Annotated in this window: 216 protein-coding genes, 2 tRNA genes and 1 pseudogene (1 of these 219 cut by a window edge); 115 read left to right on the plus strand and 104 right to left on the minus strand. The window is 65.9% G+C overall.

Annotated features, from left to right (window positions below; genetic code table 11):
- From ACTIF6_RS11080 to ACTIF6_RS11090, 3 genes and pseudogenes are all read left to right on the plus strand, one after another.
- Positions 1–158 (plus strand): annotated as a pseudogene (locus ACTIF6_RS11080) (electron transfer flavoprotein subunit alpha/FixB family protein); the annotation flags it as partial.
- Positions 159–236: 78 nt separating this feature from the next.
- Positions 237–2,024: an acyl-CoA dehydrogenase gene (locus ACTIF6_RS11085; protein ID WP_439588036.1), complete on the plus strand. Its 1,788-nt coding sequence runs from the start codon at positions 237–239 to the stop codon at positions 2,022–2,024.
- Positions 2,025–2,050: 26 nt separating this feature from the next.
- Positions 2,051–3,034: an NAD(P)H-dependent flavin oxidoreductase gene (locus tag ACTIF6_RS11090; protein ID WP_439588037.1), complete on the plus strand. Its 984-nt coding sequence runs from the start codon at positions 2,051–2,053 to the stop codon at positions 3,032–3,034.
- 6 nt (positions 3,035–3,040) lie between these two features.
- On the opposite strand, the gene ACTIF6_RS11095 is transcribed toward ACTIF6_RS11090, so the two are convergent.
- The 3 genes from ACTIF6_RS11095 to ACTIF6_RS11105 form a co-directional block, all read right to left on the minus strand.
- Positions 3,041–4,705, minus strand: coding sequence for an AMP-binding protein (locus ACTIF6_RS11095; protein WP_439588038.1), 1,665 nt, complete (start codon positions 4,703–4,705; stop codon positions 3,041–3,043).
- Positions 4,706–4,749: 44 nt separating this feature from the next.
- Positions 4,750–5,589, minus strand: coding sequence for an alpha/beta fold hydrolase (locus ACTIF6_RS11100; protein WP_439588039.1), 840 nt, complete (start codon positions 5,587–5,589; stop codon positions 4,750–4,752).
- Between the two features lie 70 nt (positions 5,590–5,659).
- A complete protein-coding gene (locus tag ACTIF6_RS11105; protein WP_439588040.1) occupies positions 5,660–6,142 on the minus strand; it encodes an ester cyclase in 483 nt (160 codons plus the stop codon).
- Between the two features lie 179 nt (positions 6,143–6,321).
- Between ACTIF6_RS11105 and ACTIF6_RS11110 the strand changes: the two genes are divergently transcribed.
- Positions 6,322–6,801 (plus strand): MarR family winged helix-turn-helix transcriptional regulator, encoded by a 480-nt coding sequence (locus ACTIF6_RS11110; RefSeq protein ID WP_439588041.1) that lies wholly within the window; start codon positions 6,322–6,324, stop codon positions 6,799–6,801.
- 14 nt (positions 6,802–6,815) lie between these two features.
- Here the strand turns inward: ACTIF6_RS11110 and ACTIF6_RS11115 are convergent, their stop codons facing one another.
- Positions 6,816–9,131, minus strand: coding sequence for a penicillin-binding protein 1A (locus ACTIF6_RS11115; protein WP_439588042.1), 2,316 nt, complete (start codon positions 9,129–9,131; stop codon positions 6,816–6,818).
- 111 nt (positions 9,132–9,242) lie between these two features.
- Here ACTIF6_RS11115 and creB point away from each other — a divergent pair, with 111 nt between their 5' ends.
- From creB to creD, 3 genes are all read left to right on the plus strand, one after another.
- A complete protein-coding gene (gene creB / locus ACTIF6_RS11120; protein WP_439588043.1) occupies positions 9,243–9,947 on the plus strand; it encodes a two-component system response regulator CreB in 705 nt (234 codons plus the stop codon).
- Positions 9,948–9,951: 4 nt separating this feature from the next.
- A complete protein-coding gene (creC, locus tag ACTIF6_RS11125) occupies positions 9,952–11,394 on the plus strand; it encodes a two-component system sensor histidine kinase CreC (RefSeq protein WP_439588044.1) in 1,443 nt (480 codons plus the stop codon).
- 95 nt (positions 11,395–11,489) lie between these two features.
- The gene (creD, locus tag ACTIF6_RS11130) at positions 11,490–12,836 is read left to right on the plus strand and encodes a cell envelope integrity protein CreD (protein WP_439588045.1); all 1,347 of its coding nucleotides are present in this window, start codon (positions 11,490–11,492) and stop codon (positions 12,834–12,836) included.
- A gap of 8 nt (positions 12,837–12,844) precedes the next feature.
- Here the strand turns inward: creD and ACTIF6_RS11135 are convergent, their stop codons facing one another.
- Genes ACTIF6_RS11135 through ACTIF6_RS11165 form a run of 7 tightly spaced genes read right to left on the minus strand, consistent with a single transcriptional unit; the run spans position 12,845 to position 19,979 of the window.
- Positions 12,845–13,780, minus strand: a complete 936-nt coding sequence (locus ACTIF6_RS11135; protein WP_439588046.1) for a helix-turn-helix domain-containing protein — start codon at positions 13,778–13,780, stop codon at positions 12,845–12,847.
- 2 nt (positions 13,781–13,782) lie between these two features.
- Positions 13,783–14,577, minus strand: a complete 795-nt coding sequence (locus ACTIF6_RS11140; RefSeq protein ID WP_439588047.1) for an L-iditol 2-dehydrogenase — start codon at positions 14,575–14,577, stop codon at positions 13,783–13,785.
- Complete coding sequence (dalD, locus tag ACTIF6_RS11145; RefSeq protein ID WP_439588243.1) at positions 14,574–15,962, minus strand: D-arabinitol 4-dehydrogenase; 1,389 nt, start codon at positions 15,960–15,962, stop codon at positions 14,574–14,576. Before dalD ends, ACTIF6_RS11140 begins: the two co-directional genes overlap by 4 nt.
- A 42-nt stretch (positions 15,963–16,004) precedes the next feature.
- The gene (locus ACTIF6_RS11150; RefSeq protein WP_439588048.1) at positions 16,005–17,051 is read right to left on the minus strand and encodes an ABC transporter ATP-binding protein; all 1,047 of its coding nucleotides are present in this window, start codon (positions 17,049–17,051) and stop codon (positions 16,005–16,007) included.
- 17 nt (positions 17,052–17,068) lie between these two features.
- Entirely contained in the window at positions 17,069–17,890 is an 822-nt protein-coding gene (locus tag ACTIF6_RS11155) for a carbohydrate ABC transporter permease (RefSeq protein WP_439588049.1), read from the minus strand.
- A 10-nt stretch (positions 17,891–17,900) separates the two neighbouring features.
- A complete protein-coding gene (locus ACTIF6_RS11160; protein ID WP_439588050.1) occupies positions 17,901–18,758 on the minus strand; it encodes a carbohydrate ABC transporter permease in 858 nt (285 codons plus the stop codon).
- Between the two features lie 15 nt (positions 18,759–18,773).
- On the minus strand, positions 18,774–19,979 hold the full coding sequence (locus tag ACTIF6_RS11165) for an ABC transporter substrate-binding protein (protein ID WP_439588244.1): 1,206 nt from the start codon (positions 19,977–19,979) through the stop codon (positions 18,774–18,776).
- Between the two features lie 396 nt (positions 19,980–20,375).
- Between ACTIF6_RS11165 and ACTIF6_RS11170 the strand changes: the two genes are divergently transcribed.
- Entirely contained in the window at positions 20,376–21,011 is a 636-nt protein-coding gene (locus ACTIF6_RS11170) for a hypothetical protein (RefSeq protein WP_439588051.1), read from the plus strand.
- 97 nt (positions 21,012–21,108) lie between these two features.
- On the opposite strand, the gene ACTIF6_RS11175 is transcribed toward ACTIF6_RS11170, so the two are convergent.
- The gene (locus tag ACTIF6_RS11175; RefSeq protein WP_439588052.1) at positions 21,109–22,134 is read right to left on the minus strand and encodes a LacI family DNA-binding transcriptional regulator; all 1,026 of its coding nucleotides are present in this window, start codon (positions 22,132–22,134) and stop codon (positions 21,109–21,111) included.
- A gap of 179 nt (positions 22,135–22,313) precedes the next feature.
- Here ACTIF6_RS11175 and ACTIF6_RS11180 point away from each other — a divergent pair, with 179 nt between their 5' ends.
- From ACTIF6_RS11180 to ACTIF6_RS11195, 4 genes are read left to right on the plus strand one after another with little or no spacing between them, the layout of a single operon-like run.
- Positions 22,314–22,835, plus strand: coding sequence for a gluconokinase (locus tag ACTIF6_RS11180; protein ID WP_439588053.1), 522 nt, complete (start codon positions 22,314–22,316; stop codon positions 22,833–22,835).
- Entirely contained in the window at positions 22,832–23,323 is a 492-nt protein-coding gene (locus ACTIF6_RS11185; RefSeq protein WP_439588054.1) for a TRAP transporter small permease subunit, read from the plus strand. The genes ACTIF6_RS11180 and ACTIF6_RS11185 overlap by 4 nt, the downstream gene beginning before the upstream one ends.
- A gap of 4 nt (positions 23,324–23,327) precedes the next feature.
- A complete protein-coding gene (locus tag ACTIF6_RS11190) occupies positions 23,328–24,620 on the plus strand; it encodes a TRAP transporter large permease (RefSeq protein WP_439588055.1) in 1,293 nt (430 codons plus the stop codon).
- Positions 24,621–24,653: 33 nt separating this feature from the next.
- Positions 24,654–25,673: a TRAP transporter substrate-binding protein gene (locus ACTIF6_RS11195; protein ID WP_439588056.1), complete on the plus strand. Its 1,020-nt coding sequence runs from the start codon at positions 24,654–24,656 to the stop codon at positions 25,671–25,673.
- A gap of 27 nt (positions 25,674–25,700) precedes the next feature.
- On the opposite strand, the gene glxR is transcribed toward ACTIF6_RS11195, so the two are convergent.
- The 5 genes from glxR to ACTIF6_RS11220 all read right to left on the minus strand — a co-directional run bounded on the left by glxR (position 25,701) and on the right by ACTIF6_RS11220 (position 31,165).
- On the minus strand, positions 25,701–26,585 hold the full coding sequence (gene glxR / locus ACTIF6_RS11200; protein WP_439588057.1) for a 2-hydroxy-3-oxopropionate reductase: 885 nt from the start codon (positions 26,583–26,585) through the stop codon (positions 25,701–25,703).
- A 36-nt stretch (positions 26,586–26,621) separates the two neighbouring features.
- Positions 26,622–27,410, minus strand: coding sequence for an HpcH/HpaI aldolase family protein (locus tag ACTIF6_RS11205; protein WP_439588058.1), 789 nt, complete (start codon positions 27,408–27,410; stop codon positions 26,622–26,624).
- Positions 27,411–27,432: 22 nt separating this feature from the next.
- A complete protein-coding gene (gene gudD, locus ACTIF6_RS11210; RefSeq protein ID WP_439588059.1) occupies positions 27,433–28,782 on the minus strand; it encodes a glucarate dehydratase in 1,350 nt (449 codons plus the stop codon).
- Positions 28,783–28,784: 2 nt separating this feature from the next.
- Complete coding sequence (locus tag ACTIF6_RS11215; RefSeq protein ID WP_439588060.1) at positions 28,785–29,738, minus strand: Bug family tripartite tricarboxylate transporter substrate binding protein; 954 nt, start codon at positions 29,736–29,738, stop codon at positions 28,785–28,787.
- A 392-nt stretch (positions 29,739–30,130) separates the two neighbouring features.
- Positions 30,131–31,165 (minus strand): LacI family DNA-binding transcriptional regulator, encoded by a 1,035-nt coding sequence (locus ACTIF6_RS11220; protein ID WP_439588061.1) that lies wholly within the window; start codon positions 31,163–31,165, stop codon positions 30,131–30,133.
- Positions 31,166–31,261: 96 nt separating this feature from the next.
- Here ACTIF6_RS11220 and garD point away from each other — a divergent pair, with 96 nt between their 5' ends.
- On the plus strand, positions 31,262–32,845 hold the full coding sequence (gene garD / locus ACTIF6_RS11225) for a galactarate dehydratase (protein ID WP_439588062.1): 1,584 nt from the start codon (positions 31,262–31,264) through the stop codon (positions 32,843–32,845).
- 11 nt (positions 32,846–32,856) lie between these two features.
- Here garD and ACTIF6_RS11230 read toward each other — a convergent pair whose 3' ends face one another.
- The 8 genes from ACTIF6_RS11230 to ACTIF6_RS11265 all read right to left on the minus strand — a co-directional run bounded on the left by ACTIF6_RS11230 (position 32,857) and on the right by ACTIF6_RS11265 (position 41,375).
- Positions 32,857–33,273: a hypothetical protein gene (locus ACTIF6_RS11230; RefSeq protein ID WP_439588063.1), complete on the minus strand. Its 417-nt coding sequence runs from the start codon at positions 33,271–33,273 to the stop codon at positions 32,857–32,859.
- Between the two features lie 136 nt (positions 33,274–33,409).
- The gene (locus tag ACTIF6_RS11235; protein ID WP_439588064.1) at positions 33,410–33,757 is read right to left on the minus strand and encodes a hypothetical protein; all 348 of its coding nucleotides are present in this window, start codon (positions 33,755–33,757) and stop codon (positions 33,410–33,412) included.
- A gap of 82 nt (positions 33,758–33,839) precedes the next feature.
- Positions 33,840–35,429 carry a glucose-6-phosphate isomerase gene (gene pgi, locus ACTIF6_RS11240; RefSeq protein WP_439588065.1) on the minus strand — a complete coding sequence of 530 codons (1,590 nt, stop codon included), beginning with the start codon at positions 35,427–35,429 and terminating at the stop codon, positions 33,840–33,842.
- Complete coding sequence (gene eda, locus ACTIF6_RS11245; RefSeq protein WP_439588066.1) at positions 35,426–36,061, minus strand: bifunctional 4-hydroxy-2-oxoglutarate aldolase/2-dehydro-3-deoxy-phosphogluconate aldolase; 636 nt, start codon at positions 36,059–36,061, stop codon at positions 35,426–35,428. Before eda ends, pgi begins: the two co-directional genes overlap by 4 nt.
- Positions 36,062–36,080: 19 nt before the next feature.
- Positions 36,081–37,913, minus strand: coding sequence for a phosphogluconate dehydratase (gene edd / locus ACTIF6_RS11250; protein WP_439588067.1), 1,833 nt, complete (start codon positions 37,911–37,913; stop codon positions 36,081–36,083).
- A 120-nt stretch (positions 37,914–38,033) separates the two neighbouring features.
- Positions 38,034–38,765, minus strand: a complete 732-nt coding sequence (pgl, locus tag ACTIF6_RS11255; RefSeq protein WP_439588068.1) for a 6-phosphogluconolactonase — start codon at positions 38,763–38,765, stop codon at positions 38,034–38,036.
- Between the two features lie 4 nt (positions 38,766–38,769).
- A complete protein-coding gene (gene zwf, locus ACTIF6_RS11260) occupies positions 38,770–40,245 on the minus strand; it encodes a glucose-6-phosphate dehydrogenase (RefSeq protein ID WP_439588069.1) in 1,476 nt (491 codons plus the stop codon).
- A gap of 122 nt (positions 40,246–40,367) precedes the next feature.
- On the minus strand, positions 40,368–41,375 hold the full coding sequence (locus ACTIF6_RS11265) for a PfkB family carbohydrate kinase (RefSeq protein WP_439588070.1): 1,008 nt from the start codon (positions 41,373–41,375) through the stop codon (positions 40,368–40,370).
- Positions 41,376–41,452: 77 nt separating this feature from the next.
- Here ACTIF6_RS11265 and ACTIF6_RS11270 point away from each other — a divergent pair, with 77 nt between their 5' ends.
- Complete coding sequence (locus ACTIF6_RS11270) at positions 41,453–42,616, plus strand: ROK family protein (protein ID WP_439588071.1); 1,164 nt, start codon at positions 41,453–41,455, stop codon at positions 42,614–42,616.
- On the opposite strand, the gene ACTIF6_RS11275 is transcribed toward ACTIF6_RS11270, so the two are convergent.
- The 6 genes from ACTIF6_RS11275 to mutL form a co-directional block, all read right to left on the minus strand.
- Complete coding sequence (locus tag ACTIF6_RS11275) at positions 42,606–43,253, minus strand: ABC transporter ATP-binding protein (RefSeq protein WP_439588072.1); 648 nt, start codon at positions 43,251–43,253, stop codon at positions 42,606–42,608. The genes ACTIF6_RS11270 and ACTIF6_RS11275 overlap by 11 nt on opposite strands.
- Positions 43,250–44,221, minus strand: a complete 972-nt coding sequence (gene miaA / locus ACTIF6_RS11280; protein ID WP_439588073.1) for a tRNA (adenosine(37)-N6)-dimethylallyltransferase MiaA — start codon at positions 44,219–44,221, stop codon at positions 43,250–43,252. Before miaA ends, ACTIF6_RS11275 begins: the two co-directional genes overlap by 4 nt.
- A complete protein-coding gene (locus ACTIF6_RS11285; RefSeq protein WP_439588074.1) occupies positions 44,218–45,441 on the minus strand; it encodes a multidrug effflux MFS transporter in 1,224 nt (407 codons plus the stop codon). The genes miaA and ACTIF6_RS11285 overlap by 4 nt, the downstream gene beginning before the upstream one ends.
- Positions 45,442–45,515: 74 nt before the next feature.
- Entirely contained in the window at positions 45,516–46,397 is an 882-nt protein-coding gene (locus tag ACTIF6_RS11290; RefSeq protein WP_439588075.1) for an alpha/beta hydrolase, read from the minus strand.
- A 125-nt stretch (positions 46,398–46,522) separates the two neighbouring features.
- Entirely contained in the window at positions 46,523–47,866 is a 1,344-nt protein-coding gene (gene gdhA / locus ACTIF6_RS11295; protein ID WP_439588076.1) for an NADP-specific glutamate dehydrogenase, read from the minus strand.
- A gap of 79 nt (positions 47,867–47,945) precedes the next feature.
- Positions 47,946–49,805, minus strand: coding sequence for a DNA mismatch repair endonuclease MutL (gene mutL, locus ACTIF6_RS11300; protein ID WP_439588077.1), 1,860 nt, complete (start codon positions 49,803–49,805; stop codon positions 47,946–47,948).
- A 36-nt stretch (positions 49,806–49,841) separates the two neighbouring features.
- Here mutL and ACTIF6_RS11305 point away from each other — a divergent pair, with 36 nt between their 5' ends.
- Positions 49,842–50,495: a DedA family protein gene (locus ACTIF6_RS11305; RefSeq protein ID WP_439588078.1), complete on the plus strand. Its 654-nt coding sequence runs from the start codon at positions 49,842–49,844 to the stop codon at positions 50,493–50,495.
- Positions 50,496–50,497: 2 nt separating this feature from the next.
- On the opposite strand, the gene ACTIF6_RS11310 is transcribed toward ACTIF6_RS11305, so the two are convergent.
- Entirely contained in the window at positions 50,498–51,412 is a 915-nt protein-coding gene (locus tag ACTIF6_RS11310; protein ID WP_439588245.1) for a LysR family transcriptional regulator, read from the minus strand.
- A gap of 72 nt (positions 51,413–51,484) precedes the next feature.
- Here ACTIF6_RS11310 and ACTIF6_RS11315 point away from each other — a divergent pair, with 72 nt between their 5' ends.
- The 6 genes from ACTIF6_RS11315 to ACTIF6_RS11340 all read left to right on the plus strand — a co-directional run bounded on the left by ACTIF6_RS11315 (position 51,485) and on the right by ACTIF6_RS11340 (position 56,027).
- The gene (locus ACTIF6_RS11315; RefSeq protein WP_439588079.1) at positions 51,485–52,471 is read left to right on the plus strand and encodes a 2Fe-2S iron-sulfur cluster-binding protein; all 987 of its coding nucleotides are present in this window, start codon (positions 51,485–51,487) and stop codon (positions 52,469–52,471) included.
- 21 nt (positions 52,472–52,492) lie between these two features.
- Positions 52,493–53,761 carry an aromatic ring-hydroxylating dioxygenase subunit alpha gene (locus ACTIF6_RS11320; RefSeq protein ID WP_439588080.1) on the plus strand — a complete coding sequence of 423 codons (1,269 nt, stop codon included), beginning with the start codon at positions 52,493–52,495 and terminating at the stop codon, positions 53,759–53,761.
- Between the two features lie 61 nt (positions 53,762–53,822).
- Positions 53,823–54,311, plus strand: coding sequence for an aromatic-ring-hydroxylating dioxygenase subunit beta (locus ACTIF6_RS11325; RefSeq protein WP_439588081.1), 489 nt, complete (start codon positions 53,823–53,825; stop codon positions 54,309–54,311).
- 33 nt (positions 54,312–54,344) lie between these two features.
- The gene (locus ACTIF6_RS11330; RefSeq protein WP_439588082.1) at positions 54,345–54,722 is read left to right on the plus strand and encodes a chorismate mutase; all 378 of its coding nucleotides are present in this window, start codon (positions 54,345–54,347) and stop codon (positions 54,720–54,722) included.
- Positions 54,719–55,687 carry a Bug family tripartite tricarboxylate transporter substrate binding protein gene (locus tag ACTIF6_RS11335; RefSeq protein WP_439588083.1) on the plus strand — a complete coding sequence of 323 codons (969 nt, stop codon included), beginning with the start codon at positions 54,719–54,721 and terminating at the stop codon, positions 55,685–55,687. The genes ACTIF6_RS11330 and ACTIF6_RS11335 overlap by 4 nt, the downstream gene beginning before the upstream one ends.
- Positions 55,688–55,700: 13 nt before the next feature.
- Positions 55,701–56,027, plus strand: a complete 327-nt coding sequence (locus ACTIF6_RS11340) for a non-heme iron oxygenase ferredoxin subunit (protein ID WP_439588084.1) — start codon at positions 55,701–55,703, stop codon at positions 56,025–56,027.
- A gap of 10 nt (positions 56,028–56,037) precedes the next feature.
- Here the strand turns inward: ACTIF6_RS11340 and ACTIF6_RS11345 are convergent, their stop codons facing one another.
- On the minus strand, positions 56,038–57,483 hold the full coding sequence (locus ACTIF6_RS11345) for an N-acetylmuramoyl-L-alanine amidase (RefSeq protein WP_439588085.1): 1,446 nt from the start codon (positions 57,481–57,483) through the stop codon (positions 56,038–56,040).
- On the minus strand, positions 57,480–58,046 hold the full coding sequence (tsaE, locus tag ACTIF6_RS11350) for a tRNA (adenosine(37)-N6)-threonylcarbamoyltransferase complex ATPase subunit type 1 TsaE (protein WP_439588246.1): 567 nt from the start codon (positions 58,044–58,046) through the stop codon (positions 57,480–57,482). Before tsaE ends, ACTIF6_RS11345 begins: the two co-directional genes overlap by 4 nt.
- Positions 58,047–58,055: 9 nt before the next feature.
- On the opposite strand from tsaE, the gene queG reads away from it, so the two are divergent.
- Positions 58,056–59,144, plus strand: coding sequence for a tRNA epoxyqueuosine(34) reductase QueG (gene queG, locus ACTIF6_RS11355; protein WP_439588086.1), 1,089 nt, complete (start codon positions 58,056–58,058; stop codon positions 59,142–59,144).
- Between the two features lie 4 nt (positions 59,145–59,148).
- Here queG and ACTIF6_RS11360 read toward each other — a convergent pair whose 3' ends face one another.
- A complete protein-coding gene (locus ACTIF6_RS11360) occupies positions 59,149–59,586 on the minus strand; it encodes a MarR family winged helix-turn-helix transcriptional regulator (RefSeq protein WP_439588087.1) in 438 nt (145 codons plus the stop codon).
- A 75-nt stretch (positions 59,587–59,661) separates the two neighbouring features.
- Here ACTIF6_RS11360 and ACTIF6_RS11365 point away from each other — a divergent pair, with 75 nt between their 5' ends.
- Entirely contained in the window at positions 59,662–60,471 is an 810-nt protein-coding gene (locus tag ACTIF6_RS11365; protein ID WP_439588088.1) for a siderophore-interacting protein, read from the plus strand.
- A gap of 3 nt (positions 60,472–60,474) precedes the next feature.
- Here ACTIF6_RS11365 and ACTIF6_RS11370 read toward each other — a convergent pair whose 3' ends face one another.
- The gene (locus ACTIF6_RS11370; RefSeq protein WP_439588089.1) at positions 60,475–62,037 is read right to left on the minus strand and encodes an acyl-CoA synthetase; all 1,563 of its coding nucleotides are present in this window, start codon (positions 62,035–62,037) and stop codon (positions 60,475–60,477) included.
- 143 nt (positions 62,038–62,180) lie between these two features.
- Between ACTIF6_RS11370 and ACTIF6_RS11375 the strand changes: the two genes are divergently transcribed.
- The 3 genes from ACTIF6_RS11375 to ACTIF6_RS11385 are packed head-to-tail and all read left to right on the plus strand — an operon-like array spanning position 62,181 to position 64,664.
- Positions 62,181–62,987 carry an MlaE family ABC transporter permease gene (locus ACTIF6_RS11375; RefSeq protein ID WP_439588090.1) on the plus strand — a complete coding sequence of 269 codons (807 nt, stop codon included), beginning with the start codon at positions 62,181–62,183 and terminating at the stop codon, positions 62,985–62,987.
- Positions 62,988–62,991: 4 nt separating this feature from the next.
- Positions 62,992–64,005, plus strand: a complete 1,014-nt coding sequence (locus tag ACTIF6_RS11380) for an MlaD family protein (protein WP_439588091.1) — start codon at positions 62,992–62,994, stop codon at positions 64,003–64,005.
- Positions 64,002–64,664 carry a hypothetical protein gene (locus ACTIF6_RS11385; protein ID WP_439588092.1) on the plus strand — a complete coding sequence of 221 codons (663 nt, stop codon included), beginning with the start codon at positions 64,002–64,004 and terminating at the stop codon, positions 64,662–64,664. The genes ACTIF6_RS11380 and ACTIF6_RS11385 overlap by 4 nt, the downstream gene beginning before the upstream one ends.
- Here ACTIF6_RS11385 and ACTIF6_RS11390 read toward each other — a convergent pair.
- Both ACTIF6_RS11390 and ACTIF6_RS11395 read right to left on the minus strand, forming a co-directional pair.
- Positions 64,661–65,638: a tripartite tricarboxylate transporter substrate binding protein gene (locus ACTIF6_RS11390; RefSeq protein WP_439588093.1), complete on the minus strand. Its 978-nt coding sequence runs from the start codon at positions 65,636–65,638 to the stop codon at positions 64,661–64,663. The two genes, ACTIF6_RS11385 and ACTIF6_RS11390, sit on opposite strands and share 4 nt — an antisense overlap.
- A 38-nt stretch (positions 65,639–65,676) precedes the next feature.
- Positions 65,677–66,549, minus strand: coding sequence for a fumarylacetoacetate hydrolase family protein (locus tag ACTIF6_RS11395; protein WP_439588094.1), 873 nt, complete (start codon positions 66,547–66,549; stop codon positions 65,677–65,679).
- 149 nt (positions 66,550–66,698) lie between these two features.
- Here ACTIF6_RS11395 and ACTIF6_RS11400 point away from each other — a divergent pair, with 149 nt between their 5' ends.
- Positions 66,699–67,370 (plus strand): FadR/GntR family transcriptional regulator, encoded by a 672-nt coding sequence (locus ACTIF6_RS11400; protein WP_439588095.1) that lies wholly within the window; start codon positions 66,699–66,701, stop codon positions 67,368–67,370.
- A 1-nt stretch (position 67,371) separates the two neighbouring features.
- Here ACTIF6_RS11400 and ACTIF6_RS11405 read toward each other — a convergent pair whose 3' ends face one another.
- Together ACTIF6_RS11405 and ACTIF6_RS11410 are read right to left on the minus strand one after the other, a co-directional pair.
- On the minus strand, positions 67,372–68,496 hold the full coding sequence (locus tag ACTIF6_RS11405; protein ID WP_439588096.1) for a lipocalin-like domain-containing protein: 1,125 nt from the start codon (positions 68,494–68,496) through the stop codon (positions 67,372–67,374).
- On the minus strand, positions 68,493–71,042 hold the full coding sequence (locus ACTIF6_RS11410) for an FtsX-like permease family protein (protein WP_439588097.1): 2,550 nt from the start codon (positions 71,040–71,042) through the stop codon (positions 68,493–68,495). Before ACTIF6_RS11410 ends, ACTIF6_RS11405 begins: the two co-directional genes overlap by 4 nt.
- 83 nt (positions 71,043–71,125) lie before the next feature.
- On the opposite strand from ACTIF6_RS11410, the gene ACTIF6_RS11415 reads away from it, so the two are divergent.
- The 6 genes from ACTIF6_RS11415 to ACTIF6_RS11440 all read left to right on the plus strand — a co-directional run bounded on the left by ACTIF6_RS11415 (position 71,126) and on the right by ACTIF6_RS11440 (position 77,299).
- Positions 71,126–72,019: a transglutaminase-like domain-containing protein gene (locus ACTIF6_RS11415; RefSeq protein ID WP_439588098.1), complete on the plus strand. Its 894-nt coding sequence runs from the start codon at positions 71,126–71,128 to the stop codon at positions 72,017–72,019.
- A 62-nt stretch (positions 72,020–72,081) separates the two neighbouring features.
- On the plus strand, positions 72,082–72,252 hold the full coding sequence (locus ACTIF6_RS11420) for a hypothetical protein (protein ID WP_439588099.1): 171 nt from the start codon (positions 72,082–72,084) through the stop codon (positions 72,250–72,252).
- A gap of 175 nt (positions 72,253–72,427) precedes the next feature.
- Positions 72,428–72,910 (plus strand): MarR family winged helix-turn-helix transcriptional regulator, encoded by a 483-nt coding sequence (locus ACTIF6_RS11425; RefSeq protein ID WP_439588100.1) that lies wholly within the window; start codon positions 72,428–72,430, stop codon positions 72,908–72,910.
- A 4-nt stretch (positions 72,911–72,914) separates the two neighbouring features.
- Positions 72,915–74,363 (plus strand): efflux transporter outer membrane subunit, encoded by a 1,449-nt coding sequence (locus ACTIF6_RS11430; protein ID WP_439588101.1) that lies wholly within the window; start codon positions 72,915–72,917, stop codon positions 74,361–74,363.
- Between the two features lie 55 nt (positions 74,364–74,418).
- Positions 74,419–75,687: an efflux RND transporter periplasmic adaptor subunit gene (locus tag ACTIF6_RS11435; protein WP_439588102.1), complete on the plus strand. Its 1,269-nt coding sequence runs from the start codon at positions 74,419–74,421 to the stop codon at positions 75,685–75,687.
- A 19-nt stretch (positions 75,688–75,706) separates the two neighbouring features.
- The gene (locus tag ACTIF6_RS11440) at positions 75,707–77,299 is read left to right on the plus strand and encodes a DHA2 family efflux MFS transporter permease subunit (protein ID WP_439588103.1); all 1,593 of its coding nucleotides are present in this window, start codon (positions 75,707–75,709) and stop codon (positions 77,297–77,299) included.
- Positions 77,300–77,312: 13 nt separating this feature from the next.
- On the opposite strand, the gene ACTIF6_RS11445 is transcribed toward ACTIF6_RS11440, so the two are convergent.
- Positions 77,313–77,975: a class I SAM-dependent methyltransferase gene (locus ACTIF6_RS11445; RefSeq protein ID WP_439588104.1), complete on the minus strand. Its 663-nt coding sequence runs from the start codon at positions 77,973–77,975 to the stop codon at positions 77,313–77,315.
- A 79-nt stretch (positions 77,976–78,054) separates the two neighbouring features.
- Between ACTIF6_RS11445 and ACTIF6_RS11450 the strand changes: the two genes are divergently transcribed.
- Positions 78,055–78,402 carry a heavy metal-binding domain-containing protein gene (locus ACTIF6_RS11450; protein WP_439588105.1) on the plus strand — a complete coding sequence of 116 codons (348 nt, stop codon included), beginning with the start codon at positions 78,055–78,057 and terminating at the stop codon, positions 78,400–78,402.
- 4 nt (positions 78,403–78,406) lie between these two features.
- On the opposite strand, the gene ACTIF6_RS11455 is transcribed toward ACTIF6_RS11450, so the two are convergent.
- On the minus strand, positions 78,407–79,009 hold the full coding sequence (locus tag ACTIF6_RS11455; protein ID WP_439588106.1) for a glutathione S-transferase family protein: 603 nt from the start codon (positions 79,007–79,009) through the stop codon (positions 78,407–78,409).
- 113 nt (positions 79,010–79,122) lie between these two features.
- On the opposite strand from ACTIF6_RS11455, the gene ACTIF6_RS11460 reads away from it, so the two are divergent.
- Entirely contained in the window at positions 79,123–80,070 is a 948-nt protein-coding gene (locus ACTIF6_RS11460) for a helix-turn-helix transcriptional regulator (RefSeq protein ID WP_439588107.1), read from the plus strand.
- Here ACTIF6_RS11460 and ACTIF6_RS11465 read toward each other — a convergent pair.
- Positions 80,048–81,238 carry a lytic murein transglycosylase gene (locus ACTIF6_RS11465; RefSeq protein WP_439588108.1) on the minus strand — a complete coding sequence of 397 codons (1,191 nt, stop codon included), beginning with the start codon at positions 81,236–81,238 and terminating at the stop codon, positions 80,048–80,050. The genes ACTIF6_RS11460 and ACTIF6_RS11465 overlap by 23 nt on opposite strands.
- Positions 81,239–81,366: 128 nt before the next feature.
- Between ACTIF6_RS11465 and ACTIF6_RS11470 the strand changes: the two genes are divergently transcribed.
- From ACTIF6_RS11470 to ACTIF6_RS11485, 4 genes are all read left to right on the plus strand, one after another.
- Entirely contained in the window at positions 81,367–82,377 is a 1,011-nt protein-coding gene (locus ACTIF6_RS11470; RefSeq protein WP_439588109.1) for a LacI family DNA-binding transcriptional regulator, read from the plus strand.
- A gap of 115 nt (positions 82,378–82,492) precedes the next feature.
- Positions 82,493–83,821 carry an FAD-dependent oxidoreductase gene (locus tag ACTIF6_RS11475; RefSeq protein WP_439588110.1) on the plus strand — a complete coding sequence of 443 codons (1,329 nt, stop codon included), beginning with the start codon at positions 82,493–82,495 and terminating at the stop codon, positions 83,819–83,821.
- A complete protein-coding gene (locus ACTIF6_RS11480) occupies positions 83,818–85,509 on the plus strand; it encodes a dihydroxy-acid dehydratase (RefSeq protein WP_439588111.1) in 1,692 nt (563 codons plus the stop codon). Before ACTIF6_RS11475 ends, ACTIF6_RS11480 begins: the two co-directional genes overlap by 4 nt.
- 45 nt (positions 85,510–85,554) lie before the next feature.
- Complete coding sequence (locus tag ACTIF6_RS11485) at positions 85,555–86,538, plus strand: Bug family tripartite tricarboxylate transporter substrate binding protein (protein ID WP_439588112.1); 984 nt, start codon at positions 85,555–85,557, stop codon at positions 86,536–86,538.
- 16 nt (positions 86,539–86,554) lie between these two features.
- Here ACTIF6_RS11485 and ACTIF6_RS11490 read toward each other — a convergent pair whose 3' ends face one another.
- The gene (locus tag ACTIF6_RS11490; protein WP_439588113.1) at positions 86,555–87,547 is read right to left on the minus strand and encodes a ZIP family metal transporter; all 993 of its coding nucleotides are present in this window, start codon (positions 87,545–87,547) and stop codon (positions 86,555–86,557) included.
- 164 nt (positions 87,548–87,711) lie between these two features.
- Here ACTIF6_RS11490 and ACTIF6_RS11495 point away from each other — a divergent pair, with 164 nt between their 5' ends.
- Complete coding sequence (locus ACTIF6_RS11495; protein ID WP_439588114.1) at positions 87,712–88,119, plus strand: hypothetical protein; 408 nt, start codon at positions 87,712–87,714, stop codon at positions 88,117–88,119.
- Between the two features lie 54 nt (positions 88,120–88,173).
- On the opposite strand, the gene dnaJ is transcribed toward ACTIF6_RS11495, so the two are convergent.
- From dnaJ to ACTIF6_RS11575, 16 genes are all read right to left on the minus strand, one after another.
- Positions 88,174–89,304: a molecular chaperone DnaJ gene (gene dnaJ / locus ACTIF6_RS11500; RefSeq protein WP_439588115.1), complete on the minus strand. Its 1,131-nt coding sequence runs from the start codon at positions 89,302–89,304 to the stop codon at positions 88,174–88,176.
- A gap of 80 nt (positions 89,305–89,384) precedes the next feature.
- Positions 89,385–91,319, minus strand: coding sequence for a molecular chaperone DnaK (gene dnaK, locus ACTIF6_RS11505; RefSeq protein WP_439588116.1), 1,935 nt, complete (start codon positions 91,317–91,319; stop codon positions 89,385–89,387).
- A gap of 92 nt (positions 91,320–91,411) precedes the next feature.
- A complete protein-coding gene (grpE, locus tag ACTIF6_RS11510) occupies positions 91,412–91,972 on the minus strand; it encodes a nucleotide exchange factor GrpE (protein WP_439588117.1) in 561 nt (186 codons plus the stop codon).
- 175 nt (positions 91,973–92,147) lie between these two features.
- Entirely contained in the window at positions 92,148–92,489 is a 342-nt protein-coding gene (locus tag ACTIF6_RS11515; RefSeq protein ID WP_439588118.1) for a winged helix-turn-helix transcriptional regulator, read from the minus strand.
- Positions 92,490–92,625: 136 nt separating this feature from the next.
- Positions 92,626–93,168, minus strand: coding sequence for a MarR family winged helix-turn-helix transcriptional regulator (locus tag ACTIF6_RS11520; RefSeq protein WP_439588119.1), 543 nt, complete (start codon positions 93,166–93,168; stop codon positions 92,626–92,628).
- 23 nt (positions 93,169–93,191) lie between these two features.
- On the minus strand, positions 93,192–94,892 hold the full coding sequence (locus tag ACTIF6_RS11525) for an acyl-CoA dehydrogenase family protein (RefSeq protein ID WP_439588120.1): 1,701 nt from the start codon (positions 94,890–94,892) through the stop codon (positions 93,192–93,194).
- 4 nt (positions 94,893–94,896) lie between these two features.
- Positions 94,897–96,624 carry a tannase/feruloyl esterase family alpha/beta hydrolase gene (locus tag ACTIF6_RS11530; protein ID WP_439588121.1) on the minus strand — a complete coding sequence of 576 codons (1,728 nt, stop codon included), beginning with the start codon at positions 96,622–96,624 and terminating at the stop codon, positions 94,897–94,899.
- Positions 96,625–96,654: 30 nt separating this feature from the next.
- Positions 96,655–97,389 carry an ABC transporter ATP-binding protein gene (locus ACTIF6_RS11535; protein ID WP_439588122.1) on the minus strand — a complete coding sequence of 245 codons (735 nt, stop codon included), beginning with the start codon at positions 97,387–97,389 and terminating at the stop codon, positions 96,655–96,657.
- A gap of 10 nt (positions 97,390–97,399) precedes the next feature.
- Positions 97,400–99,169 (minus strand): branched-chain amino acid ABC transporter ATP-binding protein/permease, encoded by a 1,770-nt coding sequence (locus tag ACTIF6_RS11540; RefSeq protein ID WP_439588123.1) that lies wholly within the window; start codon positions 99,167–99,169, stop codon positions 97,400–97,402.
- 1 nt (position 99,170) lies between these two features.
- Positions 99,171–100,211, minus strand: a complete 1,041-nt coding sequence (locus tag ACTIF6_RS11545; RefSeq protein ID WP_439588124.1) for a branched-chain amino acid ABC transporter permease — start codon at positions 100,209–100,211, stop codon at positions 99,171–99,173.
- A gap of 142 nt (positions 100,212–100,353) precedes the next feature.
- A complete protein-coding gene (locus ACTIF6_RS11550) occupies positions 100,354–101,487 on the minus strand; it encodes an ABC transporter substrate-binding protein (RefSeq protein ID WP_439588125.1) in 1,134 nt (377 codons plus the stop codon).
- Positions 101,488–101,542: 55 nt separating this feature from the next.
- A complete protein-coding gene (locus ACTIF6_RS11555) occupies positions 101,543–101,962 on the minus strand; it encodes an acyl-CoA thioesterase (protein ID WP_439588126.1) in 420 nt (139 codons plus the stop codon).
- Positions 101,959–102,723: an SDR family NAD(P)-dependent oxidoreductase gene (locus tag ACTIF6_RS11560; RefSeq protein WP_439588127.1), complete on the minus strand. Its 765-nt coding sequence runs from the start codon at positions 102,721–102,723 to the stop codon at positions 101,959–101,961. Before ACTIF6_RS11560 ends, ACTIF6_RS11555 begins: the two co-directional genes overlap by 4 nt.
- A 17-nt stretch (positions 102,724–102,740) precedes the next feature.
- Positions 102,741–103,988: a thiolase family protein gene (locus ACTIF6_RS11565; RefSeq protein ID WP_439588128.1), complete on the minus strand. Its 1,248-nt coding sequence runs from the start codon at positions 103,986–103,988 to the stop codon at positions 102,741–102,743.
- 9 nt (positions 103,989–103,997) lie between these two features.
- Positions 103,998–105,851, minus strand: coding sequence for a feruloyl-CoA synthase (locus ACTIF6_RS11570; protein ID WP_439588129.1), 1,854 nt, complete (start codon positions 105,849–105,851; stop codon positions 103,998–104,000).
- 4 nt (positions 105,852–105,855) lie between these two features.
- Positions 105,856–106,644, minus strand: a complete 789-nt coding sequence (locus ACTIF6_RS11575; protein WP_439588130.1) for a crotonase/enoyl-CoA hydratase family protein — start codon at positions 106,642–106,644, stop codon at positions 105,856–105,858.
- Positions 106,645–106,758: 114 nt separating this feature from the next.
- Here ACTIF6_RS11575 and ACTIF6_RS11580 point away from each other — a divergent pair, with 114 nt between their 5' ends.
- Together ACTIF6_RS11580 and ACTIF6_RS11585 are read left to right on the plus strand one after the other, a co-directional pair.
- Positions 106,759–107,625, plus strand: coding sequence for an amidohydrolase family protein (locus ACTIF6_RS11580; RefSeq protein WP_439588131.1), 867 nt, complete (start codon positions 106,759–106,761; stop codon positions 107,623–107,625).
- Positions 107,626–107,632: 7 nt separating this feature from the next.
- Positions 107,633–109,471 (plus strand): AMP-binding protein, encoded by a 1,839-nt coding sequence (locus tag ACTIF6_RS11585; RefSeq protein WP_439588132.1) that lies wholly within the window; start codon positions 107,633–107,635, stop codon positions 109,469–109,471.
- A 6-nt stretch (positions 109,472–109,477) separates the two neighbouring features.
- Here ACTIF6_RS11585 and ACTIF6_RS11590 read toward each other — a convergent pair whose 3' ends face one another.
- Complete coding sequence (locus tag ACTIF6_RS11590; protein ID WP_439588133.1) at positions 109,478–110,095, minus strand: 2-hydroxychromene-2-carboxylate isomerase; 618 nt, start codon at positions 110,093–110,095, stop codon at positions 109,478–109,480.
- 158 nt (positions 110,096–110,253) lie between these two features.
- Here ACTIF6_RS11590 and ACTIF6_RS11595 point away from each other — a divergent pair, with 158 nt between their 5' ends.
- Entirely contained in the window at positions 110,254–111,294 is a 1,041-nt protein-coding gene (locus ACTIF6_RS11595; RefSeq protein WP_439588134.1) for a TRAP transporter substrate-binding protein, read from the plus strand.
- Between the two features lie 27 nt (positions 111,295–111,321).
- On the opposite strand, the gene ACTIF6_RS11600 is transcribed toward ACTIF6_RS11595, so the two are convergent.
- On the minus strand, positions 111,322–112,449 hold the full coding sequence (locus tag ACTIF6_RS11600; protein ID WP_439588135.1) for a 5-methyltetrahydropteroyltriglutamate--homocysteine S-methyltransferase: 1,128 nt from the start codon (positions 112,447–112,449) through the stop codon (positions 111,322–111,324).
- 140 nt (positions 112,450–112,589) lie between these two features.
- Here ACTIF6_RS11600 and ACTIF6_RS11605 point away from each other — a divergent pair, with 140 nt between their 5' ends.
- From ACTIF6_RS11605 to ACTIF6_RS11635, 7 genes are all read left to right on the plus strand, one after another.
- Complete coding sequence (locus tag ACTIF6_RS11605) at positions 112,590–113,675, plus strand: aromatic ring-hydroxylating dioxygenase subunit alpha (protein WP_439588136.1); 1,086 nt, start codon at positions 112,590–112,592, stop codon at positions 113,673–113,675.
- 2 nt (positions 113,676–113,677) lie between these two features.
- Positions 113,678–114,454, plus strand: a complete 777-nt coding sequence (locus ACTIF6_RS11610; protein ID WP_439588137.1) for a GntR family transcriptional regulator — start codon at positions 113,678–113,680, stop codon at positions 114,452–114,454.
- Positions 114,451–115,434: a PDR/VanB family oxidoreductase gene (locus tag ACTIF6_RS11615; RefSeq protein ID WP_439588138.1), complete on the plus strand. Its 984-nt coding sequence runs from the start codon at positions 114,451–114,453 to the stop codon at positions 115,432–115,434. The genes ACTIF6_RS11610 and ACTIF6_RS11615 overlap by 4 nt, the downstream gene beginning before the upstream one ends.
- A gap of 95 nt (positions 115,435–115,529) precedes the next feature.
- Positions 115,530–116,570: a TRAP transporter substrate-binding protein gene (locus tag ACTIF6_RS11620; RefSeq protein ID WP_439588139.1), complete on the plus strand. Its 1,041-nt coding sequence runs from the start codon at positions 115,530–115,532 to the stop codon at positions 116,568–116,570.
- Positions 116,571–116,694: 124 nt separating this feature from the next.
- Positions 116,695–117,153 carry a TRAP transporter small permease gene (locus ACTIF6_RS11625; protein ID WP_439588140.1) on the plus strand — a complete coding sequence of 153 codons (459 nt, stop codon included), beginning with the start codon at positions 116,695–116,697 and terminating at the stop codon, positions 117,151–117,153.
- Positions 117,150–118,469, plus strand: a complete 1,320-nt coding sequence (locus ACTIF6_RS11630; RefSeq protein ID WP_439588141.1) for a TRAP transporter large permease — start codon at positions 117,150–117,152, stop codon at positions 118,467–118,469. Before ACTIF6_RS11625 ends, ACTIF6_RS11630 begins: the two co-directional genes overlap by 4 nt.
- Position 118,470: 1 nt before the next feature.
- A complete protein-coding gene (locus ACTIF6_RS11635; RefSeq protein WP_439588142.1) occupies positions 118,471–119,442 on the plus strand; it encodes a Bug family tripartite tricarboxylate transporter substrate binding protein in 972 nt (323 codons plus the stop codon).
- 104 nt (positions 119,443–119,546) lie between these two features.
- On the opposite strand, the gene ACTIF6_RS11640 is transcribed toward ACTIF6_RS11635, so the two are convergent.
- On the minus strand, positions 119,547–120,455 hold the full coding sequence (locus ACTIF6_RS11640; protein WP_439588143.1) for a LysR substrate-binding domain-containing protein: 909 nt from the start codon (positions 120,453–120,455) through the stop codon (positions 119,547–119,549).
- Between the two features lie 130 nt (positions 120,456–120,585).
- Here ACTIF6_RS11640 and ACTIF6_RS11645 point away from each other — a divergent pair, with 130 nt between their 5' ends.
- From ACTIF6_RS11645 to ACTIF6_RS11680, 8 genes are read left to right on the plus strand one after another with little or no spacing between them, the layout of a single operon-like run.
- Positions 120,586–121,278: a substrate-binding domain-containing protein gene (locus tag ACTIF6_RS11645; RefSeq protein WP_439588144.1), complete on the plus strand. Its 693-nt coding sequence runs from the start codon at positions 120,586–120,588 to the stop codon at positions 121,276–121,278.
- A gap of 32 nt (positions 121,279–121,310) precedes the next feature.
- On the plus strand, positions 121,311–122,345 hold the full coding sequence (locus tag ACTIF6_RS11650; protein WP_439588145.1) for an amidohydrolase family protein: 1,035 nt from the start codon (positions 121,311–121,313) through the stop codon (positions 122,343–122,345).
- A 1-nt stretch (position 122,346) separates the two neighbouring features.
- Entirely contained in the window at positions 122,347–123,030 is a 684-nt protein-coding gene (ligK, locus tag ACTIF6_RS11655; protein WP_439588146.1) for a 4-carboxy-4-hydroxy-2-oxoadipate aldolase/oxaloacetate decarboxylase, read from the plus strand.
- Between the two features lie 9 nt (positions 123,031–123,039).
- Positions 123,040–123,972 carry an amidohydrolase family protein gene (locus tag ACTIF6_RS11660; RefSeq protein ID WP_439588147.1) on the plus strand — a complete coding sequence of 311 codons (933 nt, stop codon included), beginning with the start codon at positions 123,040–123,042 and terminating at the stop codon, positions 123,970–123,972.
- A 1-nt stretch (position 123,973) separates the two neighbouring features.
- Entirely contained in the window at positions 123,974–124,414 is a 441-nt protein-coding gene (gene ligA / locus ACTIF6_RS11665) for a protocatechuate 4,5-dioxygenase subunit alpha (RefSeq protein WP_439588148.1), read from the plus strand.
- 2 nt (positions 124,415–124,416) lie between these two features.
- The gene (locus tag ACTIF6_RS11670; RefSeq protein WP_439588149.1) at positions 124,417–125,283 is read left to right on the plus strand and encodes a class III extradiol dioxygenase subunit beta; all 867 of its coding nucleotides are present in this window, start codon (positions 124,417–124,419) and stop codon (positions 125,281–125,283) included.
- Position 125,284: 1 nt separating this feature from the next.
- Positions 125,285–126,250 (plus strand): Gfo/Idh/MocA family oxidoreductase, encoded by a 966-nt coding sequence (locus tag ACTIF6_RS11675; RefSeq protein WP_439588150.1) that lies wholly within the window; start codon positions 125,285–125,287, stop codon positions 126,248–126,250.
- 4 nt (positions 126,251–126,254) lie between these two features.
- Positions 126,255–127,256: an aldo/keto reductase gene (locus ACTIF6_RS11680; protein ID WP_439588151.1), complete on the plus strand. Its 1,002-nt coding sequence runs from the start codon at positions 126,255–126,257 to the stop codon at positions 127,254–127,256.
- Between the two features lie 3 nt (positions 127,257–127,259).
- Here ACTIF6_RS11680 and ACTIF6_RS11685 read toward each other — a convergent pair whose 3' ends face one another.
- Genes ACTIF6_RS11685 through uraD form a run of 3 tightly spaced genes read right to left on the minus strand, consistent with a single transcriptional unit; the run spans position 127,260 to position 129,252 of the window.
- Positions 127,260–127,628 (minus strand): hydroxyisourate hydrolase, encoded by a 369-nt coding sequence (locus ACTIF6_RS11685; protein ID WP_439588152.1) that lies wholly within the window; start codon positions 127,626–127,628, stop codon positions 127,260–127,262.
- Between the two features lie 8 nt (positions 127,629–127,636).
- Positions 127,637–128,611, minus strand: coding sequence for a Bug family tripartite tricarboxylate transporter substrate binding protein (locus tag ACTIF6_RS11690; protein ID WP_439588153.1), 975 nt, complete (start codon positions 128,609–128,611; stop codon positions 127,637–127,639).
- Positions 128,608–129,252 carry a 2-oxo-4-hydroxy-4-carboxy-5-ureidoimidazoline decarboxylase gene (gene uraD, locus ACTIF6_RS11695; RefSeq protein ID WP_439588154.1) on the minus strand — a complete coding sequence of 215 codons (645 nt, stop codon included), beginning with the start codon at positions 129,250–129,252 and terminating at the stop codon, positions 128,608–128,610. Before uraD ends, ACTIF6_RS11690 begins: the two co-directional genes overlap by 4 nt.
- A 24-nt stretch (positions 129,253–129,276) precedes the next feature.
- Between uraD and ACTIF6_RS11700 the strand changes: the two genes are divergently transcribed.
- The 7 genes from ACTIF6_RS11700 to ACTIF6_RS11730 all read left to right on the plus strand — a co-directional run bounded on the left by ACTIF6_RS11700 (position 129,277) and on the right by ACTIF6_RS11730 (position 134,766).
- Entirely contained in the window at positions 129,277–130,260 is a 984-nt protein-coding gene (locus ACTIF6_RS11700) for a LysR family transcriptional regulator (RefSeq protein ID WP_439588155.1), read from the plus strand.
- A gap of 58 nt (positions 130,261–130,318) precedes the next feature.
- Complete coding sequence (locus tag ACTIF6_RS11705; protein ID WP_439588156.1) at positions 130,319–130,789, plus strand: Spy/CpxP family protein refolding chaperone; 471 nt, start codon at positions 130,319–130,321, stop codon at positions 130,787–130,789.
- A 15-nt stretch (positions 130,790–130,804) separates the two neighbouring features.
- Positions 130,805–131,116: a hypothetical protein gene (locus ACTIF6_RS11710; RefSeq protein WP_439588157.1), complete on the plus strand. Its 312-nt coding sequence runs from the start codon at positions 130,805–130,807 to the stop codon at positions 131,114–131,116.
- A 13-nt stretch (positions 131,117–131,129) separates the two neighbouring features.
- Entirely contained in the window at positions 131,130–131,828 is a 699-nt protein-coding gene (locus ACTIF6_RS11715) for a response regulator transcription factor (RefSeq protein ID WP_439588158.1), read from the plus strand.
- Positions 131,825–133,204, plus strand: coding sequence for a HAMP domain-containing sensor histidine kinase (locus tag ACTIF6_RS11720; RefSeq protein WP_439588159.1), 1,380 nt, complete (start codon positions 131,825–131,827; stop codon positions 133,202–133,204). The genes ACTIF6_RS11715 and ACTIF6_RS11720 overlap by 4 nt, the downstream gene beginning before the upstream one ends.
- A 76-nt stretch (positions 133,205–133,280) precedes the next feature.
- On the plus strand, positions 133,281–133,946 hold the full coding sequence (locus ACTIF6_RS11725) for a hypothetical protein (RefSeq protein WP_439588160.1): 666 nt from the start codon (positions 133,281–133,283) through the stop codon (positions 133,944–133,946).
- A 10-nt stretch (positions 133,947–133,956) separates the two neighbouring features.
- Positions 133,957–134,766 carry a hypothetical protein gene (locus ACTIF6_RS11730; protein ID WP_439588161.1) on the plus strand — a complete coding sequence of 270 codons (810 nt, stop codon included), beginning with the start codon at positions 133,957–133,959 and terminating at the stop codon, positions 134,764–134,766.
- Between the two features lie 141 nt (positions 134,767–134,907).
- On the opposite strand, the gene rpoD is transcribed toward ACTIF6_RS11730, so the two are convergent.
- Positions 134,908–137,235, minus strand: a complete 2,328-nt coding sequence (gene rpoD, locus ACTIF6_RS11735) for an RNA polymerase sigma factor RpoD (protein WP_439588162.1) — start codon at positions 137,233–137,235, stop codon at positions 134,908–134,910.
- A gap of 15 nt (positions 137,236–137,250) precedes the next feature.
- Between rpoD and ACTIF6_RS11740 the strand changes: the two genes are divergently transcribed.
- Positions 137,251–137,433: a hypothetical protein gene (locus ACTIF6_RS11740; RefSeq protein WP_439588163.1), complete on the plus strand. Its 183-nt coding sequence runs from the start codon at positions 137,251–137,253 to the stop codon at positions 137,431–137,433.
- A gap of 92 nt (positions 137,434–137,525) precedes the next feature.
- Here the strand turns inward: ACTIF6_RS11740 and dnaG are convergent, their stop codons facing one another.
- The 3 genes from dnaG to ACTIF6_RS11755 form a co-directional block, all read right to left on the minus strand.
- Entirely contained in the window at positions 137,526–139,421 is a 1,896-nt protein-coding gene (dnaG, locus tag ACTIF6_RS11745) for a DNA primase (RefSeq protein ID WP_439588164.1), read from the minus strand.
- Between the two features lie 31 nt (positions 139,422–139,452).
- On the minus strand, positions 139,453–141,261 hold the full coding sequence (locus ACTIF6_RS11750) for a gamma-glutamyltransferase family protein (protein ID WP_439588165.1): 1,809 nt from the start codon (positions 141,259–141,261) through the stop codon (positions 139,453–139,455).
- Between the two features lie 125 nt (positions 141,262–141,386).
- Positions 141,387–142,145, minus strand: a complete 759-nt coding sequence (locus tag ACTIF6_RS11755) for a 3-hydroxyacyl-CoA dehydrogenase (protein ID WP_439588166.1) — start codon at positions 142,143–142,145, stop codon at positions 141,387–141,389.
- A gap of 138 nt (positions 142,146–142,283) precedes the next feature.
- Here ACTIF6_RS11755 and ppk2 point away from each other — a divergent pair, with 138 nt between their 5' ends.
- Positions 142,284–143,180 (plus strand): polyphosphate kinase 2, encoded by an 897-nt coding sequence (gene ppk2, locus ACTIF6_RS11760; protein ID WP_439588167.1) that lies wholly within the window; start codon positions 142,284–142,286, stop codon positions 143,178–143,180.
- Between the two features lie 129 nt (positions 143,181–143,309).
- On the opposite strand, the gene ACTIF6_RS11765 is transcribed toward ppk2, so the two are convergent.
- The gene (locus ACTIF6_RS11765) at positions 143,310–144,362 is read right to left on the minus strand and encodes an extracellular solute-binding protein (protein WP_439588168.1); all 1,053 of its coding nucleotides are present in this window, start codon (positions 144,360–144,362) and stop codon (positions 143,310–143,312) included.
- Positions 144,363–144,470: 108 nt separating this feature from the next.
- On the opposite strand from ACTIF6_RS11765, the gene ACTIF6_RS11770 reads away from it, so the two are divergent.
- Complete coding sequence (locus tag ACTIF6_RS11770) at positions 144,471–145,403, plus strand: patatin-like phospholipase family protein (protein WP_439588169.1); 933 nt, start codon at positions 144,471–144,473, stop codon at positions 145,401–145,403.
- Positions 145,404–145,536: 133 nt separating this feature from the next.
- On the opposite strand, the gene phaP is transcribed toward ACTIF6_RS11770, so the two are convergent.
- The gene (gene phaP, locus ACTIF6_RS11775; protein WP_439588170.1) at positions 145,537–146,079 is read right to left on the minus strand and encodes a TIGR01841 family phasin; all 543 of its coding nucleotides are present in this window, start codon (positions 146,077–146,079) and stop codon (positions 145,537–145,539) included.
- 265 nt (positions 146,080–146,344) lie between these two features.
- Between phaP and ACTIF6_RS11780 the strand changes: the two genes are divergently transcribed.
- Genes ACTIF6_RS11780 through ACTIF6_RS11815 form a run of 8 tightly spaced genes read left to right on the plus strand, consistent with a single transcriptional unit; the run spans position 146,345 to position 153,815 of the window.
- Positions 146,345–147,283 (plus strand): histone deacetylase family protein, encoded by a 939-nt coding sequence (locus ACTIF6_RS11780; RefSeq protein ID WP_439588171.1) that lies wholly within the window; start codon positions 146,345–146,347, stop codon positions 147,281–147,283.
- Positions 147,280–147,735, plus strand: coding sequence for an acyl-CoA thioesterase (locus ACTIF6_RS11785; protein ID WP_439588172.1), 456 nt, complete (start codon positions 147,280–147,282; stop codon positions 147,733–147,735). Before ACTIF6_RS11780 ends, ACTIF6_RS11785 begins: the two co-directional genes overlap by 4 nt.
- Positions 147,732–148,460 (plus strand): nitroreductase, encoded by a 729-nt coding sequence (locus ACTIF6_RS11790; protein ID WP_439588173.1) that lies wholly within the window; start codon positions 147,732–147,734, stop codon positions 148,458–148,460. Before ACTIF6_RS11785 ends, ACTIF6_RS11790 begins: the two co-directional genes overlap by 4 nt.
- A gap of 38 nt (positions 148,461–148,498) precedes the next feature.
- Entirely contained in the window at positions 148,499–148,846 is a 348-nt protein-coding gene (locus ACTIF6_RS11795) for an FKBP-type peptidyl-prolyl cis-trans isomerase (RefSeq protein WP_439588174.1), read from the plus strand.
- Positions 148,847–148,848: 2 nt separating this feature from the next.
- Positions 148,849–150,246, plus strand: a complete 1,398-nt coding sequence (locus ACTIF6_RS11800) for a sodium:proton antiporter (protein WP_439588175.1) — start codon at positions 148,849–148,851, stop codon at positions 150,244–150,246.
- 23 nt (positions 150,247–150,269) lie between these two features.
- The gene (locus ACTIF6_RS11805) at positions 150,270–151,247 is read left to right on the plus strand and encodes a 2-hydroxyacid dehydrogenase (RefSeq protein WP_439588176.1); all 978 of its coding nucleotides are present in this window, start codon (positions 150,270–150,272) and stop codon (positions 151,245–151,247) included.
- Positions 151,248–151,260: 13 nt separating this feature from the next.
- Positions 151,261–152,634: a DNA recombination protein RmuC gene (locus ACTIF6_RS11810; protein WP_439588247.1), complete on the plus strand. Its 1,374-nt coding sequence runs from the start codon at positions 151,261–151,263 to the stop codon at positions 152,632–152,634.
- Positions 152,631–153,815: an MFS transporter gene (locus tag ACTIF6_RS11815; protein ID WP_439588177.1), complete on the plus strand. Its 1,185-nt coding sequence runs from the start codon at positions 152,631–152,633 to the stop codon at positions 153,813–153,815. Before ACTIF6_RS11810 ends, ACTIF6_RS11815 begins: the two co-directional genes overlap by 4 nt.
- Before the next feature lie 14 nt (positions 153,816–153,829).
- Here the strand turns inward: ACTIF6_RS11815 and ACTIF6_RS11820 are convergent, their stop codons facing one another.
- The gene (locus ACTIF6_RS11820; protein ID WP_439588178.1) at positions 153,830–154,516 is read right to left on the minus strand and encodes a TetR family transcriptional regulator; all 687 of its coding nucleotides are present in this window, start codon (positions 154,514–154,516) and stop codon (positions 153,830–153,832) included.
- Positions 154,517–154,665: 149 nt separating this feature from the next.
- On the opposite strand from ACTIF6_RS11820, the gene ACTIF6_RS11825 reads away from it, so the two are divergent.
- From ACTIF6_RS11825 to ACTIF6_RS11835, 3 genes are read left to right on the plus strand one after another with little or no spacing between them, the layout of a single operon-like run.
- Positions 154,666–155,919 carry an efflux RND transporter periplasmic adaptor subunit gene (locus tag ACTIF6_RS11825; RefSeq protein WP_439588179.1) on the plus strand — a complete coding sequence of 418 codons (1,254 nt, stop codon included), beginning with the start codon at positions 154,666–154,668 and terminating at the stop codon, positions 155,917–155,919.
- Positions 155,920–155,931: 12 nt separating this feature from the next.
- Positions 155,932–159,081: an efflux RND transporter permease subunit gene (locus ACTIF6_RS11830; RefSeq protein WP_439588180.1), complete on the plus strand. Its 3,150-nt coding sequence runs from the start codon at positions 155,932–155,934 to the stop codon at positions 159,079–159,081.
- A 2-nt stretch (positions 159,082–159,083) separates the two neighbouring features.
- Positions 159,084–160,550: an efflux transporter outer membrane subunit gene (locus ACTIF6_RS11835; protein ID WP_439588181.1), complete on the plus strand. Its 1,467-nt coding sequence runs from the start codon at positions 159,084–159,086 to the stop codon at positions 160,548–160,550.
- 148 nt (positions 160,551–160,698) lie between these two features.
- Here ACTIF6_RS11835 and ACTIF6_RS11840 read toward each other — a convergent pair whose 3' ends face one another.
- The 4 genes from ACTIF6_RS11840 to earP all read right to left on the minus strand — a co-directional run bounded on the left by ACTIF6_RS11840 (position 160,699) and on the right by earP (position 164,287).
- Positions 160,699–161,568 (minus strand): TIGR00730 family Rossman fold protein, encoded by an 870-nt coding sequence (locus ACTIF6_RS11840; protein ID WP_439588182.1) that lies wholly within the window; start codon positions 161,566–161,568, stop codon positions 160,699–160,701.
- Between the two features lie 25 nt (positions 161,569–161,593).
- Positions 161,594–162,472, minus strand: a complete 879-nt coding sequence (locus ACTIF6_RS11845; protein WP_439588183.1) for an AEC family transporter — start codon at positions 162,470–162,472, stop codon at positions 161,594–161,596.
- An 89-nt stretch (positions 162,473–162,561) separates the two neighbouring features.
- Positions 162,562–163,116 carry an elongation factor P gene (efp, locus tag ACTIF6_RS11850; protein WP_428289644.1) on the minus strand — a complete coding sequence of 185 codons (555 nt, stop codon included), beginning with the start codon at positions 163,114–163,116 and terminating at the stop codon, positions 162,562–162,564.
- A gap of 76 nt (positions 163,117–163,192) precedes the next feature.
- Positions 163,193–164,287 carry an elongation factor P maturation arginine rhamnosyltransferase EarP gene (gene earP / locus ACTIF6_RS11855; protein ID WP_439588184.1) on the minus strand — a complete coding sequence of 365 codons (1,095 nt, stop codon included), beginning with the start codon at positions 164,285–164,287 and terminating at the stop codon, positions 163,193–163,195.
- A gap of 50 nt (positions 164,288–164,337) precedes the next feature.
- On the opposite strand from earP, the gene uvrC reads away from it, so the two are divergent.
- The 3 genes from uvrC (at position 164,338) to ACTIF6_RS11870 (ending at position 167,955) form a co-directional block, all read left to right on the plus strand.
- Positions 164,338–166,377, plus strand: a complete 2,040-nt coding sequence (gene uvrC / locus ACTIF6_RS11860; protein WP_439588185.1) for an excinuclease ABC subunit UvrC — start codon at positions 164,338–164,340, stop codon at positions 166,375–166,377.
- 107 nt (positions 166,378–166,484) lie between these two features.
- A complete protein-coding gene (pgsA, locus tag ACTIF6_RS11865) occupies positions 166,485–167,054 on the plus strand; it encodes a CDP-diacylglycerol--glycerol-3-phosphate 3-phosphatidyltransferase (RefSeq protein ID WP_439588186.1) in 570 nt (189 codons plus the stop codon).
- Between the two features lie 10 nt (positions 167,055–167,064).
- Positions 167,065–167,955 carry a DMT family transporter gene (locus ACTIF6_RS11870; protein WP_439588187.1) on the plus strand — a complete coding sequence of 297 codons (891 nt, stop codon included), beginning with the start codon at positions 167,065–167,067 and terminating at the stop codon, positions 167,953–167,955.
- Here the strand turns inward: ACTIF6_RS11870 and ACTIF6_RS11875 are convergent.
- Entirely contained in the window at positions 167,912–168,880 is a 969-nt protein-coding gene (locus tag ACTIF6_RS11875) for a LysR family transcriptional regulator (RefSeq protein ID WP_439588188.1), read from the minus strand. The genes ACTIF6_RS11870 and ACTIF6_RS11875 overlap by 44 nt on opposite strands.
- A gap of 65 nt (positions 168,881–168,945) precedes the next feature.
- Between ACTIF6_RS11875 and ACTIF6_RS11880 the strand changes: the two genes are divergently transcribed.
- The 7 genes from ACTIF6_RS11880 to ACTIF6_RS11910 all read left to right on the plus strand — a co-directional run bounded on the left by ACTIF6_RS11880 (position 168,946) and on the right by ACTIF6_RS11910 (position 174,531).
- Positions 168,946–169,842: an alpha/beta fold hydrolase gene (locus ACTIF6_RS11880; protein WP_439588189.1), complete on the plus strand. Its 897-nt coding sequence runs from the start codon at positions 168,946–168,948 to the stop codon at positions 169,840–169,842.
- Positions 169,839–170,930 carry a tartrate dehydrogenase gene (locus ACTIF6_RS11885; RefSeq protein WP_439588190.1) on the plus strand — a complete coding sequence of 364 codons (1,092 nt, stop codon included), beginning with the start codon at positions 169,839–169,841 and terminating at the stop codon, positions 170,928–170,930. The genes ACTIF6_RS11880 and ACTIF6_RS11885 overlap by 4 nt, the downstream gene beginning before the upstream one ends.
- A 286-nt stretch (positions 170,931–171,216) precedes the next feature.
- Positions 171,217–171,489: an HU family DNA-binding protein gene (locus ACTIF6_RS11890; RefSeq protein WP_066158910.1), complete on the plus strand. Its 273-nt coding sequence runs from the start codon at positions 171,217–171,219 to the stop codon at positions 171,487–171,489.
- A 23-nt stretch (positions 171,490–171,512) separates the two neighbouring features.
- Positions 171,513–171,588, plus strand: a tRNA-Val gene (locus ACTIF6_RS11895).
- 92 nt (positions 171,589–171,680) lie between these two features.
- Positions 171,681–173,603 carry a SurA N-terminal domain-containing protein gene (locus ACTIF6_RS11900; RefSeq protein WP_439588191.1) on the plus strand — a complete coding sequence of 641 codons (1,923 nt, stop codon included), beginning with the start codon at positions 171,681–171,683 and terminating at the stop codon, positions 173,601–173,603.
- Positions 173,604–173,646: 43 nt separating this feature from the next.
- Positions 173,647–173,722 (plus strand) — tRNA-His (locus ACTIF6_RS11905).
- Between the two features lie 77 nt (positions 173,723–173,799).
- Positions 173,800–174,531, plus strand: a complete 732-nt coding sequence (locus ACTIF6_RS11910) for an aldolase (RefSeq protein WP_439588192.1) — start codon at positions 173,800–173,802, stop codon at positions 174,529–174,531.
- Between the two features lie 27 nt (positions 174,532–174,558).
- Here ACTIF6_RS11910 and ACTIF6_RS11915 read toward each other — a convergent pair whose 3' ends face one another.
- Complete coding sequence (locus ACTIF6_RS11915; protein WP_439588193.1) at positions 174,559–175,461, minus strand: LysR family transcriptional regulator; 903 nt, start codon at positions 175,459–175,461, stop codon at positions 174,559–174,561.
- Between the two features lie 119 nt (positions 175,462–175,580).
- On the opposite strand from ACTIF6_RS11915, the gene ACTIF6_RS11920 reads away from it, so the two are divergent.
- Entirely contained in the window at positions 175,581–176,573 is a 993-nt protein-coding gene (locus ACTIF6_RS11920) for an ABC transporter substrate-binding protein (RefSeq protein WP_439588194.1), read from the plus strand.
- Here the strand turns inward: ACTIF6_RS11920 and ACTIF6_RS11925 are convergent.
- Positions 176,548–176,931 (minus strand): TIGR02444 family protein, encoded by a 384-nt coding sequence (locus tag ACTIF6_RS11925; RefSeq protein ID WP_439588195.1) that lies wholly within the window; start codon positions 176,929–176,931, stop codon positions 176,548–176,550. The two genes, ACTIF6_RS11920 and ACTIF6_RS11925, sit on opposite strands and share 26 nt — an antisense overlap.
- A gap of 80 nt (positions 176,932–177,011) precedes the next feature.
- On the opposite strand from ACTIF6_RS11925, the gene ACTIF6_RS11930 reads away from it, so the two are divergent.
- From ACTIF6_RS11930 to ACTIF6_RS11990, 13 genes are all read left to right on the plus strand, one after another.
- The gene (locus ACTIF6_RS11930; RefSeq protein ID WP_439588196.1) at positions 177,012–177,794 is read left to right on the plus strand and encodes an ABC transporter ATP-binding protein; all 783 of its coding nucleotides are present in this window, start codon (positions 177,012–177,014) and stop codon (positions 177,792–177,794) included.
- 30 nt (positions 177,795–177,824) lie between these two features.
- Entirely contained in the window at positions 177,825–178,616 is a 792-nt protein-coding gene (locus ACTIF6_RS11935; RefSeq protein WP_439588197.1) for an ABC transporter permease, read from the plus strand.
- On the plus strand, positions 178,616–180,034 hold the full coding sequence (locus ACTIF6_RS11940; RefSeq protein ID WP_439588198.1) for an amidohydrolase family protein: 1,419 nt from the start codon (positions 178,616–178,618) through the stop codon (positions 180,032–180,034). Before ACTIF6_RS11935 ends, ACTIF6_RS11940 begins: the two co-directional genes overlap by 1 nt.
- Complete coding sequence (locus tag ACTIF6_RS11945; RefSeq protein WP_439588199.1) at positions 180,034–180,669, plus strand: UbiX family flavin prenyltransferase; 636 nt, start codon at positions 180,034–180,036, stop codon at positions 180,667–180,669. Before ACTIF6_RS11940 ends, ACTIF6_RS11945 begins: the two co-directional genes overlap by 1 nt.
- Positions 180,666–181,529, plus strand: a complete 864-nt coding sequence (locus ACTIF6_RS11950; protein ID WP_439588200.1) for an FAD binding domain-containing protein — start codon at positions 180,666–180,668, stop codon at positions 181,527–181,529. Before ACTIF6_RS11945 ends, ACTIF6_RS11950 begins: the two co-directional genes overlap by 4 nt.
- Entirely contained in the window at positions 181,526–182,035 is a 510-nt protein-coding gene (locus tag ACTIF6_RS11955) for a (2Fe-2S)-binding protein (RefSeq protein WP_439588201.1), read from the plus strand. The genes ACTIF6_RS11950 and ACTIF6_RS11955 overlap by 4 nt, the downstream gene beginning before the upstream one ends.
- Positions 182,032–184,347, plus strand: coding sequence for a xanthine dehydrogenase family protein molybdopterin-binding subunit (locus tag ACTIF6_RS11960; RefSeq protein ID WP_439588202.1), 2,316 nt, complete (start codon positions 182,032–182,034; stop codon positions 184,345–184,347). Before ACTIF6_RS11955 ends, ACTIF6_RS11960 begins: the two co-directional genes overlap by 4 nt.
- 2 nt (positions 184,348–184,349) lie before the next feature.
- On the plus strand, positions 184,350–185,474 hold the full coding sequence (locus tag ACTIF6_RS11965; protein WP_439588248.1) for a CobW family GTP-binding protein: 1,125 nt from the start codon (positions 184,350–184,352) through the stop codon (positions 185,472–185,474).
- 35 nt (positions 185,475–185,509) lie between these two features.
- On the plus strand, positions 185,510–186,445 hold the full coding sequence (locus tag ACTIF6_RS11970) for an amidohydrolase family protein (protein WP_439588203.1): 936 nt from the start codon (positions 185,510–185,512) through the stop codon (positions 186,443–186,445).
- 21 nt (positions 186,446–186,466) lie between these two features.
- A complete protein-coding gene (locus tag ACTIF6_RS11975; RefSeq protein WP_439588204.1) occupies positions 186,467–187,396 on the plus strand; it encodes an amidohydrolase family protein in 930 nt (309 codons plus the stop codon).
- A 13-nt stretch (positions 187,397–187,409) separates the two neighbouring features.
- A complete protein-coding gene (locus ACTIF6_RS11980; RefSeq protein WP_439588205.1) occupies positions 187,410–188,798 on the plus strand; it encodes a UbiD family decarboxylase in 1,389 nt (462 codons plus the stop codon).
- A gap of 184 nt (positions 188,799–188,982) precedes the next feature.
- Positions 188,983–189,453: an NYN domain-containing protein gene (locus ACTIF6_RS11985; RefSeq protein WP_439588206.1), complete on the plus strand. Its 471-nt coding sequence runs from the start codon at positions 188,983–188,985 to the stop codon at positions 189,451–189,453.
- 320 nt (positions 189,454–189,773) lie between these two features.
- Entirely contained in the window at positions 189,774–190,454 is a 681-nt protein-coding gene (locus tag ACTIF6_RS11990) for a DUF2971 domain-containing protein (RefSeq protein WP_439588207.1), read from the plus strand.
- Between the two features lie 139 nt (positions 190,455–190,593).
- Here ACTIF6_RS11990 and ACTIF6_RS11995 read toward each other — a convergent pair whose 3' ends face one another.
- The 3 genes from ACTIF6_RS11995 to ACTIF6_RS12005 form a co-directional block, all read right to left on the minus strand.
- Complete coding sequence (locus ACTIF6_RS11995; RefSeq protein WP_439588208.1) at positions 190,594–191,412, minus strand: DUF5677 domain-containing protein; 819 nt, start codon at positions 191,410–191,412, stop codon at positions 190,594–190,596.
- 977 nt (positions 191,413–192,389) lie between these two features.
- The gene (locus ACTIF6_RS12000; RefSeq protein WP_439588209.1) at positions 192,390–193,103 is read right to left on the minus strand and encodes a hypothetical protein; all 714 of its coding nucleotides are present in this window, start codon (positions 193,101–193,103) and stop codon (positions 192,390–192,392) included.
- A 103-nt stretch (positions 193,104–193,206) separates the two neighbouring features.
- Positions 193,207–194,127 carry a LysR family transcriptional regulator gene (locus ACTIF6_RS12005; RefSeq protein WP_439588210.1) on the minus strand — a complete coding sequence of 307 codons (921 nt, stop codon included), beginning with the start codon at positions 194,125–194,127 and terminating at the stop codon, positions 193,207–193,209.
- Between the two features lie 103 nt (positions 194,128–194,230).
- Here ACTIF6_RS12005 and ACTIF6_RS12010 point away from each other — a divergent pair, with 103 nt between their 5' ends.
- Positions 194,231–194,557, plus strand: coding sequence for a nuclear transport factor 2 family protein (locus tag ACTIF6_RS12010; protein ID WP_439588211.1), 327 nt, complete (start codon positions 194,231–194,233; stop codon positions 194,555–194,557).
- Positions 194,554–195,336 carry an SDR family oxidoreductase gene (locus ACTIF6_RS12015; RefSeq protein ID WP_439588212.1) on the plus strand — a complete coding sequence of 261 codons (783 nt, stop codon included), beginning with the start codon at positions 194,554–194,556 and terminating at the stop codon, positions 195,334–195,336. Before ACTIF6_RS12010 ends, ACTIF6_RS12015 begins: the two co-directional genes overlap by 4 nt.
- 22 nt (positions 195,337–195,358) lie before the next feature.
- Here the strand turns inward: ACTIF6_RS12015 and ACTIF6_RS12020 are convergent, their stop codons facing one another.
- Both ACTIF6_RS12020 and ACTIF6_RS12025 read right to left on the minus strand, forming a co-directional pair.
- Positions 195,359–195,577 (minus strand): hypothetical protein, encoded by a 219-nt coding sequence (locus ACTIF6_RS12020; protein ID WP_439588213.1) that lies wholly within the window; start codon positions 195,575–195,577, stop codon positions 195,359–195,361.
- Positions 195,574–196,047: a hypothetical protein gene (locus ACTIF6_RS12025; protein WP_439588214.1), complete on the minus strand. Its 474-nt coding sequence runs from the start codon at positions 196,045–196,047 to the stop codon at positions 195,574–195,576. The genes ACTIF6_RS12020 and ACTIF6_RS12025 overlap by 4 nt, the downstream gene beginning before the upstream one ends.
- Before the next feature lie 12 nt (positions 196,048–196,059).
- Between ACTIF6_RS12025 and ACTIF6_RS12030 the strand changes: the two genes are divergently transcribed.
- On the plus strand, positions 196,060–197,169 hold the full coding sequence (locus ACTIF6_RS12030) for a PQQ-dependent sugar dehydrogenase (protein ID WP_439588215.1): 1,110 nt from the start codon (positions 196,060–196,062) through the stop codon (positions 197,167–197,169).
- A gap of 87 nt (positions 197,170–197,256) precedes the next feature.
- On the opposite strand, the gene sugE is transcribed toward ACTIF6_RS12030, so the two are convergent.
- The 6 genes from sugE to ACTIF6_RS12060 form a co-directional block, all read right to left on the minus strand.
- On the minus strand, positions 197,257–197,577 hold the full coding sequence (gene sugE / locus ACTIF6_RS12035; protein WP_439588216.1) for a quaternary ammonium compound efflux SMR transporter SugE: 321 nt from the start codon (positions 197,575–197,577) through the stop codon (positions 197,257–197,259).
- A gap of 311 nt (positions 197,578–197,888) precedes the next feature.
- Positions 197,889–199,391 (minus strand): FAD/NAD(P)-binding protein, encoded by a 1,503-nt coding sequence (locus ACTIF6_RS12040; protein ID WP_439588217.1) that lies wholly within the window; start codon positions 199,389–199,391, stop codon positions 197,889–197,891.
- On the minus strand, positions 199,388–200,263 hold the full coding sequence (locus ACTIF6_RS12045) for an ABC transporter permease (RefSeq protein ID WP_439588218.1): 876 nt from the start codon (positions 200,261–200,263) through the stop codon (positions 199,388–199,390). Before ACTIF6_RS12045 ends, ACTIF6_RS12040 begins: the two co-directional genes overlap by 4 nt.
- Positions 200,260–201,075 (minus strand): ABC transporter ATP-binding protein, encoded by an 816-nt coding sequence (locus ACTIF6_RS12050; RefSeq protein WP_439588249.1) that lies wholly within the window; start codon positions 201,073–201,075, stop codon positions 200,260–200,262. The genes ACTIF6_RS12045 and ACTIF6_RS12050 overlap by 4 nt, the downstream gene beginning before the upstream one ends.
- Positions 201,076–201,140: 65 nt before the next feature.
- Complete coding sequence (locus ACTIF6_RS12055; RefSeq protein WP_439588219.1) at positions 201,141–202,148, minus strand: ABC transporter substrate-binding protein; 1,008 nt, start codon at positions 202,146–202,148, stop codon at positions 201,141–201,143.
- A 31-nt stretch (positions 202,149–202,179) separates the two neighbouring features.
- On the minus strand, positions 202,180–203,061 hold the full coding sequence (locus ACTIF6_RS12060; protein ID WP_439588220.1) for a TauD/TfdA dioxygenase family protein: 882 nt from the start codon (positions 203,059–203,061) through the stop codon (positions 202,180–202,182).
- A gap of 351 nt (positions 203,062–203,412) precedes the next feature.
- Between ACTIF6_RS12060 and ACTIF6_RS12065 the strand changes: the two genes are divergently transcribed.
- The gene (locus ACTIF6_RS12065; RefSeq protein WP_439588250.1) at positions 203,413–203,985 is read left to right on the plus strand and encodes an alpha/beta hydrolase-fold protein; all 573 of its coding nucleotides are present in this window, start codon (positions 203,413–203,415) and stop codon (positions 203,983–203,985) included.
- Positions 203,986–204,003: 18 nt separating this feature from the next.
- On the opposite strand, the gene ACTIF6_RS12070 is transcribed toward ACTIF6_RS12065, so the two are convergent.
- The 6 genes from ACTIF6_RS12070 to ACTIF6_RS12095 form a co-directional block, all read right to left on the minus strand.
- Positions 204,004–204,201 carry a YeeE/YedE family protein gene (locus ACTIF6_RS12070; protein ID WP_439588221.1) on the minus strand — a complete coding sequence of 66 codons (198 nt, stop codon included), beginning with the start codon at positions 204,199–204,201 and terminating at the stop codon, positions 204,004–204,006.
- A 151-nt stretch (positions 204,202–204,352) separates the two neighbouring features.
- Positions 204,353–205,138 carry an ABC transporter permease gene (locus ACTIF6_RS12075; protein ID WP_439588222.1) on the minus strand — a complete coding sequence of 262 codons (786 nt, stop codon included), beginning with the start codon at positions 205,136–205,138 and terminating at the stop codon, positions 204,353–204,355.
- Positions 205,135–206,373, minus strand: coding sequence for an ABC transporter substrate-binding protein (locus ACTIF6_RS12080; RefSeq protein WP_439588223.1), 1,239 nt, complete (start codon positions 206,371–206,373; stop codon positions 205,135–205,137). Before ACTIF6_RS12080 ends, ACTIF6_RS12075 begins: the two co-directional genes overlap by 4 nt.
- 23 nt (positions 206,374–206,396) lie before the next feature.
- Positions 206,397–207,176, minus strand: a complete 780-nt coding sequence (locus tag ACTIF6_RS12085) for an ABC transporter ATP-binding protein (RefSeq protein ID WP_439588224.1) — start codon at positions 207,174–207,176, stop codon at positions 206,397–206,399.
- The gene (locus ACTIF6_RS12090; RefSeq protein WP_439588225.1) at positions 207,173–208,273 is read right to left on the minus strand and encodes an acyl-CoA dehydrogenase family protein; all 1,101 of its coding nucleotides are present in this window, start codon (positions 208,271–208,273) and stop codon (positions 207,173–207,175) included. Before ACTIF6_RS12090 ends, ACTIF6_RS12085 begins: the two co-directional genes overlap by 4 nt.
- Positions 208,270–208,833 carry a carboxymuconolactone decarboxylase family protein gene (locus tag ACTIF6_RS12095; protein WP_439588226.1) on the minus strand — a complete coding sequence of 188 codons (564 nt, stop codon included), beginning with the start codon at positions 208,831–208,833 and terminating at the stop codon, positions 208,270–208,272. The genes ACTIF6_RS12090 and ACTIF6_RS12095 overlap by 4 nt, the downstream gene beginning before the upstream one ends.
- Positions 208,834–209,018: 185 nt before the next feature.
- Here ACTIF6_RS12095 and ACTIF6_RS12100 point away from each other — a divergent pair, with 185 nt between their 5' ends.
- Positions 209,019–209,450: a VOC family protein gene (locus tag ACTIF6_RS12100; protein WP_439588227.1), complete on the plus strand. Its 432-nt coding sequence runs from the start codon at positions 209,019–209,021 to the stop codon at positions 209,448–209,450.
- Here ACTIF6_RS12100 and ACTIF6_RS12105 read toward each other — a convergent pair.
- Genes ACTIF6_RS12105 through ACTIF6_RS12130 form a run of 6 tightly spaced genes read right to left on the minus strand, consistent with a single transcriptional unit; the run spans position 209,447 to position 214,396 of the window.
- Positions 209,447–209,740, minus strand: coding sequence for a DUF1330 domain-containing protein (locus tag ACTIF6_RS12105; RefSeq protein ID WP_439588228.1), 294 nt, complete (start codon positions 209,738–209,740; stop codon positions 209,447–209,449). The two genes, ACTIF6_RS12100 and ACTIF6_RS12105, sit on opposite strands and share 4 nt — an antisense overlap.
- Before the next feature lie 56 nt (positions 209,741–209,796).
- A complete protein-coding gene (locus tag ACTIF6_RS12110; RefSeq protein ID WP_439588229.1) occupies positions 209,797–210,720 on the minus strand; it encodes an SMP-30/gluconolactonase/LRE family protein in 924 nt (307 codons plus the stop codon).
- Positions 210,721–210,755: 35 nt separating this feature from the next.
- Entirely contained in the window at positions 210,756–211,751 is a 996-nt protein-coding gene (locus ACTIF6_RS12115; protein ID WP_439588230.1) for a Bug family tripartite tricarboxylate transporter substrate binding protein, read from the minus strand.
- Positions 211,752–211,776: 25 nt separating this feature from the next.
- Positions 211,777–212,715: a hydroxyacid dehydrogenase gene (locus ACTIF6_RS12120; protein WP_439588231.1), complete on the minus strand. Its 939-nt coding sequence runs from the start codon at positions 212,713–212,715 to the stop codon at positions 211,777–211,779.
- A complete protein-coding gene (locus ACTIF6_RS12125; protein WP_439588232.1) occupies positions 212,712–213,395 on the minus strand; it encodes an RraA family protein in 684 nt (227 codons plus the stop codon). Before ACTIF6_RS12125 ends, ACTIF6_RS12120 begins: the two co-directional genes overlap by 4 nt.
- Positions 213,396–213,424: 29 nt before the next feature.
- Positions 213,425–214,396, minus strand: a complete 972-nt coding sequence (locus ACTIF6_RS12130; protein WP_439588233.1) for a Bug family tripartite tricarboxylate transporter substrate binding protein — start codon at positions 214,394–214,396, stop codon at positions 213,425–213,427.
- 134 nt (positions 214,397–214,530) lie between these two features.
- Between ACTIF6_RS12130 and ACTIF6_RS12135 the strand changes: the two genes are divergently transcribed.
- The 3 genes from ACTIF6_RS12135 (at position 214,531) to ACTIF6_RS12145 (ending at position 216,282) form a co-directional block, all read left to right on the plus strand.
- On the plus strand, positions 214,531–215,307 hold the full coding sequence (locus ACTIF6_RS12135) for an IclR family transcriptional regulator (protein ID WP_439588234.1): 777 nt from the start codon (positions 214,531–214,533) through the stop codon (positions 215,305–215,307).
- 74 nt (positions 215,308–215,381) lie between these two features.
- Positions 215,382–215,651: a DUF2164 domain-containing protein gene (locus tag ACTIF6_RS12140; protein ID WP_439588235.1), complete on the plus strand. Its 270-nt coding sequence runs from the start codon at positions 215,382–215,384 to the stop codon at positions 215,649–215,651.
- 31 nt (positions 215,652–215,682) lie between these two features.
- Positions 215,683–216,282: a hypothetical protein gene (locus ACTIF6_RS12145; RefSeq protein ID WP_439588236.1), complete on the plus strand. Its 600-nt coding sequence runs from the start codon at positions 215,683–215,685 to the stop codon at positions 216,280–216,282.
- Between the two features lie 59 nt (positions 216,283–216,341).
- Here the strand turns inward: ACTIF6_RS12145 and ACTIF6_RS12150 are convergent, their stop codons facing one another.
- Positions 216,342–216,725 carry a hypothetical protein gene (locus ACTIF6_RS12150; protein WP_439588237.1) on the minus strand — a complete coding sequence of 128 codons (384 nt, stop codon included), beginning with the start codon at positions 216,723–216,725 and terminating at the stop codon, positions 216,342–216,344.
- 751 nt (positions 216,726–217,476) lie between these two features.
- On the opposite strand from ACTIF6_RS12150, the gene ACTIF6_RS12155 reads away from it, so the two are divergent.
- The 4 genes from ACTIF6_RS12155 to ACTIF6_RS12170 all read left to right on the plus strand — a co-directional run.
- Positions 217,477–218,796, plus strand: coding sequence for a hypothetical protein (locus ACTIF6_RS12155; RefSeq protein ID WP_439588238.1), 1,320 nt, complete (start codon positions 217,477–217,479; stop codon positions 218,794–218,796).
- On the plus strand, positions 218,796–219,326 hold the full coding sequence (locus ACTIF6_RS12160; protein ID WP_439588239.1) for a hypothetical protein: 531 nt from the start codon (positions 218,796–218,798) through the stop codon (positions 219,324–219,326). Before ACTIF6_RS12155 ends, ACTIF6_RS12160 begins: the two co-directional genes overlap by 1 nt.
- Positions 219,323–221,371, plus strand: coding sequence for an AAA family ATPase (locus ACTIF6_RS12165; RefSeq protein ID WP_439588240.1), 2,049 nt, complete (start codon positions 219,323–219,325; stop codon positions 221,369–221,371). Before ACTIF6_RS12160 ends, ACTIF6_RS12165 begins: the two co-directional genes overlap by 4 nt.
- Before the next feature lie 146 nt (positions 221,372–221,517).
- A protein-coding gene (locus ACTIF6_RS12170; protein WP_439588241.1) for a hypothetical protein crosses the window boundary here: on the plus strand, positions 221,518–222,628 show its 5' portion. The gene runs 1,058 nt beyond the window's last position; the window shows 1,111 of its 2,169 coding nt (coding positions 1–1,111); it begins with the start codon at positions 221,518–221,520; its stop codon lies off the right edge, out of view.

Below are 222,628 nucleotides of genomic sequence, written 5' to 3' on the forward strand. Positions count from 1 at the left end.
GCATCTCGGGCGCCATCCAGCACCTGGCCGGCATGAAGGACTCCAAGGTGATCGTGGCGATCAACAAGGATCCCGAAGCGCCGATCTTCTCGGTGGCCGACTACGGCCTGGAGGCCGATCTCTTCCAGGCCGTGCCTGAATTGATCAAGGCGCTCTGAGCCCTCTGAAACACACAAGGGCATCGTTCGCGATGCCCTTGTTGCATCTGCATCCTTGAATTCCGTGGAGACAACCGAATGAGCTACATCGCACCCTTGAAGGACATGCTGTTCGACATCGAGCATCTGGCGCGCGTCGACCAGGTGGCGCAGATGCCGGGCTTTGAAGACGCCAGCCTGGAGACGGCGCAAGCCGTGCTGGAGGAGTGCGCCAGGCTCAACCAGGATGTGATTGCGCCGCTGAACTTTGAAGGCGACAAGAATCCGTCGTCGTTCAAGGACGGCAAGGTCACCACCACGCCAGGCTTCAAGGATGCTTTCAAACAGTACGCCGAAGGCGGCTGGCAAGGCCTGCAGCATCCCACCGACTTCGGCGGCCAGGGCCTGCCCAAGACCATTGGTGCGGCGTGCGGCGAAATCCTCAACAGCGCCAACTTGAGCTTTGCGCTGTGCCCGTTGTTGACCGACGGTGCGATTGAAGCTTTGATCACCGCCGGCAGCGATGAGCTCAAGGCGATCTATCTGGAAAAGCTCGTGAGCGGGCAATGGACCGGCACCATGAATCTCACGGAGCCGCAGGCGGGCTCCGATCTGGCGGCGGTGCGCAGCCGCGCCGAACCGCAGCCCGATGGCACCTACAAGGTGTTCGGCACCAAGATCTTCATCACCTATGGTGAGCACGACATGGCCGAGAACATCGTGCACCTCGTGCTCGCGCGCGTGACCGGCGCGCCCGAAGGCGTGAAAGGCATCAGCCTGTTCGTGGTGCCGAAGTTCATGGTGAACAAGGACGGCTCCCTGGGCGAGCGCAATGACGTGCACTGCGTGAGCATCGAGCACAAGATGGGCATCAAGGCCAGCCCCACCGCCGTGCTGCAGTACGGCGACCACGGTGGTGCCGTGGGCTACATCGTGGGCCAGGAGAATCGCGGCCTCGAGTACATGTTCATCATGATGAACGCCGCGCGTTACGCCGTCGGCGTGCAGGGCATCGCCATTGCCGAGCGGGCCTACCAGAAGGCCGTGGCTTACGCCAAAGACCGCGTGCAGAGCCGCCCGGTCGATGGCTCGATGAGCGCGGCCGCACCCATCATCCATCACCCCGATGTGAAGCGCATGCTCATGACCATGCGCGCATCCACCGAAGGCTGCCGCGCCATGGCCAGCGTGGCCGCCGCTGCCTACGATGCGTCGCACCACCACCCCGACGCCGAGGTGCGCAAGCAGAACGCGACCTTCTACGAATTCCTCGTGCCACTGGTCAAGGGCTACAGCACCGAGATGAGCCTGGAGGTCACCAGCCTGGGCGTGCAGGTGCACGGCGGCATGGGCTTCATCGAGGAAACCGGCGCAGCGCAGTACTACCGCGACGCCAAGATCCTCACCATCTACGAAGGCACCACGGCGATCCAGGCCAACGACCTCGTGGGCCGCAAGACCTCACGCGATGGCGGCACGGCGGCCAAGGCGATTGCCGCGCAGATCGAACAGACCGAAAAACAACTCGCGGCCGGCAGCACGCAGGCCCAGGCCGTGGGCAAGCGCCTCACGGCCGCACGCCAGGCTTTTGTGGACGTGGTGGAGTTCATCGCCGCGAACACGCGCAGCAACCCCAACGCCGCTTTCGCAGGCAGCGTGCCCTACCTCATGCTGGCCGGCAACCTCATGGCAGGCTGGCAGATGGCGCGTTCGTTGCTGGTGGCCGAGGAACTGTCCGCCAAGGGACAGGACGTGGCATTCATGCAGGCCAAGATCACCACCGCGCGTTTCTACGCCGACCACATCCTCAGTCGCGCACCCGGCGTGCGCGATGCGATCGTGGATGGTGCCGAAGCCGTGACCGCGCTGAGCGCCGACGCTTTCTGAACGTTTTCCGTCCAACTGGAGACCCCATGACCGCACCCGCTCGCAGCCTGCCGCCCGTCCTGAAGAACCTGAAGTTCCCGGTGATCGGCTCGCCGCTTTTCATCATCAGCAACCCCAAGCTCGTCATCGCGCAGTGCAAGGCCGGCGTGGTGGGTGCCATGCCCGCGCTCAACGCGCGCCCGGCCTCGCAGCTCGACGAATGGCTGGCGGAAATCACCGAGGCGCTGGCCGCGCACGACAAGGCGAATCCGGACAACAAGGCCGCGCCCTTTGCCATCAACCAGATCGTGCACAAGAGCAACGACCGGCTGGAGCAGGACATGGCGCTGTGTGCCAAGTACAAGGTGCCGATCATCATCACCAGCCTGGGTGCGCGTGAAGACGTGAACCAGGGCGTGCACAGCTGGGGCGGCATCGTGCTGCACGACGTGATCAACAACGTGTTCGCGCACAAGGCGATCGAGAAGGGCGCCGATGGCCTGATTCCCGTGGCGGCCGGTGCTGGTGGCCACGCCAGCGTGAAGAGCCCGTTTGCCATGGTGCAGGAGATCCGCGAGTGGTTCGGCGGCCCGATCGCGCTCTCGGGTGCCATTGCCTCTGGCGGCGCCATCCTCGCGGCGCAGGCCATGGGCGCCGACCTCGCCTACATCGGCTCGGCTTTCATTGCCACGCACGAAGCGCGCGCGGTGGACGGCTACAAGGAAATGATCACCTCCTCGGACTCCGACGACATCGTCTACAGCAACTTCTACACCGGCATCCACGGCAACTACCTCAAGGGCAGCATCCGGAACGCCGGCATGGACCCGGACAACCTGCCCGTGAGCGACCCAAGCAAGATGAACTTCTCCACCGGAGACGGCGCCAACGCCGCCAAGGCCTGGCGCGACATCTGGGGTTGTGGGCAAGGCATCGGCGCCATTCATGAGGTGATGTCGGCCGCCGACATGGTGGCTCGCTTCAAACGTGAATATGCCGAAGCCAAGGCCCGCCTCTGCGCAGGAGGGTGATTCCCCTCAAGCGGTTTGCTGTTCCTGCAGACCCAGCTCGCTCTTCATGGCGTCCCGGATCTTGAACTTCTGGATCTTGCCGGTCACCGTCATGGGGAACTCGGTGACGAAGCGGATGTATTTCGGCACCTTGTAGTGCGCGATCTGGCCCTGGCAGAACGCACGCAGTTCTTCCTCGGTGGCGCTTAGTCCAGGCTTCACCACCACCCAGGCGCACAGTTCCTCGCCATAGCGCGCGTCCGGCACGCCCACCACCTGCACGTCCTGCACTTTGGGGTGGCGGTAGAGGAACTCCTCGATCTCGCGCGGGTAGATGTTCTCGCCGCCGCGGATCACCAGATCCTTGATGCGTCCGACGATGTTCACGTAGCCTTCGTCGTCCATGGTGGCCAGGTCGCTGGTGTGCATCCAGCCCTCGGTGTCGATGGCTTCGCGGGTCTTCTCTTCGTCGCCCCAGTAGCCGTGCATGACCGAATAGCCCCTCGTGCAGAGCTCGCCCGAGCGGCTGCGTGGCACCGTGGCGCCGGTCTCGGGATCGATGATCTTCACCTCCAGGTGCGGTTGCACCGTGCCCACCGTGGACACGCGCTTGTGCAGCGGCGTGTCGGTGCTGCTCTGGCAGCTCACCGGGCTGGTTTCCGTCATGCCATAGGCGATGGTGATCTCGCTCAGGTGCATCTGCTCCACCACGCGCTTCATCACTTCGGTGGGGCAGGGTGAGCCGGCCATGATGCCGGTGCGCAGCGTGGACAGGTCGAACTCGTTGAAGCGGGGATGGTCCAGCTCGGCGATGAACATGGTGGGCACGCCATGCAGCCCGGTGCATTTCTCGGCCTGCACGGTTTCGAGCACCGTGAGCGGGTCGAAGCCATCGTTGGGGTACACGATGGTGGAGCCGTGCGTAAGACAGGCCAGATTGCCCAGCACCATGCCGAAGCAGTGGTACAGCGGCACGGGAATGCACAGGCGGTCCTGCGGCGTGAGCTTCATGCATTCGCCGATGAAGAAGCCGTTGTTGAGAATGTTCCGGTGCGTGAGCGTGGCGCCCTTGGGGAAACCCGTGGTGCCGCTGGTGAACTGGATGTTGATGGGGTCGGTGGCGCGCAGCGTGGCGCTGATCTTTCCGATGCGCGGATCGGCCGCATTGCCGCTCGCGAGCAGGGCGGAAAAACGCTGCATGCCCTGCTGATCGGCCTCAGTGGCCTGGTCGATCCAGAAGATCTGCTGCAACTTTGGCAGGCGTGCGGTGCCCAGCTCGCGCAACATGCCCAGGTAGTCGCTGGTCTTGAAACGCGCCATCGTCACGAGCACCTTGCAATCCACCTTGTTGAGGGCGTATTCGAGCTCCGAGGTGCGGTAGGCAGGGTTGATGTTGACGAGGATGAGGCCGATCTTTGCGGTCGCCAGCTGCATCAGCACCCAGGCCACGTTGTTGTGCGACCAGATGCCCACTCGATCGCCGGGCGCGAGACCCAGATCCAGCAGGCCGCTGGCAAGGCGGTTCGATTCCGTCTGCAGCGCCTGGTAGGTCAAGGTCAGGCCCTCATGACGGCTCACCAAGGCCTGCCGGTCCGGCTGCTTCGCCACCACGCCATCGAAGAAGTTGCCGATCGTCTGCTCGATCAGGGGGACATCCGTCGCGCCTTGGGCGCTGCTGACTGCTTCGGTCATGGTGATTTCCTCGGGGCAAGAATGGGTGCCGTCGGCCGCACTGCTCAGGCAGCGCCGCCCCGCACTTGCGTGGCGAAGTCGGCCAGACGGCGGTTGAAGCGCTCGGGCGCCTCCCTGAAGACCGCGTGCGCGACATCGGGTTCAACGTGCAGTTGCGATCCCTTGACCAGGCGCTGAATGTGGCGGCTGGACTCGGGCAAGAGAATTTTGTCTTCTTCGCCGTGCACGATCAAGGTAGGGACATCGATCATTGCCAACACGTCGTCGTTGTCGAGTTCGCGGCTGAAAAGGCCCACACGAACGGCAGATGGGGTGGCGCAGTTGTAGCCCAACGCTTCGTAGAAGTCGCCGTCGGAAAGTGGCGCTTCTTCACAGTCGCGGATGAACTGTCCCAGCGTCGGCACCAAAGCCGATGCTTCATCCGAGAAGACGGCGGGAATGTGTTGCAGCAGCTTGGGACCGAGCAAGGCCATGGCATCGGGTTTGCCCACCTTCGTGACCGCGCTGGCGAAGACGACGCCGGCCACGCGGTCCTGGCCATGTCGGCGCAGGTAGTCGCAGACCACCAGGCCACCGTAGGACCACCCGACGAGGATCACCTTCTTGCTGCCTGTCGATTCGATGACCGCGGCGATGTCGTCGGCCCAGAGGTCGCTGTCGGTGTAGTGCGCCGCGTCGAGCGGCTTTTCAGACTGCCCGTGACCGCGCAGATCGATGGCGACCAGGCGCTGGTTTTTTGTCAGCTCACTGTCCAGCTGGTGCTTCCAGCTCAGGGCGGCCTGCGAGAAGCCGTGTACAAAGAGAAGCGTGGGGCCGGCGCTGCGGCCTGAGTCGATCACGCTGATGGAGAGTTTGCCGCCACCGGCGATGGTGTTGCGTTGCATGGGAGTTTTCCAGTCGAAGGAAGGCTGTGGAAAGGCCTTCGGCCACCCATGTGGCCGAAGCAGGGTGGTTTCAGGCAGAGCGTTCGGCCAGGCCGACGCCGGTCGGTGCATTGGCTTCGCCACGCATCTGCCGCAAGACGGTCTCGAGGTCGAAGTAGACGCGCTCGGTCTTGAGCTTGCCGGCCTCTTCGCCCTCGCCGAACAGGTAGAACGCAGCGAGCTCGAAGCGGACTTTCTGACCGGTGGGCGCGACGCCGCAGAACTCGGCCTGGTGCGTGCCCGTCACCGTGACCTCGCGGATGGAGCAGCCTGGCACGTCGTACTCGGCCGTGTTGGTGAGGACAAAGTCCGGCACGGCCGCGTCGAAGGCTTTGTAGAAATCGACCACACCCGCGAAACCCGGGAAGTGCGTCGACAGCGGGACCACGTCGTAGGAGGCCCGTTCATCCTGAATAAAGGTCTCATACACGGCGGGCCAGTCGTGCGCGTTTTCTCCGCGCATGTGCTCATCGATGCATGCGCGTTGCAGGGCGATGCTTTCTTCTTGGCTCATTCTTTTCATGGTTGTGTCTCCGATAGGGTGGATGAGGGGCGCTGCGGGGTTGCAATTCATCATGCAGCGGAGTGGATCATATCAACAATGTTGTCATATTCAATATGAGTTATCTTTGAAACACTAGGTACAATCCCGAGCACTGCTCTGCCGCCCGCACGGCTTCTCCGGAAACACACATGGTCACCAGCAAACGCAAGGCTTCAGCGCCTCCCGCCCTCCCGCAGGCCTCAGGCGTGGTGGTGCCCGATGCGATCGACGGCGCGATCGTGGCGTTTCATCTGGCGTTTCGAAACGTCGTCAGTGGTGCCGACCAGCGCCTGGCGGAAATGGGACTGGGTCGGAGCCACCACAAGATTCTTTTTCACGCGGCGCGGCACGACCGCTGCCCGATATCCGACATTCGGGACTTCATCGGTGTCTCGCGCCAGGCGCTGCAGCGGCCACTGGCCGATCTGTACCGGCTCGGCATGATCGAAACGGTCGTTGCGCCCGAGAACCGGCGGATTCACCAACTGGTGTTGACGGCAGAGGGAGCGGTGCTTGAGCGAGAGGTCACCGCGTTGGTCCGAGCGCATTTCGAGGCCGTGTTCGGCCGGCTCGGCAATGCACACCGGTTGCACTGGATGGCCACCATGGAGGCCTTGGGAAGCTCCTGAAAGGAGCCGGATCCTCAAGGCCGGGATTCGCCGCGCAGCCAGGCGCCGAATGCGCCAAAGGCTTTGCCGAGATCGCCGGCGATGGTGCGGGCGTACTCTACACCACCCTGGTCGGAAATGGCCGATACCCAGCCACCATCGACCCATTCGGCATAGAGCCAGTCGTCGCCCTCGCGCACCAGCCCCGGTGGCGGTGAGGGGGCTGGCGCCACCGGCACGCCCTTGAGCGCCGTCCCCATGAAGTCGATCCAGATCGGTAGCGCCAGACGTCCACCCGATTCGGCACCGCCCAGGCCGCGCGGCTGGTCGTAGCCCATCCACACGGCGGTGGCGAGTGTGGGCTGGTAGCCGGCGAACCACGCGTCCACCGCGTCGTTCGTGGTGCCGGTCTTGCCAAAGAGGTCGCTGCGTTGGAGCGTGGCCTGCGCGCGCGCGGCGGTGCCGGTGCGTGTCACGTCGTTGAGCAGGCTGGACACCACGAAGGCGTTGCGCGCGGGAATGACCCGGTTCTCTTCCGTCAGCGCCACGGCCGGAGGCTCCTCGAACAGCACCTTGCCTTGCGCATCGGTGATCTTCTCGATCACCACCGGCGCCACGCGCCAGCCGCCATTGGCCAGCGTGGCATAGGCCTGCGCCATCTGCAGCGGCGTGGCGCTGCCGGTGCCCAGCGCGAGGGTGAGGTTGTCGGGCTGGCGCGCCGGGTCCAGGCCGAAGCGGCCGGTCCAGTCGCGCGCTGCCGGTGTGCCGGTGTGCTGAAGCACGCGAACGCTGGCCAGGTTGCTCGAACGCGCGACGGCCTCGCGCACCGAGATCGGCCCGGAGAACTGGCCATTGCTGTTTTTCGGGCTCCAGCCGTTGGCGGCGGTGAAGGGCAGGTCGTCCACCAGGGTGGCGGGCATCACCCGCGCTTCCAGCGCGGCCGAATACAGCAGCGGTTTGAGCGCCGAGCCGGGCTGGCGCCAGCCCTGGGTGACGTGGTTGAACGGCTGGCGCGTGAAATCGAAGCCGCCCACCAGTGCGCGCACGCGGCCGGTCTGCGGGTCCATGGCCACCAGCGCGGCTTCGGCCTCGGGCCACTGCGAAATGGCCCACACCGGACCGGCCTTGTTCTTGCCAGTGGTGACCACGCGCACGATGGAGCCGCGCTCGATCTTCAGCGGGGCCTTGGCCTTGGCGTCCAGCCCGCGCTGGGCCCAGCGCAGGCCCTCGCCCTGCACTGTCACGCGCTCGCCGCTGGTCAGTTGCACCTGCAGCGCCTTGGGGCTGGCCGCCAGCACGATGCCCACGCGCAGCGTTTCGTCGTCGCGGTGATCTTTCAAGGCCTCGGCGGCAGCGCGTTCCAGTTCGACGCCATCCTTGTCGGGCAGGGATTCCAGGTCTTCCGGGCCGCGCCAGGCGCCGCGCCGGTCGAACGCCAACACACCGCGCTGCACCGCTGCGTGTGCTGCACGCTGATCGGTCGCGCGCAGCGAAGTGATCACCTTGATCCCGCTGGAATAGGCCTCGGTACCGAAGCGGTCCACCACGGCGCGGCGCGCCATCTCGGCCACGTGCGCGGCATGCACGCTGCGCAGGCCGGGCTGGCGGATCACGAGCTTTTCGGCCTTGGCCGCTGCGAGCTGCTGATCGGTGATGGCGTCCACCGCGCGCATGCGGGCGAGCACCACACGCTGGCGCTGGGTCGCACGACCGAGGTTGGCCACCGGGTTGGCGTAGTAGGGGTTCTGCGGCAGGCCGGCGAGCATCGCCGTCTCCGCCAGCGAGAGCTTGTCCAGCGGCTTGCCGAAGTAGATCTGCGCGGCCGCCGCGAAGCCGTAGGCGCGCTGGCCCAGGAAAATCTCGTTGAGGTAGATCTCCAGGATGCGGTCCTTGGAGATTTCCTGTTCCAGCTTGAGCGCCAGCCAGATCTCCTTGGCCTTGCGTTCGGCGGAGAACTCGCGCGTGAGCAGCATGGTGCGCACCAGTTGCTGCGTGATGGTGGAAGCGCCCTGGCGCTGCCCGCCGGTGATGGCCGCCACCAGGGCGCGCGCCATGCCTTTGGGGTCCACGCCAGAGTGCTCGCGAAAGCGCGCGTCTTCCACCGCCAGCACCGCCTGCTGCAATTGCCGGGGCATGCGAGAAAGCGGCACGTATTCACGCCGCTCGGTGCCGAACTGCGCGATCTCCACGCCGTCGGCGGTAAAGACCTGCAGCGGCAGCTTGGGTTGGTAGCGGACGATGCGGTCCAGCGGCGGCAGGTCGAAGGTCGACGCGCGCGAAGGCAGCACGGAGAGGGTGGCGGCGACGAGGGTCAGGCCCAGGAGTGCACGCCGCAGGGTAAGCGCAAACATGGAGACGGATTGTCCGGGATTGGTGTGAAGCGGATGTGCGCTGCGCAGGGCGGCAAGGTAACCAGCTGTGTCCGCTTAAGATGGCGCCCTCCCTTCGACGCGACACCACCCATGCGCAAGCGCATCCTGCTGCTGGAAGACGAACAGGCCATCGCCGACACGCTGATCTACGCGCTGCAAAGCGAGGGTTTCGAGGTGCGGCATGTTCGCCTGGCCGGTGAGGCGCTGCAAGCCTTCGAAGCCGGGCCACCCGATCTCGCCGTGCTCGACGTGGGGGTGCCCGATGGCAGCGGTTTCGACGTGTGCCGCGCCATCCGCAAGACCAGCGAAGTGCCGATCGTGTTCCTCAGCGCGCGCCACGAAGAGATCGACCGCGTGCTGGGCCTCGAACTGGGGGCAGACGACTACGTGGTAAAGCCCTTCTCTCCGCGCGAGGTGGTGGCCCGGGTGCGTGCCATCCTGCGCCGCAGTGCCGGATCGGGCGGTCCGGCAGCGGCTGTCCCGAATGCGCCCGTTGCCCAGGCCGGTGCCCTGGTGCTGGACGAGGCGGCGCAGCGCATCGCCTGCCTGGGCAGCTACCTCCCGCTCACGCGCTACGAGTTCCAGTTGCTCGCCACCTTGCTGCGGCGGCCCGAGCGCATCTTCTCGCGCTCCGAACTGATGGATCTGGTGTGGGGCGGTGCCGCCGACACGTCCGACCGCACGGTGGATGCACACGTGAAGCTGCTGCGCGCCAAGCTGCGAGAGCGCGGCCTGATGGCCGAGGTGATCCAGACCCATCGCAACATGGGTTATTCCATTCGTTTGCCGGACTGAGCCCATGCGCATCGGCCTGCGGCTGCTGCTCGGTTTCTTCCTGATCCTGGGCCTCGCACTTTTCGTGGTGTTGCGTGTGTTCGTGGAAGAGGTCAAGCCCGGCACGCGCCAGGCCATGGAAGACAGCCTGGTGGACGCGGCCTACACACTCGCACGCCTGGCCGCGCCCGACATGAAGGCCGGCACCATCGCCAGCGGCGACTTCGCACAGGCGCTCACGGGTTTGCCCGGCGTGAACCCCCAGGCAAGCATCTGGGGTTTTCGCAAGGAGCGCATCGACTACCGCATCACCGTCACCGACGCCCAGGGCATCGTGCGTTTCGACACGCAGCCGGAGGCGATTGGCCAGGACTTCTCGCGCTGGAACGACGTGGCTCGGACCCTGCGTGGCGAATACGGTGCGCGCTCGAGCCCGGCCAATCCCTATGCGCCCGACGCCAGCACGGTCATGCACGTGGCCGCGCCCATCCGCGATGGCGAGCGCATCATCGGCGCGTTGTCCGTTTCGCGTCCCAACGAACGCCTTGAGCCCTACATCGAGCGCAGCCAGCAGCGCATCCTGCGCTGGTCGTGGGCCTTGCTGGGCCTGTCCCTGGCCATCGGGTTGTTGTTCAGCTGGTGGATCGCAAGTTCGCTCTCGCGCCTTCGTGGTTACGCGAACGCGGTGGCGCGCGGAGACCGCGTGGCCATGCCGGTGCTGGGGCGGCTTTCTGGCAGCACCGAATTCAGCGAACTGGCGCAGGCGCTGGAACGCATGCGGCTGAAGCTCGAAGACAAGGCCTATGTGGAGAGCTACGTGCACACGCTCACGCACGAACTCAAGAGCCCGCTGGCGGCAATACGCGGCGCGGCCGAGTTGCTGCAGGAGGAACTGCCCCCGAACGACCGGCACCGCTTTGCCGACAACATCCAGCGTCAGGCCGAGCGCCTGCGCCAACTGGTGGACAAGCTGCTCGAACTCGCCCACGTGGAGCAGATGCGAGGCCTGGCCTCGCGCGAACCGGTGGACCTGAGTGCGCTCACGCGCGAGCTGCTGCAGCGCATGGAGCCACGCACCCGGTTGAAAGCCCTGCGCGTGCACGACGATCTGGGGCCGGGCATGACGGTACCGGGTGATCCATTCCTGATCGGGCAGGCGCTGCAAAACCTGCTGGACAACGCGATCGACTTCTCGCCGCACCAGGGTGAACTCTGGCTGCGGTTGCGCCGGGACGGCGATCAGGTGGAATGGTCGGTGCGGGACCAGGGCCCAGGCATTCCCGGCTACGCGCAGGACCGCATCTTCGAGCGTTTCTACTCCCTGCCGCGCGGCGAGGGGCAAGACAAGGGATCCGGCCTGGGCCTTTGCCTGGTGCAGGAAGTGAGCGAGTTGCACGGAGGGCAACTGGTCATTGGCAACAACGAGCCTCCGCCTGGTTGCGAGGCTCGCTGGCGCCTGCCTTCCTGATCGTTTTCACGCCGGCTTCACAAAAATCCGCCGCACTGCACACGCGCTGCACGCAGCCTCATCAGACTGGCCGGGTTCTCAACACGGAGCCCGAATTGAACAAATACCCCTTGCTGAGCAAAGTGCTGATCATCGGCTTGCTGATGTTGCTGCTCTCGATTCCCCTGATGATGGTGCGCGACGTGATCCACGAGCGCAGCCAGAACCGTGAGATCGCCGCCACCGAGGTGGCGCGCGCCCATGCGGGTGCCCAGGTGCTCACCGGTCCGGTGCTGTACGTGCCCTACACAGAGACCTTCACGCGCACCGTGCCGGTGGGCGACACCGGTCTCACGCGCGAGGAGCGCGTGACGCAGGCACACGTGGCGATCCGTTTCCCGACCCGTCTGGACACACGCGCACGCCTGAACACCGAGACACGCTGGCGTGGCATCTTTCCCATCACGGTCTACACCAGCACGCACGAGAGCACGGGCCGCTTCGTCTGGAGCGATGTTCAACCAAAGGAGAAGGGTGGCCAGATCGCACTCGGCCAGCCCCGCCTGCTGATGGGCGTAGGCGATTTGCGCGGCCTGCTGAGCGCACCGCAGTTGAAGGTGGGAGGTCGTGCGCTGGCGGTGGGGCCAACCCTCTCGGCCCAGCGCATGCCTCTGCCGCTGGGAGCTGCTGTCGACGCAGCCTGGCTCAAGCCCGGCGAGGCCTTGCCCTTCGAGCTCCAACTGGAACTGGCCGGCACCGGCCGCATCGGCTGGGTGCCGCTGGCCGACGAGAACAGCGTGAACCTGCAATCGGCCTGGCCGCACCCCAGCTTCGTGGGCGACTTCCTGCCGCGTTCGCGCACCGTGAGCGCGCAGGGCTTCGAGGCGCAATGGAACGTGACCTCGCTGTCCGCGCAGGCCCAGCAGCAGTTTCTGCATCAGGGGGACAAGCCGCAGGCGCTGGAAGGTTTCGCCGTGTCGCTCGACAACCCGGTGGACGTCTACCGCATGACCGAGCGCGCCACCAAGTACGCCATGATGTTCATCGTGCTCACCTTCGCGGCCTTCTTTGTGCTGGAGATGGTTCGGCAGTGGCGCATCCATCCCATGCAGTACCTCATGATCGGTGCCGCGCTCGTGCTGTTCTTCCTGCTGCTGCTCTCGCTTTCCGAGCACCTGGACTTCGTCTGGGCCTACCTGGCGGCCAGCCTGGCCTGCATCGGCCTGCTGGCGCACTACCTGCGCCACGTGCTCGGTGGCTGGCGCCCCGGCCTGCTCATGAGCGGCCTGCTCGTTGCACTCTACGGTGTGCTCTACGGCATCCTGGTCTCGGAAGACAACGCGCTGATGATGGGCTCGCTGCTGCTGTTCGGCGTGCTCGCGGCCATCATGGTCGCCACACGCAAGGTGGACTGGTACAGCGTGATGGGATCGTCTGCCGCCGAGCCGCCACCGCGTGCCTGACCGCTGGCTCAGTTGGCGCCACGAAAGCGCGTCAGGGACTGGCGGCGGAACTCCGAGGGCGTCATGCCTTTGATCTCGAGGAAGCGGCGGTTGAAGTTGGCCACGTTGTTGAAGCCCACCTCGTAGCAGATGTGCGTGATCTGCTGGTCGGTGTCCATCAGCAACTGGCAGGCACGGCTGATGCGCACGCGGTTGACGAAGTCGGTGAAGGTGTTGCCGGTGGCACGGCGGAAGAAACGGCTGAACCGGCTCTCGCTCATGCCCAGCTCAGCGGCCAGCGAAGCGGCCGAATGGGGTTCGGCCAGGTGGTCGGTGATGCGGCTGACCACCGCGTCGATCTGGTCGAGCGAGGTGGCGTCGTCGTCGCTCTGCAACTGCACGCTGGAGAGCAGCCGGTATTCGGTGCAGGCGGCCAAGTCGGCGATGAAGTCGCAGAAGGCGGTGAAGCGGCGCAGGCCGCGCGCGCCCTTCACCTTGTGCCAGTGCGCCTCGGCCGCTTCCGACAGGCCGAAGAACTCGATGCCGTGCTTGGCGCGCTCCAGCAGCGGCAGCACCTCGCTGAGTTCGGGAATGGTCTCGCTCGCGCGCACCAGCGGCTCGTGCGAAAACTGGATGACGAGGTCGCGCAGCGCCACGCCGCCATCGGGCAGGTCCATGCTGACCCAGTTGTGAGGCAGGCGCGGACCCGTCAGCACGAGCTGGCCGGGCTGGAACGGGCCGATCCAGTCGCCCACGAAGACCTTGCCCGACGTGGCGGTGATGAGGTGCAGTTCGTATTCGTCGTGGTAGTGCCAGCGCGCCAGCGGCGTGGGGAAGCCGTGCGAGAGGCAGCGAACAAAGCCGACCTCGCCTGGCGGCTCGTAGCCCAGGTCGGGCGAGCGCGCGTACTCGTGCTCCAGCTCGGGACGAAGCTGGCGGGGAGCGGCGTGCGTCTTGACGGTCATGATCAGCTCATGACGTTACCACCGTCCACGTTGATCGTCTGCGCCGTGATGTAGCGCGCGTCCTCGCTGGCGAGAAAGACCGCGGTGCGTGCAATGTCTTCGGGCAGGCCCATGCGACCCAGCGGCACCTCGATGCCGACACGGCGCTTCTTCTCGCCCAGGGGTAGGTGCTCGTGGCGGGCGAAGAGGGCGTCGACGTGGTCCCACATGGGCGTGTCCACCACCCCTGGCGAGATGCCGTTGACGCGGATGCCGTGCGGCGCCATGGCCAGCGCCGCGCTCTGGGTGTAGCTGATCACGGCCGCCTTGGTGGCGCAGTAGTGCGAGACCAGCGCCTCGCCACGCCGTCCAGCCTGCGAGGCCATGTTGATGACCGAGGTGCCCGGCGTGCCGGCCTCCACCATGTGGCGCAGCACCGCCTGCATGACGAAGAACATGCCCTTCACGTTGACCGCGAACAGTCGGTCGAACGAGGATTCGTCGCTCTCCAGGAGAGGCGCCATGTCGAACACCGCTGCGTTGTTGACCAGGGTGTGGACAGGGCCGAAGCGCTCGCGGGCGGCGTCCACGAGGCGATCGATGCCGGCGCGCTCGGTCACGTCGGCGGCGATGTAATGCAGTGCATGGGGGTGGCGCGATTGCAGGAGGCGCACAGGCTCGGGTGTGTCCGGCGCACGATCGACCACGCTGCAGCGCGCGCCCTCGGCCAGGCAGGCCTCGGCGATCGCCAGCCCGATGCCGCCACCTGCGCCGGTGATGAGCACATGCCGCTCCGTCAGCCGAGGCGCGGCGTTCATGCTGGCACCGCCTTCATGAAACCGGCCACGCGTTCGCTCGCACGATGCACCGCGTCGACGAGGCGCATGTCGCCGGCGGAGGATCCCCACAGCGTGGCGTCGGTGCACAGCGCGACCACCGGGTCGGCCGCGTCGCAGATCGCGTGTGCCACCGCCGGGTCCATGCCCTGGTCCTGGTAGGTGTAGGGCAGTCGGCCGATGTGCCAGCGTTGCAGGAAGGCCAGGAACAGCGCGGGCAACAGGGCCACGCTGTCGATGGGGGCGCCTTGCGCGAGCCGCTCGCGCACCGTGGGTGCGATGAAGCCCGGGATCTTGGAGAAGCCGTCCATGGCCACGCGCTGGTTGGTATCCCGGATTGCTGGATTCGCGAAGCGATCGAGCACGGTGTCGCGGTACGCTGGCAGGTCCACCGGGCTGGGCGAGCCCGGGCGGCTCAGGCAGGGGATCACGTCGTTGGTCACGTAGTCGTGGGCCATCTGCCGGATCGCCGGGGTGAGCGTGCCTTCGTGGATGAACTGCAGGCCCGCGAGCGTGCCGGCCCAGGCGATGCAGCTGTGGCTGGCATTGAGGATGCGGATCTTGGCTTCCTCGAATGGTTGCACCGACCTCACCATCTGCACGCCCACGCCTTCCCAGGCGGGACGCCCGGCCGCGAAGTCGTCTTCGATCACCCACTGGATGAAGCTCTCGCCGGTGACGGGTGCGGCGTCGTCCTGTCCGGTGGCTGCGCGCACGCGCTCGCGCAGCTCGGGTGGCGGGCGTGGCGTGATGCGGTCCACCATCGCGTTGGGGCAGGTGGTGTGGGCGCGCATCCAGGAGAGCAGGGGCATGTCGCCCACGAGGTCGATGAACTCGAAGAGGCCGGCGCGCACGCGTTCGCCGTTGTGCCGCAGGTTGTCGCAGTTGAGCAGCGTCACCGCGCCCGCGCCGGTGGCGCGGCGTGCCCGCAGCACCGCGCACAGTGCGCCGTAGATGGTTTCACCCGCCAGGCCCTGGCGGGCGCGTTCGATATCGGCGGCGAGTTCCGCAAAGCCCAGGTCCAGCCGGCCCCGATCGTCGAGGTAGTAGCCTGCCTCGGTGACCGTGAAGGAAATGATGCGCGTGGCCGGATGCGCGCCGCGCTCGATCACCGGCGAGAGGTTCGCGGCATACGGCAGCACCTCGCGGATGGAGGTGATGCGCTCGTAGCGGTATTCACCGGCGGTCGACACCGTCTCCAGCGTGTAGGCCCCGCCTTGCGCGCGCAAGGCGGCCAGTACGTCGGGCATGTCGTCGCGCAGGTTGGCGCTGCAAATGGACCAGCGCGTGTCGCCGCTCTGGATGAGGCGGTACAGGTAGACCGCCTGGTGTGCCCGGTGGAACGAGCCCAGGCCCAGGTGCAGGATGACGCATTCGGAAGCGGGCGGCGGAAGGCTCACGGGATCGGCTCAGGCGTGGGTGCGGGCGCCAATGGCGCGTCCGTCGTGGTTGAAGAGATGCAGCACCGAGGGATCGAGCTCGACCGCCACGGCATCGCCCACGCGCAGGGGAGTGCGTTCGTTCTGGCGCGCGATCAACTGCACGCCGCCCACGTCCACGTGGATCAGGGTGTCGGCGCCCAGGGCCTCGACCAGATCGACCCGGCCCGGCACGCCCGCAGTGCCCTGGCCCGGGTGCACGCGCAGGCCCTCGGGGCGCACGCCCAGAAAGCCGTCGTCTGGCAATCGGCCGCCGGTCTGCGCCGAAAAACTGGGGATGGCGTTGGCGGCGACCATGTTCATCGACGGCATGCCGATGAACTGCGCGACGAACTGGTTGGCCGGGTGGTCGTACAGCTCCAGGGGCGAGCCGACCTGCTCGATCAGCCCGTCCTTGAGCACCACCACGCGGTCGGCCAGCGTCATGGCCTCCACCTGATCGTGCGTCACGTAGATGGTGGTGGCACCCAGGGCCACATGCAGCTTGTGGATTTCCACCCGCGTGTTGCCACGGAGCGCGGCGTCGAGGTTGGACAGCGGCTCGTCGAACAGGAACACCTTGGGCGCGCGCACGATGGCGCGGCCGATCGCCACGCGCTGGCGCTGCCCGCCCGAGAGTTCCTTGGGCGTGCGGTCCAGGTACTGCGTGAGGTTGAGCTGCTTCGCGGCGTGGTCCACCTTCTTGCGGATCTCGTCCTTGGGCACGTTGGCCAGCTTGAGCGCGAAGGACATGTTGTCGTACACGCTCATGTGCGGATAGAGCGCGTAGCTCTGGAACACCATCGCCAGGTCGCGCTTGCCCGAGGGCGCGTGCGTGATGTCCTTGCCGTCGAGCAGCAGGTTGCCGCTGGTGGTGGGCTCCAGCCCGGCAATCAGCCGCAGCAGCGTGGACTTGCCGCAGCCCGACGGACCCACGAAGACGATGAACTCGCCCTTCTTGATCTCGAGGTCCACGCCCTTGATGATGTGCGCGTCGCCAAAGCTCTTCTTGATGCTCTTGAGCTGCAGGTAGGCCATGTTGCTTGTCTCCGGGATTACTTGACGGCGCCGAAGGTCAGGCCTTGCACCAATTGCTTTTGTGAGAACCAGCCGAACACCACGATGGGCGCAATCGCCATCAGCGAGGCGGCCGAGAGCTTGGCCCAGAACAGGCCTTCGGGGCTGGAGTAGGAAGCGATCAGCGTGGCCAGCGTGCCGGCCTTGGCGGAGGTGAGGTTGAGCGCCCAGAAGGCTTCGTTCCAGTTCAGCACCAGGCACAGCAGGCCGGTGGAAGCCAGGCCGCCGATGGAGAGTGGCAGCACCACATGGCGGAACTCCGTCCAGAGGTTCGCGCCGTCCATGCGCGCCGCTTCCAGGATCTCGTTGGGAATGTCCTTGTAGCTCGTGTAGAGCATCCACACCATGATGGGCAGGTTGGACAGCGTGAACACGATGGTGAGCGCGCTCAAAGAGTCCAGCATGCCCGCGGTCTGCGCGAGCACGTAGATCGGCACCAGCGCACCCACCGCCGGCATCATCTTGGTGGAGAGCATCCACATGAGGATGTCGCGCGTGCGCTTCGTGCGGAAGAACGCCATGGAGTACGCGGCGGGTGCGGCGATCAGCAGGCCGATGATGGTCGAGCCCAGGCTGGTGATGAGCGAGTTGCGCGCGTAGAGCAGGTAGTCGCTGCGGCGTTGCACCTCGCCGAAGTTGTCCATCGTCGGCTCGAACACGAACAGTGGTGGCACGGCAATGGCCTGCAGCTCGGTCTTGAAGGCCGTGAGGAACAGCCAGCCCAGCGGGAAGAACAGCAGCAGGGCCACGGCCCAGGCGCCAACGGCGCGCAGGACGATGAGCAGGGGATGGGTGGGCATGGTCGTCGCCTCAGTCCAGGTTCTTGCCGATGATGCGGATCAGGAAGACCGCGACGATGTTGGCCAGCACCACCGCCAGCAGCGCGCCGGCCGAAGCCACGCCGACGTCGAAATTCATCAGCGACTGCTTGAAGATCAGGTAGGTGAGGTTGGTGCTCTCGTTGCCCGGGCCACCATTGGTGGTGATGGCGATCTCCGCGAACACGCTGAGCAGGAAGATCATCTCGATCATGATCACCACCGCCATCGGGCGCGCCAGGTGCGGCAGCGTGAGGTAGAAGAAGCGCTGCGGCGCGCTGGCGCCGTCCATTCGAGCGGCCTCCATCTGCTCGCGGTCCAGCGACTGCAGCGAGGTGATGAAGATCAGGCAGGCGAACGGCAGCCACTGCCAGGCCACCATGATGATCACCGAGAGCAGCGGCACGTTGGTGAGCCAGTCCACCGGTGTGAGGCCGAAGAACTTCCACACACTGGCCAGCACGCCGTAGATCGGGTTCATCATCATGTGCTTCCACAACAGCGCATTCACCGCCGGCATGACGAAGAACGGCGAGATCAGCAGCACGCGCACGATGCCCCGGCCCGGGAAAGGTTCGTTCACCAGCAGTGCCAGCAGCACACCGAACACCACCGTGATCACGATGACGCTGCCGATGAGCAGCAGCGTGTTCCACACCGCAGGCCAGAAGTCCGGGTCGGTGATGAAGTACTCGAAGTTGTGCAGGCCGGCGAACGTGCGCTCGCCGGGTTGCATCAGGTTGTAGTTCACCAGCGAGAAGTACACCGTCATCAGCAGTGGCACGATCATCCAGAGGACGAGCGCGATCACTGCCGGCGCCATCAGCGCCCGGGGCAGCAGTCGGTTCATGCGAGCGGTCCCCGCTTACTTGGTGTAGCCGGCCTTCTTCATCTCGCGCTCGGCCATGGTCTGCGCGGTCTTCAGCGCCTGGTCCACCGTGACCTTGCCCGCGAGCGCTGCGCTCATCTGCTGGCCCACCGCCACGCCGATCGCCTGGAACTCGGGGATGGCCGCGTACTGCACACCCACGTAGGGCGACTTCGGCAAGGTGCTGTCGTTCGGGTTGGCCGAATCGATCGCCTTCTTTTCAGCGGCAGCGAACTTGGCCACCTTCTGGAATTCGGCATTCGCGTAGGTGGACTTGCGCGTGCCTGTGGGCACCGCGCCCCAGCCCTGTTCCTTGGCCACCAGGTTGATGTAGTCCTTCGAGGTTGCCCACTTGATGAAGGTCTGCGCGGCGGCGTCCTTCGTGGAACTGGCGGGAATCGCCAGGTTCCACGACCACAGCCAGTTCGCGCCCTTGGGCGTGACAGCCACCGGCGCCTGCGCGAAGGCCACCTTGTCGGCCACCTTCGATTGTTTCGGGTCGCTGATGAAGGAAGCGGCAATGGTGGCATCCACCCACATGGCGCACTTGCCTTCGTTGAAGAGCGCGAGGTTCTCGTTGAAGCTGTTGGCCGAGGCGCCGGGCGGGCCGTACTTCTTCATCAGGTCGACGTAGAAATTGATCGCGTCCTTCCAGGGCTTGGTGTCGATCTGCGGCTTCCACTGCATGTCGAACCACTGGCCGCCGTTGGTGTTCACCAGCGTGGTGAGGAAGGCCATGTTGTCCCCCCAGCCCGGCTTGCCGCGCAGGCACATGCCATACACGCCGGCCTTGGGGTCGTGCGCCTTGGCGGCGAAGGCCTTCACCTGCTCCCAGGTGGGTTGCTCCGAGATGGTGATGCCGGCCTTGTCGGCCAGGTCCTTGCGGTACATCAGCATCGAGCTCTCGCCATAGAACGGCGCGGCGTACAGCTTGCCCTCGTGCGAAAGACCGCTGCGGATCGCAGGCAGCAGGTCTTCCACGTCGTAGGCCGCGTCGGTGGCGATGGGCTTGAGCCAGCCCTTCTTCGACCAGATCGGCGCTTCGTACAGGCCGATGGTCATGATGTCGAACTGGCCGCCCTTGGTGGCAATGTCGGTCGTTACGCGCTGGCGCAGCGTGCCTTCCTCCAGCGTGACCCACTTGAGCTTGATGTTCGGGTTGGCCTGCTCGAAATGCTTGCCGAGTTTCTGCATCTCGATCATGTGGCCGTTGTTCACTGTGGCGATCACGAGCTCGGTGTTGGCCTGGGCATGGGCGGCGCCGGCGCCCAGCAGGGCGGCAGCGAAAACGGTGGCGAGGCGGAAGTTCACGTGTTGTCTCCTGATGTTCTGTGGCGGAATCGGGGCGCGGCCGTTCATGATCGACCGTGGGCAGATTCTGGCCACGAAGTCAGGCGAGATTTGTACGGAAACCGGTCGATTCCGTACTCTCTTGCATCTGCGGGCTGGGATTTACCCTAGGAAATGGGGGAGAGTTTGCGTCTTTGATCTGTGCAGTGCGTTTTGGGTCATGATGCGATTCGCGATCTGAGCGTTTAGGAGCTACTCAGATCAAGCGTTGGGCTGCAAAGCGGCAGTGTCAGATGCTCGGGAGCGAACATGAATTGGGATGCGCTTGCGAAACCTCTTGAAGTTCTGAACAAGCTCGTTGTCACTCTTGCCGTAGGCGTGGGCGGAGGATGGGCCTGGTACACATTTAACGGGGAACTGAAACGGGAGAATGCGCTAGCCCAACTCCAAAAACTTCAGCGCGAGATTGCCGATCACAAGCGATACGCGGTCGAATCAGAAGTGACTGCTGAAGCGCTTCCTCGTCTTGGCAGTGAGTACCACGTTAAGGTAACGGTCGTTGTGGTCAACCGCGGTGCGGTGGACACTGAAGTTCCCATTGCAGCGAAGTCACTTCGGATCACACCGCTGGTGACGCCGGACCTTCCTGAGCAGCCTCGTCTAGCCCGCACCACAGTCTTCGCGCCGCAGCCGCTGATGACCAACGTAGAGGGTCACCTTGTGGAGGTGAAGTCATTGACCCTGCCTGTGGGCTCTCAGAATTCGCTTCACTACGTTGCTCAAGTAGACGCACCAGGCCGGTATATGGTGGAGTTCAGTGCTCGGAGACCGGTCAGTTCGCCGCCCACGAGCGAAGTCTTTGAGCTCAATGCCAGTCAACTGGTAGATGTTCCTGAAATCGCTACCACTACAGGTTACAAGGAAGAGCGGAAGGCTTTGCGGTGATGCACATTGCTTCGCTCGCATCGTGAATATTGGCCTCGCCGCGATCCCCCTTCACCAGTTCAACCGCCAGGTTTTGTAAGGCCAACTCCGGCCGAGACTAGCTACTCCCGCGCACCAGCAGCTCGAAGTCCAGGTCCACCGAGTTCACGGCGGGCGCTTCGCCGCGCATCAGGCCCAGCAGCATCTGTGCGCTGGACTCGCCGATGGCGCGCCGCGGGGTGCGCACGGTGGTCAGCGGCGGCACCATCTGGTCGCTGCCGGAGAGGTCGTTGAAGCCGGCCACCGCGATGCGCCCCGGCACGTCGATCTTCAGGCGAAGCGCCGTCAGCAGGCCACCTTGCGCGAGGTCGTCGTTGCAGAAGAACACCGCGTCCACGTCGGGCCGCGTGCGCAGCAAATCTTCGAGCAACTCGCCACCGAGGCGCATGGACGAGGGCTGCGGGCTCAGCAGTTCCAGGCGTGCGTCGTACAGGCCGTGCTCGCGCAGGCAGCGGCGGTAGCCTTCGGCGCGTTGCATGGTTCGCGGATCGAGCTGGGCGGCGACGAAGGCGATGCGCTTGCGTCCGCGCTGCACCAGGTGTTCGGTGATGGCGTGACCGGCTTCGATCTGCGAGAAACCGACGCAGTAAACACCGGGCGCTTGCGTGAGTTCCATCAGGTACACGCAGGGCACGCCGCTGCCGGCAATCAGCTGGCGCGCGGCCTCGGTGCGGTCGAAGCCGGTGAGCAGCAGGCCGGCCGGGCGGTGCGCGAGGTAGCTGCGCAGCAGCTGTTCTTCTTCCAGCGGTTCGTAGTGCGTCACGCCGATGAGCGTCTGGTAGCCGTGGGGCCAGAGGGTGCGTTGCACCGACTCGAGCACGTCGACGAACAGGGCGTTGGACAGCAGCGGCACCAGCACCGGCACCTGCGCGCTGCGCTGCGAGGCCAGGGCGCGCGCGGCCGGGTCGGGCACGTAGCCCAGCTGGGTGGCCGCCGCCTTGACGCGCTCCACGAGTTCGGCGGCCACGCCGCGTTCGCCGCGCAACGCGCGGGAGGCGGTGATGGGGCTCACCTCGGCCGCCTGGGCCACGTCGCTGAGGGTGATGCGGCCGCTGTGGCGGCGCTTGCGTTCGGAGGGTTCCAAGGGTTTTCCCGGTATTTGAAGCACGGCACTGGCGATTAGGATAGCGCTGTCCAGCGCATTGGACACCCGAATTTACCCTGAACCTGCGCCTGCATGTTGCCATGAAGCCTCTGGACATCCGAGGCAGAGACCGCAACGCCGCCGCAGCTCTTTTTTTCTCACTTGGGACAGCGCTACCAATGAACCATCGGCCCGAAAACACCTTGCTCGTCGTCATGGGCGTGGCGGGTTGCGGCAAGTCCAGCCTGGGGCAGTTGTGCGCCCGTGCGCTGGGTGTGCTGCTGCTCGAAGGCGACGATTTCCATTCCGCCAGCAACATCCAGAAGATGCGCCAGGGCACGCCGTTGAGCGATGAGGACCGGGCCGCCTGGCTCGACACCCTGGCCGCGCAACTGCAGGCGCACCGCGATGGCGTGGTGCTCACCTGTTCCGCGCTGCGCCGCCGCTACCGCGACCGCCTGCGCGCTGCGGCACCCGGCTTGCGCTTCGTGTTCCTCGATCTCACGCTGGAGCAGGCGCGCGAGCGCGTGGCGGCGCGACCCGAGCACGTGTTCCCGGTGAGCCTGGTGGCCAGCCAGTTCGAGACGCTGGAAGACCCGCGCCAGGAGCCCGGCGTGCTGCGCCTGGACGCCACGCGCGAGCTGGCGGCACTGGGGGCCGAGGTCACCCGCTGGGTGCGTGGTTCGGAGGTGGTGCAATGAGCGCCGCCCGCTTTCTCCAGCGCGGCGCCGAAGCCTTGCTGGCGCTGTGTCTGGCCGCCATGGTGCTGTGCGTGTTCGGCAATGTGGTGCTGCGTTATGGCTTCAACAGCGGCCTGAACGCCACCGAAGAACTCTCGCGCCTGTTGTTCGTCTGGATGGTGTTCCTGGGTGCCACCGCCGCCTACCCGGCGGGCCAGCACATGGCGTTCACCAGCCTGGTGGGCACGCTGCGCCACCGCCCGAAGGCTTTTGCTTTCGCCACCCTGGTCATCCGGCTGCTGGTGCTGCTGGCCTGTGTGCTGCTGGGCCGCGGCGCGTGGCAGCAGGTGGTGGTGGGCATGAACAGCAATTCCGTGGTGCTGGGCTATCCGGTGGCGCTGCTGCCGCTGCCCGCGCTGCTGTGTGCGCTGGCCATCGGGTTCATGGTGCTGGTCGAGATCGTGCGGCGGACACCGCTCGACCTGGGCCACGCGGTGGACATGGAGTGAAGCCATGAACGTCGAAGCACTCGCTTTCATCGTCTTCATGGCCGGCATGGTCCTGCTCATGGGCGTGGGCATGAACATGGCGTTCGCGCTGCTGCTCACCGGGGCCGCCATGGCCTGGGTGATGGACTTCTGGGACACGCAGCTGCTCGCCCAGAACATGGTGGCCGGTGTCGACAGCTTCCCGCTGCTGGCCGTGCCCTTCTTCATCCTTGCCGGTGAGCTCATGAACTCGGGCGGCATCAGCCGCCGCATCATCGACATGGCGCAGGCCTGGGTGGGTCACGTGCATGGCGGACTGGGTTATGTGGCCATCGGCGCGGCGGTGCTGCTCTCGGCCATGTCGGGTTCGGCGCTGGCCGACGCGGCGGCCATGTCCGCCATCCTGCTGCCGATGATGCGCAAGCACGGCTACCCGGTGGCCTCGTCGGCCGGCCTGATCGCCGCCGGCAGCGTCATCGGGCCGATCATCCCGCCGTCGATGGCGTTCGTGATCTACGGCGTGACCACCAACACCTCGATCTCGGCGCTGTTCATCTCGGGCATCGTGCCGGGGCTGATCATGGGCGTGGCGTTGATCGTGGCCTGGCGCATCGTGCTGCGCAAGATGACGCTGCAGAGCAGCCCGGCGGTGCCGCTGGCTGAGCGGCTGCGCCTCACCGGTCGCGCCGTCTGGGCGCTGTTCATGCCGGTCATCATCATCGGCGGCATGAAGAGCGGCGTGTTCACGCCGACCGAGGCCGCCGTGGTGGCCGCCTTCTACGCGCTGGTGATCGCGCTCTTCGTGCACCGCGAGATGCGCCTGCCCGAGCTCTACCACGCGCTCGTGCGCGCGGCGAGCACCACCGCGGTGGTGATGTTCCTGTGCGCCGGTGCTGCCGTGGCCAGCTACATGATCACGCTGGCCGACCTGCCGTCCACGCTCTCGGGCTGGCTCGGTCCGCTCATCGAACATCCGCGTCTGCTGATGGTGGCCATGATGGTCGCACTGGTGCTGATCGGCACTGCACTCGACCTCACGCCCACGATTCTCATCATCGCGCCGGTGATGCTGCCCATCGCCGTCAAGGCCGGCATCGACCCGGTGTACTTTGGCCTCATGTTCGTGCTCAACGGCGCCATCGGCCTGATCACGCCGCCGGTGGGCACCGTGCTCAACGTGGTGGCCGGCGTCGGGCGGCTGCCCATGCACCAGGTGATCAAGGGCGTGAACCCCTTCCTGATTGCCTACCTCTTCGTTCTCGGCCTGTTCATCGTGTTCCCGCAGATCGTCACCGCGCCCGTGGCCTGGATGCGCTGACCTTTCAATTTCACCCACTCCAAGGAGACTGTCATGACCCTGTTCCGCCGCACCCTCATCGCCGCCACCGCGGCGGCCGCCTTCGCCGCCCCCTTCGCCGCCCTGGCGCAGGACATCAAGCCGCGCATCATCCGCTTCGGCTACGGCCTCAACGAAGTCTCCAACCAGGGGCGCGCCACCAAGCTCTTCGCCGACGAGGTGGAGAAGGCCTCGGGCGGCAAAATGAAGATCCGCGCCATCGGCGCCGCCGCGCTCGGTTCGGACGTGCAGATGCAGCAGGCGCTGATCGGCGGTGCGCAGGAAATGATGGTGGGCTCCACCGCCACGCTGGTGGGCATCACCAAGGAGATGGCGATCTGGGACACGCCCTTCCTGTTCGACAACGCCAAGGAAGCCGACGTGGTGCTCGACGGCCCGGTGGGCCAGAAGGTGATGGACAAGCTGCAGGAAAAAGGCCTGGTGGGCCTGGTGTACTGGGAGAACGGCTTTCGCAACCTCACCAACAACAAGCGCGCGGTCACCAAGCTCGAAGACATGGACGGCATCAAGCTGCGCGTGATGCAGAACAACGTGTTCATCGACAGCTTCAAGACCCTGGGCGCCAACGCCGTGCCGCTGCCGTTCTCCGAACTCTTCACCGCGCTGGAAACCAAGACCGTGGACGGCCAGGAGAACCCGTACAACACCATCCTCTCGAGCAAGTTCTATGAGGTGCAGAAGTACCTGACGGTGACCAACCACGTCTACAGCCCGTGGATCGTGACCGTGAGCAAGAAGTACTGGGACCAGCTCAGCAAGGACGAGCAGAAGGTGCTGATGGACGCCGCGAAGAAGAGCCGCGACTTCGAGCGCCAGGACACCCGCGCCGAGGCCGACAAGGCCCTGGCCGACCTCAAGGGCAAGGGCATGCAGATCAACCAGCTCAGCCCGGCCGAAGCCAACCGCATGCGCGAAAAGCTGGCGGCGGTGAACACCGGCATCGCCGCCAACGTGGGCGAAGACCTGTGGAAGGAAACGCAGGCGGCGGTGGCCAAGGCGCGCGCGGCCAAGTAAGCGCGCGGCGGCCGGACGGGACCCGTCTCAGTCCGGCGCCACCGGATGGCTGGCCATCAGCTCCAGCGCCTTCACCAGCGCGGAGTGGTCCAGATCGCCCATGCCGTGCGCGGCGCAGGCCTGCATCAGCTGCGAGGCATTGGCGGTCTGTGGCAGGCTCACGCCGATCTCGCGCGCGCCCTGCAAGGCCAGGTTCAAGTCCTTCTGGTGCAGCTTGATGCGAAAGCCGGGGTTGAAGGTGCGCTTGATCATGCGCTCGCCGTGCACTTCCAGGATGCGGCTCGATGCGAAGCCGCCCATGAGCGCCTGGCGCACCTTGGCCGGGTCGGCGCCGGCCTTGCTGGCGAACACCAGGGCTTCGCTCACGGCGGCGATGTTCAGCGCCACGATGATCTGGTTGGCGACCTTGGTGGTCTGGCCGTCGCCGTTGCCGCCGACCAGCGTGATGTTCTTGCCCATCAGTTCCAGCAGCGGGCGCACGCGTTCGAACACGGCTTCATCGCCACCGCACATGATGGTGAGCGAGCCGGCCTTGGCGCCCACTTCGCCACCGCTGACCGGGGCGTCGACGTATTGGCATCCAAGCTCGTTAATTCGAAGCGCAAAACCTTTGGTGGCCATGGGCGAGATCGAGCTCATGTCGACCACCACCTTGCCTTTGCTCAGGCCCGAGGCCACGCCGTTCTCACCGAACAGCACCGCTTCCACGTCGGGCGTGTCGGGCACCATGGTGAAGATGACCTCGGCTTCGCGCGCCACGGCGGCGGCGTTCTCGCAGCGCACGCCACCAGCGGCCTGTATGGCTTCAGGCACTTGGCTGCGCGTGTGCACGAACAGCTTGTGGCCGGCGTTGACGAGGTGCAGGGCCATGGGCGTGCCCATGATGCCCAGGCCGATGAATCCGATGTTCATATGTCTTCCTGGCAAGGGTGAAGGATTGAGAGACGTTCAGTAGCCGTCAGGCGTGGCCTTGGGCGCCGAGGCGCGCAGCGTGGACAGCACCTGCTGCGAGCCGGCGGCCATCAGGCGAGCGTCCGAACTGATGGTGACGAACTGGAAGCCCATAGCGATGCGGCGCGCGGCCGCTTCCGGCGAGCCGTTGTGAATGCCGGCCACCAAGCCGTGTGCCTTGGCGCGCGCCAGGATGTGCTCCACCGCGGCGGCGGCCTTGGGGTCGAGGTCGTCGAAGGTGGGGTTGCAACCAAGCGCGAGCGACAGGTCGGACGGTCCGATGTAGATGGCGTCCAGGCCGGGCACGGACAGGATGTCTTCCAGGTTGTCGAGCGCCTGCGCGGTTTCGATCATCGCGAAAGTGACGATGGTGTCGTTGGCGTGCTTGGGGTAATCGGCACCGCCGTAGAGGAGGGCGCGCACGGGGCCGAAGCTGCGCGTGCCCATCGGTGCGTAGTGCGTGTACGCCACCAGCTTCTGCGCATCTTCGCGCGTGTTCACCATGGGGCAGATCACGCCGTAGGCGCCGGCATCCAGCGTTTTCATCAGAATGCCGGGCTCCAGCCAGGGCACGCGCACCACGGGCACGGTGTCGGTGGTGGAGATGGCTTGCAGCATGGTGACCATGGCCTGGTAGTCGACCACGCCGTGCTGCAGGTCGACGGTGAGCGAGTCCCAGCCCTGGTGGGCCATGGTCTCGGCCGAGAAGCTGCTGGGGATGGCGAGCCAGCCATTGGCCACCGCGCCGCCAGCGGCCCAGATCTGTCGCAGTCGATTCGGTCTCATGGGTAGAAATGGTTGTGGTGATTCATCGGTCCAGCGCGGGGCGCTTGGGGTTGAAGGTCCAGTTCGGAATGAGGTACTGCATGGCGGTGGCGTCGTCGCGCGCGCCAAGGCCGTGCTGCTGGTACAGCTGGTGGGCTTTCTCCACCTCGGCCATGTCGAGTTCCACACCCAGGCCCGGCTTTTTCGGCACGTGCACATGGCCACCCACGATTTTCAGCGGTTCTTTCGTGAGGCGCTGGCCATCCTGCCAGATCCAGTGCGTGTCGATGGCGGTCACCTTGCCCGGCGCGGCGGCGCCCACGTGGGTGAACATGGCCAGCGACACATCGAAATGGTTGTTGGAGTGCGAGCCCCAGGTGAGGCCCCAGTCGCGGCAGGTCTGCGCCACGCGCACGCTGCCGGCCATGGTCCAGAAGTGCGGGTCGGCGAGCGGGATGTCGACCGACTGCAGCGAGAGCGCGTGGGTGAGCTGGCGCCAGTCGGTGGCGATCATGTTGGTCGCCGTCGGCAGGCCGGTGGCGCGGCGGAACTCGGCCATCACCTCGCGGCCGGAGAAACCATCCTCGGCGCCACACGGGTCTTCGGCGTAGGCCACCACGCCGCGCATGCGCTGGCCCAGTCGGATCGCGTCCTTCAGCAGCCAGCCGCCGTTCGGGTCCAGCGTCACGCGGGCGTCGGGAAACCGTTCGCGCAGCGCGGTCACCGCGTCCACTTCCTCGTCGCCGCGCAGCACGCCGCCCTTGAGCTTGAAGTCGTTGAAGCCGTAGCGCTCGCGCGCTGCTTCGGCCAGGCGCACCACCGCTTCGGGTGTCATGGCCTCTTCGTGGCGCAGGCGGCTCCAGGCGTCGGGCGCATCAGGCTCGCTGGCGTAGGGGAGGTTCGTCTTCCTCCGGTTGCCGATGTAGAACAGGTAGCCCAGCATTTCCACCGCGTCGCGCTGCTGGCCTTCACCGAGCAGTGCCGCCACGGGGACCTCGAGGTGCTGGCCCAGCAGGTCGAGCAGGGCCGACTCCACCGCAGTCACGGCGTGGATGGTGGTGCGCAGGTCGAAGGTCTGCAGCCCGCGACCGCCCGCGTCCCGGTCCTTGAACCTGCTGTGCAGTTCGCGCAGCAGGCGCTGGTGGTCGCCGATGGGCTGGCCCACCACCAGCTCGCGCGCTTCCTCCAGCGTCTGCCGGATTTTCTCGCCACCGGGCACCTCACCCACTCCGGTGCGCCCTGCGCTGTCGGTGAGGATGAGCAAATTGCGCGTGAAGAACGGCGCGTGCGCGCCACTCAGGTTGAGCAACATGCTGTCGCGCCCCGCCACGGGGATGGCGCGCAGGTCGGTGATGCGGGGTGTGGCGGCGGACACGGTGACGGGACTGAGCATGTTCAATCGGCTTTGATGTTGCGCGACTGGATCAGCTTCTGCCAGCGAGCGAATTCCGCCGCCTGGAAAGCGGTGAACTGCTCGGGCGTGCTGGCCACGACTTCGAAGCCCAGTTCCAGCAGCTTCGGCTTGACGGCCGGGTCGTTCAGCGCGTCGCGGATGGCGGCGTGCAGCTTGGTCTTGATGTCGGCGGGCATGCCCTTGGGGCCGGCCACGGCCTGCCAGGAATAGACGTTGGCGTCCTTGATGCCGAGCTCATCGAGCGTGGGCACGTTGGGCAGCAGTGGCGAGCGCTGGGCGCTGGTGATGGAGAGCGCGCGCAGCTTGCCAGCCACGATCTGCGGCATGGCGGTGTTGATGTTCATGAACGACGAATCCACCTGGTTGCCCAGCAGGTCGGTCATCACCGGGCCACCGCCTTTGTAGGGCACGTGCACGCCGGTGGTGCCGGTCTGCTGCCAGTAGAGCTCGGCCGTCAGGTGGTCGCTGCTGCCGTTGCCGGAGGACGCAAAGGTCATCTTGCCGGGGTTGGCTTTCTGGAACGCCATCACGTCGGCCATGCTTTTGTGGGCCGACGCGGCGGGCACCACCAGCACGTTGGGTGCCTGCACGGCGACCGAGATGAAGTCGAAATCCTTGGGGGCGTCGTAGGTCACCTTGAAGAGGTGGGGTGCGATCACGAACGGGCCAAGGGATGAGACGAAGAGGGTGTGGCCGTCGGGCGCAGAGCGCACCACCTGGGTGGCGCCGATGGTGCCGGTGGCACCAGGCTTGTTGTCGACCACGAAGTTGCCGCCGAGCTTCTCTTGCAGCTTGGGCTGCAGGGTGCGGGCGATGAGGTCGGTGGAACCGCCGGGCGGGAAGGGCACCACGATGGTGACGGGTTTGTTGTCGGGCCAGGCCATGGCCGTGGAGAGGGTCATGGCAGCGCCGAGCGCGCACAGCAGTTGTTTCATGTGGTCTGTCTCCTGTCGTTGGGAATGTGTGGCGGCGTGGCTTCAATTGGTACCGGTACCAGTTGAAGTTGGAGCAAATGGTACCGGTACCAAATGGGTCCGTCAATCGGTTTTTCTGGCGCGGCTGCTTCGGGCTCGTGAGCGCATGGCGCTCTGTTCCGCGAATGTCCTCCGGCGGCGGGAGGCCGCCTCCCCCTTTATTTCGCTCCACAGAGCGCCATGCGCTCACGAGCTGCGAACGTAGGTGCGCGCCACCATGGGCATGCCAAAAGGTTGTTGTTGCGTGGGTGGGCAGCGCAGCGAAATAAAGGAGGAGGGCGGCGCAGCCGACCGGGGGACATTCGCGGAGCTGCCCGCCCACGCGGCAACAACCGGTCCAGGCCGGAGAACGCTCAAGTCGTATCCCGCTCGACGATGGAAAACCCCACGTCCACGACCCGGTGTGCTACCTCCCGCCCTTCGGCCCGATCGATCAGGCAGCGCCCCGCCATGCGGCCGATGTCTGCGCCGTTGATGTGCACGGTGCTCAGCGACGGCACCATGTCGGCCACGAAAGGCACGTCGCCGAAGCCCACGATGGCCAGTTGCCCGGGAATGTCGATGCCGCGCACGCGCGCCTCCGTCACCACGCCGGAGGCCAGCAGGTCGGAACTGCAGAACACCGCGTCCACGTCGGGGTGCAGCGCCAGCAGCCGGCCCAGCGCCTCGCGCCCGCTCTTGATGGTTCGCGACGAGCCCACGTCCACCACCTCCACGTGCGTATCCGCCAGCCCGCTGCGTGCCACTTCTGCGGCGTAGGCCTGCGCCCGGCGGTCGGCGCGCTCGTCGTTGGCTCGGATCATGGCCAGGCGCCGGCGTCCCTTGCCGATCAGGAACTTGGCCACTTCACGGCCAATGTCGGCGTGCGAAAAACCCACCAGCATGTCGATGGGCGCGGGTGTGAGATCCCAGGTTTCCACCACGGGAATGCCCGAGGCCAGCAAGCGCGTGCGGCCCTTGCCCGATTGAAGAATGCCCGTGAGGAAGATGCCGTCCGGCCGGCGGCCGATGATGGCTTCGAGCAGGGATTCTTCGCGGCTGGCCGAGTAGCTCGACTGGCCCAGCATCAACTGGTAACCCGCATCGAACAGGGTGCCGTTGAGCGATTCGATGGTTTCCATGAACACCGACATCACCGTGCTCGGCACCACCGCCGCAATCAGGCGGCTGCGCGACGACGCCAGCCCACCGGCCATGCGGTTGGGCACGTAGCCTGTTTTCTGCACCGCCTCCAGCACCTTCTGCCGCACGTCGACCGACACCTGCTCGGGCGTGTTGAGCACGCGCGACGCGGTGATGGGCGCCACGCCGGCCAGCCGGGCCACGTCGCGCAGGGTGATGGCCCCGCTGCCACGGCGCGCGCGCCGGATGTTGTCGGAATCTTTCATTTGCGGCTTAAAATGGTACCGGTACCAAATGTGTGACGATCGTAGCCGGAAACGGCCCATGCGTGCGGGTTGCGCGTTGAATGATAGGAGATGCGGATGTCGGAAACCCTTGCCAGAGTCACGGTGGTGCGCCCCCTGACCATCCGCATGCACGAGCGTGACAACGTCGCCATTGTTGCCAACGATGGTGGCCTGCCACCCGGCGCCACCTTGCCCGACGGGCTGGTGCTGCGCGAGAAGGTGCCGCAGGGGCACAAGGTGGCACTGGTGGACCTGCCGCGTGGCGGCTCGGTGCTGCGTTACGGCGTGCCGATCGGATTTGCGCTCGACGACATTCCCGCCGGCAGCTGGGTGCACGAACGCCTGCTGAAGATGCCCGACGCACGTGGCCTGGAGGACCTCCCCATGGCCACCGTGAAGCCCGATCCCTTGCCGCCGCTCGAGGGCTATACCTTCGAGGGTTACCGCAACCCGGACGGCTCGGTCGGCACGCGCAACATCCTGGCGATCACGCAGACGGTGCAGTGCGTGGCCGGCGTGACCGACTTCGCCGTGCAGCGCATCAAGAGCGAGCTGCTGCCGAAATACCCGAACGTGGACGATGTGGTGGCGCTGGAGCACGGCTACGGATGTGGTGTGGCCATCGATGCACCCGACGCCATCATTCCCATCCGCACACTGCGCCACATCAGCCTGAACCCCAACTTCGGCGGCGAGATGATGGTGGTCAGCCTGGGTTGCGAGAAGCTGCAACCCGAACGCCTGCTGCCGCCCGGCTCGATCCCCATTGCCGACCAGCGCACGGCCGATGATTCTTCGCTCGACGTGGTCTGCCTGCAGGACGACGCGCACGTGGGCTTCATGTCCATGGTCGACTCGATCCTGCGCCAGGCCGAAGTGCACCTGAAGCGACTGGACGCGCGCCGGCGCGAGACCGTGCCGGCCAGCGAACTGGTGGTGGGCGTGCAGTGCGGTGGCAGCGACGCGTTTTCCGGCGTTACCGCCAACCCGGCCGTGGGCTTCTGCACCGACCTGCTGGTGCGCGCCGGCGCCAGCGTGATGTTCTCCGAGACCACCGAGGTGCGCGACGGGATTGCGCAACTCACCGCGCGCGCCACCACGCCCGAGGTGGCGCAGGCCATGGTGCGCGAGATGGCCTGGTACGACGATTACCTGAAGCGCGGTAGCGTGGACCGCAGTGCCAACACCACGCCGGGCAACAAGAAAGGCGGCCTGTCCAACATCGTGGAAAAGGCGATGGGCTCAATCGTGAAGTCGGGCAGCGCGCCGATCGGCAACGTGCTCTCACCGGGCGAGAAGCTGCAAGCCAAGGGTCTGACCTACGCCGCCACGCCCGCGAGCGATTTCATCTGCGGCACCTTGCAGGTGGCCGCTGGCATGAATCTGCACGTGTTCACCACCGGGCGCGGTACGCCGTATGGCCTGGCACCGGTGCCCGTCATCAAGGTGGCCACGCGCAGCGACCTGGCCCGTCGCTGGCACGACCTGATGGACCTCAATGCCGGCACCATTGCCGATGGCACGGCCAGCATCGAGGACGTGGGGTGGGAGCTGTTCCGCCTCATGCTCGAAGTGGCCAGCGGCCGCCAGCAGACCTGGGCCGAGCGCTGGAAACTGCACAACGCGCTGGTGCTGTTCAATCCAGCGCCGGTGACCTGAAGCCGCCAGTCTTACTGGCGCGGCGGCATCGGCGGTGCCGGAATCTGCGTGGTGAGTTCGCGGATCACACCGCCGCTCTCGACAGAGCCCGATGTGTTGCCGTCGCCACGCGCCATGCGCTCGCAGATGGCCTGATCCTCGGCTGTCTTGTGAACCTGACAGCGCTGGATTGCGTTGCGTTGCAGTTGCTCAGACGAGGTGGTGGATGGCCCCGTGCGCAAGGCCTGGGCACGCGCTGCGCCCGCATCGCGCAGGCAGTTGGTGCGGTCCCCAGGCACGGCAATGCTCTGGCAGGCGGTGCGTGCAGCCTGGTAGTTGGCTTCGATGGATGCTTTGTCCGTGCCACCGGCTGCCCAGGCGGGCAGTGCGATGGCGAGCGCAGCGGTGGCCAGGCAGGTGCGCAAATGCAGGTGTTTGAAGGTTTGCATGGTGTTTCCTTTCCGAATGGCGGGACGACGAGATGTCATCGCCCGGGAACACCATGCTCAGACCATGCCGCGGCAGGGTCTGTAGTCCTTGTCTGATGAAAGGGTCGGGCAAACGCCCCGCTCTGGTCGCGGCCTGTCAGCGGCGCTGACCGCGCTGGTAGGCCTGCAGTTGCGTCTTGGCGATATTGCCTTCGAACAGCGGCGTAAGGTCTGAAACCGCTTGCAACGCACTGGTTTCATCGCGCTGCAGGCAAAGCGCCTGGGCCAGGTCGGCGCGCAGGAACCACAGCGCCTCGATGCTGGGCGCGTAGCGAATGCGGTGTTCCAGATCGGGGTTCAGCTCGGCTCCGCGAAGACCCAGCAGTCGCAGCATGGACTTCTGGATCAGCAACATCGCATGCGGGTCGGCCTTGGGCGTCGAGTCCCCGTTGCTTGACGTCAGGATCGACGTCAGGCTGCTGAGAAAGGTCTTGACGCTATGCATGCGAGGGTTCCTATAGCGGACAAGCCAGAGGGCTGGGAAATTCAACCCACTTCGGGCACCGCATTTTATACCCCAACAGGCATCAGTGTTTTTGGGCTTCTTGTGCTTCCATCGCCTTGGCCATCGTCTTGCCCAGCTCCACGCCCCACTGGTCGTAGGCGTTGATGCGCCAGATGGCGGCCTGGGTGAAGACCTTGTGCTCGTACAGCGCGATGAGCGCACCCAGGCGCTGGGGATCCAGCCGGTCGAGCCACAGCACGTGGCTGGGGATGTTGCCCTCGAAACTGCGGTGCGGCGCCATGGCAGCGGCCTGCGCAGCGTTCATGCCTTCCTTTTCCAGCAGGGCCTGCGTGTCCTGCAGGCTGCGCCCGCGCGCCATGGCCTCGGCCTGGCCGCGCAGGTTGAGGTTCACCACCGCATGGTGGGTGGCCGCCAGGGGCAGGGGCGTGTCTTCGTTGTGCACGCCGACGAAGTCCACCGGCACGGTGTGCCGCCCCTGGTGGATGAGCTGGAAATAGGCGTGCTGCCCGTCGATGCCCAGGCCGCCCCAGACGATGGGGCCGGTGTCCACCGTGGCCGGTGTGCCATCGGTGTGGGTGCGCTTGCCGTTGGACTCCATGTCCATCTGTTGCACGAAGGGCGTGAAGCGGGCCAGCCGCGAGGCATAGGGCACGATGAGGTGGGTGGGCAGGCGCAGGAAGTTGCGGTTCCACACCCCGTTCAAGGCCATCAGGACGGGGATGTTCTGCGCCAGCGGGGCCTCGGTGAAGTGCCGGTCCATCTCGCGCGCACCAGCCAGGAAGTCGCGGAAGTTCGCGGCGCCGATGGCCAGCGCCAGGGGCAGGCCCAGGGCCGACCAGACGGAATATCGCCCACCCACCCAGTCCCAGAACAGGAAGGTGCGTTCGGCCGGGTAACCCAGTTTCGCGGACTGTTGCGGGCTGGCGGTGATGGCCACCAGGTGCTTCGGCAGGTCGGCCTCGGGGCAACCGTGGTCGGTCAGCCAGCGCTGCGCGCTCGCGGCGTTGGTCAGCGTTTCCTGCGTGGTGAAGGTCTTGCTGGAGACCACGAGCAGCGTGCGCGCCGCATCGAGGCCGCGCAGCACGCTGTGCAGCGCCCAGGCGTCGGGGTTGGAGACGAAGTGCACGCGTGGGCCGGGCACGGCCGGGTGGGTCAGATGCGCCAGCGCCTCCACCGCCATGCGCGGACCCAGGTCCGAGCCCCCGATGCCGATGTTGACCACGTCGGTGATGGCTTCGCCGGTGTAGCCGCGCACCGCGCCGGCGCCCAGCGCCTCGGCGAAGTCGCAAACCCGGTTGATTTCGTGCTGCACATCGGTCTGCACCTTCTTGCCCCAGGGGCCGGTGTGCAGCGGGTCGCCTCGCAGGGCCACATGCAGCACGGGACGGCCTTCGGTGGCGTTGATTGCATCGCCCCGGAACATCGCCTCGCGCTGCTCGGCGAGATTCGATTGCTGCGCCAGTTCGAGCAGTGCGCGCTCGATCTCGGGCGTGAGGCGCTGGCGGCTGGCGTCGAGCGTGATGCCGGCGGCGCTGTGGGTCAGGCGGGTGGCCCGCCCCGGTTCGGCGAGCAGTTCGCGCAGGTGTGGGGTGGGCGCACTGGCCAGGGTCTGCAGGCGGGTCCAGGCGGGCAGGGTGTCGGGCAGGTTCATGCAGGTTGTGACAGTTGGGTTGCTTCGCGTGCGAGTTGGGTGATGCGGGTCCAGTCGCCTTGCCGCAGCGCATCGGCCGGCGTAAGCCAGGAGCCGCCGACCATGGCCACGTTGGGCAGGGCCAGCAGCTCGCGCAGATTGTCGGTGCTCACGCCCCCCGTGGGGCAGAAGCGCACGTCGGACAAGGGCGAACCGAGTGCCTTGAGCATGCCGATGCCGCCGGCCTGTGCGGCGGGAAAGAGCTTCATGAGGTGGAAGCCGTGGTCGCGCGCGCGCATCACCTCGCCGGGCGTCATCACGCCGGGAATGAAGGGCAGGTTGGCCGTTTTCACCGCTTCGACCAGCGCGTCGGTGCAGCCGGGTGAAAGCGCGAATGTGGCACCGGCGTTGATGATCTGCTGCACCTCGGCCACACGTGTCACGGTGCCGGCGCCCAGGTGCATCTGCGGCACGGCGCGCGCCACCGCCTCGATGGCCATGAGCGCCACGTCCGAACGCAGGGTGATCTCCATCACGTCGATGCCGCCTTCGAGCAGGGCGTGCGCCAGTGGCACGGCTTGCGCCGCGTCGGTGAGCACGATCACGGGCACCACGCGGGACTGGAAAGTGGGTGGGGTGAAACAGGTTGTCATGTCGGGGTCGTTCAGGGTCTTATGAAAAGAGCGGCGAGGCCCCGAGTTCGGCGGCGCTGGCCTGCTGGCGGAACAGGCCGAAGAGTTCACGCCCGCTGCCGTGCTGGTTGCCGCGCAGGTCCGGGTGCTTTACACGGCGCTTGCCGAGCGTGGCGGCGTCCACTTCCAGTTCGAGCACGCCACGCTCGCAGTCCAGCGTGATCCAGTCGCCATCGCGCACGCGAGCGATCGGCCCGCCCGCGAGGGCCTCCGGGGTGAGGTGGATGGCCGCAGGCACCTTGCCCGATGCGCCGGACATGCGGCCGTCCGTGACCAGCGCCACCTTGAAGCCCTTGTCCTGCAGCACCGCCAGCGGCGGCGTGAGTTTGTGCAGCTCGGGCATGCCGTTGGCGCGCGGTCCCTGGTAGCGCACCACGGCCACCAGATCGCGTTCGAGCTTGCCGGCGTTGAAGAGGTCCAGCAGATCGTGCTGGTCGTTCACCACCACGGCTTGGGCGCGCACCACGCGGTGTTCGGGCTTGACGGCGGAGACCTTCACCACGCTGCGGCCCAGATTGCCCTGCAGCAGGCGCAGGCCACCATCGGCGCTGAAAGGCTCGGCCACCGGGCGCAGCACGGCCGTGTCGCCACTGCGCTCGGGCACGGGTCGCCAGGCCAACTGGCCGTTGTCCAGCCAGGGCTCGCGGGTGTAGGCATCGAGGCCGGCGCCCATCACGGTGTTCACATCGGCGTGCAGCAGACCGGCAGACAGCAATTCCTGCATGAGGAAGCCCATGCCGCCAGCGGCGTGGAAGTGGTTCACGTCGGCGCTGCCGTTGGGGTACACACGCGCCAGCAGCGGAATCACGTGCGAGAGCTCCGCGAAGTCGTCCCAGTCCACCAGCACGCCGGCTGCGCGCGCCATGGCCACCAGGTGCAAGGTGTGGTTGGTCGAACCGCCGGTGGCCAGCAGGCCCACGATGCCGTTGACCAGGGTCTTCTCGCTGACGATGTCGGCCATGCAGATGGCCGGCTCGCCGGTGCGGCCGGTGTTGGCGACCGCCCGCTTGACGGCGCCACGCGTGAGCGCCTCGCGCAGGGGCGTGCCGGGGTTGACGAAAGAGGCCCCCGGCAAGTGCAGGCCCATGATCTCCATGAGCATCTGGTTGCTGTTGGCGGTGCCATAGAAGGTGCAGGTGCCGGGGCTGTGGTAAGCCTGCGCTTCCGATTCGAGCAGCGCATCGCGGCCCACCAGGCCCTGCGCGTACTGCTGGCGCACCTTGGCCTTGGCGTCGTTCGAGAGGCCCGAGGTCATGGGGCCGGCCGGCACGAAGACCGTGCTCAGGTGGCCGAACTGCAAGGAGCCCATGAACAGGCCTGGCACGATCTTGTCGCAGATGCCGAGCATGAGCGCGGCATCGAACACGTTGTGCGAGAGCGCCACGGCTGTGCCGAGCGCGATCACGTCGCGCGAGAACAGCGAGAGCTCCATGCCGGCCGCGCCCTGCGTGACGCCGTCGCACATGGCGGGCACGCCACCGGCCACCTGGGCGGTCGCGCCCAGCGCGTGCGCGTGGTCGCGGATCTTCTGCGGGTAGGTTTCGTAGGGCTGGTGCGCGGAGAGCATGTCGTTGTACGCGGTGACGATGCCCACATGCGGCGCGCGCTCGGCGTGGATCTTGAGCTTGTCGGCTGCGGGCAGTGCGGCCGTGGTGTGAGCCATGTTGGCGCAGCCCATGCCGGTGCGCTGCGTACCGCTCTTGCGCTGCGCGGCCATGGCCGCCAGGTACTCGGCACGGCTTTCGGCGCTGCGTTCGACGATGCGTCGGGTGACGCGGTCCAGGGTCGGGTGAAGTGGGGCGGTGGTGGTCATGAAGGGAGTCCAATTCTTTCAAGAAACACCACGGAACCGGCTTTGCCGGGCCGCAGGTGTTGCCCCCTTGAGGGGGGATGCGGCTACACGCAGTGAGCAAGCGACGGGGGTGTTCATGGTTTATGCCAGCCACACGCTCACGGGCGTCTGGTACTGGTTCAGCACCAGTGAGACCGGCAGCGACTCGTCCGCAGCCAGGCGCGCCTGCTGGTAGGTGGCAAGCTTTCCCGCACCGGTGATGGACAGGGCCAGCTCGCGCGTGGCCAGCAGGGCGGGCAGGGTGAGGGTCAGGCGTGCGTGGGGCGCGGCGATGGGGCGCAACCAGGTCAGCGGACCGCTGCCGCGCAGCGCCTGAGCCAGCCGAGGGGCACCCGGAAACAGCGAGGCGGTGTGGCCGTCTTCGCCCATGCCCAGCACCACCAGATCCATGGGCCAGGGGTGGGCAGCGAGTCGTTGGTTGGCGGCATCGACCAGAGCGTTGAGCGCGGTGTCGCTCAGGGTGGCAGGCAGGGTGTCGAAGAAGGGCACGAAGGTGGCCGCCGCTGCCGGGCCCTGCAGCAGGTGGGTGCGCACCAGGGCGGTGTTGCTCTCCGGGTGGTCGTGCGCCACGCAGCGTTCGTCGACCAGCACCACGGTCACGCGGGGCCAGTCCAGCGTCTGTTCGCGCAGTTGTTCGAACATGGCCACGGGCGACCTGCCACCCGAGACCGCGAGCACCGCATGGCCACGCAAGGTGATGGCCTCGCGCAGGCGCCGTGCGATGTGGCGCGCGAGCTGCTGCGCCTGCTCGGCCGCGCTGCCGGCGGGGTGCACCTGCAAGGTGGTCGGCGGTATCGGGTCGTCTTCCTTCATGGCCTCATGCCTCCTCGGCCCAGGCCGATCCCTCGCGCGCCATCAGTGCCGATGAGGCAGCAGGGCCCCAACTGCCGGCGGCGTAGGGCCGGGGTTTTTCGTTCAGGTTCTTCCAGCCGTCCAGGATGGGTTCGACCCAGCTCCACGCGGCTTCGAGTTCGTCGCGCCGCATGAAGTGCGTCAGGCGTCCCTTGGTCACGTCCATGAGCAGGCGCTCGTAGGCCTCGGCACGGCGTGCGCTGAAGGCCGACTCCAGGTCCAGATTCAGGCTGACGGGACGCAGGCGCATGCCGCTGCCGGGTTCCTTGGCCATCATCTGCAGTTGCACGTGCTCTTCCGGCTGCAGGCGGATCATCAGGCGGTTGACCGGCTGGCGCGGTGCATCGGGAAAGATGGTGTAGGGCAGGTCGGCGAACTCGATCACGATCTCTGAACGGCGTTCGGCCATGCGCTTGCCGGTGCGCAGGAAGATCGGCACGTTGGCCCAGCGCCAGTTGTTGATGTGCGCGCGCAGGGCCACGAAGGTTTCGGTGTTGCTCTCGGGCGGCACGTTGGCTTCCTGGTGGTAGCCCACGGCCTTGTCGCCATTGGACGCACCCGCGGTGTACTGGCCGCGCACGGTGTCGCGCGCCACGTCGGCAACGGTCATGGGGCGCAGCGAGCGCAGCACCTTGAGTTTTTCATCGCGCACGGCATCGGGGTCGAGCGAGACAGGAGGTTCCATGGCCACGATGCACAGCAGTTGCAGCAGGTGGTTCTGCAGCATGTCGCGCAGCGCGCCGGTGCCGTCGTAGAAGCCCGCGCGACTGCCCACACCGACCGATTCGGCCACCGTGATCTGCACGCTCTTGATGAAAGGGCTGCGCCACAGTGGCTCGAAGATGGTGTTGCCGAAGCGCAGCACCATGAGGTTCTGCACCGTCTCCTTGCCCAGGTAGTGGTCGATGCGGAAGGTCTGCGATTCGCTGAAATGCCGCCCCACCTCGTCGTTGATGGCGCGTGCCGAGGCCAGGTCGTGGCCGAGCGGCTTTTCCAGCACCACGCGCGAATGCGCATCGATCAGCCCGGCGCCGGCCAGGTTCGCGCAGATGCCGGTGAACAGCGTGGGCGCGGTGGCCAGGTAGTACACCCGGTCCGAGCCGTTCTCCAGGGCCGCGCCCAGCCGGGCGAAGTCGGTGGGCTCGGTGGCGTCGAGACAGACATAGATCAGCCTTTCGACAAAGGCGGTCCAGGCCTGGGCGTCCAGCGCCTCGGGGTCGATGAAGCCGCGCACCTTCTCGTCCACGAAGGCGGTGAAGGCCGCGCGATCCCAGGGCTGCCGGCCCAGCGCGAGGATGCGCGTGGACGGCGGCAGGTTGTGGTGCAGGTGCGCCATGTACAGCGCGGGCAGCAGCTTGCGCACGGAGAGGTCACCGGCGCCACCGAAGATGACGAGGTCCAGGGGCGCTGCGGGGGTGACGGGAGCGGCAGAGGTGACCATGTTTCTAATTTGGTTACGAGACTTTTTTAATTTTAATGTAATAAAGTTACAAGCCGGGTTCTTCTTGCGCGGCAAGCCCTGACCTTAACGCGATGCACCGCGTCGTGCACGCGGAAAAAGTGTCAGAGCGTGAGCACGTGGGGCGGCGCGAGCCGCAGCCGTTCGGCCACCTGGGTCGAGCTGGGCGGGGTGCAGCCGGTTTCCATCACGCACAGGCTGGCGCTGGCGACGGCGTGGGACAGGATGTAGCGCATATCCTCGTCAAGACTCGGGTTCTGCAGGCGGAGCGTTTCCTGTCGGGCGGGGCGCGACAGCAGGCCGGCCAGCAACCCGGCGAGAAAACAGTCGCCCGCGCCCACCGTGTCCACCACGGCCACCGGTGTGGTCTCGCAGGCCTGCCAGGCGCGGCCATCGCGGTGGAGCAGCACGGCGCCGCGTGCGCCCAGCGTCAGGGCCAGCCACGGCGCTGGCGTGTCCGCCAGCAGGGCGCGAGCGTCCGCCACGGGATCTGCGCCCACGTGGCCCAGGGTTACCAGGTCGTCGTCGCTCACCTTGATCAGGTGGGCCTGCTGCAGCGCGGCCATCACGCTCGCCCGGTATGCCGTCATGTCGGGCACGAGCGCCGGGCGCAGGTTGGCATCCACCACCACCAGGTGGCCTGCCGCGCGCTGCGCCTGCAACCAGGGCAGCACCTTGTTGCGGTCTTCGGCCACCAGCGCGAGACAACCGGTGGCCACGACCCGCAGTGTGGGCGCGGCGTTGCAGGCCGCGTTCAAGGTGGCTGCATCCACCTCCCGGTCGGCGACGCCATCGCGGTAGAAGCTGTAGCTGGCCTTGCCCTCTGCATCGAGCCCGACCACCGCGAGCGAGGTCGGCTGGTGCACCGGATCGGGTCGCGCCAGCGCCACCCCCGCCTGGGCCAGCCCTTGTGCAAGCTGGCGACCGAAACGGTCGCGCGACAGTGGGTTCAGGTACAGCGTGCCCACGCCTTGCAGGCCGAGCGCGCGGCTGAGGTTGTAGACCGCGCCACCGGCGCAGGGCTGCAGACGACCCTCGGCGTCCTCGAGGAGGTCGATGAGCGCTTCGCCTGCGGTGGCGACCTGGATCGGCAAGGACTCAGGGAAAGTCATAACTAAACGCAGTTGATTTATTGTCCTGAGGCGAAGTATCGTTCAGCCCCCGAACCGACCGACATCGTGAAAACCCCATGAACCAGCTTGGCATGCGCCAGATCAACGACCGCGTGGTGCTGCAGGCATTGCGCGTGCACGGCAGCCTGGCCAAGGCGGATCTCGCGCGCCTCACCGGCTTCACGGCGCAGACCATCGGCCAGATCACGGCGCGGCTCGACGCCGACGGCCTGTTGAGCCACGCGGAGCCGGTGCGGGGTCGCGTGGGCCAGCCTTCGGTGCCGCTCGGCCTGGCGCCCGACGGCGCGTTCGCACTCGGTGTGCACATCGGCCGCCGCAGCGCCGACTGGCTGCTGGTGGACTTCACTGGCCAGGTGCGCGAGCACCTGTCGATGGACTACGACTTTCCAGACGTACCGGTGCTTCTGCCAGCGATCCGGCGAAACCTCCACCAGCTGCTGCGGGGTCTCGGGGCCCGGCGCGAACGCGTGGTGGGTGTGGGCGTGGCTGCACCCTTCCAGCTCGGGGGCTGGCACCGCCTGCTCGGCTTGAGCGCCGCGCGCTCGCGAGCCTGGAACCAGATCGACCTGGCGGCGGAGGTACAGGGATTCACCGAGTTGCCGGTGAGCTTTGCCAGGGACAGCTCGGCCGCCTGCGTGGCCGAGCTGTTGCAGGGCCGTGGGCGCGAGCTGCGCAGTTTTCTCTACCTGTTCATGGACACCTTTGTCGGCGGTGCGCTGGCGCTGGATTCCCGGTTGCACCGGGGTTTGCACGGCAATGCAGGCGCGGTGGCATCGATGCCCCTGCGCACCGCGCGCGGCAAGGACCTGCCACCGCAGTTGGTGAGCCAGGCCTCGGTGTGGGGCTTGGAGCAGCGCCTGCGCGACCACGGACTCGATCCCCTGGCCGCTTACGACACGCGAGCGCTGCAGCCGCCCTGGCTGCCGCACAGCCGGGCCTGGCTGGTGCAATCGGCCCAGGCACTGGCGCAATGCATCACCTCGGGGATCGCGTTCCTGGATGTCGAGGCGGTGGTGCTGGACGGCGCGGTGGCGCCCGAGCTGCTCGGCGCGCTGTGCGATCGGACGCGCGACGCGCTGGATGCCTACGATTGGGAAGGCCTGCAACGGCCCCGGCTGGAGCTGGGCGGCATGGGTTCGGATGCGCGTGCGCTCGGCGGCGCCTTGCTGCCGCTGCACGAATGCTTCGCGCCGGAACACGGCGCTTTCTTCAAGGCTTGAGCCCGAGTGCCGTGAGGTGCAGCACGCGCCGGGCGCGCGAGGCGGCTGTGGTCGAGTGCGTGACGAGCACCAGCGCGGCCCCACTGTCTTCGGCCTGTCGCTGCAGCACGTCCATCACCTGCGCGGCGGTGGTCGGATCGAGGTTGCCGGTGGGTTCGTCGGCGAGCAGCAGGCCGGGGCGGTGCACGAGGGCGCGCGCAATCGCCACGCGCTGCAACTGGCCGCCCGAGAGCTCGGCGGGCAGCCGTGCGCCGAGTTCGCCCAGGCCCACGGCGTCGAGCATCTCGCGCACGCGGGCCGGATCGGGGCGGCCCAGCAGCAACAGCGGCAGGCCCACGTTCTGCGCCACGTCCAGGTGCGGCAGCACGTGGAACGCCTGGAACACGAAGCCCAGGTGTTCGCGCCGCCAGTGCGCGCGCTGCGTTTCGCCGAGCGTGCCCAGGTCCACGCCGTCGTGGTGGATGGTGCCTTCGCTCCAGTCGTCCAGCGCGGCCAGGCAGTTGAGCAGGCTGGATTTGCCTACGCCCGACTCACCCACGATGGCCACGAACTCGCCCGGCTCCACGCGCAGGCTCACGCCGCTGAAGACGGCCGTATCGCCGTAGCGCTTGCCCAACTGGTCGACGATGAGCGTCATGCGGTTGCTCCCAGGCGTTGCGCGACCGCCGCAAGCACCTGCGGCAAAGCATCCGGTGCATCGCACGCGATCACCTGGCGCTGCGGCATCGAACGCAGCCAGGTGAGCTGACGCTTGGCCAGCTGGCGCGTGGCGAAGATGCCCAGTTCGCGAAGCTCGGCCTGTTGTGCGGCTGAAAGCGCTTCCCCGTGCAGATCCATGAGTTCCCAGGCCTGGCGGTAACCCACGCAGCGCATGGAGGGCAGGTCGGTGGAGAGGTCGCCGCGCGCGCGCAGGCGACGAACCTCGTCGAGGAAGCCGTCGGCAAGCATGTGATCGAAGCGCTGTGCAATGCGCCCGTGCAGCCAGGTGCGCTCGGCGGGCTCCAGCGAGATCAGGTGTTCCGGTGCGAGCGGGCTCTGCGGGTTGTGCTGGCGCCCGCTCTGGAAACTGGAAATGGGTCGACCCGACACCTCGAACACTTCCAGGGCCCGCTGAACCCGCTGTGCATCGTTGGGAGGCAGGCGCGCGGCGGTAGCGGGGTCCACGCGCGCGAGCTCGGCGTGCAGCGCCGGCCAGCCGAGTTCGCGCGCGCGCGCATCGATGGCATCCCTCACGCCGGCATCGGCTGGCGGCATCTCGTCCAGCCCGGCCAGCAAGGCCTTGAAGTAGAGCATCGTGCCGCCCACCAGCAGCGCGGTGCACCCGCGTGCAGTGATCTGATTCACCAGCGCCGTGGCGTCGCGCACGAACCCGGCCGCGCTGTAGCTCTCCAGCGGGTCCAGGATGTCGATGAGATGGTGCGGCACCTGCGCGAGCTCGGCGGCGCTGGGTTTGGCGGTGCCGATGTCCATGCCGCGGAAGACCAGCGCCGAATCCACGCTCACGATCTCCACCGGCCACCGCTCTGCGATGGCCAGCGAGGCCGCGCTCTTTCCGCTGGCCGTGGGGCCGGCGATTGCAATGCAGCGTGGTGCGGCCGGCTTCATGCCATGCGCACAGGCGCGGGCTTGGGATCGCCATGCCGCTGAACCAGCGTCCATGAGGTGGCGGCGATGAGCACGCTCCAGAACCAGATGCCGTTGGTGAGGGGCAGCACGGAGCCGTTGCCTTCGGCAATGCCGGCAAGGCTGCGGCCCAGCCAGCCGCCCATGAAGAAGGCCGCCACCATCATGAGGAAGCCGCTGAGCGCTGAAGCCGCACCGGCGGCCTGGGGAAACGGTCCCACCGCACCGGTCTGGCTCACGGGCTGGTGCACGCCATGGGCCAGCATGAAGAGGTAGAACGGCACCATGATGGCCCAGGGGCTCTGCACGCCGGCCCACGCCATCAATCCCATGCTGGTGCCCGCGACCAGCGTCAGGCCGCCGGCAATCGCCTCGCTGCGACGGATGCCGAAGTGCGGGAGCAGGCGCCGGCACAGGAAGGTGCCGAGGATGTAGCTCAGCGACACGCTGAGCATCACCAGGCCATATTGCGTCTTGCTCAGGCCCAGCACCTGGATGAACACGAAGGACGAACCGGCCAGGAAGGTGAAGAGACCACCATAGGACGCGGTGGCGAGCAGCGCAAACGCCCAGAAGGTGGGATGGCGCGCGATCTGTGTCCATGTGGCCAGCAGCTTGCCGGGATGAAGGGCCTCCGGGTTTTTTCGAGGAAGCGTTTCCTCGAAGCGCCACACCAGCAACGCCAGCGTGCCTGCACCGAACACGGCCAGGGCCAGCAGGGACAGGCGCCATCCGAAGAAGTCGGAGAGCAGACCCCCAACGGGTGCGCTGGCGCAGGCGATCACACCCAGGCCGGTGAGACCCTTGGACATCACGCGTGCGCCATCGGCCGGCGCGTACAGGTCGCGCACCAGGGCGCGAGCGCACATCACGGCCGCGCCCATGGCCACGCCCTGCACGATGCGCCAGGCGATGAGCTGTTCCATCGATGGAGAGAACACGCTGCCCACCGAGGCGGCCACGTAGGCCGCCATGCCCACCAGCAGGATCGGGCGGCGTCCGAACCGGTCCGACAACGGCCCCCAGACCAGCTGCGACAGGCCGAAAGCCAGCAACAAGGCGGTGAGGGTGAGCTGGGCTTGCGACATCGGTGCGCCGAAACCCTGCGTGATCGAGGGCAGGGCAGGCAGATAGAGGTCGGTGGTGATGGGCTGAATGCCCAGCAGCAGGGCGAGCACCAGCACGATGAGGCCGGGCGACATGCGGGAAGAAACAGGCGTGGAGGGCATCCGGTCGAGGGTAGCAGAAGCCACCCTGCGAGCTTGCCCCGCAGGGCTTAGTTGCGGACCACGTTCACGCCTGACGCAGGGGTCGTGTCGACCAGGCCGAACAGGTCGGCCAGGGCCGCACGGTACTGCGCCTGTCCGACCGAGTTGGTGTTGTGGTGCGAACCACCTTCCACCAGCACGAACGATTTGCGACCCGTGGCAGCTTCGTAGAGCCGGCGTCCCAGCTCGGGCTGGATCAGGCGGTCTCCACCACCATGCACCACCAGCAGCGGCGAGCCGATGTCGGGCACGCGTTTGACGGCTTCGAAGCGCTGGGTGATGAGCAGGGACACCGGCAACCAGCCCCACTTGAAGGTGCTTACCACGTCGGGGATGGAGGTGAAGGTGCCCTCGACCACGGTGCCGGCTTCGTCGTCGACCTGGGCCGCGAGCTCGATGGCGATGGCACCACCCAGCGAGTGACCAAAGATGTAGCGTGGCCGCCCGGGGTACTTCTGGCCCAGCCAGTCCCAGGCCGCGCGGGCGTCTTCATAGGCCGTGGCTTCGGACGGCAACTCGTTCGTGCTCTTGCCGAAGCCTCGGTAGTCGATGGCGAGCACCGAGAAGCCCAGGTCTTCCATGCGCCGCGCGCGAAAGGCCGAGCCGATCACGTTGAAACGCGCGCCGTGCAGGTACAGCAGGATGGGCGCATCCTCGCGCCGCGAGAAATCGTCGTGCGCCGCCCACAGACCGTGCAGCTTCACCGGTTTCCCGGTTTTCGGCGACTGGAAGTCGATCCACACGTCTTCCATGTCCTGGGCGGCCGCCTCGCCGCCAGCCCAACTGCGGTCGGACGGCTGGAAGATCCAGACGCGCTGCTTCTCGTCCAGCGTCGCGCACCCGGCCAGCAGGGCGAAGGCAGCAAGCAGGGTGACGATGAGACGCTTCATGGCGGTAATGGATGCACCGGATGGGGGAAAAGTTCAGGCCTGTTACCGTACAGGCTTCCCATGGTGCAGGTTCCATGCCACCGTTTGCGTCGGGGCAAACCCTCGCGCGCGTGCGTCAGATCACGTCAGATGACGCCCTGTGCCAGCATCGCGTCCGCGACCTTCACGAAGCCGGCGATGTTGGCGCCGTCCACATAGCTCACGGTGCCATCCGCGCGCTTGCCATGCTGCAGGCAGGCCTGGTGGATGCCGACCATGATGGTGTGCAGCCGCGCGTCAACCTCTTCGCGCGGCCAGGAAAGGCGCATGGCGTTCTGGCTCATCTCCAGGCCCGAAGTGGCCACGCCACCGGCGTTGCTGGCCTTGCCGGGCGCGTACAGCACGCCAGCCTCTTCGAACAAGGTCACCGCTTCCATGGTGGTGGGCATGTTGGCGCCCTCGGCCACGCAGCACACGCCGTTCTTCACCAGCAGGGCGGCGTCGCTGGCATCCAGCTCGTTCTGCGTGGCGCAGGGCAGGGCCACGTCCACCGGCACCGCCCAGGGCTTGACGCCGGCCTCGAACCGCGTACCGGTGCGCTTGGCGTAGTCGCTCACGCGGCCATACAGGTGGTTCTTCACCTCCATCAGCTCGGCAAGCTTCTGCGGCGAGAAACCGTCGTCGTCGATCACGGTGCCGCTGGAGTCGGACACGGTGATTACTTTCGCGCCCAGCGCCATGGCCTTTTCCACCGCGAACTGGGCCACATTGCCCGAGCCCGAAACGCTCACGCGCATGCCCTGGAAACTCTTGCCCTGCTGCTTGAGCATTTCCTCGGCGAAGTACACCGTGCCATAGCCCGTGGCTTCGGGGCGGATCAGCGAACCGCCGAAGCTCAGGCCCTTGCCGGTGAAGACGCAATCCGCGCGATTGCTCAGCTTTTTCATCATGCCGGCCATGAAGCCGACCTCGCGCCCGCCCACGCCGATGTCGCCGGCTGGCACGTCGGTGTCGCTGCCGACGTGGCGGAACAGCTCGCTCATCAGCGCCTGGCAGAAGCGCATCACCTCACCCGAACTCTTGCCCTTCGGGTCGAAGTCCGAGCCGCCCTTGCCACCACCCATGGGCAAGGTGGTCAAGGCGTTCTTGAAGGTCTGCTCGAAGGCCAGGAACTTCAGGATCGACAGGTTCACCGAGGGATGAAAGCGCATGCCGCCCTTGTAGGGGCCGATGGCCGAGCTGTGCTGGATGCGGTAACCGCGATTCACCTGCACGTCGCCATGGTCGTTGACCCAGGAGATCCGGAACATCACCACGCGCTCGGGTTCGACCAGGCGATCCAGCAAGCCTTGCTCGGCGTAGCGGGGGTGGGCGCTGATGAAAGGCCACAGGCTGTCGATCACCTCGGTGACGGCCTGCAGGAATTCGGACTGGTGGGGATTGCGTTGGGCGACTTGTTCGAGGAAATGGAGGGCCGAGGTGTATTTCATGGATCTCATGCTTCAGATTGGTGCATGAGATTATGCGGAATCCGCATTCCGCTACCCAAAATGCCCTGAGTTGGTGCTTTCAGCGCCCACGCAGGAAGAGCGCGTCGAGCTCCTTCATGCCCATCTGGCGCCAGGTGGGGCGGCCGTGGTTGCACTGGTCGGAGCGCTCGGTCACTTCCATCTGGCGGAGCAGCGCATTCATCTCGTCGAGTGTGAGGCGGCGGTTGGCGCGCACCGCGCCATGGCAGGCCATGGTGGCCAGCAACTCGTTGCGGGCGCGCTGCACCACGGTGCTGGCGTCGTGCTGGCCGAGCTCGGCCAGCACGCTGCGCGCCAGTTCCACCGGGTCGCCCTGTGCCAGGGTGGTGGGCACGGCGCGAACCGCGAGCGTTTTGGGTGAGAGCGGGTTCACCTCCAAGCCGAGCGTGGCCAGCACCTCGGCGCAGGACTCGGCGGTGGCGACCTCTTCGGGCGTGGCGGCGAAGGTGGCCGGGATCAGCAGGGGCTGGCTGGCCACCTGCTGGTCGTCGAGCTGCTGCTTCAGGCGTTCGTAAACGATGCGCTCGTGCGCAGCGTGCATGTCCACCACCACGAGGCCGTGGCTGTTCTCGGCCAGGATGTAGACGCCCTGCAGTTGCGCGATCGCGCGGCCCAGGGGCCAGTCGCCCGAGGGCAGGGGCTGCGATGGCGCTGGCGCTTCGACCGGCTCCGTCCGGACCGGGGCCGGCGCGGGGGCATTGGCCCACAAGGTGCCTACATCGCTCACCCGGTAACCCACCTCCGGCTCGCGCGGCGCAAACGCCAGCCCGGTCTGCTGCGCGGGGGGCGTCCACACCGGTGCCGGTGCGGGTTCGGCGCTCACGGTTTCTGCGGTGGCAGCGGATCGTGGCACCGCCAGTGCACTTTCCACCGCCTGCCGCACCGCGTGGTGCACCTCGCGGCTGTCGCGAAAGCGCACTTCGATCTTGGTGGGGTGCACGTTCACGTCCACGCGCGCCGGGTCCAGCGAGGCAAAGAGCGCGTACACCGGCTGGCGGTTGCCGTGCAGCACGTCTTCGTAGGCGCTGCGTGCGGCGTGCATGATGACCTTGTCGCGCACGTAGCGGCCGTTCACGTAGGCGAACTGCCAGTCGGCGCGAGAGCGCGCAGCATCGGGCACACCGGCGAAGCCCCACACGCGCAAGCGCTGCACGCCGTCGTCGGGCGGGTCCACCGGCCAGTCCACGGCCACCGCCTGCTGCACGAATTCCTCACCCAGCACATCGGCCAGGCGCTGGCGCAGGGCATCGATGCCGCCGCCGGCCACAGCGCGCCATTGCGCCACCAGTTTGCCGTCGTGCCAGATGGCAAAACCCACGTCGGGCCGTGCCAGCGCGTGGCGGCGCACGGCTTCGATGCAGTGGGCCAGTTCGGTGGCGTCGGTCTTGAGGAACTTGCGCCGCGCCGGTGTGGCGAAGAACAGCTCTCGCACTTCCACCGTGGTGCCCGGTGCGCGGGCGGTGGGGCGCAGCTCGCCACTGCGGCCATCGAGCAGCCAGCCGTGCGGTTCCTCGTCGGTGTCCACATGGGTGAGCAGCGATACCTCGGCAATCGAGCAGATGGCCGCGAGCGCCTCGCCGCGAAAACCCATGGTGCCCACCGATTCCAGGTCGGCCAGGCTGGCGATCTTGCTGGTGGCGTGGCGCTTGAGGGCGTTGGGCAGTTCGCTGCGCAGGATGCCGCTGCCGTTGTCTTCCACGCCGATGAGTCGCACGCCACCAGCCTGCAGGCGCACCGTGATCTGCGTGGCGCCCGCGTCCAGCGCGTTGTCCACCAATTCGCGCACCACCGAGGCGGGTCGCTCGACCACCTCGCCCGCCGCGATCTGGCTCACCAGTTCATCGGGGAGTTCGCGAATAGGGCGACGGGGGGCGATGGGGAGGGGGGGAAGGCTTGTCACCGGCAAATTGTAGGTGGCAGGGATAATGCCCCTCTTATGGAAATCGTTACCTTTCTCATCGACTTCATCCTCAACGTCGACCAGCACCTGCAGACCTTCGTGCAGAACTACGGCGCCTGGGTGTACGCCTTGCTCTTCCTCATCATCTTCACCGAGACCGGCGTGGTGGTGATGCCATTCCTGCCGGGCGACTCGCTGCTGTTCGTGGTGGGTGCGCTGTGCGGCGCCGGGCTCATGAACCTTCCCCTGGTGATGGTGCTGCTGGTGATCGCCGCGATCCTGGGCGACCAGACGAACTACTCCATTGGCCGCTACTTCGGCCCCAAGGTGTTCCAGTGGGAGAACTCGCGCCTGTTCAACCGCAACGCATTCAACCAGGCCCATGCCTTCTACGAAAAGTACGGCGGCATCACCATCATCCTCGCGCGCTTCATGCCCTTCATCCGCACCTTCGCGCCCTTCGTGGCCGGCGTGGCCGAGATGACGCGCTCCAGGTTCACCGCCTACAACGTGATCGGCGCGCTGATCTGGGTGCTGGGCCTGACCACCGCGGGCTACCTGTTCGGCAACCTGCCCTGGGTGCAGGAAAACCTGAGCATCATCATCTGGGCGCTGATCATCATTCCCGGCCTCATCGCCATCTATGGCGGCTGGAAAGCCAGCCGGGACGCCAAGCGCAACCCGGTCTGAACTCAGGTCGCCGAACCATCGGCGTGCAGATCGAAGACCAGGTTGCGCAGCCACTGGTTGGCCGGATCCTTGTGGTACTTCGCGTGCCAGAACTGGTTGATGGCAATGCGGGGCAGGTCCACCGGGTGCGGCAGGTGGCGCAATGCAAACGGCTCGACCATGCGTTCGGCGAGGCGCTCGGGCACGGTGGCAATGAGGTCGGTGGTCTGCAGGATGTGGCCGATGGCCACGAAGTGCGGCACCTTGAGCTTCACACGCCGCTGCGGCGTGTGGCTGTCCAGGATCTCGTCGACCTGACCGTGGCCGGTACCGGCTGAGACGACGGCCACGTGGTCGGCGGCGAAGAAGTCGGCCAAACGCAGGCGCTTCTGGTCCAGCTTGTGCCCCCGCCGGAACAGACAGACGTATTTCTGTTCGAACATGCGCCGCTGGAAAAACCCGGCCTTGAGCTGCGGCAGCAAGCCGATGGCCAGGTCGATCTGGCCGGCCTCCATCGCGTCCTTGAGATTCAGGCTGGTGTGGCGCGCCGTGCTGATGGTGACGGTGGGCGCCAGTTCCTGCACGCGCTGCATGAGGCGCGGCAGGAAGTAGATCTCGCCGATGTCGGTCATGCCGATGGTGAAGCCGCGCTGGCTGGTGGCCGGGTCGAATGAGGTGCGGGCGTTCACCGCGCCATGGATCATGCCCAGCGCATAGCCGATGGATTCGGCCAGATGTTCCGCGAACGGCGTGGGTTGCATGCCGTGGGCCGTGCGCAGGAAAAGCTCGTCGTCGAACAGCTTGCGCAGGCGAGCCAGCGCATTGCTTACCGCCGGCTGGCCAAGCCCGAGGTTCTCTGCCACCCGGGAAACGCTGCGCTCGGTGAGCAACTGGTTGAACACCACCAGCAGGTTGAGGTCGATGTCTTCAAGTTCCATATTGATCTGAATGATATCGATCATTGATTTCATTGCGTTGACTGATTTTCAGGTGACCATGATCATCGGCCGATGGACATCCACATCCGGCCGCTCGACCGAACGCTCAGCGTCACCGCAGGCACGAACCTGCTGGAGGCCCTGCGCGCGAACGGCGTTCCGGTGTCGTACAGCTGCATGGCCGGCCGCTGCGGCACCTGCCGGTGCAAGGTGGTGTCGGGCCATGTGCTGGAGTCGGGTCGCGAGGTACGGCACCCGCAGGCCGGGGATGACCCGAGTTCCGTGCTGGCGTGCCAGACCTTCCTCACCGAGCCCTGCACTGTCGAGATTCCCGAGCCAGACGAAGTGGTGGTGCACACCGCGCGCATCGTCAAGGCCACCGTGGTGGCCATCGAAGACGCCACGCACGACATCAAGCGCCTGCGCCTGAAGCCGGCCAAGCCGATCGAGTTCTCGCCCGGGCAGTACGCGCAGCTGCAGTTCACGCCGGAACACATCCGGCCTTACTCGATGGCGGGCCTGTGCGCCGATGGCGAGCTGGAGTTCCACGTGCGCCTGGTGCCCGAGGGCCGCGTCACCGGCTACATCGCGCAGACGCTGAAGGTGGGCGATGCCGTGCGCGTGAGCGGCCCGCTGGGCTCGGCCTACCTGCGCCGCCAACACGCCGGACCCATGCTGTGCGTGGCCGGTGGCACCGGGCTCGCCCCCATTCTTTCCGTGCTGCGCGGGGCAATGGCAGCCGACATGCGAAACCCGGTGCATCTGTATTTCGGCGTGCGTTCCGAGCGCGACATCTACGGACTTGAATGGCTTGCCGATCTGCAGAAGCGCCACCCCGGTCTGCACGTGCATACCGTGGTGGCCTCTGGCCGCGCCCCGGGCTGTCGCACGGGCCTGGTGACCGACGCCATCCGGCACGACTGGCCCAAGCTCGACGGCTTTCGCGCTTACCTCTGTGGTGCGCCGCCGATGGTGGAGGCCACCTCGCTCCTGATCCGGCAGATGGGCGTGTTGCCCGAGCACATCCACGCCGACGCCTTCTACGCCAGCAGCACCTGATCACCACAACAAGGAGACCCCATGAACACCACCACCGAAGGGACCTTTCCCGATCGCATCCGCTGGGAGTCCGACGGCACGAGCCGCATTCCCTTCATGGCCTACACCGACCCGGCACAGCACAGGAAAGAGCTCGAACGCTTCTTCTACACCCGGCACTGGAACTACGTGGGCCTGGAGGCGGAGGTGCCGAACAACGGCGATTTCAAGCGCACGGTGATCGGTGAACGCTCGGTGATCCTGGTGCGCGATGCCGAGGGCGAGATCCGCGTGGTGGAAAACGTATGTGCGCACCGGGGCATGCAGTTCTGCCGCGAGCGCCACGGCAACAAGAAGGAGTTTGTCTGCCCCTACCACCAGTGGAGCTACACCTTGAAGGGCGATCTGCAGGGTGTGCCCTTTCGCCGCGGCGTGAAGCAGGACGGCAAGGTCAACGGCGGCATGCCGGCCGATTTCAAGACCACCGACCACGGCCTCAACCAGCTCAAGGTGGCCACGCGCGGTGGCGTGGTGTTTGCCAGTTTCGACCATGAGGTCGAGTCGCTCGAGGATTTCCTCGGCCCTGTCATCCTCGGCTACTTCGACCGGCTCTTCAACGGCCGCAAGCTCACCATCCTGGGCTACAACCGCCAGCGCATTCCGGGCAACTGGAAGCTGATGCAGGAGAACATCAAGGACCCCTACCACCCGGGCCTGCTGCACACCTGGTTCGTCACTTTCGGTCTCTGGCGCGCCGACAACAAGAGCGAGCTGAAGATGGACGCACACCACCGCCACGCGGCCATGATCTCCACGCGCGGCCAGTCGGGCAAGGCCGATCAGGTGACGCAGGTCTCCAGCTTCAAGGAGAGCATGCAGCTGCACGACCCGCGGTTTCTGGACATCGTGCCAGAGCCCTGGTGGGGCGGCCCTACTGCGGTGATGACCACGCTCTTTCCCAGCGTCATCCTGCAGCAGCAGGTCAACAGCGTCTCCACCCGCCACATCCAGCCCGACGGCCACGGCGCCTTCGATTTTGTGTGGACGCATTTCGGTTTCGAGGACGACACGCCGGAGATGACGCAGCGCCGCCTTCGCCAGGCCAATCTGTTTGGCCCGGCAGGCTTCGTGTCGGCCGATGACGGTGAGGTGATCGAGTTCTCGCAGCAAGGCTTCGAGCAGAAACCGCACCACCGTACGCTGGCCGAACTCGGCGGCCGCGAGGTGGGCGACACCGACCACATGGTCACCGAGACGCTGATCCGCGGCATGTACAAGTACTGGCGCGAAGTGATGGAGGACAAGGCATGAGCACCCGCCCGGCCGTTCCGAAGGGGGCTCGCACCGCAGTGCGAAGCACGGAGGTATCCCTATGAGCACCGCACCGGAGATGCGTTTCGAAGACCACCTCGCAATCACGCGCCTCTACGCCGACTACGCCCAGGCGGTGGACTCGGGCGACTGGGACCTGTGGCCCGAGTTCTTCATCGAGGAGGGCGTCTACAAGCTGATCCCGCGCGAGAACCACGAGCGCGGCTTCCCGCTGGCCACGCTGTCGTTCGAGAGCAAGGGCATGCTCAAGGACCGCGTCTACGGCATCAAGGAAACGCTGTTTCACGATCCCTACTACCAGCGCCATGTGGTGGGCGCGCCCCTGGTGCACAAGGCCGAAGCAGATCGCTTCGAGGCAGAAGCCAACTACGCCGTGTTCCGCACCAAACTCTCGAAAGAGACCACGGTCTTCAACGTCGGACGTTACATCGACGTGATCGTGCGCACACCGCAGGGGCTCAAGTTTGCGTCGCGCCTGTGTGTGTACGACAGCGAAATGATCCCGAACTCCATCATCTACCCCATCTGACGATGGCCCCGATCACCCCCACGAAACACCGACATGTCTCCTGAAACACCCCGAGAACCCGACACCCGCGCAGGCGCATTGCGCCGATTTCGCGACCCCGACTACGTCCCTCTGTGCGACACCCTGGCGCAGGTGCGCGAACACATCGATGCGCTGGATGTCCAGATCGTCGCGCTGCTGGCCGAGCGCGGCCGCTACGTGAAAGATGCCGCGCGCTTCAAGCGCGATGCGTTCCAGGTGTCAGCACCGCAGCGGCAGCAGGAAGTGTTCGACAAGGTGCGGCGCCTGGCCGAGCAGAACGGCGCGTACCCCGAGGTGGTGGATGCGTGTTATCGAGCCATGGTCGCGGGCTTCATTGCCCGTGAGCAGGGCGATCATCTGGAAATGGAAAACATCGAGGAACAACCATGAAATACCTTCGTCTCATCCCCTGTGCGTGGATCGCCTTGTCCTGCCTGGCCGCTTCCGCGCAGGAATGGCCGGCGCGTCCTGTGCGCATCGTGGTGCCCTTCGGCGCAGGCTCGTCGCCCGACATCCTGGCTCGCGTGGTGAACGACAAGCTGGCGGGCCGCCTGGGCAAAGCGGTGATCGTGGAAAACAAGCCGGGTGCCGGTGGCAACAGCGGCACCGATCTGGTGGCCAAGGCAGCGCCTGACGGCCACACCTTCCTGCTCTCGGTGAACGCGCCGCTGGTCTACAACACGGTGCTCTACAAGAACCTTCCCTACGACCCGTTCCGCGATCTGGTGCCGGTATCTCTCGCGGCGACAACACCCAACGTCTGCGCCGTGTCCAACAGCATGGGCGTGGATTCCGTCAAGGGCTGGCTGGAGGCTCTGCGGCGCAATCCGGGCAAGTACAACTTCGCCTCGACCGGCAGTGGGTCGATCGCTCACCTGGGCGTGGAGTTGATCAAAGCCAGGACCAACTCCTTTGCGGTCCACATTCCCTATGCATCTTCAGGGCAGGCGGTCACGGCCATCATCGCGGGCGATGTGCATTTCGCCTGCCTGCCGCCCGTGGCCATCATGCCGCAGGCCAAGGCAGGGCGTCTCAAGGCATTGGCCGTCACCTCGGCCGAGCGCTTCGACCTGCTGCCCGAGCTGCCGACGCTGCGCGAGTCGGGCATTCCTGACATCCAGGCCGTGCCCTGGTTTGCGTACATGGCTCCCAAGGACACACCACCCGAGATCGTGCAGCGGATGAGCCGCGAGATTGCCGCTGTGCTCCAGGATCCGGAGACCCGGCAGCGGCTGCAGACGGCGTACTTCAGTCCGGTCGGCAGTACGCCTCAGGACCTGGCGAAGTTCATGAACGAGGAACTGGCGCGCTGGAAACCGGTGATCGAGCGCGCTGGCCTGAAGCCCGAGAACTGAGAGGTCCATCGGCATGAGCACGAATGACGAAGGATGGGTTGACGCGAGCGCGCTCGACGACGTGCCGGACGACGACGTTACCGGCGTGGCTGTGCAAGGGCGTGACATCGCGCTCTACAAGGTCGAAGGCGAGGTCTACGCCACCGACAACACCTGCACCCACGGCCAGGCCCGCCTGTGCGATGGCTTCCTGGAAGGGCATGAAATCGAATGCCCGCTGCACCAGGGCAAGTTCGACATTCGCGATGGCCGGGCCACCTGCGCGCCGGTCACCGAAGCCTTGCGCTGCTACCCGGTGCGCATCGAGGGTGGCCGGGTGCTGTTGAACCTGGCAGGCTGAAGCCACGCGTTCAGATCTGGCGCGTTCTCGCCAGCGGCGGGTTCTTCGAGAAGTAGGCCACGATGCCGCGCAGCAGGGCATCGGCCAGGTCGTTCTGGTACTTCGGATCGTTCAGGCGCTTCTCTTCATCGGGGTTGCTGATGAACGCGGTCTCCACCAGCACGCTGGGGATGTCGGGCGCGCGCAGCACGGCGAAGTTGGCCTGTTCCACGCGGGGTTTGTGCAGCTTGCCGATCTGCTTGACGTGGCCGAGCATGGCCGTGCCCAGCTTCAGGCTGTCGTTGATCTGCGCGGTGGTGCTCATGTCGTGGAGCGCGCGGCGCAGCGCCTCGTCGGAAGAGGATTTGACGTTGAGGCCGCCCACCAGATCGGCCGCATTCTCCTTGTCGGCCATCCAGCGGGCGGCCGCGCTGCTGGCACCACGCGTGCTCAGCGCATAGACGCTGGCGCCTTGCGGCCTGGGCGTGAGGAAAGCGTCCGCGTGCAGGCTGATGAACAGGTCGGCCTGCACCTTCTGGGCTTTCTGCACACGCACCTGCAGGGGCACGAAGAAGTCCTTGTCGCGCGTCATGAAGGCGCGCATGGGGTTGCCGTTGACGCGGGTTTCGTTGATGCGGTCGCGCAGCTTCTGTGCAATCTGCAGCACCACCTTTTTCTCGTGCGTGCCACCGGGTCCGATGGCACCCGGATCTTCGCCACCGTGGCCCGGGTCCAGCGCCACGATGATGAGCCGCTCCGTCTTGCCCTTGCCGGCAGGCGGCTGCTTGGCCGGACTGCCCTTGCCGGGCGTCGCGCCGGCCACGGCCTTGTCGTCGCCGGCCACCGGCGGCTGCGCAGGCGCGTTGCCCGGTGCCACCGGTCCGGTCACACCGGGCGGGAGTTCCCGTTTCGCGATCAATGCACCCAGTGGGTCGTTTTCGGTGGTGGCAGGGCGGGTCACCTTGTCGGCTTCCAGGCCCAGCAGCCGCGCCGCACGCGCGCTGGCCTCGTCCAGGTCCTTCATGCGCTGGGCAATCAGTTGTTCCAGCGGGTCGGGTGCGTTCACGGGGTAGAGATCGAACACCAGTCGGTGCTGGTAGGCGGCCACTGGTTCCAGGTTGAACACCTGCGGCTTGATCGGCTGCTTGAGGTCGATCACCAGGCGAACCACGTTGGGCGCGTTCTGGGCCACGCGGATGCCAGCGATGTTCGGATCGTCCGACTTGAGCTTGCCCACCAGCTCGCGCAAGCCCGGCAGCAGGTCGATGCCCTCGATGTCCACCGCCAGGCGCGGTGGTTCGTTGACGAAGAACTGGCGCGCCTGCAGGACCGCGTCGGACTCGATGGTGACCCGCGTGTAGTCCTCGGCCGGCCAGATGCGCACCGCCACCACGCTGGCACCGTGTGCGATCTGCTGCGCACCCAGCAGCAGAACCAGCGAACCGGTGCGCAGGAGCTTGCGGCGTGAGAGCGTCATGACAGCCCCTCCAGCAACAGGCGGCCTGTGGGGGTGAGTGCACTGGCGCTCACCCGGCGATGTGTGTCCTGGTCCAGATCGATGTGGTCTTGAGGTGTCATCTCGTCGGGTTGGATGTGAATGCGCAGATCCACCAGGGGGAGAAAGTCGCCAGCGCGTTCGGGCCATTCCACCAGCTTGAGGCCGGGGCTGGCGAAAAGTTCGCGAAAGCCGGCATCTTCCCATTCACGCGGATCGCTGAAGCGGTAGAAATCGAAGTGCCAGACCTGCAGAGGTTCACCGGCGGGCATGACCGCGCAATCGATCGCGGTGTGTGGCTCGACCACCGCGTAGGTCGGGCTCTTGATGCGGCCACGCACGCCGAGTGCGCGAAGCAGGTGGCGCACCAGCGTGGTCTTGCCCGCGCCGAGGTCGCCGTCCAGGGCGATGGTGGCGTGGGCGATGGCGGGGGCCACGGCGAGCTGGCGGGCAAAGGTCTGCGTGTCTTCCTCGGTCTCCCAGCGCCCCTGCCACCTGGCCGTTGGGGACACCGGTGCCGCAGGCACCGGGTCGGTTCCTACAATGGGCTTCACATGAAGATGGCTCTCGATACCGCTCAACTCGTCTCGCAGATACAGGCCTGGGGCCAGGAGCTCGCATTTTCGCAAATTGGCGTGGCCGATGTGGATTTGTCGTCTGCAGAGCCCGGCCTGCAGGCCTGGTTGTCGGCTGGATGTCACGGCGACATGGCCTACATGGCCACGCACGGCATGAAGCGTGCCCGCCCGGCCGAGCTGGTGCCGGGCACCCTGAGCGTGATCACCGCGCGCATGGACTACCTGCCGCGCGACACGCCCGAGGGCTGGCAGGCCCTGGAGCTCGCTCGCCTGGAGCGTCCCGGCGAGGCGGTGGTCTCGATGTATGCCCGGGGTCGCGACTACCACAAGGTGTTGCGCAACCGCCTGCAGACGCTGGCCGAACGCATCCAGGCCGCCGTGGGACCGCTCGGCCACCGCGTGTTCACCGACTCCGCCCCGGTGCTCGAGGTCGAGCTGGCGCAGCGCAGCGGCCAGGGCTGGCGCGGCAAGCACACGCTGGTGCTGCACCGGGAGGGCGGATCGATGTTCTTCCTCGGCGAGATCTACGTCGATCTCGCCCTGCCGCCCACCGACGCGGTCAGCGAACACTGTGGCGCGTGCAGCGCCTGCATCGACGTGTGTCCCACCGGGGCCATCACCGCGCCGCAACGGCTCGATGCACGCCGCTGCATCAGCTACCTCACCATCGAACACGCGGGCGCCATTCCGCAAGCGCTGCGACCGCTCATGGGCAACCGCATCTACGGTTGCGACGACTGCCAGCTGGTCTGCCCCTGGAACAAGTTCGCCCGGCGCAGCCCGCTGGCCGATTTCGATGCGCGCGAAGGCCTCGGCGGCTCAACCCTCGTGGAGCTGTTCGCGTGGAGCGAGGCGGAGTTCCTGCGCCGGACCGAAGGCAGCCCGATCCGCCGCATCGGGCATGAACGCTGGCTGCGCAACATCGCGGTGGCGCTGGGCAACGCGTTGAGTGCGGGCCACGACGAGCGAATGCTGTCCGCCCTTCAGGCCCGGGCGGATCACCCCAGCGAACTGGTGCGGGAGCACGTGGCCTGGGCCATGGCGCAAGGCGCCGCGGCCCACTGAGCGTTCAGCCCTCGCCCACGTTGTCCTGCAGTCGATCGAGCAGGACGAGCAGGGTGGTGCGCTCGTTCTCGCTCAAACCCGCTGTCATGGCTTTCTCGAAGCGAGCGCGGTGCTGCTGCATCTTGCGCTGCAGCGCCTGGCCCTCGGCCGTGGCGCTCACCCGCTGGCTGCGACCATCCTCCGGGTCGGGGCTGCTCTGCAGCAGGCCGCGTTCGTGCAGCGCCTTCACGATGCGCGCGATCTGCGCCTTGTCGCGCCCCGAGTGCTGCACCAGGTCGCTCTGCGTGTGGCCGTCGTTGCGCATGAAGTAGGCCAGGCACCGCACCTCCATCGGCCCGAGGCCGTCGCCATCGTGGCGCATGGCGTCCTGCAGATGGCGCCGCAGGCCGTGCATCAGGGCGTGCAGGCGGTCCAGCACCTCGGTGTTCTTTTGTCTCGTCATCGTGGGTTGTCCATGTCGTTGACAGTGTCATCCAGTTGATGACATGATGGTTGTTATTATCAACCAATTCAAATCATGAACACAAGCACTCAAAATTCGCTGACCGTGGAACGCGTCCGACACGAGATCAAGGTGCGCCGCCTGACGGTGCAGCGCATCGATTCGGTGAGCCCTCATTTCCTGCGCATCCGCTTCGCGGGCGACGCCCTGCGCGATTTCATCAGTTCCTCGTTCGACGACCACGCCAAGCTCATGCTGCCCGCCACGCCGGGCCAGCCGCTGGTGTTGCCACAGCCCGGCCCCGACGGCCTGGCGCTACCGCCCGGTGCCGAGAAGCCCGCCATGCGCGACTACACGCCGCGCCAGTTCGACCGCGCCGCGGGCACGCTCGACATCGAGTTCGTGCTGCACGGCGATGGCATCGCCTCCCGGTGGGCCGAGTCGGCCCGGCCGGGCGACGAACTGGGCCTGGGCGGGCCGCGCGGTTCGTTCGTGGTGCCCACGGGGTTCGACTGGCACCTGCTGGTGGGCGACGAGTCGGCCGTGCCGGCCATTGCGCGGCGACTCGAAGAATTGCCCGAGACGGCTCAGGCCATCACCGTGATCGAGACCGGCGATGCGGCGGATCGGCGCACCTTCAGCAGCCGCGCGCGCCTTCAGACGCACTGGATCGAAACGGGCGCCACCGACGCGCTTGCGAAGGCTGTGGCCGCGCTGAAGCTGCCCACAGGCGAAGGTTTCGCCTGGGCCGCCGGCGAGGCGGCCAGCATCGCCGCGGTGCGGCAGGCGCTGGTGGAGGGCCATGGCCTGGACAAGTCCCGCGTGCGCGCCTCGGCCTACTGGAAGCGCGGCAGCGTCGGCCACCACGAGACGCTTGGAGGCTGAGCCTCAGGCTGCGTAACGCTGGCGCAGTTCGCGCTTGAGCAGCTTGCCGCTCGGGTTCTTCGGCAGGTTGTCGGTGAAGACCACGCGCTTGGGGCTCTTGAAGCTGGCCATGTGCTGGTTGCAGTGGGCCAGGACCTCGGCCTCGGTGAGCTGCTGGCCTGCCTTCACCACGATCACGGCCGTCACCGCCTCGACCCATTTCGGATCGGGCAGGCCGATCACCGCCACTTCGCTCACGGCCGGCAGGCGGTAGACCATTTCCTCCACTTCGCGGCTGGCCACGTTCTCGCCGCCGGTCTTGATCATGTCCTTCTTGCGGTCCACCACCGTGATGTAGCCCTCGTCATCGATGGTGGCGAGGTCGCCGCTGTGGAACCAGTCGCCTTCGAAGGCGGCCTTCGTGCGCTCGGGGTCGTTGAAGTAGCCGAGCATGAGGTGAGGCGAGCGGTGCACGATCTCGCCGACCTCGCCCACGGCCACGTCCTGCATGTCGTCGTTCACCACGCGGGTTTCCACGTTCAGCACCGCCTTGCCGCAGGAGCCGGGTTTGCGCAGTTGATCCTCGGGCGGCAGCATGGTGGCCAGTGGCGCGATCTCGGTCTGGCCATAAAGATTCCACAGCCGCACGGCGGGCAGCCGCGAAGCCAGTTCCTTCAGCACCTCCACCGGCATGATGGATGCGCCGTAATAGCCTTTGGCCAGGCTTTTCAGCTTCGCGGCATCGAACAGCGGCGAGCGCAGCAGCGCAATCCACACCGTGGGGGGTGCGAAGAAGCTGGTGATGCCGAACTGCTCGATCAGCGCGAGAAGGTTGTCGGGCACCGGCTTGGCGGTGATCACGTTGCTGCTGCCGATGTAGATGGCCGGGCCGAAGAACACGTCGAGCTGGGCGCAGTGGTAGAGCGGCAGGGCGTGCAGGGCGCGGTCGTCTTCGGCGATGCTGGCGTTGATCACGCAGCTCACGTACTGCCACAGCACGGCGTCGTGCGTGAGCATGGCGCCCTTCGGCGTGGACTCGGTGCCACTGGTGTAGACGATCTGCGCCAGGTCGAAGCTGCCCAGGGTCACGTCAGGCAAGGCGTCGGTGCAGGCGGCGAGTTCGTCGAAGTGGTGCATGCCGGCCACCGGTTCGCTGGGGTCTTCGGATGGCAGCCAGATGAACTGGGCGACTTGCGTATCGAGTGCCGCGGCTTCGCGGGCGAGCGAGGCCAGCCCGCTGTCGGTGGCCAGCGTGTTGGCACCGGCGTGGCGCAGGATGTAGGCCACCTCGTCGGCCTTGAGCATGAAATTGATCGGTACCATCACCGCCCCTCGGCGTGCGAGCGCGAAACGCAGCGCCGCGAAGCCGTGCGAGTTGCGCGCCAGCACCGCCACCTTGTCGCCTTGCGCCACGCCCATGCGGGCCAGGCCGGCGGCCAGGCGGCTCACCAGGCTGTCGAACTCGGCATAGGTCCACTGCGTGGCACCGCAGACGATGGCGGTCTTGGCGGGCAGGCGCAGGGCGGTGCGGCGCAGGGCATCGGCAATGGTCTGGCGGCGCACCACGGGGTGGACGGAAAAGGACATGCAGAACTCCTGGGCTCGGGTATGGGATGGACCGATTGAAAATCAAACCGGTCTCGCCGGCATGCGCGTTTACACCAGCGGCTGTCACGTTTGTTCACGTCTGCGGGGTATTTCGCGCCGGGGCCGCCGACTATCATGCCCGCATGAATCCCGTGAACGCCACCCACAGCCTGATGGGCCACTGGGGCCGCAAGGCCCGCGCCACCTGGCGCGCCTGGTGGCATGTGATCCACATGGGCGCGCAGATTGTGGTGCTGGCGCTCACGCCCTCCATCTACACCCGCACCGCGCATCGCAGCGCGGTGTTTGCGCACCTGTACACCGCCACTGCGCCGCTGCTGACCTGGTTCCTGGTGCTGTCCGCGCTGGTGAGTCTGGTGCTCATCCGCATCGTGGTGGCCACCGCCTACAGCTATGGCCTCTCGCAGTACGCGCTCGAGGTACTGGTGCGCACGCTGGTGCTGGAGTTGATTCCCCTGTACTCGGCCATGTTCGTGGCCGCGCGCTACGCCATGCCGGCGGCGCAGGCGCTGCGAGGGCGCTTTGCGCGGGCGCACCGCGAGGGCAGCCTGGCGCCGCTGGAATCGCTGCTGGCCTCGGTGTTGTTGCCGCGCGCGCTGGCCGCGATGTTCTCGGTGATGTTGCTGGCGGCGCTGGCCTGTGTGGTGTGCCTGGTGCTGACCTACCTCACCGTCTACGGCTTCTCGCCCTGGGGCCTGCCGGGCTACACGCGCAGCGTGGGGCAGGTGTTCTCGCCCACGGTCACGCTGATCTTCTCGCTCAAGACCCTGTTCTTCAGCCTGGCGGTGGGCGTGGTGCCGCTGGCGGCCAGCGCGCAAAGCGATGAACGCGGTGGCTTCTCGCGCCGCAGCGACATGTCCGAATTCGCCCGCCTGTTCTCGGTGGTGCTCCTGATCGAAGTCACGTCGTTGATCGGCAACTATTACTAAATCCATGAACGCCACGCCTCCAACACCCCCCTCGTACGATGAACCGCCACCGGTGAAGAACCTGGAGTTCAAGGCCGCGCTGCTGCTGGTGGTGATGGTGCTGCTGGTGGTGGGCTCGGCGGCGTATGTGATGTTTGCGCGCGGCGTCTTCGAACCCACGCAGCGGCTGGTGCTGATCTCGGACGATTCCGAAGGCGTGGTGGTGGGCATGGACATGACCTTCGCCGGCTTCGCCATCGGGCGCGTCGCGCGCATCGAACTGGCGGACGACGGCAACGTGCGCATCCTGGTGGACGTGCCGAAGAAGGACGCGAAATGGCTGCGCACTTCGAGCATCTTCACCATGGAGCGCGGCCTGGTGGGTGGCACGCGCCTGCGCGCCTACAGTGGCGTGCTGGACGATCCGGCGCTGCCCGATGGCGCGGAACGCAACGTGCTGCGGGGTGACACTGCGGCCGAAATTCCGAAGCTGGCGGCCAGCATGCGCGAGGTGCTGGAGAACCTGGCTGCGCTCACGGCTGCCGACGGTGCGGTGGCCGGCACGCTGGGTGGTGTGCAGGTGACGGCGGAGCGCCTGAAAGGGCCGCACGGAGGCCTGGGCGTTTTGATGGGCAACGACGAGGACGCGAAGAAACTGGTGGCCACCATCGAGCGCACCAACGCGCTGCTGCAGCGTGCCGATGCGCTGGCAAAGCGTCTGGACAGCCTGGCCGCCAACGCCGACCGCCAGGTGTTCGGCCAGGGCGCCGCGCCAGGGCAGACCGGCCTGGTGGGCGATGCGCAGGCCACGGTGAAACAGCTCACCGCGCTGCTGGGCGATGCGCGCAACAGCCTGCAGAAGGTGGACGCGGTGCTGGTGGAGGCGCAAGGCGTGGCCGGCAACGCGCGCGACGCCACGGGCGACCTCGGCACGCTGCGTGGCGAGGTGGAATCCAGCCTGCGCAAGGTGGATTCGCTGATCAACGAGATCAACCGCAAATGGCCGTTTGCGCGTGAAACGGAAATCCGCCTCCCATGAAGAAACCCGTTCAACTCCTGTTGGTGCTGTCCCTCGGCGCACTCGCCGCCTGCTCCAGCACGCCCCCCGCACCCGAATGGCAGATGAACGCCCGGAGCAGCGCGGAGCGCGCGTCCGAAGCCTGGCTGGTGGGTGATGCGCGCATCGAGGCGGCGGAGTTCTCACGCGTGCGGCGCGAAGTCGCCAGCACCGGGCGCGCCGATCTGGTGGCGCGTGCCGAGTTGTTGCGCTGTGCCACGCGCGTGGCTTCGCTGGTGTTCGAGCCTTGCGCGGCATTCGAGGCGCTGGCGCAGGACGCGGCGCCTGCCGAACAGGCCTACGCCCGCTACCTGCAAGGCACAGCGCAGCCGGCCGATGCCGCACTGCTGCCCGAGGCGCACCGCGGTCTGGTCGGCGGGGCCGCGCCAGATGCCGCCGTGGCCTCGATCAAGGACCCGCTTTCGCAACTGGTGGCCGCAGGCGTTCTGCTGCGCAGCGGTCGCGCCACGCCGGGCATGATTGCCACGGCGGTGGACACCGCCTCGGCGCGCGGCTGGCGCCGTGCGCTGCTGGCCTGGCTCACTGTGCAGCGCGACCGCGCCCAGACCGCGGGCACTGCCGAAGAAGCCGCGCGGGTGCAGCGCCGCATCGACCTGGTGGCGCCACCGCCCGTGCGCTAGTCGATCTTGCCGATCTTCTTCACCACGGTCAGCATGGCGCGCGCGTCGTCCTGCACGAACTTGTCGAACTCGGCCGCGTCCTGGAACTGGAACGAGGTGCCGGCGGTGGTCATGACCTGGATGGTCTTCGGGTCCTGGGCCGCCACGCGTGCGGCCTCGCGCAGCTTGTTCACCACTGCCGCTGGTGTGCCGGCCGGCACGAAGATGCCGGCCCATTGCGAGTAGTTGATGGGCACGCCCAGTTCCTTGAAGCTGGGCACGTCGGGCAACAGGGCGAGGCGACCTTCGCCCCAATGGGCGAGTGCCCGCAGCTTGCCGGCCTTGATCTGGCCGACCGCGCTGGCCGGACCTGTCGCGAGCGCGTCGACCTGTCCGCTGAGCATGCCGAGGATGGCCGGGCCGGCGCCAGTGTAGGGCACGTGCAGCATGTAGCTGGAGGTGGCGGCCTTGAGTTGTTCCATGGGCACGTGCATGGTGCCGTAGTTGCCCGACGAGCCAAAGGTCACGCGGCCCGGATTCGCCTTGGCATGGGCGATGAATTCGGCATACGTCTTCCAGGGACTGTCGGCGCGCACCACCAGCACCGTGGGGTCCGCCGTCATGCGGGCGATGGGCGTGAGCTGATTGAGCTCGAACATCGGTGGTCGGCCCAGGATCCGGTCCGCCTCGGGCAGCACGACGATGGAGGACAGCGCCATCAGCACCGTGTAGCCATCGGGCGCGGCCTTGGCCACCTGCGCCATGCCGATGCCGCCCCCCGCGCCGGCCCGGTTGACCACCACCACCGACTGGTTGAGGTGCCGCGCCATGGCTTCGGCCACCGGGCGGCCTACCACGTCGGCCACACCTCCCGGCGGGAAGGGCACCACCATCGTGATCGGTTTGCTGGGGTAGGCGTCCTGTGCGGTGGCCACGCCCACCGTGGCGGCGAGCGCCAGCGCGAGGCTGCAGAGTTTGAGTGCGGTGCGATGCATGAGTGTCTCCAGACGATTTTTATGGACAGGGAGGGTGTTCAGACAAACCGGTTCTGCAGCGTGCCGATGCCGTCGATCTCGATGCGCACCACGTCGCCGCTTTTCAGGAAGGTGGGCGGTGTCATGCCCAGACCGACGCCGGCCGGTGTGCCGGTGGCGATGACGTCGCCAGGGTAAAGCGTGATGCCGCGCGAGATGGTCTCGATCAGCGTGGGGATGTCGAAGATCAGGTCTTCGGTGCGTCCGTCCTGGCGCGGCTCGTCGTTCACCCAGCAACGCACGCGCGTGTGCTGGCCGTCGAGTTCGTCGGCCGTCACGATCCACGGTCCCATGGGGCAGAAGGTGTCGAAGCTCTTGCCCATGTCCCATTGCTGGTGGCGCATCTGCACGTCGCGCGCGGTCACGTCGTTGACGATGGTGTAGCCGTACACGTGCCTCATCGCATCGGCCTTCGCGATGTTCTTGCCACCGGTGCCGATGACCACGGCGAGTTCGGCTTCGTAGTCGATCTGCGGCGAGATGTCGTCGCCCGGCAGCAGCACATCGGCACCGTTGGCCACCACGCATTCGGGCACCTTGGTGAACACGATGGGCCAGGCGGCGGGGTTGGTGTTGTTGTTCTTGAAGACCGAGCCCTGCAGTTCCTTCGCGTGCTCGTGGTAATTGCGGCCCACGCACCAGATGTTGCGGCGGGGAATGGGAATGGGTGCTTCGAGTTGCACCTCGGCGAGCTTCACTGCGTTGCCGTTTGCAGCCGGCAGCGCGACGCCACGGGCGGCGGCCTCCACCAGCGGGAGCGCACCGCGCTGGGCGTCGGCCGCGCTGAGTGCCAGCGGTGTGACCATGAGGCCGTCGGCCGACACGGTGCCGACCATTCGCTGGCCTTGATGAACGAAAGTGGCGAGGCGCACGCAGACTCCTTGAGAACAGGTGAATACCAAAAAGTACCAATTGGTACCAGAATCCAAATCATAGGTGATGAGAGATTCATCAGGATTGGGGAAAGCACGGAGTCGCCTGGAGACGACTGCATTGGTCTGATTTGGTACATTGTTGTTCCATGAGCCTTGCCCGACCCCTGCGTGAATCGATCCTGGACCAGCTGCATTCGGGGCAATGGCGCGCCGGTGATCGCCTGCCCACCGAGCGCGAACTGGCCGACACCTTTGGCGTGAGCCGCACCACCGTGCGCAAGGCTTTGGCCGATTTCAAGCAGCAGGGGCTGATCGAGCAGACGGTGGGCAGCGGCACCTTTGTGGCGCAACGCGCGGGCACGCGAATGGGCCAGCGCATCCAGCACGACTCGTCGCAGCACACCAGTCCGGCCGATCTCATGGAGGCCCGCCTGGCGATGGAGCCGGCCATCATCGAACTGGCGATCCGCAACGCGAGCGCGTCGGACCTCCAGCGCATGGACGCCTGCTGCGACGAGGCCGAGGCGGCCGAGACGCTGGAAGCCTTCGAGCACTGGGACGCCGAGCTGCACCAGGCCATTGCCGACGCCGCGCACAACAGCTTCGTGGGCAACGTTTTCGGCCTCATGAAGACCGTGCGCGCCCAGGGCGACTGGGGGCAACTCAAGAAGAAGAGCGTCACGCCCGAGCGCCGGCTGGCTTATCAGGCGCAGCACCGGCAGATCGTCGGCGCATTGAGGGATCGCGATGCCGTGCGCGCGCGCGAACTCACGCTCGAACACCTCCTCCAGGTGCGCCGCAACTTGCTCGGCTACTGAGTCACAGCACCAGCCGCTGGGCGTAGCCCGTCATCTCCAGATAGCCGCGCGCTGCGGTGCGGCCGTTGCTGTCGATCAGGTCCGACAGGCCTTCCCAATACACCGTGCCGGTGCTGGCGCGGCTGTCGAGTTCCTGCGGATCGATGACGGCCTTGATGGTGTAGAAATCGGCCGGCGTGCGCACCACCCATTCAACGGGGTAGCGTGCGCGCGTGAGGGGGCTGGTCCAGAAGCGCCGGGGTTGCCAGTCCACTTCGCCCGCTGAGAAGCGGTAGATGTCGGTCGGGCTTTGCGCGCTGCCCGGCGCGCGGAACGAACCGCCTGCCCAGACCTTGCTGCCGTCCTTGCGCCGCAACTGGAAGGCAGTGAGGCTGGAGCCGTCGAGAAGGTTCATGCCGATCCAGTCCCAGCCCACGGCCTCGGGGTGCAGCAGCGCCTCGCTCCATTCGTGGTCGAGCCAGCCGCTGCCCTGCACGGCGAAGCGCTGGCCGCGCACGCCCAGCGTGCCCTGCACGGCCAGATGGGGATGGCTCACGTAGAAGCTGGCCTGCGCCGGGTCCGGGCCCTTGCGCGAGAAGCCGTCCTCTCCCTGCAGCAGAAAGGACTGGCGCGGCTGGGCGCGCAGTTCGATCTGCAGGGTGTCGCTGGCCACGCGCATCGTGTAGTCGCCGCCGGGCTCGCGCAGCAGGTGCCAGTCGCGCAGTTCGATGTGGGTGTCGTTCACGCTGGCAAATACCGCGTGGCCGGTGCGCGTGGGTGGCTCGCCGTTCCACCTCGCGATGCGCTGGTCGTGCACGAGCTCACCATTTTTCACGTCGGTGATGGCGGCATGCGCAAACAGCAGGTGTTTCGCGGCAAGTCGGCTTTTGAGGTGGCGGGCCTCGTCGACCCGACTGCGGAAGAAAGTGATCTGGAAACCGAAATCGCGCCCACTGGCATCGCGCGCATGGCCGGTGAGGTACCACCACTCGGTGCGGGTCTCGTTGTGGCTGCCGTGGTCGCGCGGGAATACCAGCGGACGTGGCCGAAGCGCGTCGCCGGGCTCGTGCCTGCCTTGCGCCTGCAAGGGCGAGAACGCCCAGGCACCGGCGGTGCCGATCAGCCATTGCCGTCGATCGAAATTCACCAGTCCTCCTTGACGGCACGCACCGCATCGCGGCTCGCGGCGGCCTGGCCCGCCAGCCAGGCGGTGAGCGTGCCGGCCAACACCACCGCAGCGCACAGCGCGAGCAGCCGCGCCCAGGGCAGCACCAGGTCCATGGTCCAGTGAAAGCTCTGTGGGTTGACCACATGCACCAGCACCAGGCTCACCGCCAGGCCCAGCACCAGCCCGGCCAGCGCGCCGAGCAGCGTCCAGGCCAGACCTTCGAGCGCCACCACGCCCAGGATCTGCCGGCGCGTGAGGCCCAGGTGCGCGAGCAGGCCGAACTCGCGCTTGCGCGCCAGCACCTGCGCGCTGAAACTCGCCGCCACGCCAAACAGGCCGATGCCGATGGCCACGGCCTGGAGCCACACGGTGACGGCAAAGCTGCGGTCGAAGATGCGCAGCGAGCCTGCGCGGATCTGGCTGGCCGAGGCGAACTGGATCTGATCGGCCACACCCAGCCGCTCGGCTTGGGCGCGGATGCGATCGCGCACCGTGTCTTCCTGCGCGTCAGGATCGAGCAGCACGGCGAGGTCGTTCACGCTGGCATCGCCTGTGAGTCGAACGAAGTCGTTGCGGTCCATCACCACGCTGCCGTGCTGGCGCGCGTAGTCACGCCACACACCGGCCACGAAGAAGCGCGTGCCGCGCGCCTGCGCAAAGGCCACGGAAAGTTCGTCGAGCCAGCCGCCCGGTGTGGCGCCGTACAGGTCCACCATGGCCTCGCTCACGTAGACACGCACCACGCGTTCGTTGTCGGCAGCAGCGGGCGCTGGCAAGGGGTTGCCCACCAGCAGCAGCCCCAGCAGGGCACCGGTGCCCGGGTTCAGCGGGCGCGAGAGCAGGACCACGGCCGGGCGCGCCGGATCCAGTTGCACCGGCGTGGCGCGCAGCGGGTCCGCGCGTGCCACGCCCGGCACGGCGGCCATGGCCCGCACGAAGTCTTCCGGCAGGTGGCTGGCATCGCCCACACCACCGATGCTGCGCACATACAGCGGTGCAGGCAACACGGCGTCGAGCCACTGCGTGACCGAGTCGCGAAAGCTCGCCACCATGACCGTGAGCGCGACCGACAGCGCCAGGCTGGCGACCACGCCACTGGTGGCCACGGCGGCGGTCTCGCGCAGGCGCCTGGACCGTTCCACCGCCAGCAGGGGCAAAGCACGGTGCGCCACGTGCGGCGCGAGCCGATCGAGCAGCCAGCCCACGCCCAGCGGCAGTGCCGCGATGCCGCCCACGAGCAGCAGGCCCACTGAGAAGTAGGCCGCCAGCGGAATGCCGGCCACGGGCGGTGCCCAGGCCAGCGCCGCCGCCAGCGCGACCAGTGACAGGGCGAACGCATGGCGGCGACCTCCCCGTGGCGCGGGTGCGCCCAGGCCCTTGAGCGCCAGTGCTGGAGCCATGAGCGCTGTGGCGCGCGCAGGCCACCAGCCACCCACCACCGAGGCCGCCACGCCCAACAGGCCATAGACCAGCGCGCCCCAGGGGCTCCAGAGCAGGGGCGGGGACTCGCCGGTGAAGTAACCGCCGCCCAGGTCGCCGCCGAGCAGGCGCAAGGCGAGTGCGGCCAGGGCGGTGCCCAGCGCCACACCCAGTGCGCTGCCCAGCAGCCCGAGCAGGGCCGACTCGGCCAGCACCAGGCGCAGACGCTCCTGGCCCGAGAGGCCGAGCACGCCCAGCAGCGCAAACTGCGGCTGGCGCCGTGCCACCGAGAGCGAGAGCACCGAGAACACCAGGAAGGCGCCGGTGAACAGCGCGACCAGCGCGAGCACCGTGAGGTTGACGCGGTAGGCGCGCGAGAGGTTGCTCACGCGCTCGCCCGATTGCTCGGGGCGTTGCACGATCACATGGTCTGGCAGGGCCAGCGCAGCCAGCACTTCGCTGGCGCGCGCGCCGGGCGCGAGACGCAGGTCGATGCGGCTCAACAGACCCGGGCGGTTCAAGTGTTCCTGCGCTGCCGCCACGTCCATCACCAGCAGGGGCGTGCCCGGCGCGCTCACGCGGCCCGCCACGCGCAGCGCACCGCCAGGCAACTGCAACGCGCGCGCGCCGGCCAGGGCCTGGCTCGCGGCCGGATTGAGGAACACCGCATCAGGGGCGAACAGGTCGAGCCGGCGCCCGGTGGCCTCACCCTCGGGCGCTTCCACCACGGGCATGAGCGCGGGCGACAGGCCTGCCACCACCAGCGCATCCACGCCCATCAGCTTCACCGCCACGCGCTGGCCCTGGGCATCGATCACCTGGGTGGGCATTTCCAGCACCGGACTGGCCAGGGCCACGCCGGGGTGGGCGGCAGCGGGCTCGAGCAGCCGGTCGTCCAGCAAGCCCTGGCGTGCGCGCAGCGACAGATCGGGCTGGCCGTTGACCGAGCTGACCGCGCTGGAGAACTCGGCGAGCGCCGAGGCGTTGATGAGGTGCACCGCAAAGGCGAGCGCCACACCGAGCATGACCGCGACCACCGCCGAGGCGTTGCGCCAGGGGTGGTGGCGCAGTTCCTGCATGGAGAACGTGGAGAGCAGTGCGCGCATGCGGTGAAGCTTAAGCGCATGATCGACGTCACGGTGGTCCAGCGCACAGACACCCGATTTTCACCTTCTTACACTGGGCCACCATGGTTCGCATCCACCTCGCTATCGACCTCGAATACACCGTCAACGCGCCCGGTGCCGATTTCATCTTCAACGTGCAGGCCGCACACGCTCCGCAGCAGACCGTGGTGTGGGAGGAACTGCAGCTCAGCCAGCCCGTGCCTATGTTCATGAGCACCGATGCGCCCACGCGCACGCGCCTGCTGCGCCTGACGGCCTCGCCCGGACCGCTGCAATTGCGCTACCGCGCCACGCTGGACATTGCGCACCATGTGGCCGAGCCCGATGGCGTGTTTGAGGTGCCGGTGGCGCAGTTGCCACCCGAGGCGCTGGCCTACATCTACCCCAGCCGCTACTGCCAGTCCGACTGCGTGGCCAGCAGGGCCATGGAGCTTTTCGGCCACCTTCCGCAGGGCTACCGGCGCGTGCAGGCGATCCAGAAATGGGTGCAGAGCCAGGTGAAGTTCGAATCGAACACCAGCAACTCCATGACCTCCGCGCTGGACACGCTCAACGACCACAAAGGCGTGTGCCGCGATTTCGCGCATCTCATGATCGCTTTCTGCCGCGCGCTCAACATTCCGGCGCGGTTCACCACCGCCATCGACTACGGTGCCGACCCCGCTCTCGGACCGACCGACTTCCACGCCTACGTGGAGGTCTACCTCGGCCACCGCTGGTACATCTTCGATCCCTCGGGCACCGCCATTCCCATGGGTTTCGTGCGCATCGGCACCGGGCGCGACGCGGCCGATGCCTCTTTCGCGACGATCTTCGGCAGTGTGCAGGCGAATGCGCCGCGCATCGACATTTCGGCCCAGACGGATGCCGCCAGGGGATGGCGATTGCCCGTGCACCGCCCCGAGGCGCTGTCCACCGATTCAAGCCTCGGCTGGAGCCCGGTCGCGACCGCTTGAGGGTCGCCGCCCGGGGCCTTGTGGCCTAATACGGGTTTTTCCAACTCTCTCAGGATCCTGTCATGGGCAACAAAATCGTCACCGAAGCCGACCGCAAGCGCACCCCTCGCCCCACGCCCGTTGCCGGCGTGTCCCTGGCCACGCCCGGCCGCGGCCAGCGCGTGAGCCTGGAGCGTGGTGTGGCCACGCGCAGCAAGAAAAACCCTGGCAAGCGCTCGAAGAAGGGCGGCTGATTCCCGTCGGGCCCCTCGCGGCCCTCCATGCAAAAAGGCCCGCAACAGCGGGCCTTTTTGCATGGGCGATCGCAGCGTGCATTTCCCGAGATGCGAGCGGGGTGATTTTGACTGCCTGAATAAATATTGCCTAGGCATGTATATTCACGACTTTCCGAATCCATTCGATGCAACCATGGCACGTGCTCCCATTCCGATCCGCTTCTACGAAGCGGGAACCTACAAGCCAGAGCAGAGCGTGGGTTACCTGATCAAGCGGGTGTTGCAATCCATCGTCCACCAAGTGGACAAGCGCCTGGATCTGCACGACCTCACCTCCGCGCAGTGGGGACCCATGATGAGACTGCGCATGCAGGGGCAATCCACCGTCGCGGAGCTCGCACGGTGGGCGCAGATCGATGCCGGCGCCATGACGCGCCTGCTCGATCGGCTGGAAAAAAAGGGCCTGTGCAAACGCGAGCGATCCACCGAGGACCGGCGCGTGGTATGGGTGGAACTCACACCCGAGGGCAAGGCCGCGATGGAGCATGTGCCTGAAGTGCTGGCCGACGTGCTGAACCAGCACCTGGCCGGTTTCTCCCGGTCCGAATGGCAGGCCCTCACGGGCTACCTTCAGCGCATGGTCGACACCGGCGATGCGCTGCGAGAAAACGGTTGAAACCATGAAACCCGATACCTCCATGCCTTTTTTTCGCCGTCTCCGCCCTTGGGGCATGGCACTGTCGCTCGGGGCGGTGCTGGTGGTGGCGGGCTGCGCCAGCAGCGCCGGCATCGGCTCCACGGCCCGTGTGCTGGAGTCCGGCGCCGTGGGTTTGCCGGCGGCGCCGGACGCTGCGGCCAACGAGACCTTGCACGCCGACTGGTGGCGCGACTGGGGCGATGCCGAGATGAGCACTTTGATCGAACAGGCCCTGCAGGCCCAGCCTTCGCTGAAGGTGGCCGAGGCGAGGCTGCGAAGGGCGCAGGCAGCCACCGCCGGTGAGCAGGCCTCGGAAGGTCCGCAGCTCAACGCCAGTGCCGACGCCACGCGCCAGCGCTTCAGTGCCAACAGCATCTACCCGGCGCCGCTGGGGGGCTCCATGCGCACCCTGGCCAACGCACAGCTCGCCGGCAGCTGGGAGATCGACTTCTTCGGCCGGCACCGCGCGGCCATCGAGGCCGCCGTGGGCAGCGAGCGTGCCGCCGCCGCCGAGTTGCAGGCCGCGCGCAATGTGCTGGCCAGCCAGGTGGCGCAGACCTATCTGCAACTGGGCCGGCTGCTGGCCCAGCGCGACGTGGCCCGCCAGGCGCTGGCCCAGCGCGACCAGATGCTGGGGCTGATCCGCCAGCGTGTCGATGCGGGTCTGGACACCCGCGTTGAACTCAAGCAGGGCGAAGGTGCGTTGCCCGAAGCACGCGTGCAGATCGAACAACTGGACGAACAGATTGCCATGGCTCGGCATGCGCTGGCCGCGCTGGCGGCCAGGCCTGCGCAAACCTACGACCAGCTCCAGCCCGATCTCCTGTCCATGAAGGCCCTGGCGTTGCCCGCCGTGCTGCCGGCGGATCTGCTCGGCCGGCGGCCCGATGTGAGCGCGGCGCGCTGGCGCATGGAAGCCGCCACCAAGGGCGTGGATTCGGCGAAGGCGCAGTTCTATCCCAACGTGAGCCTCACCGCGTTCGTGGGTTTGTCCAGCATCGGGCTGGACCGGCTGATCGAGTCGGGCAGCCAGCAGTACGGCGTGGGTCCTGCGATCCACTTGCCGATCTTCGATGCGGGGCGGTTGCGCGCCCAGTTGCGCGCGAAGACGGCCGACCTTGACGCCGCTGTCGAGAGCTACAACGGCGCCGTGCTCGATGCCGTGCGCGAAACCGCCGACCAGCTCCAGGCGCGCCAGTCGGTGCAGCGCCAGCGCGAACAGCAGGCGCAGGCCCGCGATGCGGCCGAGGCGGCCTACGACATCGCCACGCAGCGCTACCGAGCGGGCCTCAGCAGCTATCTCACCGTGCTCACCGCTGAGACCTCACTGCTCAACCAGCGGCGCCTGAACGTCGACCTTCAGGCGCGCGAACTCTCGGCCCAGGTCGCGCTCGTTCGCGCCCTCGGCGGCGGTTTCGAGCCCACGCGGTGATCCCCTCGCCGCGCTTTTTCTTTCACGCTTTCGCTCACCGATTCTGGAGCCTCACATGAACGCCAATTCCACAACGCCGGTTCCGGGCCACCCCGCCCGCAAGAAGGCCCTGACCGCCGTGGCGGCCGTCGTGCTGCTGGCCGGCCTGGCCTATGGCGTGTACTGGGCGCTGGTGCTCAACCACTTTGAAACCACCGACAACGCCTACGTGCAGGGCAACGTGGTGCAGATCACGCCGCAGGTGGCGGGCACCGTGGTGGCCATCAACGCCAACGACACCGACCACGTGAAGGCCGGCCAGTGGCTGGTGCGCCTGGACCCGACGGACGCGAAGATCGCGCTGGAGCAAGCCGAAGCGCAACTGGCGCAGACCGTGCGCGAGGTGCGCACCCTCTACGCCAACAACCGCACCCAGGGCGCGCAGATCGCCCTGCGAGAGGCCGACCTGGCGCGCGCGCAAAGTGATCTGCAGCGCCTGCAGGACGATGTGACGCGGCGTCAGCCGCTGGTGGCCACCGGCGCGGTGGGCCAGGAAGAGTTCAAGCACGCCACGGCGCAACTCGCCGCCGCGAAGAGCAACGCCGAGGCCGCGCGTGCGGCCGTGCTCGCCGCGCGCGAACAGCTCGCGGCGAACCAGTCGCTCACCGAAGGCATCGCGGTGGAGCAGCATCCGAATGTGCTGCGTGCATCGGCCCGGGTTCGTGAGGCCTACGTGGCGCTGCAGCGAGTGGAGTTGCAGGCGCCGGTCGATGGTTATGTGGCGCGGCGCAATGTGCAACTGGGCCAGCGCCTTCAGGCGGGGGCGCCCCTGCTGTCGGTGATCGCACTGGATCAGGTCTGGGTGGAAGCCAACTTCAAGGAGAGCCAGTTGCAGAACCTGCGGCTGGGTCAACCGGTGGAGCTCACCGCCGACGTGTACGGCAACAAGGTCGTCTACCACGGCAGCATCGACGGTCTGGGTGCTGGCACCGGCGCGGCCTTTGCGCTGCTGCCTGCGCAGAACGCCACCGGGAACTGGATCAAGGTGGTGCAGCGCGTGCCCGTGCGCGTGCGCCTGGACGCCAGGGAGCTGGTGGACCATCCGCTGCGCCTGGGTCTGTCGATGGAAGCGCGCGTGGACGTGAGCAGGACCGATGGCCGCATGCTGGCGGACGCGGCGAGCGCGCCAGTGGCCGTGCAGACGGCGGTGTTCGAGCAGGACAGCCGGGATGCGGACGCCCGCGTGCGCGCCATCATTGGCCAGCACGGTGGCGCGGTGCGCGCGGTCCTGCCCAAGCCGGCGGCGAGCACGCCCCACGCACCTGCGGTCGCTTTGGCGCACTGATTCCGGACGTCCAAAAATCATGAGCAGCACTGCGGTTGCGGAGTCCGACGCGCTCCCAGCGCCACCACCCGCACCACCGGTGGCCTTCGAACCGCTCAAGGGTGGCCAGCTGGTGCTGGGCACGGTTGCGCTGTCGCTGGCCACGTTCATGAACGTGCTCGACACCTCGATCGCCAACGTGTCGATTCCGGCCATTGCGGGCGACATGGGCGTGAGCCCGGCGCAAGGCACCTGGGTCATCACCTCGTTCGCCGTGGCGAATGCCATCTCGGTGCCGCTCACGGGCTGGCTCACGCAGCGCTTTGGCCAGGTGCGGCTGTTCACCATGAGCGTGCTGCTGTTCGTGCTGGCGTCCTGGCTTTGCGGGCTGGCGCCCAACATCGGCACGCTGATCGCCTTTCGCGTGCTGCAGGGCCTGGTGGCCGGGCCGATGATTCCGCTCTCGCAGACGCTGCTGCTGGCGAGCTACCCTCGCGCGAAGGCGGGAACGGCCATGGCCATGTGGGCCATGACGGTGCTGGTGGCGCCGGTGGCGGGCCCGTTGCTGGGCGGCTGGATCACCGACAACATCTCGTGGCCCTGGATCTTCTACATCAACATTCCGGTGGGGCTGATCGCCGCCGCGCTCATCTGGTCCATCTACCGCAGCCGAGACCCTGGTCCGCGCCGCGTGCCGCTGGATGTGATCGGCCTGGTGCTGCTGGTGCTGTTCGTGGGCACCCTGCAGATCATGATCGACAAGGGCAAGGAGCTCGACTGGTTCGAGTCCACCGAGATCATCCTGCTTACCGTGGTGTCCGTGGTGAGCTTCATGTTCTTCCTGGCGTGGGAACTGACCGAGAAGCACCCCATCGTGGAGATCCGACTGTTTGTGCGGCGCAACTTCGTGGCCGGCACCATGGCGCTGTCCATCGCCTACGGCCTGTTTTTCGGCAACGTGGTTTTGTTGCCGCTGTGGCTGCAACAGCACATGGGTTACACGGCCACCTGGGCTGGCCTGGCTACCGCGCCGGTGGGTCTGCTGGCCATCGTGCTCTCGCCGTGGGTGGGCAAGAACGTGAGCCGCATCGATCCGCGCAAGCTGGCCACGGTCGCGTTCCTTGGCTTTGGTGCGGTGCTGTGGATGCGCTCGCACTTCAACACCCAGGCCGACTTCATGACCATCCTGATCCCGACGCTGTTGCAGGGTGCGGCCATGGCCTTCTTCTTCATCCCGCTTCAGGCCATCGTGTTCTCCGGGCTGTCGCCGCAGCAGACACCATCGGCCGCAGGCCTGTCCAACTTCGTGCGCATCACGGCGGGTGCGGTGGGTACCTCGTTGTTCACCACGCTGTGGGAGAGCCGCGCCTCGCTGCACCACGCCCAGCTGGTGGAGTCCATCCACACCGGCAACGCCACCGCCATGGCCACGCTGGATCAGCTCATGGGCAGCGGCATGAGCCGCGATCAGGCGCTGGCCACCATCGACCGCATGATCAACCAGCAAGCCTTCACGCTGGCCGTGACCGACCTGTTCTATCTCTCGGCGGTCCTCTTCTTCGTGCTGGTCGCAGTGATCTGGATCACCAGGCCCGTTGCGGGCGCTGCGGTGGACGCGGGCAGCGCGCATTGACGCGCGCAGACACTCAGCGTGTGAACTGCAGGAAGCGACCTTTGTAGGCCTCGCCATCTTCCAGTTGCCGGTCGGCCGCGCTCATGGTGAGCGTGAACCCCATGGCAGCCATGTCGCGCCCGAAGGCGGCGCGGTTGCCCCGGTCGGGATCGACGATGATGACCATGGCGGTGGGCGTGGCGTGGCGGAAGATGAACGCCGCCAGTTGTGCGGGCTGCTGGCGTTCGTAGAGCAGGTCGCTGCCCACGATCAGATCGAAGCGGCCCAGCGCCGGGTTGTCGGTGGCGGCGGTGCTCTCCCAGTTGCCGGCCTGGTAGGGCAGCGGGCCCAGGCCGTTGAGTTCGAGGTTGTGGCGAAGGAATTCTTCGGTGAGCGGATGCCAGTCGCTCACCGTCACGTCTGCGCCGCGCCGGTGCATGACCAGGCTGGCCAGTGCCAGGCCGGCGCCGATCTCCAGCACCCGCAAGCCATGCAAAGGATGGGTGAGCATCGCCAGCGCGAGCACGCGCGAGGAGGGCCACACCTGGCCGAAGTGCGCCCAGCCCGAGGGCGGCAGGCCCACGTCGGCCGCGCTGTGGTCGGTGTCGGTGTACTGCTGGTCGTCGATGAGCCGACGGATGTGCCAGTCTTCGCCGCCGAGGTTCAGGGTCTCGGTCCGGACTTGGTAGCCTGGCATGGTGGGCTTTCGTTGAGGTTGTGGGCCACGGTACCATGCCCGGGCACCCACCGGGTGGTGCGTCAGCGGGAGTATTCACATGGGCTGGTTTTCCAAGGGCAAGGACGGGTTCTTTCTCAGCACCACCACGCTGGACGGCGTGCAGCGGTCGCAGATGCTGGGCGTGGTGCACGGCGAGGCCATCATCGGCGCCAACATCTTCCGCGACATGTTTTCCTCCGTGCGCGACGTGGTGGGCGGACGCGCTGGCGGCTACGAGCGCGCCCTCTCCGGCGCACGCGATGCGGCCATGGAAGACCTCATCGAGTCCGCGAAAGAGATGGGTGCCGATGGCGTCATCGGCATCGACTTCGACTACGAGGTGCTCGGCGAGACCAACGGGATGATGATGGTCTGCGCGAGTGGCACGGCCGTGAAGCTGGGTTGAGGCTTCAGGCCTCGATCTGCATGGCCGGGCGCGCCTGCACCTTCTGCAGCCAGGCCAATGTGGTGGGGTGTGACGCGACGGGCGCGCCGATGTAGGCGCTGTAGCCGATGACCGAACCGATCACCAGGTCCACCAGCGAATAGGCTTCGCCCATCATCCATGGCTGGCGGCCCAGGCGGTCGTCGAGCAGGCCAAGCAATTCGTCCATGGCCTTTCGCGCTGCGGTGCCATGCGCGTCGTCGGGCGTACCGGCGTCGATAGCGGCTTGCAGGCGCATCACCTGGGCGCCGTAGGTCACGTAGGCCCAGGTGCACCACGACATGGCCTGCAGCCGCTCGGGCGTGCTGGCGGCAGGCCACAGGCCACGCTCCACGCCGAATTGTTCGCCCAGCCAGAGCTGGATGGCCAGGGCCTCGAACATCGGCGCGCCGTCGGACGTAATGGTCGGCACCTTGCCATTCGGATTGAGCGCGAGGTATTCCGGGCGGCGCTGCTCGCCCGTGCGGATATCGACCTTCAGGCGTTCGTGCGGCACGTCGAGTTCGACGAGGGAACAGGCGATGGGGGTGGCGCTGGACATGGGGTGCCAGTAGAGAACGATGGACATGGAGGCTCCTTGGAGGGGTTGAGGATCGTCTCGACATCGCGCCGAGGCCGTACCTGCAATGTCGTTTCTATTGCGGACAATTTCTGCCCTCGATAAGAGATACAGTGCAAGTCATGCTGACCTCATCTTCCCGCCTGCTGCGCGTACTGTCCCTGCTGCAGACGCGCAGCCACTGGGCTGGCCAGGAACTGGCCGAACGCCTCGAAGTGAATCCGCGCACGCTGCGCCGCGACATCGACCGCCTCCGCCAGCTCGGCTACCCCATCCATGCCAGCAGCGGCGTGGCGGGTGGCTACGCGTTTCGCGCCGGTCAGGCCCTGCCGCCGCTGCTGCTGGACGACGAGGAAGCCCTGGCCGTGGCGATTGCCCTGCAGATCGCTGCTGCAGGCACGGTGAGTGGCGTTGAAGAGAGTTCGCTGCGCGCGCTGGTGAAACTGGGCCAGGTGATGCCCGCGCGCCTGCGCCGGCGCATCGAAGCCTTGAGAGCGGCGATCCTGCCCATCCAGCGCATGGGCCCCACCGTGGATGCGAATGTGCTGGCCACGCTCTCAGCCGCTTGCCGCGACCAGTTGCAACTGGGATTCGCCTACCGCGACGGCAAGAACCGGAGCACGCAGCGCAACGTGGAGCCACACGGCCTGGTGCACAACGGCACCCGCTGGTACCTGGTGGCCTGGGACCCGGCGCGCGACGACTGGCGCACCTTTCGCATCGACCGCGTGGAGGGCGAGCCGAAGACCGGCACACACTTTGCACCGCGACCGCCCCCTGCGGGTGACCTGCGCGCGTTCGTGGAACACCCCGAGCAGGCGCGTGTGCTGCTGCACCAGCCGCGAGAGGTGATGGTGCAACGCATTCCGCCTTCGGCGGCCGTGCTCGAGGCGGTGGACGAGCAACGCTGCATCATGGTCTGCGGTGCCAACCAGCTGGACTCGCTGGTCTACTGGCTGATGGCGCTGGACGTGGACTTCGACGTGATCGAACCGCCGATGTTGAAAGAGCGGCTGCGTGTGGCGAGCGAGCGCCTCGCGCGCAGCCTCAGCCGCCTCGCAGCGCCCTGAGCAGCTTCTGCCCCGCGCGCCCGCTGGCTTCCTGGCCCAGGCGTTCCTGCTCGGCGCGGATGGCGGTGCGGCTCTTGTCGCCGAGCATGCCATCGACCGCGCCGATGTCGTGCCCGCGCTGGATCAGCAGCGTCTGAAGTTCGCGGCGCTCGGCGCGCGAGATGCCGGGGTCGTCGGTGGGCCAGGGCGTGACGAAGGTGCTGCCGCCGCGCAACCGATCAGACAGGTGCGCGATCGCCAGGCCGTAGCTTTCGGCCGCGTTGTAGCTGTAGAGCGCGTCGAAGTTGCGCAGCACGAGGAACGCCGGACCCTGCGGGCCGGCGAGTGTGAGCAGGCCTGCGCTGCCCGAGGCGGGCAATGCAGTGCCGTCCACGCGCTTCACGCCACGCGCGGCCCATTCGCTCATGGCGCGCTTGGTGCGCCGGCCTTCGCCAGCGGCGGAAAATCCTTCGGGCAATTTCACTTCGAAGCCCCAGGGCTGGCCGGTCTGCCAGCCCGCCTTCTGCAGGAAATTCGCGGTGGAGGCCAGCGCATCGGTGGTGCTGTCCATCAGATCGGCCTTGCCGTCACCATCGAAATCCACCGCCAGCCGCTCGAAGGTGCTGGGCATGAACTGCGTGTGGCCGAAGGCGCCGGCCCAGGAGCCCACCAGGCGTTCGGGCGCGATGTGGCCCGCCTGAAGAATGCGCAATGTGGCAAAGAACTCACCACGGAAGTAGGCCTGGCGGCGACCAAAGCACGACAGTGTGCCGAGCGACTGCACCAGCGGCGATTTACCGAAGCTCTGGCCGAAGTTGCTCTCCACACCCCACACCGCCACCACCGTGGCCGGGTCCACGCCAAAGCGCTCGTTCACTCGCGCGAGTGTTTCCGCGTGCTGCGCCATCAGTGCCTTGCCCTGTTCCACGCGTTCTTCATCCACCAGCCCTGCCATGTAGTCCCAGATCGCAGTGCGGAACTCGGGCTGGAAATTCAGCTTGTCGATGACCGACATGTCGGGCACGAGGCCTTGCGTGTTCAGCGTGAAAGTGGCGTCCTGCACGCCCGCTGCGCGAGCGGGTGCGCGCAGGCTGTTCAGGCAGGCGTCGAACTCGGGGTTGGGGGTTTGCGCCCAGGCGGTGGAGGCGAGCAGGGCGGTCGAAAGGAGCAAGGGGAAGTGTCGGGTCATCGGGGTTCGAGTCGTGTCGGTGGGCTGGGTTCGCCGCGCTCGTGTGAGGAAATGTTCGGAGGGCGGCGCATGGCCTGCGGGGATGATAGGCGCCGCGATCGCGCGCGATGCTGGGATATGCTCGACACATGAAGACAGACGCCCACAAACGTCTCACCAGCACGGACATCGCACGGCTCGCGGGCGTGTCGCAAGCCACCGTTTCCCGGGTGCTCCAGGGCCTGCCCGGCGTGCGAGAGGAGACTCGACGCACCGTGCTGGAGGTCATCCGCGAGCAGAACTACCACCCCAGTGCGGCGGCACGTTCCATGAAGACGAGCCGCAGCAACAGCATTGCGGTGGTGGTGGCACGGCTCTCCAACCCGTTGTACCCGCAACTCCTGCAGTTGCTCTCCGAAGAGCTCCGCCGGGCCGGTCTGCTCATGAGCGTCTGGGAGTCGGTGCCGCAGTTCGAGGACCGCTTGCTGCGATCCATTGGCGAGGGCGCGGTGGACGGCGTCATCTTCGCCACGGCCACGGCCGCCGAGACCAGTCTGCTGAGCCGTCTGAAGGCGCAGCGTCCCGTGGTGCTGCTCAACCGGATGGTGGACGACGACGCTTTCGATCAGGTCAGCAGCAACAACGAAGCGGGTGGTGCGGCGGTGGCGCAGTACTTCGTGCGCGAAGGACGCCAGATGCCGGGGCTGATCACCGGGCCGGTGGGCGCGAGCACGATCAGGGAACGCGAGAAGGGCTACCGTGCCCACCTGCTGGAGCGGCATGTGCCGCTTCCCGACACGGGCCACATCCGCGCATCCGAATACACCTACCAGTGCGGCTACGAAGCCGCGCAGGCCTTGCTCTCCATGGATACGCGGATCGACGCGGTTTTCTGCACGAACGACGTGCTGGCCATCGGCGCGGTCGATGGGCTGCGCGCCATGGGCCGACGGGTGCCTCAGGATGTCTGGGTTGTGGGATACGACGACATTCCCATGGCCCATTGGCGCGCCATCAACCTCTCTACCGTGCGCCAACCGCTGAAGGTGATGACGGAGGTGGCGGTTTCCAAACTCCTGGCGCGTCTGGAGGGCGAGACCGGGGTGACCGAGCGCGTGCTGCTGCACAACGACCTCGTGATCCGTGGGACTAGTGGTTAACCCTTGCCATCTTCGGGATCCGATGGCGCTACAATGAATACGTATTCAGCTCGATCCTGAGCAACTGAGACCCTGATCAAGGGTCTTCATTTTCCAGAAGAATGACTACGTATACATGACATTCGTTTCCGATCTCATAGAACCCGAGCGCCGAACGCCGGTGGCGATGGACGTCGACATCTGCGTGGTCGGCGGAGGCGCCGCCGGGGTGGCTGCGGCGGTGTCGGCTGCCCAGTGTGGTGCGCGTGTGGCGCTGGTCGAGCGCTACGGCTTCCTGGGTGGCACGCTCACCACCGTGAGTCTGGGCAGCATCTGTGGCCTGTACTCGGTCAAGGGCCGCGAGGTCACGCCCGTCGTCGGTGGGTTCGTGGACCAGGTCGTTCGCGAGCTGGACCAGCTCGGCGGCCGTGGCGAGACCGTGCACTGGCTCAAGACCGCATCGCTGCCCTATGACCTTTTCAAGATGAAGGTGGCGCTGGACCGCCTGACAGCGATCGAAGGCCTGGACGTGATGCTGCATTCACTGGTGGTCGGTGTGGCGAAGGACGGCGAGCACCTCACGCACGTGCTGGTGGAGACGCGCGAGGGTCGCGTGGCCATCCGGGCCAGGCAGTTCATTGACTGTTCGGGCGACGCCGACCTGTGCGCCCGGTCGGGCGCTCCTTTCGATCTCGATCTCGAGAACCTGCAACAGCCCACGGCGATGTTCCGGATGATGGACGTGGATGCAGAGGCGGTTGCTCGCACCGATCGTGCTGCATTGCATCAACACCTCGAACGCGCGGTGAACGACGGGTTGGACCTGCCGCGCACCGCGGGTGGCGTTTTCATGGAGCGACCGGGGCTCGTACACCTGAACATCACCAAGGTCAGCATTGACGGGGCCGCGCCTCATCCCCTGTCGAGCCGCGAACTGACGAAGGCGGAGCGCCTGGGCCGGGAGCAGGTTCTTCTCTACGAGAGGGCGTTCAACCAGTACGTGCCTGGTTACGCAAGTGCCCGCGTGCTTGACACGGGCGCGGCCATCGGTGTGCGCGAGAGCCGCCGCATCCTGGGCGAGTACGTGTTGACGGGTGAAGACGTCCTCGGCCTCGCCCGTTTCCCGGACGCGATCGCCTGCTGTGCCTGGCCCATGGAAGACCATGCCGCTGGCCGAGCCACCCGGTGGGTGTGGCTGGAAGAGGGCGGCCATTTCCAGATTCCCTATCGAAGCCTGTTGCCGCGAGGCGTTGACAACCTGCTGGTCGCCGGCCGTTGTGCCTCGGCAGACCACGCCGCGCAGGCTTCCATCCGCGTCACCGCGCAGTGCTTCGCGATGGGCGAGGCCGCCGGCGTGGCGGCTGCCACGGCGGTCGACCAGGGGTGTCGGCCAGCAGACGTCCCAGCCCACGAACTTCGCCATGCGCTGCAGGCGCGGGGCGCCATCATCGAGACCACCCCATGAACATCCCGACCCCACTGAGAAGCAACTTCGAACCGGGCACATCCCGCTGGGCGCTGCGCAAGGCGCAATGGAAAGCCCTCGGGCTCTCCGACGCCGATCTGGAGAAGCCGAAGATCGCGGTCGTCAACTCTTCTTCTGCCTTGTCGAGTTGCTTCAGCCACCTCGACGGGGTTTCCCGGGTCGTGCAGGATGCCATTCGTGCAGCCGGCGGCGTGCCCCTGGAGATTCGCACCGCCGCACCGTCCGACTTCATCACCAGCGCGGGCCGGCAAGGCCGCTACATCCTGCCGTCGCGCGACCTGGTGGTCAGCGACATCGAGGTTCAGGTGGAGGGGGCCTTGCTCGATGGCATGGTGTGCCTGGCCTCCTGCGACAAGACCGCGCCCGCGCAGATGATGGCGGCCGGTCGCCTGAACATCCCCACCATCCTCCTGGCTTGCGGCTATCAGCCCAGCGGCACCTATCAGGGCCGTCGGGTCGACATCGAGGAAGTGTTTGAAAGCGTGGGCAAGGTCGCGACCGGCGAGATGACCCTGGGTGACCTGTCCGGCATGTGCGACCAGGCCGTGCGGGGGCCAGGTGTCTGTGCCGGGATGGGCACGGCGAACTCGATGCACATCGCAGCCGAAGCCCTGGGCATGGCGCTGCCGGGTTCAACGCCGGTGGAAGCCAACTCCGAACGCATGTTCGAGTTCGCCAGGGCCACCGGCGAGCGCATCGTGGCCATGATCCACGAAGACCTCCGGCCGCGCGCGATCCTCACGCCGGCGGCTTTCGAAAATGCGGTCAAGGTGGCGCTGGCGGTGAGTGCCTCCACCAACACGGTTCGCCATCTGCAGGCGATTGCGGAGGAGGCGCAGGCCGATGTCGATGTGTACGAACTCTTCGACAGGTTCGGCGCCTCTGTGCCCATGCTCGCAGCGGTGCGACCCAATGGTGACTCGCGCATCGAAGACCTGGAGGAGGCCGGAGGCACGACCGGCCTGATGAAGCGTCTTGAGAGCCTGCTCAACCCACATGCCATGACCGTGACGGGCCAGTCCGCCATCGGCAACGTGTCATCGCTCGAGTTGAAGGCATCGAGCCACGTCCGCACGCTGGACGACCCCATATCGACCACGCCCTCGCTGCTCATCATGAAAGGCAACCTGGCGCCGGAAGGTGCGATCTACAAGGTGGGCAACGCGGTCGAGAAGACCACCCGCTTCGTGGGCAAGGCTTTGGTCTTCGAGAGCCAGGAAGAGGCCATCGACGCACTGCGGCGCGGTGAACTCGTGCCAGGCACCGTGGCTGTGCTGCGCGGCATGGGCCCCATCGGTGGGCCCGGCATGGCCCTGGCCTCGTCGTTCGTGGCCGCCGTCGATGGCGCAGGCTTGAGCAAGACCGTCGCCGTGGTGACGGATGGGCAACTCTCCGGTTTGAACCGTGGCATCGCCGTCGGTCAGGTCTGCCCCGAGGCCAAGGCCGGTGGCCCTATAGCACTGGTCGAGAACGGTGACGAGATCGCCGTCGACAGCCAGTTGAAGGAAGTCCAGCTGCTGGTTGACGCCGTGCAACTGGACGAAAGAAGAAGCCGTCTGGTGCCCTGGACCATGCCCGCCGACAACGGCTGGCTTTCGGTCTACGCCAGAACGGTGCAGCCGCTGGCACGAGGCGCGGTCCTCTTTCTGAAACAGCAACCCCGTTGAGCCCGGGCTCCACATCCATCTATCCCAACCCCAGAGGAGACTGACATGAACCATCCCATCAACCGCAGGCTGGCGTCCGCTGGCATCCTGACCGCCATCGCCACGCTGGCGATGCCGGCGCACGCCAACACCTTCCCGAAAGACACGATCCGGATCGTTGTCCCGTATCCCCCCGGCGGCGCGTCCGACGTGACCGCGCGCATTCTGGCCGAGAAGATGCAAGGTGCATTGAAGGTATCCGTGATCGTGGAGAACCGGCCCGGTGCCAATGGCAACATCGCTGCCGATGCCGTCGCCCGCTCACCAGCGGATGGCTACACGCTGCTGATGGCCAACGTCGGCCCCAACGCGATCAGCCAGAGCATCTATCCCAAGCTGTCCTACGACACCGTCAAGAGCTTCGCCGCCGTCACCCAGACGACGCTGGTGCCCATCGTTCTGGTGACGGGACCGGGCATGCCCGCCAGGAACATGCAGGAGTTGCTCGCCGAACTGAAGGCGAACCCCGGAAAGCACACGTATGCATCGGCCGGCAATGGCTCATCGAACCATCTCACCGGTGCGCTGTTCGCCAGCATGGCCGGCGTCGACGCACTGCATGTGCCTTATCGGGGGGACGGCCCTGCGCTCATGGACGTGGTCTCCGGCCGGGTCTCCATGATGTTCACCACCATCGTCGCCGCCATGCCGCACATCAAGAATGGCCGGGTGAAGGCGCTGGGCATTGCCACCAACCAGCGCATTCCTGCGCTGGAGGGCGTGCCCACGATCGCCGAGTCCGGTCTGGCGGGCTTTGACTCCGCGTCGTGGGGCGGCATCGTCGCACCGGCCGGTACACCCGCTCCCATCGTGAACGTGCTCAACAAGACCCTGGTCGACATCCTGAACCAGGCGGACGTGAAAACCCGCCTGGCGGAACTGGGTGCGGTGGTGGTGGCCAGCACGCCCGACCAGTTCGCGACCTACATCCGGACGGAGACCGAGAAATGGGGCCAGGTGGCCAAGGCCAACAAGATCATGGCCGATTGAACCCACGTGCCCGGCGTCAGGTGAGCGCTGAATCCAGCAGCAGCATGAACACGAACCCCGCCAGCAGCGTCGCCGTTGCCAGCGTCTCGAAGCCGCTGCGGTGCGTTTCGGGAATGATCTCGTGGCTCACCACAAACAGCATGGCGCCCGCGGCCAGCGCCAGGCCCAGGGGGTAGAAGACGGGCACGCTGCCGAGCACCCAGAGGCCGAGAATGGAGCCCAGGGGCTCGGCCAGGCCGGTGAGCGCGGCCACCCCCCAGGCGCGCCCCGCGCTCTGGCCCAGCGTGCGCAGGGCCATGGCCACAATCAGACCCTCGGGCATGTTCTGCAGGCCGATGGCCAGGGCCACCGACGCGCCGGCCTGCGCGGCCGCCGGGTCCTGGACACCGACGTAGGCGGCGCCCACCGCCAGACCTTCTGGCACGTTGTGGATGAGGATCGCCAGCACCATGAGCTTCGCGCCTTGCGCCGCGCTGCCGGTGTGCGCCATCGCGTGGCCCGGCGCGGCCGGTGGCAGCACGGCGTGTTCATGCGGTGTGAAGCGGTCGACGGCGAGCATGAGACCCATGCCGAGGGCCAGGCCGAAGCCGCTGAGAGCCGCCGCACCGGTGCGGTGACCGAAGAGCGCCTCTCCTGCGTCCATCGAAGGCAGGAGCAGCGCGAACACCGCAGCGGCCAGCATCACACCGGCCGAGAAAGACAACAGCGCGGACTCCTGCAACTTGGTCACCCGTTGCACCACGAACACGGGCAGGGCGCCGATGGCGGTGGCCACCGCCGCCAGCAGGGAGGCCTGCACACCCGCCGCCATTGCGCCGCCATGCCCGGCCGCATCCCACCACGCCCGCGTGGGCGCCCAGAACGTGCTCAGCGCAGCCACACCGGCCATCACCAGCAGGCCGGCACCCAGAGACAACAAGGCATTGCGCAGGGCATGCGCGGGGACCTTGAGGTCGATCGCCTGCGTGTGGGTCCAGTCGGGTCGGAGCTGTCGGATCAGTTCGGTCATGGCAGTCGTTCAACAGGAAGAAGCGCCCAGTTTGTTCAAAACTGTCGAACAGGTCCAATCGATGTTGGCAATGGCGGAGATAGGGCCGAAGCGGTGCAGCGAGAATGAGGCATGAAGCCCCGAAACAGACGAGTTGCATCGCCGTGAGTGAACCAGGCCCAACCATGAACTCCACACACCAGATCCTGATGACGTCCGCCGTGCTGCTCCTCGCAGCTGCAGGGTGCTCCGAGCGCGCTGCGCAAGCTCCGCCGCCGCCCAGCCCCGCAACAAATCCACCCATCACCAGTGCCGAGTCCGCCACCGACCGATGGGTCGGCAAGTGGAGCGGACCGGAGGGCACCTTCCTGCAACTTGCCGGTGGCAACGGCCAATACGAAGTCACCATCCAGAACCTCGATGGTCCCCGCACCTTCAAAGGCACTGCGGCGGGAGACCGCCTTGAGTTCGAACGCGACGGTGTGCGCGAATCGGTGCGCGCCAGCAACGGCGCGGAGACCGGGATGAAGTGGCTCAGCGAGAAGTCGGATTGCCTGACGGTGAAGGCGGGTGAGGGGTACTGCCGGGACTGAACAAAAAAAAAGCGACGCTGCTGCGTCGCTTTTTCTGCAGGCAGGACAGCTCGATCAACTGAAAAACGACTTCGCCTTCTCGAACCATCCCTTGTCGTTCGGGCTGTGCTTGTGGCCGCCTTTTCTGAACGACTCGTCGAGTTCCTTGAGCAGCTTGCGCTGGTGCTCGGTGAGCTTGACGGGCGTTTCCACGGCCACGTGGCAATACAGATCGCCAGGGTAGCTGGACCGCACACCCTTCACGCCCTTGCCACGCAGGCGGAAGGTCTTGCCACTCTGGGTGCCTTCGGGCAGGTCGATGGTGGCCTTGCCGGCCAGGGTGGGCACGTCGATCTCGCCGCCGAGGGCCGCCACCGTCATGGAGACGGGCACCTGGCAGTGCAGGTCGTCGCCTTCGCGTTCGAAAATGTCGTGCTTGCGCAGGCGCACCTCGATGTAGAGATCGCCCGAGGGGCCACCGTTCTGGCCGGGTTCGCCATTGCCGGTGCTGCGGATGCGCTGACCGTCATCGATGCCGGCAGGGATCTTGATCTCCAGCGTTTTCTGCTTCTTGATCTTGCCCTGGCCGCTGCAGGTGGTGCAAGGCTCGGGAATGATCTTGCCGCTGCCGTGGCAGTGCGGGCAGGTCTGCTGCACGCTGAAGAAGCCCTGGCGCATCTGCACGGCGCCCTGGCCGTGGCAGGTGGTGCAGGTCTTCACGCTGGTGCCGGGCTTGGCGCCAGTGCCCTTGCAGGTCTCGCAATCGTCCCACGAGGGAATGCGGATCTGTGTTTCCTTGCCCGATGCGGCTTCCTCCAGCGAGATTTCCATGGCGTAGGAAAGATCGGCGCCGCGGTACACCTGTCTGCCGCCGCGTTGACCCCGTGCGCCCCCGAAGATGTCGCCAAAGATGTCGCCGAACGATTCCGAGAAACCGCCAAAGCCTTCGGCACCGCCTGGGCCGCGCATGTTGGGGTCCACGCCGGCGTGGCCGTACTGGTCGTAGGCCGCCTTCTTCTGCGCGTCGGAAAGCATTTCGTAGGCCTCTTTGGCCTCCTTGAATTTCTCTTCGGCGGCCTTGGCCGCATCACCCTGGTTGCGGTCGGGGTGGTGCTTCATTGCCAGCTTGCGATACGCCTTCTTGATCTCGTCGTCCGAGGCGTTCTTGGGCACGCCCAGCACTTCGTAAAAATCGCGTTTTGCCATGGTCAGTTGCGGTTCTGTTGAAACACGAACGCCGCGTCAGGTTGCCCGGACGCGGCGACGGAGAGCAAGCGGGCCTCCGATCAGCCCTTTTTCACTTCCTTGACTTCGGCATCGACGACATCGTCGTCGGCCGGCCTGTTGCTGGATTGCTGCTCGGCACCTTCGGCACCACCTGCGGCAGCTGCCTCGGCCTGCGAGGCGGCGTACACCTTCTCGCCCAGTTTCTGGCTGGCCGACATCAGCGCCTCGGTCTTGCTTTCGATGGCTTCCTTGTCTTCACCCTGAGCGGCTTCTTCCACATCCTTCAGCGCGGTCTCGATGGCTTCCTTCTCGGCCGCGTCGAGCTTGTCGCCGTGTTCACCCAGCGACTTCTTCACGCTGTGCACCATGGCCTCGGCCTGGTTGCGGGCCTGCACCAGCTCGACCTTCTTCTTGTCGTCGGCGGCGTTGAGCTCGGCGTCCTTCACCATCTGCTGGATCTCGGCTTCAGACAGGCCCGAGTTCGCCTTGATGGTGATCTTGTTTTCCTTGCCGGTGCCCTTGTCCTTGGCGCCCACGTGCAGGATGCCGTTGGCGTCGATGTCGAAGGTCACTTCGATCTGCGGCATGCCGCGCGGCGATGCGGGGATGCCTTCGAGGTTGAACTCGCCCAGCAGCTTGTTGCCCGATGCGATCTCACGCTCGCCCTGGAACACCTTGATGGTCACGGCCGGCTGGTTGTCCTCGGCGGTCGAGAACACCTGGCTGAACTTGGTCGGGATCGTGGTGTTCTTCTGGATCATCTTGGTCATGACACCGCCCATGGTCTCGATACCGAGGCTCAGCGGAGTCACGTCGAGCAGCAGCACGTCCTTGCGGTCACCACTGAGCACCTGGCCCTGGATGGCGGCGCCCACGGCCACGGCTTCGTCGGGGTTGACGTCCTTGCGCGGTTCCTTGCCGAAGAACTCCTTCACCTTCTCCTGCACCTTGGGCATGCGCGTCATGCCGCCGACCAGGATCACGTCGTGGATGTCGGAGGCGCTGATGCTGGCGTCCTTGATGGCCGTGCGGCAGGGAGCGATGGTGCGTTCGATCAGCTCTTCCACCAGGGCTTCGAGCTTGGCGCGTGTGAGCTTGATGTTCAGGTGCTTCGGGCCCGAGGCATCGGCGGTGATGTAGGGCAGGTTGATGTCGGTCGCGGCGGACGAGGACAGCTCGATCTTGGCCTTCTCGGCGGCTTCCTTCAGGCGCTGCAGAGCCAGCACGTCCTTGCTCAGGTCCACGCCCTGTTCCTTCTTGAACTCGGCAATGATGTGGTCGATGATGCGCTGGTCGAAGTCTTCACCGCCCAGGAAGGTGTCGCCATTGGTGGACAGCACCTCGAACTGCTTCTCGCCATCGACGTCGGCGATCTCGATGATGGACACGTCAAACGTGCCGCCACCCAGGTCGTACACGGCGATCTTGCGGTCGCCCTTTTCCTGCTTGTCCAGGCCGAAGGCCAGGGCCGCAGCGGTGGGCTCGTTGATGATGCGCTTCACGTCCAGGCCGGCGATGCGGCCCGCGTCCTTGGTGGCCTGGCGCTGGGCGTCGTTGAAGTAGGCCGGCACGGTGATCACGGCCTCGGTCACGGGCTCGCCCAGGTAGTCCTCGGCGGTCTTCTTCATCTTGCGCAGGATGTCGGCGCTGACCTGCTGGGCAGACAGCTGCTTGCCGCGCACTTCGACCCAGGCGTCGCCGTTGTCGGCGGCCACGATCTTGTAGGGCATCAGGTTGATGTCCTTCTGCACTTCCTTCTCGGTGAACTTGCGGCCGATCAGGCGCTTGATCGCGTAGAGCGTGTTCTTGGGGTTGGTCACGGCCTGGCGCTTGGCGGAGGCCCCGACCAGCACCTCGCCGTCCTCCTGGTAGGCCACGATGGAAGGGGTGGTGCGAGCGCCCTCGGCGTTCTCGATCACCTTGGTGTTGTTACCTTCCATGATGGACACGCACGAGTTGGTGGTGCCCAGGTCAATGCCGATGATTCGTCCCATGTTGCGACTCCGTTTGAATAAGTGAGGATGTTGTGAAAAACGATGTGGGGAAGGTGTGGATAACCGGTGGGTATTTCAAGTCCGACCGGTGATCATTTCGGTGCGGCCACGGTCACCAGGGCCGGGCGCAGCACGCGATCGGCGATGAGGTAGCCCTTCTGCAGCACAGCCACCACGGTGTTGGCTTCCTGGTCGGCCGGCACCATGCTGATGGCCTGGTGCTGGTGGGGGTCGAATTTCGTGGCCACGGCGGGGTTGATCTCCAGCACCTTGTGGCGCTCCAGCGCGCTCTTGAGCTGCTTGAGCGTGGCTTCGGTGCCTTCGCGCAGCTGTTCGCGAGTGGCTTCCTGGATGGCGAGGCCGGCTTCCAGACTGTCGGCCACGGCCAGCAGGCTGTCGGCAAAGCTCTCCACCGCGAACTTGCGCGCCTTGGCGATTTCTTCATCGGCGCGGCGGCGGGCGTTCTCCACCTCGGCCTTGGCACGCAGGAACTGGTCGGCCAGGTCGGCGTTCTGGGCCTTGGCGGTGGCGAGTTCCTGGGCCAGGGCGGTGAGGGCATCGGCTTCATTGGCGGCTTCGGCAGCCAGAGCCTCCTCGGGGCTCACGGGCGCATTCGGATCGGACGGGTCGGTAGGGTGAGGCGTCTGGCTCATGGATCTGTGAAGTACGTGGAAAGCGGTGGCCAAAATGGCCGTGGGCGTCATCTGGGGCCTTTGAGCCCGTATTCAAGGGAGTGGGTGGCAGATTTGCCACCGGTGGGACGGACGACCGGCGCGCTGGGCGGCGGTGTGTCCAGGGGCGGGGTGCAGACCACCCCGGGGCGTGATTTTATGTCCCGACGGGATGGGCGTGCGCCAAGGTCGTGGCCACGCGTGCCTGGTGCTGTGACCACTTGCCCGCGAACTGCTGCACATCCACCAGCCGACGAGCCAGCTCGGTGCCCTGGGAGGTGAGGCGGTAGCCGTTGCCGCTGTGGTCCACCAGGCGGGCTGCCCGAAGCTCCTTCAGGCGGGTGTTCAGTGTGTTGGGCGTGACGCCGCCCACGCTGTCCTGCAGCAGCCGGAAGGTTTGCGGATGTCCATCGCTCAGGGCCCAGATGACGCGCATAGCATAGCGCGATTCCAGCAGGTCGAAGAGCTGGATCACGGCGGCATTGTCCTTGACGGTCATGGGGGGCTCCGTGCGGCGCTGGGCGGTGCGATCCACTATAGGCAGGAAACCCCGGTGCTACCAGTTTGCTAGCTGCGTGCACTGCAACAATGTGGCGCAAAGGTCAATGATCCGGATTTACCCGGATTGCGCGGCGTCAGCGGCGGTACACCTTGCGCAGCAGCGTGATCAGCGTCTGCAGCTCTTCGCTGGACAGCCGGCCGGCCACTTCCTGCTCGAGCTCGGTGGCGGTGGCCTGGGCTTCGCGGTACGTGCGCTGACCAGCGGTGGAGAGGTGCAAGCCCTGGGCCCGCCGGTCGGTGGGGTGGGGCTTGCGCACGATGAGGCCGCGCTTCTGCAGGCTCTTGACCATGCCCACCAGGTTGGGCGGCAGGATGTCCAGGGCCGCGCAGATCTGGCGCGAGGTCACGCCCGGGTTGTGCGCCACCACCGAGACCACCGAGAAATCGACAGGGCGCAGGCCGTAGGTCTCCATGCGGCGCAGGAACACGGCGATGACGGCCAGTGCCGTGCGACGCGCGTTGTAGCCGAGCAGGGATTCGAGGTAACTGGTGTCCACATCGGAGGGCTCGGATGCGCCGCTCGTACCACCGGTCAACGCCAGATGGGTATCGACGGCGGATTTCCTGCGGGGGCCGCGTGGGCGGCGCAAGGCGTTGGCGATCGAGGTCTCGGGCATGGTCAAAGCATAGCGTGGTGGGTTCAAGCCATGCCCAGCGTGGTCCGCATGAGGCCCAGCCGCATTCCGAATTCGGGCCAGATGAAACGCCAGAAGGCGGCGGGAGCCTCGCCTGCGCCCGGCGTGGCTTCGATGCGCGCACTGGCCCAGGCCATGAGCACCAGCGCCACGGCGCGCAGGAAATCGTCGGCCAGCCAGTGTGGCCTGTCGGGGGGCGCACCGGCGGCGGTGACCCCTGGCAGGAGCTGCGTGCGCACGAACTCGCCAAAGCCTTGCAGGGCTTCGCGCGCGGCACCGGCCTGCGGCAGGCTTTCCAGGTCGGCCTGCAATTCGTCCAGCAGGGTTTGCAGCGCGGCGGCACCATCGGGCAGGGTCTTGCGGATCAGCAGGTCGATCGCCTGGATCTCGTTCGTGCCTTCGTAGATCATGGCCACGCGCGCATCGCGCACGTGCTGCTCGATGCCCCATTCGCGCATGTAGCCGTGGCCACCGAACACCTGCAGGCAGGCGCTGGTGCCCGTGAACGCCTGTTCGGTCCAGGCCGACTTGAGCACCGGCGTGACCAGGCTGCACCAGCGTGCGGCGGCCTCGCGTCGGGTCGCGTCGGGGTGGTGCTTCTGGATGTCGAGTTCGAGTGCGGTGCGGTACGCCAGCACGCGACCGGTGTCGACCCAGGCGCGCTGGGTCAGCAGGATGCGCTGCATCGCCGGATGCTGATCAATGGTGTCCGCTTCGCCAGCTCGGCTGGTGGTGCCAGGGGCGCGCATCTGGCGGCGCTCCTGCGCGTAGGTGCTGGCCTTCTGCAAAGCCGCGTCGAGCAGGCCGATGCCCTGCAGGCCGACCAGCAGCCGGGCCGCGTTCATCATCACGAACATCGCGTTCAAGCCCTTGCCGGGTTCGCCCACGAGAGAGGCCACGGCTTCGTCGAAGCGCATCACGCAGGTGGGGCTGGCGTGGATGCCCATCTTCTCCTCGATGCGCTCGCAATGCACCGCGCTGCGGGTGCCGTCCTCGTGAAACTTTGGCACCACGAACAGCGAGAGTCCTTTGGGCCCGGGCGGTGCATCGGGCAGGCGCGCGAGCACCAGGTGCACGATGTTGTCGGAGAGGTCGTGCTCGCCGCCCGAGATGAAGATCTTGGTGCCGCTGAGCGCGAAGCGGCCATCGGGCAGCGGGGTGGCCCGGGTGCGCACCAGGCCGAGGTCGCTGCCGGCGTGAGGCTCCGTGAGGCACATCGTGGCCAGCCATTCGCCGGTGGCGAGCTTGACCAGATAGCGCGCCTTGATGTCATCGGAAGCGTGGTGCTTCAGGCACTCGTACGCGCCATGCAGCAGGCCGGGTGCCATGGTCCAGCCGTGGTTGGCGGCATTCAGCATTTCGTGCAGCACCGCCTCCAGCGCGGTGGGCAGGCCCTGGCCGCCGTCTTCGGTGGCGCAGGCCAGTGAAGGCCAGCCCGCTTGCCAGAAGGCCTGGTAGGCATCGCGGAAGCCCGGCGGCATGGTGACCGTGCCGGCCTTCCACTGCGCGCCCACTTCGTCGCCCTCGCGGTTGAGTGGCGAGAGCACCTCGCCCACGAACTTGCCCGCTTCTTCAATCACCTGTGTGAGCAATGCGGGTTCGGCGTGTTCGGCCAGCGCAGGCAAGCCGGCCAGCACCTCGCGGGCGCGCAGCACCTCGAGCAGGATGAAGGCGTGGCTTTCGGGGCGGGGTTGGTAGGCGTTCATCGTTTCAGCGGCAGGTGAAGCTGGCAGCGCTCTCCACGGGTCCGGTGCCGTTGTAATGCGCCACGCTCGGGTAGGCGCACAACGGACGGGTGCGGTTGGCCGACCAGTCGGCGGGCAGTTCGGCGTTCACGCCGCCGGCGTTGCCTGCGCCCCGTGCACTGGCCGTCACCGCTTGTGGCGCCACACCCTGTTCAACCCACTTCACCAGCGGGCCAAGCAGGTCGAACTGGTCGGTGGCCGGGCCGCCGCTGCAGTGGTTCATGCCGGGCACGGGGAAGTAGCGCGCGAAGTCGTTCGCCTTGCCATCCTGCGAGCGGTTGACCCGCTCGACCCACAGGCGCGTGTCTTCGGCGGAAAAGATCGCGTCGCTCACGCCGTGGTAGAGCACCATCTTCGCGCCGCGTGCGCGCAGCGGCAGCAGGTTGTCGGGCTTCTCGTGGCCAGGCGGGCCCATGAGCGACACGCCCGATTCGCGGTAGGTGTCGGTGGTGGCGGAAATGGCCGGCAGCAGGGCATCGAGTTTTGCGCTGGCGAAGTTCACCGGCGCGGCGGGTGGTGCCGTGAAGATGGTGCCGACCGACAGCGGATCGAGTGCGACCGAGTTGACGAACTTCCAGGTGGCCCAGTTGCTGCCCGCGATGCCGGGGTCGTAGGGGAAGCTGCTGTAGATCGATGACCCGTTGTCGACCTTGCCGCCGGCCTGGACCTCCGCAAGTGTGGACTTCTGCGGCGCGGTGAGGCATTTGCCGTCGCGCGCACCCACGCAGGTAGGCACATCACGCACCACGTTGAACGCGCTCTGGCAGGCCTGTGTGGCTTGCACCAGGCCGTCCTTCAGGCCGTCGAGTGGGTCGCAACGCTCCAGAATGGCGCGTGCCACGGTCTGGCGTTCCGGGGCGGTGAGCGCACTGCCCAGGTCGGGAATGCCGGCGTTGGGGTTGAGCGGATGCTTCACGGTGGCGCCGGGCGTGGCCTGCGGCAGCCAGCGCTGCGCGCCCCACAGTTGCGCCAGCGCCGCGTTCGGCAAGCGGTAGCCGGGTGCGCCGATGAGGTAACCGTCGTACTGGTCGCCCAGGCGCGATGCGGCCACCATCGCGTGGCGCCCACCGTTGGAACAGCCGCCAATGTAGGAGCGGTCGGGCGCCTTGCCGTAGGCGCTGGCGATCAGCGCCTTGGCCATGGGTGTGAGTTTGGCCACGGCCTGGTAACCGTAGTCCAGCCGCGCTTGCGGCTCCAGGCCGAACACGGTGGTCTGTGCGCCGGTGTGCCCGGCATCCGAACTGATGACGGCAAAGCCCTGCACCAGCGCGCCAGTGATCGGCCCGCCGCCGAGCGCGCCTTCGGCTGGCCGCACGGCGCCATCGAGCCCGCCGTTGCCCTGGTAGTAGAAGCGGCCGTTCCAGGTCTGCGGCAGGCGCATCTCGAAACCGATGGCGTAGTCGCGGCCATCGCTGCCCTTGCGCTTGTGCATCTGGCCCTTGACGAGGCAGTGCGCCGCGACCGGCTGCCCGGCCAGCATGAGGCCGCCCGCCGCCACGTTGACGGCAGAATCGATCACCGTCTGCTCGAAACGGAACTGGTTCACCAGCGCGTCGCACTGGTTGAGGTTGGCACCCACGGCCGCCTTGAGCGGTGCGGGCGGTGGCCCGACCGGGGCGGTCGCACAGGCCACGAGGGCCAGGCCCAGTGCAGCGGGCACGGTCAGTCGAACGACGGATACCGGACTTTTCATGGTTGTCTCCTTGGAAGTCTTGCGGGGGGATCAGGCGCTCTGGCGTGCGGTGCCGAGGTAGGTCTCGATCACCCGCGGGTCGCTGGCGAGTTCGCTGGCCGGGCCCTGAGCGCTGAGCTCGCCCATCTCCAGCACATAGCCGTGGTCGGCCACCTGCAGCGCAGCGCGTGCGTTCTGCTCCACCAGCACGATGGTCACGCCGGTCTGGCGCAGCCTTTCGATGATGGCGAAGATCTCTTTGACGATCAGCGGTGCGAGCCCCAGGCTGGGCTCGTCGAGCATGAGCAGGTCGGGTGAGGACATGAGCGCGCGGCCCACCGCCAGCATCTGGCGTTCACCACCGGAGAGCGTGCCGGCGAGTTGCGCGCGGCGCTCCTGCAGGCGCGGGAAGATGCTGTAGACCTCGTCGAGCCGGCTGCGCCACTTCGCATTGCCCAGGCGCATCTGGCGAAAGCCCCCCAGCAGGAGGTTGTCTTCCACCGCCATGGTGCCGAACAGCTCGCGCTTCTCGGGCACCAGCGCCATGCCGTTCATCACGCGCTCTTCGAGCGTGAGCTTGGTGATGTCCTGGCCGCGGAACTCGATCGTGCCCTGGCCGGGCAGGATGCCCATGAGCGTGTTGAGCAGCGTGGACTTGCCCGCGCCGTTGGGACCGATGACGGTGATCACACCACCGGGCTGGACCTGGATGTCGATGCCGTGCAGCACCTCGGCGCGGCCATAGCCGGCGCGCAGGCCCTTGACTTGAAGAATGGGGTTGCTCATGTCTCGTGCCTCAGTGCTCGGTTCCAAGGTAGGCAGCGCGCACCTTCGGGTCCTGCTGCACCTGCGCCGGCCGCCCCTGGGTGAGCAGGGTGCCGAACTCCATCACCACCAGGTGGTCGCAGATCTGCATCACCAGGTCCATGTCGTGTTCCACCAGCAGGATGCTCATGCCTTCGCTCTTGAGCTGGCGCAGCACACCGACCAGCGCCTGCTTCTCCTGGTAGCGAAGGCCGGCGGCGGGTTCGTCGAGCAGCAGCAGGGTGGGGTCGGCGCTGAGCGCGCGGGCGATTTCCATGAGGCGCTGCGGTCCCATGGCGAGGTTGCCCGCCTGCTCGTGCAGGTAGGCACCCATGCCGATGCGCTCCAGCTGGCGCTGCGCCTCGCGAAAGAGTTGTTTCTCTTCGGCGCTGTTGGTGCGCAGCATGGCCGGCAGCACGCCCTTGCGGCCGCGCGTGTGCGCGCCCAGCGCCACGTTCTCCAGCACCGTCATGTCGGGGATCATCTTCACGTGCTGGAAGGTGCGTGCCATGCCGAGTTGCGCAATCGCGCGCGAGGGCTTGCCCACCACGTTGCCGCCCTGGAACAGCACCTGGCCACTGGTGGCCGGCAACACGCCGGTGATGAGGTTGAAGGTGGTGGACTTGCCAGCGCCATTGGGGCCGATGAGTCCCACGATCTGGCCGGCGTGGATCTGGAAGCTGATGTCGTTCACGGCCACCAGGCCGCCGAACTGCATGCGCGCCTTCTGCACGTCCAGCACCAGTTCACCGGTAGCGGGCCGCTCGCGCGTCGGCAGTGCGGCGGCATGCTGCCAGTCGACCTTGCGCGGCGGCTTGGGCATGTGGCGCCCGACCAGCGACCACAGGCCATCGGGCAGGTACTTGAGCACCACCACCAGCGCGATGCCGAAGACGATCACTTCATAGCTGCCGCTGGTGCCGATGAGCTTGGGCAGCAGCACCTGCAACTGGTCTTCGAGCACGCGGATGAGACCCGCACCCACGATGGCGCCCCACACATGGCCCACGCCCCCGATCACCGCCATGAACAGATACTCGATGCCCATCTTCAGGCCAAAGGCCGAGGGGTTCACCGTGCGCTGGAAATGCGCGAGCAGCCAGCCTGCGACCGACGCAAACAAGGCAGCCAGCACGAAGATGGTGACCTTGTAGCGGAAGGTGCTGATGCCCATGGCCTCGGCCATCTGCGAACCGCTCCTCAACGAGCGAATGGCGCGACCTGGGCGCGAGTCGAGCAGGTGCAGCATCGCGGCCACAAAGGCGAGCAGGATGACCCAGGTGAGCACGAAGAAGGCTCGGCCCTGGCCCATGTCGAAGCCACCGATGGACAGGCTCTGGATGCCGAGCAGGCCGTCGTACTTGCCCAGCGCATCCAGGTTGCCCATGAGGTAGTAAAGCGACAGACCCCAGGCGATGGTGGCCAGCGGCAGATAGTGACCCGACATGCGCAGCGTGATCAAGCCAACGAGCAGCGCGCTGCCAGCGGTCAGCCCCATGCCGATGAACAGCGTGAACCACGGCGACATGCCGAGGTTGAGCGTGAGCCAGGCCGTGGTGTAGGCGCCGATGCCGACGAAAGCCGCCTGGCCGAATGAGGTGAGCCCGCCCACGCCGGTGAGCAGGATCAGGCCCAGCACCGTCATGCTGTACATGCCGATCATGTTGAGCTGCGTGATCCAGAAGTCGGGCAGGGGAAGCAGGGCGACCAGGGGAATTGCCAGGGCCAGTATCAGCAGGCCGAGATTTTGTGGCTTCGGCATGTCAGTGGTCCTCGTCAGAGTGCTTGCTGCGCAAGGAGCGGAACAGGAGGACGGGAAGAATGAGGGTGAACACGATCACTTCCTTGAAGGCGCTGGCCCAGAAAGAACCGAAGGCTTCGATCACGCCCACGCCCAGTGCCGCAATCAGCGCGCCGGGGTAGCTCGCAAGGCCGGCGGCGACGGCGGCCACGAAGCCTTTGAGGCCGATGAGGAAGCCCGAGTCGTAGAACACAGTGGTGGTTGGTCCGATCAGGAGCCCGGAAAGGGCACCGATGAAAGCCGCCAGGGTCATCGTGAGCTGGCCTGAAGCCTGCGACGAGATGCCCATGAGGCGCGCGCCGGTGCGGTTCACCGCGATGGCGCGCAAAGCCTTGCCGCGCAGCGAGCGCTCGAAGTAAAGCCAGAGCATGACGATGAGCGCCACCGTGGCGGCAAACGTGATGATGGCCTGGCCCGAGAGCATGACCGGGCCAACGCTGAAGCGCTGGTCCCAGAACGCCGGGTTGCGGAAGCCTTCGGCGCCAAAGAACAGCAGGCCCAGGCCCGTCATGGCAAAGTGAACGCCGACCGAGACGATGAGCAGCACCAGCGGCGTGGAGCTTTCCAGCGACTGGTAGGCCACGCGGTAGACCAGCGGGCCATACACCGTGACCACGGCCACGCTGAGGGCGGCCTGGATGACCAGCGGAAACTGCTGCGGCGCGGCCCAGATGGCCACCGCCGAGACGACGACGGCAGGCAGCAGCGTGCGACCCGCCGCCTTCACCGCCGTCAGGCCATGGCGGTGGTGGCGCCAGCGCTCGAGAAGCTCCATGAGCGCGGCCACACCGGCCAGCAGCAACACCAGCCACACGGTACCCGGCACCTTGCCCGTCTGAAAGATCGCCAGGGTCAGCGCGCCGTACGCGACGAACTCTCCCTGGGGAATGAAGATGATCCGGGTGACGGTGAACACCAGGACGATGGCCAGCCCCAGCAGCGCATACACCGCGCCGTTGGTGAGGCCGTCCAGCAGCAAGATGCTGGCGATCGAGAAATCCATACAGGTCCTAACGAGAGAAGAGGTGCTCTCAAATCCAGGGGCACCAAGGGTCCGGCTCCGCCGGCCCGATGTGCTGTCCCCCCTCGAAGCGCCGAAGGCGCGCGACAGAGGGGGGAAGCCGCGTCAGCGGCGCAGGGGGGTGTTACTCCACTTTGAACTTGCCGTCGACCACCTTGAGCATCACACCGGTTTCGTTGGTGTAGCCCCAGTGGTCGTCCTTGGTCCAGTTCATCACGCCGTGCGCAAACACCGTGCGGCCCATCGTTTCGAAAGCATCGCGCAAGCCGGCGCGGAACTCCGGCGTGCCGGGCTTGCCGGCCTTGAGCGCGATCGGAACGGCCTTGTTCAGGGCGATGGCTGCGTCGTAGCTGTGGCCGGCAAACTGGTTGCGCATGCCGGCACCGACCAGCTTTTCGTACTGCGTGACGAAGTCGATCGCCAGTTTCTTGGATGGATGGTTTTCGGGCAGTTGCTCGGCAATGACGGCCGGACCGGAAACCACGAAGGAGCCCTCCACGTCCTTGCCGCCGATGCGCACCAGGTCGGGCGTGGCGGCCGCGTGCGTCTGGTAGATCTTGCCTTTGTAACCGCGCTCGACGATCGCCTTGTGCGGCATGGCGGCACCCGAGCCCGATGCCACCACCAGGATGGCATCCGGGTTGGCCGAGCTGAGCTTGAGCGCCTGGGGCGTCACGCTGGTGTCGGTGCGGGCGAAGCGCTCGGCGGCCACGACCTTCATGCCAGCCTTCTCGGCCAGCGGCGTGATTGCCTTGAGCCACAGCTCGCCATACGCGTCGGTGTAGCCAAGGAAGCCGATGGTCTTGATGTTCTGCTTCTTCATGTGCTCGACCATGGCGTGCGCCATCACGTCATTGCCTTGCGGCAGGCGGAACAGCCACTGGTCCGCACCGGGCGGCGCGCCGACCGGGGATGCGGCCAGTTGCACGGTCTTCGCTTCGGTGGCCACGGGCGTCATGGCTGCGGCCACGGGCGTGAGGCACGAACCGATGATGACGTCGACCTTGTCTTCGGTGACGAAGCGGCGGGCGTTGGCCGCGCCCTTGCCCGGGTCGCTGGCGTCGTCGAGGATGATCAGGTTGACCTTCTCGCCGGCGATCGTTTGCGGGAACAGCTTGAACTGGTTCTGCATGGGAATGCCCAGGCCGGAGCCAGGACCTGTGAGCGAAAGGCTCACGCCGATGGTGATGTCGGCCAGCGCGGCGGTGCTGGCCAGTGCCGTGATGGCGACGGCAACGAGGGTTTTGACGGCTTTCATGGAAGGTCTCCTTCTGGTGTGGTGGTGAGAACGGAACGGGCAGGGAACTCGGGGGTCAGGAACAGAGTGCCTTGATGTCTTCGGGCACGGGAATGGCCTTGATGCGATCGGGCGCCTCTGGCGGATGGATGACGAAGGCGCGTGTCTCCGTGCCTTCGCACAGCAGGTCGTCGCCGCGTTTCACCAGGTGCCGATGCATGAACACCTTCTCGCGCCACTCGGTCACGCAGGTGTGGATCTGAAGCCGTTCGCCGTAGGTGGCGGGGCGCATGAACTTCGTGTGGATCTCGAGCAGAGGCGTGCCCACGATGCCACGCGTCTTCTTGAGTTCGCGCCAGGGTGGCACGCCGCACTTCACGAAAAAATTCAATGACGAGGCGTCCATCCATTTCGAGAAATTGGGGAAGAACACGATGCCGGCGGGATCACAGTCACCGAACATCACGTCCACCTCGTAAATGACGAACTTGGTCATCGCGGGGCCATCCGGAGGGCACCGTCGAGGCGGATGACTTCGCCATTCAGGTGCGTGTTGGTGACGATGTGCGCGGCCAGTTGTGCAAACTCCTCGGGCTTGCCCAGGCGCGGGGGAAACGGAATGCTGGCCGCCAGCGAAGCCTGCACAGGCTCGGGCAACTGCTTCATCAACGGCGTGCTGAACAGACCCGGAGCAATGGTGCAGACGCGGATGCCGTGTTGCGCCAGATCGCGCGCCATGGGCAGCGTCATGCCCACCAGGCCGCCCTTGGACGCGCTGTAGGCCTGCTGGCCGACCTGGCCGTCGAACGCGGCGACGCTGGCGGTGAAGATCATCACGCCGCGCTCGCCGTCTTCCAGCGGATCGAGCTTCGCGCAGGCGGCGGCAAACAGCCGGCTGGCGTTGTAGGTGCCGATCAGGTTGACGTGGATGACCTTGGCGAAGTCTTCCAGCGGGGCGGCGTTGCCGTCCTTGCCGACCACGCGCTTGGCGGTGCCGATGCCGGCGATGTTCATGAGGATGCGGGCTGCGCCGTGGGCAGCCGCAGCACCGTCGATGGCGGCTTGCAGGCTCTCGGTGTTCGTGATGTCGCAAGCAAAGGCGGCGCCGCCGATGTCGGCCGCCACGCGCTTCGCGTTCTCCAGATTCACGTCGAGCACGGCGACTTTCGCGCCGAGGCGGGCGAGTTCGCGCGCGGTGGCCTCGCCCAGGCCCGAGCCACCACCGGTGACGAGGGCTGGTTGTCCTTGGATGTTCATGGTCAGTTGTCTCCGTTTCAGGCGTTCAGGTTTTCGATCAGCAGCGCCATGCCTTGCCCACCGCCCACGCAGGCGCAGGAAATGCCGTAGCGCTGGCCGCTGCGCTGCAGTTCGCGCGCGAGTGTGAGCGTGAGGCGCACGCCGGTGGCCGCCAAGGGGTGGCCCAGTGCAATGGCGCCGCCGTTGACGTTCAGACGCTGCAGGTCCATGCCGAGTTCACGCGCGACAGCAAGGGTTTGTGCCCCTTGTGCTTCGTTCACTTCAAAACGGGCGATGTCAGCGAGCTTCAGGCCGGTGCGCTCCAGCAGCAGGCGGATGGCCGGCGCGGGGCCGATGCCCATGATTTCGGGTGGCACGCCGACGGCGGCGGCCGCGATCACGCGGGCCAGCGGCTTCTTGCCGTTGGCTTTGGCGTACGCGCCGGAAGCGACCACGCAGGCCGCTGCCGCGTCCACCAGCGCGGAGCTGTTGCCACCGGTCTGCACGCCACCTTCAAACACCGCTTTCAGCTTGGCCAGCACCTCCACCGGCGAGATGCGCGGGTGCGTGTCCGTCGCCACCTCGGTGACCTTGCCTTGCAGCTTGATGCCGCGAGGCTTGTAGCCGGCGAGCTCGAATTTCTCGGTGACCACGGGCACGATCTCGCCGGCGAGGAAGCCGCTTTCCTGTGCCGCGACCGCTTTCGCAAACGAAGCCGAGGCAAACGCGTCCACGTCCTCGCGCGCGACGCCGTATTTCTTCGCCAGGTTCTCAGCGGTCTGGATCATGTTGATGCCGGCCGTCGGGTCTTTCAGCGCTTCCCACATGTAGTCCTTGAAGCCCACCGGCGCGCCCAGCTTGAAACCGGTGCGGTGGTCGAAGGCGGCAATGGGGTTGCGCGTCATGCTCTCGGTGCCCACCACCAGTGCCGCGTCGCACGCACCACCCTGGATGTGTTCGCCCGCCTGGCGGAACAGTTCGAAGCCGGTTCCGCAGATGCGCTGCGCCATGATGGCCGGCACCTCCACCGGCACACCGGCGTAAAGGCCGATGTGGCGTGGCAGGAAGAACTGGTCGAAATCGCCTGGGGCCATGTTGCCGGTGACGACCGAGCCGATGTGCTCGGCCGGCACGCCAGCGCGCGCCAGCGCTTCGCGCGCGGCCTTGATGCCCAGGTCGGTCGGCGAGATGTGACCGAGCGCGCCGCAGTAGTCCACCATGGGCGTGCGCACACCATCCAGCAGCCAGACGTCGTCGAAAGCGTTGAAGAATCCTCGGGATGCCATGTCGTTTGATTACTCGGGTTTGATGATGGCGTGCAGCGTGCCGTCGTGCAGGTGGGCCACGGTCTCTGCGCGGTGCGTGAGCACGGCGCGCTGGTTGATGGAGCCCTTGTCGGTGATCTCGCCCCGGTCGATGGTGGGCGGGTCGGCCAGCAGGCACAGGCGGGCGATGCGGCTGGCGCTGCCGGTGGCGGTCTTTGCCAGCTCGTTGACGACGCGCTGGAAATGCGCGAGCACCGGCGCGCTGTTGAGCACGTCGTGCAGCGCTGCATCGGCCGGCATGCCGCTGAGTGCGCGAACCGCGAGCGTGGGGAATACCATGGCGCCCACCTCCTTCATGTTCAGGCCGGTGAGCACCACGTCCTGGATGTAAGGCGCACCGGCCGCGATGATCTTCGCGCGCAGCGGGCCCACGCTCACGAAGGTGCCGGTGGCGAGTTTGAAATCCTCGGCAATGCGGCCATCGAACTTCAGGCCCTGGTGGATGTCGGTCTCGTCGATCCACTTCACCGCATCGCCGGTCTTGAAGAAACCCTCTTCGTCGAACGAATCGGCGGTTTCGGCCGGCATGCGCCAGTAGCCGGGTGTGATGTTTGGGCCCTTGTAGCGCACCTCGGTCTTGCCGTCGGTGTCGACCAGTTTGAGCACCAGGCCCGGCGTGGGCAGACCGAGGTCGCCGGCCTTCACATTGGGACTGGTGACAAAGATGCCGAACGGGCTGGACTCTGTCATGCCCAGACCCGTGCCCATCACGATGCGCTCGCCCACTTCCTGCTCTTGCACCGAATGCAGCGCGTCCCACACCGGTTGAGCCAGCGCGGCGCCCGCATAGAAGAACATCTGCACGCGCGAGAGCAGCGTCTTGCGCAGGGCTTCGTCGGTCTTCATTGCGTTGGCGATGGCTTCGAAACCGGTCGGCACGTTGAAGTAGACGGTGGGCGCAATCTCGCGCAGGTTGCGCAACGTCTCGGCCATCAGCGCGGGCGTGGGCTTGCCGTCGTCAATGTAGAGCGTGCCGCCGTGGTACACCACCATGCCGAAGTTGTGGTTGCCGCCGAAGGTGTGGTTCCAGGGCAGCCAGTCCACCAGCACCAGCGGGGCCTCTGCCAGTACCGGCATGGACTCGCTCATCTGCTGCTGGTTGGCGCACCACATGCGTTGCGTGTTGATCACCGCCTTGGGCATCTTGGTGGAGCCCGAGGTGAACAGGAATTTGGCGATGGTGTCCGGGCCGGTGGCCGCCTGTGCCTTGTCCACGGCCGGCGTAGGTTCTGTGGCCAGCAGCGAGGCAAACGAGGTGGTGGCGCGCCCGGGCACGGTGCCCTCGGTGGTCACCAGTTCCACACCTTCATCCAGCGTGGCCAGCATGGCGCGGCCATAGCGGCTCGCATCGCTCGCAAACACCAGACCGGGTGTCAGCGTCTTCACCACGTGGTGCAGCTTGTCGAAATCCTGGCTGATGAGCGAGTAGGGCGGTGAGGTGGGGCAGTAGGCAATGCCGGCGTACAGGCAACCCAGCGCGAGCAGCGCGTGTTCCAGATCGTTTTCGCTCAGGATCAGCACCGGGCGCTCGGCAGAGAGTCCTCGGTCCAGCAGACCCTGACCGATGCGGCGTGCTGCGTCGAGCGCCTGCGCGAACGTGATGTGGCGCCAGTCGCCGGTGCTGCCGTCGGTGCTCTTCACACGCCGGGCGAACAGCGTCTGGTCGGGCCGCTCCTTCGCCCAATGCACCAGCCGGTCGGTGATGCGTTGGGGAAAGGCGCCCAGGTCTTGTGCGGCGCTCAGGTAGTGAACGCCTTCCTGGCCATCGCGCAGCACAGCCTGCGTGACGCCGAACTTGAGGGGGCGGTACTTCGCTGCGGTCATGTCTTCAATCCTTGCTGACCTTGGCCGCGCGGCCTTCCAGAAAATCGCGCACACGGGCTTTCGCTTCCGGTGCGCTCTGCACGATCGCCGCGATCAGCGCTTCGGTGAAGAAGCCCTGGTCGGCCGGTTGCTCGGCGATGCGCGGCAGCGCATGCATCAATGCGTAGTTGGTCAGTGGCGCGTTGCCGGCGATGCGCGTGGCCAGTTCCATGGCCTTGTCCAGCGCCGTGCCGGTCGGCACGAGGTATTGCATGAGGCCGATGCGCTCGGCGTCAGCGGCCTTGTAGACGCGGCCGGTGAACATCATGTCGGCCATGCGCGCGGCGCCGATCAGGCGCGGAATGCGCACCGAGCCGCCACCGCCCACGAAGATGCCGCGCGAGCCTTCGGGCAGGGCGAAGAACGAGGTTTCGTCCGCCACGCGGATGTGGCAGGCGCTGGCCAGCTCCAGGCCGCCGCCCACCACCGCGCCATGCAGCGCGGCCACCACGGGCACCGGGCCAGCCTGAACGCAGTCGAGCGCGGCATGCCACATGCGCGAGTGGTGCAGGCCTTCGCCCGCGTCGCGCTCGCTCAGTTCGGACAGGTCCAGGCCCGCGCAGAAGTGTTCGCCTGAGCCGTGGATGACGGCGGCGCGCACACCGGACGGCATGCCCTGGAAAATGTCGCGCAGCGCCAGGATGAGACCATCGTTGAGCGCGTTGCGCTTGGCCGGACGGTTGAGCGTGATGACCGCGATCTCGGACGATGCGCCTTGCAAACTCAGGGTGATGTCGGTGGAATGGATGGGCATGGCAAGGGTTGTGGTGCTTGAAGTGGCTTCGCATTATTGTTATAAACAATAACCAAAACAAGCGCAACGGTCCGAAACCGAACCCGTGTTTACCCTAGGTCATTGGAGACAAGCATGGACCACAAGAACCTGATTGCGATCGACATCCACACGCACGCCGAAGTGAGCTGCCGCAACCCCTTCGACAGCTACGGCGAGGAATACGACCGCGCGGCCGACAAGTACTTCGGCAGCAACCGCCGCCCCACCATTGCAGAAACCATTGCCTACTACCGCGAGCGCAGGATCGGCCTGGTGATGTTCACGGTGGACAGCGAGGCGCAACTGGGCCGGCGGCGCATTCCGAACGAGGAAATCGCGCAGGCCGCGCGCGAGAACAGCGACATGATGATCGCCTTCGCCAGCATCGATCCGCACAAGGGAAAGATGGGTGCTCGCGAGGCCGAACGGCTCATCAAGGAAGAGGGTGTGAAGGGATTCAAGTTCCACCCCACGGTGCAGGGCTACCACCCCTACGACAAGATGGCCTGGCCGATCTACGAAGTGATCAATGCGCACAAGCTGCCCACCATCTTCCACACCGGCCACAGCGGCATCGGCTCGGGCATGCGCTGCGGCGGCGGCCTGCGGCTGGAGTACAGCAACCCCATGCACCTGGACGACGTGGCGATCGATTTCCCCGACATGCAGATCGTCATGGCACATCCCAGTTTCCCCTGGCAGGACGAGGCGCTGAGCGTGGCCACGCACAAGCCCAATGTGTGGATCGATCTCTCGGGCTGGAGCCCGAAGTATTTTCCGAAGCAATTGGTGCAGTACGCCAACACGCTCCTGAAGGACCGCATCCTGTTTGGCAGCGACTATCCCCTCATCACGCCCGAGCGATGGATGAAGGATTTCGAGGTCGCCGGCTTCAAGCCCGAGGTGATGCCCGGCATCCTCAAGGGCAACGCGGTGCGCCTGCTCGGGCTGAACGCGTAGCGTTGCCATGCAAGCCTTCACCACCCTCGCGGACATCGAGCACCTCGAGCGGAACGTGCGCGCGCTGGTGGCGCCACACCGAAGTCCCTATGCCCTGATCCGTTCGACGGCACAGCGTTTTCCGGCGCGCGAGGCGCTGACCTTTTTGCCCGATGCCGGCCTGGACACCCCGCCGCGCCGCATCACCTACCGCGCGCTGCTGGCGGGCATTCACCGTGCCGCCAATCTGTTCCGCGCCATGGGCGTGGGGCCGGACGACGCAGTGGCCGTGCTCGCGCCCAACACGCCCGAAGCGCACGTGGTGCTCTGGGGCGCGCAACTCGCGGGCCGCGTCTGCCCCATCAACTATCTGCTGCAGCCTGAACACATCGCCGCGCTGCTCAAGGCCGCCAACGCCAGGGTGCTGGTGGCGCTGGGCCCGAACGACGAACTGGCGGTGTGGCCGGTGGTCGAGCGCGTGGTGCAGCACCATGCGCTGCCGCTGATCCAGATTCGCGCCAGTGCGCGCACCGAGCCCGGCGTGCCGGTGCTGCAGGATCAGATGGCCTTGATGGCCGATGAACTGGCGTTCGATCCCGACCTGAATCCCGACCGCGTGGTGGCGTTGTTCCACACCGGTGGCACCACCGGTGCGCCCAAGCTTGCACAGCACACACAGGGCAACGAGGCGCACACCGCCTGGTTCGCTCATGCCTTCTACGACATGGACGAGCGCGCCGTGGAGATCAACGGCTTTCCGCTGTTCCATGTGGCGGGTGCGTTTGTCTATGGCCTGGCGCTGCTGGCGATCGGCGCGCGCCAGGTGCTGCCCACGCTCACGGGCATGCGCAACACCGGCTTCGTGCAGGCTTACTGGAAGTTCTGCGAACGCGAGCATGTGACGCATCTGGCCTGCGTGCCCACGGTGCTGGCGAGCCTGCTCGGCGTGCCCGTTGATGCCGATGTGAGAAGCGTGCGCGCCGCCTACACCGGTGGCTCACCGCTGCCTGCCGAACTGGCGCAGCGCTTCGAGACCGCTACTGGTATCCCGGTGCGCAACATCCTGGGCATGACCGAATGCGCGGGACTGGTGAGCATCGAACCGCTGCGCGGACCGCGCACACCCGGCTCGGCCGGCCTGCGCCTGCCGTACACCGAGGTGCACGCCGTGCCCTGGCGCGACGGCCAGGCGGAATTGGGCGAGCGCTGCGCGCCCGGTGAAACCGGCGTGCTGGTGCTGCGTGGGCCGCACGTGAGCCCGGGCTACACCGACACAGCGCGCAACGCCGGCATGTTCGAACAGGGCTGGATCGTCTCTGGCGACCTCGGCCACATCGATGCCGCCGGCCGCATCCATATCACGGGCCGTGCCAAAGACGTGATCATCCGCGGCTCGCACAACATCGACCCCGCGCTGGTGGAAGACGCCTTCCTTGCGCACCCGGCGGTGGCGATGTGCGCCGTGGTGGCCGAGCCCGATGCCTATGCCGGCGAAGTGCCCGTGGCCTTTGTCACCCTCAAGCCCGGTGAGCAGATGACGCCCGAAGATCTGCTGGCGGCGGTGGCGCCCACGGTCTATGAACGACCGGCGGTACCGAAGCGCGTGGTGTTGCTCGCAGCGTTGCCTGTCACCGCCATCGGCAAGGTCTTCAAACCCGAACTCCGCCTGCGCGCCATCGAGATCAAGCTGCAGGAATCGCTGAACGACTGGGCTCCCGGATTGACCGCCAAGGTGCGCGCTTTCGAGCAGGGCGGGCGTCAGCGGGCGGTGATCGAGCTGCCCGGGCCGCGCGATGCCGCCCTGCACGAACGCCTGCTGCACGGCCTTGCAGCCATGGCGGTGGACATCGAGATCCGTTTCGGTTGAAGGCGGTTACCAACCGCCTCGGGTGAGCCAGCGGTCGACTTGATCCAGTTTGTCCAGGCCCCAGAACATCTCGCCATCGACCACGACCGTGGGCGAGCCAAACACGCCGCATTTCAGCGCGGCATCCACGTCGGCGCGCAGCAAGGCGGCGGCTTCTTCGCTGGCGGCGGCCTGCGCCATCGTGTCGCCTTCCAGAGGTCCGGGCAGAGGCAGATCGGCCAGCGATTCGGGTGTGGAAAGGTCGCGTCCCTCGCCCCAATAGGCTCCGTAGATCGCATGCGCCAAGGCAGCGGTCCGATCGGGGTGGTACCGACGCACCCAGGCCAGGGCGCGCGCCGAGGGCAGGGGGTTCATCACGGGATCGCGGGGCTGGCGCTTCAGGTTGATGCCGATTTCACGCGCGTACCGCAGCACGTCGCGTTCGGTGTAGTCACCTTTCAATGGCGTGTCCATCAGTGGTTTGAGGCCCATCACCTTGAGCACCGACACGCCCAGCAGCATCGCATGCCAGTCCACCGTGCGACCATGGCGCGCGGCCAGCGCCTCGATGCGCAGCGAAGCGAAATAGCCATAGGGCGAAATGAAGTCGAAATGAAACTGCAACGGCGCGGGCATGGCGGTCATGTTAGTCGCGCTTTCAGCCATCCGGTCAACGAACCCTTTGTTCCATAACATAACGGCATAACTGAATGACGACCATCGCGCTGGCGTCGACCCGGCAATGCATGCACATTGCCACGCAGCCCCAGTGGCACTTTCCCTTCCCCTACAGGAGACAACACATGACAAGCTGCAATCGCCGCACCGCACTCATGGCACTCAGTGGCCTGGCCGCTGCCAACTTTGCCGGCAGCGCGCTGGCCCAGCAGACGATCACGCTGCGTCTGCACCAGTTCCTTCCCGGCCAGGCGCCGATTCCCTCGCGCGCCATTGCTCCGTGGGCGAAGAAGGTTGAAACCGAGTCGGGAGGCCGCATCAAGGTGCAGATCTTCAACGCCATGCAGCTTGGTGGTACGCCACCGCAGTTGTTTGACCAGGCGCGTGACGGCGTGGCCGACATCACCTGGACGGTGCTGGGTTACACACCGGGTCGCTTCAACAAGGCCGAGGTGTTCGAGCTGCCGTTCATGAGCGGTTCTGCCGAGCAGTCTTCGCGCGCTTTCCAGGAATACGTGGAGAAGTTCGCCGCCGACGAATTCAAGGACGTGAAGCTGCTCGCGGTCCACACGCATGGCCCGGGCCTGTTCCATACCAAGACGCCGGTCACCGGCCTGGAGAGCCTGCGCGGCATGAAGATCCGTGGTGGCTCGCGCGTCGTCAACAACATGCTCGTCAAGCTCGGGGCAACGCCCGTGGGCATGCCGGTGCCCGCAGTGACGGATGCACTGTCCAAAGGCACCATTGAAGGCACCACCATTCCGTGGGAAGTGACGCCGTCCCTCAAGGTGACGGAGCTGGTGAAGAACCACACCACCTTCGCCGGCGCGACCGGCCTCTACACGCAGACCTTCGCGTTCTCCATGAACAAGGGCGCTTACGACAGGTTGCCGGCCGATCTGAAGAAGGTGATCGACGACAACTCGGGCATGGAAACGGCGGCGCTGTTCGGCCGCGCCATGGACGATGGCGACAAGATCGGGCGCGAAATCGCCGAGAAGGCGAAGAACAACATCGTGGCCCTCGATGTTGCCGAAACCCAGCGCTGGCGCCGCACGGCCGGTGCGGTGGAGACCGATTGGATCAACGAGATGAAGGGCAAGAACATCGACGGCGCGAAGCTGGTGTCGGAAGCGCGAGCGTTGATCGCCAAGCACTCGAAGTAGACAAGGGCGCCATGGGGCGCCCTTGTATCAACCCCAGACTTCCTGAGCCGTCTCCACCACCAGCGCCAGCTTGCGGCGCTGGTCTTCCACGGCGATGTTGTTGCCATGCACGGTGCTGGAGAAGCCGCACTGCGGTGACAGGCACATCTGGTCGAGCGGGGCGTACTTGCCGGCCTCGTCGATGCGGCGCTTCAGGTCGTCCTTGCTTTCGAGCTGGCCAAACTTGGTGGTGACCAGGCCCAGCACCACGATCTTGTCCTTGCTGAGGTAGCGCAGGGGGCGGAAGTCGCCGCTGCGGTCGTCGTCGTATTCGAGGAAGAACGCGTCGAGCTTCATTTCCGAGAGCAGGGCCTCGGCCACCGGCTCGTAGTTGCCGGCGGCGGCGTGCGTGCTCTTGAAGTTGCCGCGGCACAGGTGCATCGCCAGCGTCATGCCGGCGGGCTTGTGGGCCACCACCTTGTTGATGAATCCAGCGTAGCGGTGCGGCAGTTCGTTGGGGTCGTCACCGCGCTGGCGGGCGGCTTCGCGCATGCGCTCGTCGCACAGGTAGGCCATGTTGGTGTCGTCCATCTGCACGTAGGTGCAGCCCGCGTCGGCCAGGCTCTGAAGCTCCTCGCCGTAGGCCTTGGCCACGTCGTCGTAGAACACCGGGTCCAGCTCGGGGTAGGCCTCCTTGCTGATGCCCGCGCGCCCGCCGCGGAAGTGCAGCATGGTGGGCGAGGGAATGGTCACCTTGGGTGTGATGGCGGGCAGGCCCAGCGCCTCCACCTGCGCCTTGAGGTATTGGAAGTCGGCCAGCTGGATGTTCTTCGCGTGACGCACCTTGTCGATCACCCGGATCACCGGCGGTGCGAGTTCTTCCGTGCCATCGGGTTTGCGGATGGTGACCGGAATGTCGGTCTTCACACCGCCGAGCTGTTCCAGGAAATCAATGTGAAAGTAAGTGCGGCGGAATTCACCGTCGGTAATGGACTGCAGGCCCACGTCGGCCTGGAACTTCACGATCTCGGTGATGGCGCGGTCTTCCACTTCGCGCAGTTGGGCCGGGGTGATCTCTCCCTTGGCTTTCTTTTCACGGGCTTCGATCAGGTAAGCCGGTCGCAGAAAGCTGCCGACGTGGTCGGCGCGGAAAGGCGGGCGGGAGCGCAAGGTCATGGCGTTGTCCGTTCAGGTCTTCAAAAGAGGGGTGAGCCGGCACTTTGCCAGCCTTTGATGAATACATAAACCTATGGAAAACCCCAATAAATCGCAAAATATCTTGAAAAAAGGCGATTTCTGTATACATTGCGTATCCCATGAACACAGCGCCTTCGCATTTTCCGCTCAACGCCTGGTATGCCGCGGCCTACGACGTGGAGGTGGGCCGCAGCCTGCTGGCTCGCACCATCTGCAACCAGAAACTGGTGCTCTACCGCCAGAGCGGCGGCGGCGTGGCCGCCCTGGAGGACGCCTGCTGGCACCGGCTGCTGCCGTTGTCCATGGGCCGTCTCGAAGGCGACGAGGTGGTGTGCGGCTACCACGGCCTGGTCTACAACGCCGAAGGCCGCTGCACCCACATGCCCAGCCAGGAAACGCTGAACCCCTCGGCTTGTGTGCGCGCATTCCCAGTCGCGGAAAAGCACCGCTTCATCTGGGTGTGGCCGGGCGACCCCGCGCTGGCCGACCCCGCGCTGGTGCCCGATCTGCACTGGAACCACGACCCGGCCTGGGCCGCCGACGGCAAGATGATCCGCGTGAAGTGCGATTACCGGCTGGTGGTGGACAACCTCATGGATCTCACGCACGAAACCTTCGTGCACGGCAGCAGCATCGGCAACCGGGCCGTGGCCGAGGCGCCCTTCGTCGCCACGCATGGCGAGCGCACGGCCGTGGTCACGCGGTGGATGGAGGGCATCGAGGCGCCGCCGTTCTGGGCTGGCCAGATCCAGCAGGCGCGGGGCTACACCGGCCTGGTGGACCGCTGGCAGATCATCCGCTTCGAGGCGCCGTGCACGGTGGCCATCGACGTCGGTGTGGCGCCTGCTGGCAGTGGTGCGCCGCAGGGCGACCGCAGCCAGGGTGTGAACGGCTTCGTGCTCAACACCATCACGCCCGAGACCGGCAACACCTGCCTGTACTTCTGGGCCTTCGCACGCAACTACTGTCTGGAGGAACAACGCCTCACGCACCAGTTGCGCGAAGGCGTGGCCAGCATCTTCCGCGAAGACGAGCTGGTGCTGGAAGCACAGCAGAAAGCCATCGAAGAGCACCCGGACCACAGGTTCTACAACCTCAACATCGACGCGGGTGCCATGTGGGCGCGCCGACTCATCGATCGCATGGTGGACGACGAGCGCGGCGGCTCGCCCACCAAGGTCGTTCCCATCCGTCTGGCAGGCTGAACATGGACGCCGTCATACCCAATCCCGCTGCCGTGGAAAGCCCCGGCATTGAAAGCGCTCAGGTGCGCGCGCTGCTGCAATTGCGCGAACTCATCCTCTCGGGGGATTTGCCCGGTGGCTCGCGCATTGCCGAACTGGCCATCGTCGAGCGCCTGGGCGTTTCGCGCACGCCCATTCGTGCGGCGCTCATGCGCCTGGAACAGGAAGGCCTGTTGCAGGCCTTGCCCAACGGCGGCTACGTGGTGCAGACTTTTTCCGAGCGCGACATTGCCGACGCCATTGAGTTGCGAGGCACGCTGGAAGGCCTGCTGGCGCGGCTCGCTGCCGAGCGCGGTGCGCCGGGTGTGGTGCTGGCGGAGTCGCGCCAGTGCCTGGACCGCATCGACGTGGTGCTGGCCGCGCCGGCCCTCGACGACGAAGGTTTCTCCGCCTACGTGGCGCTCAACAGCCAGTTCCACAGCCTGGTGTGGGAGATGGCGGACAGCCCGACCATTACGCGCCAGCTGGAGAAAGTCCTGAGCCTGCCGTTCGCGTCGCCCTCGGGTTTCGTGGTGGTGCAGGCGCACTCCAGCCGGGCGCGCGACATGCTGGTGGTGGCGCAGGACCAGCACCGGCAAGTGCTGGAGGCCATCGAGCAGCGGGAAGGCGCGCGTGCCGAAGCCATCATGCGCGAGCACTCTCGCCTGGCGCAGCGCAACCTGCAGGACGTGCTCAATGGTCCGGCCAGGGTTCATGCGCCCGGTGCCATGCCCGCCCTCAAGCTCATTCGCAGACGATGAAAAGCACACTCACCTGGCACACGGCGCGCGTGGTCGAACTGTGCGACCTCACCCCCACCGTGCGCGAATTCGTGATCGCGCCCGAAGATGGCGCGGCCGAACGCTGGGCGCCTGGCGCCCACCTGCCGGTGCGCCTGCAGGCGGAAGGACGTGAATTCACCCGCCAGTACTCGCTGGTCGGCGTGCTCGGGGAAGCGGCGGGCTACCGCATCGCGGTCAAGCGACTCGACGATGGCCTGGGTGGCTCACGCGCCATGTGGCGGCTCGTCGTAGGCGACGCCATCGAGGTCGGCACGCCGCAGAACCACTTCCCTCTCGGCTTCACCGCCCCGGCCACCCTGCTGGTGGCTGGTGGGATCGGCATCACGCCCATGGTGTCGATGGCGCAGGCGCTGTCGCGGCGAGGGCAGTCGGTGCGTCTCCTGTACGCGGCGCGCAGCGACAGCGAACTGGCCTACGGCGAAACCCTGCGCGGGCTGCTGGGCGATGCGCTCGTCACGTGCGTGTCGGGCCGTGGCGAGCGCCTGGAACTGTCGGAAGAGATCAACGCGCTGCCGGCCGGCGCACAGGCCTATGTGTGCGGACCGTCGACGCTGCTGGACGAGATGCGCTCGCTCTGGCTGGCCGATGGTCGCCCGCTGCCAGGCTTGCGCTTCGAAACCTTCGGCAGCGGTGGCCGCCTGCACAGCGAGGGCTTTCGCGTGGAGCTGCCGCGCCATGGGGCCCAGGTGGAGGTGTCCTCCGACCAGCCCTTGCTGGACGCGCTCGAGGCCGCGGGCATCGAAGTCATGAGCGATTGCCGTCGCGGAGAGTGCGGCCTTTGCGCCATGGATGTGCTAGCGCTCGATGGCCAGATCGATCACCGCGACGTGTTCCTGAGCGAGCGCGAGAAACAGGAGAACAGGCGCATCTGCGCGTGCGTCTCCCGCGTGGTCGGTCGAGTCACGCTGGACACCGCCTGGCGCGCCGAGTGCGTCTGAGCTTGCACCGTGTGGGCATGACGTTCATCCAATCATCCGGATCGGGGTGCGCCCACACGCCCACGCGCCGGAATCCACCAGAGACTGGAGACAACATGAGCTATCTCAATCGCCGCACCACCTTGCTGGCCCTGAGCGCGGCTGCCCTGACAGGGCTGGCAGGGCAGGCCACGGCCCAGCAGGTGGTCAACCTGCGCCTGCACCAGATGCTGCCGCAGCAGGCCACCATACCGGCTCGCGCGCTGGTGCCCTGGGCCCAGAAGGTGGAGGCCGAGTCGGGCGGCAGGATCAAGGTGCAGCTCTTTCACGCCATGCAACTCGGCGGCGCGCCACCCCAGTTGTTCGACCAGGCGCGCGATGGCGTGGTGGACCTGACCTGGACCGTGCTGGGCTACACGCCTGGCCGCTTCAACAAGTCCGAAGTGTTTGAACTGCCCTTCATGAGCGGTTCGGCGGAAGAGTCCTCGCGTGCCTTTCAGGAATACGTGGAGAAATACGCCGCCGATGAATTCAAGGACGTGCACCTGATCGCGGTGCACACCCACGGCCCGGGCCTTTTCCACACCAAGACACCCGTGACAGGGCTCGAGAGCCTGCGCGGCATGAAGGTGCGCGGCGGTTCACGCGTGATCAACAACATGCTCACCAAGCTCGGCGCCACGCCCGTGGGCATGCCGGTGCCGGCGGTGACCGATGCGCTCTCCAAAGGCACCATCGACGGCACCACCATTCCCTGGGAAGTCACGCCCTCGCTCAAGGTGACCGAACTGGTGAAGAACCACACCACCTTTGCCGGCCGGCAAGGTCTTTACACGCAGACCTTTGCGTTCTCGATGAACAAGGCGTCGTATGACAAGCTGCCCCCCGATCTGAAGAAGGTGATCGATGCCAATTCGGGCATCGAGACGGCGGCGATGTTCGGGCGTGCCATGGACGAGGGCGACAAGGCCGGGCGCGCGATCGCAGAGAAGGCCGGCAACAACATCGTGGCGCTCGACGCCGCAGAGACCCAGCGCTGGCGCCGCACTGCCGCCACGGTGGAGACCGATTGGGTCAATGAAATGAAGGGCAAAAACGTCGACGGCGCCAAACTCGTCTCCGAAGCACGGGCGCTCATCGCGAAGTACCAGCGATAATCCCCTAGCCCCTGCGGCACTCCGTGTGGTGCCGCGCTCTCAACCGATCGATCCGCTCTGGCTGTCCTCGGCCCGAGCGGATCGCCCGTTTCTTGAAGGTGTTGCGTTGAAATTGCTTTCCCTCATGGCCAGATCCAGCGCGATCCTGGCCGGCGTTCTGCTGACCGTGATCACGCTGATCACCTGTGTGAGCCTCATCGGCAGAAATACCATTGGTGTCACGCTTGTGGGTGACTACGAACTGACCGCCTTCACAGCGGGCGCGGCCATCGCGCTGTTCCTGCCCTGGTGCCAGCTCAAGCGCGAAAACATCATCGTCGACTTCTTCACCTCGAAGGCCTCGTCGGATTCCGTGGTGTGGATGGACCGCTTCGGCGCGCTGCTGCTGGCGCTGCTCATGCTGCTGCTGACCTGGCGCACCACGGTCGGTGGCATCAGCGCCTACGAGACACAGACCACCTCGATGATGCTGGGATTCCCGGAGTGGATCGTGTATTGCTTCATGGTGCCGCCCTTCCTGTTGACGGCATTGATCGCCCTGTACCAGGCCTTTGTACGCAATTTTCCGGAGCAGGGCGAATGAGTTCCTTGGCATTGGCAGGTCTGATCTTCGGGATCATGTTGGGCCTCATGGCCATCCGTGTCCCGATTGCGGTGGCGATGTTCGCTGCAGGCGCGTTCGGCTACATCTACCAGGTCGGCTTGCCACCGTTCTTCAACAACCTCAACGGCGCGGCTTTCGCGCGCTTTGCCAGCTACGACCTTTCGGTCATTCCGCTGTTCATCCTGATGGGCAACTTCGCCACGCAGGGCGGCATTTCAAAGGCGCTGTTCCAGTTTGCCAGCGTGGTGATGGCCCGGTTCAAGGGCGGCCTGGCCATGGCGGCCGTACTGGCCAGCGCAGGTTTTGGCGCCATCTGCGGTTCATCCATCGCCACCGCGGCCACCATCACGTCGGTGGCCCTGCCGGAAATGAAGCGCCACGGTTATTCGGGCCGTCTGGCCACGGGCACGCTGGCGGCTGGCGGCACGCTGGGCATCCTGATTCCGCCGTCGGTGCCGCTGGTGATCTATGCCATTCTGACCGAGCAGAACATCGCCAAGCTGTTTGCAGCAGCCATGGTGCCCGGCATCATCGCCATGCTGGGCTACATGATTGCGATTGCGATCTACGTGCGCCTCGTGCCAGGCCACGCGCCCGAGCACGAAAACGATCATCCCCGTCTGACGATGGAAGCGCTCATGGGTGTGGGCCCCATTGCGATCGTGTTCCTCATCGTGTTTGGTGGCATCTACGGTGGCCTGTTCACGCCGACCGAGGGTGCCGGCGTGGGCGCGGCGAGCACCTTCGTGGCGGCCTTGCTCAAGCGCGAACTCACGCTGGCCAAGGTCAAGCAGTGTTTTTATGCCACCGCCGCGGCCAGCGCCATGATCTTCATGATCTTCATTGGCGCCGACATGATGAACTCGGCGCTTGCGCTGACGCAGGTCACCACCATGCTGTCGGAAGTGATCAACAGCTGGAACGTGGCACCCCTGATGGTGGTCACCGCCATCCTCCTGTTCTACGTGGTGCTCGGTGCCGTGATGGACGAGCTTTCCATGATCCTGCTGACCATCCCGATCTTCTTCCCGGTTGTCATCGGGCTCGATTTCGGCATGCCCCAGGAATCGGTGGCGATCTGGTTCGGCATCATGGTCCTCATGACCGTGGGCTTCGGGCTGCTGGCGCCGCCTGTAGGTCTGAACGTCTACGTGGTCAATGGCATGGCCAAGGACGTGCCGATCGGCGAAAGCTACCGTGGCGTGCTGCCGTTCCTGGCGAGCGACGTGGTTCGCACCACGCTGCTGCTGCTGTTCCCCGGGCTTTCGCTCTGGCTCGTCCAGTACGTGGGCTGACATGGATCGGCGTGCTTTTGCCGGGGGGCTACTGGCACTGGTGGCTGGTACTTCGCCGTCTGGCTTTGCGCAAGCGGCGTTCCCCGGCAAGGGCCTGCGCATCGTGGTGCCGTTCGCGGCAGGCGGTGTGGGCGACCTCACGGCCCGCATCGTCGCTGCGAAGCTGGGCGAGCGCCTGGGCCAGCCCGTGGTGATCGAGAACCGCCCGGGAGCGGGTGGCGTGGTGGCGGCCGAGAGCGTGGCCCGGGCCGAGCCGGACGGCTACAGCCTGTTCCTGATGTCCAACGGCACGGCGGTCACGGCAGGTCTGTTCAAGTCGCTTCCCTTTGATACCGTCCGCGATTTCACGCCCATCTCCACGCTGGGCTTCTTCGACATCGCGGTGGTGGCCCACCCCGATGCGCCCTTCAAGAGCTTCGCGGAGTTGCTGCAGTATGCGAAGGCGAATCCCGGCAAGCTCAACATCGGCAGCATCAACATCGGCAGCACGCAGCACCTGGCGGCCGAGCTGTTCAAGAGCAGCGCCGACATCGATGCGCAGATCGTGCCCTTCAACGGCACGCCCAACCTCATCGGCGCACTGCGCGGCCGGCAGGTCGACGTGGGCGTGGAGATTCTGGCACCGGTGCTCACGCAGATTCGCGGCGGTGCGCTCAAGGCGCTGGCGGTGGCTGGCGAGCGCCGCTCACCGGTGCTGCCCGATGTGCCGACGGCCATGGAAGCGGGCGTGAGCGGGTTCCAGGCTTCGTCGTGGAATGCGCTGGCGGCGCCGGCGAAAACGCCCCGGGCTGTCATCGACCGGCTTCAACGCGAGATCGCTGCCACGGTGGCCGACGCGGAAGTCCAGAAGAAGTTGCGGGAACTCAACATCGACCCGCGTTCGTCCACACCCGAACAGACCTCGGCGCTGCTGGTCAACGACATCCAGCGCTGGAGCCGTGTGATCGAGCGCGCCGGTATTCCGAAGCAGTGAGACAGCAACCCCCGCCGCGCTGCGCGCGACCCCCCGAGGGGGCGGCGCCTGCGGCCCGGCGAAGCCGGCTCCGCGGCACCTCTCGATGGCACGCAGCCGTTCGCTCAACGCGCGTTGAGCTTCTCCAGCGTCTGTCGAATGAGATCGAGTGTGGTTTGCTGCGTCAGCGTGGCCGGGCGCTGCGAGCTGATGCCCAGGCACAGCCGGGTGCGCAGGGGCGGCTCGCTCACTTGCCGCATGCGGTAGGCCGACGGCCGGATCGAGCTGGCCACCGCGTTGCGTGAGAGCAGGGCGGCACCCGCGCCATCGGCCACCAGATCCAGGATGGCCGAAACGCCATCGATCTCCAGCGCCACCTGGGGTCGGCAGCCGATGTTGGCCATTTCGGCTTCCACATGCATGCGGATGGCGTTGGGCCGGCTGGGGATGATCAGCGGCAGCGAGGCCACTTCGCGCAGGGGCATGGGCGGCGGCGGTGGATCCTCGGGCAGGCCGGGCGGGCGCGGCTCCACCAGCATCAGGTCTTCGTCGTACAGCGGATGGATGTCCAGTTCGGGCGCGGGCTGGGCGTTGTAGAGAACGGCGATGTCCAGGCGGCCGGTGATCAGCCATTCCTGCATGGTCACCGACAACCCTTCGCTGATCGACAGGCTGGCCTGCGGCAGTTGCTGGCGGAAGGCGCGTGTGAGCGGTACCGCCAGCACGCGCGCCAGGCTGGGAGGCAGGCCGATGGCCACGCGCCCCGCCAGGGCACCGCGCACCCGACCCAGCTCCTCGCGCGCGCGCTCCACCTGGTGCAGGATGCCGCGCCCATGGGCCAGCAGCAGCTTGCCGGCTTCGGTGGGCACCGCGCCACGGCCGTTGCGCACCAGCAGGTTCTGGCGCAATTCCACTTCCAGCAGGCGCACCTGCCGCGACAGCGCCGGTTGCGCCACGTGCAACGCCATGGCCGCCCGGGTGAAGCTGCCCAGTTCGGCCACGCGAACGAAGTACTCGAGTTGCTTGAGGTCCATGGGATGTGTGCTCAGGTCCAGACCGGATCATAGTTATGTTTTTTTGTTCTAGCTGCTAGCCGGTCATATGGCTTTTCATGCAGCTTGGGCGGGTCCACAATGGCCGGTCTTTCAAGCCCGGCCCCCTTCCATGACCCCACCCCTCCGAGGCATTTCCTCCATGGCCACGCGCCAGTTGCTGGCCGACCTGTTGTCGGCCTATGGCGCGCGCGCAGCCGGCCCGATCGCGATCGAATCGGTGGGCGGTGTGGACGCCGCCAGACGCGTGCAGGCGGGAGAAGCCTTCGATCTGGTGGTGCTGGCTTCGGACGCGATCGACAAATTGATCGCCGCTGGCCACCTTCGTTCCGGCAGCCGGGTCGATCTGGTGCGATCGGGCGTGGCGGTGGCGGTGCGCGCGGGTGCGCCGCTGCCCGACCTGTCGTCGGAAGAGGCCGTGCGCAGCGCCGTGTTGGCCTCGCGCAGCGTGAGCTGCTCCACCGGTCCCAGCGGTGTGGCCCTGGGCAAGCTCTTCGAGCGCTGGGGCATCGCCGAGCAGATCGCCGGTCGCATGGTGCAGGCGCCGCCCGGTGTGCCGGTGGGCGCGCTGGTGGCGCGCGGCGAGGTGGCGCTGGGTTTCCAGCAGCTCAGCGAGCTGCTGCACGTCGACGGCATCACCGTGGCCGGGCCCTTGCCTGCGGCGATCCAGATCATCACCACCTTTTCTGCCGGCGTTCCCGTCGGCACGGCGCGCGCCGACGAGGTGCGCGCCCTGCTCGATTTCATGACCTCGCCGGCGGCCGACGAAGCCAAGCGGCGCCAGGGCATGGAGCCGGCGGCCTGAACCTTTGACCCAGAACAATCCCAGGAGCACACATGAGCCTCATCATCGATTGCCATGGCCACTACACCACGGCACCCAAAGCGCTGGAGAACTGGCGCAACCAGCAGATCGCCGGCATCAAGGACCCGGCCAGCATGCCCAAAGTCGCCGACCTGAAGATCAGCGACGACGAGTTGCGCGAGTCCATCGAGACCAACCAGCTCAAGCTGATGAAGGAGCGCGGCAGCGACCTCACGCTGTTTTCGCCGCGAGCCAGCTTCATGGCGCACCACATCGGCGACTTCAACGTCTCCAGCACCTGGGCCGCCATCTGCAACGAACTCTGCTATCGCGTCTCCACGCTGTTCCCTGACAACTTCATCCCGGTGGCCATGCTGCCGCAGTCCCCGGGCGTCGACCCGAAGACCTGCATTCCCGAGCTGGAGAAATGCGTCAAGGAATACGGCTCGGTCGGCATCAACCTCAACCCCGATCCTTCCGGCGGCCACTGGAACAGTCCGCCGCTGACCGACAAGCACTGGTACCCCATCTACGAAAAGATGGTCGAGTACGACCTGCCCGCCATGATCCACGTGAGCACGAGCTGCAACGCCTGTTTCCACACCACCGGCGCGCACTACCTGAACGCCGACACCACCGCCTTCATGCAGTGCATCCAGGGCGACCTGTTCAAGGACTTCCCCACGCTGAAGTTCCTCATTCCTCACGGCGGCGGCGCGGTGCCCTACCACTGGGGCCGTTTCCGCGGCCTGGCACAGGAAATGAAGAAGCCCCTGCTCGACGATCATGTGTTAAACAACATCTTCTTCGACACCTGTGTTTACCACCAGCCCGGCATCGACCTGCTCAACACCGTGATCCCGGTGAAGAACGTGCTGTTCGCCAGCGAAATGATCGGTGCGGTGCGCGGCATCGACCCTACCACCGGCCACTACTACGACGACACCAAGCGCTACATCGAAGCCTCGAAGATCCTGAGTGCGGACGACAAGCACCAGATCTACGAAGGCAATGTGCGCCGCGTGTTCCCGCGCCTCGATGCGCGCCTGAAAGCCAAAGGACTTTGATATGTACGAACTCGGCGTTGTCTACCGCAACATCACCCGCGCCGATCGCGCGGCGGCCGACGGGCTGGCGGCCCTGGGCTCGGCCACGGTGCACGAGGCCATGGGCCGCGTGGGCCTGCTCAAGCCCTACATGCGCCCCATCTTCCCGGGCCAACAGGTCAGCGGCACGGCGGTCACCGTGCTGCTGCAGCCCGGCGACAACTGGATGATGCACGTCGCGGCCGAGCAGATCCAGCCGGGCGACATCGTGGTGGCCACCGTCACCGCAGAGTGCACGGATGGTTACTTCGGCGACCTGCTGGCCACCTCGTTCCAGGCACGCGGTGCGCGCGCGCTGGTGATCGACGCCGGCGTGCGCGACGTGAAGGAACTGCAGAAGATGAACTTCCCGGTGTGGAGCAAGGCCATTTCCAGCAAGGGCACTATCAAGGCCACGCTGGGCTCGGTGAACATCCCGATCGTCTGCGCCGGCATGCTGGTCACACCGGGTGATGTGATCGTGGCCGACGACGATGGCGTGGTGTGTGTGCCCGCCGCGCGCGCCGCCGCGACGCTGGACGCCGCGCAGAAACGCGAGAGCTTCGAGGGCGAGAAACGCGCCAAGCTGGCCAGCGGCGTGCTGGGGCTGGACATGTACAAGATGCGCGAACCGCTTGAAAAGGCGGGCCTCAAGTACATCGATTGAAAGCAAGCCATGAGCAAACCGACATCGGGTGATTTCACCAAGACCGCTGGCTGGCTCGACTGGTACACCGGCCCGAGCAAGCCTCGCTTCCAGGTGCCCGCCGGCAGTGTGGACGCGCACTGCCACGTGTTCGGCCCGGGTGCCGAATTCCCCTATGCGCCCGAGCGCAAGTACACACCTTGCGACGCGAGCAAGCAGCAGCTCTTCGCGCTGCGCGACCACCTCGGCTTCGCGCGCAATGTGGTGGTGCAGGCCACCTGCCACGGTGCCGACAACCGCGCGCTGGTGGACGCGCTGGTGCACAGCGAAGGCAAGGCGCGTGGCGTGGCCACTGTCAAGCGCAGCGTGACCGATGAAGAACTGCAGCAGCTGCACGCCGCCGGCGTGCGCGGCGTGCGCTTCAATTTCGTCAAGCGCCTGGTGGACTTCACGCCCAAGGACGAGTTGATGGAGATCGCCGCGCGCATCCAGAAGCTGGGCTGGCACGTGGTCATCTACTTCGAGGCGGTGGACCTGCCCGAGCTGTGGGATTTCTTCACCGCCTTGCCCACGACCGTGGTCGTGGACCACATGGGCCGCCCCGACGTGAGCAAGCCGGTGGACGGCCCCGAGTTCGAGCTGTTCCTCAAGTTCATGCGCCAGCACCCCAACGTGTGGAGCAAGGTGAGCTGCCCCGAGCGCCTGTCGGTGACCGGCCCCAAGGCCCTGAACGGCGAGCAGGCGGCCTACCAGGACGTGGTGCCGTTCGCGCGCAAGGTGGTCGAGGAGTTTCCTGACCGCGTGCTCTGGGGCACCGACTGGCCGCACCCCAACCTGAAGGACCACATGCCCGACGATGGCCTGCTGGTCGATTTCATTCCGCAGATCGCGAAAACGCCAGAGCTGCAGAAGAAGCTGCTGGTGAGCAACCCGATGCGCCTGTACTGGCCGGAGGAAAACTGAGATGTCACTGGACAAACCCTACCTGGACGTGCCTGGCACGACCATCTTCGACGCCGAGCAGAGCCGAAAGGGCTACTGGCTCAACCAGTTCTGCATGAGCCTCATGAAGGCCGAGAACCGCGAGCGTTTCAAGAAAGACGAGCGCACCTACCTCGACCAGTGGGCCATGACGGAAGAGCAGAAGCAGGCCGTGCTGGCGCGCGACCTGAACTGGTGCATCCGCCTGGGCGGCAATATCTATTTCCTCGCCAAGATCGGTGCCACCGATGGCAGGAGCTTCCAGCAGATGGCGGGCTCCATGACGGGCATGACCGAGGACGAGTACCGCAACATGATGATCTCCGGTGGCCGATCGGTCGAGGGCAATCGCGTGGTGGGCGAAGACGGCTCCGCGCAGGCGCACCGGCAGCCGCAAGGCTCCGCTGGCAAGAAAGTGAATTGAACATGGCACGCATCACTGCATCCGTCTACACCTCGCACGTGCCCGCCATCGGTGCCGCGCTCGATCTGGGCAAGACGCAGGAACCCTACTGGCAGCCGGTCTTCAAGGGCTACGACTTCTCCAAGCAATGGATGAAGCAGAACAAGCCCGACGTGATCTTCCTGGTTTTCAACGACCACGCCACGGCGTTCAGCCTGGACATGATTCCCACCTTCGCCATCGGCACGGCGGCCGAATACCAGCCAGCCGACGAGGGCTGGGGTCCGCGCCCGGTGCCCAAGGTCACCGGTCATCCCGACCTGGCCTCGCACATCGCGCAGTCCGTCATCCAGCAGGACTTCGACCTCACCATCGTCAACAAGATGGACGTGGACCACGGCTTGACCGTGCCGCTCTCGCTGATGTGCGGGGAACAGGACCCGGTGAAGGGCGCCTGGCCCTGCCCGGTGATCCCCTTCGCCGTCAACGTGGTGCAGTACCCTGTGCCCAGCGGTCAGCGTTGCTACAACCTGGGCAAGGCGATCCGCAAGGCCGTGGAGACCTATGACGAAGACCTCAACGTGCAGATCTGGGGCACCGGCGGCATGAGCCACCAGCTGCAGGGACCGCGCGCGGGCTTGATCAACAAGACCTTCGACAATGCGTTTCTCGACAGACTCATCGCCGATCCGGATGGCCTGGCGAGAGTCCCGCACATCGACTACGTGCGCGAGGCCGGCAGCGAAGGCATCGAGCTGGTGATGTGGCTGATCGCGCGCGGTGCCATGGCCGATGTGGCCGGTGGCAAACCCCCGAAGGTGGCGCACCGCTTCTACCATGTGCCCGCGAGCAACACCGCCGTGGGCCACCTGATTCTGGAGAACAACTGACATGACCAACAAAACCATCAAAGTCGCCCTTGCGGGCGCGGGCGCTTTCGGCGTCAAGCACCTGGACGGCATCAAGAACATCGACGGCGTCGAGGTGATCTCGCTGATCGGGCGCGAGCTCGACAAAACCCAGGAAGTGGCCACCAAGTACGGCATCGGACACGTCACCACCGATCTGGCCGACTCGCTGGCCATCAAGGAACTGGACGCCGTGATCCTGTGCACGCCCACGCAGATACACGCAGAGCAGACCATCGCCTGCCTCAACGCCGGCAAGCATGTGCAGGTGGAGATTCCCCTGGCCGACAGCCTCAAGGGTGCGCAGGACGTGGTGGCGCTGCAGAAGAAGACCGGGCTGGTGGCCATGTGCGGTCACACGCGCCGCTTCAACCCCAGCCACCAGTACGTGAACAAGGAAATCACCGCGGGCAAGTTCAACATCCAGCAGATGGATGTGCAGACCTATTTCTTCCGCCGCACCAACACGAATGCATTGGGGCAGGCCCGCAGCTGGACCGACCACCTGCTGTGGCACCACGCAGCCCACACGGTCGACCTGTTCGCCTACCAGTGCGGCAGCCCGATCGTGCAGGCCAATGCGGTGCAGGGTCCGATCCATCCGGTGCTGGGCATTGCGATGGACATGAGCATCCAGCTCAAGGCCGCCAATGGCGCCATCTGCACGCTCAGCCTGAGCTTCAACAACGACGGCCCGCTCGGCACCTTCTTTCGCTACATCGGCGACACCGCGACCTACATCGCGCGCTACGACGACCTGTTCAACGGCAAGGAAGAGAAGATCGATGTGTCCAAGGTGGCGGTGAGCATGAACGGCATCGAGCTGCAGGACCGCGAGTTCTTCGCTGCGATTCGCGAAGGGCGTGAGCCCAATTCGAGTGTGGCGAAAGTGTTCGCCTGCTACGAGGTCTTGCACAAGCTGGAACAACAACTGAACGCGAATGGCTGACCCGATGCAACAACGAAAACTCGGTCCCTTCAAGGTCTCGGCCATCGGCCTGGGCTGCATGAACATCTGCCATGCCTATGGCGCACCGATCCCGCCCGAGCAGGCTGAGCGCCTGCTGCTCTCGGCGCTGGACCAGGGTGTGACGCACTTCGACACCGCCGCGCTTTACGGTTTTGGTGTCAGCGAGACACTGGTGGGCAAGGCGCTCTCGAAGCACCGCAGCCAGTTCACCCTGGCGAGCAAGTGCGGCATGCAGGGCGTGGACGTGGCCGGCGACGGCAAGCTGGTGCGCGTGATCGACGGCCGGCCCGAGACGCTGCGCGCCACCTGCGAGGCCGCGCTCAAGCGCCTGAAGACCGAGGTGATCGACCTCTACTACCTGCACCGCTGGGACAAGCAGGTGCCGGTGGAGGACAGCGTGGGTGCGCTGAGCGACCTGGTGCGTGCGGGCAAGATCCAGACCATCGGCCTGTCTGAGGTGTCGGCGGCGACCCTGCGCAAGGCGCACTCGGTGCACCCCGTCACCGCCGTGCAGAACGAGTACTCCCTGTGGACGCGCAACCCCGAGATCGCGATGCTGCAGGCCTGCCGCGAGCTGGGCGTGAGCTTCGTCGCCTTCAGCCCGGTGGCGCGTGGCTTCCTGGGTGGCCCGCTGGACGTGACCGCGTTCGATGCCAAGGACGTGCGGCGCACCATGCCGCGCTTCACGCCGGAGCATTACGCGGCCAACCTGAAGCTGCTGAAGCCTTACGAGGCCATCGCTCGCGAAGTGGGCTGCACACCGGCGCAGCTCGCCATTGCCTGGCTGCTGCACAAGGACGAGGGCATCCTGCCGATTCCCGGCACGGCGCGTGAGGACCACCTGCGTGACAACGTGGCCGCCGCGGACGTGAAGCTGGACGCCGCCACGATGGCAAAACTCGAAGCCCTGATCAACCAGCAGACCGTGAGCGGCAACCGCTACAGCGAGCAGGCCAATCGCGAGGTCGACTCCGAAACGTATTGACGCTCAGGCGCCGCCGCGGAAGAGCGAAAAACCCCAGGCCGTGAACTTGAACGGCAGGTGATAGTGCTGAATCGGGTCGGCGATGTGGAAGCGGTAGGGCACGACTTCCAGAAACACCGGGCTGCTCGTGGCATGGTCCTGGCTGCGGTAGAAGTCACCCACAGCGAAGCGCACTTCGTAGCCGCCTTCGGTGATGGCGTCACTCATGAGGGCAGGGTGCTGCAGCAGACCATTGCTGCCCACCAGCCCTTCGGCCAGTAGCGGCCCCTGGGGTTGGCCATCCGGCCCCAGGCGGACCACTTCCACACGAAGGCCCACGGCCAGCCGGCCACTGGCCACGTCCACGCAATGAATCGAGATACCGCCGCTCATGGTGGCGCTCAATTCAGGCGTGCGCCGGAAGCCTTGACGGCCGGCGCCCATTCGTTCACCTGGTCGGTGACGAACTGGGTGAACTTGGCCGTGCTCATGGCCTCAGGTTCCACGCCCAGGTCGGCCAGACGCTTGGCCACGTCGGGGCGCGCGACCACTTCTGCCACGGCCTTGTGCACCTTCTCCACGACCTCATTGGGAATGCCCGCCGGTGCCGAGATGCCGAGGAAGTTTTCAGCCAGCAGCTTGGGATAACCCGCTTCGACCACGGTGGGCACGTTGGGTGACATGGCGGAGCGCGCGCGCGAGGTGACCGCGATGCCGGTGAGCTTGCCGTCTTTCATGTAGGGCACGTTCTGCGTGAGCGTGTCCACCGCGAACTGCAGGGTGCCGCCGAGCAGGTCGTTGTGCATGGGCGAGGAACCCTTGTACGGCACGTGCTCCATGTTCAGCTTGTACTGCTGCTTGAACATCTCGCCGACGATGTGGCCGATAGAGCCCACGCCGCCCGAGCCGTAGTTCACCGGCTTGGCCTGCGCGTTGATCCACTTGATCAACTCGGGCATGGTCTTGGCGGGCACGGACGGATGGACCACGAACACATTCGGCACCGAGCCGATGTAGGCCACGTGCGTGAAGCTTTTCACCGGGTCGTAGGGCGACTTGTCCATCATGAACGGCGAGATGCTCATGGGCGCCGTGTTGGACAGCAGCAGGGTGTAGCCATCGGGCGCGGCGCGCGCCACTTCATTGGCGCCGATGGTGCTGCCCGCGCCGGGCTTGTTTTCCACGATCACGGTCTGGCCCAGCTTCTCCTGCAGGCCCGGTTGCAGCAACCGCGCCACGATGTCCGATGAACCGCCGGGCGAGAAGGTGACGACGATCCGGATGGGCTTCTGGGGCCACGCCTGGGCGTGGGCTTGTGGCAGCGCCAGGCAGAGCAGGGCGCCGGTGGTCAGGACGAGGTGGCGGGGAATTTTCATGACGGGCTTCCTGAAAAGGTGGGGACGGCGGAGGGGGTGGTGGGAGACGGAGAGGGGTGGGACACGGTCCGGTTCAACCGGCCGCGCATGACTTCGCAGACCTGCTGCAGCGCGCCCAGGCGTTCGGTGGCGACGTCCTGGCGGAGCCGCTCGTCGAAGTCCTGGAGCACGGAAGCGAGCGTGCCATGCAGGCGCAGCGCCGCAATGAAGGGAAAACCGAAGCGCTCCTGGTAGCGCTGATTGAGGATTTCGATCCGCTGCACGGTCGAGGCATCCAGGGCCAGGAGTCCGAGGCGGCCCTGTTCACTTTGTGAGTCCGACGTCATGGTGCCGGCGCGGGCTTCCTGCCCGGCGAGTTCGGGGTGACCGCGCAGCAGCGCCAGTTGTTCACCGTTGCTCGCACCCAGGATGACGTCGGCCATGGCGCGGTAAAGCTGATCGGGGTTGGCAAACGGACGTGCGGCCCAGGCACGCCGAGCCACCCAGGGTGAGTGTTCCACCACCGGGCCGAGCAGGTCGCCAAAGCCGGTTTCGTCCAGGGCCAGGAATTCAGCCCAGGGCATCGGTGCAGGGGTCAGGGTGTTCATGATGGGCGGAGTTTGCGACGCCAGTGCATTGCTGTCCATCGCATAATTGGCCATGTTCCGTTCCAATTTTCAGAACGCATGAGCAACCTCAATCAACTGCTTCATCCCAAGGCGCTGCGTTACGTGGCGGCAGTGGCCCAGCTCGGTTCGGTCCAGGCGGCGGCGCGCGAGGTATCCATCTCCGCCTCGGCGATCGATCGCCACATCCTGATGCTCGAGGAAGACCTTGAGCTGCCGCTGTTCGAACGCCAGCCGCGTGGCATGCGGCTGACCGCTGCGGGCGAACTGCTGCTCGCGCTTTCGCAGCGCTGGAAGGCAGACCTGAACCGGACGCTCTCCGACATCAAGCACCTGCAGGGCGTGAGCCAGGGACACCTGAGGCTGGCCGCCATGGACAGCCATGTGAACGGCCTGTTGCCCGAGTTCGTGCTGGCGGTGGCGCAGGAGCATCCCGGCATCGTGCTGGAGGTGGACATCGTGAGTCCCGACGAGGCCGTACAACGGTTGCGTGCGGGCGACGTGGACCTGGCGGTGGCCTTCAACCTCAAGCCCGGCCGCGATCTGCACATCGTTGCCACGGCCGACCTGCCGCTGGGCTGCGTGGTGGCGCCAGGGCATCCGCTCGCGTCACACGGGCAGGTGAGTTTCAAGGACGTGGCCGCCTGGCCGCTGGCTGCGCAGAGCAAGGTGCTGGCGATCCGGCGCTACCTGGAACGGCGCCACAACTGGCTGCTGCAGGAGGCCCGGCCGCCGCTGGTGACGAACTCATTGCAACTCGTCAAAAGCCTGGTGCGAAGCGGCAGCCATGTGGCGCTCACTTCCGAGCTCGATGCGGGCCCGGAGATCCTCGCGGGCCAACTGCGCTTCGTACCGCTGAAGGACAAGAGTGCGCAACCGCAGACGGTGGGGGTGGCGGTGAGCGCCGGGCGCGCGCTGCCGCACATTGCGCGCATGGTGGCCGAGCGCCTGGGTGCGCATGTGATCGACTACCTGGCGCGGGTGCGCGCGGTGGGCGTTGATACAAACCGAAAGAAACCGAAACCGCGCCGAGACCCGAAGTAGCGGCGGCCTGGGCACCATGACAGACATGTTCAACAGCCCTTCGCAAAGGACTTCCATCATGAAACCCTGGATCAAACGCACCCTCATGGCCTTCACTGGCGTTTCCATCGCGATCGGCGGCCTTGCCGCCTGCGGCACGCGCGGCCACCACGAGCGTGCCCCCATGAGTGCAGAGAAGATGGCCGAGGTGCGAGGCAAGGTGGTCGGGCGCATCACCAGCAAGCTCGACCTCGACGCTGCTCAGCAGCAGAAGCTGAATGTGCTGGCCGACAAGGTGCAAGCCCAGCGTGCGGCCTTCATCGGGCAGACCACCGACCCGCGCGCCGAGTTGCGTTCGCTGGTGTCGGCCGAAAAGTTCGACCGCGCCCGCGCGCTGAACCTGCTCGACGAAAAGACCCGCGTGTTGCAGGTCAGCAGCCCCGAGGTGATCAACGCCCTGGCCGATTTCTACGACAGCCTCAACCCGACGCAGCAGGCCGAAGTGCGCGAGCGCATGGCGCAGCGCAAGGGCTGGTTCGGTCGCGGTTGACGCTGCGAGACGGCGATGTCACCGGCATTGCAAGCCATTGGCCAGCCGTTGCGCGACCACGGTCCCGCGCTGCTGGCCGACGTGGACGACCCGCACGATGAGCTGCTGGCCCTGGTCTGGGGCCCGCGCTTCGACCGTGAGCACGCGCTGGGCCTGTGGGCCCGGTTCTCGCGCCGCCAGCCCGCTGAAGCGGTGCACACGCTGCCGGCCATCCTGTCGGTGGCCGACCGCTTCGATGGCATGGACACCGGAGCCCAGCAGCGCCTGCGCCGGCTCATCCTGCGTCACCGTGCCATGAGCGATGTGGGCCCAGACGCGGTGATGTGAGTGAGAATGCCGCATGCACCGTGTCTTGCTGATTGACGACGACGAACAGTTGGGGGCGCCGCTGGCCACCTATTTCCAGCGCTTCGAGCTGGCCTTGACGCACGCGCTGCGGCCCAGCGAAGGCCTGGCGCGGTTGCGCGCCGGTTCGTTCGAGGTTGCGATCCTGGATGTGATGCTGCCCGAGATGGATGGCTTCGAACTCTGTCGCACCATTCGCAAGGAAAGCGACATTCCCATCGTGATGCTCACCGCGCGCGGTGATGTGATGGACCGCGTGGTCGGCCTGGAACTCGGCGCCGACGACTACCTGCCCAAGCCTTTCGAGCCGCGCGAACTGGTTGCGCGCATCCAGACCGTGCTGCGCAGGCGCAATGGCCAGAACGGCCCGGCAGCAGCGGCGCCGTCGCCGGGGGTGCTGGCGTTCGAGGGCCTGAGCATCGACCCCGCCCGCCGCAGCGTGACGCGCCAGGGTGAGGCGGTGGAACTCACCGGCACCGAGTTCGAATTGCTTCACCTGCTCGCGCGCGAGAGTGGCCGCGTGTTCAGCCGCGACGACATCCTCAACCAGTTGCGCGGGCACGATGCAGACCTCTACACCCGGGCCGTCGACATCGTGGTCAGTCGCCTGCGCAGAAAGCTCGAGCCGCTGGACTGCATCAAGACCCTGCGCAACGCCGGTTACTCGCTCGCCTTGCGCCGCCTCACGCCGTGACCACGCCTGCGCTTCCCTGGTACCGCCGCGCCTTTGCGGCCCTGCGCTGCTCCCTCAGGTTGCGCCTCGTGCTGGTTTTTCTGCTGCTGGCCATGGGCATGGCCTTCACCTTCATCAGCGGCGCGCAGAAGGCGTTCTCGGTCGGTTGGCGTGAGGCGGCCAGACCCCTGCTGATGGACTATGTGGACCGCCTCGGCACCGAGGTCGTGGTGGGCGGCACGCCCAGCGTCGAGCGCGCGCAGGCGCTCACGCAGCGCCTGCCGGTGACCATTGCCATCAGCGGACCGCAGGTGAACTGGCGGTCACATCCCGATCAGATCAAGCCACACTGGAAGCGCGACCGCCCGCGCGACGCCGATGGCGACGGCCCCGGCTGGGGAGACGACCAGGACTGGGACGGCCTGCTCCTGCGAACCACGGCGGACGGTCACCGCATCGAGTTCGGCCTGAACGACGCTGCTTTCGAGCGCCGGCCAAAACTGATCGGTTTCACCCTGGGCGTGTTGTTGCTGCTCACGCTGCTGGCCTACCTGTACGTGCGCAAGCTGTTGCGCCCGCTGGACGACATCCGCCAGGGCGCACAGCGCTTCGGGGCGGGCGAGTTCGGCCAGCCCATCCCCGTGCGACGACCGCATCGGCCCGATGAACTGGGTCAGCTCGCCACCACCATCAACACCATGGGCCACGACATTCACCAGATGCTCGAAGCCCAGCGCGCGCTGCTGCTCGCGATCAGCCATGAGCTGCGAAGCCCTTTGACCCGCGCGCGCCTCAACACCGAGTTGCTGCCGGAATCCGAAGACATCGCAGGGCAGCGTGAGGCCCTGCTGCGAGACCTGGCCGAAATGGCACGCCTCATCAGCGACTTGCTGGAGAGCGAGCGCCTCGCCAGCCGACACCAGGCGCTGCACCGCGAGCTCACCGATCCCGCTGTGCTCGCCAGAGAAGTGATTGACGAACTGGCGATCACGCAGACCGCGGCGAGCACCATTCGGCTGAGCACCCCTTCTGGCCTGCCCACGCTGCCGCTGGACCGCATCCGCGTGCGGCTGCTGCTGCGCAACCTGCTGGACAACGCCCTGCGCCACAGCGCCGGCGCGTCTCAGCCCGTGGAGTTGCACATCCACCCCGATGCCACGGGCGACCAGGGCGTGCTTATCGAGGTGCGCGACCATGGCCCGGGCGTGCCCGACGACCAGTTGCCTCACCTGGCCCAACCCTTTTTCCGCCCCGATACCGCCCGCACCCGAAGCGCCGGTGGCGTGGGCCTGGGACTCTACCTCTGCCGCTTGGTGGCAGAGGCGCACGGCGGTAACTTCGCGGTGCGCAATGCGCGACCGGGTCTCGCCGTGACGGTGACCTTGCCTGGCGCTTGAGGTCGTCGACAAACCGGGTTGCTTTTCCGTTTGCCTTTTGTTATTCTTTGTTCGCAATTCACGAATAAAGAATGATATGCAACTGAAGCCGCAAGATTTTCTGCTGTCACTGAAACTCGTCGCCCTGGCTGGCCAGCGATGGACCTACGCCAGCATCGCCAACGACCTGGGCCTGAGCGCTTCCGAGGCACACGCCTGCGTGAAGCGTGGCTTGCAGGCCGGCCTCATGGAAAACAACCCCGTGTGGCCGGTCGCGGCAACGTCTGGTGGCGTGCTGGAAGAGCCTGCAGCGCTGTATCGGGTGCGAGCCAGACCGCGCAGGCCGAGCAAGCTTGCTGTGGCGCGTGGGGTGGTCAGCGAAGCAGCGCCTTCGATGAACGACAACCCTGCGCGCGCGCACTTCGCGAACCTCGCCGAGTTCGCCGTACACGGCGCGCGGTACGCGTTTCCTGCTCAGCGCCTGCCCAGTTCGCCGGGCGTTCCCACGGGGCACAGTTGGCCTGCCGCAGCTCGCTGGTTGACCCAGCGTGCGGCTCCATGGGTCTGGCCGCATCTGCAAGGGCCGGCGCGGGGCGAGGGGATCGAGCCGCTGCATCCCGGCGTTCCGTATGCGGCCATGCACGATGGCACCCTGCACGAAATGCTCGCTCTGGTCGACGCGATGCGCGCGGGTGATGCCAGCGATCGGGAGGGTGCCGCTCGGGGACTCCGGGAACTGATCGGCCACCGCTCCACGCGGTAGGAGCAGGGGCATGTTCGACTGTTTCCTTGGCATCGGCTATTCCGGCGCACAGACGCCCTTGACCCGTTTGAAAGGTCTGCAGGTCTACGCCGCGCGGCCGGGTTTGCGAGGCGCGCAGCGCTGGGATTGTCCGCAGACCGATTCCCGCAGCGAGTGCTTGAACTGGAACCGCCGCGAAGTGGCCGAGCGATTGCGTGACGAAGTTCTTCAGGGCACGCGCTTCCTGGCCGGCATGGACCACGGTTTTTCAATGCCGGTCTCCCATTTCGGGCGTCACCAACTGGACGCCTGGCCCGCATTTCTCAACCACTTCCTGGCGCACTGGCCCACGCATGAGGACCGGGTGGGCGTGGATGCGGTCAGGCGCCGACTGCTTCAGCAGCAGCGCAACAGTGCCTGGGGCGCAGCGCAACAGGACGCACCGGGCGAGGCGCTTCGCCTGACCGAACGCTGGACAGTCTCGGCCCGCAGCGTCTTTCTTTTCGATGTGCATGGGGTGGCCGCGAAGGCCGCTCACGCCGGCATTCCCTGGCTGAAATGGCTGCGCGACGAGGTCGGCAACCGTTTGCACTTCTGGCCATTCGATGGCTGGCAACTGCCCACCGACAAGTCGGTGATCGTGGAGGTTCACCCGTCCATCTTTCGTCGCCGTTATCCGCGCGAGCGGCGCGAATCGGACGAGCACGACGCCTACGCCACCGCGCGCTGGATGGCCGACATGGCCGCGCGCGGCGCTCTGGAAGCCTGCTTTCAGCCACCGCTCACGCCCATGGAGCGCGATGTCGCCGAACTTGAAGGCTGGATGCTGGGCGTGCGTTGAACCATGAAAAATGGCCCCCACGCTCCGCCGCTCCGCGGGTCGCTGCCCCCCGCGGGGGTGTTTTTCATCTTGGGGGCGGCCCGGCGATGAAAAAAGGGGAGCCCGCGGCTCCCCTTTTCTCTGCTTGCAGGTGCGCGCGTTTTACAGCGTGTCGATGAAGCTGCGCAATTTGTCCGAGCGGCTCGGGTGCTTGAGCTTGCGAACGGCCTTGCTTTCGATCTGGCGGATGCGCTCGCGCGTCACGTCGAACTGTTTGCCCACTTCTTCCAGTGTGTGGTCGGTGGACATCTCGATGCCGAAGCGCATGCGCAGCACCTTGGCTTCGCGCGGCGTGAGGCTGTCGAGGATTTCCTTGACCACTTCGCGCAGGCCGGCCTGCATGGCCGCTTCGATGGGCGCGGTGTTCGCCTGGTCTTCAATGAAATCGCCCAGGTGCGAATCGTCGTCGTCACCGATCGGCGTTTCCATCGAGATCGGCTCTTTCGCGATCTTCATGATCTTGCGGATCTTGTCCTCGGGCATCTCCATCTTCTCGGCCAGAATGGACGCATCGGGCTCGAAACCGAATTCCTGCAAGTGCTGGCGGCTGATGCGGTTCATCTTGTTGATGGTCTCGATCATGTGCACCGGAATGCGGATGGTTCGAGCCTGATCCGCAATGGACCGGGTGATGGCCTGGCGGATCCACCAGGTGGCGTAGGTCGAGAACTTGTAGCCACGGCGGTATTCGAATTTGTCCACCGCCTTCATCAGGCCGATGTTGCCTTCCTGGATCAGGTCGAGGAACTGCAGACCACGGTTGGTGTACTTCTTCGCGATCGAGATCACCAGGCGCAGGTTGGCCTCGATCATTTCCTTCTTGGCATCGCGCGACGTGGCTTCGCCTTCGTTCATGCGCTTGTTGATGTCCTTCAGGTGCGCCAGCGGCACGACCACGCTGCTCTGGATGTTCATCAGCCCCTGCTGCAGTTCCTGGATCGGGGGGATGTTGCGCTCCATCACCACGCTCCAGGGCTTGCCGGCGGCAGCCTGCTTTTCCACCCACTTCAGGTTCAGCAGGTTGGCCGGGAATTCAGCGATGAACTTCTCCTGCGGCATGCCGCACTTGTCCACGATGATGCGGCGCAGTTCGCGTTCCTTCTTGCGCACTTCATCCACCTGGTTGCGCATGGTGCTGCACAGCTTCTCGATCGCCTTCGCGGTGAAGCGGATCGACATCAGCGTCTCGGTGATGGACTTCTGCGTCTTGAGGTAGGCGGGCGTGCCGTAACCTTCCTTGTCGTAGGTCTTGTGCAGCTTTTCGAACAGCGCGCGCATGGTGTCGAAACGCGTGAGCGCCTCGCGCTTGAGCTCTTCCAGCTTGCGGGTGAGCGCCTTGGAGCCGCCCTTGCCGTCGTCGTCATCGGCTTCATCGTAGTCGTCGAAGTCTTCTTCGGCCACATAGTCGTCGGCCTCGTCGGCATCGGCAAAGCCGTCGACCACGGTGGAGATGACGACCTTGCCTTCGCGGATGTCCTCGGCCATGACCAGGATCTCGGCGATGGTGGCCGGGCTCTCGCTGATGGCGGCCATCATGTCGTTCAGACCGCCCTCGATGCGCTTGGCGATCTCGATCTCACCTTCGCGGGTGAGCAGTTCAACCGTGCCCATTTCGCGCATGTACATGCGCACCGGGTCGGTGGTGCGGCCGAACTCGCTGTCCACCGTGGACAGGGCGGCTTCGGCTTCTTCCTCGGCTTCCTCTTCGGTGGCAGCGGTCGGGCCGGTGTTGTTCAGCAGGAGGGTCTCGGCGTCGGGCGTCTGTTCGTAGACGGCCACGCCCATGTCGTTGAGCAGAGACACCACCACTTCCAGCGTCTCGGCTTCCACCAGCTTGTCGGGCAGGTGGTCGTTGATTTCGCCGTGCGTGAGGTAGCCACGCGTCTTGCCCAGCTTGATCAGGGTTTTCAGGCGTTCGCGGCGGTTGCGCGCTTCCTCTTCGGAGAGGATGGTCTCGTCCAGACCGAATTCCTTCATCAGCGCGCGCTCTTTCGCCTTGCTGATCTTCATGCGCAACGGTTTGACCTTCTCGGTCGTCTGCGCGGTGGTGTCGACCGCTTCGGCTTCAACTTCGCCCGTCAGGTCATCCTCGATGTCGCTCAGGTCGGCATCGTCCAGGTCCGCATCGGCCTTGCCTTTGCCTTTGGCATCCGCCTTGGGCTTGCGGCCCCGCTTGGCCGCGGGCGCTTCGGCCACTTCGGCTTTCGCAGGGCGACCAGCCTTTTTCTTCGCGGTGGTTTCTTCGATCGGCTCGGCCTTGGCGGCGGATTTCTTGGCGGGCGCGGCCTTGGCCGCGGGCTTGGCGGGGGTCTTCTGAGTCACAGCAGGGGCTTTCTTGGGGGGCGAAGCCGGGGCAGCAGCGCGTGGGCTGGCCTTCTTGGCGGTCTTGGTGCTGGACACGACGGGCGTACTGGATTTCTTCGCGGGCATGAGGACCTCAAAAAAATGTCGAACTGGAACCGGCAGATCACACAAAAACGCCTGAAGGCCGCGCGGCGCGGTCACCCCGGTGATTTTGAAGGGCACATCGCCCGCGCCTTGCCGGAAGGTGCGGGCCTGCAAGCTGTGGGGGCGAACATTTGGTGTGCAGTCCTTGCGGAGTTCCGTCAGGACCGGACGGGTCGCTGAGGTGGCCAGGAGGGTGTCCATGTAGCCCCGTTGCTGGGGGCCGGGCCGGTGCCGGAGGTGCTGCTGTCGCGCTTGCGGTGCAAAACCGTGGATTATACCGCCGGGTCGCCGATTTTGTGCTCTAGCGCCTTGCGTAGGGCCTGGATCTCCCGGTAGCGGTCCAGTTGTCGTGGATCCTGAGCGGAGAGTGCGATGGCCTCGCTCTCCATTGCTTTGAGGTGCTCGATGCGCAGGCGCGTCATCACTTCCTGTAGTTCCTGCACCTCCTGAATTTCCGCATCCGGCTCCGTGGGCATCACCACCTGTTCGGCTTGCGCGCAGGCGAACAACTCGTGCTCGTGGCCGCGCAAGGCCTCGCGCAGGGCGGCCCAGGGCTGCGGGCCGTGTTCATGCAACTGGCCTTCCAGCCAACTGAACACCGGTCCGTGAGGCGCCTCCAGGTGCGCCAGCAGCGCGTGGTCGTCGGCAGAGAGGCTGTCCCAGGCCAGTGGATTGGCCAGCAGCAGCCCCACAGCGCGGTCGGCGCGACTGGCCACGCCGCGCCGGTGACCCGGCGCTCGACGGGCAGGTGGTGTTGAGGCCGCGCGGCGCGTGGCACCGGCATCTGAATCCCGTTTCCGTGCGCGGCTGGGGGGGTCGGCCGGCCCGCCTCGAGGCTGTCCTCGCTGGCCACCGCCTTGCTGCCATAGCTGGATCAGGTCCTGGCTGTCCAGGGCGATGGCGTCGGCCAGTTCACCGATGAGCTGGCGCTTGAGGGCACCATCAGGCAACGCCCCCCACAGCGGCCGCGCCTGACTCGCCATGCGAGCGCGACCTTCGGCACTGGAGAGGTCACAGTCTGCGCTGGCGGCCTCGATCAGGAAACGCGACAGCGGCACGGCTTCCTTCACGCACTGGGCAAAGGCGGCTTCGCCATTCGCCCGAACGAAGCTGTCCGGGTCGTGCTCGGCGGGCAGAAAGAGGAACTTCACACTGCGCGTGTCGGTGGCCAGGGGCAGGGCGGCATCCAGCGCCTTGCGCGCGGCGCGCCGGCCCGCGCCGTCGCCATCGAAGCTGAAGACCACCGCATCGGTGAATCGAAAGAGCTTCTGCACGTGGTCGGGCGTGCAGGCCGTGCCCAGCGTGGCCACGGCATTGGCAAAACCGAGCTGGGCCAGGGCGACCACGTCCATGTAGCCCTCGGTCACCAGCGCGTAGCCCGCCACGCGGATGGCGGTGCGCCCTTCGAACAAGCCGTAGAGTTCGCGGCCCTTGCTGAACACCGGCGTCTCGGGCGAGTTGAGATACTTGGGCTCGCCCTTGTCAAGCACACGCCCGCCAAAGCCGATGCACTCGCCTTTGACGTTGCGGATCGGGAACATGATGCGGTCGCGGAACCGGTCGTAACGCTTCGACTGGCCATCGGCGCCTTTCTCGTCCTCGTGCTCGATGACCATGCCCGATTCCACCAGCAGGGGGTCCTGGTAGTCGGGGAACACACTGGCCAGGGAGCGCCAGCCTTCAGGCGCGTAGCCCAGGCCGAAAGTCTTGGCGATCTGGCCCGAGAGGCCCCGACCCTTGAGGTAATCCACCGCGCGCGGCGACACCTTGAGTTGTTTCGCATAGGCCTGTGCCGCTTTCTCCAGCACGTCGGTGAGCGTGGCCTGCTTCTGGCGTTGCTGCGCGGCGCGCTCGCGGTCCTGCGGCGAGGACTCTTCCTCGGGCACCTGCAGGCCGGTTTGTTGCGCCAGGTCTTTCACGGCCTCGATGAAACTCATGCCCGCGTGCTCCATGAGGAAGCCGATGGCGTTGCCGTTGGCCCCGCAGCCGAAGCAGTGGTAGAACTGTTTGGTCGGGCTGACGCTGAACGAGGGCGACTTCTCGCCATGGAACGGGCACAGGCCCATCAGGTTGGCACCGCCCTTCTTGAGCTGCACGTAGCGACCCACCACGTCGACCACGTCCACGCGGTTGAGCAGTTCCTGAATGAAGGTCTGGGGGATCGCCACCGGGCTATTCTGACCGATGGCCTCTGGCGCTTCAGTCCCCGGCGACGATGCCCTCGCGGCGCGGGTCGGCGCCGCCCAGCCACACCGGCTGTCCCCGCTGCGTGCCGCGCTGGATCGCTTGAAGACCGCTGGTCATTTCCGGTTCTTCCACCGTGTGGCCGCGATCGCGCAAAGCCTGAACCGTGGGTGCCGGGAATCGGCTCTTCTCGAGCAGCAGCGCTGCGCCCGTGGTGCCGAAGTTGGGCAGGTTGATCGCGTCCTGAGGAGAGAGTCCCCATTGCAGCGCGCCATGCAGCGTCTTGGCGGTGAAGTGGATGATGAGCGCACCACCCGGGCTGCCGGCGCTCATGAGCAGTTCTCCACTGGCCTTGTCGAACACCAGGGTGGGCGACATTGAGGAGCGCGGGCGCTTGCCAGGCTCGACGCGGTTGGCGATCGGCCGGCCCTGCGCGTCGCGCGGTGCGAAGCTGAAGTCGGTGAGCTCGTTGTTGAGCAGGAAGCCGCCGGCACGTTGCGGGTCGGTGCTGACCATCAGGCGAGAGCCGAACGCAGCCTCGATGGTGGTCGTCATGGCCAGGGCATTGCCGAAACGGTCCACGATGCTGATGTGGCTGGTGCCGTATTCCATCTGCTCGGGCATGGGCGCCCAGCTCACTTGCGTGCCACCGGGCTGGCCGGCGGGCGCCTGCGGTATGCGGGTGGGCGTGATCAGGCGCGCGCGCTCGTCAAGGTAGCGCGCATCCAGCAGGCTGCTCCAACGGCCGCCGGGCGCGGCGACGAAGTCGGGGTCGGCCACGTATTGCGCGCGGTCGGCAAAGGCCAGGCGCGAGGCTTCGGTGTAGCTGTGCAGCCAGTCGGCCGAGGGCAGTCCGCCAGACATCGCGCCTCGAACCAGCGGCTCTTGCGCCTGCGGCGTGCGCGCAAGCAGCCCCAGGATCTGCCCAACGGCGATGGCACCAGAACTCGGCGGCGGGAAGCCGCAGATGCGCAGCGCGCGCTGGACGGCCACGTGGTCGTGGCACAGCGCCTCGCGCTCGCGCGGTTGGTAGCGTTTGAGGTCGTCCAGGCTCAGGTGGCCGGGCCGCACGGGATGCTGCTGCACCTTGTCCACGATGGCCCGCGCCACTGGCCCTTCGTGCAGCGCGATCGGACCCTGTAACGCGAGGTTGCGCAACACCTGCGCCAGTTCGGGGTTGCGCAGCACATGGCCGACAGGGTGCGGCTGGCCGTCCGGGCGGTAGAAGTAGGCCGCAGCCACAGGATCGCTCTTGAGCGCCGTTTCCGACAGCAGCAGCGTGTGCAGGCGTGGGCTCACCGCAAAGCCCTGTTCGGCCAGCGCAATGGCGGGCTCGAACAGTCGAGCCCACGGCAGCTTGCCATGTTGCCGGTGGGCCTGCGCCAGCATCATCACGGCCCCGGGCACCCCGACCGAAAGGCCACTTGTCACGGCCTCCATGAATGGCCGCGGCTTGCCCTGCGAATCCAGGAACAGCTGCTCGGTGGCGGCAGCAGGCGCGGTCTCGCGGCCGTCGAAAGCCTGGATGCGGCGCCCATCGTGGTGCAGCAGGAAGGCGCCACCACCGATGCCACTGGACTGCGGCTCCACCAGCGTGAGCACCATCTGCACCGCGATGGCCGCATCCACCGCACTGCCGCCTTCGCGAAGGATGCGCGCGCCGGCCTCGGTGGCGAGCGGATTGGCGGCGGCCACCGCCTGGCGCTGGAAGGTCCAACCGGGCTTGACCGTCAGGCCGGAGGCCCGCTCAGGTTGCTGTTCGGGCGCGATGACGGTGCATGCACCCAGCAGCCACAGCACAGACATCGAAGCAAGACGTTTCATTTGCAACCCCATCTGCATCAAGGAGGGGAAGTCTATCCAGAACACCGCGGAACTGGCTTTGCCAGGCCGCAGGTGTTGCCCCCTTGAGGGGGTGACGCGCCACAGGCGCGGCGCGGGGGTGGGCCTTACTTCGGCGCGAGGCGGATCGCGCCGTCCAGGCGGATCACTTCGCCGTTGAGCATGTCGTTCTCGAAGATGTGCCGGGCCAGTCTGGCGTAGTCCTCGGGCGTGCCCAGGCGGCTGGGAAACGGCACGCCGGCCGCGAGCGCGTCCTGCACCTCCTTGGGCATGCCAAACAGCATGGGTGTGCCGAAGATGCCGGGCGCAATCGTCATGTTGCGGATGCCGTTGCGCGACAGGTCGCGTGCGATCGGCAGCGTCATGCCGACGATGCCGCCCTTGGACGCGGCGTAGGCGGCCTGGCCGATCTGACCGTCGTAGGCGGCCACGCTGGCGGTGGAGATCATCACGCCGCGCTCGCCGGTGGCTTCGGGCTCGTTCTTGCTCATGGCTTCGGCCGCCAGACGGATCATGTTGAAGCTGCCCACCAGGTTGACCATGACGGTCTTGGTGTACACGCCGAGGTTGTGAGCGCCGTTCTTGCCCACGGTCTTTTCCGCGGGCGCAATGCCCGCGCAATTCACCAGGCCCATGAGCTTGCCCATGGACACCGCCTTGGCCACCACGGCCTGGCCATCGGCTTCGCTGCTCACGTCGCACTTCACGAAGGCGCCGCCGATCTCGTTCGCCACGGCCTCGCCCTTCTCAGCCTGCATGTCGGCAATCACCACCTTGCCGCCGTTGGCCGCGAGCATGCGCGCCGTGCCTTCGCCCAAACCCGACGCGCCGCCGGTGACGATGAAAACCTTGCCTTGAATGTCCATGAGTGATTCCTTTGAGGGGGTGATGTGACGTTGACGTAAACGTCAATTCAGCACGAATTATGCGACACGTGCGCGTCACGGCACTGTCATATGCGGCCTCTAGCCTTGGCGCTTTGCCTCAACTTTCGAACCTTCACCATGCTCGACAACGCTGACGACTTGATGCGCCGCATCCATGCAGACCTGATGGACGGCTTCGACGAAGAGCTCGAGATGGAGCTGGAGGACCGTGAGACCGATGTGGTCGACGCGTCGCAAGCGAAAGAAGCGCGCCGCGTCTACTTCCGTGAGCTGTTCCGCCTGCAGGCCGAGCTCGTGAAATTGCAGGACTGGGTGGTGGCCACCGGGCACAAGGTGGTGATCCTGTTCGAGGGCCGGGACGCGGCGGGCAAGGGCGGCGCGATCAAACGCATCACCCAGCGCCTGAACCCGCGCGTGTGCCGCGTGGCCGCCTTGCCGGCGCCGAACGACCGGGAACGCACGCAGTGGTATTTCCAGCGTTATGCCGCGCACCTGCCGGCGGCTGGCGAGATGGTGCTGTTCGATCGCAGCTGGTACAACCGCGCGGGGGTCGAGCGCGTCATGGGCTTCTGCACCGACGAGCAGTACGAGGAATTCTTCCGCTCCGTCCCCGAGTTCGAGCGCATGCTGGTTCGCTCCGGCATCCAGCTCATCAAGTACTGGTTTTCCATCTCGGACGAAGAGCAGCACCTGCGCTTTCTCGGCCGCATCCACGATCCGCTCAAGCAGTGGAAGCTCAGTCCCATGGACCTGGAAAGCCGGCGCCGCTGGGAGCTCTACACCCAGGCGAAGGAAGTGATGCTGGAACGCACCCACATCTCCGAATCGCCCTGGTGGGTGGTGCAGGCCGATGACAAGAAAAAGGCGCGCCTGAACTGCATTCACCACCTGCTCCAGCAGATGCCCTACGGCGAAGTGGAACGCCCCACCATCACCCTGCCCGAACGCGTGCGCCACGAAGGCTACCGCCGCCACCAGGTACCCGGCGAAATCCACGTGCCGCAAATCTACTGAACAGAAAAGACCAAGGCCCGCAACAGCGGGCCTTGGTCATCCAGAACATCGCGGATCCGGCTTTGCCGGTCCGCAGATGTGCCCCCTTGAGGGGGTGACGGCCCGAGCATCGGGCCGGCGCGGGGGTGTTTACTTGTACCCCACGCGGTCCATCATCTGCTGCACCTTGGTCATGTTCTTGGCGACCACACCCAGCGGCACCGTTTCGGCCTTGAAGTTGTCGCCCCCCATCTTCGAGATGGCCGGGTTGTCGATCTTCAAACCCTTGACGGCAGGGAACTCGTTGTTGCCGTTGGCAAAGTAATCTTGCGCGAACGGGCTGGACAGGAATTCCATGAACTGGATGGCGTTGTCGCGGTTCTTGGCGTACTTCGCCACGGCTGCACCGGCGATGTTCACGTGGGTGCCGCTGGTGCCCTGGTTGGGGAACGACACGCGCACCTTGTTCATCACCGCCTGGTCTTCTGCCTTGTCCGATTTGATGAGACGGGCGACGTAGTAGGTGTTGGTCACGGCTACAGCGCATTCGCCAGAGGCCACGCCCTTGATCTGGTCGGTGTCGCCACCCTTGGGTGCGCGGGCCATGTTGTCGACCACGCCCTTGAGCCAGGCCTCGCCCTTCTGGTCACCCAGGCGCTCGACCACGGTGGCGAACAGCGAGAGGTTGTAGGGGTGCGAGCCAGAGCGCGTGCACACCATGCCTTTGAGTTTGGGGTCGGCCAGTTGCTCGTAGGTGGCCACGTCTTCGGCCTTCACGCGCGCGGGGTCGTACACGATCACGCGGGCGCGTGTCGAGAAGCCGGTCCAGGTCACGCCGTCAGGGGTCGCCGCAGCGCGCAGGTTGGCCGGAATGGCGGCATCGAGCTTGGCGGACTTGATGGGCTGGAACAGGCCCTGGGAATCCGCCACGGCCAGACGCGCGGCGTCCACCAGAAGGATCACGTCGGCGGGGGAGGCCGCGCCCTCAGCGCGCAGGCGCGCAACGATGCCCGCGTCGTCCGCGTCCACGCGGTTGATCTTGATGCCGGTGGTCCTGGTGAAGGTGTCGTACATCACCTCATCGGTCTGGTAGTGGCGGGCGGAGTACAGGTTGAGCACCTTGTCCTGGGCCTGGGCCGACACGCCCATCGTGGCAGCGGCCACCGCGATCGCGAGCATCGAGAGCTTGGAGTACCTGTTCATGGTTGTCCTTTTTGAATGAATTTGAAAGAGGCGTGGGGATTGGAAAGGGGCTCTTTTTCTGAGAAGGTCGAGCGGATAATTCGACTCAAAATGCTAACAGAAACGCGAATGGTTCTTAATAAGTCCTTAATCCCCACAGGCCTGCTCGCAGCAATGCTTTTGCTGGCAGGGTGTTCCAGCACCCCGCCTCCGCCGCCTGAACCTCCCGTCGTCACGCCGGTGCCTCCACAGGTTGAACCCGTTACCCGTCCTCCACGTCTTGGCCTGGCGCTTGGTGGTGGCGCCGCACGCGGCTTCGCACACGTGGGCGTGATCCAGGTGCTGGAGCAGAACGGGATCCGTCCCGATCTCGTGGTGGGTACCTCGGCCGGCAGCCTCGTGGCCGCGCTTTACGCCAGCGGCAAGACGGCAGCCCAGCTCGAGACGGCGGCGCTGGGCATGGAGGAAGCCGCGCTGACCGACTGGGCGCTGCCCATCATGGGGCGCGGCTTGCTGCGCGGCGAGGCGCTGGCGCGCTACGTGCGCAAGGAAGTCGACGGCAAGTTGCTGGAAAACATGAGCCTGCCGCTGGGCGTGCTGGCCACGGATCTTTCCACCGGGCAGGGCGTGCTGTTCCGGCGGGGCGACACCGCGCAGGCGGTGCGCGCCTCCAGCGCTGTGCCGGGCGTGTTCGCGCCTGTGGCCATTGCCGGGCGCGAGTACCTCGATGGCGGCCTGGTGGCCCCCGTCCCGGTGCGCCAGGCGCGCGACATGGGCGCTGAAGTGGTGCTGGCGGTGGACATCTCCAGTTCGCCAGAAGGCAACTCGGCCATCGGCAGCCTGCAGGTGCTGCTGCAGACCTTCGCCATCATGGGGCAGAGCATCAACCGCCATGAACTGGCGGGTGCCGACGTGGTGGTGCGCCCTTCACTGGTGGGTGTGGGAAGTGCGGACTTCGCGTCGCGCAAACGTTCCATCGAGGCAGGGCGGGCGGCCATGCAGGCGGCCCTGCCGATGCTGCGAACCCAGTTGGCCAGAAAAAAAGCCCTCACTTCGCAGTGAGGGCTTAAGGGGTCCGATGAAACCGAATTTCGAAAAGGACCCGAGGAGACAACCAGAAAAACCAGTTTGATCCTAGAGGGGGTGCCGGGGCGCGTGCCGGTTCAGCCGATCAACGGCGCCCTTGCGGCGATGTTCAGCGCTTCTTGGCGGCCGACTTCGTGGCGTTGACGGCCGAAGCGGTCACGGTGTTGAAGTTGGCTTCAGCCATTTCGGTGGCTTGCTTGACAGCCTTCTGCACCGATTCCAGGGCGTTGTTGCTGGCGGAGATGGCGCTCTTGAAAACGGCCACGGCGGTTTCGGAACCGGCGGGTGCGTTCTTCGAAGCGTTGTCCACAACGGCCAGGAACTTCTTCTGGGTTTCGCTGGCCTGGGCTTCAGCGGCCTTGCCGAATTCGGCGCCAGTGCCGGCGGCGATGTCGTAGAGGTGGCGGCTGTAGGCCACGGTCTTTTCAGCCAGAGGCTGGAACAGGCCGGCTTGCAGAGCCAGCAGTTCTTGCGCGTCCTTGACGCTCAACAGCGCTTGCGTGCTGTTGGCGGATTCGGACAGGGCGGCCTTGGTGGCTTGCACGTTCAGCTCGACCAGCTTTTCAACGCCTTCGAAGGCTTTCTGGGTCAGGCCGAAAAGGGTTTCGATGTTGGCTTTCTGGGCGGCAACGATTTGTTCAGCGGTCAACATATTCATACTCCTGGAGTTGTCAAAAAAGAGGGCTTAGTTCAGGGCTGCTGGGAACACCGCGCTGTCTTTGACGCTGTTGTTCTTGTTCGCTTTGCTGCACTGCAACATGGGCTCGATTATAGGGAGACGATGGCATAGCGCAAGCCTTTTTTGTTGCGCTGCAGCATTCTAGAGGTGCCGTTCTAGAAACCGCCTGAAGTGCTGCGGATTCAACAGCCGGACACAATGGACCACCTCCCACGTCGGCCCGCTTTCCCTTCTTCCCGTGCAAGCCTTCTACGCCGACCATTTCGTTCTTCCCTTGCCCAGTGGTCACCGGTTTCCCATGGCCAAGTACGCGCGTCTGCGCGAACGGCTTGCGGCGGAATTGCCCGGGGTGCAGCTTGCGCAGGCCATGCCGGCGAGCGATGGCGAACTGGCACTGGTGCACACACCGGCCTACATCGACGCCATCAGCAGGGGAAGCCTGTCTGCTGCGGCACAGCGAGAGATCGGGTTTCCCTGGAGCCCGGCCATGGCCGAGCGCGCCCGGCGCTCGGTGGGCGCCACGCTTCAGGCCTGCCGCAGCGCCATGGCTGGCGCAGGGCTGGCGGCCAACCTGGCGGGTGGTACGCACCATGCGTATGCGGACAAAGGCAGCGGCTTTTGCGTGTTCAACGACTTCGCCGTGGCGGCGCGCCTGATGCAGGCCGAGCACGCCCGCATGCACCGGGCCCGCGAAGCGCTGCGCGTGGCCATCATCGATCTCGACGTCCACCAGGGCAATGGCACGGCGCACATCTTCGCCAGCGACCCGTCGGTGTTCACGCTGTCCCTGCACGGCGCGAAGAACTTCCCGTTTCGCAAGGAGCCCAGCGATCTGGATGTGGAACTGCCCGACGGCTGCGCCGACACCGAATACCTGGAGGCGCTGGAACAGGCGCTCGGCGAGCTCGAACGCCGGTTCGAGCCCGGTCTGGTGCTCTACCTTGCGGGCGCGGATCCGCATGAAGGCGATCGCCTGGGGCGGCTGAAGCTCTCTTTCGACGGCCTTGAAGCGCGCGATCGTCGCGTGATGGACTGGGCGTGGCGGCGCCGTCTGCCGCTGGCTTTCGCGATGGGAGGCGGATACGGCCACGATCTCGATGACACGGTGCAGGTGCAGATCAACACCTACCGCACGGCGTTGGAGTACGTCGGCCACTGGCACAATGCCGCGGCATGAATACCGCTACCCGTTCACCCAATGAGCGCCCGCAAGCCCTGCTGCGCAGCGCTTACCGCGTGTTCCGGCCCATCGGCACTCGCTGGAGCGACAACGACGTGTATGGCCACGTGAACAACGTGGTGTACTACAGCTGGTTCGACACGGCGGTGAATGCCTACCTGATCGAGCAAGGCGCACTGGATATTCATGCGGGCCCGGTGATCGGACTCGTGATCGAAACGCAGTGCAACTACTTCGCTCCCCTGGCCTTTCCGCAAACCGTGTCGGCCGGCCTGCGTGTGGCGCACCTGGGGAATTCCAGCGTGCGCTACGAAGTGGGCCTGTTCGCCGAGGGGGTGGACTCTGCTGCTGCGTGCGGTCATTTCGTGCACGTCTACGTGGACCGCGAAACCCGCCGCCCCGTGCCGCTCCCTGAATCTCTCAAACACACCCTGGAGACCCTTCGATGACCCTCAACCCCCAGGCCGCAGTGGGCAGCATCGATGCCGCGAGCGTCGACGCCGCCATCACCAGCCGCATGTCCGTGCGCGCCTTCCTGCCCAAGCCGGTGCCGCGCACGACGATCGAACACCTGCTGGCCCTGGCCAGCCGCGCGCCATCGGGCACCAACACCCAACCCTGGAAAACCTACGTGCTGCAGGGCGCCAGCCGCGACGCACTGGTGGAAAAAGTCTGCGCTGCGCACGATGCGCTGCGTGCCGACCCGTCGCTGGCCAGTCAGTACAAGGAAGCCTACGACTACTACCCCGAAAAATGGGTCAGCCCGTTCATCGACCGGCGCCGCGAGAACGGTTGGGGGCTTTATGGCTTGCTGGGCATCACCAAAGGCGACAAGGACAAGATGCACGCGCAGCACCAGCGCAATTTCCGCTTCTTCGATGCGCCCGTCGGCCTCATGTTCACGCTCGATCGGGTGATGGGACGGGGCTCGCTGGTCGACTACGGCATGTTCATGCAGAACCTCATGGTGGCCGCGCGCGGTCATGGACTGCATACCTGTCCCCAGGCGGCCTGGAACGGTTTTGCGAGCATCATCCTGCCGCACATCGGCGCGGGTGAGAACGAAATGCTGGTTTGCGGCATGTCGCTGGGCTATGCAGATCCCGACCATGTGGTCAATGGCTTCCACACACCGCGTGAGCCAGCCGCGTCGTTCACGACGTGGCTGGAATAATCGGTCGCTTTTCCATTCATTCCAACGAGGAGACTTCCATGATCACCACCCCCAGCGGTCTGCAGTACGAAGACACCGTTGTCGGCCATGGCGAAACCGCCCAGGCCGGCCGACCCGTGCAGGTGCACTACACCGGCTGGCTCTACAGCGACGGCGTGCAGGGCGCCAAGTTCGATTCCAGCAAGGACCGTGGCCAGCCTTTCGAGTTTCCCCTGGGGGCCGGCCACGTCATCAAAGGTTGGGACGAAGGCGTGCAGGGCATGGCCGTGGGTGGCACGCGCCGTCTGGTGATCCCTGCCGCGCTGGGCTACGGTGCACGTGGTGCCGGAGGCGTGATCCCGCCCAACGCAACGCTGCTGTTCGAGGTCGATCTGCTGGCGGTCTGAACATGCGCCGGCTCGCATTCATCCTGGCACTGTTGCCCGGCTTCGCTCAGGCCGCCGATCTCGACGGCAGCCAGCTCTCGGTGCTGTGGGGCGTGCCCTTCGCGGGGGTGCTTCTGTCCATCGCGCTGGTGCCGCTGCTCGCGCCCATGTTCTGGCACCACCATTTCGGCAAGGTGTCGGCGGCATGGGCGCTGGTGTTCCTGGTGCCGTTTGCGGTGGTGGTGGGGCCGGGTGTGGCGTGGACCGCCGTGGTCCACGCCATGGTGGCCGAGTACATCCCTTTCATCATCCTGCTCACCGCGCTGTTCACCGTGGCAGGCGGTATCTTTCTGCGTGGCAACCTGCATGGCAGCGCGGCACTCAACACCGGTCTGCTCGGCATCGGGGCTGTGCTGGCCAGCTTCATGGGCACCACGGGCGCCTCAATGCTGCTGATCCGCCCGCTGATCCGCGCCAACGACAACCGCAAGCACCAGGTGCACGTGGTCGTTTTCTTCATCTTCATCGTGTCCAACGTCGGGGGTTCCCTGACGCCGCTGGGCGACCCACCGCTGTTCCTGGGCTTCCTCAAGGGCGTGGAGTTTTTCTGGACGATGGAACACATCTGGCGCGAAACCCTGTTCCTGCTGGTGGCGCTGCTGACCCTGTTCTTCGTCATCGACTGGTGGCTTTACCGCAATCGGGAAGAGATTCAGCCCCGGGATCCGACGCCTGATACCGAGCGCATCGGCTTCGACGGTGCCAAGAACTTCCTGCTGCTCGGTGTGGTGGTGGCGCTGGTGCTGATGAGTGGGCTCTGGAAGTCGAGCGTGGTGTTCAACGTCTGGGGCACTGAAGTCGGCTTGCCCGGTCTGCTGCGCGACGTGGGCCTGATCGCGGTCACTCTGGTGTCCTTGCGCCTCACGCCGTCGAGCGTGCATGAGAGCAACCAGTTCTCGTGGGGGCCCATGCAGGAGGTGGCCAAGCTGTTCGCCGCCATTTTCCTCACCATCATTCCTGTCATCGCCATGCTCAAGGCCGGTGTGGACGGACCGTTCGGCGCCGTGGTCAAGGCGGTGACCAACGCCGATGGCACGCCGAATCCGGCGATGTATTTCTGGGCCACCGGCCTGCTGAGTTCCTTTCTCGACAACGCGCCGACCTACCTGGTGTTCTTCAACACGGCCGGTGGGGACCCGCAGGTGCTCATGAATGCACTCGCTCCCACCTTGGTGGCGATCTCCGCCGGGGCCGTGTTCATGGGCGCCAACACCTACATCGGCAACGCCCCCAACCTCATGGTCAAGGCCATTGCCGAGGATCGCGGTGTGCGCATGCCGAGTTTCTTCGGCTACATGCTCTGGTCGGTCGGCATCCTGGTGCCGTTGTTCGCGCTGATCACCTGGATCTGGTTCGTCTGATCCGCTCTTTCACCATTTCTCCCATGACCAAACGACCTTCCATCCTGATCGCCCGCAACATCTTTCCTGACGTGGTGGCGCGATTGCGTGAACACTTCGAGGTGGAATCCAACGACACCGACGGTGTGCTTTCCCCGCAGGAACTGGTGGCGCGGCTGCAGGGCAAGGCCGGCGTGCTCACCACCGGCAGTGAAAAGGTGGACGCGGCGCTGCTCGCGGCCTGCCCGCAACTCAAGGTGGTGGCCAACATCGCCGTGGGCTACAACAACTTCGACGTGCCCGCCATGACGGCGGCCGGCGTGGTGGCCACCAACACGCCCGACGTGCTGACCGAGACCACTGCCGACTTTGGTTTTGCGCTGCTCATGGCCACGGCGCGGCGCCTCACCGAAAGCGAGCATTTCCTGCGCGCGGGCCAATGGAACCGCTGGGCACTCGACATGTTTGCCGGTGCCGAAGTCAATGGCAGCACGCTGGGCATATTGGGCATGGGCCGCATCGGCCAGGCCATCGCCCGGCGCGGGGCGCATGGTTTCGGCATGAAGGTGATCTACAACAACCGCTCGCGTCTGGACGCGGCCACGGAAGCCGAGTGCAAGGCCAGCTACGTCGATAAAGCCACGCTGTTGCGCGAGGCGGATCACCTCATCCTGGTGCTGCCCTACAGCGCTGAAAGCCACCACGCCATCAGTGCTGCCGAGATCGCGCAGATGAAGCCCACGGCCACGCTGATCAACATTGCGCGTGGCGGCATCGTGGACGACGCAGCATTGGCCCAGGCGCTGCGCGAGAAGCGCATTGCGGCAGCGGGGCTGGACGTGTTCGAGGGCGAGCCCAAGGTGCATCCGGACCTGCTTACCGTACCCAACGTCGTGCTCACGCCGCACATCGCCAGTGCCACCATTGCCACCCGCAAGGCGATGGCGAACCTCGCGGCCGACAACGTGATCGCCTTCCTCACCACCGGGCGCGCCGTGACGCCCATCAACACCCTGGCCTGATGCACGGTTCATGATGGTCGAACTGCTGCCCTGGGCGCTGCTGATCCTGCTGGTGATCAACCTGGCGTTGATCGTCTGGCTGGGGCTGCGCCGCCCCGCAGCGGACGACGAGTCGATCGCGCACCGCCAGTTGTTGCTGGCGCAGTTGCAGCAGCAGGGTCAGCGCGTGGAGCGCGTCGAGAGCGAGTTGCGGCGCGAGATCAGCGAGTCGTCCAGAGGAGGGCGCCAGGAAATCCAGCAGACGTTGGCCACCTTCCAGGAAACGCTGACCGGGCAGTCCGCCGAAACGACACGCACGCAGAACGCCCAGCTCGACGCCTTTGCTCAGCAGCTCGTGCTGTTGCGTGGCACGCTGGGCGATACGCTCACGCGGCAGTTGCAGGACATGAGCGAAGGCAACGCGCGTCGGCTGGCCGAGATCCGCACCACGCTCGACGCCCAGCTGCAGCAACTCCAGCAAGGCAATGCAGCCAAGCTCGACGAGATGCGTGCCACGGTCGATGAGAAGCTGCAGAGCACGCTGCAGGCGCGCCTGGGCGAGAGTTTCAAGCAGGTGGCCGACCGGCTCGAGCAGGTGCACAAGGGCCTGGGCGAGATGCAGACGCTGGCGCAGGGCGTGGGTGATCTCAAGCACCTGCTGACCAACGTGAAGACGCGCGGCATGTTCGGCGAGGCCCAGCTTGGGGCCTTGCTGGAACAGGTGTTTGCTCCCGACCAGTACGCCGTGCAGGTGATGACCAAGCCGGGCAGCCGTTTCACGGTCGACTTCGCCATCCGCATGCCGGGTCGCAGCGACGACGGCTCGCCATGCTGGTTGCCCATCGACGCCAAGTTTCCGAACGAGGACTACGAGCGTCTGCTCGATGCGCAGCAGCGCGCCGACGTGGACGGCGCCGAGATGGCCGCACGCGGGCTGGAGCAGCGCATCCGGCTGGAGGCGAAGTCCATGGCCGACAAGTACCTGCAGCCGCCACACACCACCGATTTCGCGATCCTGTTCCTGCCCACCGAGGGCCTGTATGCCGAAGTGTTGCGCCGGCCCGGGCTCATGGAGTTGCTGCAGCGCGAACACCGGGTGACCCTGGCCGGGCCCACCACGCTCATGGCCATGCTCAATTCGCTGCAGATGGGCTTTCGCACACTCGCGCTGGAGAAGCGCTCCAGCGAGGTCTGGCAGGTCCTGGGCGCGGTCAAGACCGAGTTCGGCAAGTTTGGCGACGTGCTGGCCCGCGTCAAGAGCCAGACGCAGACCGTACTCAACACGCTTGACAGCGCCGAGACGCGCAGCCGTGCCATGGGTCGCGCACTCAAGGCCGTGGAAGCCCTGCCACAGGACCAGGCCAGCGCGCTGCTGCCGCTGGACCCCACCGACAACGGAGACGCTTGAACCCGAATCTGCGCACCGACCTTGCGCGACTGATCGCCGCCCAGATCTGCCTGCATGCGTGCATGACGGGCTTTCGACTTGCCGCACCGCTGATGGCACTGCGCGAAGGCTTCAGCCCGGCGGCCGTGGGGGTGCTGCTCGCCCTGTTCGCGCTGGCGCCAGTCTTCATGGCCCTGCCAGCGGGGCGCTACGCCGATCGGCGAGGCCTGCGCAAACCGGTGGCGATCTCCGTGGGTGTGGCCACCGCCGGCGCTGCGCTGGCCGTCGCATTTCCGGTCTTCATCGTGCTGTGCTTGACGGCGCTCACTTGCGGGGCAGCCACGGGCCTGGCGATGATCGCCCTGCAACGTCACGTGGGCCGGCTGGCGAACGGCCCTACCGAACTCCGGCAGGTTTTCAGCTGGATGGCCGTCGGCCCATCGATCTCCAACTTCCTGGGCCCGTTCGTCGCGGGCGTGATGATCGACAGCTTCGGCTTTCGCGCCGCGTTCCTGTTGCTCGCGCTGCTGCCTTCGATGGCCTGGTACTGGGTGCGCCGCGCGGTGGAGCACGAACCCGTGGCGCCGGAACTGCGACAGACCAGCGGTTCGTCCTGGAACCTGTTGAAGGACAAAGGCTTCAGGAAGCTGATGGCGATCAACTGGATGCTCTCTTCCTGCTGGGACGTGCACACCTTCCTCGTGCCGGTGCTCGGCCACGAGCGCGGCCTGAGCGCCACCGTGATCGGCACCATCCTGGGCGCCTTTGCGCTGGCCGCCACGGCCATCCGCCTGCTCATGCCCTGGCTGGCAGCGCGCTTGCGCGAGTCGGTGGTGATTGCCTCGGCCATGGTGGCCACGGCATTGCTGTTTGCCGTCTACCCGCTGGTGCACGCGGCCTGGGCCATGGGCGCGCTGTCGGTGCTGCTGGGTTTCGCGCTGGGTTCGGTGCAGCCGATGATCATGAGTTCGCTCCACCAGATGACGCCGCACCACCGCCATGGTGAGGCGCTGGGTCTGCGGGCCATGGCCATCAACGGTTCGAGCGTGGTGATGCCGCTGATGTTCGGCTCGGTCGGCGCGTTGATCGGCGTGGGTGCGGTGTTCTGGCTGGTGGGCGCCGCCGTGGGTATTGGCTCGCCGATCGCCTGGACCCTGCGCACCGAGCCCTCTGACCAAGATCCCCCGCGCACGCCACCCTGAAATCGGTCCCCTGGTCAGGCCGGCGTGAGCTTGCGTGCCGAGGCGGGCACCGCGCGCTGGCGCGTGCGGCTGGCCGGCAATGAGAAGCCCAGGCCGGTGAGGTAGACGTCCAGCGTGACGCGACCACTTTTGACGAGGTCGAACGCTTCGGGCTCCAGCAGCCAGTTCTGGATCAGCCCGTCCATGATCACGTGCAGGCCCAGGGCGGCGGTGGCCACCGGAACGGTGAGCTGGATGCCTTCGCGCTCCACTGCCTGCTGAAGGACCTCCTCGGTCATGACCATGCACTCGTTGCGCACCCGGAGGTGGCGGTCGCGCACCGCCTGCATTTCGGTCACGTATTCGACCTTGTGGGTGGCGACCTCGAACACGCGCCGGGTCTGTTCATCGGTGGCGGTCTGCTTGAGGGCGCTCATCATCGAGTCGCGCAGGGAGAGCAGGGGGTCGGTGGTGGTCTCCGCCGTGCGTGCGGTGCAGGCCAGCGTGCCTTCCAGGGGCATGGTCACGCGTTCCATCATCGCGTTGAACAGGTCGGCCTTGTCTTTGAAGTGCCAGTAGATGGCGCCGCGCGTGGTACCGGCGGCGGTGGCGATGTCGTTGAGCGAAGTGCGCGAGACGCCACGCTCCTGAAACAGGTGCTCGGCAGCATCCAGCAGGCTGTGGCGTGTTGCCAGCGCATCGGCTTTGGTGCGTCGAACCATGATTTGTGTCTCCAGAAAGGAAGCCCTTGGGCATTCGCGGGACTATACATACATTCTTGGATGTATGTATACTGCGCCGTTTTGCGGCAGCACAAAATGACAGGGTATTCCCTGTTTGCCGCCTCTTCACCTCAATCCCAAGGACTCCCATGCCCGTCTTGAGCCCCGTCAAGTCTGTGCCCGTTTCACGCGCCCGGTTTGTGCCACTGTCCCAGGTCAACTTGCTGCGGGGACTCTCTGTGGTGGCGCTCGCCGTGATATTGAGCGCTTGTGGCAAGTCCGCCGCGCCCGAGGGCGCTGCCGCTCCGGGTGGTGGCATGCCCGCGCCCGAAGTGGGTGTGGTCACGGTGGCCCCCGGTGACGTGGGCCTGATGACCGAACTGCCGGGTCGTCTGGAGGCTTCGCGCGTGGCCCAGGTGCGGGCGCGAGCCGCGGGCATCCTGCAGGAACGCCTGTTCCGCGAAGGCAGCGAAGTGAAGGCCGGTCAGTCGCTTTTCCGGATCGACGCCGCACCGTACACCGCCGCACTCCAGAGCGCCCAGGCCAGCCTGGCGCGTTCGCAGGCCAACCTAACGCAAGCCACCGCGCTGGCCGAACGCTACGCGCCGCTGGTGAAGGAAAACGCCGTGAGCCAGCAGGAATTTGCGACCGCCGTGGCCGCGCAGAAGCAGGCCGAGGCCGACGTGGCCGCCGGTCGTGCCGCCGTGCAGACCGCCAACATCAATCTCGGTTACGCCCGCGTGACGGCGCCCATCTCGGGCCGTATCGGACGTGCGCTGGTGACCGAGGGTGCCCTGGTCGGGCAGGGCGAGTCCACCCAGTTGGCGGTGATCCAGCAGATCAACCCGATGTACGTGAACTTCACCCAGTCGGCGGCCGAGGTCTACAAGTTGCGCAAGGCCATGGACAGTGGTCAGCTCAAGGGCGCGGGGGCGGACGCCGCTGCCGTGCAGGTGGTGCTGGAAGACGGCAGCGTGTACGAGCAGGCGGGTCGCCTGCTGTTCGCTGACCTGACGGTCGACAGCGCCACCGGCCAGGTGACGCTGCGTGCCGAAGTGCCCAACCCCAAGGGCACGCTGTTGCCTGGCCTGTATGTGCGCGTGCGCCTGGAGCAGGCCAAGGCAAGCAACGCCATCACCTTGCCGCAGCAGGCGGTCACGCGCTCCGCGCAGGGTGACTCGGTGTCGGTGGTGGGTGCCGACGGCAAGATCGAATCGCGCAAGGTGAAGGTGGGCGGCCAGCAGAATGGCCAGTGGGTCATCGTGGACGGTGTGAAGGCGGGTGAGCAGGTGATGGTCGACGGCTTCCAGAAGCTCCAGATGATGCCGCCCGGCACGCCGGTCAAGGCCGTGCCGTGGAAGGCTCCCGGCAGCACCGCTGCGGCCCCGGGCACGCCCAGCTAAGGAGCGCCCGAAATGGCGAAATTCTTCATCGACCGGCCCATCTTCGCGTGGGTGATCGCGCTCTTCATCATGGTGATGGGCGGCGTGTCCATCACACAACTGCCGATCGCGCAGTACCCACCGGTGGCACCACCGGCCATCATCATCAACGCCGCCTATCCTGGGGCCTCCGCCGCCACGCTGGAAGACAGCGTGTTGTCGGTCATCGAGCGCGAGATGAATGGCGCGCCAGGCCTGATCTACATGGAGTCGGTGGCGCAGGCCGACGGCAGTGGCAGCATCACCCTGAGCTTCGAGACCGGTACCAACGCCGATCTTGCGCAGGTGGACGTGCAGAACCGGCTCGCCCGCGCCACGCCACGTTTGCCCGCCGCGGTGACGCAGCAGGGCGTTCGGGTGGACAAATCGCGCAGCAACTTCCTGCTGTTCACCATGCTCTCCAGCGACGACCCGGCCTGGGACCCGGTGGCGCTGGGTGACTACGCATCGCGCAGCGTCGTGCCCGAACTGCAGCGCCTGCCCGGTGTGGGCCAGGCGCAGCTGTTCGGCACGGAGCGCGCCATGCGTGTCTGGATCGACCCGGCCAAGCTGCTCGGCTTCAACCTGAGTTCAGCCGACGTCACCAACGCCATCCGCGCGCAGAACGCGCAGGTGTCTGCCGGCGAAATCGGTGCATTGCCCAACGTGGGCGGTCAGAGCATCGCGGCCACCGTGGTGGTCAACGGTCAACTCGGCAGCCCCGAACAGTTTGGCAACATCGTGCTGCGCGCCAGTGCCGATGGCGCCACCGTGCGTCTGAAGGATGTGGCCCGCATCGAACTGGGGGGGCAGACCTACGCCACCTCGGCGCGGCTCAATGGCAAGCCAGCGGTCGGCATCGGCGTGCAGCTCTCGCCCAGCGGCAACGCGCTGGCCACGGCCGGGGTGGTGCGCGAGAAGATGCAGGAGCTCGAGCGATTCTTCCCCAAGGGCATGAGCTGGTCCATTCCCTACGACAGCTCGCGCTTCGTGAAGATCTCCATCCAGCAGGTGGCCGTGACGCTGGGCGAGGCCATGCTGCTGGTGTTCCTGGTGATGTTCCTGTTCCTGCAGAACTTCCGCTACACCATCATCCCCACCATCGTGGTGCCGGTGGCGTTGCTGGGCACGTTTGCCGTGCTGCTGGCGATGGGCTTCTCCATCAACGTGCTGACCATGTTCGGCATGGTGCTGGTGATCGGCATCGTGGTGGACGACGCCATTGTGGTGGTGGAGAACGTCGAGCGCATCATGAGCGAGGAAGGCCTGCCGCCGCTCGAAGCCACACGCAAGGCCATGGGCCAGATCTCAGGCGCCATCATCGGCGTGACCGTGGTGCTGATCTCGGTGTTCGTGCCGCTCGCCTTCTTCGCCGGCTCGGTGGGCAACATCTACCGTCAGTTCTCGGCCGTGATGGGCGTGTCCATTGCCTTCTCTGCCTTCATGGCACTCTCGCTCACGCCTGCCCTGTGCGCGACCTTGCTCAAACCGGTGGAAGCCGGGCACAACCACGACAAGAAGGGATTCTTCGGCTGGTTCAACCGCGGCTTCAAGCGCACCGCCAAGCGCTACGAAGGTGGCGTGGCTGCGCTGCTGCCGCGTGCCGGGCGCACACTCATCATCTACCTCGCCATCGTCGCGGTCGCCGCAGTGGTCTACATGCGCCTGCCCACGTCGTTCCTGCCCAATGAAGACCAGGGCACGATGCTGGTGAACGTGCAACTCCCCCCGGGTGCCACGCAGGAACGCACGCTGGAAGTGATGAAGCAGGTGGAAGGCTTCGTCCTCGAGCAGCCGGAAGTGCAGGGCATGGTCAGTGTGCTGGGCTTCAGCTTCTCGGGCCAGGGCCAGAACGCGGCGCTCGCCTTTGTCACGCTCAAGGACTGGGCGGAACGCACCGCGCCCGGCAGCTCGGCCGAAGCACTGGCGGGCCGTGCGTTCGGCGCGCTCTCTGGCATTCGCGACGCATTCATCTATCCACTGAGCCCGCCGCCCATTCCGGAACTGGGTGCGTCCTCGGGCTTCAACTTCCGCCTGCAGGACCGCGGTGGCCTGGGCCGTGAAGCCTTGCTGAGTGCGCGCAACCAGCTGCTGGGCATGGCCTCGCAGAGCAAGATCATCACCCAGGTGCGCCCGGATGGCCTTGAAGACGCACCGCAGCTGCAGATCGACATCGATCGCGACAAGGCCAATGCGCTGGGCGTGGGTTTCGATGCGATCAACGCCGCCATCGGCACCGCGCTCGGCTCCAGCTACGTGAACGACTTCCCCAACACAGGCCGCCTGCAGCGCGTGGTGGTGCAGGCCGATGCGCCTGCCCGCATGCAGCCTGAAGACCTGATGCGCCTGAACGTGGTCAACAACAAGGGGCAGGCGGTACCGCTGTCGGCCTTTGCCGCCACCCACTGGATCACCGGCCCCATGCAGACCGTGCGCTACAACGGCTACCCCTCCATGCGCATCAGCGGCAGCGCGATGCCCGGTTCCAGTACCGGCGCGGCCATCGCCGAGATGGAGAAACTCGCCGCCCAGTTGCCGCAAGGCATTGGCTACGAGTGGACCGGCCAGACGCGTGAGGAAAAGCTGGCCGGGGCACAAGCCCTGGTGCTGTACGGCTTCGCCATCCTGGCGGTGTTCTTGTGCCTGGCCGCACTGTACGAGAGCTGGACCATCCCACTGTCGGTGATTCTGGTGGTGCCGCTGGGTGTGCTCGGCGTGCTGCTGGCGACCTTGTTGCGCAGCTACTCGAACGATGTCTACTTCCAGGTGGGGCTGATCACCATCATCGGGCTCACCGCGAAAAACGCCATCCTGATCATCGAGTTCGCCAAGGACTTGCAGGCGCAGGGCAAGAGCGTGATCGAGGCGGCGCTGGGCGCGGCCCACATCCGGTTCCGCCCCATCATCATGACCTCAATGGCCTTCACCCTGGGTGTGTTGCCGCTCGCCATTGCCTCGGGGGCCGGCTCGGCCAGCCAGCGCGCCATCGGTACCGGCGTGATCGGCGGCATGATCACCGGCACCGTGCTCGCGGTGGTGTTCGTCCCGATCTTCTTCGTCGTGGTCCGCACGCTCTTCAAGGGCAGCAAGCGCCAGCAAATGCACGATGCCGAGCAGGCCCGACACCATGGACATGGAGCCTAACCATGCTTGAGACCAGACTCTTCCCCGCGCGCACCGCGCTCACGCTGGTGGCCGCCGCTGTGCTGGCAGGCTGCTCGATGATGCCCACCTACGAGCGCCCGGCGATGCCAGTGGCGCCCGAGTGGCCCGTGGCCACGCCCGCCCCGGCGGCCAACGCCACGCCTGCAGCCGACATCGCCTGGACCGATTTCGTGGGCGACGCGCGCCTGCGCGAACTCATCGCGCTCTCGCTCGCCAACAACCGCGACCTGCGCGTGGCCACGCTCAACATCGAACAGGTTCGTGCGCAGTACCAGATCACCAGCGCCAGCCAGCTCCCGGCGATCGGTCTGGCCGCCAGTGGCACCCGACAGCCAGCGGCCGATGGCAGCGGTGGCATCAGCAGCGTCTACAGCGTGGGCCTGGCGCTCAGCAGCTGGGAGATCGACTTCTTCGGCCGCATCGCCAGCCTGAAGGAAGCCGCGCTGGCACAGTACCTGGCCAGCGAAGAAGCGCAGCGCGCCACGCAGACCAGCCTGGTGGCTGCCGTGGCCAGCACCTGGCTGAGCCTGCAGGCCAACGAGGAACTGCTGGCTTTGACGCAACGCACGTTGGCCACGCGCGAAGACTCGCTGCGACTGAGCAAGCTGCGGTTTGACAACGGTGCGTCGTCCGCGCTGGACCTGCGCCAGGCCGAATCGCTCAGCGCGTCGGCCCAGGTGGCCCTGGCCCAGCAGCGGCGCCTGCGCGCGCTCGATGTGAACGCGCTCACCTTGCTGGTGGGCCAGGCGCCGCCTTCCAGCCTGCTTCCCACCGCCGCGCCCGCTCCTGCAGCGCCCGCCGCCAGCGACGGGACCGTGGCCGTGCCGGCGGCCCCCGCCATGGGCGCTTCCATGCTGCGCGACGTGCCGGCCGGCCTGCCGTCTGATCTGCTCACGCGGCGCGCCGACATCCGCCAGGCCGAACAGCAGCTGATCGCTGCCAACGCCAACATCGGCGCGGCGCGCGCGGCTTTCTTCCCTCGCATTTCGTTGACGGCCAGCGCCGGCACCGCCAGTTCCGATCTTTCCGGCCTGTTCAAGAATGGCACCTGGGGCTTCACGCTCGCGCCGCAGGCGCTGCTGCCGATCTTCGACGCCGGGCGCAACCGCGCCAACCTCGACTCCGCGTGGGCGGGTCGTGACATTGCAGTGGCCCAGTACGAAAAGACCATCCAGACCGCCTTCCGTGAAGTGGCGGATGCGCTGGCGGGCAACGCGACGCTGGGAGATCAACTCGCCGCCCAGCAAGTGCAGGCCACGGCCGAAGCGGATCGTTTCCGCCTGGCCGAACTGCGCTACCGCAATGGCGTGGCGAACTACCTCGATGTGCTGGATGCACAGCGCTCGCTGTTCGCCACCCAGCAGGCGCTGGCCCAGACGCGGCTGGCGCAGCAGCAGAGCCAGGTGGCGCTGTACAAGGCCCTGGGCGGCGGATGGACGCAGAAGTGACGACCCCCTGCGCCGCTGACGCGGCTTCCCCCTGAAAGGGGGACAACGCCTGAGGCCCGGCAAAGCCGGTTCCTCGGCGTTTCTGGAGGGGGCACAGCGCTCCGGAGATTGGTGGGCTGCGAGGGATCCGCACAAAGCGCGGCAGGGGTTAGCCCTTCAAGTCGTAGAACTGGACGATGTGGGCCCAGGCGCTCTGGGGGTCGTCCACGTACTTGAACAGATCGAGATCCTCGGGCGAGATCGTGCCTTCTTCCACCAGCACGTCCAGGTTGATCAGGCGCTTCCAGTAGTCGCTGCCGAACAGCACGATCGGCACCGGCTTGGACTTGCGGCACTGCACCAGTGTGATCACTTCGAACAGCTCATCGAGCGTGCCGAAGCCGCCGGGGAACGCGACCAGGGCCTTGGCGCGCATCATGAAGTGCATCTTGCGCAGTGCGAAGTAATGGAACTTGAAGCTGAGCTCGGGTGACACGTAGGGGTTGGCCGACTGCTCGTGGGGCAGGGCGATGTTGAGGCCCACGTTGAGCGCGCCTTCGTCGTGCGCACCCCGGCTGGCCGCCTCCATGATGCCGGGTCCGCCGCCCGTGCAGATGAAGAGCTGGTCCGCCTGTGGGCACTGCTTGCTGTAGCGGGCCACGATGCGCGCGAACTCGCGCGCGTGGTCGTAGTAGTGCGCGTTGCGCACCATCGCCGTGGCGGCGCGGATGGCGTGTTCGTTCTCCGTGATCTCGGCCTTGGCAAGCAGTTCGCGCGCGTCGTTGGCCTCCCGGAAACGGGCGCTGCCAAACACCACCACCGTGTTTTCGATGCCCAGCTCCCGCTGTGCCAGATCGGGCTTGAGCATTTCCAGCTGGAGGCGGATGCCTCGTGTCTCACGGCGCAGCAGGAACTCGGGATCGGCAAAGGCGAGCCGGTAGGCGTCGGCGTGCAGCGCATTGCCTTCGTTGGAATGGGCCTGCAGCTCGGCCCAGGCATCGGCCAGTCGCCGTTCGTTCAGGTCTTGAGTGGCTTCCATGTGGGATTCCTTGTGTGTGAGGGGCCTAAAGACCCAGTGCCAGCGCGATCGGCACGAAGACCACCGCCAGGGCATTGCCCAGCATGATCATGGCACCGACCTTCTCCGGTTCCTGGTGGTAGCGCTCGGCCAGCATGAACTGCATCACGGCGGGTGGCAACGCGGCGAACAGCAGCAGTTGCGCACGTGCAACCCCTTCGAGATCCAGCGCCCACGCCAGCGGCAGACCGATGGCCAGGCCAAGGAGCGGGCGCGCCAGCGCGCCGAGCATGCCCATGGCCAGGCCCTCGCGCGTCAGCGAGGTCAGGCGCACACCCAGGGCGAACAGCATCATGGGAATGATGGCGTCGCCCAGCAGCTTGAGGCCTGAGAGCACCACGTCGGGCGGCCTGATCCCGCTCAATGCACTGACCAGGCCGAGCAGGGTGGCGATCATGAGCGGGCTGGTCATGAGGTCTCGGGTACGGGCGATGCGGCTGGTGATGCGCGCGCCCACCGAGAAATGCAGCAGATTGCTCACGGCAAACAGCGCCACAGCCGCGCCGAACTGCTCCGCGCCGAAGGCCAGCAGGGCCAGCGGCAGGCCGAGGTTGCCGCAGTTGTTGAACATCACCACCGGCACCAGCGTGCGCGGCTGCACGCCGAAGGCGCGTGCCAGCGGCCAGGCGAGCAGGCCACCCCCCAGAATGACCACGGCACCGCCCAGGAGCAGCGGCAAATGGTCGGTGATCACGAAGGCCTTGGATGCCATCACCGAATACATCAGCATGGGCGCGAGCACATCCAGCGCAATGCGGTTGAAGGTGGAGAGGTCGGGCCGGGCGCGGCGTCCGTAGCCATAGCCGATGGCCACCACCAGGAAGACCGGAATGATGACGTCCGCGATGCGTGAGACGAGATCCATGGGTGGAGCGCTGCGTTGGGCTTCGTGAGATCAAACGGAAGAGGCTCCCGCAGGAGCCTCTTCAGACAGGAGACGTGATTCGCGCGCCTTCAGACGCGCTTGCGGTATTCGCCCGTGCGCGTGTCGATTTCGATGCGATCGCCCTGCGCCACGAACAGCGGCACGGACACTTCGAAACCGGTGGCGATCTTGGCGGGCTTGAGCACCTTGCCCGAGGTGTCGCCCTTGACGGCCGGCTCGGTCCAGGTGATTTCACGTTCCACGCTGGTGGGCAACTCGACCGAGATGGCCTTGCCGTCGTAGAACACCACTTCGACGGTCATGCCGTCTTCGAGGTAGTTCAGGGCATCGCCCATGTTCTCGGCTTCCACCTCGTACTGGTTGTAGTCGGCGTCCATGCACACGTACATGGGATCGGCGAAGTAGGAGTAGGTGCACTCCTTCTTGTCCAGGATGATCTGGTCCATCTTGTCGTCGGCCTTGCAGACGACCTCGGTGGCCATGTTGTTGAGCAAGGCCTTGAGCTTGAGGCGCACGGTGGCGGCACCACGGCCACCACGGCTGTACTCGGTCTTGAGGACGATCATCGGGTCCTTGCCGTGCATGATGACGTTGCCGGCGCGGAGTTCTTGGGCGATTTTCATAAGGGTTCCAACGGTTGGGCCGCATGTTTCCGGCGTGGGCTGCGCACCCGACCGGTTTTCCACAAAGCCTCGAATTTTATCGCTTTTCCAGCACGAACCCGGTCAGCTGGCTGGCCAGGTCCGGCTGGGCCAGCAATCGCTGGCGTGCCCGGCGGGCGCATTCCTGCCATTGCGCGAGCGTGGCCCGGTCGGGCCAGACGGCGGGCGTGGCATCCATGCCGTTCCACGCGCGGTGAAAGTCCCGCAGCGAGGCCGGGGCCTCCAGCCAGTCCAGAAAGGCCGTCAGTTTGGTGTGGTGGGCGTTGTCATGCTGGGGGTAGATCTGCCAGACGAAAGCCTGGCCAGCCCAGAGCGCACGCACCAGCGAGTCCTCGCCGCGCACCAGATTGAGGTCGCATGCCCAGAGCAGGTGGTCGAAATCTTGCTGCGTGAGGTGGGGCAGGGCGTGCAGGCCGCAAGCCTCGCCCCTGGGGCCTGGCACGGCCTGTACCGCCTGCCAGGCCCGGCCCGGCGTCACCAGCCACTCGCTGGGGGCATCGGCCCGGCCCGCCTGCTGCAGGACGGACGCCAGGACGGCAGGTTCGTAGCAGAACAGGCAGACGCGCAGCGTTGAGCCTTCAGGTTCGGACGCGAGTTCCAGATTGCGCAGCCACGCTGTGGCATCGAAAGCTGCCTGACGGGCGAGCAGGTCTTCTTCGCGCAGCAGGCCACCGGTGCGTTCGGTGAAGCCGGGGTAGAAGAACCACTTGCTCAGTCCCCGGGCCGGACCACTCATCATCGGCGAGGGCAGGCGGTGGGAGCGTTCGACATAGGGCTCGGCGCTCAGGTACTCGAGGTTGACCCACACAGGCGCTCGCTCGCCGATGGCCACCTGGCGCCTCAGGGCTTCGACGCACTCGGCTGGCGGATTGCAGCCGAAGGCCTCGACCCAGACGTCGGCCAGCGGCAGGCCTTCCAGCAGGCCCGACGGCAAGGGCGAAGTCCAGTGCAGCACCTCGATGTCCGGCACACCGCCCTGAAGCGCGCGCGGCGCCATCCACGCGAGGGCCTGCGGATCGTCCAGCCACAGGCGGACCTGCTCGCCCCGGTGCGCCAGCTGGGCTGATAGCCGCCAGCAGACGCCCACGTCACCGAAGTTGTCGATCACCTTGCAGAAAATGTCCCAGCGCATGGTCGCCATTGTCGGTGCAAGGCTTTCAAGGCCGCGCACAATACGCGCCCATGTCCGACCCGCATTCCGATCAACTGCTCAGCGAAGTGGCCGCGCTGCCGGCACTGCCCGGCGTGTACCGCTATTTCGACGCCCAGGGCCAGTTGCTCTACGTGGGCAAGGCGCGCAACCTCAAGAAGCGCGTGGCGAGTTATTTCCAGAAGAACCACGACGGCACGCGCATTGGCCACATGGTCGGCAAGATCGTGCGCATGGAGACCACGGTGGTGCGCTCCGAGGCCGAGGCGCTGCTGCTGGAAAACAACCTCATCAAGACGCTCAACCCGCGGTTCAACATCCTGTTCCGCGACGACAAGAGCTACCCCTACCTCAAGATCACCGGCACGCGCGACAAGCCCCTGGCGCGCGCGCCATCGCCTGCGCAGGCGTTTCCGCGCATGGCCTACTACCGCGGTGTGGTGGACCGGCGCCACAGTTACTACGGCCCTTACCCCAGCGCCTGGGCGGTGAAGGAGTCCATCACCCTGCTGCAGAAGGTGTTCCGCCTGCGCACCTGCGAAGACACCGTGTTCGCCAACCGCACGCGGCCCTGCCTGCTTTATCAGATCAAGCGTTGCAGCGGTCCTTGCGTGGATCTCATCGACAGCGAGGTGTATGCCCAGGATGTGCGCGACGCCGAGCGCTTTCTGCGCGGCGAGACGCAAGCGGTGCTGGACGCGCTGGAGCAGCGCATGCTGGCGCACGCCGAAAAACTCGAGTTCGAGCAGGCGGCCGAGCTGCGCAACCAGATCACCGCGCTTTCGCGCGTGCTGCACCAGCAGGCGGTGGACAACGTGTCCGACAAGGACGTGGACGTGCTGGCAGTGAAAGTGCAGGGCGGCCGCGCCTGCGTGAACCTGGCCATGATCCGCGGCGGTCGCCACCTCGGCGACCGTCCCTATTTCCCGGCCCATGTGGAGGACGCGACCGCCATCGACAACGCGATTTCCGATGAAGGCCCCGCGCAAGGCGACCCCGCCGAGCGCGTGGCGGTGCAGGTGCTCGAAGCCTTCATCGCCCAGCACTACCTGGGCGTGGCCATGCCGCACACGCTGGTGACCAGCCACGCCGTGGGCAAACCCTTGCTGGACGCGCTCACCGAGCAGACCGGTGCCAAAGTGCATGCGGTGCACCAGCCGCGCGAGCACCGCCGCATCTGGCTGGAGATGGCGCAGAAGAACGCCGACATCGCACTTGCCCGCCTGCTCGCCGAAGAGGGCAGCCAGCAGGCCAGAACCCGCGCTCTGGCCGACGCGCTGCACCTGCCCGACGACCAGCTCGATGCCCTGCGCATCGAGTGTTTCGACATCTCGCACACGGCCGGCGAGTCCACCCAGGCGTCGTGCGTGGTGTTCGAGGGGCACAAGATGCAGAACAGCCAGTACCGGCGTTACAAGATCGAGGGCATCACGCCGGGCGACGACTATGCCGCGATGCGGCAGGTGCTGCTGCGGCGCTACGGACGCATCGCCGAGGCCATGCGCTCGGAAGATGCGCCGCAGCCAGACCCCACGGTTGCGCCTGAGTCCGATATCCCCGTCCAGGCTGAGCCTGCCGAAGCCCTGGCCATGGAACCCACCGCTGAATCCGTGGCGGGTCCGCGCATGCCCGATCTCGTGCTCATCGATGGTGGCAAGGGCCAGGTGAGCATGGCGCGCGAGGTGTTCGAACACCTCGGGCTGGACCTTTCGCTCATCGTGGGGGTGGAAAAGGGCGAAGGTCGCAAGGTGGGCCTGGAAGAACTGGTGTTCGCCGATGGCCGCGAGAAGGTCTACCTGGGTCACGATTCCGCCGCGCTGATGCTGGTGGCCCAGATCCGCGACGAGGCGCACCGATTCGCCATCACCGGCATGAGGGCCCAGCGCGCCAAGGTGCGCACGGGCGGCAGCCGGCTCGAGGACATCCCGGGCGTGGGACCGAAGAAGCGCGCTCGCCTGCTGCAGCGCTTCGGTGGAGTGCGTGGCGTGGCGGGGGCGAGTGTGGAAGACCTCTGCACGGTGGAAGGCATCTCTTCCGAACTGGCCGACGCCATCTACCGTGCATTGCACTGACGATTGCCCCACGCTCCACCGCTTCGCGGGTCGCTGCCCCCAAGGGGCTGGCCTTGCTTGGGGCGGCCCTGCACTGCGGCCGGAGCCAAGTTCATAATCGGTCTACTATGTTCTTCAATCTCCCCACCCTGCTCACCTGGGCCCGCATTGTGGCCATCCCATTGATCGTGGGGGTGTTCTACCTGGAAGACATGAGCCCGGCGCGGCAGAACCTCGTGGCCACGGTGCTGTTCATCGTGTTCGCGCTGACCGACTGGGCCGACGGTTACCTGGCCCGCAAGCTGAACCAGACATCGGCCTTCGGCGCCTTCCTCGATCCCGTGGCCGACAAGTTCCTGGTCTGCGCGAGCCTGCTGGTGCTGGTGCACCTGGACCGCGCCGATGTCTTCGTCGCGCTCATCATCATCGGGCGCGAGATCGCCATCTCGTCCCTGCGCGAGTGGATGGCCATCATCGGCGCCACCAAGAGCGTGGCCGTGCACATGATCGGCAAGGTCAAGACCATGGTGCAGATGATCGCCATTCCTTTTCTTCTGTACAACGGAACGCTGTTCGGCGTGATCGACACCCGTGTCTGGGGCACCTGGCTGATCTGGATCTCCGCGGTGCTGACTATCTGGTCGATGGTGTACTACCTGCAGAAGGCCATCCCCGAGATTCGCGCCAAGTCGCGTTGAGGGCTTTCCCATGTATGCGCCCGCGCAAGACAACGCATGGCTGCGCGCCATGCCCTGGGTGTTCGTGCTGATCTGGAGCACCGGTTTCATCGTGGCGCGCTACGGCATGCCTCATGCGCCGCCGATGAAATTCCTGGCGGTTCGCTATGGCCTGTCCATCCTGTGTTTCCTGCCATGGATCTTTCTGGCGGGCGTGAAGTGGCCGACCAGCCGCGCACAGTGGTTTCACCTGGCCGTCACCGGTGTGCTCATGCACGCGGGCTACCTAGGTGGCGTCTGGGCGGCGGTCAAGGCCGGCATGGGCTCGGGGCTGTCGGCGCTCATCGTGGGCCTGCAGCCGGTGCTCACCGCCATCTGGCTGTCGGGCACGGGCTCGAAAGTGAGCAAGCGGCAATGGCTGGGCCTGGTGCTCGGCTTTGCCGGCCTCGTGCTGGTTGTCTCCCGGAAATTCGGCGCCGGTGGTCCGGGCGATCAGGCCAACTGGCTCAACCTGTCCTTTGCCGTGATGGCCCTGTTTGCCATCACCATCGGCACGCTGTACCAGAAGCGCTTCGTCGCCGCCTGCGATGTCCGCACCGCCAACGCGGTGCAACTGCTCGCGGCGCTGCTGGTCACGCTGCCCCTGGCGCTGCTGGAAGCCGAGGTCATGAACTGGAACGGTGAGCTCATCGGTGCCATGGCCTGGTCGGTGCTGGGTCTCACGCTGGGTGGCAGTTCGCTGCTGTACATGCTGATCCAGCGCGGCGCGGCGGCTTCGGTCACCAGCCTCATGTACCTGGTGCCACCGTGCACCGCGCTGATCGCGTGGGTGCTGTTTGCCGAACCCATCACCGTCGTCACCCTGGTGGGCACCGCGCTCACCGCTTTTGGCGTGGCGCTGGTGGTGCGCTCGGCGCGCTGATGCGCTTCCAAGGCTCCCTGCGAAAGCTCTCCGCCAGAAAGTCCACCAGCAGCCGGATGCGCCGGGGCGTCTGCGGCCGGTAAGGCGCCAGCCAGTGGACGTCGGCCTCGGGCATGGCGTAGGACGGCAGCACGCGCACCAGCTCGCCGCTGGCCAGTTGGGGGGCGATGTCCCACAGGCTGCGCAGCATGATGCCGTGGCCGGCCAGGCACCAGTCACGCACGAGTTCACCTGAGTTGCTCGAGAGCGGGCCATTCACCGGCACATGCTTCACCTGCGCCTCTCCCGCACGCCGCAGGCGCCAGTGATCGAAGCGCTGGCCCGGACCGCCGCCGTTTTCACGCACCACCAGGCAGGCATGTGCGGCCAGATCCTGCAGCGTGCGTGGCGTCCCATGCTGTTCGAGGTAGTCCGGCGCGGCCACCAGCACGCGCTGGTTCGACGCCAGCCGGCGCGCCACCCACTCGGCCGCGCGGTCACTGGGTGCGTCCCAGAGCCAGATGGCGCCATCAAAGCCTTCCACCGTCAGATCAGGCAGTTGCTCGGTCAGTTGCAATTGCACCTGGATGCCCGGGTGGCGAGCCTGGAACGACGCCAGCGCCGGCCCTACCCAGAGCCGGCCGAACCCGAAGGTGGCGGCTAGTCGAATGGGGCCAGCCGGTTCGGCCTGCCGTTCGCGCAGTTCGGCCTCCACCTCGTCGAAGGCGCGCAGCAGGTGGGCCGCGCGTTCGCACAGCGTCTCGCCCTCGGCCGTGGGGCTCACGCGCCGGGTGGTGCGCTGGAACAGGCGCAGGCCCAGGCGTGCCTCCAGAGCCGCCAGTCGCTTGGTCACGGCCGAAGGCGCGATGCGCATCGCGCGCGCGGCCAGCACCAGGCTGCCGTGTTGCTTCACGGCCATCACCAGTTCCAGGTCGGGGCGGTCCAATTGTTTCCTTATGAGAAAGAATCTGTTGCCACATTATTGCCGCGTTGCCGGCTATGCTGATGCCCATGTTGACCGAATTCGCTTCCCACACCGTGCTGCGCGATGGCGTGGTGTTGCACACACGCATGGGCGGCGAAGGGCCGCCGCTGTTGTTGCTGCACGGGCATCCGCAGACCATGGCCATGTGGCACCGGGTCGCCCCCACGCTGGCGGCGCATTTCACGCTGGTGCTGATGGACCTGCGCGGCTATGGCGACTCCGCCCGACCGGCGCCCGACCCTTCGCACGCCGACCACAGCAAACGCGAGATGGCTCGCGATGCCATGGCTGTGATGGCGCACCACGGCTTTCACCGCTTCGATGTGCTGGCTCACGATCGCGGCGCGCGCGTGGCGCACCGGCTGGGCGCCGACCACCCCGATGCGGTGCGCCGTCTGATGTTGCTGGACATCGCGCCCACGCTGGCCATGTACCAGCAGACCGGCGAAGCCTTTGCGCGGGCCTACTGGCACTGGTTCTTCCTGATCCAGCCACCCCCACTGCCGGAGGCCTTGATCGCATCCGATCCGGCCCGTTACGTGCGCAGCGTCATGGGCGGCCGCCATGCGGGTCTGGCACCGTTCGATGCGGCGGCGCTCGCCGAATACGAGCGGTGCGCGGCGCTGCCGGGGACTGCAACGTCGGTCTGCGAAGACTATCGGGCCAGCGCCACGATCGACCTGGATCACGACCGCGCCGACGTGGCGGCGGGGCGTCTGCTGCAAACCCCGTTGCGTGTGCTTTGGGGTGAGCACGGTACCGTGGCCCGCTGCTTTGACGTGCTCGCGCTGTGGCGAGAGCGCGCCGCCCGGGTGAACGGCCACAGCCTGCCCTGCGGCCACTACATCGCAGAGGAGGCGCCCGAGCGCCTCATCGCCGAAGTCCTTTCCTTTTTCCAACCGCATTCCGAGGAGCAACCATGAGCAAACACCGCATCGCCGTCATCGCCGGAGATGGCATCGGCACCGAAGTCATGCCCGAGGGCATTCGGGTGCTGGAGGCCGTCGCCACGAAATTCGGCATCGGCCTGCAGTTCGATCACTTCGACTTTTCCAGCTGCGACTACTTCGAGCGCCACGGCAAGATGCTGCCGGACAACTGGAAGGACCAGATCGGCGGCCACGACGCGATCTATTTTGGTGCGGTCGGCTGGCCCGACAAGGTGCCCGACCACGTGTCGCTCTGGGGCTCGCTGCTGATGTTCCGCCGGGAGTTCGACCAGTACGTCAATGTTCGCCCCGCGAAGCTGATGCCCGGCGTGACCGCGCCCGTGGTGCGGCGCGATGGCAGCGCGCGGGCGCCCGGCGAGATCGACATGGTGATCGTGCGTGAGAACACCGAAGGCGAGTACTCCAGCGTGGGTGGGCGCATGTACGCGGGCACCGAGCGCGAGATCGTGATCCAGGAAACCGTGATGTCGCGCGTGGGCGTGGACCGGGTGTTGCGCTATGCGTTCGAAATGGCGCGCTCAAGGCCGAAGAAGCACCTCACCAGCGCCACCAAGTCCAACGGCATCGCCATCACCATGCCCTACTGGGACGAACGTGTGGCCGAGATGGCGCTGGAATATCCCGATGTGAAGGTTGACAAGTTCCACATCGACATCCTCACCGCGCACTTCGTGCAACGGCCCGATTTCTTCGACGTGGTGGTGGGCAGCAATCTGTTTGGCGACATCCTGAGCGACCTCGGGCCCGCATGCACGGGAACCATCGGGATTGCGCCCAGCGCCAACCTCAACCCCACGCGGCGGCATCCTTCGCTGTTCGAACCCGTCCACGGTTCTGCGCCCGACATCGCCGGCAAGGGCATCGCCAACCCGATCGGGCAGATCTGGTGCGGCGCCATGATGCTCGATTTCCTGGGGCATCGAGATGCGCACGATGCGATCATGCGGGCCATCGAGTCCGTGCTGTTGCCTGGCAGCGGCGCGCCTCGCACGGCAGACCTGGGCGGCAAGGCGGGCACCATGGATGTTGGCCGCGCCATCGCGCATGCCATCGCCTCGTGATCCCTGGTGACGACTGGCGTCGCGATTGCGACATTTTGTAGCCCGCACTCGGGTGGATGTTGAAAGCGTCTAGAATCTCGCCTCTTGCGCCGCCAAGTCTGGAATCGGCCCCTGCAACGTATTGACAGGGGTCGTGCCCAGTGGGTCTAATCACCCAGCGTTTGCCATCGTCCTGGCAACGTCCTGCGGTTCAGAGCGATCGGGTTTTTTGCCCACGGCCCGTACGCCGTCTCCGGAAAAAGCCCGTCATCACGAAACATTCTTTCCATTTCAAGAGGGGCTATTTGTGAACAAAACAGAACTCGTCGAACACATCGCCAAGCACGCCGATATTTCCAAGGCTGCTGCAACGCGTGCGCTGGACTCCACCATCACCGCCATCCGCACCACGTTGAAGAAGGGCGGCACGGTGTCGCTCGTCGGGTTCGGTTCCTTTGCCGTGACCAAACGCCCCGCACGCAAGGGCCGCAACCCCCGCACCGGCGCCGAGATTAAAATCAAGGCCGCCAAAGTGCCGAAGTTCCGCCCGGGCAAGGCACTGAAGGATGCGCTGAACTGAAAGACTTCGCCGGTTTTCCGGTGGGGTGCTTAGCTCAGTCGGTAGAGCGGCGCCCTTACAAGGCGTAGGTCGGCGGTTCGACCCCGTCAGCACCCACCACCATCGAAAAGGCGAACCCGGGTTCGCCTTTTTTGTTGTCTCCGCCAGCAGCGTTCTGCGTTGCCGGTTATTGAAGTAGCAGGGTTCAAGGCATGTTCGATTCCATCCGCAATCACAAGAAGTACCTGATGGGCTTCCTGATGATCCTGATCATCCCGTCCTTCGTGCTGTTCGGTATTGAGGGCTACACCAGCCTCAATGAAGGTGGCGCCGCCGTGGCCACGGTGGATGGCAAGGACATCACCAAGACCGAATGGGACATGGCCCACCAGCAGGAGTCGCAACGGCTGCGCCAGGCCATGCCCTCGATCGACGCCGCCCTGCTCGACAGCGACGGTGCCCGCTACGCCACGCTGGAACGCCTGGTGCGCGAGCGACTGCTGGCCGCCGCCGCTGGCAAGCTCAATCTCTACACCAGCAACGAACGGCTGGCCCGCGAGCTCCAGCAGAACGAGACCATCGCCACCCTGCGCCGACCTGATGGCACACTCGACGTGGAAGCCTATCGCCAATTGCTCGCCCGCCAGGGCCTCACGCCCGAATCCTTTGAAGCCAGCGTCCGCGCCGACCTCTCGCAACGGCAGGTGTCCATGGGCATCCTCGCCTCGGGCTTCACGCCACTCGCACTGGCCAACGTGTCGCTCAACGCTTTCTTCGAGCGTCGAGAGGTGCGCGTGGCGCGTTTCGCGGCGCGCGATTTCGCCTCGCAGGTCAAGCCGACGGATGCTGAGATCGAAGCTTTCTACAACGCCAACCCTGCCATGTTCCAGGCGCTGGAACAGGTCGACATCGAGTACCTCGTGCTCGACGCTGCGGCATTGCAGAAGGGCACCAGCCTCAACGAAGCCGACCTGCGCGCTTACTACGACCAGAACGTCGGACGCCTTTCCGGCAACGAAGAGCGTCGCGCGAGCCAGATCCTGTTGACCGTTCCGAGTGGTGCCACCGCCGAGCAGAAGGAAGCCGTGCGCCAGCGTGCCACAGCCTTGCTGGACAGGGTGCGCAAGGCCCCGTCCACCTTTGCCGATGTGGCGAAGGCCGAATCTCAAGACACCAACTCGTCCGCCAATGGCGGTGATCTTGGCTTCTTCGGCCGCGAGGACATGATCAAGCCCTTTGCCGATGCGGTGTTTCAACTCTCCGCAGGCGCCATCTCCGACCTGGTGGAGACGGACGTGGGTTTCCACATCATCCAGCTCAAAGAGATCAAGGCGCCGCCCCAGCGCAGCTTCGAGTCCATGCGCGCGGAAATCGAAACCCAGTTGAAGCAGGAGCAGGCGCAGAAGCAGTTCTCCGAAGCGGCCGAGACCTTCAGCAACCTGGTGTACGAGCAGGCCGACAGCCTCAAGCCCGCAGCCGACCGGCTCAAGCTGGAGGTGCGCACGGCCAAGGGTGTGCAACGCCAGCCGTTGCCAGGTGCCACCGGTGTGCTGGCCAGTGAGCGTTTGCTGGGCGCCCTGTTCTCAGGCGAGGCCCTCGACAAGAAGCGCAACACCGAGGCCATTGAAACCGCCTCCGGTCAACTGACATCGGCCCGCGTGGTGCAGCACATGCCTGCCCGCACGCTCCCGCTGGCGGAGGTGCGTGAACAGGTGCGCGAACGGCTGGTGGCCCAGCGCGCCACCGAACTCGCACGGGAAGAGGGCGAGAAGCGTCTGCAAGCCTGGAAGGGCGGCGGTGCCGACACCGGCCTGGCCCCGGCCGTGGTGGTCTCGCGCGAAAACCCGCAAGGCCTCCTGCAACCGGTGCTCACCGCCGCGCTGAGCACCGATCCCAAGGCCCTGCCGGCCTGGACCGGCGTGAGCCTGGGCGAAGAGGGCTACGCCGTGGTGAAGGTGGAAAAGGTGCTCCCGCGCGACATGCGCAACGCCCAGCAACTGAGCCAGGAAGTCCAGCAATACAGCCAGTGGTGGGCGTCGGCCGAGAACGAGGCCTACGTCGAATCGCTCAGGGAGCGCTTCAAGGTGCGCATCCTGGTGCCCGAGCCGGCTGCGGTGAACGCGGCGGTGCGCTGAGCACAAGGGTCCGATGTGATCGGGCTATAATCGCGGTCTTGCGGTGGCTGTAGCTCAGTTGGTAGAGTCCAGGATTGTGATTCCTGTTGTCGTGGGTTCGAGTCCCATCAGCCACCCCAGCGAATAACCCAGATACGACGCGGCCTCCGAGATTTCGGAGGCCGTTTTGTTTGTGCCGTTCATCAAGGGCGTAACCATGAACACCTCAGCGTCCCTCCTGGCTTTCGACAGCGACCCTGTTCGCCAACTGCGCGCAGACCTTGCGCTCGCTTTGCGAGCCGCCGCCCGGCACGGACTGGCCGAGGGCGTCTGCAACCACTTCAGCGTCGAACTGCCCGACGGCACCGGGCGCTTCCTGCTGAACCCGCGCGGGCTTTTGTGGAGCGAGGTGCAGGCCGACGACACCGTGATGGTGGACGCCGAAGGCCGCCAGCTCGCGGGGCGTCACGAAGTGGAGCCTACCGCCATGTTCATTCACGCCGCCATGCACCGCATCGGTGGCAAGCCCTGTGTGCTGCACACCCACATGCCCTATGCCACGGCTCTTACGCTCACAGCCGTGGGCGGACTGGACACCACGCTCTCGCAGAACGCCATGCGCTTCCATGGCCGGACCGCCATCGACCGCCACTACAACGGCCTCGCGCTTGATGGCTCGGAGGGCGAGCGCATCGCTACCGCCGCCGGCGGCGCCGACGTGGTCTTCCTCGGCAACCACGGTGTCATGGTATGCGGCGCCCGCCTGGACCACGCCTACGACGACCTGTACTACTTGGAGCGTGCCTGCCAGGCGCAGGTGCTGGCCATGTCCACCGGCGCGCGCCTCACGCCGGTCGACCCGGTGCTGGCCGCCGCGGTGGCCCGCCAGACGCTGGGCGAGCGGCTGCAGTCCGAGCTGTTCTTTGAGGCGCTGCGCCGCACGGTCTAGGCTTTGCGCCGGCGCTCGGCAAGGCCCTCAGTGGTCCGAGAGGTCCACACGCCGCGAGATCAGCAGGTCGTGGAAATCCTTTGCGGCGGGCGAGAAGGAACGGTCGGGGTGGTAGATCAACGCCACGTCGCGCACCACCACCGGGTGCGTGATTTTCTTCAGCACCAGCCCTAGCGCAGTGGCCACGCGTGTGATGGACGTGGTCATCACGCCGATGCCCAGGCCGCCTTCCACCATGCCGATGATGGTCAGCGGCAACGAGACTTCGTAGAGCCGGGTGAGTGAGATGCCTTCGTGCGCGAGCGCGAGGTCCAGGTGTTCGCGCAGCGGGTTGTCCGCATGCGGGCCGATGAGCGGTTCGCCCTGGATGTCCTTCCACGTCACTTCCCGCTTGCTGGCCAGCCGGTGCTTGGGCGGCAGCATCGCCACGAAGACTTCGCTCCACAGCACGCGCGAACTCAAGTCGTTGCGGGTGTCTGAGGCCGTGCCCATGCCGAAGTCGACCTCGCCGGCGCGCACCATGTCCAGCACCTCGTCCTGCGCCACGTCGTGCAGCACGATCTTCACACCCGGATTCTTCAGGCTGTATTCGCGGATCAGTTTGGGCACGACCAGCGCGGCCTGCACCGATGCCACCGCCATCGAGACGCGGCCGCGCCCCAGCGTCTTGAGCTGGCTCGACGAACCAATCACGCTGTCCAGGTCGGCCACCGCCTTGCGCGCCAGCGGCAGGATCTCCGCACCTGCGGCCGTCAGGCGCAGCATGCGGGTGTGACGGTCGAACAGCCGTAGGCCCAGGTTGGCTTCGAGTTCGCGCACCTGCGCGCTCACGGTCGATTGCGAGAGATTCATGGCATCACCGGCGCGGGTGAAGTGCTGTGCTTCAGCCACCGCAATGAACACCCGCAGTTGGCGCAGCGTCACATTCATCGTGTTTTCCAATCAATATATAAAGTTTCCCCCATTTTTCTAATGTGCTGCAGGTGTCAGGATAGCGCCAGAGGGTGTCGAAGTTCTTAATGACAGCTCTCGTAACAGGAGACAAACCCATGATCGTTGCGAAATATTCAGGAGCATTGAAAAGCCTGGTCGCTGCCAGCGCTATGTCCCTTTTGTGTGTGTTGCCTGCCCAGGCTCAGGAAAAACTCACCGTCATCACCACCTGGTTTGCCCAGGCCGAGCATGGTGGCCTTTACCAGGCGGTGGCCAAAGGCATCTACAAGGACCTCGGCCTGGACGTGACGATCAAGATGGGTGGACCGCAGGTCAACGGCGTGCAGTTGCTGCTGGCCGGCCAGGCGGACTTCATCATGAACTACGACTTCGCCATCCTGCAGGGCGTAGAAAAGGGCTTTCCGCTGGTCACCGTGGCTGCGCCCTTTCAGTTCGACATGCAGGGCCTGATGACGCACGAAGACGTCCCCAACCTCGCGTCCATGAAAGACAAGACCATTCTGGTCGCCGGGACGGGCACCACTTACTGGTGGCCGTGGTTCAAGCAGAAATACGGCTACACCGACGCGCAGATGCGTCCCTACACCTTCAACCTGCAGCCGTTCTTCGCCGACAAGAACATCGTGCAGCAGGCGTTTCCTTCCTCCGAGCCTTACCAGGCGCAGCAGAAGGGCCTCAAGACCAACTTCTTCCTGCTCTCCGACCACGGTTATCCCCCGTACACGCAGGCCATCACCACCACCCGCAACATGGTTGAGAAAAAGCCCGACGTGGTGGCCAAGTTCGTGCGCGGTACCGTCGAAGGCTGGAAGAGCTTCATGGCCGATCCCGCACCGGCCTCCGCTCTCATCAAGAAGGACAACCCGAACATGACCGACGGTCAGATCGCGTTCGGTGTCCAGCGCATGAAAGAGCTCAAGATCGTCACCGGTGGCGACGCTGCCAGGCTGGGCATCGGCGTCATGACCGACGAGCGCTGGGAGAAGACGGCCAAGTTCATGGTGGACGCCGGCCTTCTCAAGAGCACCACCGACTGGAAGTCGGCCTACACCACCCAGTTCGTCAAGGACTTGAAGGTGCTTCCCTGATGCCTTCAAGCCAGGTGCAGAGCAAGTTCATCTGAACCCGCTCCGCATCGAGCTCGGCACCTTGAATGCTCTGCCGCAGCGCATCCCGTAACGGCAGGGTCGGACCCAACACCTTGGCCGCCCTGCGGGCGGCGCGCAGAGGCTGAACCACCTGTTCCCGCCAGGGGCGCACCAGAGTTTGGGCTTCGCGCAGGCGGGTTTCACTCAAGGTCATGCCGTGCTCCTCGCACAGCCATCCGGTGAAGAGATGCAACACGATGTCCAGACCCTCTTCATCCTGTCGACGCAACAGTTCGGTGGCCACACCAGGGCGTCCGTACAGGTTCAGGGCGTAGTTCCAGGCGGCAGTTTCGTTCATGGCAGACAACAAACAGGAGACAAGAAGTGAAACGTGAATTTGATCCGACGCAAGTCGATTTTCATGGAAGCGCGCCGAAGATGGACACAGAAATCGTGCTCGAAGCCCGGGGTGTGGAAAAGACCTATCCCAATGGAACCCATGCCCTGGACCGCGCCGACGTGACGATCCACCGGGGCGAATTCGTCTCGCTGCTCGGCCCGTCAGGCTGTGGCAAGAGCACGCTGCTCAAGATGTTCGCCGGCCTGGAGCAACCCAGCGCGGGCACCATCCACGCCAAGGAAGAAAAGGACAGTGCGGACAGCCGCTTCATGTCCATGGTGTTCCAGGAAGCCACCCTGATGCCCTGGGCCCGTGTGAACGAAAACGTGCGCCTGCCGCTGGACCTGCAAGGCATGCCCAAGGCCCAGAGCCAGGCTCGCATCGACGAGTCGCTGGCGATGGTGGGACTTTCCCAGTTCGCCAGGGCCTATCCCCGCGAACTCTCGGGCGGCATGCAGATGCGCGCCTCGATCGCGCGGGCGCTGGCCACGCGCCCCAGCGTGCTGCTGATGGACGAACCCTTTGGCGCTCTCGACGAATTCACCCGCAACCGGCTCGACAGCGACTTGCACGTGCTCTGGACGCAGCGCGGCTTCACGGTGGTGTTCGTCACGCACAGCATCTACGAAGCGGTTTTCCTCTCCAGCCGCGTCGTGATGATGGCCGCGCGGCCCGGCCGCGTCATTGCCGACGTGCGCATCGACGGTCCGCAGGTTCGGGGCGAGGACTTCCGCGTGTCCACCCAGTTCATCGACTATTGCCGTGTGCTCTCCGAGCACCTGGCCAGGGCCAACCGTGGCGAGCGCGAGGCATTGAACTGAATGAGCACGAACACCATTGGAGCGCCTGCCATGAACGCCGCTTTCATGAATCCCACCGTCGTCCGCATCGGCGCCCCCGTCACGCTCGGCATCCTGATCCTGGTGATCTGGGAAATCATCTGTGTCGGGTTCAAAGTGCCCGAATACCTGGTGCCCGCGCCAAGCGCGATCATCGCCACACTGGTGGCGGACTGGGCTTTGTTGTCGAGCTCGTTGATGGTCACGCTCAAGATCACTTTCCTCGCCTTCGGCCTGGCGGTGGTTCTGGGTGTGGCGGCAGCGTTTCTCTTCGTGCAAAGCCGATTGATGGAGATCAGCCTGTTCCCGTACGCCATCGTGCTGCAGGTGACGCCGATCGTGGCGATCGCGCCGCTGATCATCATCTGGGTCAAGAACCCCACGTTGGCGATGGTGGTCTGCGCCACGCTGGTGGCGCTGTTCCCGATCATTTCCAACACCATTCTCGGCCTGCGCAGCGTCAACCCCGGGCTGCTGAACCTGTTCCGACTCAACCGCGCCAACCGCTGGCAGGTGCTGGCCCGGCTGCGCATCCCGAGCGCGCTGCCGTATTTCTTCGGCGGTCTGCGCATTTCCAGCGGGCTGGCGCTGATCGGCGCCGTGGTGGCGGAATTCGTGGCTGGCACCGGCGGCACCGCCTCCGGCCTGGCGTACCAGATCCTGCAGGCCGGCTTCCAGCTCAACATCCCGCGCCTGTTCGCGGCCCTGGTGCTGATCACCCTGACCGGCATCCTGCTGTTCACCGCCATGGCCATGCTCTCGCGTTGGGCTCTCGCAGGTTGGCACGAAAGCGAGATGAGCTGATGAAACACGATTCGTTCCTGTTGCGCAACGCGCAGGCGGTGCTCACCGGCAAGGCCGGCGCCGAGGCGCGCAGCAGCGCCTGCGACATCCGCGTGGCCGGCGGCACCATCACCGAGATGGGCCGGGGCCTGAAGCCGAAAGAGGGCGAGCGGGTGCTGGACGCCACGGACTGCGTGGTCTATCCCGGCTGGGTCAACACCCACCACCACCTGTTCCAGTCGCTGCTCAAGGGCGTGCCAGCGGGCATCGACCAGACGCTGACGCCCTGGCTCAAGTCCGTGCCCTATGCGCACCGGGGTGGCTTCGACGAAGCCGCGCTGCGCCTTGCCGCGCGCGTGGGCATGGTCGAGCTGCTGCTCTCGGGCAGCACCACGGTGGCCGACCACCACTACGTCTATTACCCCAACATGGGCTTCGATCCCTCGGCCGCGCTGTTCGACGAGGCCGAGCAACTGGGCCTGCGCTTCATGCTGCTGCGCGGCGGAGCCACCCAGACGCGCGACGCCGAGGCCGGCGCGCCCGCGCACCTGCGGCCCGAGAAACTCGACGACATGGTGTCCGACGTGGCGCGCGCCACCGCACGCTGGCACCGCAACGGCCCGCGTCCCATGACGCGCGTGGCCATGTCGCCCACCACCATCACGATTTCCCTGCGCACCGAAGAGCTGCGCCCCGTGGCCCGCGCCGCACGCGAACTGGGCATTCCCCTGCATTCGCACTTGAGCGAAACCGTGAGCTACATCGAGCATTGCCGCGAGGCCTTCGACTGCCTGCCGCTGGAATACGCCGAGCGCCACGAGTGGGTGGGACCCGATGTGTGGTTCGCGCACCTGGTGCACCTGTCTGAAGCGGAGCGCGCCATCCTGGCCCGCACCGGCACCGGCATGGCCCACTGCCCGCAGAGCAATGGCCGCCTGGGCAGTGGCGTGGCGCCCGCGCCCGACCTGGCGCGCCGTGGGGTGCCCGTGTCGCTGGGCGTGGATGGCGCCGCGTCCAACGAAGCGGCCGACATGCTGAGCGAAGCGCACCAGTGCTGGCTGATGCACCGCGCGCACGCGGGTGCCGCCTCTCGCGCGCGCCCCGAAGGCCGGGGCGAGGAGGGTGCTGACATCGTCACCGTGGAAGACGTGGTGCACTGGGGTTCGGTGGGCGGCGCGCGCATCCTCGGCTTCGAGGGCGTGGGCGCACTCGAGGTGGGCGCCGCAGCCGACTTCGCCGTGTACCGGCTTGACGAGCCGCGCTACATGGGCCTGCACGATCCCGCCATCGGCCCGGTGGTGAGCGGCTCGCGCCCGCACCTGAAATGGCTGCTGGTGGATGGCCGCATCGTGGTCGAGGACGATGCCATCCCCGGCCTGGACATGGACCGCATGCGAGCCGAGGCACGCACTGCGGTGAAACGCCTGGCGGGGCTGTGATGGCGAAGAAGCCCGTGGTGAAAGCCGAGCGTCCCGATCGTTTGATCGTCGGCATCACCGGCGCGTCCGGCTTCGTCTACGGCCACCGGCTGCTGCAGTTGCTGCAGCCGCTGCCGATCGAGGTGCACCTGGTCGTCAGCCGTTCGGCCCAGCTCACCATGGCCTGCGAGACCGACCTCAAGCTTGCCGACGTGACCGCGCTGGCCGACCGGGTGCACAAGAACGACGACATCGGCGCCTGCATCGCCAGCGGCTCCTACCGCACGCTGGGCATGGTGGTGGCGCCGTGCTCCATGAAGACCCTGGCCGAGATCGCTTGCGGCACGTCCTCCGCGCTGATTGCGCGCGCGGCCGACGTGATTCTCAAAGAGCGCAAGCGCCTGGTGCTGATGGTGCGCGAAACGCCCCTGACGCTGGTGCACCTGCGAAACATGACCACCGTGACGGAAATGGGCGCCATCGTCGCGCCGCCCGTCCCGGCGTTCTACGCCATGCCCGAGAACCTGGATCAGATGGTGGAGCACACCCTGGGCCGCGTGCTCGACCTGTTCGATATCGACGTCAGCGCAGTCCGGCGCTGGACGGGGCCCTCCCGGGGGCGTTCTTCCAACTCCGAACCCAGTACCTCTTCATGAAAGACTTTGACTACTGCGAACCCACCACACTGGGCGATGCCGTGGATCTGCTGCGGCATTGCACCGGCCAGGCCTGCCTGTTCGCCGGCGGCACCGACCTGCTGGTGCAGATGAAAGAGCACATCCACCAACCCGACCGGGTGATCAACATCAAGAAGATCCCCGGCATGGACGACTTCCGCTTCGACGAGAACCAGGGCCTCACCCTGGGTGCGCTGGTCACCACGCGCGCGGTGGAAACCTCGCCGCTGGCGCAGAAGCACTACGCCAGCCTGGCGCGCGCCGCCACCGACTTCGCCTCCATCCAGGTGCGCAACCGCGCCACGGTGGTGGGCAACGTGTGCCGTGCCTCGCCTTCGGCAGACACGCTGCCGCCGCTCATCGCCGACGGTGCGCGCCTGCTCATCTACGGCGCCGACGGCCAACGCGAACTGCCGCTGGAGAACTTCATCACGGGTCCTGGCAAGACCACGCTCAAGCCCGACGAGATCGTCACGCACATCGTGATCCCGCCACCGCCGCCGCGCACCGGCAAGGTGTACATCAAGCACGGCCGCCGTGCGCAGATGGAACTGGCCACGGTCGGCGCCGCTGTCACCTTGACGATCGATGGCAACACCTGCAAGGACATCGCCATCGTGCTCGCCGCGGTGGCTCCCATGCCGCTGCGCGCAAAGGCCGCAGAAGCGCTGCTGCGCGGGAAACCCCTGAACGCCCAGACCATCGCTGAGGCCGCCGAAGCGGCCAGCGGTGAGTCGCGCCCCATCGGCGACGTGCGCGGCAGCGCCGACTACCGCCGCGAGATGGTGGCGGTGCTGGTGCGCCGAGCCATCGAACAAGCCTGGCAGGAGGCGGTATGAGAGAAGTGATTCAACTGACCATCAATGGCGAGGACCGCGAGGTCGCGGTCGCTTTCAATCGCAGCCTGCTCGACACGCTGCGCACCGAGATCGGCCTGACTGGCACCAAGAAGGGCTGCGACGTGGGCGAGTGCGGTTCGTGCACCGTGATCATGGACGGCAAGCCGGTCAATTCCTGTCTGGTGCTGGCCGTGGAAGCGCGCGGCGCCAACATCACCACCATCGAAGGCCTGCAGCCCTCGGCCGACGTAACGCACCCGCTGCAGGACAACTTCATGCGCTGCGGTGCGGCGCAGTGTGGCTTCTGCACCCCCGGCATCGTGATGGCGGCCAAGGCGCTGCTCGACGAGAACCCCAAGCCCACGGTGGAAGAGATCCGCTTCGCCATCGCCGGAAACATCTGCCGCTGCACCGGCTATTCCAAGATCATCGACGCCATCGCCATGACCGCCGAAGGCTGCGGCGCTTGTGACAAGACGTCTGTCACCCCACAGGAGGCGTCATGAGCCAGAACCTGAAGGACGACGACACCAGCGTGATCGGGCGCAGCGTCAAGCGCACCGACCTGATCGGCAAGGTCACCGGCAGCGCGATGTACGCGGGCGATTTCACCTGGCCCGGCATGCTGTACGGCCGCATCAAGCGCTGCAAGATTGCGCACGCCCGCATCGTGCGCATCGACACCAGCAAGGCCCTGGCCCTGCCGGGAGTGAAGGCGGTGCTGACGCACGAGAACGTGCCCCGCGTGCTGCACGCGGGTTCGCCGCATCCGCGCTCCGCCTCCGTCACGCCCGACCAGTACATCCTGGACGACCGCGTCCGCTACTGGGGCGAGGGCGTGGCCGCCGTGGCCGCCACGAGCGAAGAAATCGCCGAGGCCGCGCTCGACCTGATCGAAGTGGAATACGAAGCGCTGCCCGCGGTGTTCACCGTGGAAGAGGCGCAGCTGCCGACCTCGCCCGTCATCCACGACCGTGGCTTCGGGCACAACCTCGTGCTCGCGCCGCAGGTGTTCAAGCGCGGCGACGTGGAGCGCGGCTTTGCCGAGGCCGACGTGATCATTGAAGGCGAATACGAAGGAGGACGCCCCACGCCGGCCTATATGGAGCCCAACGTGTGCGCCTGCCAGTGGGACGGCAACGGCAACCTCACGGTTTGGATCTCCACGCAGACCGCCTTCATGGTGCGCGGCATCATGGCCGAGGTGCTGGGCCTGCCACTCTCCAAGGTGCGCGTGCTGGTGGACCACATGGGCGGTGGCTTCGGCGCCAAGCAGGATCTCTTTCAACACGAGTTCCTGTGCGCCTTGCTGGCCAAGACCACCAAGCGAGCCGTGCGCATGGAATACACGCGTGAGGAAACCTTCCTCGGTGGCCGCTCGCGGCACCCGGCCAAGATCTGGCTTCGCCAGGGCTTCAAGAAGGATGGCACCATCACAGCGCGCGAAGCGAAGGTGGTGTTCAACTCCGGCGCTTACGGCTCGCACGGTCCAGGCGTCACCATCGTCGGCACCTCGGCGCTGGTGTCTTTGTATCGCTGCGAAAACGTTCACCTGGAAGGCCGCTGCGTCTACACCAACAGCCCCATTGCTGGCGCCTTTCGCGGCTACGGCGTGGTGCAGACCTACTACGCGCTCGACATTCAGATGGACGAAGCGGCCGAGAAGCTGGGCATGGACCCGGCCGACCTCAAGCTCATGAACGCGGTGCGAGAAGGCGATATCGCGCCGTCCAACCACCCCATCATCGGACACGGTCTGGAAGACTGCATCCGCCACGGCCGCGAACTGGTGAAGTGGCAAACCAGCCGCCGCCACGGTCGCGATCCCGGCGTCGTCAAGAGTGGCTGGGGCCTGGGCTGCGAGATGCATGGCAGCAGTGCTTACCCCGGCATCAAGGAGCAGGGCAACGCGATCGTGAAGATGAACGAAGACGGCTCGGTCGTGCTGCTCACCGGCACGGCCGGCCTGGGCACCGGTGCACACACCGCGCTTTCGCAGATCGTGGCCGAAGAACTCGGCGTGCCGTTCGAGTGGGTGTCGTGCGTGCACGGCGACACCAATGTCGTGCCATGGGACATTGGCGCCTTCGCCAGCCATACCACCTACATGGGCGGCCGCGCCGCGCAGATGGCGGCGACCAAGGTGAAGGAGCAGGTGCTCGAACGCGCCGCCGGCATGCTGGAGACACCCGCTGCCGAACTCGGCGTGAAGGAAGGCTGGGTGTTCGTCAACGGCAACCCCGACCGGCGCATGACCGTGAAGGACGTGGTGGGGCCTCGCAAGGGCATCCCCGCCGCGCAGTTCGTTGGCAGCGCCACCTACCACCCCACCAAGTCGTATTCGTTCGCCGCGCACTTTGTCGAAGTGAAGGTGGACACCGAGACCGGCCAGATCACGGTGGCACAGGTGGTGCCGGTGCACGAGATCGGCAAGGTGATCCACCCCGTGGCCGCGGCCGGCCAGATCGAAGGCGGCATCCAGCAGGGCATTGGCCACACGCTGTACGAAGACCACCAGATCGACATGAAGACCGGCCGCTCGCTGAACGCCAACTTCGTCGACTACAAGATGCCGCTCTCCATGGACATGCCACCGATCCACACGGTGATCCTGGAAACCGCGCCCGATCCGGGTGGGCCGTTCGGCGCCAAGGGCGTGGGCGAAGACCCCATCGTCGCCATCGGCCCGGCGATCGCCAACGCGGTCTACGACGCCATCGGCGTGCGCTTCCGCCACTACCCCATCCGGCCCGAGCAGGTGCTCGAAGCGCTGAAAGCGAAATCCCGTCAGACCATCCAGGAAGGAGTTGCTCCATGAGCATGACATTCACCCCCGTCCGCCGGCCCGTGCCGGTGACCATCCTCACCGGCTTCCTCGGCTCCGGCAAGACCACGCTGCTGAACTACATCCTCACCGAGAAGCACGGCATGCGCATCGCGGTGATCGAGAACGAGTTCGGCGAGGTCGATGTGGACTCCGACCTGGTGATGGCCAACTCGGACGAGGAAATCTTCCAGATCGTCAACGGCTGCATCTGCTGCACGGTGGATGTGCGCAACGACCTGGTCAAGACCCTGCAGATGCTGCTGGAGCGACCGGAGCAATTCGACCACATCCTGGTCGAGACCAGCGGCCTGGCCGATCCCACGCCCGTGGCCGCGACGTTCTTCATGGACAACGAGGTCGCCAAGAAAGTGGTGCTCGACGGCGTGGTCACGCTGGTGGATGCGCTGCACGTGCAGCCGCACTTGGACGACCCGGCGCTGGCCGAGCACGACAACCAGGCCGTGCAGCAGATCGTGGTGGCCGACCGCATCCTGCTGAACAAGACCGACCTGGTTGCACCAGCGCAACTCGCCGATCTGGAAGGCCGCATCCGTGCGCTGAACAGCAACGCGCCCATCCTGCACACCGTGCAGGCGCGGGTCGACCTGACCAAGATCCTGGGCCTGCAGGCCTTCGAGTGCGATGCCCTGGCGTCGACGGACCCGCAATTTTTCAGCAGCCCTGGCCATGTGTGCGACGAGCATTGCCATGATGAGCATGACGAACACGCGGGCCGTGGGCAGCACTCGCACGACGTGGCGGCCATGCTCGCGCCGCACAGCCACGACCCGTCCGTCGGCTCGGTTTCTCTGCTGTTCGACCAGCCCTTCGACACCGAGCGCCTGATGCAGTCGCTCCATGCGCTGCTCGCCGTGGACGGCGACGACATCTACCGCGTCAAAGGCATCCTGCATGCGCAGGATGACGACCGCCGCCACGTGCTGCAGGGCGTGCACCGCCTGCTCGAACTCAAGCCCTCCATGCCGTGGTGGGACGAGAAGCCCGGCAGCAAGCTCGTCTTCATCGGCCGCCGCCTGGACAAGGCGGCGCTGCGTGAGCGCCTGGCCGCCTGCACGGTCGGCACCCCCGTGTTTCAAGAGGCTCCGGAAGCCGCCTGAAGCGCTTCAACCCGTCATCTACAGGAGAGTGATCCATGATCATCGATATCAGCTGCTACCCCACCGACCAGGTCGATCTGGCCTGGTGGCACGATGGGGAGCCCTACACCGTGGACCGCCTGCTGGCGACCATGGATGGCCCTTATTACGTCAACGGCAAGCCGCGCCGCATCGACAAGGCCTTCATCCAGCCACCTCAGGGCAACACCATCTACACCTGGACCGATGGCGAGAAGGGTGGGCGCGAGTCCATCGATGCCTACATGGCCTACACGCTCAAGTGCGTGCAGGAACACCCCGATCGTTTCATTGGCTGCTTCGTCTACAACCCGCGCTGCGGCGTGAAGAACGGCGTGGAGGCCATCGAGCGCTACGTCAAGGAACACGGTTTCAAGATGGTGCAGATGCAGGCCAACATGCACGCCTACCGGCCCGACCGCGCGCTCGACTGGGTGCGCCCGGCCTTTGAAAAGTGCGCCGAGCTGGGCGTGCCGGTCAAGCTCCACACCGGCGACGGCCCGTACAGCATTCCTTCCGAGTGGATTCCGATGATCAAGGCGTTCCCCACGGTGAACTTCATCATGGCCCACTTCGGCGTGCAGACGGGCGGCGTCTACTGCTTCGAGCCCTACCAGTGGGCCATGGACCTGCCCAACGTGTACTGCGAGTCCGGCTGGTGCCTGCAGTCGCGCATCGTCGAGTTCGCCAAGACCCTGCCCAAGCACAAGATCCTGTTCGGTACCGACACACCGCCCAACGAGCCCGGCATGTGGCTGCGCCTGCTGGAAGTGCTGTGCACCAACCCGCCGCAGGGCCTGAACCTGGACGAGGAAACGCTCGAAGACTACCTGGGCAACAACATCGCCCGCATGGTGGGCATCGAGCCCACGCCTTACCCCAAGACCTTCGAAGACGCCGAAAAGCAGTTGGGCCGCCAAGTGGCGCGCCAGCCGGTGATCGACCTGTATTGACGACGATCTGGAGACAAACACATGATCATTGACACCCACCTGCACCCGACCAACCTGGTCGACGAGGCCTGGCGCCACACCGGCACCCCCTTCAACGGCGAGCGCATGCTCAAGCTGATGGACGGCCCCTACATGATCAACGGCAAGCCGCGCCGCATCGACATGGGCTTCATCCAGCCGCCGCCGGGCAACACGGGTTACCGCGACGGCAACCGCCGCGGGCGCGAGGGCGTGCGCGACTACATGGCCTACATCGCCGAGCTCACGCAGAAGTACCCCGACCGCTTCATCGGCAACTTCACCTACAACCCACGCTGGGGCCCCGAGAACGGCGCGGCCGAGCTGGAATTCCACATCAAGGAATACGGCTTCAAGATGATCAAGCTGCACGCCAACATGCACGGCTACCGGCCCGACCGCGCGCTGGACTGGCTGCGCCCGGCGATGAAGGTCTGTGCCAAGTACGGCACCGTGGTGCTGATCCACACCGGCGACGGCCCCTTCACCATCCCGACGATGTTCTATCCGATCATCCGCGAGTTCCCGATGGTGAACTTCGTCATCGCGCACTTCGGCATCCAGACCGGTGGCAACTACTCGTTCGAGACCTTCTGGATGGCGATGGACACGCCCAACGTGTACGTCGAGTCGGGCTGGTGCTTCCAGGCTCGCATCGCCGAGTTCGCCAAGGAACTGCCCAAGCACAAGCTGGTGTTCGGCACCGACAGTCCGCCCAACGAGCCCGGCATGTGGCTGCGCGAGCTGGAGATGCTGTGCAGGCCCGCGCCGCATGGCATCGACCTCGACGAGGACACGTTGGAGGACTACCTGGGCAACAACATTGCCCGCCTGTGCGGCATCAAGACCAGCGCACCGCCCAAGACGCAGGAAGAGGCCCAGGCACGCCTGACCGATTCCTACGCCACCGGTCCCACCACCGCCACCGCCTGAGGTTCCCGGCCCCATGACCAAAGCCACCACGCCGCCGCCCCAAGCCCAGGGCTTCCAGCAATTCCTGGCGGACTACCGCGAGCGCCACCCGGAAGACGTGCTGGCGTTTTCGGTTGAAGTCAGCGCGGACCAGGAGATCACGGCCATTGCGCAGCAGCTCGCGCTCGAGGGCCGGTATCCCATGCTGGTGTTCGACCGGGTGCAGGGCCTCACAGCGAGTGTGGCCACCAACGTGTTCGCCTCGCGCACCCGCGTGGCGCGCATGCTGGGCGTGCCGCTGGAAGGCCTGCACAAGGCCTACCAGCAGCGCGCGCGGCAGCGCGTGGCGCCCAGGCTGGTGGACAGCGGTCCGGTGCTGGAGGTCGTGCAGACCGGCAAGGACATTGATCTGCGGCGCCTGCCGCTGATCAACCACTTCGCCAGTGACCGCGCGCCCTACATCACCAACGCGGTGATGGTGTCCGAGCACCCCGACACCGGCGTGGGCAACCTCAGCTACCACCGCTCCATGCTGCATTCGGCGAACGAGATCGCCACCAGCCTGCATTCGCGCGGCGACCTGTGGCGCCTGCTGCAGATTGCCACCGAGCGCGGCAAGCCCATGCCTGTGGCCATGGTTATCGGTGCGCATCCGCTGTTCATGCTGGCGGCCTCGGCCCGCGTGCCGTTTGATGTGGACGAACGCGACGTGGCCGGTGGCCTGATGGGTGCGCCGCTGGAAGTGGTGCGCACACCCCAACACGGCATCCGCGTGCCGGCGCACGCCGAGATCGTGCTCGAAGGTGTCATCGACCCGACGCAGCGCGCCGACGAAGGCCCCTTTGGCGAATTCACCGGCTATTCGTCCAACCGCTCCACCAACAACCTGTTCCAGGTGCAGACGGTGATGCAGCGCAAGGGAGCCATGCTGGTCGATGTGTTGGGCGGCAACTCCGCCGAGCACCTGAACCTGGCGCGCATACCGCGCGAATCCGAGATGGCGGAAAAGCTCATGGAGCGCTTTCCCGGCGTCACCGCACTGCATTACCCGAACTCCGGCACGCACTTCCATGCCTACGTGGCGCTCAAGCAATTGCGCCCCGGCGAGGCCCGGCAGGTGATGCTGGGCCTGCTCGGCTGGGACCCCTACCTCAAGACCGTGATCGCCGTCGACCCCGACGTGGACGTGACGCACGACGAACAGGTGCTGTGGGCACTGGCCACCCACTTCCAGCCGCACCGCGACCTGCTCATGGTCGACGGCCTGCCCGGCTCCGCACTCGACCCATCGGCCTCCGGCGTGGGCACCACCTCGCGCATGGGCCTGGACGCCACGCGCGGGCCGGACTTCGATGGGGTACGCGCTGTGCTGTCTGACGCGGCGGTGGCGCGGGCGAAGGAACTGCTGGCCGCCAAGGCCTGAGGGTATCGGCGGGAGCGCCGGTCTATACTGCCGCCGTCGCACGAAAAAGGTGCGACCTGGATTGGCGTCCTGTGCACTGTGCCTGAAGAGCCGCAACATCAAAAGCGTTGCGGCTCCTTCATGTTCGTGCCACTGCCACCTTGTGAGGTGGCGGTGGTGTTCACAGTGACAAAGAGGCCAACACATGCAAACCCAACCGTCCACACCCCGGCCCAGGCTGGCCGTGCTGATCGACGCCGAAAACGCCCACGCCGCACAGACCACGCGGCTCATGACCCGCATCGCCGGCTACGGCAAACCCACCGTGCGACGCGCGTACGGCGACTGGACCACAACCCAGCTCGCCCCATGGAAGAAGATCCTCCACACCCACGCCATCCGCCCCTGCCAGCAGTTCTGCTACGTCAAGCGCAAGAACAGCACCGACTCCGCCCTCATCATGGACGCCATGGAGCTGCTGCACGCTCGCAGTGTGGAGGGTTTCTGCATCGTCTCGTCCGACAGCGACTACACGGGGCTCGCTGGGCGCATTCAGGAGGCGGGGCTATTGGTGTACGGCTTCGGGCAGAGCGACACTTCAGTTGCGTTTGTGGCGGCTTGTGATGCGTTTGTGTTTCTGGATGCGGCGGCGGTGCGTGTTTCGGCTTCTGCTTAGGGCAACCATGCAGCGGTTGCTGCTCTTCACGACTTGTTGCCGATCGACCGGGCTCGTCACACTTCCTTCAAATGTTCTTCTGCACTGGTGAGCGGTCGGCTAGGATGGCGGCCATCGGCCAGGAGCCGTCGTAGGTGAAAGGCGGCTTGCGGGGAGATGATGAGCTAAGGTGAATCTTTTTGAAGGAGTATGCCCAGTGATTCAAAGAGACATGACCGTCACGGAGTTCTGCAGTCAACACCTGCAGCGGACTGTCGCTCTAAGCAACGCCCAGCGCGAGAGCAAGGATTAACGGAAGGCGCAGTATGCGGCTGTATTACATGACGTCCGCCGACATCGGCCAAATCATTCTTCGTGAGCGGCGGATGAAGCTATCGCTATACAGCGAACTCAACGACCCATTCGAGCTACTTTCCCATGCGCTCGGCGATAAGCTCATGCGGAAGGCGCACAAGGCTCTCAAGGCGCACTTCACCAAGACCAAGGGTGTGATCTGCTTCTCCGATAACTGGAAAAGTCCGGTGATGTGGGCTCACTATGCTCAGAAGCACTACGGGTTTTGCCTTGGCTTTGACATCCCAGTGGGCCATCCAGATCAGGAATACGTGTACGCGATGAACTACGAGCCGGAGCGCCTGAGGTTCGAGTTCGAGAAGGAGAAATGGACCGAAGACGTTGGACTGTCGTTCATTCGGCAGATCATGACGACGAAGGCAAAGGCGTGGGAATACGAGCGTGAGTGGCGGGCGATGGCCGACCTCAAGAAGCGAGACCCAAACGGGTTTTACTACGTGGACTTCAGCGAGCGTATGCAGCTTCGCGAAGTCGTTCTAGGTGCGCGAAACACCTTGTCGGTTGGAAAGGTCGCAAAGCTCGTCAAAGAGAAGGGACCGCTACCCGCATCCGTTCAAGTGTTTCGAGCTCGCGTCGCGCACCATGCGTTCTCGATCGTGAGAAATAAGGAAGTGGCCCAGGTCATCGTTAAAGCTTCGCAGATGTAAGCTGGGCCGAACCCCGATCGGCGAATGTCGAGATCGGGCCCGATGCGGACTTCCGCCGGCACGAACACGGCGACCTGAAGCGGTCGCTCCCCGTTTGAGGTAAACGGCGTGCCGTAGGCGCGTCCGGTTGACCGGAGGGTTAGGCGGCTTTGCCACCTGTCGACTGGCTCGCCAGTTTCATCACAATCCGAAGCACTTCGGACGGCCCTTTAATGTTCATCTCTTCGAAGGTGACCGCCTCTGGCCAACGCAGCTTCTCGTCAAGCCACGCTTCAAGCTTGGCGACTGTACTCATATATGTCGCAGAGAACCCAAGTTCAGCCTGGAAGGCTCGTGCAAGCAAACCGAGAAAGTAGATGCCGTACGTTTGACAGAAGTCAGCGTAGTACACATCGAAGTTTTTCACCGAGTGGTCGAACCGCTCCTTATCCTTGCCCCAAGCATTTCGAATGATCACGCGAGGATTGAAGTGGACGACATCGGAGGTGATGGCGTACATGAAGTCATACACATCCTCGAGCCCAACCTCTGACGCCATATTGCGAGTTGCGGGGAGCGCTGCCTTCGGCAGTGCAACCTTCAGCTTGCCTGAGAAGACAGGTTGAAACGCACGCCTTTTCTGAAAGAACGCCTGCTGCTTCGCGGCAGCGTCGAAAACCAGTGACAACATGCGATTCATCAGGAGTTCGTCCCGCTCGTTCGGGGGCTTCCTGCTTTGTAGGTAGCGAAGCGCAATACAGTCTTCACAGATCCCTCGGAGGGCCGGCGCCAGAAAGTACGCGTGGCTATTCGGTTTCAGACTGCGCGAGAAAACAGCGAACTCGAAGCACTTGACATAGCAACCTTTGAGTACATTCGCGTATGTGCCATCGACGTTCAGATTGACCACGCAGCGATCACGCGTCTCCTGCTCAATACAGAGAAGATCTTGCTCGATGGGGTCGGCGGTAGATTCCATGCGTTGCCTAACTCAAAGGTGCGCCGTGCCCGACTGAGAGGCTCAGCAAGGCGTACGATTCGCCAATACGCCTCGCGGCGCCTTGCAGGTGGGTGTGGGTCTCGACCGCAGTGTTACGGAGCAATGCTAGGCCCTCCAAGTAGCACCACCTGTATGGACCACTGCGCCTTTGCCACTTTGGTCGCGGCGCGGCGGCGCATCGACTCCGTTCGTACGAAGTAAAACTTCTGACCTTCTGTCAGCGCGAGCTTGGCAAGTGTCCTTCGCATGCGGGTGTCAAGGACACCAACAGGGTCGCGTGATGTGGTTATCTCTGCCGAAATGACGACAGAACCGTCGTGCGTGCCTCGAAGATCAGGTTCGGAGTCGTCGCCAGTTTGCCTGGGATTCCAGGACCACTCCACAGAAGTTGGACAGTGCTTCTGCTGGATCAGCCACTGTGCTGCGTGGACTATTAGATGCTCGTGCTGAATCTGATTCAGGTCTTCGTACGCCTCCTCGCGTAGCAATCGAAGAACTCTCACGCCATCATCCGCGGTTGTGACGGAAGCGACACAGAGGCGCCTAATTCGATCGATGCACCGCTGCGCGTCTGCCAGGACTTTCGCGTTTGCAGCTTCCAAGGTTCCGAGACGTTCCATGATATTGCGCTACAACGAATTGGAGCTAAGGCGACCACAGCGGGAGCATCAAACTTCCGGCAAAAGCGGCACCCGCTTACACGTCCTCGCCGAGGTTGCGCGGCGGCAAGCCCGTCGGACGCGTTCTCACCAGTGTTTCGCTACAGGGCTGCCATTGGCGGGTGTCCGCTCCTAGCCGATAGCGAGCATGGTAGCTTAGAGCTCAAGCCGTGAAGCGGCTTGGTTGCAGACACGGCCGTCGGCGTCCGGTGTTGGAGGTCACACAAGATTGTCATCAATCCCCAACATCGCGCTGGCCCGCTCCACCGCCTGCCAATCGGGCTCCACGTTCTCACACTATTGTGCGCACCGCCTGAGTTTTTCAATGATCGGAGCGGCATCTGCCCATTGAATCGTCATCGCCGTTTCGCCGTCGATCGACAGTTTGAATTTCTGCTTGTCGCTCATGCCGTTCAGCGCCGCCGTCAACCCCGGTACGGCAAACGCGACCTCGCCCACCTCTGTTGATTTTCTGTAGTTGAACACCTGAACCGTCTGGGCGGGCTCGTCATCCTGCTGAAGGGTGATCTTCAGCTTGGTGACGTTGCGCGGCTTGGGCAGCCCCGTGCCTTGAAACATGAGCCAGGCATCTTGCTTGGGTTGCTGAAACCCCATGATGGTGACCATGCCGCCCGTCACACCCTCTTTCATGTTGCTTGTGTATTTGGCGAAGGAGGCGGCGCATAAATTGCCCTCGGGTGTGGGCGTGGAATCAACACTCCACATCCCTTTGGCATACGCCTCACGCTTTGCCTTGTCTTCCTGCTCTTTTTTCAAGCGCAGGCGCTCCAGGTGAGCCAACTCCTCAGGGCTTCGGACGATGCCGTTGCTTCGGGGTCTGTCGGAGCCAATGGCCTCTATGGCAGCCCGACGGTCGCGCAACATGTCCCAACCGGTGTACACATAGGGAGGGCTGCAACCGTTTCCGTTGAACACCATGCCAATCGGGCAGGCAACCGCTGGAACCGGGAGCACGAGCGCAACGAAAAAAAGTATCGACGGGTTTTTCATGTCAGGCTTTGGATGCGAAGCGATGTCGATACACCGTCTGAAAAATCCCAGTATAGAAATTCCTGAACGCGGCGTGTATGCCCTTAAGGGCAGTTCAACAGCCTCAGGGTGATCCCTGCTGATCGAACGGTTTCCGATCCAACAGACAGTCGATGAACGCACCCAGAAGGGCAGGTCGGTGCTGTCTGCTCGGGTAGTAGAGGAACAGTCCCGGGCGTGAAATCGACCAGTCCGCGAGGACCTGGACCAGCCTTCCCTGGGCCAGAAGTTCACCCACGCCATCGTGCGCGAAGTGGTAGGCAATGCCGAGTCCGTTCAGCGCAGCGGCAATGCCGATGTCGGCGTGGTTGGTGACGACGGGGCCGTCCACCGCCACTTCAACTCGCTTTCCCCTTTTCTCGAACTCCCAGCGATAGTGCCTGCCGTCCATCTGGAGCCGCCAGTTGATGCATGAATGGCTGTGCAGGTCGGCGGGTGTCCTGGGTATGCCTCGCGCAGCGAGGTAGTCGGGAGACGCCACGGCCACCATGTTCAGGTCTGGCGTGAGGCGGATGGCCACCATGTCTTTCTCGAGCCGCCCACCCACGCGGATGCCTGCGTCAAAGCGGCCAACGACGATATCGGCCAGCGCGTCGTCGACCACGATGTCGAGCAGCACGTCAGGGTATGCCTTGTGAAAGCGTGCCAGCTTGGGCGCAATGATGGTTCTTGCTGCGATCCCCAGCGTGTTGATGCGAAGCGTGCCGCTCATCTGCCCTGTCGCCTCGCTGGCTTCAGCGACTGCGGCGGCCATCTCTCGAAACAGCGGAGCGATGCGCCGGTAGAGCAGTTCGCCGCTGGCCGATGGCGCGACGCTTCGCGTGGTGCGATTCAAAAGGCGAGCGCCGATGCGGCCTTCAAGTTGCCGGATGGTCTGACTGAGGGCGGAAGGCGACAGGCCGAGATGCTCTGCCGCTCGGGCAAAGCTCGCCCGCTCAACCACCGCAGCGAATGCTTTCAGTTCGGCAAATTCAGCTCCGCGCATTATGTATTCCTTTCTACACAGCCATTGTCGATTCTAGGATATTCACTAAATTCAGCCGGGCGCGCATCCTTGAGGCCTTCATTGACCTTATGGAGCCATCGACATGAACACCTTGACCCTTCCCGAGCCCATTGCCGCGTACTTCGCGGCCGAACACAACCCTGAGGCCTTGGCGCATTGCTTCATGGCGCAAGCCGTCATGAAGGACGATGGCCACACCCACACGGGCATCGACGCCATCAAGGCCTTCATGGCCGAGGCGTCGGCCAAGTACAGCGCGACGAGCGTGCCGTTCGCCATCGAACGGGAGGACGGCTTCCAGCTTGTCCGCGCCAACGTCACCGGCAACTTTCCCGGTAGCCCGATCGTTCTGACGTACCGCTTCCGCCTGGAACGCGGCCTGATCGCAAGCCTGGAGATCACGGCATGAGCTTCGACCTTCACCTGAATGGCCTGAGGGCCGTGGTCACCGGCGGCACGATGGGCCTTGGGGCGGCGGTCGTGAAAACCCTCGCGGAGGCCGGCGCCCGGGTGGCGACATCCGCGCGATTCCTGCCAGCGCAGCCGGTGGAGGGGGTGAGCTACATCGCCGCCGACCTGTCGACGGCGGAGGGCGCGAATCACCTGGCTCAGACCGTTCTGCAGAACTGGGGCGGTGTTGACATTGTGATCAACGTACTCGGCGGCTCAAAGACGCCCGGTGGTGGTTTCGCTGCGATCAGTGATGAGCACTGGTTCGCCGAGCTGAACCTGAACCTGATGCCTGCCGTGCGGCTTGATCGTGCACTGCTGCCCACGATGCTGGCTCGAGGCTCGGGCGTCATCATTCACGTCAGCTCCATCCAGCGCGTGCTGCCTCTGCCCGAGTCCACGACCGCCTACGCCGCTGCCAAGGGTGCCCTCACCACTTACAGCAAATCGCTGGCCAGAGAGGTGACACCCAAGGGCGTTCGCGTGCTGAGCGTGGCGCCGGGCTGGATCGAGACCGAGGCCTCCGTGGCGTTTGCGGAACGGATGGCGGCAGATGCGGGAACCGACTACGAGGGCGGCAAGAAAATCGTCATGGACTGGCTGGGCGGAATTCCAGTGGGGCGACCCGCCAAACCCCAGGAGGTGGCCGATCTGATCGCTTTCCTGGCGTCCCCACGATCTGCTTCGATCGCAGGGTCCGAGTACCGGATCGACGGCGGCACGGTTCCCACCCTCTAGCCCACCGTCGCAACCGAAGGCCCTAGGAGAAGGCAACCCCACCAGCATCCAGCGATGGCGGACGCACAAGGTCTTCATCGACGCCCATCACCGCGCTGGCCCGCTCTACCGCCTGCCACAGCGCCGCAGGCATCTTCAGAATCTCTTCCGGAGAATCTGCCTGCGCAATCCAGGCGCTGATCTGTTGGTGCTGGTCGGGCGTCAGCAGGGCCAGGTGCAGCATTTCGTCAATGGTTTTCATCGCGTCAGCCTGGCGTAGAGCAGTCCGCCCAGCACCGCACCAATGGCCATGGCCAGCAGGCCGGGCAGGTGGCGCGTGGCGTCGATGAACACGGGCATGGGTGCCACGGCGTCCACCGTGCGAACGGCGGCCACCATGCCCACGCCCGCAGCAGCCGCGAGCAAGGGCGCGCGGCCTGCTGGCCACCACCTGGCGATGAACGCGGCCACGGCCAGCGCGGGCAGCCAGCCGATGGCCACGATGCCGGCGTAGGCTGGGGCGAAACCCATCAGGTCCTGCCCGGTGGTGTGCATGCGATCGGCCCATGGAATTTCCAGACCCAGCCCGGCCAGGGCTTGCAGGTTCCACTGTGTCTGCACCACCGAACCCCAGGCCGCTGCCATCACCAGCGCCAGCAGCAGCGGCAGCAGATGGCTCGTCCATCTGCGGCGGCGTGGGGCATCATGGGGGGTATCTGTCGGGTCTTTCATCATCGCCAAATTATGTTTTACTTTGCCGCTTTTCTTGCAGGTGCCCTGGCTGCCGTGATGTCGGCCCAGGCTGCGGACTACCGGGTGGAGACCGTTGCCAGCGGGCTCGACCATCCCTGGTCGCTCGCCTTTCTGCCCGGCGGGCGAATGCTGGTGACCGAGCGCCCGGGCCGGCTTCGCGTGATCGAGCCGGGGCCCGATGGCCGCGCGCAACTGCGGCCAGAGCCCGTGGCGGGTGTGCCGCCGGTGATGGCGCGCGGGCAGGCCGGTCTGTTCGATGTGGTGGTGGACCCGGCGTTTGAAACCAATGGCCGGGTGATGCTGTCCTTCGCGCATGGCACGCCACAAGCGAACCACCTGCGCGTGGTGAGCGCGCGGTTCGATGGCCGGCAATTGCAGGAGGTGAAGCCGATCTTCACCTCGCAACCCGCCAAGATCGCCACACAGCATTTCGGCGGGCGCATGGCCTGGCTGGCAGACGGCAGCCTGCTGTTCGGCATGGGCGACGGCAACCTGGAGCGCACGGACGCGCAGCGGCTGCACACGCACCTGGGCAAGCTGATGCGCATCCACGCGGATGGGCGTGTGCCGAACGACAACCCGTTTGTTTCGCGCAAGGACGCGCTACCCGAGATCTACAGCTACGGTCACCGCAACCCGCAAGGCATGGCGGTGGTGAACGGCGTGCCTTACTCGCACGAACATGGATCGCGCGGCGGCGACGAGCTCAACCGCATCGCGCCCGGCGCCAACTACGGCTGGCCCGTCACCACCGGCGGCATCGACTACACCTATGCGCGCATCACGCCCTACAAAAGCCTGCCGGGCATCCAGCCGCCGCTGGTGGAGTGGACGCCATCGATCGCACCGGCCGGGCTGACCTGGTACGACGGCACGCTGTTCCCGGCCTGGCGCGGCAGCCTGTTCGTGGCGGCGCTCAAGGAGCGCAGCGTGCGCCGCGTTCCGATGGTGAACGGCGCGCCTGGGCCGCAGGACGTGTTGTTCCTGGAACTCGGCGAACGCATCCGCGACGTGCGCGCCGGGCCGGACGGTGCCCTCTACCTGCTCACCGACAGCGCGACCGGGCGGGTGCTGCGGGTGGTGCCGGCATCGCCTTCATGAACAGGGTGATCGTTTCTGCAATCAGGCTGCCCAGAGCCCCCGATGAATCCATGCTGCCGCCTTGTCAGGTGCTTCATGGAGTCGGAATCAGGCCGGGGTGGCCAGCTTCAGACCGATGATTCCTGCAAGGATGAGCCCGAGACTCAGGAGCCGTCCCGCGTTCGCCGGCTCGCCCAGCAAGACAATCCCCAATATCGCTGTGCCGACAGCGCCAACGCCCACCCACACCGCGTAAGCGGTGCCCACGGGGAGCGACTTCATGGCGATACCTAGCAGCCCAAGGCTGATCACCATCGCAAGTACGGTGCCAACCGTGGGCCAAAAGCGCGTAAAGCCCTCGGTGTATTTCAGCCCGATGGCCCAACCGATCTCAAAAATGCCGGCCAGGACAAGAATGATCCAGTTCATGGCGATGCCCCATCGTTGTACGGGTCGTCCCGGATGCGGAATGGCGAAGTGAGGTCGTCCTCAGTTCGGGAGAAGCCTGGACATCATGATCGCATGCTTGCCCAGGTGGACCTACGCTTGAATCGCATCGGCAATTGCCATGGCTGCTGACGGCAGATCGAGTTGACTGAAAAAAAGCCGGCCGATGCAACCCACCCCCCCAGGAGACAACCGGGGTTCTCTACTTCCTGCGCATCGGCCGGACCAGACTTTTCAGAACCGGTGAAGGCATGGTAGGCGCGCGATGGCGCGTTCACAACGAAGCAGAACGGCTATGGATATGCGGTTTCTCTTCGGTTGCCATGGGCTCCGGAGGGCTGCGCCAGCGTCTGGAACACGTCAGGCAGCATGCGGTGGATTTGCGCCGCGATGAACATGGCGCCACCGGGGTCGCCGAAGGCGCCGAGTGTGGGCGGCCCGATCAGGCGAACGGACGCGCGCGCCTGGCCGTCTGAGCCCACCACGCGGCATTGCGCGTCGACCGCATAACCGATGCCGCAGGCGTCGGTGCGCAGCCAGCCTTGTTGGACCAGGGCTTGCAGCAGCGGGTTGGAGGCGGTGCGCGAGGCCACGTCCAGGCCGGTGCAGTTCACCACCACGTCGAAGGACTCGGTGCGCGGCTGTGGGTCGCGCGCGCCCTTGAGCAGCACGTCCACGCGGTGTCCTTGCGTTGCAGCGTTCACGCTCAGCACTCGGGCCGCCTGGTAAACCACGCGGCCGCTGGCTTGCGCGGCCCGCGCAATCACTTCGGTCTGCGGCGGCGATCGGAAGCGGTGCACGTCGTACCAGGTCCGCAGGCGGCGCAAAAAGCGGCGCTGCTCTGCGGCGGGGAGCGTGGGCCAGAGTTGCCACACCGAGTCGCGCAGGTCGTCGAAGGGCGGGTACCAGTCTTCGCCCCGCAAGCGCGCGGCACGGATCTGCTCGCGCAGCGCCTTCACCCAGGCGCGCAGCGTGGGTTCGGCTTCGGTCATGAAGCGGGGTGCGGGCCCGAGCACGCGGTCCAGGTGCTGGCGTCCTTGGGGCGGTACCACGGTGCCATTGGCCAGAGGTTGCGGCCGGGGCTGCAGGCCGCGCCGCGAAATCACCACGGTCTGCCCGGTGTGGCCCTGGCGTTGCAGCGTGGAGACCACGTCGAGCGAGGTCAGTCCGCTGCCGACGAGCAGCACCCGCGCCTCACGCGGTATGCCGAGCAGCAGCGCGGTGTTCAAGGGATTCTCGATCACGCCCGGGTGTTGTGCCAGCGCCGGATCGAACGGCGCCTGCAAGCGTGGTTCGGCATTGCCGGTGGCCAGGATCAGCAGCTCGGACACCAGCGACTGGCCTTTCCCGGTGCGGGTCGTGATCAGGCCATCGGCCGCCCAGGCTTGCGTGGCGCGGTCTTGCAGCGTGCGGATGGTGGAGCCTGTGGGTGCCCATCTCGCGTGCGCGTGCACCATGTCTTCCAGGTAGGCCCCCAGCACCGCACGCCGCACAAAGGCGGTGCCATTGGATTGGCGCGCCTGCGGGTCGCTGTCGAACACGCCGTGGGCCTCGCACCAGCGTGTGAAATGACCGCCGTCCACCGGGTCCACGGAATGAATCCACGTGGGCCCGTTGAGGCGGTGGTCAGGGTCGTGCGTGGCATAGGCCAGGCCCGGGCCCACGCGTTCGCGTGCCTCGATGATCGTGATCGCCAGCGGCACCGGGCTGTGGCGCACCAGTTGCACGGCGGTGCTCACGCCAGAGAAGCCGCCGCCCACGATGGTGATGCGGCGCGCAGGGGGCGGCAACGTCACCGGCTCACGCCCCAGCGGCGCACCGTCAGCTTCTCCAGGGTCTGAAACACCACGTTCTCCACCAGAAGGCCGATGAGGATCACCATCACCAGGCCGGCAAACACCTTGTCGGTATAGAGCTCGTTGCGGTTCTGGAAGATGAACCAGCCCAAGCCACCCTTGCCGGAGGATACGCCGAACACCAGTTCGGCCGCGATCAGCGTGCGCCACGCGAAGGCCCAGCCGATCTTCAGGCCGGAGATGATGGCCGGCAGCGCGGACGGCACCAGGATCAGCAGCACGTAGCGGATGCCGCGCAGGCCGTAGTTGCGCCCGGCCATGCGCAGCGTCTCGGGAACCGACTGAAAGCCGGCGAACGTGGCCAGGGCCAGCGGCCACAGCACCGAGTGCACCAGCACGAAGACCAGGCTGCCGTTGCCGAGGCCAAACCACAGCAGTGCCAGCGGCAGCAGCGCGATGGCGGGCAGCGGGTTGAACATGGACGTGAGCGTGGCCAGCAGGTCGCGCCCGATCTGTGTGGACACGGCCAGCGTGGTGAGCAGGAAGGCCGAGAAGATACCGAGCAGGTAACCCTGCAGCAGAACGCCGAGCGAAGCGCGGGCGCGCAGCAGCAGCTCGCCACCGGCGATGCCGTCGACGAAGGCGCGCGCGGTCTGGACGAAGGTGGGCAGCAGCAGGTCGTTGTCCTGCCAGCGCGCGATCAGTTCCCACAGCAGCGCCAGCACGAGCAGGATCACCGTCTTGCGCAGCCAGGCCTGTTGCCACACCTGCTGAGTCCAAGGCAGCGGGCGTTCCACCGGCGTGTCCACCAGGTCGGGCAGCGCGTATTCGGCTTCGGGGCGAACGGGGGGCAGGGCCTTGGCGATGCTCATGCCTGTGCCTCGCCGAACAGCAGCCCGTGAATGCGCTGCGTGGCGGCCTGAAACGCGGGGCCGCCGCTGCTGGCCAGACCGAATTCGTGCGCCTGAATCTCGGCACGCAGCCGGCCCGGGCGCGGTGTGAGCACGCCAATGCGGCTGCCCACCACCAGCGCTTCTTCGATGGAGTGCGTCACGAACAGCAGCGTGAAGCGAACCTCGTCCCACAGCGCCAGCAGCTCTTCCTGCATGCGACGGCGCGTGAGCGCGTCCAGCGAGGCAAAGGGTTCGTCCATCAGCAGCACTCGCGGCTGCATGGCCAGCGCGCGCGCAATGGCCACGCGCTGTTTCATGCCACCCGAGAGCTGGTGCGGGTACGACTTCGCGAAATCCGCCAGCCCCACCTGCGCCAGCACGGCGTGCGCGCGGTCCAGCGCCTCGGCCTTGCCCAGCCGCTTCGTGGCCAGCAGCGGAAACATCACATTGCCCAGCACCGTCTTCCACGGCGGCAACTGGTCGAACTCCTGGAACACCACGATGCGGTCCGGCCCCGGGCCTGTGATGGCCTGGCCATCGAGCCGGATGCGGCCTTCGCGCGGTTGAATGAAGCCGGCGGCGGCTTTGAGCAAGGTGCTTTTGCCGCAGCCCGAAGGGCCGAGCAGCACGTAGCGCTCCCCCTCGTGCACCGAGAGGCTCACGCGGTGCGTGGCGCGCACCACCTGCTGGTCGGTGGCGTATTCGAGCGAAACGTTGTCGAAGTCGAGCAGCGGGGCAGACGACACGGCGGGCACCGGAACGCGCTGCGAAGCGGGCGCCTGCGCGGGCATCCTCAGCAGTTCCTGCCCCGGTGTGCCCATGAGGGCCCGCAATGCGCCTTCGACCGGTGCCATCGTCAGTTCGCCGCCGCGCTGTGCGGGTCTTCGAAGAAATACTCTTTGGCCGAGCCCGGCTTGTTCTTGATCGCCCCCACGCTGTGCATGAAGGTGGCGAGCTTGAAGGTGTTCTCCGGTGTCAGCTTGAACTGCACTTCCGGGTTCTTGATGATGGAGATCAGCAGGTTGCGGTCGAGCTGGCCCTGGTTCACGCGCAGATAGATATCGGCCGCACCTTCGGGGTTGGCGGTGATGTACTTCGCCGCTTCATCGAGCGCGGCCACGAAGGCGCGGTAGGTCTTGGGGTTCTCGTTGCGGAACTTCTCGGTGGCGTACAGCACCGTGGCCGACGACGGGCCACCGAGCACGTCGTAGCTGTTGAGCACGATGCGCGCGTTCGGGTTGGCGGCCAGAGACTGGTTCTGGAATGGCGGGTTGCCGAAGTGCGCGCTGATCTCGGTGCCGCCCTTGATGATGGCCGCCGTCGCATCCGGGTGCGGCACGGCCACCTGCAGCTTGTCGAGCCGGTTGAACTGGTCCTGACCCCAGCGCTGGGCCGAAGCCAGTTGCAGCACGCGCGATTGCACCGACACGCCCACGGCGGGCAGCGCAATGCGGTCCTTGTCGGTGAAGTCGGCAATCGTCTTCACCGCCGGGTTGTTCGTGACGAGGTAGTAGGGGAAGTTGCCCAGCGAGGCCACGCCCTTCACGTTCTGCTTGTCCTTGGTGCGGTCCCAGATCGTGAGCAGCGGGCCCACACCGGCACCAGCGATGTCGATCTGGCCCGAGAGCAGCGCATCGTTCACCGCACTGCCGCCCGAGAGGCGCACGAACTCCACCTTCACATCCACCCCGGCGGCCTTGCCGTGTTTCTCGATCAGCTTCTGTTCCTGCGCCACGTTGAGCAGCAGGTAGACCACGCCGAATTGCTGGGCGATGCGGATCTGGCCTTCGGCCTGCGCGGCCAACGATGCGGAGGCAGTCAGCGCGGCAACCAGCAGGCTGTGGATGAAGGTGCGTTTTTTCATGGGTGTCCTTGTTGAATGAATGTGTGTGGAGTCAGAAGGGCACGTCGCCTTCGATCGTCACGCGGTTGAGGCGGCGGCGTTGTTCGGGTGGACAACCTGCAGCCAGGTGCAGCACCGAGCGGTTGTCCCAGAACACCATGTCGCCGGGCAGCCAGTGGTGGCGGTAGACGTAGCGTTCCTGTGTGCTGTGGTCGTACAGCGCTTTCAGCAGCGCCTCGCTCTCGCCGTCGGGCAGGCCGACCACGCGGGTCGTGAAATGCTCGCTGACGAACAGCGCCTTGCGTTTCGTTTCCGGGTGCGTGCGAACGATGGGGTGACTCACTGTGGGCACGGCGGCAACCTGCGCGGGAGAAAGATCAGGCCGCCATGGGCTGCGGCGTTGCAGCTCGGCGTACACCTTGAGGTAGCTGTGCTCGGCGTGTCGGCCCTGCACCGCCCGCGCCAGCTCGGCGGGCAGCTCGTCCCAGGCGGCGTGCTGGTTGGCGAACAGCGTGTCGCCACCCTCGGCGGGCAATTCCTGTGCATGCAGGAACGAACCCAGGCTGGGATTTTCCTTGTACGACAGGTCCGAATGCCAGAACACGCCGGCATCGCCCAGGCCGACGGGCTGGCCGTTCTCCACGATGTTGGAGACGATGAGCACGTCCGGATGCCCGGCCAGCGCGAACTGGTGAAGCACGTGGCGCTGCAGCGGGCCCCAGCGCGCGCTGAACTCGACCTGCTGCGCGGGCGTGATGCGCTGGTCGCGGAACACCAGCACGTGGTGATCCAGGTGGGCGCGGTGCAGGCGAGCGAAGTCGTCGTCCACCAATGGCAGGTTCAGATCCAGGCCCACGACCTCGGCGCCGAGCGCGGGGCCGAGAGGGCGGATATCAAAAGCTTGACGCACCGGGGGCAGTTCGACGAGGATCATGGTCGGTCGATGCTAGGCAGCGGGCCAACACCAGGGAACGATCAATACCGAGCAGCGATATGCGGAAAACGGATATGCGCCTCGGCACCTACGGCTCGCCATGAACCCCCATGCACGCAATTCCCGTCGTCACTTCGCCCGCTTCCTCGCCTTCGTGCTCTCGGCCGTCCTGCTGGCCGGCTGCGGTGGCGGGGGCGACGACGGCGCTTCACCGATGGAGGGAAGCCGTGAGTCCAGGATCATCCGGTCCAGCCTGACCCGGACCGACTACGCGCTCAACATCTATCTGCCACCCGCGAGCGCCGGCCCCCGCAGCGACCTGCCGGTAATCTACGTGCTTGACGGCGAGAGCTGGTTCGAGACGCTGGTCGGCATCGCAGAGTCCACACGCCAGCGCGTCATCATCGTCGCTATCGGCACGTCAGGCCAACGCGGCCGGGACTTCGTCCCGCGAACAGTTGCACGCCCAACGGCGGCGGCCATGTCGCCTACTTCAACTTCATCCGCCAGGAGCTCATTCCCCATGTGCAGGCCACGGTGGGTGGGCATCCGGAGCGGCGCGCGCTGTTCGGCCACTCGCATGGCGGCAGCTTCGTGCTGTACGCGGTGTTCTCGGAGGCGCCGGGCCAGCACAGCTTCAAGGCCTACCTGGCGAGCGACTCGTCCATCAGCTGCATGACGACCACCGCCAATGCCTGGGAGCGGGACTACGCGAACGCTTACAGCGAGTTGCCCGTGCGCCTGCACCAGTCGTACGCCACCCAGGGCAACTACACGGCCAACGTCGACTACGCCGCCGCGATCGCGCAACGAAACTACGCCGACCTGACTTTCGTTGCCAGGTCCTACTCAGGCACCCACAACGGCATCGTTCCGCAGGTGCTGACGGACACCCTTGGGTTCGCTTTCGCCGGCGGGCCGTAAGCGGTTGCGTGCCGCGCCTCAAACGCGCGGCGGCCCGGCGGAAAACCTGCGCTGCAGGAACACCCCGGCCACGATGGAAGGCACCACACAGATCACTTCGGGGTTGCCCAGGCCGATGCCGGCGATGGCTGGCCCCGGGCAGTAGCCAGCCAGGCCCCAACCCACGCCGAACAAGGCCGCGCCACCGAGCAGCCGGGCTCGGCAACCCTCACACATGGCGCGTGAGCCATGTGGTGAGCACCGCCACCAGCAGGAAGGTGACCGTGGCCGCCAGCGAGCGCACCGACAGCGGGGTGAAGTTTTCCATGCGTTCCGTTCCTCTTGGTGAGCCAGCGAGATCATGCACCGGCGTTGGCCCATGGCGCAATCAGCCCGGTTGCCAGCGTTGGTGCAGCGAGCGGGCCAGCCAGTCGAGCGCGAAGCCGAGCGCGCCGATGAGCACGATGGCGGCCATGAGTTCGTCGTATGCCAGCCGGTCGCGCGTGTCCAGGATGAAGTAGCCCAGTCCGGCAGACACCCCCAGCATCTCTGCCGGCACCAGCACGATCCAGATGATGCCGATGGCCAGCCGAATGCCGGTGAGGATGTGCGCGGTGATGCCGGGCAGCACCACGCGCCAGATGGTCTCGCGACGGGTGGCCGAGAGACTGCGCGCCAGCAGCAGCCAGTTCGGATCGAGCTGGGCCACGCCGGCGGCCGTGTTGAGCATCACGGGCCAGACCGCTGCGAACGCCAGCAGGAAATACACCGGCGCGTCGCCCACGCCGAGCACCATCACCGCCAGCGGCATCCAGGAAAGCGGAGAGATCATGCGCAGGAACTGGAACACCGGTGTGGTGGCCTGCGCAAAGCCGCGCGACAGGCCGGCCAGCACACCCAGCGGCACCCCCACCAGAACGGCGAGGCCCAGCCCCACGGCCACGCGCTGCAGGCTCAGTGCCACATGCCACCACAGATCGCTGCCGACGACCAGCCGGGCGAACGCCTGCGCCGTGGGCCAGGGGGCGAACACGGAGGCGATGGGCGTGCGCGCCGTGAGCAGCAGCGTGCCCACCCACCACAGCGCCAGCACCAGCAACAAGCCCAGCGATGGCAATCCCCACTGCCGCAGGACCGTGCTCTTTGCTCTGGCGCCTCTGACCGCCGCGCTCACGTCGCGATCACCTCTCGGCGTTTGAAGTCGGCCGGCAGGCCGAACACCTGCGGGCCGCCCACGGCCTGGATGGCCTTGCGCACGAAGCGGTCGTCCACCAGGTCGCCTGCCACGAACTTCGGGTCCAGCGCGGCGAGGAAGCGCGTGTCGCCTTCCACCTTGGTCTCGCGGATCGCGCGCACCAGCTCTTCGGTGTAGCTGGGGAACGGGTAGGGCTGGAAGTCGATGCGGCGTTGCGCCCAGTCCTTGTGGCGGACCACGCCGCTGGCCTCGTAGCTCGCGTAGTCGCTGGCGGCCAGCACCTTGGTGAGCGTTTGCAGCGGGTGCGGCGTGTAGCGGCCTTCACCGGCGTTGGAGAGCAGCCGCGCGGTGTCGATCTGGTTGCTGCGGGTGTAGAGCTGCGCCTTCACCAGCGCATTGGTCACGCGCTGCGCCCACTCGGGCTTGTCGGTGAGGTCGCGTTCGGCCAGGAAGGTGATGCAGCAGGCGTGGTTCTTCCAGAGGTCACCCGAGAAGCGCAGCACCTTGCCCACGCCCGCAATCTCGGCCGACGCGTTGAAGGGGTCGGCCACGATGTAGCCCGCGATCGACCTGGTGGCCAGCGCCGAGACCATTTCGGCCGGCGCCAGCACCACCAGGTTCACTTCGTTGGCGGCAATCGCGTTGCCGCGCGGGCGCGTGACCGCTTCGAGCTTGTTCGCGCGCAGCAACTGCTGCAGCAGGATGTTGTGAATGGAATACCAGAACGGCACCGCCACCGTCTGGCCGCCGAGATCGGCCACGGTGTTGATGTTCGGCGCCACGGTGAGCGCCGAGCCATTCACGTGGTTCCAGGCCACGATCTTGGCGGGGAACTTCGAGCCGTAGCGCACCCAGAGCGCGGCCGGCGAGAGCAGGTGGACCACGTTCACCTGGCCGGCCACGAAGGCCTCCACGATCTGCGCCCAGCTGCGGAACAGGCGTGGCGCTTCCGACTTCAGGCCCTCGGCCTCGAACAGCTTGCGACCGTGCGCCACCAGCAGGGGCGTGGCGTCGGTGATGGGCAGGTAGCCGATCTTCACCGGTTGGTCGTCACCCTTGAAGGCCTGGGCACGCGCATCGCCGGCTGCCAGCAGTGGCGTGGCCACGCCGGCCGCCGTCAATGCCGACAGGCGCAGCATGTCGCGCCGGGTGAGGCCGCAGCAGTCGGACGAGGCGCAGATGTGTTGGTAGTCGGGACGGGTGGCGTTGGTCATGGGGACTCCGGGAGGCGTGTTCATCAGACAGGAAGGGTCTGCTGCGCGTGCAGCGCTTGCAGGATGTCGAGCCGCATCGCTGTGACTTCAGCGGGCGCGGCTTCTCGGGGGCGCTCGATCGACACGGTCCATTCGCGCAGCAATTGCGCCGGCTCGCCGGGCGCGGGTGCGCCCATGAGCAGGATGCGGTCCGCCACCAGAATGGCTTCGTCGATGTCGTGCGTGACCAGCAGCGCGGCGGTGTGCCAGCGGTGAACCAGCTCCACCAGCAGCGTCTGCATCTGGGCGCGGGTGATCGCGTCCAGCGCAGAGAAGGGCTCGTCGGCCAGCAGCAGTTGCGGCTCGCGCGCCAGGGCACGCGCCAGCGCCACGCGTTGCGCCATGCCGCCCGAGAGCTGGGCCGGGCGCAGGCGGTGCTGGCCACCCAGGCCCACGGCGTCCAGCGCGGTGGCCACGCGCGCCTGCAGTTGCTCGCGCGGCAGCGTGGGCTGGTGGGTGAAGTTCAGCCCGAAGCCCACGTTGCGCGCCACGTCGAGCCAGGGCAGCAGGCTGGGCTGCTGGAACAGCAGCGCTGCGCGGGGATGGGGTTCGTTCAGCGGCGCCTCGAGAAATTCCACCTGGCCGCGCAAGGGTTTGCTCAGGCCCGCCAGCGCGCGCAGCAGCGTGGACTTGCCACAGCCGCTGCCACCCAGCAGGCAGACGATCTCGCGCGCCTTCACGTCGAGCGACACGGCCTGGAACACCGCCGTGCCGTTGGGGTAGGCGTGGGCGAGGTCGTGGGCGCGCAGCACCGCTTGCGTCATGCGGTCACCGCCGCTTTTGCGGCGCGCTTGTTCAGTTCGCCCTGAAGCTGGGTCAGGCTGGGCGTGACGATGGGCAGGAAAGCCGCTTCACGCCAGCGCCGCGCGAAGCCCAGTGGCTGGTCGCGGTGGTAGGCGCGCCCACCGCACGATTGCAGTTCCAGTTGCACCGCTTGCAGCGCCAGGTGCGCCAGGCGGATGCGCGCCTGGAACAGCGGCACCGGGTCGGTAACGAACTGGCCCGTGTACAGGCCTTCGCGCAGCGTGGCCACGGTCACGGCGAGTTCGGCCTGGGTCTGCTGGATGGGCTCACCCAGCACCTTGCGGGCGGCGGCACCGTGCTGCTGTGCGGCGGCCAGCGACGCTTGCGCCAGCCCGATCGACAGGCCGCATTGCAGCACCAGGAAGGCCGGCCGGACCCGGGGCAGCCAGGCGCGCGCGTCGATGGCGATCACGTCTTGCGGCTCGATCTCCAGGCGTGTGAGGCGCAGTGCGGCGGTGTGCGTGCCGCGCAGCGCGATCAGGTCCAGGTCGTCGCTGCGTTGCAGGCCCGCGCGGTCGAAGGGCAGGGCGGCAATGAACGGCGCCTCACCATCGCGGCGTTCCACGGCGGCCGCCACCACGAATCCCTGAGGACGCAGGTTCGTGGCCCAGGGCACCTGGCCGTCGAGCAGGAAATGGCCGGGCGCAAACGGGTTGGCCACGGTCGACGCCTGCACCTGCAGCGACTCGATGCCGGAGAGAAACTTCATCGCGTTCGACAGGCCAGTGGCACCAGCGGACTCGCCCTTCAGCAACGGGGCGAGCCAGCGTTCGCGCAGCGCCTCGTTCGGGCTTTGCAGCAGATATTCGATGAAGGCACGCTGGCCCCAGAACACGAAGGCGGCGGCCAGCGACTTTTCGGCCACGGCGGTGATGGCGTCCAATGCGTCGATGGTGTAGCCGCCTTCACCGCCGAGCGCCAGCGGTACGCCGTGCTTGAGCAGGCCTGACGCGCCCAGCGCCGGCAACAGCGCTGACGCCTGCGAGGCATCCGTGTCGAGCGAGAGCGCGTGCTCCTCCAGGAAGCGGTTCAAGGCGTCTGGCAAAGGCATGGTCATTCCGCTTTCAAGACGCCGGCGCGAAACGCTTCCAGCTGCGGGTTCACCGGGCTTTGCGCGAGCGAGTTGGCAAAGTTGCACAGCGTGGCCAGGCTCACGCCGAGCACCACCTCCAGCGCCTGCTGCTGCGTGTAGCCGTTGTTCAGAAACGCCACCAGTTCGGTGTCGGTCACGTTGCCGCGCCGGGCGATCACCGCGCTGGTGAAAGCCAGGACGGCATCCAGCCGCGCGTCGCCCGTGAGCTGGCCCTGCTGCAAGGCCACCACGGCAGCCGTGTTCAGTCCGGCCTTGCGCACGGCCACAGCGCTGTGCCCTGCCACGCAGAAGTCACACCCGTGCAGGCGCGCCGCCGTGATCTGCACGACCTCGCGCTCGGCCAGCGTGAGGCTGGCGCGGGCGTTGATGCCGCCCACGGTCACATAGGTTTCCAGCGCGAGCGGCGAATTGGCCAGCACGCCAATGAGATTGGGCAGAAAACCGTTGTTCTTGACGGCCTGTTCCACCAGCGCGCGGCTGGCTTCGGGGGCGCTCTGGGCGGTGTGCAGTGAAAGACGGGTCATGAGGGCGGGCCGTGGCACGGCACGGCCATGGCTGATGGCAGCCCTTGACGATAGCCAGCGTCATCGAACCCGTGAACCTCTCAATCCGCATATGGATATGCGAAAGCCGAGCAAGCCGGGCGAGAAGTCGTTCAGCGCCACAATGGGTTCGATCGACCGCAGCCCGATTCTTGAAAGGAACCCGTATGCACAACGCGCCTCCGTTTGCCGTGGAGCGCATCGACCACGTGGTGTTTCGCGTTCGCGACCTGGACACCAGCATCGCCTTCTTTGAGGCCGTGCTGGGCTGCAAGGTCGCGCGACGCAGACCCGATCTGGGCCTGGTCCACCTCCGGGCCGGTGCCTCGATGGTCGACCTCGTGGCCATTGATGGCCCGCTGGGTCGCGCTGGCGGTGCCGGGCCCGCCACGGAAGGGCGCAACCTCGACCACCTCTGCCTGCGCGTGGAGCCTTTCGATGAGCGCTCCATCGTGCGGCATCTTGCCGCGCATGGCGTCACACCCAGGGGCCCAGCCTCAACGAACTTCGGCGCCGAAGGCGATGGACTTTCGCTTTACTTCACCGATCCCGACGAGAACGTGATCGAGCTCAAGGGCCCGGCGAACCTGGTTGGTTAAGCCACGCCTTCGACGATGCGGATGTCGCGTTCCGCACCGTTGCCCAGCGCATCCAGCGCCGCCTGGTATTCGGGGGTGTCGTGCGCCGCAATCGCCTGGGCCACGCTGTCGAACTCGATCAACACGGCCCGCTGGTTGACGGCGGCCTCGTACACCTGCGCCGGCATGCCCCGTGCCAGGAAGCGCCCGCCCGCAGCCTGCAGCGCGGGGCCGGCCAGCTTGGCGTATTCGGCGAGCGCGGCGGGGTCGCTGATGGAGCGGTAGGTGGAGATCCAGTAGGCCTTGGGCATGTCGATTCCTCGGTGGTTTGAATGATGCGAAACCACCGAGTTTGCCCTAGCTTGCCCTAGCGCGCCGGACCCTGGTGGACAAGCCCGCCTGCGTGCGCCATGGTGGCGCTGAGGATCGAACCACTGGTCGACTCGGTGCAGAACAGCGTCTTTCTTTCCGCGCCACCGAAAGCCAGGTTGGTCAATGACGTGCCGGTGTCGGTGCGCAGCACCTGCACCGGTTCGGCGCGGTGGTTGAGCACCCAGATGTAGGCCAGGCCCGGGTTGGCTACCAGCAGGTGGCCCGCCTGGTCCATGGCCAGGCCGTCCGGGCCGCTGGGGCCGTAGGAGGTGAAGAACTGGCCCGTCTTGGACACATTGCCATCGGCCAGCAGCGGCATGCGCCAGACGCAGTTGCCGCGCGTGACCGCGACGAAAAGAAATCGCTCGTCGGGCGACAGCACGATGCCGTTGGGGCTGGGCACATTGGACAGCAGCATGTCCAGCCGCCCCGTCGGGCTGAGCCGGTAGACGCGGCCCGTGGGATCGTGCAGGCCGGTCTGGCCCTGGTCGGTGAAGTAGAGGTTGCCCTGCGAATCGAACGTGAGGTCGTTCAGGCCCTTGAAGCTTTCGGTGTTGCGCCGACCCAGGTAGGGCCGCACCGTGCCGCTGCGGCTGTCCACCACCATGAGGCCGTTGCGGTAGTCCGTCACCAGGAGCTCGGTGGCGTTGAGGAACTTCATGCCGTTGGGCTCGCCATCCCACTGCGCCACCAGCTCCCATTCGCCCTGCGGGTCGATCCGGAACACGCGGCCAAAAGGAATGTCCGTCACGAAGAGGTTGCCGGCCTCGTCGAACACTGGCCCCTCCAGGAAAGAATCCACCTCGCGCCCGCCCATGTTGGCGTCGCTCCAGAGCGTGCGGCGCGGCTGGCGGAAGCGTGCGGGCAGGGCGCTGAAGACCTCGAGCGAACGGACCTCGGGCGGGTGGAACAGGTGCATGGCGGCCTCGGGCAGTGGGGTGGGAAATCCCGACCTTACTGCTTCTCGAAAGCGGTGTTCGCGACCAGCTTGCCCCAGCTGTCGGTGCTTTCCTTGAGCATTCTGGCGAATTCGTCCGCGCCGGCGTGGCGTGGCTCGGCCCCCATGCCCTGCGCGAAGGTCTTCATGTCCTCGGTGGCCATGGCGGTGTCGATCTCCTTCTGCAGGCGCTGCACCACGTCGGCGGGGGTGCCCTTCGGTGCCCACAGCCCGGTCCAGTTGACGACGCCGCGCCACTTGACGCCGGCCTCCTGGAACGTGGGCACGTCGGGCAGCGCCGCGAGGCGCTTGTCGCCGCTGACGGCCAGCATGCGCAGCTTGCCGCCCTTGACGTTGCCCATCAGCCCGGTGGTCGATGCGATCTGGAAATCGATGGTGTTGGACAGCAGGCCCGCCGTGGCTTCGCCCGCACCCTTGTAGGGGACGTGCATGAACTTCACGCCGCTGGCGATGCCCAGTGCCTCGCTGGCGAAGTGCGGCGTGGTGCCGGGGCCACCGGTGCCATAGCTCACGGTGCTGGGCGCGCGCCCCGCCTGTGCGGTCAGTTCGCCCAGGGTCTTGTACTTCGAGCCGGCGTTCACCACCAGTCCCATGGGCGCGAACACATACGCGCTCACAGGCACCAGTTGGGTGGCGTGGTCGAAGGGCAGCTTGTTGAAGATATGCGGCAGCAGCGAGTAGGTGGTGTCGTTGGCCAGCAGCGTGTAGCCGTCGGGCGTGGCCTGCGCGACCTGGCTGGAGCCGATGGTGCCGGTGGCGCCCGGCTTGTTCTCCACCACGAAGCTTTGCCCGGTCTGTTCGGTGAGCTTCTGGGCCATCTTGCGCGTGACCACGTCCACGGCGCCGCCGGGGCCGTAGGGCACGATGATCTTCACGACCCGGTTGGGCCATGCGGACTGGGCGCTGGCGGGGCCAGCCATCAGGCAGAGAGCGCCCAGCGCGGAAAGGGCGGTGGCCGAGAGCAGGGCGCGGCGCTTGGAATTCAGGTTCATGTTTGTCTCCTTGCTTGGTATGGGTTCAGTGGGTGGTGGCTTCGGTGCGGGCCAGCACCGCAAGAACGTTCTGCGCGGCTGCGACGCCCATGTTCACATACGCGTCGCTGGTCACGCCGCCGATGTGCGGGCTGAGGATGAAGCCGGGCTGGTGGTGAAAGATGTGCGGCGATGCCATGGGCTCCACGCAGAAACTGTCCAGGCCCGCCATGCGTACCTGGCCCGACTGCACGGCCGCCAGCAGCGCTGGTTCGTCGATAAGGCCGCCGCGCGCGGTGTTCACCACGATGACGCCGGGCTTGCATCTGCCCAGCGTCTGTGCGTTGATCAGACCCTTGTTCTCCGGGGTCAGCGGGCAGTGCAGCGAGATGGCATCGGACTCGCGCCAGAGCGTGTCCAGGTCCACCGCCTTGACGAAGGGCGGCAGCGCCTTGGCGTACGGGTCGAAACCAATCACGCGCATGCCCATGGCGTCGGCCATCTTCGCAAAGCGCATGCCGATCGCACCCAGACCCACCAGGCCGACGGTGCGGCCGTCCAGCTCCAGGCTTTTGTGCGTGGCCTTGTCCCAGTGGCCTTGGTGCATGCGCTGGTTGAGTTGCGGGACCGATTTGGCACACGCCAGCAGCAGGGCCATGGCCTGCTCGGCGACGGCCGCGGCATTCGCGCCCACGGCGGCCCTGACCTCGATGCCGCGCTCGGTCGCGGCGGCCTTGTCGATGGTGTCGGTGCCGCTGCCGTGCTTGGAGATCACGCGCAGCGCGGGCGCGGCGTCCATGGCTTCGGCGGTCACGCCGCTGTAGCGCACGATGATGCCCACCGGGTTGTGCGTGCGTGCCATGGCGACCACGTCGCTCAACTGCGGCGTCTTGCCGGTGAAAACGACCTCGTGGTCCTGCAGCAGGGCCAGCGCCTCGGGCGCGAGGTCCACGCCGGTGACGAGGATGACGGGCCTGGTGCTCACAGCGTTTCGCCTTCCTTGAGCACACCGGCCGACACCAGCGAGGCGGTCAACCACGACGCGGAGGTGTTGCCCTGTTTGATCTGGGCAATGCGCCTGGCTTCGGCCTGCACCTTGTGCTCGGCCAGGGGCAGCAGGCCCGCCAGCGTTTCGCGTTCGACCACCACCACGCCGTCGGCATCGCCGATGATGAAGTCGCCCGCGTGCACCGTGACGCCCCCCAGGCTGATGGGGTGGCCGATGCGACCACCGTTGTTCTTGGTCGGGCCGTTGGGGTTGGTGCCCACCGAGAAGACCGGGAAATCCATCTCGTCGATCTCCAGGCTGTCGCGCACGGCGCCATCCATCACGACGCCCGCGATGCCGAGCTGGCGGCAGGCCGTCATCATGATGGTGCCCATCAGCGCCGAGGTCTGGTCGCCCTTGCCGTCAATCACCAGCACGTCACCTGGCTTGGCCAGCGCCATGGCGGCGTGGATCATCAGGTTGTCGCCCGGTCGCACTTCAATGGTGAAGGCCGGACCTGCCACCTTCATGCGCGGGCGCAGCGCGCCGATGCGGCCATGGAGTGCGCCGCGCCGGCCGTTGATGTCGGAGAAGATGGCGGGCTGGTACTTCGCCGCCTGCGCCACCAGGTCGGGTGCGACACGCGGGAAGTCTTTGATGATGTCGGGCTGGGACATGTCGGGCTCTCGTTCGTTGGGGGATGGAATCAGTCCAGCGTGGCGCCCGAAGCCTTGATGATCGGGGCCCAGCGCGCCAGGTCGCTCTTGATCGTGGCGGCGAAGGCTTCCGGAGAGCCTCCCAGCACGTCGGCACCCTGGTCGCTCAGCTTCTGCTTCACGTCGGGCGACTGCAGCGCCTTGTTCAACTCGGTGTTGAGCAGGGTGATGATTTCCTTGGGGGTGCCGGCCGGTGCCACGAAGCCGAACCAGGTGCTGGTCTCGAAGTCCTTGAAGCCCGACTCGGCCACGGTGGGCACGGCGGCCAGATCGTCGACGCGCTTGAGAGAGGTGACAACGATCGGCCGCATCTTGCCGTTCTTGATGTAGCCCAGTACGGTGGGCACGCTGGAGAAGTACAGCTCCACGCGGCCACTGACGACGTCGGTGGAGGCCTGGGCGGCGCCCTTGTAGGGAACGTGGGTGAACTCGACGTCGGCGGTCTTCTGGAACAGCTCGCTGGCCAGGTGGGCCACGGTGCCGTTGCCGGCGGTGGCCATGTTCAGGGCCTTGGGCTTGGCCTTGGCCGCGGTCACCACATCTGCCAGCGTCTTGAAGGGCGAGGTGTCGCCCACCACCAGCACCAGCGGTGCATTGGCGACCAGTCCGATCGGTGCCAGGTCCTTCACCGAGTCGTACGGCATCTTCTTGTACAGCGTCGGGTTGATCGCCAGGTTGCTGGTCTGGCCCAGTCCGATGGTGTAGCCATCGGCCGGCGACTTCGCGACGGTGTCGATGCCGATGTTGCCGCCGGTGCCCGGGCGGTTTTCCACCACGAAGCTCCAGCCCTTGGTGACCTGGATCTTGTTCGTCACTTCGCGGGCGATCAGGTCGGTGCCTCCACCGGCGGGAAAGGGCACGACGACCCGGATGGGCTTGTTGGGGTAGGCCTGTGCGAAGGCGGCACCGGTGGCGAGCATCAGGCTGGCGAGGGCAAGGGAGTGGCGATGGAAAAGGTTCATGTCTTGTCTCCAGGAATCGGTTTCTGAACGGCGAGGACCGCGCTTTTTCAGGGTGCTTGGCGGCTGGGGCGGACTGTAGGGCGTCGTTTCATTCAATACAATATGGTTTCAATAGTCGAAACGAAGGCCATCCGATGAAACCTCCAAAGAGCGTGGTCAAGGCGATCGAGGAGCCCGAAACCAGCGCCGGTGGCGTGACGGCGGTCACGCGCGCGCTGCGCCTGCTCGAATGCTTCGGCATGGACGATCCGCAACTCACGCTGGCCGAGATGAGCCGTCGCACCGGCATGCACAAGACCACCACCTTGCGGCTGGCGCGCACCCTCGCGGCCGAGAACTACCTCGTGCAAAGGGAAGACGCCAGTTGGCGCCTGGGCCGTGCGGCGGGTTGGCTGGGTGCGTGCTATCAGGCAGTGTTCGACGTGCACGAGGTGGTGGAGCCCGTGCTGCGCGCCCTGACGGTGCAGACCGGTGAAAGCGCCTCGTTCTACGTGCGCGAAGGGCAGCAGCGCCAGTGCCTGGCGCGTGTGGACGGGCCGCAGACCATCCGCCACCACGTGCGCGTGGGCATCGGCCTGCCGCTGGAACTGGGCGCGCCGGGCCGCGTCATCCTTGCGTTTTCCGGGGAGCCCGGCGAACCCTACGAATCCATCCGTCGGCGCGGTTTTCACCTGTCCATGGGTGAGCGCGAGGCGGAGGTTTCCAGCGTCGCGGCGCCGGTCTTCGGCCTGCACTGGCGCTTGCTGGGCTCGGTCTGCATTTCAGGCCCCACCTCACGGTTGCCCGAAGCGCGCCTGCTCGAACTCGCGCAGACCGTCATGACCGCGGCGAACGAGTTGTCCTATGCGATCGCCGGCACACGGCGCACCACGGGTGTGCCGTCCACGGTGGCCACCTGGTTCCCGAAATAACAGCGCCTCCTTTCGAGGCCCCGCCGACGACAAGCGCCTGTGGCGTGTAACCCGTTATCAACCAAGCCCCATCCATGACCATCGAACTGACCAAGGAAGACCGAGCCCAGGCTGTGGCCTCGATCGAACGCTACTTCCGTGAAAACATGGAAGAGAAAATCGGCAACGTCGCAGCCAGCGGCTTGCTCGGTTTCATCCTCGAGGAAATCGGACCCAGCCTCTACAACAAGGGCGTGGCAGACGCGCAGGAACGCATTCAGGCCCGGGTCTCGGACCTGGACTTCGAAGTGCACGAGGAAGAGTTTTCTTACTGGCGCAAGTTCGACAAACAGCGCAAAGTTTGAAACATCAGGGACTTTGCCAAGTGCTCACAGAATGAAACGACGCGAATGGATGCTCTTGCTGGCCGTCATCGGCTTGCTGATCTTTGTCGGCAGGTATGGCATCCATCCCCGTCAGTCTTCCATTGAATGGCGTGAGGAAGTGAAGTTGCACGACGGCCGAAGTGTCCTGGTGCAGGTGCGGCGCAACTATGAGCGGCGAGGTGGCGGATACGAAAAGTACTCGGCCAACTCCAGGCTGCGCTCCATGACGATCAGTTTCAACATGGATTCGAGCAAGGTTTTCGAGCACGAGTTTGTTGGCGGTACGTTGCAATTCCTGGATGAGAAGGATGGCAAGTGGTACCTGGGCTACAACTCGGACTCAAGCCATCCATCTGTAAAGATCGGAAACACCGCTCTGTATCCTCACGTGGCCGTGTTGCACGCAGATGGCTCGCTGAGCAAACCAGGAAGCTGGGACGATGTCCCTGTCGAGATCAAGAATTCGAACATTCTCCCGGCGACTCCGAATCCTGCCGTCATCTCAAGATTCCACCAGACCACCGTCGGTCACGAGGAAAAAATGCTTCATTGGAGCCAACACCCGACGGGGGCGGGATGGGGCGTCATTCATAGAGTCACTCCGCGCTGATTCGCGATGGAGGCGACCGTACCCACTTCCGTACCGAGTTCCACGCAGGTCTTGATCGCTCAGGTTCGTACCGGCGCATCGCGCTCCCTTGCCGCCTCGCCTTGTTCTTTCTCGGTCATCAACGCCTGCATCGCGTCCAGCGTCAGCATCAAGGCATCCAGTTGCCGCATCAATTCGGCGTTGAACGTGTGCACGAGTTCAGCAAAGTGCGGCCGCACAGGAATCCAGCAAGGGTGTTCGGCATGTGGCGCTCGCTCTGGCAGGAGCATATGGCCCAGCTTGTTGTGTGTCTTCAGCGTGAGCGATAGGCAATAGGCCTGATCCGCTGCCTGCATGGCGAGTTTCTGGGCGGGGGAGCGGATATTGAGCTCGTCATGGGACGACGTAGCGCGAGGAGGAGAAGTGACCATGGTGGGTCTCCCTGAAGCTTCGGCTTGCAACAACCGCCGCCCCTTTGTGGGGGGCGGCGGCCCGAACGGGTTGACCTTACCGGGAACCTCCTGCGAGAACCGGCGAGCCCGAAGGCTCCCCGCCCGGGCCGCCAAAAAAAGGAGGCACGAGCGAAGAAGCCGCAGACTCTGCGGTTAGAGGTCCTGCGGCTTTCGCTGCAGAAGGTTCATCGGCGGGAGGTCAATCCCGATCAAATCTTTTTTGGATTTGACCGGGGCAGTATAGCCAGGGCATCGGTAGGTACGTTCAACCCGTTGGCTGGCAGCGGCCGACTCGGCTGCAAGGTCGGCTATGCAGCGGGAGCCGCCACTGGTGGCCTGCCTACGAACTATCGCTAGGCGACACCAAGCTGCCGTCTGGATCCACCTAGCCCATGTGCGGCCGCCGGCGAGTAGATCTACTTCTAGTTCATGACCTGGCGGACCACCACATCACGAGCTTCTTGGCAGCAAGGCCTGGACGAAATTGTTTGGCAGGAAGCCGAGAAGCCCGTGGCTGTCGAAACTCCATTCCTCCGTCAGTTGCTACATTTCGTGATACTTTCCGCGTCCAGTGACTCCTTTAACTGGAAGCGCATCAAACTTTGAAGCTAAGAGAGCAAGATCCTCGCAGCGCGTTTGTCCCGGCGACAAGCGAACTTAAGCATGACGGAGGGACAGCGGTGAGTGCAACTAACACGATCAACTGGATCGACAAAATCGCAACCGAATCAGGTTGGGGGGTTGGCTCTCGTTGGAGGAATACGTGACGCCTGAGTCAATCACTCGGCTGCTCGCCTCTATGAACGCCGGCCGCCTCCTGGTGGTCTGCGGCGCAGGGCTTTCCATGGCTCCTCCTAGCAGTCTGCCGTCCGCTCGGACAGTAGCAGAACGCTGCTTCGACAAATATCGCCTTGAGTCGGATCCAAATTGCGACGTCGCTCTTCGGGACAATCTAGAATCGTTAGCCGAACACTTCGCAGGACTCAACACCCTGCAATCGGTCTTCATCGAACATCTCGTGCCCTGGCCCGCTTTTGTACGGCCTGCGAACACAGGGCACGCTGCGATAGCAGATTTTCTCATCACCCGAGCTGCGGTTGCGGGCATATCGAGCAACTACGATACGCTCATCGAGCGACGCGCTTGGGACTACGGCGCGGACTTCCGTGGCTCGCTTGACGGAAACGAAGCCACTGCCGATTCCGTCCGTCAGGCACCTCTGCTGAAATTCCATGGCTGCTCTCAGCGCGATCGGCCATCCACGGTATGGGCGCCTTCACAGCTCGATGATCCGACCATCTCGGCCCGCATTGCGCGAAGCAAAATTTGGATGGCCGCCAATCTTCGACAGAAAGATCTGCTCATCGTCGGCTTCTGGTCGGACTGGGAATATCTCAACGCCGTGATTGGAGAAGCGCTCATTGATGTGCAGCCGCTATCCGTGACCGTGGTTGACCTCTCGCCAACGGACGCGCTCGAGCAGAAGGCCCCCCAGCTCTGGGATATGGCGCACGCTCAAAACGTGACGTTCGAACATGTCCAGGAGTCCGGGGCAGTGGCGCTCGACGAGCTTCGTCGCGCGTTCTCATCGAACTATCTTCGACAGGTGCTGGACGCCGGACGAACTGCCTTCGAACATGCCACCGGAGTCCAGTGCGACCCAGCTTGGCTGAACATCGGGAATTTCGATAGCGAAGCTCTGTATGGTCTGAGGCGGGATGCCGAAGGCGTCTCAGCGGCGGAGCCGGCCAAGCTCCTGCGCCCAGCAAATCCTGAAGCCCTAGGCTTCTTCCATTTGCTGCTACGTCAGGCTGGAGCTGTTCAACGCGCCGACGGTTACGAGCTAAATGGCCGGAGCGTTCGCGTCCTCAACGGAGCGCAATCCGTCCTCGGGACGCTACGCGGGAGGTTTGTCGAGCCACCTGCCGCCATGCAATCTGACATCGTTGTGGCAGTGGGCGCGACCGACTTGGGCGTGCCGGATAACGTTGTCCGCAGCGGACGCGTTGGCGACGTGATTCGTCCGGATCCAGCGGGCGAATGGTACGACCTTCCCGGGGCAAGAGCGGCGTTGGGCATCTAATGGACATCTTCACGCAAGCCGAAATCCTCCTTCGCGACGCCCAGTATGAAACTTGGACGTGGACTGGCTCGGTCGGTTCCGTGACCTGTTTCGAAAACGCGGCACTAATGGGATTTGTCCATGTCTTCGAGACCGCAGATGCTCTTCTCAGCACCTGGAGTGAATACCAGCAAGTCGCACTCGCTAGACATGCCGCCTCGTTGCGCGGCGCGGGAGCGAAGGCGTGGAACGTCTACTCGGTATTTCTGACTCCAGATCAGGATGCAAGCCTAGGGCGAGAGATCGAACGCATTGAAGAGAATTTTTCTTTGACTCGGAAGATTGCCAGGGCCTCGATTACCACGGCAGATCATGTTGAGAAGGCGCTGCTACCACTACTGTCCGTTCGATCCAAGCCGTTGCTCGGCGCATCAAACTTCGAAGCAAGGCTGCGCACCAGGCTGAAGGACATCCCTCCGGACGCCGTTACTGCGTTTCTTAACCAGACCTCGCCGGCGGAGGTCGCTCGCATGTTGGGAGCGACATCATGAGGCTCGATTTCGTCGAAGTGTGCGGCTTTCGTGGATTCAGGGATCTCGTCCGGATCAACTTTGGACGAGGTTTCACCGTCATCACCGGTCGGAACGGGGTGGGCAAGAGCACGCTGTGCGATGCGATCGAATTCGCGATCACCGGGTCCATCGGAAAATATGCAGTCGAGAAAGCGGCGAAGGAAAGTCTCAGCGACTATCTATGGTGGCGTGGCGAAGGCGTTCCCAAGGCCCACTATGTCACGGCTTCGTTTGTCGACGACGACGGGAAGTTGTTCGCTATTACGCGCACGCGCGAGTCAGGCGCTGATCGCTCAGCTGACGAAATCCACGCCGCGCTTTGCCGAGGACCTGCGCCCGACGATGCGCTCCGGCAGCTCACCCGAACGTCAATCATCCGCGACGAATGGATCGCGGCGCTCAGCCTGGATCTCTCCGAAACAGAGCGATTCGATCTCGTCCGGTCGGCGCTCGGTGCTTTAGAAGGCTCGGAGGCAGGTAGCAGGGCCAAGGAAGTCGTGACTGCCGCTGAAGCTGCGCACTCAAAAGACGAGGCCGCTTATGAAGCTGCTCGTTCGCGTTTGGCGGACAGGCTGATGCAGCAGTCTGAGACGCAAGCTGCCCTCAGCCGGTCAGGCGATGTGTCCTCCGCGCTCCAGGTGATCGGCGCCGCCGCGCCAGATGCGCCGCCCGAGCTGACGGCACGGCTGACTGCGGGTCGCAACGCACTCGCAAACGGACGAACCCGATTGGGTCGAATGGGCGAAGCGCTTCAACGGGGTCGCGAGATCGCGTCGGCGCACGCGGCCTACAATGCACCGGAGGCTGTTGCCGATCGGGAGGCCGCATCGGTAGCCCACGCAGCGGCGCAGAGCGCGCATCAGGCTGCGCAACATGCAATCTCGGAAGCCGAACAACACCTTTTGCGAGAAGAAGAGATGGACGCGATCGCGGCGTCGCTGAGCCTTCTAGTCGAACACGGTGAGCGCCTCGGGCTGCACGACAGTCATTGCCCGCTATGTGCAGCCCATCGAACGTCGGACGAGTTCGTCGCTGGTTTGGCCGCAGCACGGCGACGGATTACATCACTGGTTTCGGGTGTTCAGTTCGCTCACGAAGCTCTCGCTACTGCGAAAGCGAACGCGCGGCAACCTAGCTCCACGTTCCAGGAGGCAGTCGCTGCAGTTCAGGCTCATGCGGACGAGCTGAGCAGGCTGCGCGAACAGGAAGCAACACATGCGGATTTCTGCAATCAGTGGGAGATCGAGCCCCGCTTCATCCAAGATCTCGATGGGCTGGAGCAAGCCATTTCTCCCGAACGCGACCGGTTGATCGACCTCGAGCGTGCGCTCCTCGTGCTGGAGGCCTCGCAAGCGGTGACGCGAATGTCGTCGGTCGAAAGCAATATCTCCGCGCTGCGAAGTGAAATCGAGAAGCTGGCCCAGGCGGTCAACCGGTCGCAAAATGCCGTGACAGTGAGCCGCGAAATCGAACGCTCGGTTAGGCGAGTTAGCGCCGAGATAATCGATGAACGTCTCGCTCAGATCAGCCCACTTCTCAACGAACTCTATCAGCGCCTGCGACCGCACGCCGACTGGCGGACAATCGACTACAGCATTCGCGGCGACGTCCGTCGTTTCTTGAGCCTTAAGGTCGGGGACGGTCTGAACCCGCAATTCGTCTTCAGTAGTGGTCAGCGTCGCGCTGCAGGTCTGGCTTTCCTTCTTTCGGTTCATCTCGCGCGGGCGTGGACGCCACTCAGATCTCTGCTGCTCGACGACCCTGTCCAGCACATTGACGATTTCAGGGCCCTTCATCTAGTGGAAGTGCTCGCTGCTCTTCGCTTGGATGGACGTCAGATCATCTGCGCCGTTGAGGATTCCGCGCTCGCCGATCTTCTTTGCCGGCGCTTGGTGAGCACCGCGACTGAAGGAGGCCGGCGTGTTGACATCGGCCTTGGGCCGCTCGGCACAACGAGCGTGGCCACCGATCTAGAAGTCTATCCAATGCCGGTCAGTGTTCTACGTGGCATCGCCACCGCATGAAGCCTGAAAGCGCGCGAGTCCAGCGTCCGTCATCGCAAGAGCGTCGGGCGCAGGGTCCCTGGAGCGATTTGGCGCTCCATACAATCGGCTGGCGCGCCTTTCAGGATCTATGCTCGCAAGTATGTGAGGTCGTGCTTAGCCGGCCCGTGGAAATATTCCGCGAAGCGCAAGATGGTGGGCAGGACGCTGTCTTCCTGATTCCTGCGGAAAACACTGCTTCACCGATCGGTACGGTCCAGTGCAAGCACACATCCGATGCGGGAAAGGCGTTGAAGCTTAGTGATCTCACCGCCGAGATCGATCATGTCAAAGAACTGGTCAAATCCGGCCAAGCAAACACCTACGTCTTCATGACGAACATGAGCGTAGATGCGCCTGTGGCAGTCGCAATGCGCGCCAAACTCCGCGTGCTTGGCGTGCGTAAGCCCCACATTCTCGGCCGGCAGTATCTCGTCCGTATTATCAGGAGTAGCGCGCGCCTGCGGGCCCTCGTCCCGCAGGTCTACGGCTTGGGAGATCTCACCTCGATTCTGGATGAGAGGTTGAGTGAGCAGAGCCGAGCATTGCTTGACGGATGGATCCCAAAGCTTCGCACATATGTGCCTACCAAAGCGCATCGCGATGCGGTCAACGCGATTGCCAAACACGGCGTGGTGCTACTGCTGGGCAATCCCTCAAGCGGCAAATCGGCGATTGGCGCCATCGTGTCGACCATAGCATCGGAGAATCCAGACAACACAGTACTTGCGCTGACCAGCCCGCGCGATTTTGAAGCCGGTTGGAATCCCAATGACCCGGGACGTTTCTTCTGGATCGACGATGCCTTCGGCTCAAATGTGCTACGCGATGACTATGTGCAGGACTGGGCATCGGCCTTCTCCAAGCTGCGGGCAGCGATAAAGCACGGTAACCGCTTTCTTCTGACTTCCCGCAAGCACATCTATGAAGCGGCGCGACGTCGGCTCGGACGGCGGAATCTTGCCCAATTCGCGGATGGCAGTGCTGTCGTGGATGTCGGTGAGCTGTCGTTCGAAGAAAAGTCGCAAATTCTCTACAACCATGTGAATTTCGGCGAGCAGAGTCAAAGCTGGCGATCGAGCGTCAAGCCTCATCTGACCGCAGTCGCCGCAGTTCGCGATTTCCTCCCGGGGATCGCCGAACGTCTCGGCGACCCAAGCTTCACCAAGGGCCTAGCGCCTCGCGAGAGTTCGCTCGTCCGCTTTATGGAAGAGCCAACAGAGCATCTCATCGATACCG

Origin of the sequence: Hydrogenophaga sp., assembly GCF_051860785.1 — a bacterium.
In the GTDB taxonomy this organism is placed as follows: domain Bacteria; phylum Pseudomonadota; class Gammaproteobacteria; order Burkholderiales; family Burkholderiaceae_C; genus Hydrogenophaga.

Bases quoted from the DNA above. Each gene is read 5' to 3' on its own strand.
- ACTIF6_RS11545 (WP_439588124.1), bottom strand. From the start codon at position 100,211: ATGGATTTCTCGATCGCCAGCATCTTGCTGCTGGACGGCCTCACCAAC.
- ppk2 (WP_439588167.1), top strand. From the start codon at position 142,284: ATGCTCGACAACGCTGACGACTTGATGCGCCGCATCCATGCAGACCTG.
- ACTIF6_RS11765 (WP_439588168.1), bottom strand. From the start codon at position 144,362: ATGAACAGGTACTCCAAGCTCTCGATGCTCGCGATCGCGGTGGCCGCT.
- ACTIF6_RS11195 (WP_439588056.1), top strand. From the start codon at position 24,654: ATGACCCTGTTCCGCCGCACCCTCATCGCCGCCACCGCGGCGGCCGCC.
- ACTIF6_RS12080 (WP_439588223.1), bottom strand. From the start codon at position 206,373: ATGACCAACGCCACCCGTCCCGACTACCAACACATCTGCGCCTCGTCC.
- ACTIF6_RS11660 (WP_439588147.1), top strand. From the start codon at position 123,040: ATGAGCAAACCGACATCGGGTGATTTCACCAAGACCGCTGGCTGGCTC.
- ACTIF6_RS11630 (WP_439588141.1), top strand. From the start codon at position 117,150: ATGAGTTCCTTGGCATTGGCAGGTCTGATCTTCGGGATCATGTTGGGC.
- ACTIF6_RS11700 (WP_439588155.1), top strand. From the start codon at position 129,277: ATGAGCAACCTCAATCAACTGCTTCATCCCAAGGCGCTGCGTTACGTG.
- glxR (WP_439588057.1), bottom strand. From the start codon at position 26,585: ATGAACATCGGATTCATCGGCCTGGGCATCATGGGCACGCCCATGGCC.
- ACTIF6_RS11375 (WP_439588090.1), top strand. From the start codon at position 62,181: ATGAATCCCGTGAACGCCACCCACAGCCTGATGGGCCACTGGGGCCGC.
- ACTIF6_RS11975 (WP_439588204.1), top strand. From the start codon at position 186,467: ATGATCATTGACACCCACCTGCACCCGACCAACCTGGTCGACGAGGCC.
- ACTIF6_RS11285 (WP_439588074.1), bottom strand. From the start codon at position 45,441: ATGTCGCCCGGCCTCATCGTGCTGGTGCTCGCCCTGCTGCTGGGCATT.
- ACTIF6_RS11925 (WP_439588195.1), bottom strand. From the start codon at position 176,931: ATGAACGAAACTGCCGCCTGGAACTACGCCCTGAACCTGTACGGACGC.
- ACTIF6_RS11730 (WP_439588161.1), top strand. From the start codon at position 133,957: ATGTTCGACTGTTTCCTTGGCATCGGCTATTCCGGCGCACAGACGCCC.
- ACTIF6_RS11580 (WP_439588131.1), top strand. From the start codon at position 106,759: ATGGACCACAAGAACCTGATTGCGATCGACATCCACACGCACGCCGAA.
- ACTIF6_RS11710 (WP_439588157.1), top strand. From the start codon at position 130,805: ATGTCACCGGCATTGCAAGCCATTGGCCAGCCGTTGCGCGACCACGGT.
- ACTIF6_RS12020 (WP_439588213.1), bottom strand. From the start codon at position 195,577: ATGAAAACCATTGACGAAATGCTGCACCTGGCCCTGCTGACGCCCGAC.
- ACTIF6_RS11345 (WP_439588085.1), bottom strand. From the start codon at position 57,483: ATGACGCTCTCACGCCGCAAGCTCCTGCGCACCGGTTCGCTGGTTCTG.
- gudD (WP_439588059.1), bottom strand. From the start codon at position 28,782: ATGCTCAGTCCCGTCACCGTGTCCGCCGCCACACCCCGCATCACCGAC.
- ACTIF6_RS11845 (WP_439588183.1), bottom strand. From the start codon at position 162,472: ATGGATCTCGTCTCACGCATCGCGGACGTCATCATTCCGGTCTTCCTG.
- ACTIF6_RS11595 (WP_439588134.1), top strand. From the start codon at position 110,254: ATGACAAGCTGCAATCGCCGCACCGCACTCATGGCACTCAGTGGCCTG.
- ACTIF6_RS12000 (WP_439588209.1), bottom strand. From the start codon at position 193,103: ATGAAAAACCCGTCGATACTTTTTTTCGTTGCGCTCGTGCTCCCGGTT.
- ACTIF6_RS11645 (WP_439588144.1), top strand. From the start codon at position 120,586: ATGACCCCACCCCTCCGAGGCATTTCCTCCATGGCCACGCGCCAGTTG.
- ACTIF6_RS11540 (WP_439588123.1), bottom strand. From the start codon at position 99,169: ATGCCGAAGCCACAAAATCTCGGCCTGCTGATACTGGCCCTGGCAATT.
- ACTIF6_RS11490 (WP_439588113.1), bottom strand. From the start codon at position 87,547: ATGACCGAACTGATCCGACAGCTCCGACCCGACTGGACCCACACGCAG.
- ACTIF6_RS11320 (WP_439588080.1), top strand. From the start codon at position 52,493: ATGAACACCACCACCGAAGGGACCTTTCCCGATCGCATCCGCTGGGAG.
- ACTIF6_RS11305 (WP_439588078.1), top strand. From the start codon at position 49,842: ATGGAAATCGTTACCTTTCTCATCGACTTCATCCTCAACGTCGACCAG.
- ACTIF6_RS11950 (WP_439588200.1), top strand. From the start codon at position 180,666: ATGAAAGACTTTGACTACTGCGAACCCACCACACTGGGCGATGCCGTG.
- pgi (WP_439588065.1), bottom strand. From the start codon at position 35,429: ATGAACCTGCCCGACACCCTGCCCGCCTGGACCCGCCTGCAGACCCTG.
- ACTIF6_RS11150 (WP_439588048.1), bottom strand. From the start codon at position 17,051: ATGGCCTACCTGCAGCTCAAGAGCATCAAGAAGAGCTTTGGCGACGCG.
- eda (WP_439588066.1), bottom strand. From the start codon at position 36,061: ATGACAACCTGTTTCACCCCACCCACTTTCCAGTCCCGCGTGGTGCCC.
- ACTIF6_RS11265 (WP_439588070.1), bottom strand. From the start codon at position 41,375: ATGACTTTCCCTGAGTCCTTGCCGATCCAGGTCGCCACCGCAGGCGAA.
- ACTIF6_RS11290 (WP_439588075.1), bottom strand. From the start codon at position 46,397: ATGAAGCGTCTCATCGTCACCCTGCTTGCTGCCTTCGCCCTGCTGGCC.
- ACTIF6_RS11170 (WP_439588051.1), top strand. From the start codon at position 20,376: ATGAATTGGGATGCGCTTGCGAAACCTCTTGAAGTTCTGAACAAGCTC.
- ACTIF6_RS11910 (WP_439588192.1), top strand. From the start codon at position 173,800: ATGAACACCTCAGCGTCCCTCCTGGCTTTCGACAGCGACCCTGTTCGC.
- ACTIF6_RS12100 (WP_439588227.1), top strand. From the start codon at position 209,019: ATGCACAACGCGCCTCCGTTTGCCGTGGAGCGCATCGACCACGTGGTG.
- ACTIF6_RS11820 (WP_439588178.1), bottom strand. From the start codon at position 154,516: ATGGTTCGACGCACCAAAGCCGATGCGCTGGCAACACGCCACAGCCTG.
- ACTIF6_RS11715 (WP_439588158.1), top strand. From the start codon at position 131,130: ATGCACCGTGTCTTGCTGATTGACGACGACGAACAGTTGGGGGCGCCG.
- ACTIF6_RS11795 (WP_439588174.1), top strand. From the start codon at position 148,499: ATGATCACCACCCCCAGCGGTCTGCAGTACGAAGACACCGTTGTCGGC.
- ACTIF6_RS11570 (WP_439588129.1), bottom strand. From the start codon at position 105,851: ATGACCGCAGCGAAGTACCGCCCCCTCAAGTTCGGCGTCACGCAGGCT.
- ACTIF6_RS12145 (WP_439588236.1), top strand. From the start codon at position 215,683: ATGAAACGACGCGAATGGATGCTCTTGCTGGCCGTCATCGGCTTGCTG.
- creB (WP_439588043.1), top strand. From the start codon at position 9,243: ATGCGCAAGCGCATCCTGCTGCTGGAAGACGAACAGGCCATCGCCGAC.
- ACTIF6_RS11340 (WP_439588084.1), top strand. From the start codon at position 55,701: ATGAGCACGAATGACGAAGGATGGGTTGACGCGAGCGCGCTCGACGAC.
- ACTIF6_RS11385 (WP_439588092.1), top strand. From the start codon at position 64,002: ATGAAGAAACCCGTTCAACTCCTGTTGGTGCTGTCCCTCGGCGCACTC.
- ACTIF6_RS11675 (WP_439588150.1), top strand. From the start codon at position 125,285: ATGACCAACAAAACCATCAAAGTCGCCCTTGCGGGCGCGGGCGCTTTC.
- ACTIF6_RS11450 (WP_439588105.1), top strand. From the start codon at position 78,055: ATGGGCTGGTTTTCCAAGGGCAAGGACGGGTTCTTTCTCAGCACCACC.
- queG (WP_439588086.1), top strand. From the start codon at position 58,056: ATGAAGATGGCTCTCGATACCGCTCAACTCGTCTCGCAGATACAGGCC.
- ACTIF6_RS11465 (WP_439588108.1), bottom strand. From the start codon at position 81,238: ATGACCCGACACTTCCCCTTGCTCCTTTCGACCGCCCTGCTCGCCTCC.
- ACTIF6_RS11560 (WP_439588127.1), bottom strand. From the start codon at position 102,723: ATGAACATCCAAGGACAACCAGCCCTCGTCACCGGTGGTGGCTCGGGC.
- ACTIF6_RS11475 (WP_439588110.1), top strand. From the start codon at position 82,493: ATGACATTCGTTTCCGATCTCATAGAACCCGAGCGCCGAACGCCGGTG.
- ACTIF6_RS11935 (WP_439588197.1), top strand. From the start codon at position 177,825: ATGAACGCCGCTTTCATGAATCCCACCGTCGTCCGCATCGGCGCCCCC.
- ACTIF6_RS11725 (WP_439588160.1), top strand. From the start codon at position 133,281: ATGCAACTGAAGCCGCAAGATTTTCTGCTGTCACTGAAACTCGTCGCC.
- ACTIF6_RS11830 (WP_439588180.1), top strand. From the start codon at position 155,932: ATGGCGAAATTCTTCATCGACCGGCCCATCTTCGCGTGGGTGATCGCG.
- ligA (WP_439588148.1), top strand. From the start codon at position 123,974: ATGTCACTGGACAAACCCTACCTGGACGTGCCTGGCACGACCATCTTC.
- earP (WP_439588184.1), bottom strand. From the start codon at position 164,287: ATGCGCTGGGACATTTTCTGCAAGGTGATCGACAACTTCGGTGACGTG.
- ACTIF6_RS11930 (WP_439588196.1), top strand. From the start codon at position 177,012: ATGGACACAGAAATCGTGCTCGAAGCCCGGGGTGTGGAAAAGACCTAT.
- ACTIF6_RS12140 (WP_439588235.1), top strand. From the start codon at position 215,382: ATGACCATCGAACTGACCAAGGAAGACCGAGCCCAGGCTGTGGCCTCG.
- ACTIF6_RS11430 (WP_439588101.1), top strand. From the start codon at position 72,915: ATGAAACCCGATACCTCCATGCCTTTTTTTCGCCGTCTCCGCCCTTGG.
- ACTIF6_RS11640 (WP_439588143.1), bottom strand. From the start codon at position 120,455: ATGGACCTCAAGCAACTCGAGTACTTCGTTCGCGTGGCCGAACTGGGC.
- edd (WP_439588067.1), bottom strand. From the start codon at position 37,913: ATGACCACCACCGCCCCACTTCACCCGACCCTGGACCGCGTCACCCGA.
- ACTIF6_RS12015 (WP_439588212.1), top strand. From the start codon at position 194,554: ATGAGCTTCGACCTTCACCTGAATGGCCTGAGGGCCGTGGTCACCGGC.
- ACTIF6_RS11455 (WP_439588106.1), bottom strand. From the start codon at position 79,009: ATGTCCATCGTTCTCTACTGGCACCCCATGTCCAGCGCCACCCCCATC.
- ACTIF6_RS11425 (WP_439588100.1), top strand. From the start codon at position 72,428: ATGGCACGTGCTCCCATTCCGATCCGCTTCTACGAAGCGGGAACCTAC.
- ACTIF6_RS11610 (WP_439588137.1), top strand. From the start codon at position 113,678: ATGGACGCCGTCATACCCAATCCCGCTGCCGTGGAAAGCCCCGGCATT.
- ACTIF6_RS11445 (WP_439588104.1), bottom strand. From the start codon at position 77,975: ATGCCAGGCTACCAAGTCCGGACCGAGACCCTGAACCTCGGCGGCGAA.
- ACTIF6_RS12125 (WP_439588232.1), bottom strand. From the start codon at position 213,395: ATGTCCCAGCCCGACATCATCAAAGACTTCCCGCGTGTCGCACCCGAC.
- gdhA (WP_439588076.1), bottom strand. From the start codon at position 47,866: ATGAAATACACCTCGGCCCTCCATTTCCTCGAACAAGTCGCCCAACGC.
- ACTIF6_RS12025 (WP_439588214.1), bottom strand. From the start codon at position 196,047: ATGAAAGACCCGACAGATACCCCCCATGATGCCCCACGCCGCCGCAGA.
- ACTIF6_RS11705 (WP_439588156.1), top strand. From the start codon at position 130,319: ATGAAACCCTGGATCAAACGCACCCTCATGGCCTTCACTGGCGTTTCC.
- ACTIF6_RS11980 (WP_439588205.1), top strand. From the start codon at position 187,410: ATGACCAAAGCCACCACGCCGCCGCCCCAAGCCCAGGGCTTCCAGCAA.
- ACTIF6_RS11365 (WP_439588088.1), top strand. From the start codon at position 59,662: ATGAACACAAGCACTCAAAATTCGCTGACCGTGGAACGCGTCCGACAC.
- ACTIF6_RS11755 (WP_439588166.1), bottom strand. From the start codon at position 142,145: ATGGACATTCAAGGCAAGGTTTTCATCGTCACCGGCGGCGCGTCGGGT.
- ACTIF6_RS12030 (WP_439588215.1), top strand. From the start codon at position 196,060: ATGTTTTACTTTGCCGCTTTTCTTGCAGGTGCCCTGGCTGCCGTGATG.
- ACTIF6_RS11310 (WP_439588245.1), bottom strand. From the start codon at position 51,412: ATGGAACTTGAAGACATCGACCTCAACCTGCTGGTGGTGTTCAACCAG.
- ACTIF6_RS11485 (WP_439588112.1), top strand. From the start codon at position 85,555: ATGAACCATCCCATCAACCGCAGGCTGGCGTCCGCTGGCATCCTGACC.
- ACTIF6_RS11205 (WP_439588058.1), bottom strand. From the start codon at position 27,410: ATGAGACCGAATCGACTGCGACAGATCTGGGCCGCTGGCGGCGCGGTG.
- ACTIF6_RS11110 (WP_439588041.1), top strand. From the start codon at position 6,322: ATGGTCACCAGCAAACGCAAGGCTTCAGCGCCTCCCGCCCTCCCGCAG.
- ACTIF6_RS11565 (WP_439588128.1), bottom strand. From the start codon at position 103,988: ATGGCATCCCGAGGATTCTTCAACGCTTTCGACGACGTCTGGCTGCTG.
- ACTIF6_RS11155 (WP_439588049.1), bottom strand. From the start codon at position 17,890: ATGCCCACCCATCCCCTGCTCATCGTCCTGCGCGCCGTTGGCGCCTGG.
- ACTIF6_RS11750 (WP_439588165.1), bottom strand. From the start codon at position 141,261: ATGAAACGTCTTGCTTCGATGTCTGTGCTGTGGCTGCTGGGTGCATGC.
- ACTIF6_RS11810 (WP_439588247.1), top strand. From the start codon at position 151,261: ATGGTCGAACTGCTGCCCTGGGCGCTGCTGATCCTGCTGGTGATCAAC.
- ACTIF6_RS11135 (WP_439588046.1), bottom strand. From the start codon at position 13,780: ATGACCGTCAAGACGCACGCCGCTCCCCGCCAGCTTCGTCCCGAGCTG.
- ACTIF6_RS11685 (WP_439588152.1), bottom strand. From the start codon at position 127,628: ATGAGCGGCGGTATCTCGATTCATTGCGTGGACGTGGCCAGTGGCCGG.
- ACTIF6_RS12115 (WP_439588230.1), bottom strand. From the start codon at position 211,751: ATGAACCTGAATTCCAAGCGCCGCGCCCTGCTCTCGGCCACCGCCCTT.
- ACTIF6_RS12070 (WP_439588221.1), bottom strand. From the start codon at position 204,201: ATGTGTGAGGGTTGCCGAGCCCGGCTGCTCGGTGGCGCGGCCTTGTTC.
- ACTIF6_RS12045 (WP_439588218.1), bottom strand. From the start codon at position 200,263: ATGAGCATCGCCAAGGCCCTGCCCCCCGTTCGCCCCGAAGCCGAATAC.
- pgsA (WP_439588186.1), top strand. From the start codon at position 166,485: ATGTTCTTCAATCTCCCCACCCTGCTCACCTGGGCCCGCATTGTGGCC.
- ACTIF6_RS12105 (WP_439588228.1), bottom strand. From the start codon at position 209,740: ATGCCCAAGGCCTACTGGATCTCCACCTACCGCTCCATCAGCGACCCC.
- efp (WP_428289644.1), bottom strand. From the start codon at position 163,116: ATGAAAATCGCCCAAGAACTCCGCGCCGGCAACGTCATCATGCACGGC.
- ACTIF6_RS11105 (WP_439588040.1), bottom strand. From the start codon at position 6,142: ATGAGCCAAGAAGAAAGCATCGCCCTGCAACGCGCATGCATCGATGAG.
- ACTIF6_RS11615 (WP_439588138.1), top strand. From the start codon at position 114,451: ATGAAAAGCACACTCACCTGGCACACGGCGCGCGTGGTCGAACTGTGC.
- ACTIF6_RS11095 (WP_439588038.1), bottom strand. From the start codon at position 4,705: ATGACCGAAGCAGTCAGCAGCGCCCAAGGCGCGACGGATGTCCCCCTG.
- ACTIF6_RS11800 (WP_439588175.1), top strand. From the start codon at position 148,849: ATGCGCCGGCTCGCATTCATCCTGGCACTGTTGCCCGGCTTCGCTCAG.
- dnaJ (WP_439588115.1), bottom strand. From the start codon at position 89,304: ATGGCAAAACGCGATTTTTACGAAGTGCTGGGCGTGCCCAAGAACGCC.
- ACTIF6_RS11740 (WP_439588163.1), top strand. From the start codon at position 137,251: ATGTCGAACTGGAACCGGCAGATCACACAAAAACGCCTGAAGGCCGCG.
- ACTIF6_RS11165 (WP_439588244.1), bottom strand. From the start codon at position 19,979: ATGATCGAGATGCAGAAACTCGGCAAGCATTTCGAGCAGGCCAACCCG.
- ACTIF6_RS12160 (WP_439588239.1), top strand. From the start codon at position 218,796: ATGGACATCTTCACGCAAGCCGAAATCCTCCTTCGCGACGCCCAGTAT.
- ACTIF6_RS12095 (WP_439588226.1), bottom strand. From the start codon at position 208,833: ATGACCCGTCTTTCACTGCACACCGCCCAGAGCGCCCCCGAAGCCAGC.
- ACTIF6_RS11600 (WP_439588135.1), bottom strand. From the start codon at position 112,449: ATGACCTTGCGCTCCCGCCCGCCTTTCCGCGCCGACCACGTCGGCAGC.
- ACTIF6_RS11435 (WP_439588102.1), top strand. From the start codon at position 74,419: ATGAACGCCAATTCCACAACGCCGGTTCCGGGCCACCCCGCCCGCAAG.
- pgl (WP_439588068.1), bottom strand. From the start codon at position 38,765: ATGAAGGAAGACGACCCGATACCGCCGACCACCTTGCAGGTGCACCCC.
- ACTIF6_RS11380 (WP_439588091.1), top strand. From the start codon at position 62,992: ATGAACGCCACGCCTCCAACACCCCCCTCGTACGATGAACCGCCACCG.
- ACTIF6_RS11520 (WP_439588119.1), bottom strand. From the start codon at position 93,168: ATGCCCGAGACCTCGATCGCCAACGCCTTGCGCCGCCCACGCGGCCCC.
- ACTIF6_RS11870 (WP_439588187.1), top strand. From the start codon at position 167,065: ATGTATGCGCCCGCGCAAGACAACGCATGGCTGCGCGCCATGCCCTGG.
- ACTIF6_RS11555 (WP_439588126.1), bottom strand. From the start codon at position 101,962: ATGACCAAGTTCGTCATTTACGAGGTGGACGTGATGTTCGGTGACTGT.
- ACTIF6_RS11460 (WP_439588107.1), top strand. From the start codon at position 79,123: ATGCTGACCTCATCTTCCCGCCTGCTGCGCGTACTGTCCCTGCTGCAG.
- ACTIF6_RS11335 (WP_439588083.1), top strand. From the start codon at position 54,719: ATGAAATACCTTCGTCTCATCCCCTGTGCGTGGATCGCCTTGTCCTGC.
- sugE (WP_439588216.1), bottom strand. From the start codon at position 197,577: ATGAACTGGATCATTCTTGTCCTGGCCGGCATTTTTGAGATCGGTTGG.
- ACTIF6_RS11955 (WP_439588201.1), top strand. From the start codon at position 181,526: ATGAGAGAAGTGATTCAACTGACCATCAATGGCGAGGACCGCGAGGTC.
- ACTIF6_RS11585 (WP_439588132.1), top strand. From the start codon at position 107,633: ATGCAAGCCTTCACCACCCTCGCGGACATCGAGCACCTCGAGCGGAAC.
- ACTIF6_RS11840 (WP_439588182.1), bottom strand. From the start codon at position 161,568: ATGGAAGCCACTCAAGACCTGAACGAACGGCGACTGGCCGATGCCTGG.
- ACTIF6_RS11115 (WP_439588042.1), bottom strand. From the start codon at position 9,131: ATGTTTGCGCTTACCCTGCGGCGTGCACTCCTGGGCCTGACCCTCGTC.
- ACTIF6_RS11495 (WP_439588114.1), top strand. From the start codon at position 87,712: ATGAACTCCACACACCAGATCCTGATGACGTCCGCCGTGCTGCTCCTC.
- ACTIF6_RS12010 (WP_439588211.1), top strand. From the start codon at position 194,231: ATGAACACCTTGACCCTTCCCGAGCCCATTGCCGCGTACTTCGCGGCC.
- ACTIF6_RS11620 (WP_439588139.1), top strand. From the start codon at position 115,530: ATGAGCTATCTCAATCGCCGCACCACCTTGCTGGCCCTGAGCGCGGCT.
- ACTIF6_RS11805 (WP_439588176.1), top strand. From the start codon at position 150,270: ATGACCAAACGACCTTCCATCCTGATCGCCCGCAACATCTTTCCTGAC.
- ACTIF6_RS12130 (WP_439588233.1), bottom strand. From the start codon at position 214,396: ATGAACCTTTTCCATCGCCACTCCCTTGCCCTCGCCAGCCTGATGCTC.
- ACTIF6_RS11140 (WP_439588047.1), bottom strand. From the start codon at position 14,577: ATGAACGCCGCGCCTCGGCTGACGGAGCGGCATGTGCTCATCACCGGC.
- ACTIF6_RS11785 (WP_439588172.1), top strand. From the start codon at position 147,280: ATGAATACCGCTACCCGTTCACCCAATGAGCGCCCGCAAGCCCTGCTG.
- ACTIF6_RS11985 (WP_439588206.1), top strand. From the start codon at position 188,983: ATGCAAACCCAACCGTCCACACCCCGGCCCAGGCTGGCCGTGCTGATC.
- ACTIF6_RS11085 (WP_439588036.1), top strand. From the start codon at position 237: ATGAGCTACATCGCACCCTTGAAGGACATGCTGTTCGACATCGAGCAT.
- ACTIF6_RS11920 (WP_439588194.1), top strand. From the start codon at position 175,581: ATGATCGTTGCGAAATATTCAGGAGCATTGAAAAGCCTGGTCGCTGCC.
- ACTIF6_RS11915 (WP_439588193.1), bottom strand. From the start codon at position 175,461: ATGAATGTGACGCTGCGCCAACTGCGGGTGTTCATTGCGGTGGCTGAA.
- miaA (WP_439588073.1), bottom strand. From the start codon at position 44,221: ATGAAGCCGGCCGCACCACGCTGCATTGCAATCGCCGGCCCCACGGCC.
- ACTIF6_RS12085 (WP_439588224.1), bottom strand. From the start codon at position 207,176: ATGACGCAAGCGGTGCTGCGCGCCCACGACCTCGCCCACGCCTACCCC.
- ACTIF6_RS12090 (WP_439588225.1), bottom strand. From the start codon at position 208,273: ATGACCATGCCTTTGCCAGACGCCTTGAACCGCTTCCTGGAGGAGCAC.
- ACTIF6_RS11360 (WP_439588087.1), bottom strand. From the start codon at position 59,586: ATGACGAGACAAAAGAACACCGAGGTGCTGGACCGCCTGCACGCCCTG.
- grpE (WP_439588117.1), bottom strand. From the start codon at position 91,972: ATGAGCCAGACGCCTCACCCTACCGACCCGTCCGATCCGAATGCGCCC.
- ACTIF6_RS11550 (WP_439588125.1), bottom strand. From the start codon at position 101,487: ATGAAAGCCGTCAAAACCCTCGTTGCCGTCGCCATCACGGCACTGGCC.
- ACTIF6_RS11960 (WP_439588202.1), top strand. From the start codon at position 182,032: ATGAGCCAGAACCTGAAGGACGACGACACCAGCGTGATCGGGCGCAGC.
- uraD (WP_439588154.1), bottom strand. From the start codon at position 129,252: ATGGCCAATTATGCGATGGACAGCAATGCACTGGCGTCGCAAACTCCG.
- ACTIF6_RS11480 (WP_439588111.1), top strand. From the start codon at position 83,818: ATGAACATCCCGACCCCACTGAGAAGCAACTTCGAACCGGGCACATCC.
- ACTIF6_RS11190 (WP_439588055.1), top strand. From the start codon at position 23,328: ATGAACGTCGAAGCACTCGCTTTCATCGTCTTCATGGCCGGCATGGTC.
- ACTIF6_RS11825 (WP_439588179.1), top strand. From the start codon at position 154,666: ATGCCCGTCTTGAGCCCCGTCAAGTCTGTGCCCGTTTCACGCGCCCGG.
- ACTIF6_RS11945 (WP_439588199.1), top strand. From the start codon at position 180,034: ATGGCGAAGAAGCCCGTGGTGAAAGCCGAGCGTCCCGATCGTTTGATC.
- ACTIF6_RS11880 (WP_439588189.1), top strand. From the start codon at position 168,946: ATGTTGACCGAATTCGCTTCCCACACCGTGCTGCGCGATGGCGTGGTG.
- creC (WP_439588044.1), top strand. From the start codon at position 9,952: ATGCGCATCGGCCTGCGGCTGCTGCTCGGTTTCTTCCTGATCCTGGGC.
- ACTIF6_RS11390 (WP_439588093.1), bottom strand. From the start codon at position 65,638: ATGCATCGCACCGCACTCAAACTCTGCAGCCTCGCGCTGGCGCTCGCC.
- ACTIF6_RS11770 (WP_439588169.1), top strand. From the start codon at position 144,471: ATGGTTCTTAATAAGTCCTTAATCCCCACAGGCCTGCTCGCAGCAATG.
- uvrC (WP_439588185.1), top strand. From the start codon at position 164,338: ATGTCCGACCCGCATTCCGATCAACTGCTCAGCGAAGTGGCCGCGCTG.
- ACTIF6_RS11470 (WP_439588109.1), top strand. From the start codon at position 81,367: ATGAAGACAGACGCCCACAAACGTCTCACCAGCACGGACATCGCACGG.
- ACTIF6_RS11530 (WP_439588121.1), bottom strand. From the start codon at position 96,624: ATGAAAAGTCCGGTATCCGTCGTTCGACTGACCGTGCCCGCTGCACTG.
- ACTIF6_RS11185 (WP_439588054.1), top strand. From the start codon at position 22,832: ATGAGCGCCGCCCGCTTTCTCCAGCGCGGCGCCGAAGCCTTGCTGGCG.
- ACTIF6_RS11215 (WP_439588060.1), bottom strand. From the start codon at position 29,738: ATGAAACAACTGCTGTGCGCGCTCGGCGCTGCCATGACCCTCTCCACG.
- ACTIF6_RS12165 (WP_439588240.1), top strand. From the start codon at position 219,323: ATGAGGCTCGATTTCGTCGAAGTGTGCGGCTTTCGTGGATTCAGGGAT.
- ACTIF6_RS12055 (WP_439588219.1), bottom strand. From the start codon at position 202,148: ATGAAAAAACGCACCTTCATCCACAGCCTGCTGGTTGCCGCGCTGACT.
- ACTIF6_RS11650 (WP_439588145.1), top strand. From the start codon at position 121,311: ATGAGCCTCATCATCGATTGCCATGGCCACTACACCACGGCACCCAAA.
- ACTIF6_RS11575 (WP_439588130.1), bottom strand. From the start codon at position 106,644: ATGCCCATCCATTCCACCGACATCACCCTGAGTTTGCAAGGCGCATCG.
- ACTIF6_RS11230 (WP_439588063.1), bottom strand. From the start codon at position 33,273: ATGCAAACCTTCAAACACCTGCATTTGCGCACCTGCCTGGCCACCGCT.
- phaP (WP_439588170.1), bottom strand. From the start codon at position 146,079: ATGTTGACCGCTGAACAAATCGTTGCCGCCCAGAAAGCCAACATCGAA.
- ACTIF6_RS11160 (WP_439588050.1), bottom strand. From the start codon at position 18,758: ATGAACCGACTGCTGCCCCGGGCGCTGATGGCGCCGGCAGTGATCGCG.
- ACTIF6_RS11670 (WP_439588149.1), top strand. From the start codon at position 124,417: ATGGCACGCATCACTGCATCCGTCTACACCTCGCACGTGCCCGCCATC.
- zwf (WP_439588069.1), bottom strand. From the start codon at position 40,245: ATGGTCACCTCTGCCGCTCCCGTCACCCCCGCAGCGCCCCTGGACCTC.
- ACTIF6_RS11235 (WP_439588064.1), bottom strand. From the start codon at position 33,757: ATGCATAGCGTCAAGACCTTTCTCAGCAGCCTGACGTCGATCCTGACG.
- ACTIF6_RS12060 (WP_439588220.1), bottom strand. From the start codon at position 203,061: ATGATCCTCGTCGAACTGCCCCCGGTGCGTCAAGCTTTTGATATCCGC.
- ACTIF6_RS11525 (WP_439588120.1), bottom strand. From the start codon at position 94,892: ATGAACGCCTACCAACCCCGCCCCGAAAGCCACGCCTTCATCCTGCTC.
- ACTIF6_RS11420 (WP_439588099.1), top strand. From the start codon at position 72,082: ATGGGCAACAAAATCGTCACCGAAGCCGACCGCAAGCGCACCCCTCGC.
- ACTIF6_RS11900 (WP_439588191.1), top strand. From the start codon at position 171,681: ATGTTCGATTCCATCCGCAATCACAAGAAGTACCTGATGGGCTTCCTG.
- ACTIF6_RS11535 (WP_439588122.1), bottom strand. From the start codon at position 97,389: ATGAGCAACCCCATTCTTCAAGTCAAGGGCCTGCGCGCCGGCTATGGC.
- ACTIF6_RS11940 (WP_439588198.1), top strand. From the start codon at position 178,616: ATGAAACACGATTCGTTCCTGTTGCGCAACGCGCAGGCGGTGCTCACC.
- ACTIF6_RS12110 (WP_439588229.1), bottom strand. From the start codon at position 210,720: ATGCACCTGTTCCACCCGCCCGAGGTCCGTTCGCTCGAGGTCTTCAGC.
- ACTIF6_RS11690 (WP_439588153.1), bottom strand. From the start codon at position 128,611: ATGAAAATTCCCCGCCACCTCGTCCTGACCACCGGCGCCCTGCTCTGC.
- ACTIF6_RS12005 (WP_439588210.1), bottom strand. From the start codon at position 194,127: ATGCGCGGAGCTGAATTTGCCGAACTGAAAGCATTCGCTGCGGTGGTT.
- ACTIF6_RS11590 (WP_439588133.1), bottom strand. From the start codon at position 110,095: ATGACCGCCATGCCCGCGCCGTTGCAGTTTCATTTCGACTTCATTTCG.
- garD (WP_439588062.1), top strand. From the start codon at position 31,262: ATGTCGGAAACCCTTGCCAGAGTCACGGTGGTGCGCCCCCTGACCATC.
- ACTIF6_RS11680 (WP_439588151.1), top strand. From the start codon at position 126,255: ATGCAACAACGAAAACTCGGTCCCTTCAAGGTCTCGGCCATCGGCCTG.
- rpoD (WP_439588162.1), bottom strand. From the start codon at position 137,235: ATGCCCGCGAAGAAATCCAGTACGCCCGTCGTGTCCAGCACCAAGACC.
- ACTIF6_RS11275 (WP_439588072.1), bottom strand. From the start codon at position 43,253: ATGACGCTCATCGTCGACCAGTTGGGCAAGCGCTACGGCGATACGGCC.
- dnaK (WP_439588116.1), bottom strand. From the start codon at position 91,319: ATGGGACGAATCATCGGCATTGACCTGGGCACCACCAACTCGTGCGTG.
- ACTIF6_RS11100 (WP_439588039.1), bottom strand. From the start codon at position 5,589: ATGCAACGCAACACCATCGCCGGTGGCGGCAAACTCTCCATCAGCGTG.
- ACTIF6_RS11270 (WP_439588071.1), top strand. From the start codon at position 41,453: ATGAACCAGCTTGGCATGCGCCAGATCAACGACCGCGTGGTGCTGCAG.
- ACTIF6_RS11990 (WP_439588207.1), top strand. From the start codon at position 189,774: ATGACGTCCGCCGACATCGGCCAAATCATTCTTCGTGAGCGGCGGATG.
- ACTIF6_RS11315 (WP_439588079.1), top strand. From the start codon at position 51,485: ATGGACATCCACATCCGGCCGCTCGACCGAACGCTCAGCGTCACCGCA.
- ACTIF6_RS11995 (WP_439588208.1), bottom strand. From the start codon at position 191,412: ATGGAATCTACCGCCGACCCCATCGAGCAAGATCTTCTCTGTATTGAG.
- ACTIF6_RS11625 (WP_439588140.1), top strand. From the start codon at position 116,695: ATGGCCAGATCCAGCGCGATCCTGGCCGGCGTTCTGCTGACCGTGATC.
- ACTIF6_RS11635 (WP_439588142.1), top strand. From the start codon at position 118,471: ATGGATCGGCGTGCTTTTGCCGGGGGGCTACTGGCACTGGTGGCTGGT.
- ACTIF6_RS11790 (WP_439588173.1), top strand. From the start codon at position 147,732: ATGACCCTCAACCCCCAGGCCGCAGTGGGCAGCATCGATGCCGCGAGC.
- ACTIF6_RS12135 (WP_439588234.1), top strand. From the start codon at position 214,531: ATGAAACCTCCAAAGAGCGTGGTCAAGGCGATCGAGGAGCCCGAAACC.
- ACTIF6_RS11410 (WP_439588097.1), bottom strand. From the start codon at position 71,042: ATGCGCGCACTGCTCTCCACGTTCTCCATGCAGGAACTGCGCCACCAC.
- ligK (WP_439588146.1), top strand. From the start codon at position 122,347: ATGTACGAACTCGGCGTTGTCTACCGCAACATCACCCGCGCCGATCGC.
- ACTIF6_RS11370 (WP_439588089.1), bottom strand. From the start codon at position 62,037: ATGTCCTTTTCCGTCCACCCCGTGGTGCGCCGCCAGACCATTGCCGAT.
- ACTIF6_RS11090 (WP_439588037.1), top strand. From the start codon at position 2,051: ATGACCGCACCCGCTCGCAGCCTGCCGCCCGTCCTGAAGAACCTGAAG.
- ACTIF6_RS11400 (WP_439588095.1), top strand. From the start codon at position 66,699: ATGAGCCTTGCCCGACCCCTGCGTGAATCGATCCTGGACCAGCTGCAT.
- ACTIF6_RS12050 (WP_439588249.1), bottom strand. From the start codon at position 201,075: ATGCCCGCGCAGGCGCCCGCTTCGCAGCGCGTTCCGGTGCCCGCCGTG.
- ACTIF6_RS11325 (WP_439588081.1), top strand. From the start codon at position 53,823: ATGAGCACCGCACCGGAGATGCGTTTCGAAGACCACCTCGCAATCACG.
- ACTIF6_RS11965 (WP_439588248.1), top strand. From the start codon at position 184,350: ATGACATTCACCCCCGTCCGCCGGCCCGTGCCGGTGACCATCCTCACC.
- ACTIF6_RS11885 (WP_439588190.1), top strand. From the start codon at position 169,839: ATGAGCAAACACCGCATCGCCGTCATCGCCGGAGATGGCATCGGCACC.
- ACTIF6_RS11180 (WP_439588053.1), top strand. From the start codon at position 22,314: ATGAACCATCGGCCCGAAAACACCTTGCTCGTCGTCATGGGCGTGGCG.
- ACTIF6_RS11440 (WP_439588103.1), top strand. From the start codon at position 75,707: ATGAGCAGCACTGCGGTTGCGGAGTCCGACGCGCTCCCAGCGCCACCA.
- ACTIF6_RS11515 (WP_439588118.1), bottom strand. From the start codon at position 92,489: ATGACCGTCAAGGACAATGCCGCCGTGATCCAGCTCTTCGACCTGCTG.
- ACTIF6_RS11970 (WP_439588203.1), top strand. From the start codon at position 185,510: ATGATCATCGATATCAGCTGCTACCCCACCGACCAGGTCGATCTGGCC.
- ACTIF6_RS11605 (WP_439588136.1), top strand. From the start codon at position 112,590: ATGAACACAGCGCCTTCGCATTTTCCGCTCAACGCCTGGTATGCCGCG.
- ACTIF6_RS11330 (WP_439588082.1), top strand. From the start codon at position 54,345: ATGTCTCCTGAAACACCCCGAGAACCCGACACCCGCGCAGGCGCATTG.
- ACTIF6_RS11835 (WP_439588181.1), top strand. From the start codon at position 159,084: ATGCTTGAGACCAGACTCTTCCCCGCGCGCACCGCGCTCACGCTGGTG.
- ACTIF6_RS11220 (WP_439588061.1), bottom strand. From the start codon at position 31,165: ATGAAAGATTCCGACAACATCCGGCGCGCGCGCCGTGGCAGCGGGGCC.
- ACTIF6_RS11415 (WP_439588098.1), top strand. From the start codon at position 71,126: ATGGTTCGCATCCACCTCGCTATCGACCTCGAATACACCGTCAACGCG.